This window comes from Streptococcus sp. A69 (genome assembly GCF_058556195.1).
Map to the genome: position 1 here is coordinate 115,344 of NZ_JBZUJU010000002.1, position 230,686 is coordinate 346,029.

Annotated in this window: 222 protein-coding genes, 1 other RNA gene, 7 pseudogenes and 3 riboswitches (2 of these 233 only partly in view); of the genes and pseudogenes, 186 read left to right on the top strand and 44 right to left on the bottom strand. The window is 41.6% G+C overall.

The annotated features are described in order from the left end of the window. From AC4ME5_RS04565 to nrdI, 5 genes are all read left to right on the top strand, one after another. A protein-coding gene (locus tag AC4ME5_RS04565; protein ID WP_000514462.1) for a YesL family protein crosses the window boundary here: on the top strand, nt 1-43 show its end. 572 nt of this gene lie to the left of the window's left edge; 43 of the gene's 615 nt are visible here — the last part of the coding sequence; its start codon lies beyond the left edge, outside the window; the stop codon is at nt 41-43. Beyond that, a complete protein-coding gene (locus AC4ME5_RS04570) occupies nt 21-1,691 on the top strand; it encodes a sensor histidine kinase (RefSeq protein ID WP_491800177.1) in 1,671 nt (556 codons plus the stop codon). Before AC4ME5_RS04565 ends, AC4ME5_RS04570 begins: the two co-directional genes overlap by 23 nt. Nucleotides 1,692-1,702: 11 nt before the next feature. Then, nucleotides 1,703-2,989 carry a response regulator transcription factor gene (locus AC4ME5_RS04575; protein ID WP_491800178.1) on the top strand — a complete coding sequence of 429 codons (1,287 nt, stop codon included), beginning with the start codon at nt 1,703-1,705 and terminating at the stop codon, nt 2,987-2,989. A 58-nt stretch (nt 2,990-3,047) separates the two neighbouring features. Further along, nucleotides 3,048-3,581 carry an ABC transporter permease gene (locus AC4ME5_RS04580; RefSeq protein WP_000740034.1) on the top strand — a complete coding sequence of 178 codons (534 nt, stop codon included), beginning with the start codon at nt 3,048-3,050 and terminating at the stop codon, nt 3,579-3,581. Between the two features lie 77 nt (nt 3,582-3,658). Next, nucleotides 3,659-4,129, top strand: a complete 471-nt coding sequence (gene nrdI / locus AC4ME5_RS04585) for a class Ib ribonucleoside-diphosphate reductase assembly flavoprotein NrdI (RefSeq protein ID WP_007520838.1) — start codon at nt 3,659-3,661, stop codon at nt 4,127-4,129. Nucleotides 4,130-4,210: 81 nt separating this feature from the next. Here the strand turns inward: nrdI and AC4ME5_RS04590 are convergent, their stop codons facing one another. The 3 genes from AC4ME5_RS04590 to argS all read right to left on the bottom strand — a co-directional run bounded on the left by AC4ME5_RS04590 (nt 4,211) and on the right by argS (nt 7,828). Next, nucleotides 4,211-5,473 (bottom strand): NRAMP family divalent metal transporter, encoded by a 1,263-nt coding sequence (locus tag AC4ME5_RS04590; protein ID WP_000084702.1) that lies wholly within the window; start codon nt 5,471-5,473, stop codon nt 4,211-4,213. A 214-nt stretch (nt 5,474-5,687) separates the two neighbouring features. Continuing rightward, nucleotides 5,688-5,933 (bottom strand): hypothetical protein, encoded by a 246-nt coding sequence (locus AC4ME5_RS04595; RefSeq protein ID WP_000084849.1) that lies wholly within the window; start codon nt 5,931-5,933, stop codon nt 5,688-5,690. Nucleotides 5,934-6,136: 203 nt separating this feature from the next. Further along, on the bottom strand, nt 6,137-7,828 hold the full coding sequence (gene argS, locus AC4ME5_RS04600) for an arginine--tRNA ligase (RefSeq protein WP_491800181.1): 1,692 nt from the start codon (nt 7,826-7,828) through the stop codon (nt 6,137-6,139). 154 nt (nt 7,829-7,982) lie between these two features. On the opposite strand from argS, the gene argR reads away from it, so the two are divergent. Together argR and mutS are read left to right on the top strand one after the other, a co-directional pair. After that, nucleotides 7,983-8,429, top strand: a complete 447-nt coding sequence (gene argR / locus AC4ME5_RS04605) for an arginine repressor (protein ID WP_084911200.1) — start codon at nt 7,983-7,985, stop codon at nt 8,427-8,429. Between the two features lie 50 nt (nt 8,430-8,479). Further along, nucleotides 8,480-11,014 (top strand): DNA mismatch repair protein MutS, encoded by a 2,535-nt coding sequence (gene mutS / locus AC4ME5_RS04610; RefSeq protein ID WP_491800183.1) that lies wholly within the window; start codon nt 8,480-8,482, stop codon nt 11,012-11,014. Between the two features lie 40 nt (nt 11,015-11,054). Here the strand turns inward: mutS and AC4ME5_RS04615 are convergent, their stop codons facing one another. Both AC4ME5_RS04615 and AC4ME5_RS04620 read right to left on the bottom strand, forming a co-directional pair. Beyond that, on the bottom strand, nt 11,055-11,513 hold the full coding sequence (locus tag AC4ME5_RS04615; RefSeq protein WP_000743973.1) for a DUF3021 domain-containing protein: 459 nt from the start codon (nt 11,511-11,513) through the stop codon (nt 11,055-11,057). Further along, a complete protein-coding gene (locus AC4ME5_RS04620; protein WP_000861940.1) occupies nt 11,510-11,950 on the bottom strand; it encodes a LytTR family DNA-binding domain-containing protein in 441 nt (146 codons plus the stop codon). Before AC4ME5_RS04620 ends, AC4ME5_RS04615 begins: the two co-directional genes overlap by 4 nt. A 208-nt stretch (nt 11,951-12,158) precedes the next feature. On the opposite strand from AC4ME5_RS04620, the gene mutL reads away from it, so the two are divergent. Then, nucleotides 12,159-14,108: a DNA mismatch repair endonuclease MutL gene (mutL, locus tag AC4ME5_RS04625; RefSeq protein ID WP_491800185.1), complete on the top strand. Its 1,950-nt coding sequence runs from the start codon at nt 12,159-12,161 to the stop codon at nt 14,106-14,108. Between the two features lie 523 nt (nt 14,109-14,631). Here mutL and ribH read toward each other — a convergent pair. Genes ribH through ribD form a run of 4 tightly spaced genes read right to left on the bottom strand, consistent with a single transcriptional unit; the run spans nt 14,632 to nt 18,045 of the window. Next, the gene (gene ribH, locus AC4ME5_RS04630) at nt 14,632-15,099 is read right to left on the bottom strand and encodes a 6,7-dimethyl-8-ribityllumazine synthase (RefSeq protein ID WP_000860624.1); all 468 of its coding nucleotides are present in this window, start codon (nt 15,097-15,099) and stop codon (nt 14,632-14,634) included. After that, nucleotides 15,100-16,305 carry a bifunctional 3,4-dihydroxy-2-butanone-4-phosphate synthase/GTP cyclohydrolase II gene (locus tag AC4ME5_RS04635; protein WP_491800187.1) on the bottom strand — a complete coding sequence of 402 codons (1,206 nt, stop codon included), beginning with the start codon at nt 16,303-16,305 and terminating at the stop codon, nt 15,100-15,102. A gap of 19 nt (nt 16,306-16,324) precedes the next feature. Beyond that, a complete protein-coding gene (ribE, locus tag AC4ME5_RS04640) occupies nt 16,325-16,960 on the bottom strand; it encodes a riboflavin synthase (protein ID WP_084939411.1) in 636 nt (211 codons plus the stop codon). After that, nucleotides 16,945-18,045 (bottom strand): bifunctional diaminohydroxyphosphoribosylaminopyrimidine deaminase/5-amino-6-(5-phosphoribosylamino)uracil reductase RibD, encoded by a 1,101-nt coding sequence (gene ribD / locus AC4ME5_RS04645; protein WP_033605860.1) that lies wholly within the window; start codon nt 18,043-18,045, stop codon nt 16,945-16,947. Before ribD ends, ribE begins: the two co-directional genes overlap by 16 nt. A 132-nt stretch (nt 18,046-18,177) precedes the next feature. Next, a riboswitch (FMN riboswitch) is annotated at nt 18,178-18,292 on the bottom strand. A gap of 156 nt (nt 18,293-18,448) precedes the next feature. Here ribD and ruvA point away from each other — a divergent pair. Continuing rightward, nucleotides 18,449-19,042 carry a Holliday junction branch migration protein RuvA gene (gene ruvA, locus AC4ME5_RS04650; RefSeq protein ID WP_033584805.1) on the top strand — a complete coding sequence of 198 codons (594 nt, stop codon included), beginning with the start codon at nt 18,449-18,451 and terminating at the stop codon, nt 19,040-19,042. Nucleotides 19,043-19,051: 9 nt separating this feature from the next. Continuing rightward, a complete protein-coding gene (locus AC4ME5_RS04655; protein WP_033584807.1) occupies nt 19,052-19,615 on the top strand; it encodes a DNA-3-methyladenine glycosylase I in 564 nt (187 codons plus the stop codon). A gap of 83 nt (nt 19,616-19,698) precedes the next feature. Here the strand turns inward: AC4ME5_RS04655 and AC4ME5_RS04660 are convergent, their stop codons facing one another. The 5 genes from AC4ME5_RS04660 to AC4ME5_RS04680 form a co-directional block, all read right to left on the bottom strand. Next, the gene (locus AC4ME5_RS04660; protein WP_033585832.1) at nt 19,699-19,962 is read right to left on the bottom strand and encodes a SemiSWEET family transporter; all 264 of its coding nucleotides are present in this window, start codon (nt 19,960-19,962) and stop codon (nt 19,699-19,701) included. Between the two features lie 105 nt (nt 19,963-20,067). Next, nucleotides 20,068-21,102 (bottom strand): S66 family peptidase, encoded by a 1,035-nt coding sequence (locus AC4ME5_RS04665; RefSeq protein WP_491800191.1) that lies wholly within the window; start codon nt 21,100-21,102, stop codon nt 20,068-20,070. A 161-nt stretch (nt 21,103-21,263) separates the two neighbouring features. Then, nucleotides 21,264-21,611 carry a hypothetical protein gene (locus AC4ME5_RS04670; protein ID WP_096421577.1) on the bottom strand — a complete coding sequence of 116 codons (348 nt, stop codon included), beginning with the start codon at nt 21,609-21,611 and terminating at the stop codon, nt 21,264-21,266. Nucleotides 21,612-21,626: 15 nt separating this feature from the next. Next, the gene (locus AC4ME5_RS04675; protein ID WP_491800193.1) at nt 21,627-22,304 is read right to left on the bottom strand and encodes a DUF1129 domain-containing protein; all 678 of its coding nucleotides are present in this window, start codon (nt 22,302-22,304) and stop codon (nt 21,627-21,629) included. Between the two features lie 11 nt (nt 22,305-22,315). Continuing rightward, the gene (locus AC4ME5_RS04680; protein WP_033605858.1) at nt 22,316-23,260 is read right to left on the bottom strand and encodes a magnesium transporter CorA family protein; all 945 of its coding nucleotides are present in this window, start codon (nt 23,258-23,260) and stop codon (nt 22,316-22,318) included. Nucleotides 23,261-23,396: 136 nt separating this feature from the next. On the opposite strand from AC4ME5_RS04680, the gene uvrA reads away from it, so the two are divergent. Next, entirely contained in the window at nt 23,397-26,222 is a 2,826-nt protein-coding gene (gene uvrA, locus AC4ME5_RS04685) for an excinuclease ABC subunit UvrA (protein ID WP_096421581.1), read from the top strand. Nucleotides 26,223-26,259: 37 nt separating this feature from the next. Here uvrA and AC4ME5_RS04690 read toward each other — a convergent pair whose 3' ends face one another. Beyond that, complete coding sequence (locus AC4ME5_RS04690) at nt 26,260-27,015, bottom strand: hypothetical protein (RefSeq protein WP_491800196.1); 756 nt, start codon at nt 27,013-27,015, stop codon at nt 26,260-26,262. 147 nt (nt 27,016-27,162) lie between these two features. Between AC4ME5_RS04690 and AC4ME5_RS04695 the strand changes: the two genes are divergently transcribed. The 55 genes from AC4ME5_RS04695 (at nt 27,163) to AC4ME5_RS04965 (ending at nt 67,807) form a co-directional block, all read left to right on the top strand. Continuing rightward, nucleotides 27,163-28,224, top strand: a complete 1,062-nt coding sequence (locus AC4ME5_RS04695; RefSeq protein ID WP_491800198.1) for a M24 family metallopeptidase — start codon at nt 27,163-27,165, stop codon at nt 28,222-28,224. Between the two features lie 55 nt (nt 28,225-28,279). Then, nucleotides 28,280-28,431: riboswitch (M-box (ykoK) riboswitch) on the top strand. A 195-nt stretch (nt 28,432-28,626) separates the two neighbouring features. Then, nucleotides 28,627-31,287, top strand: coding sequence for a magnesium-translocating P-type ATPase (mgtA, locus tag AC4ME5_RS04700; protein WP_491800200.1), 2,661 nt, complete (start codon nt 28,627-28,629; stop codon nt 31,285-31,287). Between the two features lie 135 nt (nt 31,288-31,422). Then, nucleotides 31,423-31,821 carry a transcriptional regulator Spx gene (gene spx, locus AC4ME5_RS04705; protein ID WP_000591165.1) on the top strand — a complete coding sequence of 133 codons (399 nt, stop codon included), beginning with the start codon at nt 31,423-31,425 and terminating at the stop codon, nt 31,819-31,821. Between the two features lie 65 nt (nt 31,822-31,886). Continuing rightward, complete coding sequence (locus tag AC4ME5_RS04710) at nt 31,887-32,456, top strand: SP0191 family lipoprotein (RefSeq protein ID WP_491800213.1); 570 nt, start codon at nt 31,887-31,889, stop codon at nt 32,454-32,456. Between the two features lie 86 nt (nt 32,457-32,542). Next, the gene (locus AC4ME5_RS04715) at nt 32,543-32,809 is read left to right on the top strand and encodes an IreB family regulatory phosphoprotein (RefSeq protein WP_000507059.1); all 267 of its coding nucleotides are present in this window, start codon (nt 32,543-32,545) and stop codon (nt 32,807-32,809) included. A gap of 3 nt (nt 32,810-32,812) precedes the next feature. Then, on the top strand, nt 32,813-33,232 hold the full coding sequence (ruvX, locus tag AC4ME5_RS04720) for a Holliday junction resolvase RuvX (protein WP_002876031.1): 420 nt from the start codon (nt 32,813-32,815) through the stop codon (nt 33,230-33,232). Between the two features lie 15 nt (nt 33,233-33,247). Then, nucleotides 33,248-33,553, top strand: coding sequence for a DUF1292 domain-containing protein (locus AC4ME5_RS04725; RefSeq protein WP_000017624.1), 306 nt, complete (start codon nt 33,248-33,250; stop codon nt 33,551-33,553). A 208-nt stretch (nt 33,554-33,761) separates the two neighbouring features. Next, nucleotides 33,762-35,012 carry a bifunctional folylpolyglutamate synthase/dihydrofolate synthase gene (locus AC4ME5_RS04730; protein WP_491800224.1) on the top strand — a complete coding sequence of 417 codons (1,251 nt, stop codon included), beginning with the start codon at nt 33,762-33,764 and terminating at the stop codon, nt 35,010-35,012. An 87-nt stretch (nt 35,013-35,099) separates the two neighbouring features. Next, a complete protein-coding gene (locus tag AC4ME5_RS04735; RefSeq protein ID WP_491800225.1) occupies nt 35,100-35,540 on the top strand; it encodes an SP_0198 family lipoprotein in 441 nt (146 codons plus the stop codon). 185 nt (nt 35,541-35,725) lie between these two features. Then, nucleotides 35,726-36,877, top strand: a complete 1,152-nt coding sequence (locus tag AC4ME5_RS04740; RefSeq protein WP_491800227.1) for an iron-containing alcohol dehydrogenase — start codon at nt 35,726-35,728, stop codon at nt 36,875-36,877. 104 nt (nt 36,878-36,981) lie between these two features. Next, the gene (locus tag AC4ME5_RS04745) at nt 36,982-38,250 is read left to right on the top strand and encodes a glycosyltransferase (protein WP_491800229.1); all 1,269 of its coding nucleotides are present in this window, start codon (nt 36,982-36,984) and stop codon (nt 38,248-38,250) included. Between the two features lie 3 nt (nt 38,251-38,253). Further along, a complete protein-coding gene (locus AC4ME5_RS04750) occupies nt 38,254-39,234 on the top strand; it encodes an NAD-dependent epimerase/dehydratase family protein (RefSeq protein ID WP_491800230.1) in 981 nt (326 codons plus the stop codon). Next, nucleotides 39,209-40,024: an MBL fold metallo-hydrolase gene (locus AC4ME5_RS04755; RefSeq protein WP_084939399.1), complete on the top strand. Its 816-nt coding sequence runs from the start codon at nt 39,209-39,211 to the stop codon at nt 40,022-40,024. The genes AC4ME5_RS04750 and AC4ME5_RS04755 overlap by 26 nt, the downstream gene beginning before the upstream one ends. Then, nucleotides 40,002-41,264, top strand: a complete 1,263-nt coding sequence (locus AC4ME5_RS04760) for a F390 synthetase-related protein (RefSeq protein WP_491800232.1) — start codon at nt 40,002-40,004, stop codon at nt 41,262-41,264. Before AC4ME5_RS04755 ends, AC4ME5_RS04760 begins: the two co-directional genes overlap by 23 nt. A 14-nt stretch (nt 41,265-41,278) precedes the next feature. Then, nucleotides 41,279-42,223: a 3-oxoacyl-[acyl-carrier-protein] synthase III C-terminal domain-containing protein gene (locus tag AC4ME5_RS04765; RefSeq protein ID WP_491800234.1), complete on the top strand. Its 945-nt coding sequence runs from the start codon at nt 41,279-41,281 to the stop codon at nt 42,221-42,223. Nucleotides 42,224-42,346: 123 nt separating this feature from the next. After that, nucleotides 42,347-43,879, top strand: coding sequence for a cardiolipin synthase (cls, locus tag AC4ME5_RS04770; protein ID WP_491800236.1), 1,533 nt, complete (start codon nt 42,347-42,349; stop codon nt 43,877-43,879). Nucleotides 43,880-44,131: 252 nt separating this feature from the next. Then, nucleotides 44,132-45,649 carry a damage-inducible protein CinA gene (locus tag AC4ME5_RS04775; protein ID WP_491800237.1) on the top strand — a complete coding sequence of 506 codons (1,518 nt, stop codon included), beginning with the start codon at nt 44,132-44,134 and terminating at the stop codon, nt 45,647-45,649. 128 nt (nt 45,650-45,777) lie between these two features. Continuing rightward, nucleotides 45,778-47,985 carry an anaerobic ribonucleoside-triphosphate reductase gene (gene nrdD / locus AC4ME5_RS04780; protein WP_491800239.1) on the top strand — a complete coding sequence of 736 codons (2,208 nt, stop codon included), beginning with the start codon at nt 45,778-45,780 and terminating at the stop codon, nt 47,983-47,985. A gap of 11 nt (nt 47,986-47,996) precedes the next feature. Then, nucleotides 47,997-48,143 (top strand): hypothetical protein, encoded by a 147-nt coding sequence (locus tag AC4ME5_RS04785; protein WP_061598879.1) that lies wholly within the window; start codon nt 47,997-47,999, stop codon nt 48,141-48,143. 37 nt (nt 48,144-48,180) lie between these two features. Further along, nucleotides 48,181-48,681: a GNAT family N-acetyltransferase gene (locus tag AC4ME5_RS04790; RefSeq protein ID WP_096421595.1), complete on the top strand. Its 501-nt coding sequence runs from the start codon at nt 48,181-48,183 to the stop codon at nt 48,679-48,681. A 4-nt stretch (nt 48,682-48,685) separates the two neighbouring features. Then, complete coding sequence (gene nrdG, locus AC4ME5_RS04795) at nt 48,686-49,282, top strand: anaerobic ribonucleoside-triphosphate reductase activating protein (protein ID WP_096421597.1); 597 nt, start codon at nt 48,686-48,688, stop codon at nt 49,280-49,282. Further along, nucleotides 49,279-49,905, top strand: coding sequence for a uridine kinase family protein (locus AC4ME5_RS04800; protein WP_491800242.1), 627 nt, complete (start codon nt 49,279-49,281; stop codon nt 49,903-49,905). The genes nrdG and AC4ME5_RS04800 overlap by 4 nt, the downstream gene beginning before the upstream one ends. Before the next feature lie 265 nt (nt 49,906-50,170). After that, nucleotides 50,171-50,479, top strand: coding sequence for a 30S ribosomal protein S10 (rpsJ, locus tag AC4ME5_RS04805; protein ID WP_001284513.1), 309 nt, complete (start codon nt 50,171-50,173; stop codon nt 50,477-50,479). An 82-nt stretch (nt 50,480-50,561) separates the two neighbouring features. Then, nucleotides 50,562-51,188 carry a 50S ribosomal protein L3 gene (gene rplC, locus AC4ME5_RS04810; protein ID WP_000160197.1) on the top strand — a complete coding sequence of 209 codons (627 nt, stop codon included), beginning with the start codon at nt 50,562-50,564 and terminating at the stop codon, nt 51,186-51,188. A gap of 24 nt (nt 51,189-51,212) precedes the next feature. Next, on the top strand, nt 51,213-51,836 hold the full coding sequence (rplD, locus tag AC4ME5_RS04815) for a 50S ribosomal protein L4 (protein WP_000024550.1): 624 nt from the start codon (nt 51,213-51,215) through the stop codon (nt 51,834-51,836). Next, nucleotides 51,836-52,132 carry a 50S ribosomal protein L23 gene (locus AC4ME5_RS04820; RefSeq protein WP_001055347.1) on the top strand — a complete coding sequence of 99 codons (297 nt, stop codon included), beginning with the start codon at nt 51,836-51,838 and terminating at the stop codon, nt 52,130-52,132. Before rplD ends, AC4ME5_RS04820 begins: the two co-directional genes overlap by 1 nt. Nucleotides 52,133-52,149: 17 nt before the next feature. Next, nucleotides 52,150-52,983, top strand: coding sequence for a 50S ribosomal protein L2 (gene rplB, locus AC4ME5_RS04825; RefSeq protein ID WP_000512901.1), 834 nt, complete (start codon nt 52,150-52,152; stop codon nt 52,981-52,983). 103 nt (nt 52,984-53,086) lie between these two features. Beyond that, on the top strand, nt 53,087-53,368 hold the full coding sequence (gene rpsS, locus AC4ME5_RS04830; RefSeq protein WP_000533766.1) for a 30S ribosomal protein S19: 282 nt from the start codon (nt 53,087-53,089) through the stop codon (nt 53,366-53,368). An 11-nt stretch (nt 53,369-53,379) separates the two neighbouring features. Beyond that, on the top strand, nt 53,380-53,724 hold the full coding sequence (gene rplV / locus AC4ME5_RS04835) for a 50S ribosomal protein L22 (protein ID WP_000818137.1): 345 nt from the start codon (nt 53,380-53,382) through the stop codon (nt 53,722-53,724). A 12-nt stretch (nt 53,725-53,736) separates the two neighbouring features. Next, entirely contained in the window at nt 53,737-54,390 is a 654-nt protein-coding gene (rpsC, locus tag AC4ME5_RS04840) for a 30S ribosomal protein S3 (protein WP_000529936.1), read from the top strand. Nucleotides 54,391-54,393: 3 nt separating this feature from the next. Then, the gene (rplP, locus tag AC4ME5_RS04845) at nt 54,394-54,807 is read left to right on the top strand and encodes a 50S ribosomal protein L16 (RefSeq protein WP_000960947.1); all 414 of its coding nucleotides are present in this window, start codon (nt 54,394-54,396) and stop codon (nt 54,805-54,807) included. 9 nt (nt 54,808-54,816) lie between these two features. Beyond that, complete coding sequence (gene rpmC / locus AC4ME5_RS04850; RefSeq protein ID WP_000772918.1) at nt 54,817-55,023, top strand: 50S ribosomal protein L29; 207 nt, start codon at nt 54,817-54,819, stop codon at nt 55,021-55,023. Between the two features lie 24 nt (nt 55,024-55,047). Then, nucleotides 55,048-55,308 carry a 30S ribosomal protein S17 gene (gene rpsQ / locus AC4ME5_RS04855; RefSeq protein ID WP_000440801.1) on the top strand — a complete coding sequence of 87 codons (261 nt, stop codon included), beginning with the start codon at nt 55,048-55,050 and terminating at the stop codon, nt 55,306-55,308. A 25-nt stretch (nt 55,309-55,333) separates the two neighbouring features. After that, nucleotides 55,334-55,702 (top strand): 50S ribosomal protein L14, encoded by a 369-nt coding sequence (gene rplN, locus AC4ME5_RS04860; RefSeq protein WP_000616547.1) that lies wholly within the window; start codon nt 55,334-55,336, stop codon nt 55,700-55,702. A 183-nt stretch (nt 55,703-55,885) separates the two neighbouring features. Continuing rightward, a complete protein-coding gene (gene rplX, locus AC4ME5_RS04865) occupies nt 55,886-56,191 on the top strand; it encodes a 50S ribosomal protein L24 (RefSeq protein ID WP_000497691.1) in 306 nt (101 codons plus the stop codon). Nucleotides 56,192-56,214: 23 nt separating this feature from the next. Continuing rightward, complete coding sequence (gene rplE, locus AC4ME5_RS04870; RefSeq protein WP_000013542.1) at nt 56,215-56,757, top strand: 50S ribosomal protein L5; 543 nt, start codon at nt 56,215-56,217, stop codon at nt 56,755-56,757. Nucleotides 56,758-56,774: 17 nt separating this feature from the next. Next, nucleotides 56,775-56,960 carry a type Z 30S ribosomal protein S14 gene (locus tag AC4ME5_RS04875; protein ID WP_001085697.1) on the top strand — a complete coding sequence of 62 codons (186 nt, stop codon included), beginning with the start codon at nt 56,775-56,777 and terminating at the stop codon, nt 56,958-56,960. Between the two features lie 213 nt (nt 56,961-57,173). After that, complete coding sequence (gene rpsH, locus AC4ME5_RS04880; protein ID WP_000245504.1) at nt 57,174-57,572, top strand: 30S ribosomal protein S8; 399 nt, start codon at nt 57,174-57,176, stop codon at nt 57,570-57,572. A 166-nt stretch (nt 57,573-57,738) separates the two neighbouring features. Continuing rightward, the gene (locus tag AC4ME5_RS04885; protein ID WP_000648250.1) at nt 57,739-57,918 is read left to right on the top strand and encodes a hypothetical protein; all 180 of its coding nucleotides are present in this window, start codon (nt 57,739-57,741) and stop codon (nt 57,916-57,918) included. A 62-nt stretch (nt 57,919-57,980) separates the two neighbouring features. Continuing rightward, complete coding sequence (rplF, locus tag AC4ME5_RS04890) at nt 57,981-58,517, top strand: 50S ribosomal protein L6 (protein WP_096421605.1); 537 nt, start codon at nt 57,981-57,983, stop codon at nt 58,515-58,517. Nucleotides 58,518-58,600: 83 nt separating this feature from the next. After that, nucleotides 58,601-58,957, top strand: a complete 357-nt coding sequence (gene rplR, locus AC4ME5_RS04895) for a 50S ribosomal protein L18 (protein WP_000624044.1) — start codon at nt 58,601-58,603, stop codon at nt 58,955-58,957. A gap of 17 nt (nt 58,958-58,974) precedes the next feature. Continuing rightward, complete coding sequence (rpsE, locus tag AC4ME5_RS04900; protein WP_000874204.1) at nt 58,975-59,469, top strand: 30S ribosomal protein S5; 495 nt, start codon at nt 58,975-58,977, stop codon at nt 59,467-59,469. Between the two features lie 13 nt (nt 59,470-59,482). Then, nucleotides 59,483-59,665, top strand: coding sequence for a 50S ribosomal protein L30 (gene rpmD, locus AC4ME5_RS04905; RefSeq protein WP_000057241.1), 183 nt, complete (start codon nt 59,483-59,485; stop codon nt 59,663-59,665). A 144-nt stretch (nt 59,666-59,809) separates the two neighbouring features. Further along, the gene (rplO, locus tag AC4ME5_RS04910; protein ID WP_000766094.1) at nt 59,810-60,250 is read left to right on the top strand and encodes a 50S ribosomal protein L15; all 441 of its coding nucleotides are present in this window, start codon (nt 59,810-59,812) and stop codon (nt 60,248-60,250) included. Between the two features lie 12 nt (nt 60,251-60,262). Continuing rightward, nucleotides 60,263-61,573, top strand: coding sequence for a preprotein translocase subunit SecY (secY, locus tag AC4ME5_RS04915; protein WP_491800253.1), 1,311 nt, complete (start codon nt 60,263-60,265; stop codon nt 61,571-61,573). A gap of 145 nt (nt 61,574-61,718) precedes the next feature. Then, nucleotides 61,719-62,357: an adenylate kinase gene (locus AC4ME5_RS04920; RefSeq protein ID WP_491800254.1), complete on the top strand. Its 639-nt coding sequence runs from the start codon at nt 61,719-61,721 to the stop codon at nt 62,355-62,357. A 116-nt stretch (nt 62,358-62,473) separates the two neighbouring features. Then, the gene (gene infA / locus AC4ME5_RS04925) at nt 62,474-62,692 is read left to right on the top strand and encodes a translation initiation factor IF-1 (protein WP_001029883.1); all 219 of its coding nucleotides are present in this window, start codon (nt 62,474-62,476) and stop codon (nt 62,690-62,692) included. A 24-nt stretch (nt 62,693-62,716) separates the two neighbouring features. Continuing rightward, entirely contained in the window at nt 62,717-62,833 is a 117-nt protein-coding gene (rpmJ, locus tag AC4ME5_RS04930) for a 50S ribosomal protein L36 (RefSeq protein ID WP_001808836.1), read from the top strand. 17 nt (nt 62,834-62,850) lie between these two features. After that, nucleotides 62,851-63,216, top strand: coding sequence for a 30S ribosomal protein S13 (gene rpsM, locus AC4ME5_RS04935; protein ID WP_000090786.1), 366 nt, complete (start codon nt 62,851-62,853; stop codon nt 63,214-63,216). Between the two features lie 17 nt (nt 63,217-63,233). Then, on the top strand, nt 63,234-63,617 hold the full coding sequence (gene rpsK, locus AC4ME5_RS04940; RefSeq protein ID WP_001118385.1) for a 30S ribosomal protein S11: 384 nt from the start codon (nt 63,234-63,236) through the stop codon (nt 63,615-63,617). Nucleotides 63,618-63,659: 42 nt separating this feature from the next. Then, nucleotides 63,660-64,595, top strand: coding sequence for a DNA-directed RNA polymerase subunit alpha (locus tag AC4ME5_RS04945; RefSeq protein ID WP_000568993.1), 936 nt, complete (start codon nt 63,660-63,662; stop codon nt 64,593-64,595). Between the two features lie 11 nt (nt 64,596-64,606). Beyond that, on the top strand, nt 64,607-64,993 hold the full coding sequence (gene rplQ / locus AC4ME5_RS04950) for a 50S ribosomal protein L17 (protein WP_000331493.1): 387 nt from the start codon (nt 64,607-64,609) through the stop codon (nt 64,991-64,993). 262 nt (nt 64,994-65,255) lie between these two features. Then, nucleotides 65,256-65,522, top strand: a complete 267-nt coding sequence (locus AC4ME5_RS04955; protein ID WP_045617779.1) for an ACT domain-containing protein — start codon at nt 65,256-65,258, stop codon at nt 65,520-65,522. A gap of 9 nt (nt 65,523-65,531) precedes the next feature. Then, complete coding sequence (locus AC4ME5_RS04960) at nt 65,532-66,869, top strand: PFL family protein (RefSeq protein ID WP_491800255.1); 1,338 nt, start codon at nt 65,532-65,534, stop codon at nt 66,867-66,869. Between the two features lie 236 nt (nt 66,870-67,105). Further along, entirely contained in the window at nt 67,106-67,807 is a 702-nt protein-coding gene (locus AC4ME5_RS04965) for a histidine phosphatase family protein (RefSeq protein ID WP_096421609.1), read from the top strand. A gap of 94 nt (nt 67,808-67,901) precedes the next feature. Here the strand turns inward: AC4ME5_RS04965 and AC4ME5_RS04970 are convergent, their stop codons facing one another. From AC4ME5_RS04970 to AC4ME5_RS04995, 6 genes are all read right to left on the bottom strand, one after another. Next, the gene (locus tag AC4ME5_RS04970; RefSeq protein WP_458623999.1) at nt 67,902-69,560 is read right to left on the bottom strand and encodes an ABC transporter permease; all 1,659 of its coding nucleotides are present in this window, start codon (nt 69,558-69,560) and stop codon (nt 67,902-67,904) included. Next, entirely contained in the window at nt 69,550-70,641 is a 1,092-nt protein-coding gene (locus AC4ME5_RS04975) for an ABC transporter ATP-binding protein (RefSeq protein WP_007520794.1), read from the bottom strand. Before AC4ME5_RS04975 ends, AC4ME5_RS04970 begins: the two co-directional genes overlap by 11 nt. A gap of 12 nt (nt 70,642-70,653) precedes the next feature. Continuing rightward, nucleotides 70,654-71,700, bottom strand: a complete 1,047-nt coding sequence (locus tag AC4ME5_RS04980; RefSeq protein WP_007520793.1) for an ABC transporter substrate-binding protein — start codon at nt 71,698-71,700, stop codon at nt 70,654-70,656. Nucleotides 71,701-71,862: 162 nt separating this feature from the next. Next, entirely contained in the window at nt 71,863-72,903 is a 1,041-nt protein-coding gene (locus tag AC4ME5_RS04985) for an ABC transporter substrate-binding protein (protein ID WP_096421613.1), read from the bottom strand. A 216-nt stretch (nt 72,904-73,119) separates the two neighbouring features. Continuing rightward, nucleotides 73,120-73,890 (bottom strand): response regulator transcription factor, encoded by a 771-nt coding sequence (locus AC4ME5_RS04990; protein WP_021164622.1) that lies wholly within the window; start codon nt 73,888-73,890, stop codon nt 73,120-73,122. After that, a complete protein-coding gene (locus tag AC4ME5_RS04995) occupies nt 73,883-75,532 on the bottom strand; it encodes a sensor histidine kinase (RefSeq protein WP_491800256.1) in 1,650 nt (549 codons plus the stop codon). The genes AC4ME5_RS04990 and AC4ME5_RS04995 overlap by 8 nt, the downstream gene beginning before the upstream one ends. Nucleotides 75,533-75,679: 147 nt before the next feature. Between AC4ME5_RS04995 and leuS the strand changes: the two genes are divergently transcribed. From leuS to AC4ME5_RS05070, 15 genes are all read left to right on the top strand, one after another. Beyond that, complete coding sequence (leuS, locus tag AC4ME5_RS05000) at nt 75,680-78,181, top strand: leucine--tRNA ligase (protein ID WP_491800257.1); 2,502 nt, start codon at nt 75,680-75,682, stop codon at nt 78,179-78,181. A 173-nt stretch (nt 78,182-78,354) separates the two neighbouring features. Next, nucleotides 78,355-78,768, top strand: coding sequence for a YjdF family protein (locus tag AC4ME5_RS05005; RefSeq protein ID WP_070569314.1), 414 nt, complete (start codon nt 78,355-78,357; stop codon nt 78,766-78,768). Nucleotides 78,769-79,262: 494 nt separating this feature from the next. Beyond that, entirely contained in the window at nt 79,263-80,129 is an 867-nt protein-coding gene (locus AC4ME5_RS05010) for an ABC transporter ATP-binding protein (RefSeq protein WP_033585855.1), read from the top strand. Further along, nucleotides 80,129-80,971 carry an ABC transporter permease gene (locus tag AC4ME5_RS05015; protein ID WP_033585856.1) on the top strand — a complete coding sequence of 281 codons (843 nt, stop codon included), beginning with the start codon at nt 80,129-80,131 and terminating at the stop codon, nt 80,969-80,971. The genes AC4ME5_RS05010 and AC4ME5_RS05015 overlap by 1 nt, the downstream gene beginning before the upstream one ends. A gap of 18 nt (nt 80,972-80,989) precedes the next feature. Beyond that, entirely contained in the window at nt 80,990-81,445 is a 456-nt protein-coding gene (locus AC4ME5_RS05020; protein WP_009729708.1) for a LytTR family DNA-binding domain-containing protein, read from the top strand. Nucleotides 81,446-81,454: 9 nt separating this feature from the next. Then, complete coding sequence (locus tag AC4ME5_RS05025) at nt 81,455-81,874, top strand: DUF3021 domain-containing protein (protein WP_084939383.1); 420 nt, start codon at nt 81,455-81,457, stop codon at nt 81,872-81,874. A gap of 94 nt (nt 81,875-81,968) precedes the next feature. Continuing rightward, the gene (locus tag AC4ME5_RS05030) at nt 81,969-82,664 is read left to right on the top strand and encodes a GNAT family N-acetyltransferase (RefSeq protein ID WP_491800258.1); all 696 of its coding nucleotides are present in this window, start codon (nt 81,969-81,971) and stop codon (nt 82,662-82,664) included. 11 nt (nt 82,665-82,675) lie between these two features. Continuing rightward, complete coding sequence (locus AC4ME5_RS05035) at nt 82,676-83,092, top strand: GNAT family N-acetyltransferase (protein WP_491800259.1); 417 nt, start codon at nt 82,676-82,678, stop codon at nt 83,090-83,092. Nucleotides 83,093-83,580: 488 nt separating this feature from the next. Continuing rightward, nucleotides 83,581-84,579, top strand: a complete 999-nt coding sequence (gene ruvB / locus AC4ME5_RS05040; RefSeq protein ID WP_491800260.1) for a Holliday junction branch migration DNA helicase RuvB — start codon at nt 83,581-83,583, stop codon at nt 84,577-84,579. Further along, entirely contained in the window at nt 84,560-85,144 is a 585-nt protein-coding gene (locus tag AC4ME5_RS05045; RefSeq protein WP_491800261.1) for a nucleotidyltransferase family protein, read from the top strand. The genes ruvB and AC4ME5_RS05045 overlap by 20 nt, the downstream gene beginning before the upstream one ends. Nucleotides 85,145-85,353: 209 nt before the next feature. Further along, on the top strand, nt 85,354-86,112 hold the full coding sequence (uppS, locus tag AC4ME5_RS05050; RefSeq protein WP_247944883.1) for an undecaprenyl pyrophosphate synthase: 759 nt from the start codon (nt 85,354-85,356) through the stop codon (nt 86,110-86,112). Nucleotides 86,113-86,120: 8 nt separating this feature from the next. Beyond that, nucleotides 86,121-86,924, top strand: coding sequence for a phosphatidate cytidylyltransferase (locus AC4ME5_RS05055; protein WP_491800262.1), 804 nt, complete (start codon nt 86,121-86,123; stop codon nt 86,922-86,924). Between the two features lie 15 nt (nt 86,925-86,939). Then, nucleotides 86,940-88,196 carry an RIP metalloprotease RseP gene (gene rseP / locus AC4ME5_RS05060; protein WP_491800263.1) on the top strand — a complete coding sequence of 419 codons (1,257 nt, stop codon included), beginning with the start codon at nt 86,940-86,942 and terminating at the stop codon, nt 88,194-88,196. A 16-nt stretch (nt 88,197-88,212) separates the two neighbouring features. Beyond that, nucleotides 88,213-90,066: a proline--tRNA ligase gene (locus tag AC4ME5_RS05065; RefSeq protein ID WP_084939377.1), complete on the top strand. Its 1,854-nt coding sequence runs from the start codon at nt 88,213-88,215 to the stop codon at nt 90,064-90,066. Between the two features lie 98 nt (nt 90,067-90,164). Then, the gene (locus AC4ME5_RS05070) at nt 90,165-91,544 is read left to right on the top strand and encodes a glycoside hydrolase family 1 protein (RefSeq protein WP_491800264.1); all 1,380 of its coding nucleotides are present in this window, start codon (nt 90,165-90,167) and stop codon (nt 91,542-91,544) included. Nucleotides 91,545-91,582: 38 nt separating this feature from the next. On the opposite strand, the gene AC4ME5_RS05075 is transcribed toward AC4ME5_RS05070, so the two are convergent. Continuing rightward, nucleotides 91,583-91,996, bottom strand: coding sequence for an EamA family transporter (locus AC4ME5_RS05075; RefSeq protein ID WP_000264207.1), 414 nt, complete (start codon nt 91,994-91,996; stop codon nt 91,583-91,585). 215 nt (nt 91,997-92,211) lie between these two features. Here AC4ME5_RS05075 and glmS point away from each other — a divergent pair, with 215 nt between their 5' ends. Then, the gene (gene glmS, locus AC4ME5_RS05080) at nt 92,212-94,020 is read left to right on the top strand and encodes a glutamine--fructose-6-phosphate transaminase (isomerizing) (RefSeq protein WP_411866958.1); all 1,809 of its coding nucleotides are present in this window, start codon (nt 92,212-92,214) and stop codon (nt 94,018-94,020) included. Between the two features lie 111 nt (nt 94,021-94,131). Beyond that, on the top strand, nt 94,132-95,184 hold the full coding sequence (locus AC4ME5_RS05085; RefSeq protein ID WP_491800265.1) for an LLM class flavin-dependent oxidoreductase: 1,053 nt from the start codon (nt 94,132-94,134) through the stop codon (nt 95,182-95,184). 230 nt (nt 95,185-95,414) lie between these two features. Here the strand turns inward: AC4ME5_RS05085 and AC4ME5_RS05090 are convergent, their stop codons facing one another. The 7 genes and pseudogenes from AC4ME5_RS05090 to AC4ME5_RS05120 form a co-directional block, all read right to left on the bottom strand. Further along, a complete protein-coding gene (locus AC4ME5_RS05090; RefSeq protein ID WP_007520758.1) occupies nt 95,415-96,272 on the bottom strand; it encodes a 5'-nucleotidase, lipoprotein e(P4) family in 858 nt (285 codons plus the stop codon). A gap of 388 nt (nt 96,273-96,660) precedes the next feature. Next, nucleotides 96,661-96,888, bottom strand: a pseudogene (locus AC4ME5_RS05095) (ATP-binding protein); the annotation flags it as partial. Between the two features lie 160 nt (nt 96,889-97,048). Beyond that, nucleotides 97,049-97,618, bottom strand: a complete 570-nt coding sequence (locus AC4ME5_RS05100) for a methyltransferase family protein (protein ID WP_491800266.1) — start codon at nt 97,616-97,618, stop codon at nt 97,049-97,051. A gap of 103 nt (nt 97,619-97,721) precedes the next feature. Then, the gene (locus tag AC4ME5_RS05105; RefSeq protein WP_080619106.1) at nt 97,722-97,865 is read right to left on the bottom strand and encodes a phosphotransferase; all 144 of its coding nucleotides are present in this window, start codon (nt 97,863-97,865) and stop codon (nt 97,722-97,724) included. 3 nt (nt 97,866-97,868) lie between these two features. After that, nucleotides 97,869-98,033, bottom strand: coding sequence for a hypothetical protein (locus AC4ME5_RS05110; RefSeq protein WP_021164627.1), 165 nt, complete (start codon nt 98,031-98,033; stop codon nt 97,869-97,871). 98 nt (nt 98,034-98,131) lie between these two features. Beyond that, complete coding sequence (locus tag AC4ME5_RS05115) at nt 98,132-98,479, bottom strand: GNAT family N-acetyltransferase (protein ID WP_318836556.1); 348 nt, start codon at nt 98,477-98,479, stop codon at nt 98,132-98,134. Then, nucleotides 98,461-98,619 carry a hypothetical protein gene (locus tag AC4ME5_RS05120; protein ID WP_021164628.1) on the bottom strand — a complete coding sequence of 53 codons (159 nt, stop codon included), beginning with the start codon at nt 98,617-98,619 and terminating at the stop codon, nt 98,461-98,463. The genes AC4ME5_RS05115 and AC4ME5_RS05120 overlap by 19 nt, the downstream gene beginning before the upstream one ends. Before the next feature lie 208 nt (nt 98,620-98,827). On the opposite strand from AC4ME5_RS05120, the pseudogene AC4ME5_RS05125 reads away from it, so the two are divergent. Next, nucleotides 98,828-99,256, top strand: a pseudogene (locus AC4ME5_RS05125) (IS30 family transposase); the annotation flags it as partial. Nucleotides 99,257-99,331: 75 nt separating this feature from the next. On the opposite strand, the gene AC4ME5_RS05130 reads toward AC4ME5_RS05125, so the two are convergent. Then, a complete protein-coding gene (locus tag AC4ME5_RS05130) occupies nt 99,332-103,231 on the bottom strand; it encodes a pullulanase (RefSeq protein WP_491800267.1) in 3,900 nt (1,299 codons plus the stop codon). A gap of 442 nt (nt 103,232-103,673) precedes the next feature. Between AC4ME5_RS05130 and rpoB the strand changes: the two genes are divergently transcribed. The 9 genes from rpoB to recA all read left to right on the top strand — a co-directional run bounded on the left by rpoB (nt 103,674) and on the right by recA (nt 116,889). After that, nucleotides 103,674-107,285 carry a DNA-directed RNA polymerase subunit beta gene (rpoB, locus tag AC4ME5_RS05135; RefSeq protein ID WP_491800268.1) on the top strand — a complete coding sequence of 1,204 codons (3,612 nt, stop codon included), beginning with the start codon at nt 103,674-103,676 and terminating at the stop codon, nt 107,283-107,285. A 32-nt stretch (nt 107,286-107,317) separates the two neighbouring features. Next, complete coding sequence (rpoC, locus tag AC4ME5_RS05140) at nt 107,318-110,983, top strand: DNA-directed RNA polymerase subunit beta' (protein WP_007520751.1); 3,666 nt, start codon at nt 107,318-107,320, stop codon at nt 110,981-110,983. A gap of 108 nt (nt 110,984-111,091) precedes the next feature. After that, on the top strand, nt 111,092-111,511 hold the full coding sequence (gene ndk / locus AC4ME5_RS05145) for a nucleoside-diphosphate kinase (RefSeq protein WP_007520750.1): 420 nt from the start codon (nt 111,092-111,094) through the stop codon (nt 111,509-111,511). A gap of 136 nt (nt 111,512-111,647) precedes the next feature. Continuing rightward, nucleotides 111,648-112,271: a hypothetical protein gene (locus tag AC4ME5_RS05150; RefSeq protein WP_007520749.1), complete on the top strand. Its 624-nt coding sequence runs from the start codon at nt 111,648-111,650 to the stop codon at nt 112,269-112,271. A gap of 85 nt (nt 112,272-112,356) precedes the next feature. Continuing rightward, nucleotides 112,357-112,800: a tRNA (adenosine(37)-N6)-threonylcarbamoyltransferase complex ATPase subunit type 1 TsaE gene (gene tsaE / locus AC4ME5_RS05155; protein ID WP_007520747.1), complete on the top strand. Its 444-nt coding sequence runs from the start codon at nt 112,357-112,359 to the stop codon at nt 112,798-112,800. After that, nucleotides 112,790-113,311, top strand: a complete 522-nt coding sequence (locus AC4ME5_RS05160; protein WP_021164629.1) for a GNAT family N-acetyltransferase — start codon at nt 112,790-112,792, stop codon at nt 113,309-113,311. The genes tsaE and AC4ME5_RS05160 overlap by 11 nt, the downstream gene beginning before the upstream one ends. A 4-nt stretch (nt 113,312-113,315) precedes the next feature. Beyond that, a complete protein-coding gene (gene lytR / locus AC4ME5_RS05165) occupies nt 113,316-114,356 on the top strand; it encodes a glycopolymer--peptidoglycan transferase LytR (RefSeq protein ID WP_061588622.1) in 1,041 nt (346 codons plus the stop codon). Nucleotides 114,357-114,429: 73 nt separating this feature from the next. After that, entirely contained in the window at nt 114,430-115,686 is a 1,257-nt protein-coding gene (locus AC4ME5_RS05170; protein ID WP_061588623.1) for a competence/damage-inducible protein A, read from the top strand. Between the two features lie 54 nt (nt 115,687-115,740). Then, nucleotides 115,741-116,889: a recombinase RecA gene (gene recA, locus AC4ME5_RS05175; protein WP_033585774.1), complete on the top strand. Its 1,149-nt coding sequence runs from the start codon at nt 115,741-115,743 to the stop codon at nt 116,887-116,889. Between the two features lie 119 nt (nt 116,890-117,008). Here recA and AC4ME5_RS05180 read toward each other — a convergent pair whose 3' ends face one another. After that, nucleotides 117,009-117,563, bottom strand: coding sequence for a GNAT family N-acetyltransferase (locus tag AC4ME5_RS05180; protein WP_000060287.1), 555 nt, complete (start codon nt 117,561-117,563; stop codon nt 117,009-117,011). Between the two features lie 109 nt (nt 117,564-117,672). Between AC4ME5_RS05180 and AC4ME5_RS05185 the strand changes: the two genes are divergently transcribed. Together AC4ME5_RS05185 and AC4ME5_RS05190 are read left to right on the top strand one after the other, a co-directional pair. Next, the gene (locus tag AC4ME5_RS05185) at nt 117,673-119,043 is read left to right on the top strand and encodes an MATE family efflux transporter (protein WP_061588624.1); all 1,371 of its coding nucleotides are present in this window, start codon (nt 117,673-117,675) and stop codon (nt 119,041-119,043) included. 95 nt (nt 119,044-119,138) lie between these two features. Further along, nucleotides 119,139-119,855: a YebC/PmpR family DNA-binding transcriptional regulator gene (locus AC4ME5_RS05190; protein ID WP_000532898.1), complete on the top strand. Its 717-nt coding sequence runs from the start codon at nt 119,139-119,141 to the stop codon at nt 119,853-119,855. Between the two features lie 47 nt (nt 119,856-119,902). On the opposite strand, the gene AC4ME5_RS05195 is transcribed toward AC4ME5_RS05190, so the two are convergent. Continuing rightward, entirely contained in the window at nt 119,903-120,589 is a 687-nt protein-coding gene (locus tag AC4ME5_RS05195) for a DUF308 domain-containing protein (RefSeq protein WP_045617726.1), read from the bottom strand. A 193-nt stretch (nt 120,590-120,782) separates the two neighbouring features. Here AC4ME5_RS05195 and AC4ME5_RS05200 point away from each other — a divergent pair, with 193 nt between their 5' ends. From AC4ME5_RS05200 to AC4ME5_RS05375, 36 genes and pseudogenes are all read left to right on the top strand, one after another. Beyond that, on the top strand, nt 120,783-121,244 hold the full coding sequence (locus AC4ME5_RS05200) for a MarR family winged helix-turn-helix transcriptional regulator (RefSeq protein ID WP_007520703.1): 462 nt from the start codon (nt 120,783-120,785) through the stop codon (nt 121,242-121,244). Then, nucleotides 121,228-121,587 (top strand): annotated as a pseudogene (locus AC4ME5_RS05205) (6TM ABC transporter family protein); the annotation flags it as partial. The gene AC4ME5_RS05200 and the pseudogene AC4ME5_RS05205, both read left to right, overlap by 17 nt. 14 nt (nt 121,588-121,601) lie before the next feature. Continuing rightward, a pseudogene (locus AC4ME5_RS05210) lies at nt 121,602-121,865 on the top strand (single-stranded DNA-binding protein); the annotation flags it as partial. Between the two features lie 276 nt (nt 121,866-122,141). Next, the gene (locus AC4ME5_RS05215) at nt 122,142-123,128 is read left to right on the top strand and encodes a substrate-binding domain-containing protein (protein ID WP_007520714.1); all 987 of its coding nucleotides are present in this window, start codon (nt 122,142-122,144) and stop codon (nt 123,126-123,128) included. Further along, the gene (locus AC4ME5_RS05220; RefSeq protein WP_491800269.1) at nt 123,128-124,444 is read left to right on the top strand and encodes a sensor histidine kinase; all 1,317 of its coding nucleotides are present in this window, start codon (nt 123,128-123,130) and stop codon (nt 124,442-124,444) included. The genes AC4ME5_RS05215 and AC4ME5_RS05220 overlap by 1 nt, the downstream gene beginning before the upstream one ends. Continuing rightward, a complete protein-coding gene (locus AC4ME5_RS05225) occupies nt 124,437-125,120 on the top strand; it encodes a response regulator transcription factor (protein WP_007520712.1) in 684 nt (227 codons plus the stop codon). The genes AC4ME5_RS05220 and AC4ME5_RS05225 overlap by 8 nt, the downstream gene beginning before the upstream one ends. Further along, a complete protein-coding gene (locus tag AC4ME5_RS05230) occupies nt 125,117-126,400 on the top strand; it encodes an ABC transporter substrate-binding protein (RefSeq protein WP_049550223.1) in 1,284 nt (427 codons plus the stop codon). Before AC4ME5_RS05225 ends, AC4ME5_RS05230 begins: the two co-directional genes overlap by 4 nt. 220 nt (nt 126,401-126,620) lie before the next feature. After that, entirely contained in the window at nt 126,621-127,058 is a 438-nt protein-coding gene (locus AC4ME5_RS05235; RefSeq protein ID WP_033605825.1) for a PTS sugar transporter subunit IIA, read from the top strand. Nucleotides 127,059-127,101: 43 nt separating this feature from the next. Then, complete coding sequence (locus AC4ME5_RS05240) at nt 127,102-127,596, top strand: PTS sugar transporter subunit IIB (RefSeq protein ID WP_033605824.1); 495 nt, start codon at nt 127,102-127,104, stop codon at nt 127,594-127,596. A 27-nt stretch (nt 127,597-127,623) separates the two neighbouring features. Next, nucleotides 127,624-128,469: a PTS mannose/fructose/sorbose/N-acetylgalactosamine transporter subunit IIC gene (locus tag AC4ME5_RS05245; protein ID WP_033605823.1), complete on the top strand. Its 846-nt coding sequence runs from the start codon at nt 127,624-127,626 to the stop codon at nt 128,467-128,469. Beyond that, a complete protein-coding gene (locus AC4ME5_RS05250) occupies nt 128,453-129,307 on the top strand; it encodes a PTS system mannose/fructose/sorbose family transporter subunit IID (RefSeq protein WP_491800431.1) in 855 nt (284 codons plus the stop codon). Before AC4ME5_RS05245 ends, AC4ME5_RS05250 begins: the two co-directional genes overlap by 17 nt. Before the next feature lie 90 nt (nt 129,308-129,397). Then, nucleotides 129,398-129,688, top strand: coding sequence for a hypothetical protein (locus AC4ME5_RS05255; RefSeq protein WP_007520704.1), 291 nt, complete (start codon nt 129,398-129,400; stop codon nt 129,686-129,688). Between the two features lie 177 nt (nt 129,689-129,865). After that, nucleotides 129,866-130,327: a MarR family winged helix-turn-helix transcriptional regulator gene (locus tag AC4ME5_RS05260; RefSeq protein ID WP_491800270.1), complete on the top strand. Its 462-nt coding sequence runs from the start codon at nt 129,866-129,868 to the stop codon at nt 130,325-130,327. Continuing rightward, nucleotides 130,311-132,080, top strand: coding sequence for an ABC transporter ATP-binding protein (locus tag AC4ME5_RS05265; protein WP_491800271.1), 1,770 nt, complete (start codon nt 130,311-130,313; stop codon nt 132,078-132,080). The genes AC4ME5_RS05260 and AC4ME5_RS05265 overlap by 17 nt, the downstream gene beginning before the upstream one ends. After that, the gene (locus AC4ME5_RS05270; protein ID WP_045617720.1) at nt 132,070-133,830 is read left to right on the top strand and encodes an ABC transporter ATP-binding protein; all 1,761 of its coding nucleotides are present in this window, start codon (nt 132,070-132,072) and stop codon (nt 133,828-133,830) included. Before AC4ME5_RS05265 ends, AC4ME5_RS05270 begins: the two co-directional genes overlap by 11 nt. 93 nt (nt 133,831-133,923) lie before the next feature. Beyond that, nucleotides 133,924-134,427: a phosphatase PAP2 family protein gene (locus AC4ME5_RS05275; protein WP_045617718.1), complete on the top strand. Its 504-nt coding sequence runs from the start codon at nt 133,924-133,926 to the stop codon at nt 134,425-134,427. A 113-nt stretch (nt 134,428-134,540) separates the two neighbouring features. Continuing rightward, entirely contained in the window at nt 134,541-134,987 is a 447-nt protein-coding gene (locus tag AC4ME5_RS05280; protein WP_045617717.1) for a LytTR family DNA-binding domain-containing protein, read from the top strand. A gap of 5 nt (nt 134,988-134,992) precedes the next feature. After that, on the top strand, nt 134,993-135,667 hold the full coding sequence (locus AC4ME5_RS05285) for a LiaF transmembrane domain-containing protein (RefSeq protein WP_045617716.1): 675 nt from the start codon (nt 134,993-134,995) through the stop codon (nt 135,665-135,667). A gap of 106 nt (nt 135,668-135,773) precedes the next feature. Further along, nucleotides 135,774-135,962 (top strand): 50S ribosomal protein L28, encoded by a 189-nt coding sequence (gene rpmB / locus AC4ME5_RS05290; RefSeq protein ID WP_001140948.1) that lies wholly within the window; start codon nt 135,774-135,776, stop codon nt 135,960-135,962. Between the two features lie 152 nt (nt 135,963-136,114). Further along, nucleotides 136,115-136,480 (top strand): Asp23/Gls24 family envelope stress response protein, encoded by a 366-nt coding sequence (locus tag AC4ME5_RS05295; RefSeq protein ID WP_000216435.1) that lies wholly within the window; start codon nt 136,115-136,117, stop codon nt 136,478-136,480. Between the two features lie 2 nt (nt 136,481-136,482). Then, on the top strand, nt 136,483-138,150 hold the full coding sequence (locus AC4ME5_RS05300) for a DAK2 domain-containing protein (protein WP_084939353.1): 1,668 nt from the start codon (nt 136,483-136,485) through the stop codon (nt 138,148-138,150). A 124-nt stretch (nt 138,151-138,274) separates the two neighbouring features. Then, the gene (locus tag AC4ME5_RS05305; RefSeq protein WP_000390701.1) at nt 138,275-138,481 is read left to right on the top strand and encodes a hypothetical protein; all 207 of its coding nucleotides are present in this window, start codon (nt 138,275-138,277) and stop codon (nt 138,479-138,481) included. Beyond that, on the top strand, nt 138,478-138,672 hold the full coding sequence (locus AC4ME5_RS05310) for a hypothetical protein (protein WP_007520695.1): 195 nt from the start codon (nt 138,478-138,480) through the stop codon (nt 138,670-138,672). Before AC4ME5_RS05305 ends, AC4ME5_RS05310 begins: the two co-directional genes overlap by 4 nt. After that, complete coding sequence (locus tag AC4ME5_RS05315; protein WP_045617712.1) at nt 138,659-139,534, top strand: ABC transporter ATP-binding protein; 876 nt, start codon at nt 138,659-138,661, stop codon at nt 139,532-139,534. Before AC4ME5_RS05310 ends, AC4ME5_RS05315 begins: the two co-directional genes overlap by 14 nt. 12 nt (nt 139,535-139,546) lie before the next feature. Next, nucleotides 139,547-140,281, top strand: a complete 735-nt coding sequence (locus AC4ME5_RS05320) for an ABC transporter permease (protein WP_084849954.1) — start codon at nt 139,547-139,549, stop codon at nt 140,279-140,281. Between the two features lie 4 nt (nt 140,282-140,285). After that, nucleotides 140,286-141,383, top strand: a complete 1,098-nt coding sequence (locus AC4ME5_RS05325; protein ID WP_084939352.1) for a sensor histidine kinase — start codon at nt 140,286-140,288, stop codon at nt 141,381-141,383. Between the two features lies 1 nt (nt 141,384). Continuing rightward, nucleotides 141,385-141,984 (top strand): response regulator transcription factor, encoded by a 600-nt coding sequence (locus AC4ME5_RS05330; RefSeq protein WP_491800272.1) that lies wholly within the window; start codon nt 141,385-141,387, stop codon nt 141,982-141,984. Nucleotides 141,985-142,302: 318 nt separating this feature from the next. Continuing rightward, nucleotides 142,303-142,716 (top strand): 30S ribosomal protein S12, encoded by a 414-nt coding sequence (gene rpsL / locus AC4ME5_RS05335; protein ID WP_001142332.1) that lies wholly within the window; start codon nt 142,303-142,305, stop codon nt 142,714-142,716. Between the two features lie 19 nt (nt 142,717-142,735). Next, nucleotides 142,736-143,206 carry a 30S ribosomal protein S7 gene (rpsG, locus tag AC4ME5_RS05340; RefSeq protein WP_000087873.1) on the top strand — a complete coding sequence of 157 codons (471 nt, stop codon included), beginning with the start codon at nt 142,736-142,738 and terminating at the stop codon, nt 143,204-143,206. Between the two features lie 386 nt (nt 143,207-143,592). Continuing rightward, nucleotides 143,593-145,674 carry an elongation factor G gene (fusA, locus tag AC4ME5_RS05345; protein WP_096421647.1) on the top strand — a complete coding sequence of 694 codons (2,082 nt, stop codon included), beginning with the start codon at nt 143,593-143,595 and terminating at the stop codon, nt 145,672-145,674. 330 nt (nt 145,675-146,004) lie between these two features. Further along, nucleotides 146,005-147,705, top strand: coding sequence for an acetolactate synthase large subunit (locus tag AC4ME5_RS05350; RefSeq protein ID WP_491800273.1), 1,701 nt, complete (start codon nt 146,005-146,007; stop codon nt 147,703-147,705). Continuing rightward, nucleotides 147,698-148,174 (top strand): acetolactate synthase small subunit, encoded by a 477-nt coding sequence (gene ilvN / locus AC4ME5_RS05355; RefSeq protein WP_001253806.1) that lies wholly within the window; start codon nt 147,698-147,700, stop codon nt 148,172-148,174. Before AC4ME5_RS05350 ends, ilvN begins: the two co-directional genes overlap by 8 nt. A gap of 90 nt (nt 148,175-148,264) precedes the next feature. Beyond that, on the top strand, nt 148,265-149,287 hold the full coding sequence (gene ilvC / locus AC4ME5_RS05360) for a ketol-acid reductoisomerase (protein WP_000290683.1): 1,023 nt from the start codon (nt 148,265-148,267) through the stop codon (nt 149,285-149,287). Nucleotides 149,288-149,366: 79 nt separating this feature from the next. After that, nucleotides 149,367-150,617 (top strand): threonine ammonia-lyase IlvA, encoded by a 1,251-nt coding sequence (ilvA, locus tag AC4ME5_RS05365; RefSeq protein ID WP_084853482.1) that lies wholly within the window; start codon nt 149,367-149,369, stop codon nt 150,615-150,617. An 82-nt stretch (nt 150,618-150,699) separates the two neighbouring features. Next, nucleotides 150,700-151,596, top strand: coding sequence for an SPFH domain-containing protein (locus tag AC4ME5_RS05370; RefSeq protein WP_000244063.1), 897 nt, complete (start codon nt 150,700-150,702; stop codon nt 151,594-151,596). 106 nt (nt 151,597-151,702) lie between these two features. Then, nucleotides 151,703-151,918, top strand: a complete 216-nt coding sequence (locus AC4ME5_RS05375) for a capsule biosynthesis transcriptional regulator (RefSeq protein ID WP_000241003.1) — start codon at nt 151,703-151,705, stop codon at nt 151,916-151,918. Nucleotides 151,919-152,010: 92 nt separating this feature from the next. On the opposite strand, the gene AC4ME5_RS05380 is transcribed toward AC4ME5_RS05375, so the two are convergent. Continuing rightward, nucleotides 152,011-152,751, bottom strand: a complete 741-nt coding sequence (locus AC4ME5_RS05380; RefSeq protein ID WP_000193353.1) for an amino acid ABC transporter ATP-binding protein — start codon at nt 152,749-152,751, stop codon at nt 152,011-152,013. Continuing rightward, a complete protein-coding gene (locus AC4ME5_RS05385; protein ID WP_033605877.1) occupies nt 152,748-154,316 on the bottom strand; it encodes an ABC transporter substrate-binding protein/permease in 1,569 nt (522 codons plus the stop codon). Before AC4ME5_RS05385 ends, AC4ME5_RS05380 begins: the two co-directional genes overlap by 4 nt. A gap of 130 nt (nt 154,317-154,446) precedes the next feature. Here AC4ME5_RS05385 and AC4ME5_RS05390 point away from each other — a divergent pair, with 130 nt between their 5' ends. Together AC4ME5_RS05390 and AC4ME5_RS05395 are read left to right on the top strand one after the other, a co-directional pair. Next, nucleotides 154,447-156,339 carry a DUF2207 family protein gene (locus AC4ME5_RS05390; RefSeq protein WP_491800274.1) on the top strand — a complete coding sequence of 631 codons (1,893 nt, stop codon included), beginning with the start codon at nt 154,447-154,449 and terminating at the stop codon, nt 156,337-156,339. A 59-nt stretch (nt 156,340-156,398) separates the two neighbouring features. Further along, nucleotides 156,399-157,244 (top strand): undecaprenyl-diphosphate phosphatase, encoded by an 846-nt coding sequence (locus tag AC4ME5_RS05395; RefSeq protein ID WP_491800275.1) that lies wholly within the window; start codon nt 156,399-156,401, stop codon nt 157,242-157,244. Nucleotides 157,245-157,398: 154 nt separating this feature from the next. Here AC4ME5_RS05395 and dinB read toward each other — a convergent pair whose 3' ends face one another. Then, a complete protein-coding gene (dinB, locus tag AC4ME5_RS05400; RefSeq protein ID WP_491800276.1) occupies nt 157,399-158,460 on the bottom strand; it encodes a DNA polymerase IV in 1,062 nt (353 codons plus the stop codon). A gap of 236 nt (nt 158,461-158,696) precedes the next feature. Between dinB and pflB the strand changes: the two genes are divergently transcribed. The 3 genes from pflB (at nt 158,697) to AC4ME5_RS05415 (ending at nt 166,995) form a co-directional block, all read left to right on the top strand. Beyond that, nucleotides 158,697-161,012 (top strand): formate C-acetyltransferase, encoded by a 2,316-nt coding sequence (gene pflB / locus AC4ME5_RS05405; protein ID WP_491800277.1) that lies wholly within the window; start codon nt 158,697-158,699, stop codon nt 161,010-161,012. A 330-nt stretch (nt 161,013-161,342) separates the two neighbouring features. Further along, a complete protein-coding gene (locus AC4ME5_RS05410; RefSeq protein WP_491800278.1) occupies nt 161,343-164,441 on the top strand; it encodes a Spy0128 family protein in 3,099 nt (1,032 codons plus the stop codon). Between the two features lie 448 nt (nt 164,442-164,889). Beyond that, the gene (locus tag AC4ME5_RS05415) at nt 164,890-166,995 is read left to right on the top strand and encodes an ATP-dependent Clp protease ATP-binding subunit (protein ID WP_491800279.1); all 2,106 of its coding nucleotides are present in this window, start codon (nt 164,890-164,892) and stop codon (nt 166,993-166,995) included. Nucleotides 166,996-167,054: 59 nt separating this feature from the next. On the opposite strand, the gene AC4ME5_RS05420 is transcribed toward AC4ME5_RS05415, so the two are convergent. After that, nucleotides 167,055-167,537: an S-ribosylhomocysteine lyase gene (locus tag AC4ME5_RS05420; protein ID WP_000032544.1), complete on the bottom strand. Its 483-nt coding sequence runs from the start codon at nt 167,535-167,537 to the stop codon at nt 167,055-167,057. A gap of 295 nt (nt 167,538-167,832) precedes the next feature. Between AC4ME5_RS05420 and AC4ME5_RS05425 the strand changes: the two genes are divergently transcribed. Genes AC4ME5_RS05425 through AC4ME5_RS05445 form a run of 5 tightly spaced genes read left to right on the top strand, consistent with a single transcriptional unit; the run spans nt 167,833 to nt 171,761 of the window. After that, entirely contained in the window at nt 167,833-168,540 is a 708-nt protein-coding gene (locus AC4ME5_RS05425; protein WP_084872489.1) for an ABC transporter ATP-binding protein, read from the top strand. Between the two features lies 1 nt (nt 168,541). Beyond that, the gene (locus tag AC4ME5_RS05430) at nt 168,542-169,330 is read left to right on the top strand and encodes an ABC transporter permease (protein WP_061588731.1); all 789 of its coding nucleotides are present in this window, start codon (nt 168,542-168,544) and stop codon (nt 169,328-169,330) included. Then, nucleotides 169,330-170,052, top strand: a complete 723-nt coding sequence (locus AC4ME5_RS05435; RefSeq protein WP_491800280.1) for a lantibiotic ABC transporter permease — start codon at nt 169,330-169,332, stop codon at nt 170,050-170,052. The genes AC4ME5_RS05430 and AC4ME5_RS05435 overlap by 1 nt, the downstream gene beginning before the upstream one ends. 12 nt (nt 170,053-170,064) lie before the next feature. After that, complete coding sequence (locus tag AC4ME5_RS05440) at nt 170,065-170,763, top strand: response regulator transcription factor (RefSeq protein WP_061588733.1); 699 nt, start codon at nt 170,065-170,067, stop codon at nt 170,761-170,763. Then, nucleotides 170,730-171,761, top strand: coding sequence for a sensor histidine kinase (locus AC4ME5_RS05445; RefSeq protein ID WP_491800281.1), 1,032 nt, complete (start codon nt 170,730-170,732; stop codon nt 171,759-171,761). The genes AC4ME5_RS05440 and AC4ME5_RS05445 overlap by 34 nt, the downstream gene beginning before the upstream one ends. Nucleotides 171,762-171,895: 134 nt before the next feature. Here the strand turns inward: AC4ME5_RS05445 and AC4ME5_RS05450 are convergent, their stop codons facing one another. Further along, nucleotides 171,896-173,380 carry a DUF1846 domain-containing protein gene (locus AC4ME5_RS05450; protein WP_491800282.1) on the bottom strand — a complete coding sequence of 495 codons (1,485 nt, stop codon included), beginning with the start codon at nt 173,378-173,380 and terminating at the stop codon, nt 171,896-171,898. 152 nt (nt 173,381-173,532) lie between these two features. Between AC4ME5_RS05450 and AC4ME5_RS05455 the strand changes: the two genes are divergently transcribed. The 20 genes from AC4ME5_RS05455 (at nt 173,533) to rfbB (ending at nt 197,295) form a co-directional block, all read left to right on the top strand. Then, on the top strand, nt 173,533-175,143 hold the full coding sequence (locus AC4ME5_RS05455) for a glycoside hydrolase family 13 protein (protein WP_213952369.1): 1,611 nt from the start codon (nt 173,533-173,535) through the stop codon (nt 175,141-175,143). A 157-nt stretch (nt 175,144-175,300) separates the two neighbouring features. After that, nucleotides 175,301-177,268: a peptide ABC transporter substrate-binding protein gene (locus tag AC4ME5_RS05460; protein ID WP_491800283.1), complete on the top strand. Its 1,968-nt coding sequence runs from the start codon at nt 175,301-175,303 to the stop codon at nt 177,266-177,268. Between the two features lie 146 nt (nt 177,269-177,414). Beyond that, nucleotides 177,415-179,376: a peptide ABC transporter substrate-binding protein gene (locus AC4ME5_RS05465; protein WP_491800284.1), complete on the top strand. Its 1,962-nt coding sequence runs from the start codon at nt 177,415-177,417 to the stop codon at nt 179,374-179,376. A 184-nt stretch (nt 179,377-179,560) separates the two neighbouring features. Beyond that, nucleotides 179,561-181,006, top strand: coding sequence for an LCP family glycopolymer transferase CpsA (gene cpsA / locus AC4ME5_RS05470; RefSeq protein WP_096421672.1), 1,446 nt, complete (start codon nt 179,561-179,563; stop codon nt 181,004-181,006). Nucleotide 181,007: 1 nt separating this feature from the next. Then, the gene (cps4B, locus tag AC4ME5_RS05475) at nt 181,008-181,739 is read left to right on the top strand and encodes a capsular polysaccharide biosynthesis protein Cps4B (protein WP_084939337.1); all 732 of its coding nucleotides are present in this window, start codon (nt 181,008-181,010) and stop codon (nt 181,737-181,739) included. An 8-nt stretch (nt 181,740-181,747) separates the two neighbouring features. Beyond that, complete coding sequence (gene cpsC, locus AC4ME5_RS05480) at nt 181,748-182,440, top strand: capsular polysaccharide biosynthesis protein CpsC (RefSeq protein WP_084856811.1); 693 nt, start codon at nt 181,748-181,750, stop codon at nt 182,438-182,440. Nucleotides 182,441-182,449: 9 nt separating this feature from the next. Beyond that, nucleotides 182,450-183,142, top strand: coding sequence for a tyrosine-protein kinase (locus AC4ME5_RS05485; protein WP_491800285.1), 693 nt, complete (start codon nt 182,450-182,452; stop codon nt 183,140-183,142). A gap of 22 nt (nt 183,143-183,164) precedes the next feature. Next, a complete protein-coding gene (locus AC4ME5_RS05490; protein ID WP_491800286.1) occupies nt 183,165-184,532 on the top strand; it encodes a sugar transferase in 1,368 nt (455 codons plus the stop codon). A 30-nt stretch (nt 184,533-184,562) separates the two neighbouring features. Beyond that, on the top strand, nt 184,563-185,735 hold the full coding sequence (gene cps2T / locus AC4ME5_RS05495) for a beta 1-4 rhamnosyltransferase Cps2T (protein WP_491800287.1): 1,173 nt from the start codon (nt 184,563-184,565) through the stop codon (nt 185,733-185,735). 3 nt (nt 185,736-185,738) lie between these two features. Next, entirely contained in the window at nt 185,739-186,890 is a 1,152-nt protein-coding gene (locus tag AC4ME5_RS05500; RefSeq protein ID WP_491800288.1) for a glycosyltransferase family 4 protein, read from the top strand. 8 nt (nt 186,891-186,898) lie between these two features. Further along, on the top strand, nt 186,899-187,900 hold the full coding sequence (locus AC4ME5_RS05505; protein ID WP_049489805.1) for a glycosyltransferase: 1,002 nt from the start codon (nt 186,899-186,901) through the stop codon (nt 187,898-187,900). Nucleotides 187,901-187,914: 14 nt separating this feature from the next. Then, on the top strand, nt 187,915-188,916 hold the full coding sequence (gene wefF / locus AC4ME5_RS05510) for a receptor polysaccharide phosphotransferase WefF (protein WP_033605614.1): 1,002 nt from the start codon (nt 187,915-187,917) through the stop codon (nt 188,914-188,916). Nucleotides 188,917-188,949: 33 nt separating this feature from the next. Beyond that, nucleotides 188,950-189,918 (top strand): glycosyltransferase family 2 protein, encoded by a 969-nt coding sequence (locus AC4ME5_RS05515; RefSeq protein ID WP_049489804.1) that lies wholly within the window; start codon nt 188,950-188,952, stop codon nt 189,916-189,918. Between the two features lie 37 nt (nt 189,919-189,955). Then, complete coding sequence (locus AC4ME5_RS05520; RefSeq protein WP_049489803.1) at nt 189,956-191,116, top strand: hypothetical protein; 1,161 nt, start codon at nt 189,956-189,958, stop codon at nt 191,114-191,116. Further along, nucleotides 191,113-192,525, top strand: coding sequence for a flippase (locus tag AC4ME5_RS05525; RefSeq protein ID WP_096421680.1), 1,413 nt, complete (start codon nt 191,113-191,115; stop codon nt 192,523-192,525). Before AC4ME5_RS05520 ends, AC4ME5_RS05525 begins: the two co-directional genes overlap by 4 nt. Nucleotides 192,526-192,534: 9 nt before the next feature. Beyond that, on the top strand, nt 192,535-193,638 hold the full coding sequence (gene glf / locus AC4ME5_RS05530) for a UDP-galactopyranose mutase (protein WP_096421682.1): 1,104 nt from the start codon (nt 192,535-192,537) through the stop codon (nt 193,636-193,638). Between the two features lie 27 nt (nt 193,639-193,665). Further along, entirely contained in the window at nt 193,666-194,718 is a 1,053-nt protein-coding gene (locus tag AC4ME5_RS05535) for a glycosyltransferase (RefSeq protein WP_049489800.1), read from the top strand. 48 nt (nt 194,719-194,766) lie between these two features. Then, the gene (gene rfbA / locus AC4ME5_RS05540) at nt 194,767-195,636 is read left to right on the top strand and encodes a glucose-1-phosphate thymidylyltransferase RfbA (protein WP_096421684.1); all 870 of its coding nucleotides are present in this window, start codon (nt 194,767-194,769) and stop codon (nt 195,634-195,636) included. After that, nucleotides 195,637-196,230 carry a dTDP-4-dehydrorhamnose 3,5-epimerase family protein gene (locus tag AC4ME5_RS05545; protein ID WP_096421686.1) on the top strand — a complete coding sequence of 198 codons (594 nt, stop codon included), beginning with the start codon at nt 195,637-195,639 and terminating at the stop codon, nt 196,228-196,230. It abuts the gene before it with no gap. An 18-nt stretch (nt 196,231-196,248) separates the two neighbouring features. Beyond that, nucleotides 196,249-197,295 (top strand): dTDP-glucose 4,6-dehydratase, encoded by a 1,047-nt coding sequence (gene rfbB / locus AC4ME5_RS05550; protein WP_084939324.1) that lies wholly within the window; start codon nt 196,249-196,251, stop codon nt 197,293-197,295. Nucleotides 197,296-197,355: 60 nt separating this feature from the next. On the opposite strand, the gene rfbD is transcribed toward rfbB, so the two are convergent. Further along, complete coding sequence (gene rfbD, locus AC4ME5_RS05555) at nt 197,356-198,210, bottom strand: dTDP-4-dehydrorhamnose reductase (RefSeq protein WP_084939323.1); 855 nt, start codon at nt 198,208-198,210, stop codon at nt 197,356-197,358. Between the two features lie 245 nt (nt 198,211-198,455). Here rfbD and AC4ME5_RS05560 point away from each other — a divergent pair, with 245 nt between their 5' ends. Next, nucleotides 198,456-200,438 (top strand): peptide ABC transporter substrate-binding protein, encoded by a 1,983-nt coding sequence (locus AC4ME5_RS05560; protein ID WP_084939322.1) that lies wholly within the window; start codon nt 198,456-198,458, stop codon nt 200,436-200,438. A gap of 230 nt (nt 200,439-200,668) precedes the next feature. After that, nucleotides 200,669-201,352: pseudogene (locus AC4ME5_RS05565) on the top strand (IS30 family transposase); the annotation flags it as partial. A gap of 42 nt (nt 201,353-201,394) precedes the next feature. Here AC4ME5_RS05565 and AC4ME5_RS05570 read toward each other — a convergent pair. From AC4ME5_RS05570 to recU, 3 genes and pseudogenes are all read right to left on the bottom strand, one after another. Further along, nucleotides 201,395-201,763: pseudogene (locus tag AC4ME5_RS05570) on the bottom strand (transposase); the annotation flags it as partial. A 357-nt stretch (nt 201,764-202,120) separates the two neighbouring features. Next, nucleotides 202,121-204,298, bottom strand: a complete 2,178-nt coding sequence (gene pbp1a / locus AC4ME5_RS05575; protein WP_491800289.1) for a penicillin-binding protein PBP1A — start codon at nt 204,296-204,298, stop codon at nt 202,121-202,123. Further along, nucleotides 204,295-204,891 carry a Holliday junction resolvase RecU gene (recU, locus tag AC4ME5_RS05580; RefSeq protein WP_007520634.1) on the bottom strand — a complete coding sequence of 199 codons (597 nt, stop codon included), beginning with the start codon at nt 204,889-204,891 and terminating at the stop codon, nt 204,295-204,297. Before recU ends, pbp1a begins: the two co-directional genes overlap by 4 nt. 66 nt (nt 204,892-204,957) lie before the next feature. Between recU and AC4ME5_RS05585 the strand changes: the two genes are divergently transcribed. From AC4ME5_RS05585 to tig, 17 genes and pseudogenes are all read left to right on the top strand, one after another. Beyond that, nucleotides 204,958-205,485, top strand: a complete 528-nt coding sequence (locus tag AC4ME5_RS05585) for an SLOG family protein (RefSeq protein WP_007520633.1) — start codon at nt 204,958-204,960, stop codon at nt 205,483-205,485. Between the two features lie 69 nt (nt 205,486-205,554). Continuing rightward, nucleotides 205,555-205,881, top strand: a complete 327-nt coding sequence (gpsB, locus tag AC4ME5_RS05590) for a cell division regulator GpsB (protein ID WP_007520632.1) — start codon at nt 205,555-205,557, stop codon at nt 205,879-205,881. Between the two features lie 22 nt (nt 205,882-205,903). Further along, an RNA gene (gene rnpB, locus AC4ME5_RS05595) (RNase P RNA component class B) lies at nt 205,904-206,285 on the top strand. An 83-nt stretch (nt 206,286-206,368) separates the two neighbouring features. Then, nucleotides 206,369-207,541 (top strand): THUMP domain-containing class I SAM-dependent RNA methyltransferase, encoded by a 1,173-nt coding sequence (locus AC4ME5_RS05600; protein WP_084917717.1) that lies wholly within the window; start codon nt 206,369-206,371, stop codon nt 207,539-207,541. Continuing rightward, nucleotides 207,538-208,980: a cell division site-positioning protein MapZ gene (mapZ, locus tag AC4ME5_RS05605; protein ID WP_061588438.1), complete on the top strand. Its 1,443-nt coding sequence runs from the start codon at nt 207,538-207,540 to the stop codon at nt 208,978-208,980. Before AC4ME5_RS05600 ends, mapZ begins: the two co-directional genes overlap by 4 nt. Before the next feature lie 75 nt (nt 208,981-209,055). Next, nucleotides 209,056-210,480 carry an NADP-dependent phosphogluconate dehydrogenase gene (gnd, locus tag AC4ME5_RS05610; protein ID WP_000158758.1) on the top strand — a complete coding sequence of 475 codons (1,425 nt, stop codon included), beginning with the start codon at nt 209,056-209,058 and terminating at the stop codon, nt 210,478-210,480. An 11-nt stretch (nt 210,481-210,491) separates the two neighbouring features. After that, on the top strand, nt 210,492-211,181 hold the full coding sequence (locus AC4ME5_RS05615; RefSeq protein WP_000517997.1) for a response regulator transcription factor: 690 nt from the start codon (nt 210,492-210,494) through the stop codon (nt 211,179-211,181). A 99-nt stretch (nt 211,182-211,280) separates the two neighbouring features. Beyond that, on the top strand, nt 211,281-212,276 hold the full coding sequence (gene cbpF, locus AC4ME5_RS05620) for a choline-binding protein CbpF (RefSeq protein WP_061588437.1): 996 nt from the start codon (nt 211,281-211,283) through the stop codon (nt 212,274-212,276). A gap of 116 nt (nt 212,277-212,392) precedes the next feature. After that, nucleotides 212,393-213,271 carry a mevalonate kinase gene (gene mvk / locus AC4ME5_RS05625; RefSeq protein WP_491800290.1) on the top strand — a complete coding sequence of 293 codons (879 nt, stop codon included), beginning with the start codon at nt 212,393-212,395 and terminating at the stop codon, nt 213,269-213,271. After that, nucleotides 213,253-214,206: a diphosphomevalonate decarboxylase gene (gene mvaD, locus AC4ME5_RS05630; protein ID WP_272153995.1), complete on the top strand. Its 954-nt coding sequence runs from the start codon at nt 213,253-213,255 to the stop codon at nt 214,204-214,206. The genes mvk and mvaD overlap by 19 nt, the downstream gene beginning before the upstream one ends. Beyond that, entirely contained in the window at nt 214,193-215,200 is a 1,008-nt protein-coding gene (locus AC4ME5_RS05635) for a phosphomevalonate kinase (protein WP_491800291.1), read from the top strand. Before mvaD ends, AC4ME5_RS05635 begins: the two co-directional genes overlap by 14 nt. Further along, on the top strand, nt 215,184-216,185 hold the full coding sequence (fni, locus tag AC4ME5_RS05640; protein WP_491800292.1) for a type 2 isopentenyl-diphosphate Delta-isomerase: 1,002 nt from the start codon (nt 215,184-215,186) through the stop codon (nt 216,183-216,185). Before AC4ME5_RS05635 ends, fni begins: the two co-directional genes overlap by 17 nt. Nucleotides 216,186-216,351: 166 nt before the next feature. Then, nucleotides 216,352-217,050 (top strand): cell wall-active antibiotics response protein LiaF, encoded by a 699-nt coding sequence (gene liaF, locus AC4ME5_RS05645; protein WP_485646096.1) that lies wholly within the window; start codon nt 216,352-216,354, stop codon nt 217,048-217,050. Beyond that, nucleotides 217,047-218,042, top strand: coding sequence for an envelope stress sensor histidine kinase LiaS (locus tag AC4ME5_RS05650; RefSeq protein WP_491800293.1), 996 nt, complete (start codon nt 217,047-217,049; stop codon nt 218,040-218,042). The genes liaF and AC4ME5_RS05650 overlap by 4 nt, the downstream gene beginning before the upstream one ends. A gap of 13 nt (nt 218,043-218,055) precedes the next feature. Next, nucleotides 218,056-218,688, top strand: coding sequence for a response regulator transcription factor (locus AC4ME5_RS05655; protein ID WP_491800294.1), 633 nt, complete (start codon nt 218,056-218,058; stop codon nt 218,686-218,688). Continuing rightward, nucleotides 218,689-219,344: pseudogene (locus AC4ME5_RS05660) on the top strand (DNA alkylation repair protein). Nucleotides 219,345-219,434: 90 nt separating this feature from the next. Further along, a complete protein-coding gene (gene tig / locus AC4ME5_RS05665) occupies nt 219,435-220,718 on the top strand; it encodes a trigger factor (protein WP_491800295.1) in 1,284 nt (427 codons plus the stop codon). A gap of 47 nt (nt 220,719-220,765) precedes the next feature. On the opposite strand, the gene recD2 is transcribed toward tig, so the two are convergent. The 3 genes from recD2 to rnhC form a co-directional block, all read right to left on the bottom strand. Beyond that, complete coding sequence (recD2, locus tag AC4ME5_RS05670) at nt 220,766-223,135, bottom strand: SF1B family DNA helicase RecD2 (RefSeq protein WP_061588429.1); 2,370 nt, start codon at nt 223,133-223,135, stop codon at nt 220,766-220,768. Nucleotides 223,136-223,264: 129 nt separating this feature from the next. Beyond that, nucleotides 223,265-223,879 carry a signal peptidase I gene (gene lepB / locus AC4ME5_RS05675; protein WP_491800296.1) on the bottom strand — a complete coding sequence of 205 codons (615 nt, stop codon included), beginning with the start codon at nt 223,877-223,879 and terminating at the stop codon, nt 223,265-223,267. 9 nt (nt 223,880-223,888) lie between these two features. Next, complete coding sequence (rnhC, locus tag AC4ME5_RS05680) at nt 223,889-224,764, bottom strand: ribonuclease HIII (RefSeq protein ID WP_061588428.1); 876 nt, start codon at nt 224,762-224,764, stop codon at nt 223,889-223,891. 86 nt (nt 224,765-224,850) lie between these two features. Here rnhC and zapA point away from each other — a divergent pair, with 86 nt between their 5' ends. The 6 genes from zapA to AC4ME5_RS05710 form a co-directional block, all read left to right on the top strand. Then, nucleotides 224,851-225,153 (top strand): cell division protein ZapA, encoded by a 303-nt coding sequence (gene zapA / locus AC4ME5_RS05685; protein WP_000002028.1) that lies wholly within the window; start codon nt 224,851-224,853, stop codon nt 225,151-225,153. Beyond that, nucleotides 225,150-225,698 carry a CvpA family protein gene (locus tag AC4ME5_RS05690; protein WP_007520605.1) on the top strand — a complete coding sequence of 183 codons (549 nt, stop codon included), beginning with the start codon at nt 225,150-225,152 and terminating at the stop codon, nt 225,696-225,698. The genes zapA and AC4ME5_RS05690 overlap by 4 nt, the downstream gene beginning before the upstream one ends. 113 nt (nt 225,699-225,811) lie before the next feature. Beyond that, a complete protein-coding gene (locus AC4ME5_RS05695; RefSeq protein WP_491800297.1) occupies nt 225,812-228,148 on the top strand; it encodes an endonuclease MutS2 in 2,337 nt (778 codons plus the stop codon). Nucleotides 228,149-228,316: 168 nt separating this feature from the next. After that, nucleotides 228,317-228,405: riboswitch (glycine riboswitch) on the top strand. A gap of 89 nt (nt 228,406-228,494) precedes the next feature. After that, nucleotides 228,495-229,817 (top strand): alanine/glycine:cation symporter family protein, encoded by a 1,323-nt coding sequence (locus tag AC4ME5_RS05700; RefSeq protein ID WP_084853543.1) that lies wholly within the window; start codon nt 228,495-228,497, stop codon nt 229,815-229,817. 131 nt (nt 229,818-229,948) lie between these two features. Further along, a complete protein-coding gene (locus tag AC4ME5_RS05705; protein ID WP_491800298.1) occupies nt 229,949-230,497 on the top strand; it encodes a carboxymuconolactone decarboxylase family protein in 549 nt (182 codons plus the stop codon). Between the two features lie 110 nt (nt 230,498-230,607). Further along, nucleotides 230,608-230,686: the 5' portion of a TDT family transporter gene (locus tag AC4ME5_RS05710; protein ID WP_491800299.1), read on the top strand. It continues 821 nt past the right edge of the window; 79 of the gene's 900 nt are visible here — the first part of the coding sequence; the start codon lies at nt 230,608-230,610; the stop codon falls past the right edge of the window.

Sequence of the window (230,686 nt, forward strand, 5' to 3'; positions counted from 1 at the left end):
ACCTATTTATGAAAGTATCCATGAAAAATTGGCGACAAAATAGAATGAAGCAGTTCTGGCTTCACTCTCTTTTACGGATTTATAGTTTGGTTATGATTGTGATCATTGCCAGTTTTGCGATTATGCTCTCGTATGCTGACTGGGATTCACGTGAGAAAGAAGCCCAACGGGTTGCAGAACGTGTGACTACTCGGACAGTGAGTGAAGTGGAATATTATCACAGAGAGTCAACCCAACTCGCTCAGTCTTTGGTTGAAAATCAAGCCCGAATTGAAGGGATTTACAAGTATTTCAGTCTTAGCACCCCAGACTATTTCTATTGGCAATTAGAGCGTAAAACTTCGCCTTATGTCTCTGTTTCCCTGTATGAAAATATTGATAATATCTATGTTCGGAATGATTTTGTGACTGGAGTGGCTATTGTCCTTCAGGACTATAAGGAAGTGTATGTTTCTACTAGAGAAAAACGCAGCGGAGAGAAAGTCCCTGCGGAGGATTTTAAGCCGACAGCCAACAGTTTTGCCATTCCCGTTTCTGATCCTGTGTCTGACAAGGATTTAGGAGTGATCTATATCTCCCTATCGCCAGATGTTTTACATGGTGCTATTGACAATACTCGGGGTCATATCCCAATGGCTGTAACAGTAACTTCTCCTTTTGAGACCGAGATGTTCCATATTGGGGAGAAGGTATCAGCCGAGCGAGAAAACTGGTTTGTAGGTGTTACCTCTCACGGTTATCAGGTTCGAGCTGCTGTTCCTAAAAATTTTGTTCTTACTGGAACTTTGACGAGTTCAGCTATTATTATTGGACTAAGTATCCTCTTTATCATCATTTTGTACGTGACTCTTAGACAGACTTTCTCAAATTACCAAAAACAGGTCGTAGATCTAGTAGATTCTATCGAGGTGATTGCTCAAGGAGAAGAAGGACTTCGAATTGATACCTCTGAAAAAGACCAAGAGTTGCTTCTCATTGCAGAAACAACCAATGATATGTTGGATCGCCTGGAAAAAAATATCCACGATATCTATCAGCTAGAGCTCAGTCAAAAGGATGCCAATATGAGAGCTCTACAAGCTCAAATCAATCCTCACTTTATGTACAATACTCTAGAGTTTTTACGGATGTATGCCGTTATGGCAAGTCAGGATGAACTGGCAGATATTATTTATGAATTTAGTAGTTTGTTACGCAACAATATCTCCGACGAGCGGGAAACGACCTTGAAGCAGGAGTTGGAATTTTGCCGAAAATATAGCTATCTCTGTATGGTACGTTATCCTAAATCCATTGCTTATGGTTTCAAGATTGCACCAGAATTGGAAGAAATGAGAATTCCAAAATTTACACTCCAACCATTAGTAGAAAACTACTTTGCCCATGGTGTTGACCATCGCAGAACGGATAATGTCATCAGTATCAAAGCCTTGAAGGGTCAAGGCTTCGTTGAAATCCTAGTAGAAGACAATGGTCGAGGAATGTCCTCTGAGAAACTAGCTAGCTTGCAAGAAAAATTAGCTCAGCGAAGTTTTGAACACGAGGCAAGCTACAGTGGAGAGCGGCAATCAATTGGAATAGTAAATGTACACGAACGCTTTGTTCTCTACTTTGGGGATCGCTACCAAATCAGTGTAGAGTCAGCTGAGCAAGAAGGTGTTCGTTACCATATCACTATCCAGGATGAATAGAAAGGGTAGAAATGTATAAAGTTTTATTAGTAGACGATGAGTACATGGTGACAGAGGGGCTCAAGCGATTAATCCCCTTTGAAAAATGGGATATGCAAGTCGTCGCAACAGCTAATCACGCAGATGATGCTTTGGACTACGTCAAGGAAAATCCAGTGGATGTGGTCATTTCCGATGTCAACATGCCAGATAAGACTGGACTTGAGATGATTAAGGAAATGAAAGAGCTACTTCCAGATACCTATTATATCTTGCTGTCTGGTTATCAGGAGTTTGATTACGTCAAAAAAGCCATGAATCTTAGTGTCGTGGATTATCTGGTCAAGCCAGTAGACAAGGTGGAGTTGGGCAATTTATTAGAAAAAATTGCGAGCCAGCTTCAGGAAAAGGTGGAGCAAAGTCAGACCCTCAGTCAAGAATTAGATGAAGAAGGCTTTATCAGTTTCTTAGCAGGGAAAGAAAACTGGTGGATAGGACTTTCAAAGGAAAAGCAGGGTTCTTTTACCATTCCTTACTATGTTTTGGGACAAGATTGGCAGATTTTTATCTCTGATCAACCGCTCGATGGTATCGTTGTGACACCATTTGAAGCACCCTACCAGCAGTCCTTTGAGAATTGGAAGATCAACGCTGAAAAAGCCCTCTTCTACGGTTCAGTTAATCTAGAAAAATCCGAGAGTTTGTTTGCTTATTACGAGCCGATTTACCGGGTGATTATCCAAGGGAATATCAATCAAATCATCGAAGAATTAACCCTGCTAGAGAAGGTCGTCTTGGAAAATACCCCGCGCGTGGCCATCACGAAGCAGCTCTTCACTCAGTTTGTCATGGATGTCTTTCATTTGTTTGAACATCTAAAAGCAGATGATATGACCGAGATAGTCAAAGCTATCCATGCCATTAACTCCTTTGAAGAATTGGTTGCCTATATCAAAGAAACCTTGACCAAGTTTTTTGGCCAGTACCACATGAATGAAAATGTGGTCAGCGTTCTGGAAGTGATTGGGCGTGATTATCAGAAAGAGCTCTCACTTAAGGATATTAGCAAGGATCTCTTTATCAATCCTGTCTATCTCGGTCAGCTAATCAAGAGAGAAACCAATTCAACCTTTGCGGAATTGCTCAATAAACAGCGAATTAAGGCGGCGCAGCAACTCTTACTTTCGACCAGTGATAGCATCGAAGATATTTGCTATGCAGTTGGCTACAGTAATGTTGGATATTTCTACAAGGTTTTCCGTAAATTGTGCGGAAAATCACCGAAAGCCTATCGGAAACAAGTTGAAACCAGCTTGTAAAAGTTGTATTCCTGTACAAAAAATGCTATAATGTTCAAAATATCTTATGGAGGAAAACATGAAAAAGAATCCTATTTATCTTTGGGTCTTGTTAGTTCTATCAGCCCTTATTTCATCTATGTCACTATTTGGAATCTTGAGTCCATTGCCAAGTAAAGATGCTCTTCGTGCTAGCCTGGCAAATAGCGGGACGCTCACTGCCCAGCAATTAGAAGACACGGTCAACTATACTTACAAAGTATCAGAATCCTCTCACTCTATTTTTAATATGTTGTTGATTATTTTATCTGCAATTTTAGTTGTAGTAGCCTTTGTATTTCTCGTACGTAAAAACGTACAATTCGCAAACTATACTTATGTTGGCTATGTTCTACTAGCTATTGTTGGTTTGGTTTATAGCTATATGAACGTTCAAGATGCGGTTCAATTAATCAAAGATAGTGCCCTTGGCTTAGGAATGGGAGCATTAGCAAAAGGAACGAATATTTTGTTCATCATCATCAATGTTCTCTTTTTAGCCTTAGTCTTTTACAAGATGTGGCGCCAACAAAAGGACTTGGCTGAGGAAGTTGAAGCAGAAGAAGCTGCCTAAGTATTGACAAAAAAGAACTATCAAGTTACAATTTTGGTAGTTCTTTTTATATCGTAAACATAAAAATCGAGGTCAACATGAAAAAAATATCCTTAGTGTATATCAGTCTGAGTGGGAATACAGAAAGTTTTGTAACCCGACTCAAGGACTATCTCTTGTCCCAGTACGAAGGGATTGAGGTCCAAAAAATCCATATCAAGGACCTAGTCAAGGAAGGTCAAGAATTCTTTGAAATGGAACATCCCTATATCGCTTTCTTGCCGACCTATCTGGAAGGTGGAAATGGTGTCGATAACGGCGATGTCGAGATTTTAACAACTCCACTGGGCGACTTTATCGCCTATGGGGACAATGCTAGTAAGTGTTTTGGGGTAGTCGGTTCTGGTAATCGTAATTTTAACAATCAATACTGCCTGACAGCCAAGCAGTATAGTCAGCGCTTTGGTTTCCCAGTTTTGGCTGACTTTGAAATGCGTGGTATGCTGGGAGATATTAAAAAGGTCGCAGCGATCATTGCAGACTTGTATGAGTTAGAAACAGAAAAATAAAGTAGTACTGAGGGGCAGTTGAGATTGTCAACTGCTTTTTGAGTATACAAAAAGCACCCCGTAAGGGTGCCATTTTATAAACTATCCTGCTTTTCCGATGGCAAGTGCATAGATAAAGAAAATAGCAAAGCCAAAGAGGAAAATCAATCCTGCGATAGCGAGGAGTTTTAGCCAAGAAGGAAGATTTTTATTTTCACGTGTCACCAATACATAGTTCAAAAGAGCGAAGAATGGTGTTGTCAGGAAAGAACCAATCATGGCGAAGCGAAGCATAGTTGATACTTGACCAGCAAAGAACTTGATGATGATGATACCGATAACAGCTGTGAGGGTCATCCAGATGTTCAAAGATTTGCTATCATCCTCTTTTTGACTTAACAAGAGTCGTAGGGAAACCTGATTAACGCGGGAATAGCCATCGATAACAGTAATGACTGTTCCAAAGATACAGAGAAAGGCGATGAAGGTGATCAAGTAACGGGACCATTCTCCAAGAACAGAGGCATACATACCCACGAATTGAGAGATGTATTTGGCTGAAGCGGCCTCAACTGCTTGTCCTGTAGGATACTGAATGAGTGCTCCGAGTGCTACAAAGAATACAGCCAGGATAGCAGTTCCAATGTAACCAACGTTAAAGTCGAAAAGGGCGTCCTCTGTATTAAAGTTGACAGTCTTTTTCTTTTCAGCAGACCAGAGTGAGTTGATGGCTGAAATTTCAATAGGGGCAGGCATCCATCCTAGGAGGGAAACGATAAAAGGGAGGGCTGCCATTTGCCAAGGTGTCTTCTCGACAAAATCAGAGCTGTATTCTGGATGCTTAATTGCTGCAATGATAACTGCAAGAACAGTTGCAATAGTCAAAGCAGACATGATCCATTTTGCCATACCATCCAATAGTTTGTAGCCACCAAATAGTAGCATGGCCCAAATGACTGCAACAAGGATCAGGGACCACTGAGTGATGCTAAGGCCAATCATTGGGAAGGCGCTAGCGATGATGGCTGAGCAAAGGATAGCGACTCCAGCTGTGTTGACCATGGCAGAGAAAACATTGAGGACAAAGAAAATCCAGAGATAGATTTTTCCTTTTTCGGCATAGCCTTCGACCAAGGTTTTACCAGTGTCAGCAGTATATTCGGCGCCAAAACGGAAAAATGGGTATTTAAAAACATTGGCCAAGATAACCAAGAGGAGTAGTGACCAACCATAAGAACCACCAGCTTGAGTAGAGGATACAATGTGAGAACCTCCAACGGCGGCAGAAGCCATGAGGATTCCTGGTCCCATTGCCTTTAGTTTGCTTGCCCAGGTTGACTGGTTTGATAACGTAACTTGTGACATAATAAACGCTCCTATTTTTGAATTTTCAGAATAATCTGAATAGATAGCTACTATTCTACAAAAAACTTAAAAGAAATGCAAGAATATTTTGAAAAAAGTTAGAAAATCCTGAAAAAATTCACAAAAATCATATGAAAATAACTGTGGCTGTTTCAAGGGGATGACGTTGACTAGGGCGAATAAAAATCCGAGAAGAAAGCTTCTCGGATTTTGATTATTTCAATTGATCTGTGACGTCTTTTGAGAGCAACATTCCCAGATGGTAAGTTTTATTGATATGTGCAATGACATCATTGATGTTGTCAGTCGTGTGAATTTTCTCTTTGATGTCAGCCTTAAATATTTCATCCTTCAAGAGTTGCTCTTGGTAGAGCTTTTGCAGTCTTTCTTTCTCGTACTTATTGAGCAGAAAAAGGAAAACCAAGCTAATTATAACGAGGATATAAGCATATTGGCTCATAGGAAATCTCCATGTATGATAAAGAAATAGTAGTGAATAGATCGAATTAGTGAAGCGCCTAACCAAATCACCGTAGTTACGACGTCATGGACTCTAAATCGATTATATTTAGGGGCCATGACTAGTGAAGCAGTTAGCTAGTCCGCATAAAGGCGGCTAGCGTCTAACAATTAGGAACTTTAGTTCCAATTGTTAGTACTGAATCACATCTTCTCTGGCGCTTCTACCCCGAGCAAACGAAGAGCTTCTTTGAGGACGACTGCGGTTGCGTAGCTGAGGGCCAGACGACTGTCGCGCTCAGGACTTTCATCTAGGATACGTGTATGTGCATAATATTTGTTAAATGCTTGAGCCAAACTAATCGCAAATTTCGCAATGATAGAAGGTTCAAAATTATCTGCTGCACGATTGATAATACGTGGGAAGTCTTGGAGTAGTTTAATGATTTCCCAGCTTTCAGCATCATTCAGGCTGTAGTTGCCAGCCGTATTTGGTTTGAAATCGGCTTTGCGCAAGATAGATTGGATACGAGCGTAGGCGTATTGAACGTAAGGTCCAGTTTCTCCTTCAAAGGATACCATAGCTTCAAGGTCAAAGTCATATCCATTTGTACGGTCGGTCTTAAGATCATAGAACTTGATAGCCCCAACTCCAACAGCATGGGCAACCTGGTCTTTATTTTCTAACTCAGGATTTTTCGCTTCGATTTGGGCCTTGGCACGACTAACAGCCTCAGCGATAGTCGGTTCTAGCAAGATGACATTTCCTTTACGAGTAGAGAGTTTTTTCCCTTCTTTTGTTACCAATCCAAATGGAACATGGACAATGTCTTGACTCCAATCGTAGCCCATCTCTTGTAATACTGCCTTGAGTTGTTTGAAGTGGGCAGATTGTTCTTGGCCAACGACGTAGATAGATTTAGCAAATTGGTATTTGTTTTTACGGTAAAGGGCTGCAGCCAAATCACGAGTGATATAGAGAGTTGCCCCATCAGATTTCTTGATAAGGGCTGGATGTTCAATTCCATATTTCTCAAGATTAACGACTTGGGCTCCTTCTGACTCAACAAGAAGTCCTTTTTCAGCAAGAATGTCTACAACAGCATCCATCTTATCATTGTAGAAGGCTTCCCCGTTGTAACTGTCAAATTCGACTTGCAATTCATTGTAAAGGCGGTTAAATTCCACCAAACTTTCATCACGGAACCATTGCCAGAGAGCGAGAGCTTCCTCATCTCCATTTTCCAGTTTGCGGAACCATTCGCGTGCTTCTTCATCCAAGCTAGGATCCTTTTCAGCTTCAGCGTTGATGCGAACGTAGAGTTTAAGAAGTTCATCGATTGGATGAGCTTTAATAGCTTCCTCGCTTCCCCATTTCTTGTAGGCAACGATCAACATTCCAAACTGTTTACCCCAGTCTCCTAGGTGGTTGACCTTGACTGTTTGATAGCCGATCTTTTGGAAAATATGTGATAAGCTATCTCCGATAACCGTTGAACGCAAGTGCCCAATAGAGAATGGTTTAGCGATATTGGGACTAGACATATCGATAACGATATTTTCTTGCTTGCCAATGGTTTGGTCAGCATAGTGCTCTTTTTCAGTGATAACATCCTGTAATACTTGAGCCGAAATAGCACTTTTATCAAGGAAAAAGTTGACGTAAGGTCCTGTAGCAACAACCTTTTCAAAGGCCTGACTATTAATTTTTTCAGCAATATCTGCTGCAATTATTTGCGGAGCTTTACGCTCGACCTTTGCTAGAGAAAAGGCAGGGAAGGCGATGTCTCCCATTTCTGAGTTTTTAGGTGTTTCTAGTAAATTTAAAATAGCCTCTTGATCCAGGCTATCAATGACGCTAGCCAACTCGCTAGCAATCAATTCTTTTGTATTCATAAGGGCTCCTTTTGGGCTTTTTTACTATTTTAACACAATTTACTACATTTTTTGAGAAAGAAAAGAATTTTTTTGAATTCTCTATTTTTTTTGGTATAATATAGTTATAAAATAAATGTAAAATTTGTTATAAATATTCACTTAAGAGGATAACATGAGAAAAAGAGAACGGCATCAATTGATTAAAAAGATGATCACCGAAGAAAAACTTGGGACACAAAAAGAGATTCAAGATCGTTTAGAAGCTCGTAATGTTTATGTGACACAAACGACTTTGTCACGTGATTTGCGTGAAATCGGCTTGACCAAGATCAAGAAAAATGATATGGTGTATTATGTACTAGCAAATGAGACAGATAAGATTGATTTAGTTGAATTTTTGTCTCATCATTTAGAAGGAGTTGCAAGAGCAGAGTTCACCTTGGTACTTCATACCAAACTTGGGGAAGCTGCAGTCTTAGCAAACATTGTAGATGCAAACAAGGATGAATGGATTTTAGGAACGGTTGCTGGTGCTAATACCTTATTGGTTATTTGTCGAGACCAGCACGTTGCCAAGCTGATGGAAGATCGTTTGCTAGATTTGATGAAAGATAAATAAGGTCTTGGGAGTTGCTCTCAAGACTTATTTTTAACAAGGAGAGACGGAAAATGGCAACAGAAAAGCTATCACCCGGCATGCAACAGTATGTGGATATTAAAAAACAATACCCAGATGCTTTTTTGCTTTTTCGGATGGGTGATTTTTACGAGTTGTTCTATGAAGATGCAATCAATGCAGCGCAGATTTTAGAAATTTCCTTAACGAGTCGGAATAAAAATGCAGAAAATCCGATACCCATGGCGGGCGTCCCCTATCATTCTGCCCAGCAGTATATCGACGTATTGATCGAGCAGGGCTATAAGGTGGCCATAGCCGAACAGATGGAAGATCCCAAACAAGCAGTCGGTGTTGTCAAGCGAGAGGTGGTCCAGGTCATCACACCTGGAACGGTCGTCGATAGCAGTAAGCCGGATAGTCAGAATAATTTCTTGGTTGCCTTAGATCGTGATGGCAATCAATTTGGCTTGGCTTATATGGATCTAGTGACAGGTGATTTTTATGTGACAGGTTTATTGGATTTTACTCTCGTTTGTGGGGAAATCCGTAACCTCAAGGCTCGAGAAGTGGTGCTGGGTTATGACTTGTCTGAGGAAGAAGAACAAATCCTCAGCCGTCAGATGAATCTTGTGCTTTCCTATGAGAAGGAAGGCTTTGAGGATGTCCATTTACTCGATCCACGACTGGCAGCTGTGGAGCAAGCGGCAGCTAGTAAGCTGCTCCAGTATGTTCACCGTACCCAGATGCGGGAATTGAACCATCTCAAACCAGTTATCCGCTATGAAATCAAAGATTTCTTGCAGATGGATTATGCGACCAAGGCTAGTCTGGATTTGGTTGAGAATGCCCGTTCAGGCAAGAAGCAAGGCAGTCTTTTCTGGCTTTTGGATGAAACCAAAACGGCTATGGGTATGCGGCTCTTACGTTCTTGGATTCATCGTCCCTTGATTGATAAGGAGCGAATCGTCCAGCGTCAAGAGGTGGTGCAGGTCTTTCTTGACCACTTCTTTGAGCGTAGTGATTTAACGGACAGTCTCAAAGGTGTTTATGATATCGAACGCTTGGCTAGTCGGGTTTCTTTTGGCAAGACCAATCCTAAGGATCTCTTGCAATTGGCGACTACCTTATCTAGTGTGCCACGGATTCGAGCGATTTTAGAGGGAATGGAGAAACCTGCTCTGGCCTATCTCATCGCACAGTTGGATGCCATTCCAGAGTTGGAGAGCTTGATTAGCGCGGCGATTGCCCCTGAAGCCCCTCATGTGATTACAGAAGGTGGTATTATTCGGACGGGATTTGATGAGACCTTGGATAAATACCGCCGAGTACTCAGAGAAGGGACTAGCTGGATTGCAGAGATTGAGGCTAAGGAGAGAGAAAACTCTGGTATCAGCACGCTTAAGATTGACTACAATAAAAAAGATGGCTACTATTTCCATGTGACCAATTCGCAACTGGGGAATGTGCCAGCCCACTTTTTCCGCAAGGCGACGCTGAAAAACTCGGAACGCTTCGGTACCGAGGAATTAGCCCGTATCGAGGGGGATATGTTGGAGGCGCGTGAGAAGTCAGCCAACCTAGAGTATGAAATCTTTATGCGCATCCGTGAGGAAGTCAGCAAGTACATCCAGCGTTTACAGGCTTTAGCCCAAGGAATTGCGACGGTCGATGTCTTGCAGAGTTTAGCAGTTGTGGCTGAAACCCAGCATTTGATCCGACCTGAGTTTGGAGAGGACTCACAAATCAATATCCAGAAAGGACGTCATGCTGTCGTTGAAAAAGTTATGGGTGCTCAGACTTATATTCCAAATACCATTCAGATGTCAGAAGATACCAGCATTCAACTGATTACAGGGCCAAACATGAGTGGGAAATCTACCTATATGCGTCAGCTAGCCATAACAGCGGTTATGGCCCAGCTAGGCTCGTATGTGCCGGCAGAAAGCGCCCATTTGCCTATCTTCGATGCTATCTTTACCCGTATCGGAGCAGCAGATGACTTGGTTTCAGGTCAATCAACCTTCATGGTAGAGATGATGGAGGCCAACAATGCCATTTCGCATGCGACCAAGGACTCACTCATTCTCTTTGATGAGTTAGGACGGGGAACTGCGACTTATGACGGGATGGCTCTTGCCCAATCCATCATCGAATACATTCATGAACATATCGGAGCCAAAACCCTCTTTGCGACCCACTACCATGAGTTGACCAGTCTGGAGTCTAGCTTGGAACACTTGGTCAATGTTCATGTGGCAACCTTGGAGCAGGATGGGCAGGTCACCTTCCTTCACAAGATCGAACCAGGGCCAGCTGACAAATCCTACGGTATCCATGTTGCTAAGATTGCTGGTTTACCAGCAGAACTTTTAGCAAGGGCGGATAAGATATTGACTCAACTGGAGAGTCAAGGGACGGAAAGTCCTGCTCCGATGAGAGAAACAAGTGCTGTCACAGAACAGATGTCACTCTTTGATGCGCCTGAAGAACATCCTATCCTAGCAGAATTAGCTAAACTGGATGTTTACAATATGACACCTATGCAGGCTATGAATGTCTTAGTTGAGTTTAAACAAAAATTATAAAAAGAATCCCACTCGCGCCTTTGTGAGTGGGATTTCTCTATTACTTTTTATGGGCCAAGAGTTGATTGATGTGGTCTACTTTTTTAGCTTCTCTTTTATAGAGAATAACCCAGATGATAAGGTAGACGATCGCAAACTCTGGAATGAGCTGGAGATAGAAGGTCCAGTGGAAGGGGAACCAACCAGCCAGAGTCGCTAGTGGGACAAAGCCAGCCAGCATGAGGAAGAAATGGGAAAGTGTTGCACGGAGCAAGCTCCAGTCACGGCTGAATAAACGACCACCAAAGCTAAAGAGAACGCCGATAGCTGACCAGATGATCATGCAGTAGAGCAAGACTAGAGCACCGTGAACCTGATGTTGCACCATCACTTGGCCGATCAGAGACTCGGGGCTCAGTGGGGCATAGGTATTTGGTGCATAAATGAGTGAAAAGAGGATAGAGAGGATGAGGCCGATGAGTACACCAGCGGCTGCATCGTGAAAGATTTGTTTTTTCATAGTTCTAATTTCTCCTTGATGGTTTTTAGGTAACGGCGTGAAGAGTAGGTGAAGCTTTCGTTTTTGAGAAAGATTTCGATCAGGCCGTTGGGGGTTAGTTTGAGATGAGAGATCGAGTCGATATTGACGATTTCAGATTGGGAAATTTGGATAAAAGTTGTCGGTAAGATTTCAAGAACTTGATAGAGTCGTAAATCAATGCTGTAGGTCTGAGATGCAGTTTCTGCTAGAACCTTTCGATTCTCGATATAGAAGCGTTGTATCTTACAAATCTTAACTAGATAGACCTGATCTTCAAACTTTCCTTTGATTGTTTCTTTTTGGTCAAGATTTTCAGCAAATTCGATGATTTTTTGGACGTTTTTAGTTTCTTGAGGAGCTTGGACAATCAGCTTTTCCTCCTCGTAAGTCTCCTTAATCTGTAGTTCTACTTTCATAAATTTCCCTCCTTTTCAGTTATACAAGGTTGTGATCACTTCCTGTACACCTTTATTAAACACTATTTTACGACCCATGGCAAGAGCTTTTGTCTATGTGGAGAGATTTGGAGTCTATGTGGTATTTGCTTTTTCTGGTAACATCTGAAATATGGTATAATAGCACTAATCAATTTCTAGGAAAATAGATACAGAAAGGGGCTGAAAGATGTCTCATATTATTGAATTGCCAGAAGTGTTGGCAAACCAGATTGCGGCAGGGGAGGTTATCGAACGTCCTGCTAGTGTGGTCAAAGAGTTGGTAGAAAATGCCATTGATGCGGGTTCTAGCCAGATTATCATTGAGATTGAAGAAGCTGGTCTCAAGAAAATTCAAATCACCGATAATGGTCATGGAATTGCCCACGATGAGGTGGAGTTGGCCTTGCGTCGCCATGCGACCAGTAAGATAAAAAATCAGGCAGACCTCTTTCGGATTCGGACGCTTGGTTTTCGTGGTGAAGCCCTGCCTTCTATCGCTTCTGTCAGTGTCTTGACTTTGTTGACGGCGGTGGATGGTGCGAGTCATGGGACCAAGCTCGTTGCGCGTGGGGGAGAAGTTGAGGAAATCATCCCAGCGACTAGTCCTGTAGGAACCAAGGTTTGTGTGGAGGACCTCTTTTTCAACACACCTGCCCGCCTCAAGTATATGAAGAGCCAGCAAGCGGAGCTGTCTCATATCATTGATATTGTCAACCGTCTAGGGTTAGCCCATCCTGAGATTTCTTTTAGCTTGATTAGTGATGGCAAGGAAATGACGCGGACAGCAGGGACTGGCCAACTGCGTCAAGCCATCGCAGGGATTTATGGTTTGGCGAGTGCCAAGAAGATGATTGAAATTGAGAACTCTGACTTAGATTTCGAAATTACAGGTTTTGTGTCTCTGCCTGAATTGACACGAGCAAATCGTAACTATATCAGCCTCTTTATCAATGGCCGTTATATCAAGAACTTTCTACTCAACCGTGCTATTCTTGACGGTTATGGAAGCAAGCTCATGGTGGGACGTTTTCCACTGGCTGTCATTCACATCCATATCGATCCTTATCTGGCTGATGTCAATGTGCATCCGACCAAGCAAGAGGTGCGGATTTCTAAGGAAAGAGAACTAATGGCGCTGCTTTCAGAGGCCATTTCTAATAGTCTCAAAGAGCAAGCCTTGATACCTGATGCTTTAGAAAATCTTGCCAAGTCGACCGTGCGTAATCGTCAAAAGGTAGAGCAGACCATTCTCCCACTCAAAGAAAATACGCTTTACTATGAAAAAGCAGAACTCTCAAAACCTAGTCAAGCTGAGGTGGCTGATTATCAAGTAGAATTGACTGATGAAGGACAGGACTTAACCTTGTTTGCCAAGGAAACCTTGGACCAGCTAATCAAGCCCGCAAAACTGCATTTTGCAGAGAGAAAGCCTGCTAACTACGACCAACTAGACCATCCAGAGTTAGATCTTGCTAGCCTCGATAAGGCTTATGACAAGCTAGAGCGAGAAGAATCATCCAGCTTCCCAGAGTTGGAATTTTTTGGACAAATGCACGGCACTTATCTTTTTGCCCAAGGGCGAGATGGACTCTACATCATAGACCAGCACGCGGCTCAGGAACGAGTTAAGTACGAGGAATACCGAGAAAGTATTGGCAATGTTGACCAGAGTCAGCAACAACTCCTAGTGCCCTACATCTTTGAATTTCCTGCGGATGATGTCCTCCGTCTCAAGGAAAGAATGGCACTTTTAGAGGAAGTGGGCGTCTTTCTAACAGAGTACGGAGAAAATCAATTTATCCTGCGTGAACATCCTATTTGGATGGCAGAGGAGGAAATCGAGTCTGGCATTTATGAAATGTGCGACATGCTGCTCTTAACTAAGGAAGTTTCGATCAAGAAATACCGAGCAGAGCTGGCTATTATGATGTCCTGCAAGCGGTCTATCAAGGCCAACCATCGCATCGATGACCACTCGGCTAGACAGCTTCTTTATCAGCTTTCTCAGTGTGACAATCCCTATAACTGTCCACACGGACGTCCCGTTTTGGTGCATTTTACCAAGTCAGATATGGAAAAAATGTTCCGACGCATTCAGGAAAATCATACCAGTCTTCGTGAGTTGGGGAAATATTAATACTCTTCGAAAATCTCTTCAAACCACGTCAACGTCGCCTTGCCGTATATATATAGATAACTGACTTCGTCAGTTTTATCTACAACCTCAAAGCAGTGCTTTGAGCTGACTTCGTCAGTTCTATCTGCAACCTCAAAACAGTGTTTTGAGCAACCTGCGGCTAGTTTCCTAGTTTGCTCTTTGATTTTCATTGAGTATAAAAATACAAAAAAATCTGGGGGAAATTTTCAAAATCAGAAAAACGCATAAAATCAGGTATTCAAAAACCTTGATTCTATGCGTTTTATCATAGAAATATTTACTTTTTTCTTCCGAATACTCGTCAAAAATCTCTTTAAACCACGTCAGTTTTATCAGTAATCTCAAAATAGTGTTTTGAGCTAATTTTGTCAGTTTTGTCTGTAACATCGAAGCTGTGTTTTACCAATCTGCGACTGGCTTCCTAGTTTGCTCTATGATTTTTATAGGGTATTAAATTGCGATTTTGCCAAGTTTCTTTATTCACTTAAAAGTAGAGTCTGTTCTAAGCGTCTAACGTACGAATTAGGTTGACCATTTCAATAGCTCCTTGTGCACACTCAGAACCCTTATTTCCTGCTTTAGTACCAGCTCGCTCTATGGCTTGTTCAATTGTATCTGTCGTTAGCACACCAAACATAACTGGGATTTCGCTATTTAAACTGATTTGGGCGATTCCCTTAGATACCTCGCTACATACATAATCATAATGACTTGTACTACCTCTAATGACAGCTCCCAAGCAGATAATTGCATCATATTTGTTACTTTTTGCCATTTTTGATGCAATCAGTGGTATTTCAAAAGCTCCTGGAACCCAGGCTACCTCGATATCTTTCTCGTTTACATTCTCTCTTTTGAGATTATCTAGTGCTCCAGATAATAATTTTGAAGTTATAAATTCATTAAATCTCGCTACAACAATGCCTATTTTAATATTGTTCGCTACTAAATTACCTTCATAAGTCTTCATTTATTTTTCCTCCATATTTAAAATGTGCCCCATTCGATTTTTCTTTGTCTTTAAATAAAAACTGTCGTAAGGATTAGCTTCTATTTCGATTGGTATTCTACTGGAAATGGTAATTCCATATTTTTCTAACTGTTCAACCTTGTCAGGATTATTTGTCAGTAAATGCAGTGACTGTAGTCCCAGGTCTTTAATCATTTGTGCTCCAATGTGATATTCTCTTAAATCACCTTCAAATCCTAACGCAAGATTGGCATCAAGCGTATCCATTCCTTGATCTTGTAAATGATAGGCTTTTAATTTATTGATAAGTCCAATTCCTCGTCCCTCCTGTCGCAAGTAAAGTAAGACACCCGAACCATTCTCAGCAATCATTTTCATAGCTTTATCAAATTGCTGTCCACAATCGCACCGTAAAGAGCCTAAAACATCTCCTGTTAAACATTCAGAGTGGACCCGACATAATACATTGGTTCCATCCTCTATATTTCCCATAATAAGAGCAAGGTGATGTTCCCCATTTAGTTTATCTATATAGCTAATTGCTTTAAAATTACCGTATCTAGTAGGCATATTGACAGTTGAAACTCGTTCTACCAGCTGATCATATACTTTTCTATATTCTTGTAATTCTTTGATGGTAATTAATGGAATGTTGTGTTTCTTAGAGAACTGAATTAAATCATCTGTTCTCATCATTTTGCCATCATGATTCATTATTTCACAACATAGGCCACACTCTTTTAGTCCTGCTAATTTTAATAGATCAACAGTTGCTTCTGTGTGTCCATTTCTTTCTAGAACACCACCGTTTTTCGCAATTAAAGGAAACATGTGTCCTGGCCTGCGAAAATCAGAGGGTCTTATATCTTCGGAGACACACATACGTGCGGTCAATCCTCTTTCCTCGGCAGAAATACCTGTGGTCGTTTCCTTATAATCAATTGAAACTGTAAAAGCAGTCTTATGATTATCTGTATTGTTTTCAACCATAGGTGAAAGCATTAATTGATTAGCTAAACTTTCGCTCATAGGCATACAAATTAATCCTTTGGCATAAGTAGCCATGAAATTAACATTTTCTGTTGTGGCTGCTTGTGCGGAACAAATTAAGTCTCCTTCGTTTTCTCTATCCTTGTCGTCTATAACAAGAACAAGTCGTCCCTTCTGCAATGCTTCTAATGCTTCTTGTATTTTTCGATATTCCATTGACTAATCATCCTTTCTGCTAAAATCCATTTTGATATAATAGTTCCTTAGATATCTCTGATTTCAGAGAGTTATCCATCAGTTTTTGCACATATTTGCCTAAGATATCATTTTCAAGATTTACTGTACTCCCGACTTGTTTACTCTTAAGAATGGTTTGTGCCAAAGTATGAGGGATAACAGATACTGAAAAGTTTAGTTTGGAGACTTTAGCGACAGTCAGACTAATGCCGTCAATTGTAATAGATCCTTTTTCAACTATTAAATCTAAAATTTCTTTTTGTGTGTTGATTTGATACCATACAGCATTATCATCTTTTTTTATTGACGAGATTTTTCCTGTACCATCAATGTGTCCTGTAACGACGTGACCTCCAAGTCGACCGTTGACAGATAAGGCTCTTTCTAGATTTACCTCACTTCCATATTTTAATAGTGTAAGAGTTGTTCGGCTCCATGTTTCATTCATTACATCAACTGTAAAGGATTGATGATTGAAATGAGTAACTGTAAGACAGATACCATTTACTGCTATACTATCGCCTAAATGGATATCCGTTAATACTTTTGAGGCTTTAATTGATAGTTTGCAATTACGAGAGTCTTTCTGTATTCTTTCAACTTTTCCGATTTCTTCAATTATTCCTGTGAACATGGATAAATCACCTCACTTTCTATGAGATAGTCATCTCCTATTTGAGAAAAAGCATAAGGCTTCAAGCTAATAGCGTCATTTGGCAAAGAAATACCTTCACCTCCGACAGGAAACTTGGCACTGCCTCCAAAAATTTTTGGTGCAATATATATTTTCAGCTCATCAACAATTTGTTGTTCCAAAGCACTCCAATTCATTAGACTGCCCCCTTCTAGAAGTAGGCTATCAATCTGCATATTTCCTAGATGTTGCATTAAACTTGATAAGTCTATATGATTGCCTTTTTTCTTTATGGGAAGTATTTCACAGCCATGATTTTGATATAGCTTCATTTTATTTTTGTCTTCAGAGGAAGTGGCAATGTAAGTTTTAATATCATTTGCTGTTTTTACGATTTTAGAGGTAAGAGGAGTTCGTAAATGTGTATCGCATATGATACGGATAGGATTTTTCCCTTCCTCCAATCTACATGTCAGCAAAGGATCGTCTTGAATAACAGTATTGACTCCCACCATAATCGCACTAACATGGTGTCGTAACTGATGTACATGCTTTCTTGCCTCTTCTCCAGTAATCCATTTGGATTGATTTGTTTTAGTGGCTATTTTTCCATCCATTGTCATTGCATATTTCATAAAAACATAGGGTACATGCTGGGTAATATACTTTCTAAAACTTTTTATTAAGTTAAGACACTCATTTTCTAAAACTCCAACAGTAACTTGAAGATTATTTTCCTCAAGTATCTTTACTCCTTTTCCAGATACAATAGGGTTACAGTCTAGGCTTCCAATGACTACTCTTGTAATACCACTATCGATTATAGCGTCTATACAAGGAGGTGTTTTCCCGAAGTGACAACAGGGTTCAAGTGTTACATAAAGCGTTGCTCCGACAGGGGATTCTCTACAGTTTTTTAGAGCATTTCTCTCAGCATGTGGGCCACCAAAAAACTCATGATAACCTTGTCCGATAATGTGATTATCTTTTACAATAACTGCGCCAACCATAGGATTGGGATTGACGTAACCAGCTCCTTTTTGTGCCAATTTTATTGCTAATTTCATATATTTTGAGTCGCTCATCTCACTACCTCCAAAAAAAATACCTTGAATAGGGGACTATTCAAGGCATACAAAAGAAAACTTATGCGATTAACAAAAATGCTCTGAAATGACAAGTAATCATTTCAGAGCACGCAAAAAGCACAAATATACTTTTATCTTCTTTCATCCAGACTATACTGTCGGCTTTGGAATTTCACCAAATCATGCCTTTCGGCTCGTGGGCTATACCACCGGTAGGGAATTTCACCCTGCCCTGAAGATAGTTATTCAATTACAGGTGATTATAGTACTTAATTTTCAATATGTCAATAGATAAGCATAAATTATTTTTGATATACTGTATTTGTGATAGTCGATTCTCACTCCTCGGATAAAGAAAATATGATATACTAGATAAACGAAATAAGAGAAAAGGAAAACTATGTACGAATATTTAAAAGGAATCATTACCAAAATTACTGCCAAATACATTGTTCTTGAAACCAACGGTATCGGTTATATCCTGCATGTAGCCAATCCCTATGCTTACTCGGGACAGGTCAATCAAGAATCTCAAATTTATGTGCATCAGGTTGTGCGTGAGGACGCCCATCTACTTTATGGATTTCGCTCAGAAGATGAGAAAAAGCTCTTTCTCAGTCTGATTTCGGTATCTGGGATTGGGCCTGTGTCAGCTCTTGCTATTATCGCTGCTGATGACAATGTTGGCTTGGTTCAAGCCATCGAAAGCAAGAACATCACCTACTTGACCAAGTTTCCTAAAATTGGCAAGAAAACAGCCCAGCAGATGGTGCTGGACTTGGAAGGCAAGGTAGTTGTGGCTAGTGATGACCTTCCTGCTAAGGTGGCAGTGCAAGCAAGCATTGAAAACCAAGAACTGGAAGAAGCCATGGAAGCCATGTTGGCACTGGGCTACAAGGCGACCGAGCTTAAGAAAATCAAGAAATTCTTTGAAGGGACGACGGATACAGCAGAGAACTATATCAAGTCGGCCCTTAAAATGTTGGTGAAATAGGAGAATAATATGACAAAACGCTGTTCGTGGGTTAAGATGACCAATCCGCTCTACATCGCCTACCACGACCAGGAGTGGGGGCAGCCCCTCCATGATGACCAAGCATTGTTTGAGTTGTTGTGTATGGAAACCTATCAGGCAGGCCTGTCTTGGGAAACGGTGCTCAACAAACGCCAAGCTTTCCGAGAAGCCTTTCATGGCTATCAAATTCAAGCGGTCGCAGAGATGACCGACACCGAATTGGAAAACTTGCTGGATAATCCAGCCATCATCCGAAATAGAGCCAAGATTTTTGCTACACGCGCTAACGCCCAAGCCTTTCTACGATTACAGACAGAATATGGCTCTTTTGATGCCTATCTTTGGTCTTTTGTTGAGGGGAAAACGATCGTGAATGATGTTCCTGACTATCACCTAGCACCTGCTAAAACAGCCTTGTCTGAAAAATTAGCTAAAGATCTAAAAAAACAAGGTTTCAAGTTCACAGGCCCAATTGCCGTTTTATCTTTTCTTCAGGCTGCAGGTCTGGTTGATGACCATGAGAATGATTGTGAGTGGAAAAACGGAAATTAGTGAGTGCAGGCGTTTAATTATCTGAGAATATATAAAAAAGCTGAGAAATTCCTCTCAGCTTTTTATACATACTATTAGATTTGTTAAAGTGAAGTCAAAAAAGTGATTCCACCTAAAATAACACCAGCTGAATTTGGAATGATTAGTATCCAATCCTTCTTAGGTTCTTTTGTCCATCCATAAATAACCCAAATTAAACAAGATACTGCTGCGGATAAAGGCTGGAATGGTTGAGCTTTGTTGCCTTGTAAATTGGCAAAAATTTGTGGGATGTAGGCGATAAATACAATAATTCCAATAAAGGCCCCGATTGAACCGACAATTCGATTAATTTTTTGTTTTGTCATATATACCTCCTTTAAAAAGATATCATAGAAATTAGCGAAATGCAATAAATTCAGACACAAATTGTAACGAAAATCAATACAAAAGCACAAAAATGGAGAAATTGTTTATTTTTCGTTATAGTCAAAGCGAATGACTTGCTCTTTTGCATCCACATAAGCATAGACGCCAAAGGGCACAATAGCTCTTGGTGTGGCGTGCCCAACGTTTAGATTATAGACAATCGGGATATTGCTATCAATGATGTCCATTAGTGCCTCCTTATAGTCGTCATAGAAGGTTTCATCCATAGGTTTCCCGACCAAGAGTCCACTGATGACCTCAAATACCCCAGTTTCTTTCAAAGCCTGTAACATTCTTTTGAAGTCTTCCGGTTCAGGCTTTTCTTCACTTGTTTCTAGCAAGAGGATCTTTCCTTCCCAGTCGGATAAGTCAGGGAAGAGTTTGTATTTTTGGCAGAGCTCCGTGCTGTCTGCGTATCGAGAATTGTCAAAGATATCATAGAGGGACTCAAGACAACCACCGAGGATTTCTCCCTCAAACTGAGCATTTCCTTGTAACAAGTCAAAGCCTGTATTTACATGACTGATACGAGCTGTTCCCAGAGCCTTGGGACTAAAGTCAGTTCGTTCTTCATACCAAAGGTTGCTAGGGCGGATTTCTGAGATTCTCCCAGTCTCGATCAGTTCTTTAAAGTAGTGAAGGCTATAGGATAACATCTCCTTGTCCAATTCACAAATGTCTGCTAGAAAGGATTGTCCATAAAAAGTCTTGATTCCTAGTTTATGCAACATAAGGTGGTTCATAGTGGTATCCGAGAAGCCAAGAAAAATCTTTTGTTTGATAACTTTTTGTAGTTGGTCATTTTCAAAAAGGTAGGGTAGCAAGCGATAGGTATCATCCCCACCGATGGCGCATAGGATCATGTCGATGCTATCGTCCGAAAAGGCCTGCATCAAATCCTCTGCACGCGTCTTGGGATGATCCTTGATAAAGTCCAAGCCCTTTAGCGAATGGGGCAAAAAGACAGGATTGAGTCCAAGATCCTTGAGACGCTGGATACCTAGCTCCACTTCATGTTTGACAAAATACTCTCCGATAACACCACTAGACAAACTAACAATACCAATAGTAGAAACCATACCTCATCCTCCTAGAAATTGATTGAGCCTATTTTATCACAAAAGGTGAGAGAAAACTACAATAATGAGACTCAGAAGTGCTATTGAATCTCAAGAAAGCAAGAAAAAAAGCAACCGCCTTTGCAGTTGCTTTTCGTTTTTCTAATCTCGCTAGATATGAGTTACTTGGTCAACTCTTGATTATAAGAGAGGGCCAAATCAATCCAGTAAGGAAGTTCTTTTTGACCTTCTATATCTAAGTCTATATAGCCGTGATAAAGGCGTCCCCTCATCAATGTAGTATGAGCTCCTGTTCGGGGTAGAACTTGCTTTTCTATTTCTTTGCCAATTCTGACCATAACCAGTTCGTCCTTTCTGGAACTGACTGTAAGGACCATTTTCCCACGAATCATAAAGGCAAGGCCACCAAACAGTTTCTTTTCTTCTAGCTCTTCTTCGAAAATTTGGGGAGGAAGTTTGAGTGCTAGAATTTTTCGAATCTGCTGAGCTAAAGATTGACTATATGCCATAGCTTTTCACTTTTCTTAATAACGTGATGGGCCTGCGCTTGCGCTTCGGATATTGAAGCGTTTCTTGAGATAGAAGCGAAGGGCGAGAAGGGCCGCTCCTAGGACAGCCAAAGGCAGTGGAGCAAGAATTGGATTGAGAGCTGCTGGTAGGAAGCTTCTTGCGAAGAAGACAGCCAACCAGAGAACCATAGCAGCGAGGATGACGAGGATTGATTTCCAGAAAGGAGGGCGCTGGCTACGATCTGTGTCTGGTCCATAGTACTGGTAGACAAAGTAGTACATCAAGTAGAAGGCAAGTCCTCCTACAAGTCCAACCAACAAGAGGGTAATCAACCCATAGCCAATAGCCTGATCTGTAGAGAAGAAGGTAGTCAGAGCGCTAACCAATGCAAAGAGACTGGTGATAAAAAGGGCTGAGTCCATAATCATGAGTTTTGGATCATCATTTTCTTTTGGATGCTCTTTTTCATATTGCTCTTTGACAGTGAAGCTATGAGCCCAGTGGGTTGGAGCCCCGTAGAGGGAACGTGCAGTCGTTCCTTTGGCTTGCTCTTCAAGGATTTTAGGAATGACTTCCTCAAAGATAGCCTTGATTTCAGCGTCTGTTTTACCATCTTTGATAAATTGTTGGGTAGCGATGTGGATAAACTCTTGGTTTTTCTTAGTTAATTTTTGTAAATCAATCTGAGACATAGGGATTCCTCTTAGAACCATTTTTTATGGATGAGATAGAGAGTGAGCGAAACACTCAGAGCAAAGGCGATAAAGACGATTAACCAGAAGGCGTGAGGCTCACCGTTTAGAGGGATTTCATTATCCTTAAAGTTCATCCCGTAGGCTGAGAAGATCATGGTTGGGATAGACATAACGATGGTCACGAGAGCCAGGGTCTTCATGATGTTGTTCTGGTTATTGGAAATGATAGAGGCAAAGGTCTCTGTCATAGAGTGAAGGACGTTTCCATAAATATCTGCCATCTCAATGGCCTGTTGGGTTTCAATCAGAGTGTCTTCGAGTAGGTCTTCGTCTTCTAGGTATTTCTTGATATTGCTAGTTGCGCTGGTCAATTTCTTAATCACGCGCTCGTTCGTCTTAAGTGAGGCCTTGAAATAGACGATGGTCTTTTCCAATTCCATGAGCTCGATCAGCTCTTCGTTTCGAGTAGACTTGTGAAGTTGACTTTCGATTTGTTCACTCTTACGGTCGATCGAACGAAGGGCCGTAAGGTAAAGTTCGGCGTTGCGGTAGAGAATCTGGAAGATAAAGCGTGAACGCATGAAGGTGTAAAAGTTGCGCAGTCTACGGTTGATAAAGACATCGAGAACGGGGAGGGATTCCAAGCAGGTGGTGATAATGGTTTCCTCGGTGATGATAATCCCCAGCGGAATCGTAACGTAGTAGGTACGATTGTTTCTTTCCTCTGTGATGGGAACGTCCACGATGATCAAAGTATACTCGTCTTCGATGGTAATACGGGACATTTCTTCCGCATCGAGCGGTGCTCGAAGGTCGGCAATGTCAATGTCGAAGGCGTTAGCGATTTCCAACGATTCATTTTGTGTAGGATTGACGAGGTTGATCCAAGTACCCGGTTCAAGCGTGTCGATCTCTTTAAATTCAGTTGTTGTTGAGAGAAAAACTTGTTTCATATCCCCTATCCTTTCCTACTATTCAGTGATTCATTTTTTGCACCGTACTATTATACTATAAAAACAGCTTTTTGGGTAATAGAATTTCACATTTTTTGGTATAATGGAAAGCAATAATGGACTAGAAAGAACAAAGATGCAAGATAAAATTGTGATTCATGGGGCGCGTGCCCATAACTTAAAAAATATTGATGTGGAGATTCCAAGAGACAAGCTGGTTGTTGTGACTGGTTTGTCAGGTTCTGGGAAATCCAGTCTGGCCTTTGATACCCTCTATGCTGAAGGTCAACGTCGCTATGTGGAGAGTCTATCTGCTTATGCCCGTCAATTTTTGGGCAACATGGAAAAACCAGATGTAGATGCCATTGATGGCCTCAGCCCAGCTATTTCCATCGACCAAAAAACGACTAGCAAAAACCCGCGCTCGACCGTTGGAACGACGACTGAAATCAATGATTATTTGCGTCTCCTCTACGCACGTGTGGGGACGCCATACTGTATCAACGGGCATGGGGCTATCAAGGCTTCTTCTGTGGAGCAAATTGTGGATAAGGTTTTGGAATTGCCAGAACGCCAACGTCTGCAAATCTTAGCTCCTGTCATTCGTAAGAAAAAAGGGCAACACAAGAGCGTCATTGAAAAGATTCAGAAAGACGGTTATGTCCGCGTCCGTGTGGATGGGGAAGTTTATGATGTGACCGAAGTGCCAGAGTTGTCGAAGAGCAAGCAACACAATATCGATGTCGTGGTCGACCGTATTGTCATTAAGGAGGGCATTCGTAGCCGTCTCTTTGATTCCATTGAGGCTGCCCTTCGTATCGCAGAAGGTTATGTCATTATCGACACTATGGACGATTCTGAGTTGCTCTTCTCTGAGCATTATGCCTGTCCAGTTTGTGGATTTACTGTTCCAGAGTTAGAGCCTCGTCTCTTCTCTTTCAATGCTCCTTTCGGCTCTTGTAGTGAGTGTGACGGTTTGGGTATCAAGCTAGAAGTGGATACTGATTTGGTAGTGCCAGACGCCAGCAAAACTTTGCGTGAGGGAGCCTTGGCACCTTGGAATCCTATCTCATCTAACTACTATCCAAACATGCTAGAGCAGGCCATGACAGCCTTTGGAGTAGATATGGATAAGCCTTTTGAAGACTTGTCAGAAGAAGATAAGAACTTGATTCTTTATGGCTCAGATGGCAAGGAATTCCATTTCCATTATGAAAATGAATTTGGTGGTGTGCGTGATATCGACATTCCGTTTGAGGGAGTCGTCAATAATATCAAGCGTCGTTATCACGAAACCAATAGTGATTACACGCGCACCCAAATGCGTCTCTACATGAATGAGCTGACCTGCGGGACTTGTCACGGCTACCGTCTCAATGACCAGGCCTTGTCTGTCCGTGTGGGTGGGGAGAAAGGACCCCATATCGGAGAGATTTCAGACCTGTCTATCGCAGACCACTTGGCTTTGGTGAGCCAGTTGACTCTGTCTGAAAATGAAGCCATTATCGCCCGTCCCATTCTCAAGGAAATCAAGGATCGCTTGACCTTTCTCAATAACGTAGGTCTTAACTATTTGACTCTGTCGCGTTCGGCAGGAACCCTTTCAGGTGGGGAGAGTCAGCGTATTCGCTTGGCGACCCAGATTGGATCCAACCTATCAGGTGTCCTATATATCCTGGATGAGCCGTCCATCGGTCTTCACCAGAGGGATAATGACCGCCTGATTGCTAGTCTGAAAAAGATGCGTGACTTGGGCAATACTCTCATCGTGGTGGAACACGACGAAGATACCATGCGCGAGGCGGATTATCTGATTGACGTTGGTCCGGGTGCCGGTGTTTTTGGTGGAGAGATTGTTGCTGCAGGAACGCCCAAACAGGTGGCTCGCAACAGCAAGTCTATCACTGGTCAGTACTTGTCAGGAAAAAGAGCGATTCCAGTGCCAGCAGAGCGCCGTTCCGGAAATGGTCGCTTTATCGAGGTGACAGGAGCGCGTGAGAACAACTTGCAAAATATTACCGCTCGCTTCCCATTAGGAAAATTCATCGCAGTGACAGGGGTGTCAGGTTCAGGGAAATCGACCCTAATCAACAGTATTCTCAAAAAAGCAATCGCTCAGAAACTAAATCGCAATTCAGATAAACCTGGTAAATTTAAAACGATTACGGGGATTGAGCATGTAGACCGCTTGATTGACATTGACCAGAGCCCGATCGGACGGACGCCGAGGTCCAACCCAGCTACCTATACGGGAGTTTTTGACGATATACGTGACCTCTTTGCCCAGACAAATGAAGCTAAGATTCGAGGCTATAAGAAGGGCCGTTTCAGTTTCAACGTCAAGGGTGGTCGTTGCGAAGCCTGCTCAGGTGACGGGATTATCAAGATTGAGATGCACTTCTTGCCAGATGTTTACGTGGCTTGTGAAGTTTGCCATGGGACTCGCTACAACAGTGAAACCTTAGAAGTCCACTATAAGGAAAAGAATATCTCGCAAGTCTTGGACATGACGGTTAATGACGCAGTCGAATTTTTCCAACACATTCCCAAGATTCAACGTAAACTCCAGACTATCAAGGATGTAGGGCTGGGCTATGTAACCTTAGGACAACCAGCTACCACCCTTTCAGGTGGAGAAGCCCAGCGTATGAAGTTAGCTAGTGAACTCCACAAACGCTCAACAGGTAAGTCCTTCTACATTCTGGATGAGCCGACGACAGGACTTCATACGGAGGACATCGCTCGTCTGCTCAAGGTTTTAGCACGTTTTGTAGACGATGGCAATACAGTCCTCGTTATCGAGCACAATCTAGATGTTATTAAAACAGCAGACCATATCATCGACTTGGGACCTGAAGGCGGTGTTGGTGGAGGAACCATCATTGCAACAGGAACCCCAGAAGAAGTAGCGGCCAACGAAGCCAGCTACACAGGGCAGTATTTGAAAGGAAAGTTAAAATAAGATTTAAAAGGCTCTGCTTTTTTAGGCAGAGTCTTTTTTATAATAAATCACGAATTTTTTCTTTTATAAATGGGTTAAGAGAATAGTGTTTATCCAGATATTCTAGGAGTGCTTGAGCAGACTCAGAAATGCGTTCGTAACCTTGCAAAAAGTGAGGCAATTGCTTGGCTTCCTTTGGATAACCTTCTTCAAATCGTCTGTTGGTATTAAAGATATCTATAAAATTAGATTTAGAAGTTGTTTCCAAACTGATTAGTTCAGTCCAAAGCTTGACGGCTCTGTTTTGTATTAAATCATAAGCAGCTAATTTTTCGCCTCGCTGATAGCGACCTAGCCCTAAATATAGATTACATAAAATTTCTCCCAACAGCCATTCACGGTCTCTGTTATCTTTTGATGGCAGTCTTTGTGGCTGACAGATTGTTTCATCAAAACCGACCTCCTTCCAGATAATCTTGCCTTCAGAGAAGGGGATGTTTACTAGTTCGTGAGCTTCAAAGACAGCAAATTCACAAAAAACATCATCTTCAAATAGAACTTTATGTCCATCCACTGTATTTTGGTAGTGAAATGCAATTGGTTCTAGCTTACTTAACCAGGTTAGGTCTTGGATATAAGTCTGCTTGTAGCCATCTTTTACAATAACAAAGAAGTCTAAATCTGAGTACTGATCCAATCGTTCTCTTTCTGTTCCGCAAGAACCAAGTGCCAGCAAAGCTAGTGCTTGGTTCGAATTTTTTAGAGACTGACCAATATCATCTAGTCTTTGTAACAGCAATTCTGTTTTATTCATATCGATACCTCATTCTTTCTTGTTTAACAGAAATTATACATTAAGCGCTTTCAAATGTCAATTTTATCTAATCTTAGCTATATAGATTGTATTATTTTCGGTATTTTTTTGCTATAATAAATTAAATCATTTTACGGAGGTTTTCTCATGTTATCAAGAGTTGAAAAATTTGAAGCAGCCTTAAAACAGACAGAGTGTGATGCTGTCCTAGTAACCAATCTGAAGAATATCTACTATCTGACTGGTTTCAGCGGGACAGAGGCGACAGTTTTCATTAGCAAGTCGCGTCGGATTTTCCTGACGGATGCGCGCTATACCCTGATTGCCAAGGGCGTGGTTGAGGGCTTTGACATTGTGGAAACGCGCGATGCGGTTGGTGAAATTGCTAAAATTATAGCGGACGACAAGCTGGAAAAAATTGGCTTTGATGACGAGATTTCCTATGCTTACTTCAAGATGCTGGAAAGTGTGTTTGCTGGTCATGAGCTGGTTCCAATGACTGGTTTTATTGAAAATCTGCGGATGATCAAGGATGAGCAAGAAATCGCAACCATTCGTAGGGCCTGCCAGATTTCTGACCAAGCCTTCCTAGATGTACTGGATTTTATCAAGCCCGGTGAGACGACTGAGCTAGCCGTTATGAACTTTTTAGATGCCCGTATGCGCCAGCTAGGTGCTTCAGGTGCCTCTTTTGATTTTATCATCGCTTCGGGCTACCGCTCTGCTATGCCACATGGCGTGGCTAGTGACAAGGTCATTCAAAAGGGTGAAACCCTGACCATGGACTTTGGTTGCTACTACAACCACTATGTCAGCGATATGACGCGGACAGTTCATGTGGGGCAGGTGACAGATGAAGAGCGGGAGATTTATGATATTGTCCTGCGCAGCAATCAAGCCCTCATAGATGCAGCCAAGGCTGGTCTCAGTCGAATTGATTTTGACAGGATTCCGCGCCAGATTATTAACGATGCAGGCTACGGTCCTTACTTCAGCCACGGGATTGGACATGGGATTGGTTTGGATATCCATGAAATTCCTTACTTTGGCAAGTCAGAAGAGCCAATCAAGGCTGGCATGGTCTTGACCGATGAGCCGGGTATTTATCTGGATGGAAAATACGGGGTGCGTATCGAGGATGATATCCTGATTACAGATAACGGTTGTGAATTGTTGACTCTAGCGCCGAAGGAATTAATTGTTATTTAAGAAAATTAAGATAAATCATTGACTTTTATATTTTAAAGGTTTATACTGATAGACGAAAACGGTAGGTGAGGCTACCATAGGGATACGGATGACTACCGCAAAGCAGTGGAGACACTACTCGTTGGTCAACAGTCCTGGTCGCGAAGGCCAAGACTAAGCTCATTACATCGCCCTATGGAGTTAAAGCTTGAACGAAAAAACAGATAGTTAGTTTTTTAATCCTGCCATTTTATGGTGGGATTTTCTACTGTTTTAGAACAAGGAAAGGAGACAAACGATGCAAATTGACGATCATCCAGAACCGCACATACACAGCCAATCGCTGATTTGTGTCGTTCTGCCCTTATAAAGTGATTGGTCTCTGTGTATGAAACACATCATTCATACAGATAGGAGAAACCAATGAAAACTACAAAAGAAAGATTAGCAACAGCTATTCAAACATCATTAAAAGATAGTCTCGCTTTTTATCATACAAGTCTAGATGGACTGGGCCAAGAACAAGTTGAAGAAAACCGTGATCTTTATGGAGAAAATACTATCACCAAGGGTCAAGAGGATTCAATCATTAAAAAGATTTACGAGTCTATCATCAATCCATTCACAATAATTTTGCTTGTGATTGCCTTCATTTCTCTCGTTACAAACGTCTGGCTTGCCAAACCTGGTCAAGAAGATCCAACGACATCTATCATTATCGTTGTCTTAATTTTGATTTCAGGAGGTATCCGTTTTGTCCAAGAGTTGCGAAGTGATAAGGCAACAACCAACCTTTCAAAATTGATTGTCAACACTGCAACGGTTATTCGGGAAGGTCAAGTGCAAGAATTACCGATTGATGATTTGGTGGTAGGAGATATTGTGAAATTAAGTGCAGGGGACATGATTCCTGCAGATGTCGTCTTATTTGAATCACGCGACTTTTTTATTCAACAGTCAGGTTTGACTGGAGAAAGTGATGCGGTCGAAAAAATTGCTTTAGAAAAAGTGCAACAACCCTCATTGGATAGTTTGCTAGAATCTGAATCCCTCGCTTTTATGGGAACAAATGTCATATCTGGTAGTGCAAAAGCGATGGTTTTGGCAGTTGGTGATCATACTATGATGGGAGCTATCGAACAGACTCTGAATACCTATGATGAACCAACTTCTTTTGAACGTGAAATGAACACCGTTTCATGGTTGCTCATTCGATTAATGCTGGTCATGGTTCCCATTGTATTTTTCACCAATGGTTTGACAGACGGTGACTGGTTGGAAGCAGGTGTCTTTGCACTTAGTGTTGGTGTGGGTCTTACACCAGAAATGTTGCCGATGATCATTACAGCTAGTCTAGCAAAAGGTTCTATCATCATGGCTAAAGAAAAGGTTGTGATTAAAAAACTCAATGCCATACAGGACTTAGGTGCCATCGATATCTTATGTACAGATAAAACAGGGACTTTAACTCAGGACGAGATTGTGTTGGAATATCCTTTGGATATCCATGGAGATTTGGACCTTACTGTCTTACGTAGAGCTTATCTAAATTCTTATTTCCAAACAGGTTTAAAGAATTTGATGGACCGAGCTATTATCAAACGGACAGAAAAAGAAGCGAAAGAACACAGCCTTCTACAAAATCTAGATCAAACATTTCAAAAAATTGATGAACTTCCCTTTGACTTTGAACGTAGACGGATGAGCGTCATTGTAAAAGATGATGAGGGGACTGTTAGTATGGTGACCAAGGGAGCCTTAGAAGAAATGCTCACGATTTCATCTCGTGTAGAGTATCATGGCGAAATAACTCCTTTGACGGATGCCATTCGTGCAGAAATCTTAGCAGAAGTCGGACAATTAAATAAACAAGGGCTACGTGTCTTAGGGATTGGCTATAAGACGGATATACAAGAAGGCTATAGTTATACAGTCAAAGATGAAAAGGATATGATCCTGACCGGTTATCTTGCCTTCTTGGATCCACCAAAACCTTCAGCGGCACCTGCAATCAAGGCTTTACTTGAACATGGTGTTAAAACTAAGATTTTAACTGGGGATAATGAAAAAGTAACGCAAGCCATCTGTGAGAAAGTTGGTTTGGACATTGAACACATCCTTTTAGGGGTAGATATCGACCAAATGTCAGATGAGCAGTTGGCAGAAGTGGTTGAAAGTGTAACAGTATTTGCTAAATTGTCTCCTGACCAAAAAGCTCGCATCATTCTACAGTTAAAAAGAAATGGTCATGGTGTTGGTTATATGGGAGATGGTATTAACGATGCTCCATCTATGAAGGTGGCAGATGTTGGCATTTCCGTTGATACTGCAGTAGATATTGCCAAAGAGACTGCTGATGTCATTTTGCTAGATAAGGATTTGATGGTGCTTGAAAAAGGGCTGGTTGAAGGACGAAAAGTCTATGCTAATATGACTAAGTACATTAAGATGACAGTTAGTTCAAACTTTGGGAATATATTCTCTCTTCTAGTTGCAAGTATCTTCTTGCCATTTCTACCAATGTCTCCTGTTCATCTAATTGTCCTAAACTTAGTTTACGATTTATCTTGTGTGGCCTTGCCGTTTGATAATGTGGATCAAGACTTCCTAAAACAACCCCATACATGGGAAGCAAAATCCATTACCCGATTTATGGTTTGGATGGGGCCTATCTCATCTATCTTTGATATTTTGACCTTTATCTTCCTTTACTTTATCATTGTTCCATTGATGACAGGACATGATTATGTTCATGGGTCTGAATCAGCCCTTCAGTTTATTATCTTTTTCCAAACAGGATGGTTCATCGAATCTATGTGGTCTCAAACAATGGTCATCCACATGCTTCGTACAGCAAAAGTTCCTTTTGTACAGAGCAGACCAGCCTGGCTTGTGATTTTGATGACTTTAGTTGCTGCCTTTTTTGTAACCAGTCTACCTTATGGACCGCTAGTACATATCCTTCGTTTAGCTCCATTGGGACTGCCTTACTTCTTGTTCTTAATCTGTATTATTTTCTTGTATATGTTTAGTGTCACAGTTATTAAGAAATTTTACATTAAGAAGTACAAGGGATGGCTATAGTTTGTGATTTGTCAAGAAAAAAGTACGAAAATCGCTAAAAAAGTTAAATTTTTTTAAAAATAGGTCCCAAGTCGGATGTTTTTTATGGTATAATAGACTAAACTGATAGTAACATGTAGCGAAAGGGGTAGGTACATGATCAAAATTTATACAGTCTCAAGTTGTACTAGCTGTAAAAAAGCGAAAACTTGGCTCAATGCCCACCAGTTAAGTTATAAAGAACAAAATCTTGGTAAAGAAGGAATTACGAGAGAAGAGTTATTAGACATTCTCACGAAAACCGATAATGGAATTGCCAGTATCGTTTCATCGAAAAACCGCTACGCTAAAGCTCTTGGAGTTGACATTGAAGATTTGAGTGTCAATGAAGTGCTCAACTTAATCATGGAAACACCACGGATCTTAAAGAGTCCGATTCTCGTTGACGAGAAGCGCCTACAAGTCGGCTATAAAGAAGATGATATCCGTGCCTTCTTGCCACGCTCTGTCCGTAATGTAGAAAATGCAGAAGCACGTCTACGTGCAGCTCTATAAAACATCAAGGCTGGGAGTGACTCCTGGCCTTGTTTGCTCTTTTTTCAAAAATCATGTGAGGAATTATGAAAAAGTTACTAATTGCTAGTTTTGCTCTCCTCTTTTTGCTTGCAGGATGTGGGCAAAAAAAGGAGGCGACCTCTCCTTCAATATCGGAGTCTGAACCTCTCCAATCCAACCTTCCTGTTTTGGATAATGCCGAAAAAAATACGGTGATTACCAAGACACTGCTGATGCCAAAGTCGGAAAATGGGACGCAACAGACTCAAACGATTACTTATAAAGGCAATCAGTTTTTAACCTTAACCATTCAGCAAAAACGACCTGTTGGGGATGAACTCAAGACCTTTATCTCTGAAAATGGCCTAGAGGAGACGCAAAAAGCGCTTCAAGAAGCAGAAGAAAAGGATGATACTATCCAAGAGGCGCGCAAACTGGCAGGATTTACACTGGAAACCAAGCTACTCAGCGAGACAGAAATCCAGACCACAACAACTTATGATTTTCAAGTTTTGGATATCAAAAAGGCATCTCAGCTAGAATATTTAAAAAATATCGGTCTTGAAAATCTCTTAAAAAACGAACCTAGCCAATATATTGCAGATAGAGTGGCAAATGGGGCGACAGAACAATAGAAAATCCAAATAAATAGACTGACTTATTTGTAGAACGTCAGGGAATGTGCTATAATAGTACTATTCTAAGGAAAGAGGGTGTTAGAATGGGATTTACTGAAGAAACTGTACGGTTTAAATTGGATGATTCCAATAAGAAAGAAATTAGCGAAACGTTGACAGACGTCTATGCTTCGTTGAATGACAAGGGCTACAATCCGATTAACCAGATCGTCGGTTATGTATTGAGTGGAGACCCTGCCTACGTTCCTCGTTACAACAATGCACGAAATCAAATCCGTAAGTATGAGCGTGATGAGATTGTTGAAGAACTGGTACGCTACTACCTTAAAGGACAAGGAGTCGATCTATAATCTATGAGAATTATGGGATTGGACGTTGGTTCAAAAACAGTAGGGGTGGCGATTAGTGATCCACTAGGCTTCACCGCTCAGGGACTTGAAATCATCCAGATCAATGAGGATCAGGGCCAGTTTGGTTTTGACCGTATCAAGGAATTGGTTGACAGCTATAAGGTGGAACGCTTTGTAGTAGGTTTGCCAAAGAACATGAACAATACCAGCGGTCCGCGAGTAGAAGCCAGTCAAGCCTATGGTGCCAAGCTAGAAGAACTCTTTGGTTTGCCAGTAGACTATCAGGATGAGCGTTTGACAACGGTCGCTGCGGAACGTATGTTGATTGAACAAGCAGATATCAGCCGTAACAAACGCAAGAAAGTTATTGATAAGTTGGCTGCTCAGCTGATTTTGCAAAATTATTTAGATAGAAAATTTTAAGACAGAGGAGAAACTATGTCACACGATCACAACCATGACCACGAAGAACGTGAATTGATTACACTAGTAGATGAGCAAGGAAATGAAACCTTGTTTGAAATTCTTTTGACCATTGATGGGAAAGAAGAATTTGGTAAAAACTATGTTCTGCTAGTGCCAGTTAACGCAGAAGAAGATGAAAATGGTGAAGTTGAAATCCAAGCTTACTCATTCATCGAAAATGAAGACGGAACAGAAGGCGAATTGCAACCAATCCCAGAAGACTCAGAAGATGAATGGAACATGATTGAAGAAGTCTTCAACAGCTTTATGGAGGAGTAAAAACATCCAGTGGATGTTTTTAGCCCAACTCCCAGAAATTGGAGAGAGTTGGAACATCTAGGGGACGTTTTTAGCCTACGTTGAAATTCATAGTAGCTAGTGATTAGCTAACCAGGTAAGAGGTCGGGATTTTAGTCCCGACCTCGCTTTTTATTTGTAATCATACTTTGATGCGGTAGTTGATTGGACTTTTGTTAAGGAGACATGTATGTTTGAAGTAGAAGAATGGCTGCATAGTCGGATTGGTTTAAACTTTAGATCTGGTCTTGGACGAATGCAGCGAGCAGTGGATTTGCTGGGGAATCCAGAGAGGACTTATCCTATTATCCACGTAACAGGGACTAACGGTAAAGGGTCAACTATTGCCTTCATGAGGGAGTTGTTTGTTACTCATGGTAAAAAAGTTGGTACTTTTACCTCTCCTCATATCATCAGTATCCATGATCGAATCTGTATCAATGGGCAACCAATCGCTGATGAAGACTTTGTCCGTATAGCTAACCAAGTCAAGGAGATGGAAAAAACTCTCTTAGAAACACATGATCAATTGTCTTTCTTTGAGTTGTTGACCCTGATTGCTTTGCTTTACTTTAAAGAGCAGGGAGTGGATCTAGTCCTGCTAGAGGTGGGAATTGGTGGTTTGCTTGACACGACTAATGTCGTAACAGGCGAGATTGCAGTTATTACTTCGATTGGTCTAGATCATCAGGAGACCTTGGGCGATAGTCTGGAGGAAATAGCCGAGCAGAAAGCCGGTATTTTCAAGGCTGGAAAGAAGGCGGTCATTGCTAAGCTCGCTCCAGAAGCTGAGCTCGTCTGTCAAAAAAGAGCAAGAGAGTTAGATGTTGAACTTTATCAAGCTGGGCGAGACTTCACTTTGAAAGCTGGGAATTTTTCAAGTAAACTAGCAAGCTTTTCCCAGCTTGAAATCGGGTTGGAAGGTGCTTATCAGCAAGAAAATGCTTCCTTGGCTTTACAAACTTTTCTTCTGTTTATGACGTCAAGAGAGGAAAAAGTCGAAGAAGAGCTTGTCAGACAGGCTTTGAAGGAGACACACTGGGCGGGTCGATTAGAACGGATTCGCCCGCAGATTTACTTAGATGGGGCTCACAATCTTCCAGCTTTAACTCGTTTGGTCGAGTTTATCCAGGGGGAAATCCAGCAAGGATACCAGGTTCATGTCCTTTTTGGCGCTCTTAAACGCAAGGATTACCAAGGGATGTTAGCCTATCTAACAGAGCAGTTGCCTCAGGTGGAACTTAAGGTAACAGGCTTTGACTACCAAGGATCTCTAGAAGAAAGCGATGTTTCTGGTTATAAACTGGTTGACTCTTATCGCGATTTTATCAGCGAATTTGAAGAAAATGCCAACAATCAGGACTTGCTTTTTGTGACGGGCTCTCTCTATTTTATCTCGGAAGTACGAGCGGGTTTGGTGGGAGATCATGAGATTAGTTGACCTTCTAGACTTAAGTTGCTATACTGGGGATAGGAAAACTCGCAAACGATTTCAGAAATACATTAGCACAAAAGAAAGGAAGTCGCTATGAAAACGAAAGCATTCACACTTTCTATTGCTTCTTTAGCAATTCTTAGTCTTTTAGCAGCTTGTGGACCTAAGGAACAAGCGTCTACCCAGCCATCTGCTCAACAATCATCTACTAGTGCTGCTACCAGTGCTAGTCAACCACAGGCGTCCTCAAGCCAGGACACTACTGCGGCAGCTCAACCGACTAATATTGATGCTACCTATACTGGAAAAGACGAGAACGACCAGATCACTCTTGTTGTAACAGGCAAAACTGGTACATGGACTGAGGTCGAACCAGATGGAGATAAGGAAATCAAGCAAGTCACCTTTGAGCCAGAAAATCAACGTGTCATTATCGGAGATGATATTAAAATTTATGCGGTTAATGGTAATCAAATGATTATCGATGATATGGACCGAGAGGCATCTGACCGAGTAGTCTTAACGAAGCAATAATGATTAAGTAAAAGTTCCAATGAGACGAAAGCTATCTTTTTGGAGCTTTTTTTCTTGAAAAAATGGCTGGCGGTTCTTTACTAACTTTTTATTTAAAACGCTTACAAACATTTGTAAAACTTCTTATAAGGTCGTATACTTATAGTGAATAATCAAATAGCGCAGAGGCGCAGGAGGAAATGCATATGGCTACATTTTACGTTCCATCAGTTAACCTTATTGGTAAAGGTGTTGTAAATGAAGTAGGTCCGTATATCAAGGAACTGGGGTATAAGAAGGCTCTTTTGGTGACAGACAAGTTCATCGAGGGAAGTGATATTTTACCTAAGGTTCTAAAACCACTAGATGCTGAAGGGATCGAATATGTCATCTTTAGCGATGTGGAGCCAAATCCGACTTGCAAGAATGTCACAGACGGAGTGGCTGCCCTGAAAGAGCATGGATGCGACTTCATCATCAGTCTTGGAGGAGGATCTCCTCAGGATGCGGCTAGTTGTATCTCTATCATCGCTACAAATGGTGGAAAACCACAGGACTACGAAGGTCTCCACAAGTCTGCTAAAAAAGGCTTGCCAGTGGTTGCGATCAATACAACAGCTGGAACTTCTGCAGAAATTACCATTAACTATGTTATTACTGACGAAGAACGCAAGGTCAAGATGGTAATGGTTGATAAGAACAGCCTCGCCCTCATCTCTGTCAATGATCCAGAACTCATGCTTTCAAAACCGAAAGGATTGACAGCGGCGACAGGTATGGATGCTCTTACTCACGCTGTCGAGGCTTTAGTAACACCAGGTGCTTATAATGTGACCAAGAAACTCTCTATCGGAGCGATTGAACTCATCAAGGAGTACCTCCCTCGTGCTGTGGCTAATGGACAAGATATTGAAGCGCGTGAGGGGATGGTCAATGCCATCTTCCTCGGTGGTATGAGCTTTAACAATGCTGGTCTAGGCTATGTTCACTCCATGGCTCATCAACTCGGTGCGGTGTATAACTTGCCACATGGTGTCTGCTGTGCCATGCTTCTCCCAGTTGTAGAGCGTGAAAATGCCAAACGTGTACCAGAAGCTTTCCGCAATGTAGCCAAGGCCTTGGGACTCCATGTGGAAGGGAAAACAGACCAAGAATGTGCTGACTATGCTATTGCTGAAATTGAAAAACTGTCTGAAACGGTTGGTATTCCGAAGAAACTTACTGAACTTGGTATCCAAGAAAAAGACGTTGACTTTGACTACCTTTCTAAGAATGCTTTGATCGATGCATGTGCACCTGGAAATCCATTTATGCCAACTTTAGAAGAAACCATTGCTCTCTACAAAGAACTCTTCTAAATATCAAGTAGAGTGGAAGGGACTTATTCTTCAAAATATAAATAATATTGGAAAGAACTATCATTTTGGTAGTTCTTTTTTTAAAAATTTGCTATCCTAGACATATGAGAAAAATCAAAATTGATGTGGTTGTAGTTCCCTTGAGTGGACATCTCTTCCCAACTCTTAATTTACTTGCACCTTTGTTGAAGGATCCCTTGTATGAGATTCGATTATTTACAGGACCGCAACGAAAAAATGTAGCAGAGGAGATGGGATTCCGGGTGATTCCCATTTTAGAAAATTGTGTAGATGAGTTTGAGCGTGTAGCCAACAATGAAGGGCAGTTAAATCTTATTTCTGCTTATCGACAGTTGTCAGCTAGTCTTGATTTGATCAATGTGGTTTCAGATCAATTAATGCAAGAGTGGCAGGAAAATCGACCTGATATTGTGATTGCGGATTTTATAACCCTCTCTGGAGGACTTGTAGCGGAACAGTTGAATATTCCCTGGATTACTACGATGGCGACACAGTTTGCCATTGAAACGACAGATGGACCGCCTTGTTTCTTTGGAGGAATGGGTAGTCCAAAAACATCTTTCCAATCTGCTCAGCAATGGCTAGGAAGAAAAGGGACTCGTTTAGGGAAGCGAATCGTAAGCTTTTTATTGAGAGAACGATTGAAACGTTACGATTTTAAGCTCTACAATCAGAAAGGTCAGGAAACCATCTATTCACCCTATTCCATCTTGGGGATTGGGATGAAAGAGTTGGAGCTGAAAAGTGGTTTTCCAGAGCACTACCTTTGGGTGGGACCTTTTGGCTCTTCGATTGAGAGGGCAGAAAATTATCCCCTCGATTTGTCTCCTTATGCAGGTTATAAGAAGGTCCTTGTCTCCTGTGGCACTCAGCTAGCATGGGCTAAAGACAATCTCCTCTATCAGACACAACAATTGGCAGAAGCACATCCGGACTGTCACTTCTTTGTGACTCTGGGGTTTGGCGGACAAGACTTCCAATGTGAAGAGCTCATGGACAATGTTTCTGTGGTATCCTATCTTCCCTATAAGGAGTACATTCCTCAGATGGATTATGTGATTCATCATGGTGGTGCAGGTATTTTTTACCAGTGTATCATCTATGGTAAGCCTGCCTTGATTCTCCCCCATGACTATGATCAGTATGACTATGCAGTTCGTGGATTAGAGGCAGGGATTGCCTTGACTGCTAAACGAGAGGATACGGAAGAGATTGGACGCGCCTTTGATGAGTTGTTGGCTAGAGATGACTGGGCAGACTTGAACAAACTTAGTCGTGCAGCTCAAATCTATCAGCCAACAGAGATTCTGAAGAGCGAAATACATCGGCTCTTAGGGGACAAGGAGAGGTAAAAAATGGAGAAAGTATTGGTAACAGGTGCTACGGGCTTTCTAGGCAAGTATGTTGTTGAAGAGCTCAGTCAGCAGGGCTATCAGGTACGCGCTTTTGGACGCAATAGCAAGGTGGGTCAGTCTTTAGAAAACTCCTCTGTGGCATTTTTTCAGGGAGATTTGACCAAGCAAGAGGACTTGGCTCGGGCTTGTCAGGGGATGGACATGGTTGTGCATGCGGCTGCTCTTTCTACCGTTTGGGAACCTTGGGAGGATTTCTACCAGACAAATGTCTTGGGGACCAAGTATGTTCTGGATGCTTGCCGAGAGGCTGGTATTCAGCGTTTGGTTTATGTGTCCTCGCCTAGCATCTATGCTGCTCCTCGAGATCAGCTAGCTATCAAAGAAAGTGCTGCGCCTCAGGAAAATAATCTGAACAACTACATTCGTAGTAAGCTGGCTTCGGAGAAGCTGTTTAAGGATTATCCCGATGTTTCGAGTATTATTTTACGACCTCGTGGGCTTTTTGGGATTGGGGATACCAGTATTTTGCCCCGAGTTCTCAAACTCAGTCAGAAGATTGGCATTCCCTTGATAGGGGAGGGTCGTCAGCTCATGGATATGACCTGTGTGGAAAATGTTGCTTTGGCCATTCGCTTGGCACTAGAGACCCCTCAAGCTAGTGGCGAAGTTTATAATATTACCAATGGGGAACCAAGAGCCTTTAAGGATTTGATAGAAGAAACCTTGAGAGGGTTGGGCTATCCAATAACATACAGAAAAGTGCCAGCTACTCTTCTTTCAGTTATTGCTACTAGTTTAGAGTTTCTGTATAAGGTCTTGAAACTCAAAGGTGAACCGCCTCTGACACGCTATACCTATTATCTGCTCCGTTATAGTCAGACGCTGGACATCAGCAAGGCGGAGCGAGACTTGGGTTATTGCCCTCGAATCAGTATTTCGGAAGGGATTGACCAGTATGTCAAAGATTATCGAAAGCATTGATTATTTCCCAGCAGGCTACTGTACCAGCTACACAGGTTTGCTATTTAAGGGAGTCAAGAATCAAAAGATGACCTTTCCAGCAGGTGTTTTTCTTATCAAACACAGGGACAAGGGCTATCTCCTCTATGACACAGGCTATCATTACGATATTAAGACCCATCTTCGCTATGGTTTCTATCGGCTAGGAACGCCCGTTCAAATGACGGAGAAGGACCAGATTTCACGTTTGCTGGAAGCGAAGGGAATCAAACCAGAAGAAATTAACTATGTTCTTCTATCACACCTACATCCAGATCATCTGGGAGGAGCTAGTTTCTTTCCTCATGCAACCTTTATCTTGACAAAAGAAGTATATGAAGTCTACCAAAAACCCAAGTTGAAAGACTTGATTTTCAAGGAGTTTTTACCAGCTTCTTTTGAGAAAAATCTAACCATTATCAGAGCTGACCAGCAAGTTTCAACTTTTCCCTATCGTCCGATTTGTGATCTTTTCGGAGATGGCAGTATCCTAGTAGCCTCTGTTGATGGGCATGCTAGGGGGCAAGCTTGTCTGTACCTTCCAGATTTTAATCTCCTCATTGCAGCAGACCTCTGTTGGGGAATTGATCTCTTGCCTTACACCAAGCAGATGCACCTGCTTCCTTCCCTGGTGCAGGATAATAAGACCGACTATATCAGGGGGACAGAGTTTCTGGAGGAAGTCTTAAAAGCCGGTATTGAGGTAGTTGTTAGCCATGATCCTGTAGAAAGGATAGAGTCAATCTTACATGAAAAAAATAACCTTTCTTAAAACCTTTATCCAAACTCGTTGGCTTCATCATTTCAAATCTCGAGAAGCTGTAGAAAACTATCAGAAAAAGCAATTAGCCAACTATATGGACTTTTTAAAGCGAGAGTCTCCCTACTTTAAAAATGGGGTTCCTAGCAACTTTGACCATATGGACAAGGCTTTTATGATGGAACATTTTAATGAGCTCAACACCCAAGGAGTGGATAGAGATGAAGCCTTATCCTTGGCTATTGAAAGCGAGAAGACCCGTGATTTCACTGAACTTAAAGGGGAAGTGGCCGTCGGTCTATCTTCAGGGACATCTGGACATCGGGGGCTCTTTATCACAACAGAGAAAGAGCGCAGTATGTGGGCTGCGGCTATCTTAGCCAAGATGTTGCCCAAGGGCCAGCTGTTTTGCCACCGCATCGCCTTTTTCCTGAGAGCCGATAATGAACTCTATCAGACCATCAATACAGCGCTCATTCGTCTAGAGTACTTTGATATTTTTAAAAATACGGATGACCATATCGGCCGTCTCAATAGCTACCAACCGACCATAGTGGTGGCGCCTGCCTCTATGCTGCTCGAGTTGAGCAAACGACTAAAGGCTGGAGAGTTAGCCATTCATCCACAAAAAATCGTTTCGGTGGCAGAAATTTTGGAAGATAAGGATAGGGAACGCATCGCAGAAGCCTTTTCTCTATCCATTATTGACCAGGTTTATCAGGCAACTGAAGGTTTTCTAGCATGTACTTGCTCAGCTGGCAATCTGCATCTCAACGAAGACATTATCTATGTGGAAAAGCAGTATCTGGATGATCGCCGTTTTTATCCAATCATTACGGACTTTAAACGAAGCAGTCAGCCTGTTTATCGCTACCAGCTCAATGATATCTTGGTTGAAAATCCGGAGCCCTGTCCATGTGGCTCCTGCTATACACGGATTGACAAGGTCGAAGGACGCTCTGACGACATCTTCTATTTCGATGGACTGGATGGGGGTCAAGTGACCATCTATCCTGACTTTATCAGACGGTGCATACTCTTTGTGGAGAATGTAGGGGATTACCAAGTCAAGCAACATTCTGAGAAGTTAGTGGAAGTTTGCCTAAGCCAACGAGATGAGGCAGTGGAAGCATCTATTCTAGCCCAGTTTCAACTCCTGGCCCAGCAAAAGCAGTTTGCGGTTCCTCAAATCCAATTTTCAGATTATCACTGGGATACTAGCCGTAAACTCAAACGAATCCAACGTTTATGAAAGGATAATAAACAATGACAGAAGTAAAAAGACATGTAGAAATCGCTGGTTATGGTGTTTGCCTTCCCAAGCATACCGTCCAATTCAAAGACCAGACTCGTTATCGTGTAGTTGAAAATGAAGAAACGCAACTTGACTTGGCAGAAGGAGCTATCCAGCGTGCACTTGAAAAGGCAAATTTGAAGATTGAAGATATCGATTGCCTTGTATCAGCTAGTGCAGTTGGAGTTCAGCCTATTCCTTGTACGGCTGCCTTGATTCATGAGCGCGTGGCAAAAGGACTCTCTATTCCAGCTATGGATATCAATACGACCTGTACCAGCTTTATTTCTGCCCTATCGACCATGTCCCACTTGATTGAGGCGGGTGAATACAATCGTGTCTTGATTGTATCCAGTGAGGTTGGAAGTTTAGGGCTCAATCCCAAGCAAAAAGAAAGTTTTGAACTCTTTAGTGATGGGGCGGCAGCCTTTATTTTCCAAAAAAGCCATCAGGAAAAAGGGGTCATTGCTAGTCTCCAACGTACTTGGTCAGAAGGAGCTCACGATACGGAAATTTGTGGAGGTCTGACTTCTTTTCAACCAAAAGAGTACTCTGAAGCGACTAAGACCAACTATATGTTTGATATGAAGGGAAAGAAAATCCTCCTCTTGTCAGCTCGTAAAATCCCAGTCATGTTTGAAGAGTTTCAAGAAAAGACCCAGCTAGCCTTGGCAGACGTGGACTATATCATTCCTCACCAAGCAAGTCGTGCTCTTCCTTTGGTTATGGAAAAGCTAGGTGTGGCTGAGAATCAATACCTCAATCTCGTCACGGACTATGGAAATATGGTGTCAGTCTCTGTGCCATTTGGCTTGGCCTATTCATTGGACCATGGATTGGTTAAAGAAGGAGATACCGTCTACCTTATGGGAACTGCAGCAGGTATGACAGTCAATATGTTGGCTCTCAAACTGTAATACACATCTGAAAATGGAAGGGCAAGAGTAAAAGGTTGCTATCTACCCCTGAACTGAGGTATACTAGTAGAAAGATTAGTTTATTAAGCAGTTAAGGAGAATGTTAGAAAAGGAAGGGGATGTATGACAGCTAGAAAAATGCAGCTACTCATGTCCAAGTATGGTTTTAGTATTACTATCATGTTGGCAGAGTTGTTTATCATCTTTGGTTTATTTCTCTATCTAGGGCAGATGGCTCCGATTCTCTGGATTATCCTTGTCATTTTAGTAAGCTTAGCGACCATTGTATCGATTGTTAATCGATCTATGAATCCTGAGAGTAAGGTAACATGGTTGTTAGTAGCCTTTGTGCCAGTTTTTGGCCCTTTGCTCTATATCATGTTTGGAGAGCGCCGTTTATCTAAAAAAGAATTGAAGCAGCTAAAGCAGCTCCAATCAATGGTTTACCGAGAGGACAATAGCAGGGCTCTCCGTTTGGAGTTAAAAGAACAAGACAAGTCGGCTTACGGGGTTATCAAATCTCTCCTCAGTATGGACACGAATGCTGATGTCTATGATCGAACGGATACACAATTTTTTGCATCTGGGGAAAGTATGTGGCATCAGATGCTAGAGGATCTCAAGAAAGCTGAGAAGTTTATCTTTCTCGAATACTATATCATCGAAGAAGGTTTGATGTGGAATAGTATTTTGGAGATTTTGGAAGAAAAGGCAGCTCAAGGAGTAGAAGTTAAGCTTCTTTATGACGATATTGGATGCATGGCAACCTTACCTGGGGATTATACCATCCAGCTTCGTAGCCGAGGGATTGAAGCCCATAAATTTAACAAGGTGATTCCACGCTTGACCGTTGCCTATAACAACCGTGACCACCGTAAAATCATGGTTATTGATGGTCAAATTGCCTATACAGGTGGTGTCAATCTGGCAGATGAGTATATCAACCATATCGAACGCTTTGGTTATTGGAAAGATAGCGGTATTCGCCTAGATGGATCAGCGGTCAAGGCCTTTACTAGACTCTTTTTATCAACCTGGTATATCAACCGTGGAGAAATTAGCGACTTTGACCAATACCATCTCGAAAATCAACCAAAAGATGGGATGGGGCTCTGTATTCCCTACAGTAGCGGTCCCAAACCCATATACCGAGCCCAGGTTGGAAAAACGGTCTATCAAAATCTTATCAATCAAGCTACAGATTACGTCTACATCACGACTCCCTATCTGATCGCCGACTACGATCTAACTGAAAGTATCAAAAATGCAGCTCTGAGAGGGGTAGATGTGCGAATTGTGACGCCGTGTATCCCAGATAAGAAGGTTATTCAGTTAGTTACTCGAGGAGCCTACCCAGACTTGCTATCTGCGGGGGTTCGTATTTATGAGTATAGCCCGGGATTCCTTCATAGCAAGCAAATGCTTGTTGATGGAGAGGCGGCTACTGTGGGAACCATCAATTTTGACTATCGGAGTTTGCTTCACCACTATGAAAATGCCGTCTTGCTTTATAGAACGCAGTCCATCATCGATATTGAAAGGGACTTTGAAGAGATTTTTAAAGTTTCTCAAGAAATTTATCCCCACACCATCAAAACAAGCTGGTATCAAAGCCTGATCAAGGAAATTGTCCAGTTGTTTGCACCTATGCTCTAACTATCCATCAAGATCTAGCCCAAGGCTGGATCTTTTTTGTCTTCTTACGAATAGATAGGTAAAGGAGAAAAACATGCTTAATCTAGAAGATGACGATTTCATTAGAGAGTATAGAGACTGTCGATTCCACCGTTTTCGTGAAATCGAACGCTTTGCGATATTGGATAAGAAATTCAGCAAATATCAATCCCAAGCTGACATTCCTGTAAGATTTTGATATACTAAAACAGATAAACTTAGAGGAGAAATTGAATGAATGTATATGGGAAAATAGATGAGAAACAAGAAGAATCTCATTACCAAGACTGGTCCGTTCCAGAAAAGCGAGAAGGAGCTCCGATTCCCTTTTTTAGTATCATGCTTTGGAGTTTAGTGGCCACAGCCATTTCGGTTGTCCTGCCTTTTGTTTTTGGTTTAGTCAGTCCGCAACAAACTCAGGATCTCTATACCAGGTGGGCTTTACATCAAAATGGTCAAATGTATACAGATTACTTTGGAACGAATGGATTGCTCTATTACTTGCTAACCTATCTTTCTCTAGGAAGTGTTCTGCTTGCTTTGGTTGAGTGGTTGGCCTTGTTTGGAGCAGGTGTTTTTCTTTTTAAATCTGCAGATGCTCTTACTAGTCAAGCAGAAGAAGCCAAGAAGCTGGTATTTGTATTCTATTTGTTAGTGGCAGGACTCGCTTTTGGTGGTGGCTATGCTCTCTTGCTAGCCTTGCCTTTCCTATTTTATTCATTGAGCATTGTTACGAACTATTTGGCTTATCCAAATGACGACAAAGGATTTGTAAGAGTAGGGATGAGCCTTGCTCTCGCTTTCTTCCTTGCACCGCTTCCTACAACCTTGTTTGCGGCTGTACTGGCTCTGGGTATCATTGGCTTTAATCTAGGCAAAGGCCGCTTTGTTCACGGATTATATCAGTTCTTTGCGTCAGCCTTAGGATTCTCACTCTTATTCTATCCTTTAGGCTACTATACAGTGTGGACAGGTAGTTTTGGGGATGCCATTAGCCAGACCTTATATCCAGTAAATACTCTTAGCCTTTTCTCAAATTCGCATTTACTTGAAAATGCAGCCTTCTACGGCTTACTTGCCATTGGGCTAGGTTCCCTTAGTTTGCTCTTTACTGGCTTATTCCAGTCAAAACCAGCCAAGCAATATGCCTTATCGATTGCTGCTAGCTTGGGATTGTTGGTTTCTTTGGGAATCTTGATTCTCTCCAAAGAACCTATCCACGGTACTCGTCTTGTGGTGCTAATTCCTTTCTTGGTCTTGCTCCTTCTGACAGGAATCAAGGAAGATGTTTCTGAGGGAGGGAGTCGTCGTAGAAGAAGACGTGAGAAACAAACTTCTTTCCTTAAAGGAAATTTCTATCTACCACTGATTGCCCTTGCCTACCTCATTGTTCTTCCTATTGTGAGTCGCTACCTTTCGCACCCAGCGACTTATCAGGAGAGAGAACGTCTTGCCAGCGTGGTCAAACAACAAACGAGTTCTGAGGATCGTGTCTATGCTTGGGATGATCGTCCAGATTTCTACCGTACAAGTGAACGCTTGGCGCCGACTTCTCTATCAACTCCAACACTTTATACTGCAAGCGATGAAAATAAAACCAAACTGATGAATGACCTGAAAGAGAATCAACCGAAGATGATTGTGGTCAATCAAAAAGTTGCCTTGTGGTCAGATGTAGAGAGCTGGCTCAGTGAAAACTATGAGCTTGTTCAGACAGATACTAGCGAGTTTAAGCTTTATAAATTCAAATAACAAAAATCAATATCTTGTGGAATTTTAAAAATTTTAGTATTTTTAACACAAGATATTGATTTTTATTTTTAGAGTGGTATAATACTGAATATAAACTATTTAACAATATTTTAGAAAAGAGCATGGATATGATTGTATTAGAAGAAAAGCTTGCAACCGTTCCCACCTTGTTCGTTGAAAAACGAGATGGTAGACGTGTAGTATTTGATGTAGACAAGATTGACAAGGCTCTCCACAAGGCGGCAGAAAAAGTTATGGACGTTACGCCTCTAGTAGAAAAACGCCTAAATGGTCTAGTTGAAAGAATCGTTACCGAAATTCACAGTCGTTTCCCTAAAGGTGTGAAGATTTATGAGATTCAGAATATCGTAGAACATGAACTTCTTGAAGCCAAAGAATATGCCTTGGCTGAAGAGTATATCACCTATCGGACACAGAGGGATTTTGAGCGCTCAAAAGCGACAGATATCAACTTTAGCATTCATAAACTTCTCAATAAAGATCAAGCGGTTGTCAATGAAAATGCCAATAAAGACAGCGATGTCTTTAATACTCAACGTGATTTGACAGCAGGGATTGTGGGGAAATCAATCGGATTGCAAATGCTTCCTAAGCACGTAGCCAATGCTCACCAGAAAGGGGATATCCACTATCATGACTTGGACTACAGCCCCTACACTCCGATGACTAACTGCTGTTTGATTGATTTTAAAGGGATGTTGGAAAATGGTTTTAAGATTGGGAATGCAGAGGTAGAGAGTCCCAAGTCTATCCAGACTGCGACAGCTCAGATTTCACAAATCATCGCCAACGTTGCTTCTAGCCAATACGGGGGCTGTTCAGCTGACCGTATTGATGAAGTCTTGGCACCTTATGCAGAGAAGAATTACCAAAAGCACCTCAAAGATGCGGAAGAATGGGTCTTGCCTGAAAAACGGGATGATTATGCTTGGAAGAAAACCCAAAAAGATATCTATGATGCCATGCAATCTCTTGAGTATGAAATCAACACCCTCTTCACTTCAAATGGACAAACACCTTTTACTTCACTAGGTTTTGGTCTAGGAACTAGTCGTTTTGAACGGGAAATTCAAAAAGCTATCTTGACCATTCGTATCAAGGGTCTTGGCTCAGAACACCGCACAGCCATCTTCCCTAAACTCATCTTTACGCTTAAAAGAGGCCTTAACTTGGAAGAAGGGACTCCAAACTATGACATCAAACAGTTGGCCCTCGAGTGTGCAACCAAACGGATGTACCCGGATGTCTTATCCTATGATAAGATTATCGAGTTGACTGGTTCTTTCAAGGTACCTATGGGCTGCCGTTCTTTCCTCCAAGGCTGGAAAGATGAAAATGGTGTTGAGGTCAATTCTGGTCGGATGAATCTAGGTGTTGTGACGGTCAACCTTCCTCGCATTGCTCTTGAGTCTGAGGGCGACATGAATAAGTTCTGGGAAATCTTCAACGAGCGGATGAATATCGCAGAAGATGCTCTAGTTTACCGTGTTGAACGGACCAAGGAAGCAATGCCAGCAAACGCCCCTATTCTCTATCAGTACGGGGCCTTCGGACGCCGTCTTGGAAAAGACGAGAGCGTTGATCAGCTCTTTAAGAATCGTCGTGCGACAGTTTCGCTGGGCTACATTGGTTTGTACGAGGTAGCGACAGTCTTCTTTGGCAATAGCTGGGAAAGCAATCCAGAAGCCAAGGAATTCACGCTGGATATCATTCGCGATATGAAACGTCGGGTAGAAGAGTGGTCTGACCAATATGGCTATCATTTCTCTATCTACTCAACACCGTCTGAAAGCTTGACAGATCGCTTCTGTCGCTTGGATACAGAAAAGTTCGGTTCTATTCCTGATATTACAGACAAGGAATACTACACCAACTCGTTCCACTACGATGTTCGTAAAAATCCAACACCGTTTGAAAAATTGGACTTTGAGAAGGCTTATCCAGAAGCAGGTGCAACAGGTGGTTTCATCCACTACTGTGAGTATCCAGTTCTCCAACAAAATCCAAAAGCCTTGGAAGCTGTCTGGGACTACGCCTATGATCGTGTAGGGTATCTAGGGACCAATACTCCGATTGACCATTGTTACAAGTGTGACTTTGAAGGGGATTTTGAACCAACTGAAAGAGGATTTGCTTGTCCGAACTGTGGCAATAGTGACCCTAAAACAGTAGACGTTGTCAAACGGACGTGTGGTTATCTGGGCAATCCTCAGGCTCGTCCGATGGTCAACGGGCGCCATAAGGAAATCGCTGCGCGTGTGAAACATATGAATGGTTCAACCATTAAGACACCTGGACATAAAGTAACAAACTAGAAAGAGACGGAATGGGGAAATACCAATTGGATGATAAGGGACGCGCTCAAGTGACTCGTTATCATGAAAAACATTCTAAAGGTGGGACGGGCAAAAAAGAACGCTTGCTCAATCTTAGAGAACAGTTTTTAAACAAGAACAAGAAAAAAGAAAAGTGAGAGTCCGCTCTCGCTTTTCTCTTAATTGGAGGTGAAAATGATACTACGCAGGCCAACATTGGCAGATAAAGAAACAGTTTTAGAGATGATGGCAGAGTTTGAACAGACTCAATCAGCCCACGATGGTGGGTTTTGGAACGCCAACAATTTTGTTTATGAAGAGTGGCTAGAAGATAATCTTCAAGCGGAAGCGGGACTCAATATTCCTGAAAACTGGGTTCCTGCTATCCAGCTGGTTAGTTTTGACGTAGCAGGCCAGGCTCTTGGCTTTCTCAACCTTCGTCTCCGATTAAATGACTACTTACTAGAAAATGGGGGCCATATTGGCTACTCCATTCGTCCATCTGAAAGAGGCAAAGGTTATGCGAAAGAATCACTCAGACAAGGCCTGCAAGTTGCCAAGGAAAAGAACATCAAAAAAGCGCTTGTGACCTGTAGTGCGGAAAACCCAGCTAGTAGAGCGGTGATTGTGGCAAATGATGGGGCGTTTGAGGGTGTTCGCAATGGCGTAGAACGTTACTGGATAGATTTGGAGTAGAAGGATGACATGGAATACACCAAAACCAGGTGAATGGAAAAGTGAGGAACTTAGTAAAGGGCGAATCATTGACTACAAGGCCTTTAACTTTGTGGATGGAGAAGGCGTGCGCAACTCCCTCTATGTCGCAGGCTGTATGTTCCACTGCGAGGGGTGCTATAATGTTGCGACTTGGTCTTTCAACGCAGGCATTCCCTATACGCCAGAGTTAGAAGAACAGATCATGGAAGACCTTGCCCAGCCCTATGTTCAAGGCTTGACCTTGCTAGGAGGAGAGCCCTTTCTTAATACGGGCATTCTCTTACCACTCGTTAAACGCATTCGAAAGGAATTGCCAGACAAAGACATCTGGTCATGGACCGGCTACACTTGGGAGGAAATGATGCTGGAGACTCCAGATAAACTGGAACTCTTATCATTGATTGACATCCTTGTCGATGGACGGTATGACAAAAGCAAGCGCAATCTTATGCTCCAGTTTCGAGGGTCTTCTAATCAACGAATTATCGATGTGCAAAAATCCCTCAAAAGTGGTCAAGTAGTGATTTGGGACAAGCTCAATGACGGAAAAGAAAGCTATGAACAGGTGAAGAGAGAATGAAGAAAAAAGACTTAATAGACCAACTGGTCTCAGAGATCGAAACTGGAAAAGTCAAAACACTGGGGATCTACGGTCACGGAGCGTCAGGTAAGTCTACCTTTGCTCAAGAATTGTTTCAAGCCCTAGATGCTGAAAAAGTAAACCTACTAGAAACAGACCCCTATATCACCTCAGAACGTCACCTGGTAGTACCAAAGCAAGCACTTGATCAAAAGGTGACAGCTTGTTTGCCAGTGGCGCATGAATTGGCAAGTTTGCAGAGAGATATTCTCGCTTTGCAGGCAGATATGGATGTCTTAACAATCGATGAACCTTGGAAGGCTAGCGAGATCTTATCTGGAGCCAAACCGATTCTGATTGTTGAAGGGATGTCTGTGGGGTTCCTACCCAAGGAACTCTTTGACAAAACCATCTGCTTCTACGCGGACAAAGAAACAGAAATAAAAAGGCGTCTAGCTCGAGATACGATTATGAGAAATCGCAATGCTTCCTTTGTACTAGCTAGCCATCAAATGAGACGGGAGCAGTATCTGCGATACTATAGAGAAAACGAGTCTAAAGCGGATATCTTAGTGGATCAATCGCAAGATAAATTCAAGGTCAAAATGACACACATTATATAGAAGAAAAGATTGATTTTTATAGACGTAAATCAGTAATCTTAGAAAGATGAAATAGGAAAACAGTTTCATCCTAAAAAAACGAAAAAAACCTAACAAATCCCTTGCAATCGCAGGGGCTTTGTGTTATTCTATTATGGTGCTGTAAATTACAGCCTTAGCTTTGATGCAAGAGGTTGCGACACGCTCGGTTGCATTGCCACGCAACACGCGTCGGTTTTCTTGTGGAGCTAGCCTATTATCTTAAATAGACGAAAAGGAGAAAAAGATGGCAAACAAAAAAATCCGTATCCGTTTGAAAGCTTACGAACACCGTACGCTTGATACAGCGGCTGCAAAAATCGTAGAATCAGCTACTCGTACAGGTGCACAAGTTGCGGGTCCAATCCCACTTCCAACTGAACGTAGCCTCTACACAATCATTCGTGCGACTCACAAATACAAAGACTCTCGCGAACAATTTGAAATGCGTACACACAAACGTTTGATCGATATCGTTAACCCAACTCAAAAAACAGTTGATGCCTTGATGAAATTGGATCTTCCAAGTGGTGTAAACGTAGAAATCAAACTTTAATTTAAAGCTTGATACCTTGAGCATAAAAAACGCTCGTTAAAAACTTTTTGAATAAAAAATATAGAAAAGGAACTATTTTCTCATGACAAAAGGAATCTTAGGGAAAAAAGTGGGAATGACTCAAATCTTCACTGAAGCTGGCGAATTGATCCCTGTAACAGTTATTGAAGCAACTCCAAACGTTGTTCTTCAAGTTAAAACTGTTGAAACAGACGGATACAACGCTATCCAAGTTGGTTTTGACGACAAACGCGAAGTATTGAGCAACAAACCTGCTAAAGGACATGTAGCGAAAGCTAACACGGCTCCTAAGCGCTTCATTCGTGAATTCAAAAACGTTGAAGGCTTGGAAGTTGGTGCTGAAATCACAGTTGAAACATTCGCAGCTGGAGACGTTGTTGACGTAACTGGTACTTCTAAAGGTAAAGGTTTCCAAGGTGTTATCAAGCGCCATGGGCAATCACGTGGACCAATGGCTCACGGTTCTCGTTACCACCGTCGTCCAGGTTCTATGGGACCTGTTGCACCTAACCGCGTGTTCAAAGGTAAAAACCTTGCAGGACGTATGGGTGGCGACCGCGTGACAATTCAAAACCTTGAAGTTGTACAAGTTGTTCCAGAAAAGAACGTTATCCTTATCAAAGGTAACGTACCAGGTGCTAAGAAATCTCTTATCACCATCAAGTCAGCAGTTAAAGCTGGTAAATAATAAGGAAAGGGGAATACAGTCAAAATGGCAAATGTAACATTATTCGACCAAACTGGTAAACAAGCTGGCGAAGTTGTTCTTAACGATGCAATCTTTGGTATTGAACCAAACCAATCTGTTGTGTTTGATGTGATCATCAGCCAACGTGCTAGCCTTCGTCAAGGAACTCACGCAGTTAAAAATCGCTCAGCTGTTTCAGGTGGTGGACGCAAACCATGGCGTCAAAAAGGAACTGGACGTGCTCGTCAAGGTTCTATCCGCTCTCCACAATGGCGTGGTGGTGGAACTGTCTTCGGACCAACTCCACGTAGCTATGCGTACAAACTTCCTCAAAAAGTTCGTCGCCTTGCGCTTAAATCTGTTTACTCAGAAAAAGTTGCTGAAAACAAATTTGTAGCCGTTGATTCTCTTGAATTTACAGCTCCAAAAACTGCTGAATTTGCAAAAGTTCTTGCAGCTTTGAGCATCGATTCTAAAGTCCTTGTTATTCTTGAAGAAGGAAACGAATTCGCAGCTCTTTCAGCTCGTAACCTTCCAAACGTGAAAGTTGCGACTGCTACAACTGCAAGTGTTCTTGACATCGCAAATAGTGACAAACTTCTTGTTACTCAAGCAGCTATCTCTAAAATCGAGGAGGTTCTTGCATAATGAATTTGTATGATGTTATCAAAAAACCTGTTATCACTGAAAGCTCAATGGCTCAACTTGAAGCAGGAAAGTATGTATTTGAAGTTGACACTCGTGCGCACAAACTTTTGATTAAGCAAGCTGTTGAAGCTGCTTTTGAAGGTGTTAAGGTTGCAAATGTCAATACAATTAACGTAAAACCTAAAGCTAAACGTGTTGGACGTTACACTGGTTTTACTAACAAAACTAAAAAAGCTATCATCACACTTACAGCTGATTCAAAAGCAATCGAGTTGTTTGCTGCTGAAGCTGAATAATCTAAGGAGGAAATATCGTGGGAATTCGTGTTTATAAACCAACAACAAACGGTCGCCGTAATATGACTTCTTTGGATTTCGCTGAAATCACAACAAGCGCTCCTGAAAAATCATTGCTTGTTGCTTTGAAGAACAAGGCTGGTCGTAACAACAACGGTCGTATCACTGTTCGTCACCAAGGTGGTGGGCACAAACGTTTCTACCGTTTGGTTGACTTCAAACGTAACAAAGACAACGTTGAAGCAGTTGTTAAAACTATCGAGTACGATCCAAACCGTTCTGCAAACATCGCTCTTGTACACTACACAGACGGTGTGAAAGCATACATCATCGCTCCAAAAGGTCTTGAGGTTGGTCAACGTATCGTTTCAGGCCCAGAAGCAGATATCAAAGTCGGAAATGCTCTTCCACTTGCTAACATTCCAGTTGGTACTTTGATCCACAACATCGAGTTGAAACCAGGTCGTGGTGGAGAATTGGTGCGTGCAGCTGGAGCTTCTGCTCAAGTATTGGGTCAAGAAGGTAAATATGTTCTTGTTCGTCTTCAATCTGGCGAAGTACGTATGATTCTTGGAACTTGTCGTGCAACAGTTGGTGTTGTCGGAAACGAACAACATGGACTTGTAAACCTTGGTAAAGCAGGACGTAGCCGTTGGAAAGGTATCCGCCCAACAGTTCGTGGTTCTGTAATGAACCCTAACGATCACCCACACGGTGGTGGTGAAGGTAAAGCACCAGTTGGTCGTAAAGCGCCATCTACTCCATGGGGCAAACCTGCTCTTGGTCTTAAAACTCGTAACAAGAAAGCGAAATCTGACAAACTTATCGTTCGTCGTCGCAACGAGAAATAATAGTAAACTAGTCGCTTAAGCAACTAGGGAATCCGCCAGCTCGGTAGCGCTCCATGTGAGCGCAAGCCGCTGTGGTACAATATTTAAAGGAGAAAACATAAAAATGGGACGCAGTCTTAAAAAAGGACCTTTCGTCGATGAGCATTTGATGAAAAAAGTTGAAGCTCAAGCTAACGACGAAAAGAAAAAAGTTATCAAAACTTGGTCACGTCGTTCAACGATCTTCCCAAGTTTCATTGGTTACACTATTGCAGTTTATGACGGACGTAAACACGTACCTGTTTACATCCAAGAAGACATGGTAGGTCACAAACTTGGTGAATTCGCACCAACTCGTACTTACAAAGGTCACGCTGCAGACGACAAGAAAACACGTAGAAAATAAGGAGAACATAAATGGCAGAAATTACTTCAGCTAAAGCAATGGCTCGTACAGTACGTGTTTCACCTCGTAAATCACGTCTTGTTCTTGACAATATTCGTGGTAAAAGCGTAGCCGACGCTATTGCAATCTTGACATTCACTCCAAACAAAGCTGCTGAAATCATCTTGAAAGTTTTGAATTCAGCTGTAGCTAACGCTGAAAACAACTTTGGTTTGGATAAAGCTAACTTGGTAGTATCTGAAGCATTCGCAAACGAAGGACCAACTATGAAACGTTTCCGTCCACGTGCGAAAGGTTCAGCTTCACCAATCAACAAACGTACAGCTCACATCACTGTAGCTGTTGCAGAAAAATAAGGAGGTAACATCGTGGGTCAAAAAGTACATCCAATTGGTATGCGTGTCGGCATCATCCGTGATTGGGATGCCAAATGGTATGCTGAAAAAGAATACGCGGATTACCTTCATGAAGATCTTGCAATCCGTAAATTCGTTCAAAAAGAACTTGCTGATGCAGCAGTTTCAACTATCGAAATCGAACGCGCAGTGAACAAAGTTAACGTTTCACTTCACACTGCTAAACCAGGTATGGTTATCGGTAAAGGTGGCGCTAACGTTGATGCACTCCGTGCAAAACTTAACAAATTGACTGGAAAACAAGTACACATCAACATCATCGAAATCAAACAACCTGATTTGGATGCTCACCTTGTAGGTGAAGGCATTGCTCGTCAATTGGAGCAACGTGTTGCTTTCCGTCGTGCACAAAAACAAGCAATCCAACGCGCAATGCGTGCCGGAGCTAAAGGAATCAAAACTCAAGTATCAGGTCGTTTGAACGGTGCAGATATTGCCCGTGCTGAAGGATACTCAGAAGGAACTGTTCCACTCCACACACTTCGTGCAGATATCGATTACGCTTGGGAAGAAGCAGATACTACATACGGTAAACTTGGTGTTAAAGTATGGATCTACCGTGGTGAAGTTCTTCCAGCTCGTAAAAACACTAAAGGAGGTAAATAACCAATGTTAGTACCTAAACGTGTTAAACACCGTCGTGAATTCCGTGGAAAAATGCGCGGTGAAGCAAAAGGTGGAAAAGAAGTAGCATTCGGTGAATACGGTCTTCAAGCTACAACTAGCCACTGGATTACTAACCGCCAAATCGAAGCTGCTCGTATCGCCATGACTCGTTACATGAAACGTGGTGGTAAAGTTTGGATTAAAATCTTCCCACACAAATCATACACTGCTAAAGCTATCGGTGTGCGTATGGGATCTGGTAAAGGGGCACCTGAAGGTTGGGTTGCACCAGTTAAACGCGGTAAAGTGATGTTCGAAATCGCTGGTGTATCTGAAGAGATTGCACGTGAAGCGCTTCGTCTTGCTAGCCACAAATTGCCAGTTAAAACTAAATTCGTAAAACGTGAAGCAGAATAAGGAGAAGGCATGAAACTTAATGAAGTAAAAGAATTTGTTAAAGAACTTCGTGGTCTTTCTCAAGAAGAACTCGCGAAGCGCGAAAACGAATTGAAAAAAGAATTGTTTGAACTTCGTTTCCAAGCTGCTACTGGTCAATTGGAACAAACAGCTCGCTTGAAAGAAGTTAAAAAACAAATCGCTCGTATCAAAACAGTTCAATCTGAAGCAAAATAATAGACTAGGGAAGGAGAAATTTCAATGGAACGCAATAATCGTAAAGTTCTTGTTGGACGTGTTGTATCTGACAAAATGGACAAGACAATCACAGTTGTAGTTGAAACAAAACGTAACCACCCAGTCTATGGTAAACGTATTAACTACTCTAAAAAATACAAAGCACATGATGAAAACAATGTTGCCAAAGAAGGTGATATCGTACGTATCATGGAAACTCGCCCGCTTTCAGCTACAAAACGTTTCCGTCTTGTAGAAGTTGTTGAAGAAGCGGTTATCATCTAATCAAGCCTGAAAGGAGAAAACTGAAATGATTCAAACAGAAACTCGTTTGAAAGTCGCAGACAACAGCGGTGCACGCGAAATCTTGACTATCAAAGTTCTTGGTGGTTCTAAACGTAAATTTGCGAACATCGGTGATGTTATTGTTGCATCTGTAAAACAAGCTACTCCTGGTGGTGCGGTTAAAAAAGGTGACGTTGTAAAAGCTGTTATCGTTCGTACTAAATCAGGTGCTCGTCGCGCTGATGGTTCATACATCAAGTTTGACGAAAATGCAGCAGTTATCATCCGTGATGACAAAACTCCTCGCGGAACACGTATCTTTGGTCCAGTTGCACGTGAATTACGTGAAGGTGGCTTCATGAAGATCGTGTCACTTGCTCCAGAAGTACTTTAATAAATTGCTCAAAGAAAATTAAAACAAGTCTAGGAAGTGAAACGAAAGCATAACTTGAGTTAGGTGAGTTGAAACTGACGAAGATTTGCTTTGATTTTCGTAGAGTAAAAACAAACAAACTAGTCCCCTGGAATTGACTCCAGGGTGCCCTTGTGGGCGTAAGAAAAATCAAGGAGAAACCTAATGTTTGTAAAAAAAGGCGACAAAGTTCGCGTAATCGCTGGTAAAGATAAGGGAACAGAAGCTGTTGTCCTTACTGCCCTTCCAAAAGTAAACAAAGTTATCGTTGAAGGTGTTAACATCGTTAAGAAACACCAACGTCCAACTAACGAGCTTCCTCAAGGTGGTATCATCGAGAAAGAAGCAGCTATCCACGTATCAAACGTCCAAGTTTTGGACAAGAACGGTGTAGCTGGTCGTGTTGGTTACAAATTTGTAGACGGTAAAAAAGTTCGCTACAACAAAAAATCAGGCGAAGTGCTTGATTAATCACGAAGGAAAGGAGAAGTATAATGGCAAATCGTTTAAAAGAAAAATATCTTAATGAAGTAGTTCCTGCTTTGACAGAACAATTCAACTACTCATCAGTGATGGCTGTGCCTAAAGTAGATAAGATCGTTTTGAACATGGGTGTTGGTGAAGCTGTATCAAACGCTAAAAGCCTTGAAAAAGCTGCTGAAGAATTGGCACTTATCTCAGGTCAAAAACCACTTATCACTAAAGCTAAAAAATCAATCGCCGGCTTCCGTCTTCGTGAAGGTGTAGCGATCGGTGCAAAAGTTACCCTTCGTGGTGAACGTATGTATGAATTCTTGGATAAATTGGTTTCAGTTTCACTTCCACGTGTGCGTGACTTCCACGGTGTTCCAACAAAATCATTTGATGGACGCGGAAACTACACTCTTGGTGTGAAAGAACAATTGATCTTCCCAGAAATCAATTTTGATGACGTTGACAAAACTCGTGGTCTTGACATCGTTATCGTAACAACTGCTAACACTGACGAAGAGTCACGTGCATTGCTTACAGGCCTTGGAATGCCTTTTGCAAAATAATATAGGAGGTAAATCTAATGGCTAAAAAATCAATGATTGCTAAGAACAAACGTCCAGCGAAGTTCTCTACTCAAGCTTATACTCGTTGTGAAAAATGTGGTCGTCCACATTCAGTTTACCGCAAATTTAAACTTTGCCGTGTTTGCTTCCGTGAATTAGCTTACAAAGGACAAATTCCTGGTGTAACAAAAGCATCTTGGTAATATCATGATACAAAGAGCGTAACAACCACAGCAAAAATAGGAAATTTGGAGAAGGAGCGATGCCCCAAAACAAATTTATCTTTTTTGCACAGGTTGTAGCTCGTTTTCAAATAAGAGTTCTCTCATTTGAATGTGTCAATACTATCTGAGCCCAGCTCAATCATTAACTAGCAAGTGCAACTTGCAAACTACTAGTAAGAGGAGAAAAACAAAATGGTTATGACTGACCCAATCGCAGACTTCCTAACTCGTATTCGTAACGCTAACCAAGCGAAACACGAAGTACTTGAAGTACCTGCATCAAACATCAAAAAAGGGATTGCTGAAATCCTTAAACGCGAAGGTTTTGTAAAAAACGTTGAAATCATCGAAGATGACAAACAAGGCATCATCCGTGTATTCCTTAAATACGGACCAAACGGTGAAAAAGTTATCACTAACTTGAAACGTGTTTCTAAACCAGGACTTCGTGTCTACAAAAAACGTGAAGATCTTCCAAAAGTTCTTAACGGACTTGGAATTGCTATCCTTTCAACTTCTGAAGGTTTGCTTACTGATAAAGAAGCTCGCCAAAAAAACGTTGGTGGAGAAGTTATCGCTTACGTTTGGTAAAATCAAGATACAAAGAGCGTCATGGGCAATGTGAAAATAGGAAATCTGACAAAGAGTGTTAACACTCTAGGAAGATTTGTCTTTTTCACACAGACCATAGCTCGTGTTCAATTTAGCTGATTTACTGATCAGCTAAATAGAGAGTAAATTAGTTTAGGAGAAAAAGATGAAAGCTACTGAATTGAATGAAAAACTTATTGTTGCAGAAGACGCTTTGGCTGAATTGTCAAAAGATGACCTTGTATCTCTTTTATGTGAAATTGGTTATAGTCCTGCGGCTATTGATGTATTGACAGAATATCAGGAGTTTGTCAAAGCTTTTCGAAAGAAACTAGGTTTGCTCTAATCCGAATGCCCCCCGTGAAAACTGGCCGTCGAGGCCTGACAATTTAACAGGAGAAAATAAACATGTCACGTATTGGTAATAAAGTTATCGTGTTGCCTGCTGGTGTTGAAGTCACTAACAATGACAACGTAGTAACTGTAAAAGGACCTAAAGGAGAACTTACTCGTAAGTTCTCAAAAGATATTGAAATTCGCTTGGAAGGTACTGAAGTAACTCTTCACCGTCCAAACGATTCAAAAGAAATGAAAACTATCCACGGAACTACTCGTGCCCTTTTGAATAACATGGTAATTGGTGTATCAGAAGGATTCAAGAAAGAACTTGAAATGCGTGGGGTTGGTTACCGTGCACAACTTCAAGGATCAAAACTTGTTTTGGCTGTTGGTAAATCTCATCCAGATGAAGTTGAAGCTCCAGAAGGGATTACCTTTGAACTTCCAAACCCAACAACAATCGTTGTTAACGGAATTTCAAAAGAAGTAGTTGGTCAAACAGCTGCTTACGTACGTAGCCTTCGTTCACCAGAACCATATAAAGGTAAAGGTATCCGTTACGTTGGCGAATACGTTCGTCTTAAAGAAGGTAAAACAGGTAAATAATGTTGAGTGGTTGATCTTCAACCACCAACCTATTTTCCAACTTTGTGCATAGCACGCGATTTAAAACTAAAGAGGTGAAAACTGTGATTTCTAAACCAGATAAAAACAAACTCCGCCAAAAACGCCACCGTCGCGTTCGCGGAAAACTCTCTGGAACTGCTGATCGCCCACGTTTGAACGTATTCCGTTCTAATACAGGCATCTACGCTCAAGTGATTGATGACGTAGCGGGTGTAACGCTCGCAAGTGCTTCAACTCTTGACAAAGAAGTTTCAAAAGGAACTAAAACTGAACAAGCCGTTGCTGTCGGTAAACTCGTTGCAGAACGTGCAAACGCTAAAGGTATTTCAGAAGTGGTGTTCGACCGCGGTGGATATCTATATCACGGACGTGTGAAAGCTTTGGCTGATGCAGCTCGTGAAAACGGATTGAAATTCTAATAGGAGGACACTAGAAAATGGCATTTAAAGACAATGCAGTTGAATTAGAAGAACGCGTAGTTGCTGTCAACCGTGTTACAAAAGTTGTTAAAGGTGGACGTCGTCTTCGTTTCGCAGCTCTTGTTGTTGTTGGTGACCACAATGGTCGCGTAGGATTTGGTACTGGTAAAGCTCAAGAAGTTCCAGAAGCAATCCGTAAAGCAGTAGAAGATGCTAAGAAAAACTTGATTGAAGTTCCTATGGTTGGAACTACAATCCCACACGAAGTTCTTTCAGAATTTGGTGGAGCTAAAGTATTGTTGAAACCTGCTGTAGAAGGTTCTGGAGTTGCCGCTGGTGGTGCAGTTCGTGCCGTTGTGGAATTGGCAGGTGTGGCAGATATTACATCTAAATCACTTGGTTCTAACACTCCAATCAACATTGTTCGTGCAACTGTTGAAGGTTTGAAACAATTGAAACGCGCTGAAGAAGTTGCTGCCCTTCGTGGTATTTCAGTTTCTGATTTGGCATAAGAAAGGGGATAAAATGGCTCAAATTAAAATTACTTTGACTAAGTCTCCAATCGGACGCATTCCATCACAACGTAAAACTGTTGTAGCACTTGGACTTGGCAAATTGAACAGCTCTGTTATCAAAGAAGACAACGCTGCTATCCGTGGTATGATCACTGCAGTATCTCACTTGGTAACAGTTGAAGAAGTAAACTAATGATTTTTAGGGGATGTGCAGTATACCATCCCCTAAAACTAGATATGGTCATCAAAGATGACAACCGTATAGGCGAGTTGATATGGGGGACAACCTTTTCTCCCCTATCGGCGCTAGCATTTTACAAAAGAGGAGAAAACAATAATGAAACTTCATGAATTGAAACCTGCAGAAGGTTCTCGTAAAGTACGTAACCGTGTTGGTCGTGGTACTTCATCTGGTAATGGTAAAACATCTGGACGCGGTCAAAAAGGTCAAAAAGCTCGTAGCGGTGGCGGAGTTCGCCTTGGTTTTGAAGGTGGACAAACTCCATTGTTCCGTCGTATGCCAAAACGTGGATTCACTAACATCAACGCTAAAGAATACGCAATTGTAAACCTTGACCAATTGAACGTCTTTGAAGACGGTGCAGAAGTAACTCCAGTTGTGCTTATCGAAGCAGGAATTGTGAAAGCTGAAAAATCAGGAGTTAAAATTCTTGGTAACGGTGAGTTGACTAAGAAATTGACTGTGAAAGCAGCTAAATTCTCTAAATCAGCTGAGGAAGCTATCACTGCTAAAGGTGGTTCTGTAGAAGTCATCTAAGAGAGGTGACCCATGTTTTTTAAATTACTAAAAGAAGCGCTCAAGGTTAAACAAGTTCGATCAAAAATTCTCTTTACGATTTTTATCATTCTTGTTTTCCGTATTGGGACAAGTATAACAGTTCCAGGTGTGAATGCAAAAAGTTTGGAAGCTCTTAGTGGTTTATCTTTTTTGAACATGCTTAGTCTTGTTTCAGGGAATGCCATGAAGAACTTCTCCGTTTTTGCACTCGGGGTAAGTCCGTATATCACTGCTTCAATCGTTGTTCAATTGCTACAAATGGATATTTTACCGAAGTTTGTAGAATGGGGCAAACAAGGAGAAGTAGGACGGAGAAAACTAAACCAAGCTACTCGATATATTGCACTTGTGCTTGCATTCGTTCAATCTATCGGGATCACAGCAGGGTTTAATACTCTATCTGGAGCCAAATTATTAACGACAGCTTTAACTCCACAGGTTTTTGTTACCATTGGTATTATCCTCACATCAGGTAGTATGATTGTAACTTGGCTTGGAGAACAAATTACGGATAAAGGATACGGAAATGGTGTGTCTATGATCATTTTTGCAGGTATTGTCGCTTCAATTCCTGAGATGATTAAAGGCATCTACGTTGACTACTTCGTCAATATTCCAAGTAGCCGTTTGACTTCATCCATTATCTTTGTCGTTATTTTGATTATCGCTGTCTTGTTGATTGTATACTTTACAACCTATGTTCAACAGGCAGAGTATAAAATTCCAATCCAATATACAAAAGTTGCTCAAGGTGCCCCGTCTAGTTCATACCTTCCATTGAAGGTGAACCCAGCAGGGGTTATCCCAGTTATCTTTGCAAGCTCCATTACAGCAGCACCTGCAGCCATTCTTCAATTTTTGAGTGCTACAGGTCACGATTGGGCTTGGGTACGTACAGCACAGGAAATGTTATCTACAACAGCTCCGACAGGTGTTGCCATGTATGCCTTGCTAATCATTCTCTTTACATTCTTCTATACATTTGTACAGATTAATCCAGAGAAAGCGGCAGAAAACTTGCAAAAGAGTGGAGCCTACATTCATGGGGTCCGTCCTGGTAAGGGTACTGAAGAATTCATGTCGAAACTTCTTCGTCGTCTTGCGACAGTCGGATCACTCTTCCTTGGTGTGATTTCAATTTTGCCGATTGTGGCAAAAGATGTCTTTGGACTTTCAGAAGCAGTTGCTTTTGGGGGAACTAGTCTTTTGATTATCATCTCGACAGGTATCGAAGGAATCAAACAATTAGAAGGTTACCTATTGAAACGTAAGTATGTTGGTTTCATGGACAAAACAGAATAAAAGCAAGATTACTTTTGCTTAGAGAGTGGAGTATGAAGGTCTATCGATTAGAGAGATTTTCGTCTCCCCTCTTCTATTTTGTTTTTAAATAGGGGTTGAAACAAATTTCTGCTTCTATTTAAATACAAAATAAGGAGATCCTATCATGAATCTTTTGATTATGGGCTTACCTGGAGCAGGTAAGGGAACACAAGCAGCTAAAATTGTGGAGCAATTCCACGTGGTACACATTTCAACTGGAGATATGTTCCGTGCTGCTATGGCTAATCAAACTGAAATGGGTGTACTTGCCAAGTCGTACATTGATAAAGGTGAGTTGGTTCCAGATGAAGTTACAAATGGAATTGTTAAAGAACGCCTTTCACAGGACGACATCAAGGAAACAGGTTTCTTGTTGGATGGTTACCCACGTACGATTGAACAAGCGCATGCCTTGGACAAAACATTGGCTGAACTTGGTATCGAACTGGAAGGTGTAATCAACATCGAAGTGAACCCAGACTGTCTCTTGGAACGTTTGAGTGGCCGCATCATCCACCGCGAAACAGGTGAAACCTTCCATAAAGTTTTCAACCCACCAGTTGACTACAAAGAAGAAGATTACTACCAACGCGAAGATGACAAACCTGAGACAGTTAAGCGTCGTTTGGATGTCAATATCGCACAAGGTGAACCAATCATTGCTCACTACCGTGCCAAAGGTTTGGTCCACGATATCGAAGGAAATCAAGATATCAATGATGTGTTCAAAGACATCGAAAAAGTATTGACAAATTTGAAATAAAGCGTTTTTCACACTTGCAAAAAATCGCTACAAATGTTATACTGAGATAGTCTGACTTATAATTGTTGTCTCTGTTTTCAGAGGCATCGAATCGAAATTTATGGAGGTGCTTTTGCGTGGCAAAAGACGATGTGATTGAAGTTGAAGGCAAAGTAGTCGATACAATGCCGAACGCAATGTTTACGGTTGAACTTGAAAATGGACATCAGATTTTAGCAACAGTTTCTGGTAAAATTCGTAAAAACTATATTCGTATTTTAGCGGGAGATCGTGTTACTGTCGAGATGAGTCCATATGACTTGACACGTGGACGTATCACTTACCGCTTTAAATAATCGAAAAACTTGGAGGGATAAGAAATGAAAGTAAGACCATCGGTCAAACCAATTTGCGAATACTGTAAAGTAATTCGTCGTAATGGTCGTGTTATGGTAATTTGCCCAGCAAATCCAAAACACAAACAACGTCAAGGATAAGATAGAAAGGAGAAAACATGGCTCGTATTGCTGGAGTTGACATTCCAAATGACAAACGCGTAGTAATCTCATTGACTTACGTTTATGGTATCGGACTTTCAACATCTAAGAAAATTTTGGCTGCTGCTGGAATCTCAGAAGATGTTCGTGTACGTGACCTTACATCAGATCAAGAAGATGCTATCCGTCGTGAAGTGGATGCAATCAAAGTTGAAGGTGACCTTCGTCGTGAGGTAAACTTGAACATTAAACGTTTGATGGAAATCGGTTCATACCGTGGTATTCGTCACCGTCGTGGACTTCCTGTCCGTGGACAAAACACTAAAAATAACGCTCGCACTCGTAAAGGTAAAGCTGTTGCGATTGCTGGTAAGAAAAAATAATATAGGAGGTAAAAGTCTTGGCTAAACCAACACGTAAACGTCGTGTGAAAAAGAATATCGAATCTGGTATTGCTCATATTCACGCTACATTTAATAACACTATTGTTATGATTACTGATGTGCATGGTAATGCAATTGCTTGGTCATCAGCTGGTGCTCTTGGTTTCAAAGGTTCTCGTAAATCTACACCATTCGCTGCTCAAATGGCTTCTGAAGCTGCTGCTAAATCTGCACAAGAACACGGTCTTAAATCAGTTGAAGTTACTGTAAAAGGTCCAGGTTCTGGTCGTGAGTCAGCTATTCGTGCGCTTGCTGCCGCTGGTCTTGAAGTAACAGCAATTCGTGATGTGACTCCAGTGCCACACAATGGTGCTCGTCCTCCAAAACGTCGCCGTGTATAATCATCGCATTACACTGCTTTTCGTTTAAGAGGGAGTAACTAAATGATTGAGTTTGAAAAACCAAATATAACAAAAATTGATGAAAATAAAGATTATGGCAAGTTTGTAATCGAACCACTTGAACGTGGCTACGGTACAACTCTTGGTAACTCTCTTCGTCGTGTACTACTAGCTTCTCTACCAGGAGCAGCAGTGACATCTATCAACATTGAAGGTGTCTTGCATGAGTTTGACACAGTTCCAGGTGTTCGTGAAGACGTGATGCAAATCATTCTGAACATTAAAGGGATTGCAGTGAAATCATACGTTGAAGACGAAAAAATCATTGAACTTGACGTTGAAGGTCCTGCTGAAATTACAGCTGGAGACATTTTGACTGACAGTGATATTGAGATTGTAAATCCAGATCATTATCTCTTTACAATCGGAGAAGGTTCTTCCCTAAAAGCGACAATGACTGTTAACAGTGGTCGTGGATATGTACCTGCTGATGAAAATAAAAAAGATAATGCACCAGTTGGAACACTTGCTGTAGATTCTATTTATACACCAGTTACAAAAGTCAACTATCAAGTTGAACCTGCTCGTGTAGGTAGCAATGATGGATTTGACAAATTAACCCTTGAAATCTTGACTAATGGAACAATTATTCCAGAAGATGCTTTAGGGCTTTCAGCACGTATCTTGACAGAACATCTTGATTTGTTTACAAATCTTACTGAGATTGCTAAGTCAACTGAAGTGATGAAAGAAGCTGATACTGAATCTGACGATCGTATTTTGGATCGGACGATTGAGGAACTGGACTTGTCTGTGCGTTCATACAACTGTTTGAAACGTGCCGGTATCAATACTGTGCATGATTTGACAGAAAAATCTGAAGCAGAGATGATGAAAGTACGAAATCTTGGACGCAAGAGTTTGGAAGAAGTGAAACTCAAACTCATTGACTTGGGTCTTGGATTAAAAGATAAATAAAGGAGGAATACATGGCTTACCGTAAACTAGGACGCACTAGCTCACAACGTAAAGCAATGCTTCGCGATTTGACAACTGACCTTTTGATCAACGAATCAATCGTGACAACTGAAGCTCGTGCTAAAGAAATCCGTAAAACTGTTGAAAAAATGATTACTCTAGGTAAACGTGGTGATTTGCATGCACGTCGTCAAGCAGCTGCTTTTGTACGTAATGAAATCGCATCTGAAAACTATGATGAAGCAACTGATAAGTACACTTCTACTACAGCACTTCAAAAATTGTTCTCAGAAATCGCACCTCGTTATGCTGAACGTAACGGTGGATACACTCGTATCCTTAAAACTGAACCACGTCGTGGTGATGCTGCGCCAATGGCAATCATCGAATTAGTATAAAATCATCAATTTTGTTGAGTGTTATGATGATGGAGTCGTGTGCTCTTAGTCTAGCTCTGGTCTACCGCTGGGACTTTGGTCCTAGCGGGAACACTCATCATCATTTGATAGGGTAGACGCTTGTTTACGAAATTGTTTTTTCTTAAGAACAACTTCGTAAGCAGGCGTTATTTAGTATTTTCAATGGAAATATGCTATACTAGGAAAAAAGAAAATCAAAAACGTTCAGGTTTTCTAATAATCGTAGAATGGGAGTCTAAAAATGAAGGCTATTATTACAGTGGTTGGCAAGGACAAGGCTGGTATTGTTGCAGGCGTGTCTACTAAAATTGCAGAATTGGGTTTGAATATTGATGATATTTCTCAAACAGTACTGGATGAGTATTTTACCATGATGGCAGTCGTATCTAGTGATGAAAAACAGGATTTTACAACTCTCCGAAATGAGTTTGAAACGTTCGGTCAGACCTTGAATGTCAAAATCAATATTCAAAGTGCGGCGATTTTTGACGCTATGTATAATATCTAGGAGGTGGCTATGGATATTAGACAAGTTACAGAAACCATTGCCATGATCGAGGAGCAGAACTTCGATATCAGAACCATCACCATGGGGATTTCCCTTTTGGACTGTATTGATCCAGATATCAATGGTGCTGCTGAAAAGATTTACCAAAAAATCACCACTAAAGCTGCAAATTTAGTGACTGTAGGAGACGAAATTGCTGCAGAACTTGGGATTCCTATTGTTAATAAACGGGTATCGGTGACTCCAATTTCCTTGATTGGAGCTGCGACTGATGCGACAGACTATCTTGTTTTGGCAAAGGCACTTGACAAGGCTGCCAAGGAGATTGGTGTTGACTTTATTGGTGGATTCTCAGCTTTGGTACAAAAAGGCTACCAAAAAGGAGATGAAATTCTCATCAATTCTATCCCACGCGCTCTAGCTGAGACAGACAAGGTTTGTTCGTCTGTTAACATTGGCTCAACTAAGTCAGGTATCAACATGACTGCGATTGCTGATATGGGACGTATCGTCAAGGAAACAGCTGCGCTATCAGATATGGGTGCAGCCAAGCTGGTCGTATTTGCTAATGCTGTTGAGGACAATCCTTTTATGGCGGGGGCCTTCCATGGTGTCGGTGAAGCAGATGTCATCATCAATGTTGGAGTTTCAGGCCCTGGTGTCGTCAAGCGCGCCTTGGAGAAAGTTCGTGGACAGAGCTTTGATGTAGTAGCTGAGACGGTCAAGAAAACAGCCTTTAAGATTACTCGTATTGGTCAGTTAGTTGGTCAAATGGCAAGTGAACGGCTTGGAGTCGACTTTGGGATCGTAGACCTAAGTTTGGCACCAACTCCGGCAGTTGGTGATTCTGTGGCTCGAGTACTGGAGGAAATGGGTCTAGAAACAGTAGGAACGCATGGGACGACGGCTGCCCTTGCTCTTTTGAATGACCAAGTTAAGAAGGGCGGAGTGATGGCTTGTAACCAAGTCGGTGGCTTGTCAGGTGCTTTTATCCCCGTTTCTGAAGATGAGGGGATGATTGCTGCAGTGCAAAATGGCTCTCTGAATTTAGAAAAACTAGAGGCCATGACGGCTATCTGTTCTGTTGGGCTGGATATGATTGCCATTCCGGAAGATACGCCTGCTGAAACCATTGCGGCTATGATTGCGGATGAGGCGGCAATCGGTGTTATTAACATGAAAACAACGGCTGTCCGTATTATTCCAAAGGGCAAAGAAGGCGATATGATTGAGTTCGGTGGTTTGCTAGGAACAGCTCCAGTTATGAAGGTCAACGGAGCATCGTCTGTTGATTTCATCTCTCGTGGTGGCCAAATTCCAGCTCCAATCCATAGTTTTAAAAATTAATAAAAAAGAGAGAGGATTTAAGTTGGGTTTAAGGATGACTGTGTATACTATAATCATTAAATAAAGACCTCCTAACTTTATTTAATAGAAATCCTAAACTTTTTCATAATAATCTCCTAGGGAAGCTACCGTGAGGGTAGCTTTTCTTGTGGTAAAATTAGGAGAAGGAGCTTTGCTTTTGAAAGCCAAATATTTCTTTGATCCATGATATAATAGAAGAAAATGGAGGATAGAAAATGTCTAAAGTAAGATTGTACTTAGTCCGTCATGGGAAAACCATGTTTAACACGATTGGACGTGCTCAAGGATGGAGTGATACGCCTCTAACTGCAGAAGGTGAGTTGGGAATTCATGAGTTGGGAATTGGCTTGAGAGAGTCTGGTTTGCAGTTTGACCGAGCTTATTCCAGTGATTCAGGGCGTACCATTCAGACCATGGGAATTATCCTAGAAGAACTGGGCTTACAAGGGAAAATCCCTTACCGCATGGATAAGCGAATCCGTGAGTGGTGCTTTGGTAGTTTTGATGGGGCCTATGATGGAGACCTCTTTATGGGGGTCATTCCTCGTGTTTTCAAGGTGGATCATGTTCATCAGTTATCCTATGCGGAGCTAGCAGAAGGTTTGGTAGAGGTTGATACTGCTGGTTGGGCTGAAGGTTGGGAAAAACTCAGTGGTCGTATCAGAGAAGGTTTCGAAACGATTGCCAAAGAAATGGAAGAACAAGGTGGTGGCAATGCCCTGGTTGTGAGTCACGGGATGACCATTGGTACGATGGTTTATCTCATCAATGGCATGCATCCGCATGGTCTAGATAATGGTAGTGTGACCGTTCTAGAATACGAGAACGGTCAGTTTACAGTCGATGTCGTTGGTGACCGTAGTTACCGAGAACTAGGGCGTGAGAAGATGGGAGAAATCTCTATTCAGTCAAAATAGAACGGCTTGCTATAAACTAGAGATTTGATAACCATATCAAAATAAGAAAAAACAGCCAAGGGATATCCTTTCGGCTGTTTTTGATAGAGGAAAACTAGAGGGTAATGCTATTGTTTTTAGAAATTTTCATAAATAGTAATAATGAAGTAACTGTCAAGACAGTGAGGATAGTTGACAAAGCAGCTGCCACACCATAATTTCCACGAAGTACTTCAGTGTAGATAGCTACAGTCATTGTTCTAGTCTTAACATTGTATAAGAGAATTGAAGTAGAAAGTTCTGAAATCATTGTTACCCATGATAAGATTGCACCTGAGATGATACCTGAAAGCATCATTGGGGTGGTGATTTTAGTAAAGGTATTAAGACGACTACTTCCTAAACTTTCTGCAGCTTCTTCAATGAACGGAGAAATCTGTTGCAAGCTAGCTACTGAAGATCGAATAGTATATGGGAGTCTTCTAACAGATAAGGACATGATTAGGATAAAGGCTGTTCCTGTAATCATAAGGAAGCCACTTCCGAAGATTCCTGTATTGAAAGAAGAGATAAATGCAATACCGAGAACAGTTCCTGGTACGATATAAGGTACCATACTGAGGCTGTCAATTAAGTTTGTAAACAAATTTCGTTTTCTAACGGCTAGGTAGGAGATAAATGTTGCAAATAGGACAACTAGAACTAAGGCAATCAAAGGGATACGAATGGTATTGAAAATAGCAGACCCCATGCGATTGAAAGCTACCTTGTAACTGTTTAGAGAATAGCCTTTGACAAATACCATACCTGATGTTTTTAGGAAAGAAGTATAAATCAAGTAGACTTGAGGTAGAACAGAGAACAAGATAATTCCGTAGACTGTTGCATAAATAGCAGCCATTTTTCCTTTTGTAGTTTTTTTAGGTTGGATTGGATGGAGCGAATTCATGCTGAAACTGTAGCGATTTGAAATGTATTTTTGGATAAGGAAAATTGCTAAGGCAATGATAATCGCCATAATTGCTAAAGCAGATGCAAAAGCAGAATTTCCTCCAACCTCGCTAATAAATTGGGTATAAATCAGGACAGGGAAAGTCCTATATCCTTCACCAATCAACATAGGCGTTCCAAAGTCTGAGAATGCTCTCATAAATACAAGCAAGGCAGCAGCTAGTAAGGTTGGAACTAGGAGAGGTAAAACAACCGTTACGATACGTTTAAATCCGAAGGACCCCATGCTTTCAGCGGCTTCAAGTAGAGAATTGTCAATACTTTTCATTGTCCCAGCAACGTATAGAAATACCAGTGGGAATAGTTGCAGTGTAAAGACAAGTACAATTCCTTTGAATCCATAAATATCGATAGCTGGAAGATGAAGGGAATTTGTCAGAAATTTAGTGATAACCCCATTTCGTCCCAGCAAGAGAATCCAGGAGTAGGCTCCCACGAAAGGAGCTGACATGGAAGCAATGATAATCAATATTTGTAGAAATTTCTTCCCCTTGAAGTCATACATAGAGAAGAGATAAGCTAATAAGGTTCCTACAACTAAGGAAGTGACAGTAGCGGTAATGGAAACCTTGAAACTGTTGACAAGTGTCTCAGAGTAATATGCTTTACTAAAGAAAGTAACAAAATTAGCTAGTGAGAATTGTCCTTCATGTATGAGTGCCTGCTTGAGAACAGTAACGATAGGATAAACGAGAAATACAAGGTAGGAAAGAAAGATGAAGAAAGAGGAGGCTGTCCAAATATTTAGTTTTTTACGTTCCATGGCTGACTCCTTTTATGAGATTGCGCGAACCGTCTTCAGAGAAGACATTGAGTTTTTGAGTATTGATTCTCAAACGAACACAATCTCCTTTTTCTAAATCTTCTTCGAATGTTGATTCTTCACTTACTTGAAGTTTTGGAGCAAATCCAGTTTCAATGAAGTATTCAGTGTTAAGACCAAGGTAAACACTGTCGGTGATTGTTCCATTGATTGGACCATTTTCATCACGGATAAATTCTTCAGGACGAATGCTAACACGGATGTTTTGCTCGTCAACTTGATCAAGAGTTGGCATACGAAGAGAATAGCCGTCTTCAAAGACTATGTAAGCTCCGTCAGCTTGTTTTTCTAGACGAGCAGGGATTATATTTGTTCTACCAATAAATGTTGCAACAAATTCATTAGCTGGTTTATGATAGAGTTCTTTTGGTCGGCCGATTTGTTGGATAACCCCATCTTTCATAACAGCAATTTGGTCTGAAATAGCCATAGCTTCTTCTTGGTCGTGGGTCACATAAACAGTTGTAATTCCCACTTCGTGTTGAATTTCTCGAATGGCTTGACGCATATCCAAGCGCAGTTTGGCATCCAGATTACTAAGTGGCTCGTCCATGAGGAGAACACTTGGATTAACAGCTAAGGCGCGTGCCAAGGCGACACGTTGTTGTTGTCCACCACTGAGTTTATCTGGCTTTCGATCCGCATATTGAGCAATTTGCATGAGTTCAAGATACTTATTGGTCTGTTGGATCAATTCTTCTTTGGGAACTTTCTTTTGCTTGAGACCAAAAGCAACATTATCTCGAACAGTCAAATGTGGAAAAATAGCGTAGTTTTGGAAAACCATTCCAATATTGCGTTTGCTGGGTTCCATATTATTGATTTTTGTATCATCGAAGTAAAATTCTCCACCTTCGATACTGTTAAAACCCGCAATCATACGAAGAAGAGTCGTTTTCCCACAACCTGAAGGTCCCAAGAGAGTAAAGAGACTTCCTTTGGGAATAGTAACATTCAAGTTTTCAATAACAGGGACGTCGTGGTAGATTTTTTTTGCGTTAATAATTTTGATCTCACTCATAGTGAACCTCTTTTACTGTTTAGATTGGATATCTGTAAAGACTTCGTTGTATTTCTTAACGATATCTGATTTATTCTTGATAACATAATCATAATCTTCAGTGAGTGTTTTGATTTTGTCAATTGGTTTCATATTTTCGCTTGTTTTAGCATTTTTACGAACAGGACGGTTAGTAGTGGTTGTACCAAGGGTATCTTGTACTTCTTGAGAGATAATAAAATCGATAAATTTCTTAGCATTTTCCATGTTTTTAGCTTTTTTAACGATAGCAGCACTCGCTGGTAAGAAAACAGTTCCTTCTTTTGGATAGACTACCTTGATGTTAGCTCCATCATTTAAGAGTTTAACCGCTGGATCTTCATAAGAGAGACCAACAGCCATTTCTCCATCAGCTACTGCTTTATAGACACCAGATGAGCTTGAACCGATTTTACCGTCAATAAGTGTGAAGAGATCTTTTACATAAGACCAAGCTTTATCATCTTTGTAGCCACCTTGAGCTTGGAGCATATTTGTTAATTGAGCAAAGGCGCTAGAAGAGTTTGCTGGGTCAGCAGTTGCGATTTTTCCTTTTAGTTCAGGTTTGAGGAGGTCACTATATCCTTCAATGTTCATGCCTTTAGTTAAATCAGGGTTGATGATTAAAACACTACCATCTAGCGTATAAGGAGTAGAGTAGCCAGTTGTGTTTTGATATTCTTTGATAACATTATCATTTTCTTTTGAAGTATAGTTTTCAAAGAGTTCTCCGTGGGTAGCATATTGTGTATAAGAACCACCAAAGATGACATCGGCGACAGGAGCTTCTTTTTCTGACTCTAGTTTTTTGAAAAGTTCTCCAGTACCAGCTTGAATCAGTTCTACTTTGATACCATATTTTTCTTCAAAGGCAGGAATAGTTGCTCCAATTAAGCCCTCTGAGTTTGGTGAATAAACGACTAGCGAACCGCCGTCTCCTTTATCAGATGAACTGTCATCGGCAGATTCATTAGAAGAACAAGCAGCAAGACCAAAAAGAGCTAGTCCGCAAGCAGCATAATACATCCATTTCTTTTTCATGATGGATACCTCCGTTATGTTATTTAAGTTTATTTTAAAACAATGTAAGCGTTTTTAAAACTAATAATTCTATTCTATTAGAGTAAAATTCTCTACAAAAACGGAAGTAATCTTTTTGATTTTATAGTAGGGTTCGACAGTTAATAATTGAAAAGTCAAATTTTATTTTTTAGATTGGATATCTGTAAAAATATCATTGTACTTTTTAAGAATAGCTGATTTATTTTGGATGACATAATCTGAATCTTCAGTAGCGATATTGATTTCTGTCATTGATTTCATATTTTTATTGGTTTTAGCATTTTTTCGAATGGGTCTGATGGTTGTTTCAGTTCCTAGTTTATCCTGAATGTCTTGAGAAAGAAGGAAATCGATAAATTTTTTAGCATTTTCCATGTGTTTGGCATTTTTGATAATAGCTGCGTTACCAGGTAAAAAGACGGTTCCTTCTTTTGGATAAATGACTTTTACATCAACGCCATCGTTTAAGAGTTTCAATGCAGGATCTTCATAGGTAAGTCCTACAGCCATTTCTCCGTCAGCGACAGATTTGTAGACATTTGAAGAACTAGAAGCAATTTTCCCGTCTACTAAGCTAAATAGATTTTTCACATATGTCCAAGCTTGCTCATTTTCATAGCCACCTTGATCCACAAGCATGTTTGTTAATTGAGCAAAGGCACTAGAAGAATTACTTGGATCAGCAGTAGCAATTTTTCCTTTTAATTTAGGATTAAGTAAATCATTATAGCCTTCAATTTTAATATCTTTAGTTAAAGCTGAATTGACAATTAGAACACTGACATCAAGAGTGTATGGAGTGTAGAATCCTGTTTTATTCTGATATTCAGGGATAATTTGGTCGTTTTCTTGGGAGATATAGGGCTCAAAGAGTTTTTCGTTAGAAGAGAAGAGTGCGTAGGAACCTCCGAAAATGACATCGGCTACGGGAGCTTCTTTCTCAGCTTCTGCTTTCTTGAATAATTCACCAGTACTAGCTTGGACTAAGTCAACCTTGATGCCATATTTTTCTTCGAAGGCTGGGATTGTTTCTTCGATAAGATCTTCAGGGTTAGGCGAGTATACAACCAAAGTGTTATTCGAATCTGTTTCAGTGCTAGTTTCCGCTCCTATAGCTGAAGAACATCCTGATAAAGTAAGAAATATCCAACCACAAGAGAGAAAGAATAGTAGTTTTTTCATAAGAGTCTCCTTTTTTACGAACGTTTTTGCTCTACAACTTTTATAACGTTTATAATTTGTAGAGTCCTACAGAATATAATAAAAACCTTAAAGAAATCTAAAACGAAAAATAGGAATTAAGCTCCTAGAGTAAGGATGCGTGAACTGTGGATAGGATTTTGATGGTAAGTATAAAATAAAAAGATTGCTACAATAAAGTTAAGCAATCCTTTTACATCAATGATTTTTATCCATAAGTTTTAATTCTTTTGGAGAAATATGGAGATACTTTTTAAAGACTTTGGCAAAATATTTATAGTCTGAAAATCCAACTTGTTCAGAGATATCGCTTAAGGGGGCATTGGGGGACTCGGCCATTTTATCTATAGCTTGCTTGAGGCGGTAGCGTAAGATATATTCATTTAGTGTCATGGGGAAGTCTTCTTTGATAACCTTATATAGATAACTTTCACTATATCCCAGCGATTCTGCTAGCTTACTAATAGTAAAATGTTCTGCATAGTGGTTGTGGACAAAGGAAATAATTTGCTGAATGATTTGATTTTGTGTATCAACTTGTTGGATAGAGGAGAGTAAAGTTTGATATTCTTCTAAAAAAGGAGTTTCTTGATAGGTGCTAACTTGTAATCGCAAAACAATGTTTTGAAGACATTCTGTCAATTCCTTTGTGTCAATTGGTTTGGATAAGAAATCAACTGCCCCATATTGCATGGCTTTTTTTGCATTTTGAAAATCGTTATAACCAGATAAGATAACTTTTTCATAAGAAAGGGTACGAGTGGCTTCGAACATCATAAAAGCATCCATAATTGGCATTGTGATGTCTGTTAAGACAATATGAGGTTCTTTTTCTTGGATGAGTTTCATTCCCTCTTGACCGTGACTGGCAGTTCCTACAACTTGGATGCCTAAGGCAGAGTAGTCTACGGCAATCTCTAGCCATTTTCGAATGAGGTGTTCATCTTCTACGATAATGAGCTTAAACATGAGTTAGTCCTTTCGTTACAAATTTGACCCAAGTTTCTCCTTGACGATTGACTCCTAAATCTAGCTGGACGTCAGAAAAAAAATTGCTCAATCGTTTGTAGCTGTTAACAATGCCATGCTGGGTATGAGGGCTATCTAAAGAGTCTAAAATAGCGACTCGCTCTTGTTTTGTGAGTCCTCCGGCATTGTCCTTGACCCAAAAAGTCAGAGAATCTGCTTCCAAGGTAATTTGGATATCAATATGAAGATCAATACGGTATTGCATCCCATATTTTATAGCATTTTCTACTAAGGGAAGCAAGAAAAGTTTAGGGATAGGCTGATTATCGACAGTTTCTGGGCAGACAATATCATAGGAAAAGTGCTCGAAACGAATTTTATGAATAATAAGGTAATCCTTTATAATCTTTAAATCTTGACAAATGGTTGTTTCTTTTTCTAAATCGGTGATACTGTAGCGAAGAATGCGCGTGAGATTTTGGATTAGGTCTTGTGTGAGACTTGCATCCATTAAAGAAGTGATTTTAATCGTCTCAAGCGTATTGTAGAGAAAATGAGGATTGAACTGAGCTTCCAGCATTTTTCTTTCAAAAATCCACTTTTCTTTTTCGATGGTCAACATTTTCTGATGAAGTTGATCTAATTCATACAACATATTATTAATTTTTTCGGCCATAAATTCAAACTCATCACCTGTTTGTAGATAAAGCCTTTTTTCTGCTTGTTTGGGAATTTCTTGAAGTTGGTAAACTAAACTTTCAATAGGAACAGCGTTGTGTGTAGCAATCTTATGAGCAATTCGTCTTGCTTGCGAGAAGTAGAGGAAGAATATACATAAGGTGAGAATGGAGGCTAGGCCGAGTAAGCTAGGAATAGGAAAGAAGGATTGAAAAGTATAGATTGAAAAAATAGCACCGACTTTTTCTTTTTGAACAATAAGCGGTTCGTTCGCATACCAGTGGGTGCGAGAGTGTAGGAGTTTCTCATCAAATTTTTCAAGAGTGGAACGAGTAAATTGATTTGTATTGTTGGAAAACATATTTCCAAAGCTATCGGTAATGATGTATTTAGAATTTATCATTGGGAAACTTGAGATGAAATCATTCTCAGTTACGAAAGCAATAGTATAGGCTTTAACTCGTTGGTTTTGAAGTAGTGGTTTGATAAAGAGTGTGTAGTGTTGCTTGTCTGAAGAGAGTGCAATTTTTTCTGTAACTTTATCTTGAGAAGGATTTTGAATAAGCAGTTTTAGATAGTAGGGTGATAAAATACTTTCTTGATGATCTCGATTGGTACTAAATAGTAATTCACCTGTATCACTTAGGATAATGAGGTCAGAACTAAGTTTTAATTTAGCTTTTGTCTCGTAAAATAAGCTAAAGACTTCTCGCTCTGTGTGTTTGCCGTCCAAAAATCCAGGAATCATTTTATAGTTCATAGTGGCCAGGAGCTCATTATTTGCTTCTTTCATCTCTTGAACTTGTTTGACAATCTGTCTCGTGTCTTTGGAGAGTTGTTGCTTTTGTAAAAAATAGGAAAAACCAAAAAGTAAAATGAGTAGTAAAAGAGAGGTCACAAAGGCTGCGATAGAGCTTCTATGGAGGATTTCTTTTTGGAGAGATTTTTTAAAGGAATGAGACATCTGCTACCTCCTTGGAAGGGTTTTCTGTTATAAGTATAGCAGTTTAAAAATTCTAGAGCAAGGTAAAATAGAAAAGTATAGAATAGAACGAGACCAAATTCCCCCAAAAATGGTATAATAGTAACATCATAAAATTGGAGAAATAGCATGAGTTTTTACAATCATAAGGAAATTGAGCCTAAGTGGCAAGGCTACTGGGCGAAACATCATACGTTTAAGACAGGAACAGATGCCTCAAAACCGAAGTTCTATGCTCTGGACATGTTCCCATATCCTTCAGGAGCTGGATTGCACGTAGGACACCCAGAAGGTTACACAGCAACGGATATTCTCAGCCGTTACAAACGTGCGCAAGGCTACAACGTCCTTCACCCAATGGGATGGGATGCCTTTGGTTTGCCTGCAGAGCAATACGCTATGGATACGGGGAATGACCCAGCAGAATTTACAGCGGAAAACATTGCTAACTTCAAACGTCAAATCAATGCACTTGGATTCTCTTATGACTGGGATCGTGAAGTCAACACAACAGATCCAAACTACTACAAATGGACGCAGTGGATTTTCACCAAACTTTACGAAAAAGGATTGGCCTATGAAGCCGAAGTACCAGTAAACTGGGTGGAAGAATTGGGAACGGCCATTGCCAACGAAGAGGTCCTTCCTGATGGAACTTCTGAGCGTGGAGGCTATCCAGTTGTCCGCAAACCAATGCGCCAATGGATGCTCAAAATCACGGCCTATGCAGAGCGCTTGCTCAATGACTTGGATGAACTTGATTGGCCAGAGTCTATCAAGGATATGCAACGCAACTGGATTGGGAAATCAACTGGTGCCAATGTAACTTTCACAGTAAAAGGAACCGACAAGGAATTTACAGTCTTTACAACTCGTCCTGATACCCTTTTCGGTGCGACTTTCACTGTCTTGGCTCCTGAACATGACCTAGTTGACGCTATCACAAGTCCAGAGCAAGCTGAAGCCATAGCAGACTACAAACATCAAGCTAGTCTTAAGTCTGACTTGGCTCGTACCGACCTTGCCAAGGAAAAAACAGGGGTTTGGACCGGTGCTTATGCCATCAACCCTGTCAATGGCAAAGAAATTCCAATCTGGATTGCGGACTATGTTCTTGCTAGCTATGGAACAGGTGCGGTAATGGCTGTGCCAGCCCACGACCAACGTGACTGGGAATTTGCCAAACAGTTTGGTCTTCCAATCGTAGAAGTGCTTGAAGGTGGTAATGTGGCGGAAGCTGCCTACACAGAAGATGGACTTCACGTTAACTCAGATTTCCTAGATGGTCTTAACAAAGAAGACGCCATTGCTAAAATCGTAGCTTGGTTGGAAGAGAAAGGTTGTGGACAAGAGAAGGTTACCTACCGTCTCCGCGACTGGCTCTTTAGCCGTCAACGTTACTGGGGTGAACCAATCCCAATTATTCATTGGGAAGATGGGACTTCAACGGCTGTTCCTGAAAATGAACTCCCACTTGTCTTGCCAGTCACCAAGGACATCCGCCCTTCAGGTACGGGTGAAAGCCCATTGGCTAACTTGACAGACTGGCTTGAAGTAACTCGTGAAGATGGGGTCAAAGGTCGTCGTGAAACCAATACGATGCCACAATGGGCTGGTTCAAGTTGGTACTACCTCCGCTATATCGATCCACACAACACAGAGAAATTGGCTGATGAGGACCTTCTCAAACAATGGTTGCCAGTCGATATCTACGTGGGTGGTGCAGAACACGCCGTTCTTCACTTGCTCTACGCTCGTTTCTGGCACAAATTCCTCTATGATCTCGGTGTCGTTCCAACTAAAGAGCCATTCCAAAAACTCTTTAACCAAGGAATGATCTTGGGTACTAGCTACCGTGACCACCGTGGCGCTCTTGTGGCGACTGACAAGGTTGAAAAACGTGACGGTTCCTTCTTCCATGTGGAAACAGGGGAAGAGTTGGAGCAAGCACCAGCCAAGATGTCTAAATCTCTCAAGAACGTGGTCAACCCAGACGATGTGGTGGAACAATACGGTGCCGATACTCTTCGTGTCTATGAAATGTTCATGGGACCACTTGATGCTTCGATCGCTTGGTCAGAAGAAGGTCTGGAAGGAAGCCGTAAGTTCCTTGACCGTGTTTACCGTTTGATGACAACCAAAGAAATTGTTGCGGAAAATAGCGGTGCTCTTGACAAAGTCTACAACGAAACTGTTAAGGCTGTTACTGAGCAAATCGAGTCGATGAAGTTCAACACAGACATTGCCCAACTCATGGTCTTTGTCAACGCGGCTAACAAGGAAGACAAGCTCTATGTAGACTACGCCAAAGGATTTATCCAATTGCTTGCCCCAGTTGCGCCACACTTGGCAGAAGAGCTCTGGCAAACAGTCGCAGCAACAGGTGAGTCAATCTCTTACGTAGCTTGGCCAACTTGGGACGAAAGCAAATTGGTTGAAGACGAAATTGAAATCGTCGTCCAAATCAAAGGAAAAGTCCGTGCCAAACTCATGGTCGCTAAAGACCTGTCACGCGAAGAATTGCAAGAAATTGCTCTGGCTGACGAAAAAGTCAAAGCAGAGATTGATGGTAAGGAAATTGTGAAAGTGATTGCGGTACCTAACAAACTCGTTAATATCGTTTTGAAATAAGATAGGAATCCTTCAGAGTAGAATCTGGGGGATTTGTAAATTGGATTATGCTATAATAGTCCCAACTAAGATAAAAACACAGTTCTGGTTGGTAGTCCAGACGTAGGCAAGCCTATCAGTAACCTTCCTCCTTGGTTGTCCATTCTTAGGGATAGATTTAAGGAGGTGCTGTCATGGAAATCGTTTCAATTGGCTTGACAGTTTATTTTGAAGATGGATTTTGGCATGGATTGTTTGAACAAGAGTATGAGGGAACTTATCAAGTTTGTCGAGTGACATTTGGTCAGGAACCAAAAGAGGATGAAATTTTGAAACTTTTACAGACTCAGTTTGTTCGGTTATCTTTTAGTCCAGAGGCAACAGTCAAACAGCATGTGAAGATTAAGAATCCGAAGCGTTTGCAGCGAGCTGTAAAGAAACAGGTGAAGCAGAAAGTTTCTTCTAAGTCACAAGAGCTCTTACAGTTGCAGTATGAGGAACGGAAAAAGCATTCAAAACAACAGTCCAGTCTCCAAAAGCAATTGCTCAAGCAAGAGAAATTTGAACGCAAACAGCAAAAACGTAGAGAGAAGCACAAGGGGCACTAGTGACTCTCTCTTTCATAAAATAGAACAGCTCTTCTTGGATAACAAGAGCTGTTTTTGCTTGTATTGAAGATTTCTTTCCTAATAGATAGACTTATCGTTAATGGCAGTTTCAAATTCAGGACCATACTTGCTTACTTCAAATTCAATCCTGCCCCATTCAGCATTTTCATTTTACTAGAAGGGAGTGTGTGTCATGATTTCTGATTCATTTTTTATTGTTTGCTTTGGTGAGAACAATACTACCGACTCTTGGCTTTTTCTGCTAGATGTGGTAAAACACCTCTTTTATAGCGCATGTTTTAAAAAATAATGTTTGGTTGTAAGTGATTTTAAACTTCCTCTAGTGATTCGATAGGAGAAAAACGAGCCTGCTCTACTTTAACTTAATCCCCATTATTTTACCACTTGGCCTTTCATTTTAACTGCTTATCTCAAAAGTCGATTTTTCTTTCATTCTTTTTGTTAAACTAGTGAGGTAAAGAGGAGGGGAAAATATGATTTTACAAGCTAAACATTTGACTAAACGGTACGGTAATCATATGGCTGTCGATGATATTCAGTTAGAGTTTGAAAAAGGAAGTTTCAATGCTATTTTGGGACCCAATGGTGCAGGGAAATCAACCACTATTTCCATGTTAATCGGTTTGAAAAAGCCGACACAAGGTCAGATTCGATATGCGCCAAATACGAAAATCGGAGTTGTTTTTCAAGCTAGTGTACTGGATGAGATGTTGACGGTTAGGGAAAATCTCACGATTCGTGCTCAACAGTATAAGGAGATTGCGGCAAGTCGTGTGGATGATTTGATTCATCAACTGGGTTTGACTGCTTTCCAGAAACAACTCTATGGAACTTTGTCAGGTGGGCAAAAACGTCGGGTTGATATTGCGCGTGCTCTTCTTTCGCGACCAGATATTCTTTTCTTGGATGAACCAACGACAGGTCTTGATATTCAGACTCGCAAATCCATCTGGGATCTGCTGTATCGACTACAAAAGGATGAAGGTATGACGATTATCTTAACGACTCATTATCTGGATGAAGCAGATGAAGCGGATCAGATCTATATCGTTGATCATGGAAAAGTGATCGCGCAAGGTTCTGCGACTGCTATCAAAAGTCAGTATGCATCTAATATCCTAAAAATTCGTTTTAAGGAAATGAAGGATCTAGAAAAATTGCGACAGACCGGAATGACAGTCGAGGAAGAAAACGAGTTGGAATATCTTTTTTATCCAAGGACGTCACAGGAAGCCATTGAATATTTGGCAAAAGTTCGAGAAGAAATTGATTCTTTTGAGTTTCGCCCAGGTACTATGGATGATGCCTTTATTGCACTTACAGGAAGAGAGGTTCGCTAATGCTAGCTTTATTGAAACGGAATTTTATCTTATATTTTCGTAATCGTTCGGGAGTATTTTTCTCATTATTGGGGGCATTGATTTCCTTCCTCCTTTATATCATTTTTTTGCAGAAGAACCTGACGGATTCTTGGTCCCAACTCCCTGATAATACGAACCTTTTAAATGACTGGCTGATGGGTGGGACCTTGGCTGTGACTGGGATGACAACCAGTTTTACGGCTCTTACACAAATGGTACAGGATCGTGAAAATCAAGTGGATCAAGATCTCTTCTTGACAGATTTAGGTAACTGGGGCTTACAGGCGTCCTATCTAATCAGTAGTATTGTCATTTCTTTTATCATGCAGGTGTTTATGTATGCTGTTATGAGTTTTTATTTTAAAGAGAGCCCAGTTATCAGTCATTTACCGGAAATCGCTTTGATTATGTTGTTAAGCAGTCTGCTTTCAAGTTTGGTAAATGTTCTCTTGATTTATCGTTTTCAATCTGTAGATAGCCTTGGTAAACTGGCAACGATAGTGGGAACTGCTTCTGGATTTTTAGTAGGAACTTATATTCCCATTGGAGTATTACCTGATTCTGCACAGCTTTTCATGAAATGTACCCCTGCAACTTATATTGCTTCTCTCTATCGACAAGTCTTGATGAAAGAGCAGTTAGAGACCGCATTTTCAGGAAATAACAGTCTGTTACAGGAATTTCAAGACAAAATGGGAATCCAAATCAACTGGCAAGAACTATTGACAAAGGAAGAAACATACTTTATAGTGGTTATTATCAGTCTCGTCGCTATTCTTCTTTGGATGTTATTTGTTAAAGTGTTTAGCAAGAGAAAATAAAGGTGTATTGGAGAGAAAATGAAGATTCGTTTTGAAATGAAGACAGAGTTTTCAGAAAAAGACCCACACATTTTAATTCAGGCAGCTCAGTTAACTGACCAAGCAAGAGAAGTCATGGAGTATTTAGAACAATTTTCAACGACTAATCAGGTGGTCATTCCTATTCGAACGGATGATCATCTGGTTATGGTAAAAATTGAGGATCTTATTCTAGCAGATATCGATAAGAATTTGTTGACCATTTATACGGTAGACGGGATTTATAAAACTAAGGAAACATTGACAAACTTTCAGAATAGGATTAACCGGCGTAACTTTATACAGATATCACGTCATTCAATTATAAACATTGACCATCTAGAGTCATTATCGGATAGCTTTTCAGGGAACATGATGGCTAAAATGACTCGGGGTATCAAATCTAGTGTGAGTCGGAAATACGTTAAGTCCTTAATGGATTATCTAGGTTTATAGGAGAGAATCATGAAGCGATTGATTGCTTATTTTGTATCGGGAATGCGGACGGCCTCCTTTATTTATTTGAGTTTGGTGTTATTGGCTCAGTTTTATTCAGGTATTACCTATCCTGCACCAACGACAAAAAATATTCTAGCTTTGTTTTTGATGAGTGGAATTATGGGAGTATTGACCTTAATCCTTGAAAGGCTAGAGTTTCTTGCTTATAGTATGCGTGTAGGAGTTCATTTATTAGCGACAGCTACTATTTTAGTATTGACCTACCTATTTTTTGGCTGGGGTTCAGCATTGTTGAGTCCCTTGCTTTGGTTCTTTTTCTTATTAATTTATGGACTGATATGGTTGTACCAGATCTGGCAAACTCACAAGCTCACTCAACGAATTAATCAAGCCTTAGAAGATAAAAGAAAGAAAACGAATCACTAATGTAGTGTTGAGGATGAGGTTTGGGGAGAGTGCTAGTTTCCATATAGAGCAAATTATGATATAGTATTTTCAGCGTAAAACAAGGAGAAAAACGATGCCAGTAAATGAATATGGTCAGATAATTGGTGAGTCAATGGAAGGTTATACACCAGGTGAATTGCCTTCCATTGATTTCTTAGAAGGGCGCTACGCTCGGATAGAGGCTCTTTCGGTGGAAAAGCATGCGGAGGATTTGCTAACTGTTTATGGTCCTGATACGCCTCGTGAGATGTGGACCTACCTCTTTCAGGAGCCAGTGGCAGATATGGAGGAACTGGTTACCGTCTTAAATCAGATGTTGGCTCGTAAGGACCGTTTTTACTATGCGATTATAGATAAGGAAACTGGTAAGGCTTTGGGAACTTTTTCACTCATGCGCATTGACCAGAATAACCGAGTAATAGAAGTTGGTGCCGTCACTTTTTCGCCTGCTCTTAAGGGTACGAGGATAGGGACAGAAGCCCAATATCTCTTGGCACGCTATGTTTTTGAGGAGCTTAGCTATCGTCGCTATGAGTGGAAATGTGATTCTCTAAATCTCCCATCAAGACGAGCGGCAGAACGTTTGGGCTTTGTCTATGAAGGAACCTTCCGTCAGGCAGTCGTTTATAAGGGGCGCACTCGAGATACGGATTGGTTATCTATGATTGATAAGGACTGGCCCCAAACCAAAGCTCGTTTGGAAGCATGGCTGACTCCTAAAAATTTTGACAAGAATGGACGGCAGTACAAGAGTTTGAGAGAAATCTAAAAGGTGATGACATGATTACCGTTAGAAAGCAAGAATTAGTAAATATAAATGATGTTTTGCATCTCTATCAAGCAGTCGGTTGGACCAATTATACGAATCAACCCCAAATGCTGGAGCAGGCTTTGTCTCACTCATTAGCGATTTACCTGGCACTTGATGGTGATGCTGTTGTGGGATTGGTTCGCTTGGTTGGAGATGGTTTCTCATCAATTTTTGTCCAGGATTTGATCGTTTTGCCTAGCTATCAGCGCCAAGGGATTGGTAGTGCCCTAATGAGAAAGGCTTTAGAGGATTTCAAAGATGCCTATCAAGTCCAACTGGTGACCGAACAGACAGAAAAAACCTTGGGATTCTATCGTTCTCTGGGATTTGAAACCTTATCTACTTATGATTGTACAGGAATGGTTTGGGTGGATCGAAAAAGATAAAAAAATTATTTTTTCTTAAGTAAAGTTTAAGTCTCCTCGTGTATCATATAGTCATTAAATAAAGACCTCCTAATACTCTTCGAAAATCTCATCAACCTTCGTTAGAGTCGACTTAGCTAACTATCGTTATGCTTGCGTCTATCTACCTAGTCTGATTTCGATTTTCATTGAGTACCCTTTATTTAATGAAATCCTAAACTTTTCTTTTTCATCATAATCTCCTAAAGAAGTCACCCAATCAGGTGGCTTTTTTGTGACTTGAGAAAGAAAATTTCATTTGGAAAAAATTTTTCTAAAAAAATGATAAATCAGAAAAAAGTTAAGGTAATTTTAAGTCTCCTCGTGTATCATATAGTCATTAGATAAAGACCTCCTAACTTTATTTAATGAAATCCTAATCCTTTCTTTTTCATAATAATCTCCCTAAAGAGGCCACCCAATCAGGTGGCTTTTTTGTTTGTGGCTTGGATTTTTGCTATAATAGGAACATGAGTAGAATTTTAGATAATGAGATAATAGGGGACGAGGAGTTAGTAGAACGTACCCTCCGTCCTCAATACTTACGCGAATATATCGGACAGGATAAGGTGAAGGACCAGCTACAAATCTTTATCGAAGCTGCCAAAATGCGGGATGAAGCGCTGGACCATGTACTCTTATTTGGGCCTCCAGGTTTGGGGAAAACGACCATGGCCTTTGTTATTGCCAATGAACTGGGAGTCAATCTCAAGCAAACGTCTGGTCCTGTCATTGAAAAAGCGGGTGACTTGGTAGCTATTTTGAATGATTTGGAACCTGGAGACGTCCTTTTTATTGACGAGATTCATCGCTTGCCCATGTCGGTGGAAGAGGTACTCTATAGTGCCATGGAGGACTTCTACATTGACATCATGATTGGGGCTGGTGAAGGCAGTCGAAGTGTTCATCTGGACTTGCCACCTTTTACCTTGATTGGTGCAACGACACGTGCGGGGATGCTTTCAAATCCTCTGCGGGCACGTTTTGGGATTACAGGTCATATGGAATACTATGCTCATGATGACTTGACGGAAATTGTTGAGCGAACAGCAGATATTTTTGAGATGGAAATCACTCATGAGGCGGCTGCTGAGCTGGCCTTACGCAGTCGAGGAACTCCTCGTATTGCCAATCGTCTCCTTAAGCGCGTGCGCGACTTTGCCCAGATTATGGGGAATGGGGTTATCGATGATGTGATTACCGATAAGGCATTAACCATGCTAGATGTTGACCATGAAGGCTTGGACTATGTGGATCAAAAGATTCTTCGTACCATGATTGAGATGTACGGTGGTGGTCCTGTCGGTTTAGGAACTCTTTCTGTTAATATTGCCGAGGAGCGTGAGACGGTCGAAGATATGTACGAACCCTACCTCATCCAGAAAGGATTTATCATGCGAACTCGTTCTGGACGGGTGGCGACAGCTAAGGCATATGAGCATTTAGGGTATGAATACAATGAAAAATGAGCAAGAAATTCTAGATGCTTTCAGAGAAAATCCGGATATGATGACCATTCTGACCATCATTCGTGACTTGGAGTTGAATGATTCCTGGTTGGCAGCTGGTTCGGTCCGAAATTTTATCTGGAATCTCTTGTCAGACAAATCCCCTTTTGATCATGAAACGGATGTGGATGTGATTTTCTTTGATCTAGATATTTCTTATGAGGAAACAGTATCCCTAGAGAAAAAGCTGAGAGAAGATTTCCCTCAGTATCAGTGGGAGTTGAAAAATCAGGTCTATATGCATCTGCACAGTCCCCACACAGCTCCCTATACCAGTTCTTGTGATGCTATGAGTAAATATCCTGAGCGTTGTACGGCAGTAGGCCTTCGCTTGCATGCAGATGCAACTTTAGAGCTCTTTGCGCCCTATGGTTTAGAGGATATTTTAAAGTTTCAAGTTTTCCCAACTCCTCATTTTTTAGAGAATGAGGACCGGATGAAGCTCTATCAAGAACGCTTGTCCAAGAAAAATTGGCAAGAAAAATGGGAAAATCTCACTTTTTCAAAAAACTTAAGGAAAGTTTAAGTTAGGAACGGTATACTAAGTCCATAAGTTAAGAGAAACTTAACTTAAACTCCTAAAACTTTTTCATAATAATCTCCCTATAAAATAAAGTCGCCCAATCAGGCGGCTTATTTTTTGTTACTTACAAGAAATGATAGTAACTTAGCAATAGAAGAAAATAGGGAAGTATGGTATAATAAAACGATAGATTTTTGAATAGGAATAAGATCATGTTTGGATTTTTTAAGAAAGATAAAGCTGCAGAAGTAGAGGTTCCAATACAGGTTCCTAATCATATTGGCATCATCATGGATGGGAATGGTCGCTGGGCTAAAAGACGCATGCAACCACGGGTTTTTGGTCATAAGGCGGGGATGGAAGCACTTCAAAAGGTGACCAAGGCGGCCAACAAGCTGGGCGTTAAGGTTATTACGGTCTATGCTTTTTCTACGGAAAATTGGACTCGTCCGGATCAGGAAGTCAAGTTTATCATGAACTTACCAGTCGAGTTTTATGATAACTATGTTCCTGAATTGCATGCAAATAATGTTAAAATTCAGATGATTGGGGAGACGGACCGTCTGCCTAAGCCGACTTTTGAAGCTTTGACAAAAGCAGAGGAATTGACTAAGAACAATACGGGTTTGATTCTCAATTTTGCTCTTAACTATGGTGGACGTGCTGAGATTACACAGGCTGTTAAGCTAATTTCTCAGGATGTTTTAGATGCGAAAATCAATCCGGGTGATATCACAGAGGAATTGATTGGCAACTATCTCTTCACCCAACATTTGCCTAAGGATGTGCGAGATCCGGACTTGATTATTCGTACAAGTGGAGAATTACGCTTGAGCAATTTCCTTCCATGGCAGGGGGCGTATAGTGAGCTCTATTTTACGGATACCCTGTGGCCTGATTTTGACGAGGCAGCCTTGCAGGAAGCAATTCTTGCCTACAATCGTCGACAACGCCGATTTGGAGGAGTTTAGGAGAAAATATGACCAAGGATTTACAAGAGAGAACACTGTTTGCTGGACTGGCTCTGCTTATCTTCCTTCCCGTCTTGTTTGTTGGTGGGCTCTTGTTGCAGATAGGAATTGGCTTGATAGCTATGCTGGCTGTTCATGAGCTTCTGCATATGAAGGGACTAAAGACTATGACCATTGAGGGCACCTTGACCCTCCTTGCAACCTTTGCACTCACAATCCCCTTAGAAAATTACCTAACTTTTTTGCCGGTTGATGGCAATGTAGTTGCCTACAGTGTTTTGATTACAATTATGTTAGGAACGACTGTTTTCAGTAAAAACTATACGATTGAAGATGCTGCCTTTCCGATTGCTATGAGTTTCTATGTTGGTTTTGGTTTCAATGCCTTACTAGATGCTCGTATAGCTGGATTTGATAAGGTTCTTCTGGCCCTCTTTATCGTCTGGGCGACAGATAGCGCAGCTTACCTGATAGGGATGAATTTTGGCAAGCATAAGTTGGCACCAAGAGTTTCTCCTAATAAGAGCATTGAGGGCTTTATCGGTGGTATTCTAGGTGCGGTACTGGTAACAGCAATCTTCATGCTTGTAGACAGCACAGTTGCTCTCCCTTATGGAATTTATAGAATGAGCCTCTTTGCCGTCTTCTTCAGTGTGGCAGGTCAGTTTGGTGACTTGATTGAGAGTGCTATGAAACGCCATTTCGGTGTCAAGGATTCTGGGAAGTTTATCCCGGGGCATGGTGGAGTGTTGGATCGTTTTGACAGTATGTTAGTTGTCTTTCCTATCATGCACTTGTTTGGCCTCTTCTAAAGAAAGGAATATTGAATGATTGGATTGCTAACCTTTATCCTCGTTTTTGGGATTATCGTGGTGGTGCATGAGTTTGGACATTTTTATTTTGCCAAGAAATCAGGCATTTTAGTTCGTGAGTTTGCTATTGGTATGGGCCCTAAGATTTTTGCCCATATCGGTAAGGACGGCACTGCTTATACTATTCGGATCCTTCCTTTAGGAGGGTATGTTCGTATGGCTGGTTGGGGTGACGATGCGACGGAGATTAAGACAGGAACTCCGGTCAGTTTAACACTTGCAGAGGATGGTAAGGTCAAACGGATCAATCTATCTGGGAAGAAACTGGATCAAACAGCCCTCCCTATGCAGGTAACCCAGTTTGACTTTGAAGACAAGCTCTTCATTAAAGGCTTGGTCTTGGAAGAAGAAAAGACCTTTGCAGTAGATCACGATGCAACAGTTGTTGAGGCAGACGGAACCGAAGTGCGCATTGCCCCTCTAGATGTACAGTACCAAAATGCTTCTATCTGGGGCAAACTCATTACCAACTTTGCAGGTCCCATGAATAACTTTATCTTAGGTGTTGTTGTTTTTTGGATCCTGATCTTTTTGCAAGGTGGTGTTAGAGACACTCAGACCAATCTCTTTCATGTCATGCCAGAGGGAGCTTTGGCTAAGGTAGGCGTAGCTGAGACAGCTCAAATCACCAAGGTAGGCTTGCATGAAGTTAAGAATTGGCAAGACTTGACCCAGGCTGTGGAAGCAGATACCAAGGATAAGACCGCTCCGACCTTAGATGTGACCATTTCTGAAAATGGGAGTAAAAAACAAGTCACTGTTACTCCAGAAGAGAATCAAGGACGTTATATTCTCGGGGTTCAACCAGGGGTTAAGTCAGACTTTCTATCCATGTTTGTTGGTGGATTTACAACCGCTGCTGACTCGGGACTCCGTATCCTTTTGGCTCTGAAAAACTTGATTTTCCATCCAGATTTGAATAAACTCGGTGGTCCCGTTGCCATTTTTAAGGCAAGTAGCGATGCTGCTAAAAATGGAATTGAGAATGTCCTCTACTTCCTAGCTATGATTTCCATCAATATCGGAATTTTTAACTTGATTCCTATCCCAGCTTTGGATGGTGGAAAGATTGTGCTCAATATCCTAGAGGCTATCCGTCGTAAACCCCTTAAACAAGAAATTGAAACCTATGTCACCATGGCTGGTGTAGTTATCATGGTTGTCTTGATGCTAGCTGTGACCTGGAATGACATTATGCGACTCTTCTTTTAGATAATCGAGGAATATTATGAAACAAAGTAAAATGCTAATCCCAACGCTTCGCGAAATGCCAAGCGATGCTCAAGTTATCAGCCACGCCCTTATGTTGCGTGCTGGTTATGTTCGTCAAGTTTCTGCTGGTGTTTATTCTTACCTACCACTCGCTAACCGTGTGATTGAAAAGGCTAAGAATATCATGCGCCAAGAGTTTGATAAGATTGGTGCTGTTGAGATGTTGGCTCCTGCCCTTCTCAGTGCCGATCTCTGGCGCGAATCAGGTCGTTATGAAACCTATGGTGAAGACCTTTATAAACTGAAAAATCGTGAAAAGTCAGACTTTATCCTAGGTCCGACACACGAAGAAACTTTTACAGCTATTGTTCGTGACTCTGTGAAATCTTACAAGCAATTGCCACTTAACCTTTACCAAATCCAACCGAAATACCGTGATGAAAAACGTCCACGTAACGGACTTCTCCGTACACGTGAGTTTATCATGAAAGATGGTTATAGTTTCCATGCTAATTACGATAGTTTGGATGTGACTTATGATGAGTACAAGGCAGCCTACGAACGTATTTTCACTCGTAGTGGCTTGGACTTCAAGGCCATCATCGGTGATGGTGGCGCCATGGGTGGTAAGGATAGCCAAGAATTTATGGCCATCACACCAGCCCGTACAGACCTCGACCGCTGGGTTGTTTTAGACAAATCAGTTGCCTCATTTGATGAAATTCCTGCAGAAGTGCAAGAAGAAATCAAGTCAGAATTGCTCAAATGGATGGTTTCTGGTGAGGATACCATTGCTTACTCAAGTGAGTCTGGATATGCAGCTAACTTAGAAATGGCAACAAACGAGTACAAACCAAGCAACCGTGTTGTTACCGAAGAAGAAGTGACTCGTGTTGCAACACCAGATGTTAAATCAATCGATGAAGTGGCAGCCTTCCTTAACGTGCCAGAAGAGCAAACCATCAAAACCCTCTTCTACATGGCAGATGGGGAGCTTGTTGCAGCCCTTCTAGTTGGAAATGACCAGCTTAACGAAGTCAAGTTGAAAAATCACTTGGGAGCAGATTTCTTTGACGCTGCTAGCGAGGAAGAAGTCGCAAGTGTCGTCCCAGCAGACTTTGGTTCACTAGGACCAGTTGGTTTGCCAGAAAATGTGAAAATCATTGCAGACCGCAAGGTGCAAGATGTTCGCAATGCTGTTGTGGGGGCTAACGAAGATGGTTACCACTTGACGGGTGTGAACCCAGGTCGTGACTTTACTGCAGAATATGTAGACATTCGCGAAGTTCGTGAGGGTGAAATTTCACCAGACGGACAAGGTGTTCTTAACTTTGCGCGTGGTATCGAAATTGGGCACATCTTCAAACTCGGAACTCGTTACTCAGCAAGCATGGGAGCAGATGTCTTGGATGAAAATGGTCGTGCTGTGCCAATCATCATGGGATGTTACGGTATTGGTGTTAGCCGTCTCCTCTCAGCCGTTATAGAGCAACACGCTCGCCTCTTTGTTAACAAAACGCCAAAAGGTGAATACCGTTACGCTTGGGGGGTTAACTTCCCTAAAGAATTGGCACCATTTGATGTGCACTTGATCACTGTCAATGTCAAAGATGAAGAAGCGCAAGCCTTGACAGAAAAACTTGAATCCAACTTGATGGAAGCTGGTTACGAAGTCTTGACAGATGACCGTAACGAACGTGTCGGAGTGAAGTTTAGCGACAGCGACTTGATTGGGTTGCCGATTCGCATTACTGTTGGGAAGAAAGCAGCCGATGGCATTGTAGAAGTTAAGATTAAGGCGACTGGTGACACCATCGAAGTTCACGCAGACAACTTGCTCGAAACGCTTGAAATCCTTAGTAAGAAATAAAAACTATAATCAGAAGAAAAACAAGGCAAAAATGTAACTAGTTTTTACCTTGTTTTTTCTGTATAATGGGAAAAATGAGTAAACGAAGAGGTATAACAATGCTAAAATTTCCAAAGGATTTTGTTTGGGGTTCCTCCACTTCTGGACCACAGACAGAAGGACGAGTGCCAGATGATGGCAAGGGAGATAATCTCTGGGATTATTGGTATCAGGTGGAGCCAAACCGCTACTACAATGGGATTGGACCCGACAAAACATCGACTTTCTATGAAAACTGGGAAAAGGATATTGAGCTTCTGGTAGAGACTGGTCACACAGCCTTCCGAACTTCTATCCAGTGGTCTCGCATTTTCCCACAAGGCCGTGGAGAGGTCAATCCACAAGGGGTGGCTTTTTATCGTCAGGTCTTTGAAGCCATTAAGGCCAAGGGAATTCGTCTCTTAGTCAATCTCTATCACTTTGACCTGCCTTTTGCCCTCCAAGAAGATGGGGATGGTTGGGAAAATAAGACAACCGTCAAGGCTTATGAAGACTATGCTCGTTTTTGTTTTGAGACTTATGGTGACTTGGTGGACCAATGGATTACCTTCAATGAACCCATCGTTCCTATAGAATTTGGTTATTTTTATGATGCCCATTATCCTCACAAGGTAGATGCTAAGGCGGCGGTTAAGGTTGCTTATCATACGCAATTGGCTAGCAGTCTTGCGGTTAAGGCCTGTCATGAGATTTTGCCTGATCCTAAGATTGGGATTGTCCTTAACTTGACACCAGCTTACCCACGTAGCCAGCACCCCGCGGATGTCAAGGCTGCTCGCATTGCGGATCTCTTCCAAGCACAATCTTTCCTAGACCCGTCTGTCTTGGGAGCTTATCCAGAAGAGTTAGTAGAGATTTTAGCAGAGCAAGATTTGCTGCCGGATTCTACAGCTGAAGAGTTGGAGCTCATTCGCGATCATACTGTGGACTTTCTTGGAGTCAATTACTACCAACCTTTGCGCGTTATGGCGCCGCGTTTTGCTAAACATCCAGACAGTCCCCTCTTGCCAGAACATTTTTACGAGCCTTATATCATGCCGGGCCGTAAAATCAATCCTCACCGCGGTTGGGAAATCTACGAGCAGGGGATTTATGATATCGCCCAAATTATCAAGGAAAACTATGGTAATATTGAGTGGATGTTGACAGAGAATGGCATGGGTGTTGAAGGTGAAGAAAAATTCCGTGAGAATGGCATGATTCAGGACGACTATCGTATCGACTTTGTCAAAGGGCATCTTCGTGAACTCCACCGTGCCATTGAAGACGGAGCCAACTGTAAGGGTTACTTAATCTGGACCTTTATTGATTGCTGGTCGTGGCTCAACAGCTATAAAAATCGCTATGGTCTAGTTGAGCTTGACTTGGAAACACAGGAACGTCGCCTGAAGAAATCAGGTCACTGGTTCAAAGAACTCAGCGACCATAATGGATTTTAAGAATAAAAAAAGTGAGATGGTGTTCATCTCACTTTTTATTACAATATCATCACCAAGGTTCCGATCGTAATCAGGATACAGCCAACAATTGTTTTAAACGTCAGGATATCTTGTAGGAAGAAAAAGGCTAGAACGAGGGTAATGACGAGACTGAATTTATCGACAGCAGATACCTCAGTCGCATTGCCCATCTGTAGGGCCTTGTAGTAGCAGAGCCAGGAGGCGCCAGTGGCCAAGCCTGATAAGATGAGAAAGAGCCAACTTTTTCTACTGATGTTGACAATTTCGGTCTGACTATTGGTCAAGAAAACCATGGCCCAGGCCATAAGAATGACGACGACCGTACGAATAGCAGTTGCTAGATTGGATGGAACACCCTCGATCCCAATCTTGGCTAAAATTGATGTTAAGGCTGCAAAGATAGCAGATAAAAGTGCGAAGAAAAACCACATGGCAAATACCTCCTCTTTTTATTATAAGTAATTGATGCTGACTTGTCAGGTATCAAGTGAAATTCTGATAAAATACCAGATAGAAAAACTATACCAATTTTTCTTCTTGACAAGTGAGAAAAACAAGTATATACTGTCTTTGCTGATTCTGTAAAGGGGAAATCAGACTATACCAATTTAAGGAGAAAGCACAGCTGGTCTGTGTCGTATATATTATGTGTGGAATTGTTGGTGTTGTTGGAAACACAAATGCAACTGATATTTTGATTCAAGGGCTTGAAAAGCTCGAATACCGTGGTTATGATTCTGCGGGGATTTTTGTCCTAGGTGGTGCTGAAAATCACCTAGTCAAGGCTGTCGGTCGTATCGCAGAATTGTCTGCCAAGACAGCTGGCGTTGAGGGAACAACTGGTATCGGACATACGCGTTGGGCGACTCATGGTAAACCAACGGAAGATAACGCTCACCCACACCGCTCTGAGACAGGACGTTTTGTCTTGGTGCACAATGGCGTGATTGAGAACTACCTTGAAATCAAGGAAGCATACCTTGCAGGTCACCACTTCAAGGGGCAAACAGATACGGAAATCGCCGTTCACTTGATTGGAAAATTTGCGGAAGAGGATGGTCTCTCAGTTCTTGAAGCCTTCAAAAAAGCCCTTCACATCATCCGCGGTTCCTATGCCTTTGCCTTGGTTGACTCTGAAAATCCAGATGTCATCTATGTCGCTAAGAACAAATCACCACTTTTGATTGGTCTTGGAGATGGCTACAACATGGTATGCTCAGATGCTATGGCTATGATTCGTGAAACTAACCAATACATGGAAATCCATGACCAAGAATTGGTAATTGTCAAGGCTGATAGCGTCGAAGTGCAAGACTATGATGGCAATCGCCGTGAACGTGCTAGCTACACTGCGGAGCTTGACTTGTCAGATATCGGTAAGGGAACTTACCCTTACTACATGCTCAAGGAAATTGATGAGCAACCAACGGTTATGCGTAAACTCATCCAAGCCTACACAGATGAGACCGGTCAAGTTGTCGTTGACCCAGCTATCATCAAGGCTGTTCAAGAGGCAGACCGCATCTATATCCTCGCAGCTGGAACATCTTACCACGCAGGATTTGCTTCTAAGAAGATGCTGGAAGAATTGACGGATACACCTGTTGAACTTGGAATTTCATCTGAGTGGGGCTATGGGATGCCACTTCTCAGCAAAAAACCACTCTTCATCTTTATCAGCCAGTCTGGTGAAACAGCTGACAGCCGTCAAGTTTTGGTCAAAGCTAATGAAATGGGCATTCCAAGCTTGACAGTGACAAACGTACCAGGTTCAACTCTTTCTCGTGAAGCCAACCATACTATGCTTCTTCACGCGGGTCCTGAAATTGCTGTGGCATCAACCAAGGCCTACACAGCACAAATTGCAGCTCTTGCCTTTCTTGCAAAAGCAGTCGGAGAAGCAAACGGCAATGCCAAAGCCCAAGCCTTTGACCTGGTTCATGAATTGTCAATCGTAGCTCAGTCTATCGAATCAACCCTTTCAGAAAAAGAAACGATCGATGCTAAAGTTCGTGATCTTCTTGAAACCACTCGCAATGCCTTTTACATTGGACGTGGTCAAGACTACTATGTAGCCATGGAAGCCAGCCTCAAACTCAAAGAGATTTCGTACATCCAGTGTGAAGGCTTTGCGGCAGGAGAACTCAAGCACGGAACCATTGCCTTGATTGAAGAAGGAACACCTGTCTTGGCCCTCTTGTCAGATCCAGTCCTTGCAAACCACACTCGTGGAAATATCCAAGAGGTCGCAGCCCGTGGTGCCAAGGTCCTTACAATCGCAGAAGAAAATGTTGCTAAAGAGACCGATGATATCGTCCTTACGACCGTCCACCCTTACCTCTCACCAATCTCGATGGTCGTGCCAACACAATTGGTCGCTTACTTTGCAACACTTCACCGTGGCCTTGATGTGGACAAACCACGTAACCTTGCTAAGTCAGTAACAGTAGAATAAACCAAGAAAGTCTAGTTCATCTAGACTTTTTCTAATGAGCAAATTCATTGAAAATAAAACTAATTAGTGATAAAATGCCCTAAAAACTAAAAGAGATAGCGAGGAAACAGGATGGTAGAATTAGGAATTTCAACATTTGGTGAAACAACAGCTCTGGAGGCGACTGGACAGATTTACAGTCATGATGAACGCATTCGTCAGTTGGTGGCAGAAATTGAGCTGGCTGATAAGGTTGGTTTGGATGTGTACGGGATGGGGGAGCATCATCGGGAGGACTTTGCGGTATCGGCGCCAGAGATTGTTCTTGCAGCTGGGGCAGTCAATACCAAAAAGATTCGTTTGACTAGTGCGGTCAGCATTCTCTCGAGTGTGGATCCGATTCGCTTGTTCCAACAATATGCTACCATTGATGCCTTGTCAAATGGACGGGCAGAGATTATGGCTGGGCGTGGTTCATTCACCGAGTCCTTTCCACTGTTTGGCTATGACTTGAAAGACTACGAAGCACTTTTTGATGAGAAATTGGACTTGCTCCAGTTAGTCAATGAAAAGACCAAGATAGACTGGCAAGGTCAATTGACCCAAACGATTTCTGACAAAGGAGTCTATCCTCGTCCAGTTCAGGGGAAATTGCCATTGTGGGTGGCGACAGGTGGTCATGTAGAGTCAACAGTGAAGATTGCTCGGGCGGGGCTGCCGATTGTATATGCCATTATCGGTGGCAATCCGCGTTATTTTAAAAAGCTGATTCAAGCTTATCGCGAGATTGGTAGGGAAACCGGTCATGCGGATAAAGACCTGAAAGTGGGCGCTCATTCTTGGGGGTGGATTGCTGAAGATGGCGAGCAGGCTGTCAAAGATTATTTCCATCCGACCAAGCAAGTGGTGGATGCAATTTCCAAAGACCGTCCACACTGGCAGGAATTGAGTTATGAGCAATATCTTGAACAGGTTGGACCAAATGGTGCCATGTTTGTGGGCAATCCAGATCAGGTGGCAGAAAAATTGATTCGCATGATTGAGGGTTTAGGTTTGGACCGCTTTATGCTCCATCTACCGCTTGGTTCCATGCCTCATGATCAAGTTCTGAGAGCTATTGAGCTCTTTGGCACGCAAGTGGCGCCCAAAGTACGTTCTTACTTTGCCATGAAAGAGGGGTTATAAAAAATTCAATCAGTTGAGTCGATTGGTGAGGAACACCCATGGATTCAGCAACAGGTGGAAGTGGTACAAGGGGTAGAGCATACTATCTAGTGGAATATATACCAGTTTATACCAAGTACAAGATAAAATAGCAAAAAAGGCGATTATCCAAGTGGAAATCGTCTTTTTTTGATATTCTCACAAATACGATATCTTGTGGTTGGTGTAAACTGGTATATAGCTCCCTTATTTTATTTATCAAACCCTTGTAAGTTTTTTTGGCGCTCTTCAGTTTGACCCTTGGCATCCAATTTATTACCATTGTAAACAGTGCTTTCCCATGATCCATACATTGGGTTAGGGAAAATGATGAATTTCTCACCAAACTCTTTTTGTAATTCCTCTAATTTTTGGTCGCGCTCAGTTTCAGAGGTCTTTGAAAACTCTGCAAAGTCCACAAGATTGTCTCCTAGTAGCATGACTAAGTTGGTTTTTTCTTGGACTGCTTGTCTACGACCTTCTTTAGATTTGACGCCTTTTTCTAAGAACATGAGATGATCGCGGCTTTGTACAGGAATTCCTTCGTTTTCTAGGTTTTTGACCGTATCATCCACCTGATCTATCGTGCGGTCAGATACATAGTAAATTTGGACACCGTTTTTGTCTGCAAATTGGAGGAAGTCTTTAGCACCTGGTACAGCCTTGGCTGCGGCTTTTTTTACCCAGACATCCCAGTTTTCTGGGGTAAATGCTGTTCCATCTTTGACATTTTGCGCTTGATAAGGGCTATTGTCTAATACAGTTTCGTCCAAGTCCAAAACGATAGAGTAGGGTTTATCTGTCTGTGTTTTTAGTAGTTCTTTCAAACGATCAGTAGCGACATTGTAACCTTGTAGATAGAGTGCCTTGGTTTCAGCTGCTTTTTGATACCAAAGAGTTGACATAGTGTTCTCTCTTGAACGCAACTGATCATAGGTCATTGTAACCTGATTGTCAGATGTACTACTTTGTGTTGTCTGTGAATTTGCCGAATTTGTGCCACAGCCAGTCAGTAAAATGACGGAAGCAAGTGTAGAAGCAATTGTAATAGTAACTTTGGATATTTTCATAATCCGATCCCCCTAATAATAGTCTATTAACATTGTAGCGTTTTCATGGGATTTGTGCAAGGAAATATCGAGAAAAAATAAATTTTTCAGTAGTAATTTGGTATTAGGATAAAATTATGTACTTAATTTGGGAATGAAGATGGATATAAAAAAACTCAATCGGCTTGATAGAAAATCTATATCAGCTTCTTTTTGGAAAATAGATGAAAATAAAGTGAATCTTTGAAAGGCTAGTAACATCAAGCTTTTCAGGGATTTTTTCTTTATAGATCCCAATTTGTAAAATTAAGCTAGACAGAAAAAGCCATCTATGTTAGGTTCAGATAAACACCATACCAAGTTTTTCTGAGTTACATGAAAAATCTAACTTAATTTGACAATTTGGGTTTTCAAAAATCAAATGCTGCCGATTTTCAAGCGCTGTCTTGATGATTTCTTTGACAATAGACCACAAGTAATCGGTCAGTAAGTCGCTATCTGCCGCTGTCAGCTCCGTTTGCCCGCTTCTAATCAAACCCATTTTCAGCAAACCCACTGATAAATAAGGATAACCAAACTCTTCTAGTATTTTCTGCGCCAAAAGCGTCTTCCCCGTGTGAGAAGCCCCAATTATCAGGAAATCATTTGTTGAAAACCCTTTCTTCCCTATATTATAGAACTTTCTGATAACTATTCACATCTTATTATGAGAAAAAATCCGCTAGAATATCTAGCGAATCCCTCATTCAATCATTCTTTTCTATTCGTCTCATAAGATGTTGTATTCTGATATTGTCCTACCAAATAAAAGGGAAAATTCGATATTTAACCTTGCTACAATAATCTTGATAGGCTTGCCCGAAATGCTCTCCTAGGACCTTCTCCTCAACTCGTAAGCGAATAGCGTAGCCAACAACCAAAACTAAGAGAGACAAGAGAAAACTGTAGAGATTCAGTGTGATGAGAGACAAACCTAGCAGGGACAAGATGCTGCCTGTATAGGCAGGATTTCTCACAACCGCATAAGGTCCGCTATCTACCAGCTTTTGCTGGTCTGTCGTCTGCACCGCTAAGGTAAAAGCCTTGCCCAGGTAGTTGACCGCATACAGACGCAAGGCTATGGCAAAGATAGCCAAAGGAAAACCTAGAAAAAGAAAAATGCTTGGTAGTTCCACACGAAAAACTGCTAGATTGTCAAGATTAACCGATAGCAAGGACAAGACGACGCTAGCGATAATCACATAGCGTGTTCCGTCATCAGCTGAATGTTCAGCCTTATTCTTTTTAGTGTGATGTTTAATATATATTTCTGATAGCACAATAAGAACAAATATAAGATAGATAAAAATTGTTTGTATTGTAGACATTTTTTGACCTCCTCCCTCATTCTACTCTTTTCAACTGGGAAAATCTAGTGAAAGTCTAAAGAATTTTCAAAAAAAGCTCCTTTCCTAAGAAAAGAGTGTGAACTTAAAATTCAATGATACCAGGCTCCACTGCCGTATCGTGGTTGGCAATGACTTGCAGGCAGTTGGGGTCTTGGCTTTCTTCCTTGGCCCACTTGAGCGAGGTCATCTGCTTGTCCTTATCCAAGGAAATTCCCGGTAAAATCAAGCCCTACCATGATTTTTTAGCATAGCTAGCATCTGAGGCAAGAAGGACGAATTTCCCGTCAGCAATGTCGCTCAGGAAAGATGCCGCACGATCACTATACAAAAATTCATCAACAGTCGAAAAAGCCTGATAATCATTAAAATAAGGTGCATCAAAATCTTTCCACATAGGCTTCTCCTGACAAAAACCAAGTTGTCAGAGTGGTAGTAAATCATTTTTGTCTAAGCTTTTTAGCTGTATACTCATTTTATTACCTACTTTGCTAATTAGAATATTTCATTGATTTTCGCCATGACATACTCATCTCTATATTGCCCTTTAACCAACATTGTTTTAGTTTTTCTTCCCTCAACTTCAAAGTCATTCTTTTGATATAGATGAATAGCCACATCATTATTTGTTTCTATGCTCAACTCTAAACGGACTATTTTATTTTCTTGCACCCAAAAATCTAAACGTTTGAAAAATTCTGTTCCGATACCTTGTCCGCGATAATCTTTTAACACGCCTAGCACAATATAAGCCAAGTGGGCGGTACGATTAACCTTCTCTTTCTCAGCTGAAATATGGCCAATGATTCTGTGATTGTCAATAGCTACCAGTTTATTAGCCAGCTTGCTATTTTCTCTTTACCAACTTTCAACTCTCGCTCTTTGGGCTCAAACATCATAAAATCAGTTTCAGTGTCCAACTGATTTAAGTAATCATAGTAATCGTCTACGTATTTTGAATATAATCTTCTATAAACAATCATGTACTTTCTACCCTTTACTAGCCAAATGCTTCGCAAGTGGCCACTACTCTTAGCATTTTGTACTGCACTCCAAAAGTTAGACAGAAAAAGCCATCTATGTTAGGCTCAGATAAACCACCACATTTGTCTGAAAGGAACTAACATAAATGACCTATACTCATCTTACTACAAACGAGCTTGTAATGATAGAGGCTTACTATCAAGAAAACACAGAAGAGCAATCATTACCTTAGTAGAATGCCTCTCAAAAGCCATCATCACACTGAAAACTGAGGGACAAAAAGCAAGTGATATTGAGGCCTCCATCAATCAATGGTTGTCTCAAGTTCCCAGTCATCTCTTTAAGTCGATAACTTTTGATTGTGGGAAATAATTTTCTAATTGGAAATCTATTTCGAATGCACATGATATTGATATTTTCTTTGCGGATTCAGGATGTCCTGGTCAACGAGGCCTCAATGAACATTCTAATGGCTTATTAAGACGAAATGGACTTCCGAAATAAATGGATTTTACGAATATTTCTCAAAATTATTTATCAGCTATAGCTGATAAAAGAAATAGAATTCCTAGGAAATCATTGAATTATCAATCACCATACCAAGTTTTTCTGAGTTACTTGAAAAGTCTAACTTAATTTGACAACCTAGGATATAAAAAATCAATCCCCCGTGCGTTAAGGCTCGGGGGATTTTTCTATAGGAGGGCTAGTTTAGTTTTCTTTTTTGTTTTTTAGTAAGAAACCGAGGCCAAGGAGCGCAAGGAGGCTGATTCCTGAAAACAGGAGTCTGTTATCGTTTTTGATTCCTGTATTTGGAAGTCCAGCTTGTTTAGCTGGGGTTGCAGGTATATTCTCTTTGCTGGAGTTTTCTACTGCTCCGTTTTGAAGAGCTTCTTTTACAGATGCTTCTTGTGCTAGTTGTGTAGCTTGTGAATCAGTTGTAGCTTGGCTAGGTTTATCTTTTGCATCAGCTACTTTTTTATCTAGTTTAGTAGAATCAGGTCTAGCTTGTGGAGCTGGATCTTGATGTTCAGGTTTGACTACTCGGTTTGAAATATTGTCTTGGTCATTATTGTGACCTTGTTCTTGTTTTAAGCTAGAAAGATCAAATTCTGGTTTTTCTTCCACAGCTGGGGCAACGATGGCACCACCTTGAGATAAGCGGAGAACAACGGCAGTGAGAGCGTTCAATTTTAAGCCTTTTTCAGTCCATTCGAGACCTTGAGGTTTAGCGATTCCTACTGGTCCTGCTTGGTTTTCATCTGCCAGAACTTCAGCCTTTCTCAAGTGAGCAAAGGCAGTTCCTAAGTTGAATTCACGAGCCTTATCATCTGCATTGACAAAGACTGCGTAGATATCACCGTTTGGAGCAGTGATTTGGTAGCCGATCACCACGTCTTCTTTTTCAACACCATTTTGTCCTGGGACAGTGATGAGGCGGACGCGTTCTTTGATGTCTTGAAGACTCTTGAGTCGGAAGGCATCTGTAGATTGACGAAGGGCAATCAAGCCTTTCATGTAGTCACGGCTCTTGACATTTTCAGGATAGGCTTTGCCATCTGTTGCCTTGGTCCAATCAAACTTGTTGACAGCATCACTAGAGTCGTAAGAGTCATGGATAAAGTAAGGATAGATAAATGGTTCGCCGTCCTTGTCACGTAACAAGTGAGACTTGTGTGGAGCCTTATCCTCTGAGACAGGAGTCTTATAGGCTGGGTCAAGGAATTGTTTGGTACGTCCGTATTCCTGACCAGAGTGGATAAACGGTGTTCCTTGGGCGGTCAAGACCATGAGGTTTCCAAGTCGCAAACGACGATGGATTTCAGCGTAGTTTTCCGCCTTGCTTGGGTCTTTTTTGATAGACTGAGCAATAATGTCAAAGAGGGTCAAGTTATCATGGGCTGCGATATACTGGATAACATCTCCAGGATTGTCAGCCTCAAAGTTAGTTGGTTGGGCAATGAGATTTTTAAAGATGGTATTGATATCGCGTTTGCCACCTGTGATAAAGGCAGGTTGACCTTCGTTTGGATAGCCAGACTTGAGGTTGTTACGGATGTCGTCTGAAAAGACAGCGACAGTATCTGTTTTCTTCATCCAATCTTGGTCAGCAGGTTGTACAGGCGTATTTTCATCACCAGTATAGGTTCTCCAACCTTCGCCTAGCATGATTAGGTTTGGATTAAGTGCGCGTGCAGCCTTGTAAGCTTCTTCGATTGAAGCTGCATCATGGTCTCCCATCATATCGAAACGGAAACCATCCACTTTGTAGGTATCGACTAGATATTTGATAGAGTCAACTAGGAGCCGTTTGGTCATATGGTGGGTTGTCCCCAAGCGTCCACCACCAAAGTTAGTACGTGGAGTTCCGTCTGCGTCCATAAAGTGATAGTAGTTTGGCTCAATATCCTCAAAAATGTCAACATTGGCAGTATGGTTGTAGACCACATCCAAGATAGCCCCCATGCCACGTTTGTGGATTTCGTTGATGAGGTTTTTAAATTCTGCGATTCGTTTTTCTGGATCCTTAGGATCGCTAGAGTACATACCAGTCAAGGAGAAGTAGTTTTGAGGGTCATATCCCCAGTTGTAGTTGCTGTTGCTTGAAGCGTAGGCAGACAAACGTTCTTGGTTCTTCAATTCATTGACAAAGTAGTAAGACAAGACTGGAAGGAGCTGGATGTGGGTCACACCCAAGTCTTTGAGATAGTCTAGTTTTTCGATAAAGGCTTCGAAGGTACCGAATGGTTTGGTCAAGTCTTTTGCGATGGCAGGATCCGAAGTGAAGTCACGAACATGAGCTTCATAGATGACGGCATCTTCACGAGATTTGAAGTTGCGAATCTTCCCATAGGTCAAGTCTTGCGGACCTAACTTCGCTGGATCGACAAAGGCAGCTTTAGCGATCTTATGAGCGGCATCTGTTTTTGCTAGGTCACTGTTCCAGGCCGCTAATGATTTGGCATAAGGGTCAAGAACGAGGACAGTTTTGCCTTGGCGCTCGATTTGGTAGTGGTAGTAGTAGCCAGTATAGTTGCTGATACCGAGACCAGAGTTTGCATCCAGAGTTTGTTTCCAGGTTCCTTTTTCTCCTTTTTCAAGGGCGACAGTTCCGACTACCTTTTCAGGGTCTTTCTTGTCGTAGACGACAACGGAAACCTTATCGGCACTCGGAGACCAGAGGGTGAGGTCGACCCGCTTGCCATCTTCTTTTAGGGTTGCGCCGAGTGGACCATCGTAACTGTAGGATTCATCCTTGAGGCGCCAGCTTGAACGTGTGGTAAAGCGGTCTGAATTGTAGCTGACTGTGTAAGGGTGTTGTGTGTCAGAGAAGTCGCCGATGTAGGTCACTTTTTTACCTGCCTCATCAACTTCGATATCGGTGATGGTTACTTTGTTCCCTTGGTGATCGGTGATATTGGAGCGTTTAAGAATATCGTCTTTCTTAGCTCCAACAAGGGTAGAAAAGCTACTTTCGATACGAGACTTGGCCACATGTTGGGCACCAGTCATGCGGATATCGTGCACATAGTAGGGGTTGGTGTAGATGGTCTCGTCATCATCTTTGAGGAAGATTTGACTGTGATTTTTTAGATCAGTAAATTTATAATCTTCTTTTCTGATTTTCACATCATCGCCCTTCTTGCTTTCGTCTAGTAATAAAAATCCGAATTCTCTTGCAGCTTCATTGAGTGGAATATCAATGTAACGACCATATTTTCCAGTTGCGGTAAAGTCAGTACCGTCAGGCCATTCTCCACTGCTTGGGTTTTTAACATCGCCCCAATACCAAAGAGATTTTTTGTCATAGTTGCCATCGGTGCGGTAGTAGTTGACACGGACGGTTCCTGCTGGTTGAGGTCGATAATTGTATACCTTGTAGTTTTCATCTAGCCAAGCCTCATTCATTTTTGGAGAGAGGTGCTCTACAGAACGGTCCCCTGTCAGGTTATCCCCCTTGGTATTGTTGATAAGGAAGCTGACTTTCTTGGCTTGCTCATTTTTGAGTTTGACGTCTAGGTAATAGCCGTAGTCGTCTTTCTTGGCATCCTTGAAGGACTTGGCTCCATTGGGCCAGTTTTCAGAAGGTTTTTCAACATCGTCCCAAGTCCAAAGGCCTTGAGAATCCTTGTTTTCTTCAGGAAGTTTTTTCACATGGATGCGGAAGTAGTTGTCTTCGATTGGTGATTCAGAACTAGTGTCTGCTTGAGGTTTTTGATCAGAACTTGGCGTCGAAGTGCGAGTATCTACTTTCTCTTCCTTGCTGTTAGGCTGGCTTGTAGTAGCTTCTTCTTTTTTAGCTGTTTCAGCTGCTAGAGGAGCGTCAGTTGATGGGGCTTCCTTTTTAGTGTCAAGGGAAGCGTTTGCATTATTTTGCTCAGAATTGGGGCTTTGCTCTTGTGTTTGACTTGCTTCAGTCTCGGTAGGAGCCTTAGCCACAACACTAGTATTTTCCTGAGCTTGAGGGAGGTTTTCGTTAGCCGAAATGGTTGGCATTGCAGCAGAAAGCAGGACAATGCTAGCACCGATAAGGACAGAGCTTGTTCCATTTTTCAAGGAACGAATACCGTAAATCATTTTTTTCTCAGTTTGAGATGGGATCTTTTTCATCACAATTCTCCTTATGTAGTTGTTCCCTAACAGTATAGCATGAGGTAAACATTAGTGCAAGCGTTTTCCTAATTTTTAAAAGAAAATTTTATGCTTCATTCTTTTGAAATTTTAAACCGTTTTATAGGAAAAGATTGTTTAAAAAATAGTAAAAAAACCTTGAAAAATCTAGCTAAATAAGGTATAATTTGAATAATCATTTGTCGTAGGTTTTGTCTGAAATATTGTCCAGACAAGGCTCACAGCAGTTAAATCTTCTGAAAAAGTCAGATTTAGCTGCTCTTTTTGTGCTTTTTTTCAGGTTTTTGAGTGTTTGTAACAAAGATTTAAAGATTCTGAAAATTCATCAAAGGGACACGGTGATAGGGGTTTTTAAAACCATATGACGATTAGAAAAGCCTGATCGACAAGGCTTGGAACTTATTTACAAAGGAGAATCATCTTGGCAGGACATGACGTTCAATACGGGAAACATCGTACCCGTCGTAGTTTTTCAAGAATCAAAGAAGTTCTTGACTTACCAAATTTGATTGAAATTCAAACGGATTCATTCAAAGATTTCCTAGACCACGGACTTAAGGAAGTATTTGAAGATGTATTGCCAATTTCAAACTTCACAGACACAATGGAGTTGGAATTTGTTGGCTATGAAATCAAGGAACCAAAATATACGCTCGAAGAAGCTCGTATCCACGATGCTAGCTACTCAGCACCAATTTTTGTAACCTTCCGCTTGATTAATAAAGAAACAGGCGAAATCAAGACTCAAGAAGTCTTTTTTGGTGATTTCCCAATCATGACTGAGATGGGTACTTTCATCATCAATGGTGGTGAACGTATTATCGTTTCTCAGTTGGTTCGCTCACCAGGTGTTTACTTTAATGACAAAGTAGACAAGAACGGTAAAGTAGGTTACGGTTCTACTGTTATCCCTAACCGTGGAGCTTGGTTGGAACTTGAAAGCGACTCAAAAGACATCGCTTATACTCGTATCGACCGTACTCGTAAGATTCCATTTACGACCTTGGTTCGTGCGCTTGGTTTCTCAGGTGATGATGAAATCTTTGATATCTTTGGTGACAGTGAATTGGTTCGCAATACCGTTGAAAAAGATATCCACAAGAATCCAATGGACTCTCGTACAGACGAAGCCTTGAAAGAAATTTACGAACGCCTTCGTCCAGGTGAGCCTAAAACTGCTGAAAGCTCACGTAGTTTGCTTGTGGCACGTTTCTTTGATCCACGTCGCTATGACTTAGCAGCCGTTGGTCGTTACAAGATTAATAAAAAATTGAACATCAAGACACGCTTGCTCAACCAAACCATTGCGGAGCCATTGGTAGACCCTGAAACGGGAGAAATCTTGGTAGAAGCTGGAACCGTTATGACTCGTAGTGTGATTGAAAGCATTGAAAGCCATTTGGACGGCGACTTGAATAAGATTGTCTACATTCCAAATGATGCAGCTGTCCTGACAGAACCGGTTGTCCTTCAAAAATTCAAGGTTGTTGCACCAACGGATCCAGATCGTGTTGTAACCATCATCGGGAATGCAAATCCAGATGACAAGGTTCGTGTTGTAACTCCTGCAGATATCCTTGCTGAGATGAGCTACTTCCTCAACTTGGCTGAAGGTATCGGACGTGTGGATGATATCGACCACCTTGGAAACCGTCGTATCCGTGCAGTTGGTGAATTGCTTGCCAACCAAGTACGTTTGGGACTTTCTCGTATGGAACGTAATGTCCGTGAGCGTATGTCTGTTCAGGACAATGAAGTTTTGACACCGCAACAAATCATTAACATCCGTCCTGTAACAGCTGCGGTTAAAGAATTCTTTGGTTCATCACAGTTGTCACAGTTCATGGATCAACACAACCCGCTATCAGAACTATCACACAAACGTCGTTTGTCAGCCTTAGGACCTGGTGGGTTGACACGTGATCGCGCTGGATATGAAGTCCGTGACGTACACTACACTCACTATGGTCGTATGTGTCCAATCGAGACACCTGAAGGACCTAACATCGGTTTGATTAATAACTTGTCATCTTACGGACACTTGAACAAATATGGTTTTGTTCAAACACCATACCGTAAGGTTGACCGTGAAACAGGTGTAGTCACAAACGAAATCGTTTGGTTGACAGCCGATGAAGAAGATGAATTTACTGTAGCGCAGGCCAACTCTCGCCTCAATGAAGACGGTACTTTTGCTGAGAAAGTTGTCATGGGACGTCACCAAGGGGTCAACCAAGAGTATCCAGCAGAAGTCGTTGATTACATGGACGTGTCACCAAAACAGGTAGTTGCCGTTGCGACTGCATGTATTCCTTTCTTGGAAAACGATGACTCCAACCGTGCCCTCATGGGTGCCAACATGCAACGTCAGGCTGTGCCATTGATTGATCCAAAATCACCTTACGTTGGTACTGGTATGGAATACCAAGCAGCTCACGACTCTGGAGCTGCGGTTATTGCTCAGCATGACGGTAAAGTTACCTACGCAGATGCGGACAAGGTAGAAGTTCGCCGTGAAGATGGTTCCCTAGATGTCTACCACGTTCAAAAATTCCGTCGTTCAAACTCAGGCACTGCCTACAACCAACGTACCCTCGTTAAAGTTGGGGATGTCGTTGAAAAAGGCGACTTTATCGCTGACGGACCTTCTATGGAAAAAGGAGAAATGGCGCTTGGACAAAACCCAATCGTTGCCTACATGACTTGGGAAGGTTACAACTTCGAGGATGCCGTTATCATGAGCGAACGCTTGGTGAAAGACGATGTCTACACATCTGTCCACCTCGAAGAATACGAATCAGAAACGCGTGATACAAAGCTTGGGCCTGAAGAAATTACTCGTGAAATTCCAAACGTTGGAGAAGATGCCCTTAAAAACCTTGACGAAATGGGAATTATCCGTATTGGTGCCGAGGTTAAAGAAGGGGACATCCTTGTAGGTAAAGTCACACCTAAGGGTGAAAAGGACCTTTCAGCTGAAGAACGTCTCTTGCACGCTATCTTTGGAGACAAGTCTCGTGAAGTGCGTGATACTTCTCTTCGTGTACCACACGGTGCCGATGGTGTCGTTCGTGATGTCAAGATCTTTACACGTGCAAATGGAGATGAGTTGCAATCAGGCGTTAACATGCTAGTTCGCGTCTACATTGCTCAAAAACGTAAGATCAAGGTCGGAGATAAGATGGCCGGACGTCACGGAAACAAGGGGGTTGTCTCTCGTATCGTTCCTGTAGAAGACATGCCTTACCTTCCAGATGGAACTCCAGTCGATATCATGTTGAACCCACTTGGGGTGCCATCACGTATGAATATCGGTCAGGTTATGGAGCTCCACCTTGGTATGGCAGCACGTACTCTTGGTATCCACATCGCAACACCAGTCTTTGACGGAGCAAGTTCGGAAGACCTTTGGGACACTGTCAAAGAAGCAGGTATGGATAGCGATGCCAAGACTATCCTTTATGATGGACGTACTGGTGAACCATTTGACAACCGTGTATCAGTTGGTGTCATGTACATGATCAAACTCCACCACATGGTTGATGATAAATTGCATGCGCGTTCAGTCGGGCCTTACTCAACCGTTACTCAACAGCCACTTGGAGGTAAAGCTCAGTTTGGTGGACAACGTTTCGGTGAGATGGAGGTTTGGGCTCTTGAAGCCTACGGTGCGTCAAATGTTCTTCAAGAAATCTTGACTTACAAGTCTGACGATATTAACGGACGTTTGAGAGCTTATGAAGCTATCACAAAAGGAAAACCAATTCCAAAACCAGGTGTTCCAGAATCATTCCGAGTTCTTGTGAAAGAATTGCAATCTCTTGGTCTTGACATGCGTGTCCTTGACGAAGATGACCAAGAAGTGGAACTTCGCGACTTGGATGAAGGAATGGACGAAGATGTCATCCACGTAGATGACCTTGAAAAAGCCCGCGAAAAAGCAGCCCAAGAGGCTAAAGCAGCCTTTGAAGCTGAAGAAGCAGAGAAAGCAACAAAAGCGGAAGCAACAGAAGAAACTGCTGAACAAGAATAAGCAGTTCACTTAGAATAGAAAGGGAAGAAATAGTGGTTGATGTAAATCGTTTTAAAAGTATGCAAATCACCCTAGCTTCTCCAAGCAAAGTCCGTTCATGGTCTTATGGAGAAGTCAAAAAACCTGAAACAATCAATTACCGTACGTTGAAACCAGAACGTGAAGGACTCTTTGACGAAGTCATCTTTGGTCCTACAAAAGACTGGGAATGTGCTTGTGGTAAGTATAAACGCATTCGTTACAGAGGGATTGTTTGTGACCGTTGTGGGGTTGAAGTAACGCGTACAAAAGTTCGTCGTGAGCGTATGGGACACATCGAGTTGAAAGCTCCTGTATCTCACATCTGGTATTTCAAGGGGATTCCAAGCCGTATGGGGTTGACCCTTGATATGAGCCCTCGTGCCCTCGAGGAAGTGATCTACTTTGCGGCTTATGTGGTGATTGATCCTAAGGATACACCACTTGAGCACAAGTCTATCATGACAGAGCGCGAATACCGTGAGCGCTTGCGTGAATATGGTTATGGATCATTCGTTGCCAAGATGGGTGCCGAAGCCATCCAAGACCTTTTGAAACAAGTAGATCTTGAAAAAGAAATTGCTGAACTCAAAGAAGAGTTGAAAACAGCTACTGGACAAAAACGTGTCAAAGCCATCCGTCGTTTGGATGTTTTGGATGCCTTTTACAAGTCTGGAAACAAACCTGAATGGATGGTTCTCAACATCCTTCCAGTTATTCCACCAGATCTTCGTCCAATGTTGCAGTTGGATGGTGGCCGTTTTGCCTCATCTGACTTGAACGACCTTTACCGCCGTGTTATCAACCGTAACAACCGTTTGGCTCGTTTGCTTGAGTTGAATGCACCAGGTATCATCGTTCAGAATGAGAAGCGTATGCTTCAAGAAGCGGTTGATGCTTTGATTGACAATGGTCGTCGTGGTCGTCCGATCACAGGACCAGGTAGCCGTCCATTGAAATCATTGAGCCACATGCTTAAAGGGAAACAAGGACGCTTCCGTCAAAACTTGCTCGGTAAACGTGTTGACTTCTCAGGACGTTCCGTTATCGCCGTTGGTCCAACTCTTAAGATGTACCAATGTGGTGTGCCACGTGAAATGGCTATTGAGCTCTTTAAACCATTCGTCATGCGTGAAATCGTCGCTCGTGATATCGTGCAAAACGTCAAAGCAGCTAAACGCTTGGTGGAACGCGGAGACGAACGTATCTGGGATATCCTTGAAGAAGTAATCAAAGAACACCCAGTGCTTTTGAACCGCGCACCGACCCTTCACCGTTTGGGTATCCAAGCTTTCGAGCCAGTCTTGATTGATGGTAAGGCCCTCCGCTTGCACCCACTTGTCTGTGAAGCCTACAATGCCGACTTTGACGGGGACCAAATGGCCATCCACGTACCGCTTTCAGAAGAAGCTCAAGCAGAAGCTCGTATCTTGATGCTTGCTGCTGAGCACATCTTGAATCCGAAAGATGGTAAACCAGTTGTTACTCCATCTCAGGATATGGTTTTGGGGAACTACTACTTGACCATGGAAGAAGCTGGTCGTGAAGGTGAAGGAATGGTTTTCAAAGACCGTGATGAAGCTGTTATGGCTTACCGTAATGGTTATGTTCACCTCCACTCACGTGTTGGTATCGCGACAGACAGCCTCAACAAACCATGGACAGAAGAGCAAAAACACAAGGTCTTGCTGACAACAGTTGGTAAAATCCTCTTCAACGACATCATGCCAGAGGGTCTGCCTTACTTGCAAGAACCGAATAATGCGAACTTGACAGAAGGACTCCCAGCTAAGTACTTCTTGCCACTAGGTGGCGATATCAAGGAAGCAATTCGCAACCTTGAACTCAATCCTCCATTCAAGAAGAAAAACCTTGGAAATATCATCGCTGAGATTTTCAAACGTTTCCGTACAACAGAAACCTCTGCATTCTTGGACCGATTGAAAAACTTAGGTTACCATCATTCAACACTTGCTGGATTGACAGTGGGGATTGCTGATATCCCAGTGGTTGAAGACAAGGCTGAAATCATCGAAGAATCTCATAAGCGTGTAGAGCAAATCACAAAACAGTTCCGTCGTGGTTTGATCACTGATGATGAACGTTACAATGCCGTTACAGCTGAATGGCGTGCAGCTCGTGAGAAATTGGAAAAACGCTTGGTCGACAACCAAGATCCGAAGAATCCAATCGTTATGATGATGGACTCAGGAGCCCGTGGTAACATCTCGAACTTCTCACAACTTGCCGGTATGCGTGGTCTGATGGCCGCTCCGAACGGACGTATCATGGAATTGCCAATCCTTTCAAACTTCCGCGAAGGTTTGTCAGTACTCGAAATGTTCTTCTCAACTCACGGTGCCCGTAAAGGTATGACCGATACGGCCCTTAAGACAGCCGACTCAGGTTATCTTACTCGTCGTTTGGTCGACGTTGCCCAAGATGTTATCATCCGTGAGGACGACTGTGGAACAGACCGTGGTCTCTTAATCCGCTCTATCGCAGAAGGAAAAGAGATGATCGAGTCACTCGAAGAACGTCTCAACGGTCGTTACACGAAGAAAACTGTTAAACACCCAGAAACTGGCGAAGTTATCATTGGTCCAAATGAGTTAATCACAGAAGACAAGGCGCGCGAGATTGTCAATGCTGGTGTGGAAGAGGTGACTATCCGTTCCGTATTTACATGTAACACTCGTCATGGAGTCTGCCGTCACTGTTACGGTATCAACTTGGCGACTGGTGATGCGGTTGAAGTTGGGGAAGCAGTTGGTACAATCGCTGCCCAATCTATCGGGGAACCTGGTACACAGCTTACCATGCGTACTTTCCACACGGGTGGGGTTGCCTCAAATACCGATATCACTCAAGGTCTTCCTCGTGTCCAAGAAATCTTTGAAGCCCGCAATCCAAAAGGGGAAGCGGTTATTACAGAGGTCAAAGGACAAGTTACAGCCATCGAAGAAGACGCGTCAACTCGTACGAAGAAAGTCTTTGTTAAGGGTGAAACTGGCGAAGGAGAATATGTCGTTCCATTTACAGCACGTATGCGTGTTGAAGTTGGAGACCAAGTTTCTCGTGGTGCAGCATTGACAGAGGGTTCTATCCAACCAAAACATCTCCTTGCTGTTCGTGATGTCTTGTCAGTTGAAACTTACCTTCTCGGTGAAGTCCAAAAAGTTTACCGTAGCCAAGGGGTAGAAATCGGTGACAAACACATCGAGGTTATGGTTCGTCAAATGATCCGTAAAGTCCGTGTCATGGATCCAGGTGATACAGATCTTCTCATGGGTACCCTTTTAGACATCAACGATTTTACAGATGCGAACAAAGATGTCCTTATCGCCGGTGGAGTCCCAGCGACAGGTCGCCCAGTCCTTATGGGAATCACCAAAGCCTCGCTTGAGACAAACAGTTTCTTGTCAGCGGCTTCCTTCCAGGAAACAACTCGTGTCCTTACAGATGCAGCCATCCGTGGTAAGAAAGACCATCTCCTTGGACTTAAGGAAAATGTTATCATCGGTAAGATCATCCCAGCAGGTACTGGTATGGCTCGCTACCGTAACCTTGAACCACAGGCAATCAATGACGCAGAATATCTGGCTCCTGAACAAGAAGAGGCAGAACTTACTCCAGTAGATGAAACTGTGGAAATCCAATCTGAAGAAACTGTAGAATAAAAGCAAATAAGAGAACCTCCGGGTTCTCTTTTCTTTGTTTCAGAAAATTTTCCAATTTTTCCATAAAGTGTGGTAGAATAGAAGAACTAAAATGACAAGGGGATTTATATGGAACAAACATTCTTTATCATTAAGCCAGATGGTGTGAAGAGAGGTCTAGTTGGCGAGGTTTTGAAAAGAATTGAGCGACGTGGTTTCAAACTCAAAAAATTAGAGTTACGTTCAACAGTTTCAGAAGATTTGATTGACCAACACTATCGCGACTTAGTTGAAAAAAGTTTTTATCCTCCTATCCGTCAATTTATGACCTCAGGCCCAATAATTGTTGGAATCATTTCAGGTCCCAAGGTAATTGAAAGCTGGCGTGACATGATGGGGGCCACTCGTCCAGAAGAGGCACTACCAGGAACCATCCGGGGAGATTTTGCTAAGGCGGCAGGAGAAAATCAAGCCATTCAAAACGTGGTACATGGATCAGATTCAGAAGAGTCAGCTAAACGAGAAATCGCTCTCTGGTTTAGGGATTAGATTAGAAGAGAACAGTTCTGTGAATGACGGAACTGTTTTTTGTACCGTTCAGCGTCCTAATGTGACATTTTGGAAGTCATTTATCATTTTCTAATCCTGTCAGAGTATAATTTCTTATACGGAGGAAGAAAAGGAAATGATGAAATCAATTCGTGTTTTATTATTATTAGCTGTCGCTCAAATTTTATTTGGAAGTTGTTTATTGTGGAAGGAATCATTTTTATCTTTAAGAGAAGGAAATGTCTATTTTTTAATTCTCATAGTGGGAGTTTCAGGCTTTTGTGCCGGGATTAATTACTTCCATACCTTGGGTCAGAAAAGTCATAGTATTTTGCGTGTTCAAAAGAAAGTAAGCCTTGTTTATAGCCTTCTTTTAGTAGTCAATCTTCTGGCAACCTGTCTGGTTCTCACAGAAAGCATCCAAACTACTAGCAAATTGCAGCAGGATCTGGTTGACCTCTTTTTGCCTTCATTCTTTTTCTTGCTGGGAGTAGATCTATGGATTTTCTTACCTTTTGATAAATATATTCGGGATATGGACAACCATCTGAACAAGAAGAGAACGGTTGTGATTTCCGTTTTAGGCACGATTATTTTCTTGAGAAATCCCGTAACAATCTCCTCCATTCTCCTTTATATCGGTCTCGGTTTTTTATGTGCGCGTTTCCTCTTTCCAAAATCCGTGCAAAGGGAAATTTCATTTTATGGACATGTGATTCGCGATGTTTTATTTGTTATTTGTATTTTTACCTTTTTCTAAGAAAGGCAAGGAAAACTGTAAATTTAGCATAGTAAGTCTATAAAGAAAATTCACACAAAAGGAAACTTTTTGGTATAATAGTAGCATGTACACAAAAAATGAAAAAGAGCTTCTAGCTCTCGGAGAAAGATTAGGTCATTTGCTTCAAAAAGACGATGTTCTGATCTTGACGGGAGAGTTGGGTGCGGGTAAAACAACCTTTACAAAAGGCCTTGCTAAGGGTTTGGATATCCGTCAGATGATTAAAAGTCCAACTTATACTATCGTGAGAGAGTATGAAGGGCGTCTGCCACTTTACCATTTGGATGTCTACCGTATCGAAGGGGACGCTGATTCTATTGATTTGGATGAGTTTCTCTTTGGTGGCGGTGTGACTGTTATTGAGTGGGGGCATCTTTTGGGTGAGGATTTACCAGATTCCTATTTGGAATTGGAAATTTTGAAAGAAGCAGAGGGTCGTTGTCTTCATTTTACGGCTCATGGCCCTCGGGCTGAACAACTCATCAAGGAGCTTCATGATGGAGTATGAGTTGTGCATTCGTGAGGCAGAGACTTCAGATGCTACAGCTTTGATTGCATTTTTAGATTGTGTCGGTCAAGAAACAGACCTCACTAGCCTAGATGAAAATGGTATCATGATGACAGCGTCTGAAATGGCTCTTTTTATCGAAAAACAAGTTGCATCGGAGAATCAAATTACTCTTCTCGCCTTACTGAATGATGAGATTGCAGGTATCTTAAATATCACATCGGATCAACATTTAAGAGTTCGGCATATTGGAGATGTTTTTCTAGCAGTTCGCAAGAAATTTTGGAACCAAGGCTTGGCTACAATACTTCTAGAAGAAGGCATCGAGTGGGCTAAGGCCAGTGGTGTCTTGCGCCGCTTGCAACTCAGTGTACAAAAACGAAACGAGGCTGCTATCCACCTCTATTCAAAAATGGGATTTATCACAGAAGGCTTGCAAGAAAGAGGAGCCTATTTAGCAGAAGGGATATTTTTAGATGTTTGTCTGATGGGCAAATTGATAGATAAATAACGAGATGATCAAAAAATTAATTGGAATGGTGCTAGGTTTCCTGGCCGTAACAGTTGTAGGTGTAGGAATTTATGCCTACACAATCTATCAGCAGGGAACTGCAACCCTGAGTCAAAAAACTTACAAAAAAATCGGTGAAGAAACCAACGTTATCGAAGCAACTGAGCCTCTAACGATTCTCCTAATGGGGGTAGATACGGGAAATTCGGAACGTACAGATCCGTGGGCAGGGAATAGTGATTCCATGATTCTCTTGACGGTTAATCCAAAAACAAAGAAAACCACTATGATGAGTTTGGAACGGGATATTCTGACCAAGATCGAGAGTGGAAATGGCCAAGTTCAGGAAGCCAAACTCAATGCGGCCTATGCCAATGGCGGTGCGGAGCTTGCAATTTCTACTATTCAAAAGATGATGAATATCCACATTGACCGCTATGTAATGGTCAACATGCAAGGCCTTCAACAATTGGTGGATGCAGTTGGTGGAATCACCGTCAACAATACACTTGGTTTCCCAATTTCCATAACTGACCAAGAAGAGTTTAATAAGATCTCCATCGGTGTTGGAGAACAAACCTTGAATGGTGAGGAAGCGTTGGTTTATTCACGGATGCGTTACCAAGACCCTGAAGGAGACTATGGTCGTCAAAAACGTCAACGGGAAGTCATTCAAAAAATCGTTGAGAAAGTTTTGAGCCTAAACAGTGTGAGCCACTATCAAGGCATCCTCAAAGCATTGAGCAACAATATGCAGACCAACGTAGATCTTTCAGCCAAGAGTATTCCACAATTGCTCGGCTATCAAGATTCTTTCAAGAATATCGAAACGCATCAATTGCGTGGGGAAGATGCTGAGCTACAGGGAATTTCTTATCAGATTGTCACTTCAGAACATATGCTCGAGATGCAAAATCTCTTGCGTCGTTCACTAGGTAAAGAGCCAGTGACAGAATTGGAAACCAATGCGGTACTGTACGAAACAGCCTTTGGTCGGACAGCGCCTTCAACCAGTACTAACGCTTCAAACGAAGAAGCAGAATAAGAAAAGAATCAAATCGTGGGAAATTTCCTGCGATTTTTTCAAAAAGAATTCGAATAGATAAGTAGGAGGAAATATGAAAGCAGAAATTATTGCTGTTGGAACAGAAATTTTAACAGGGCAAATCGTCAATACCAATGCTCAGTTTTTATCAGAGAAGCTAGCCGAAATTGGGGTAGATGTCTACTTCCAAACAGCTGTCGGAGACAATGAAGCTCGTCTTTTGTCCTTGCTTGAGATTGCGAGCCAACGTAGTAATCTTGTGATTTTGACAGGGGGCTTGGGACCAACTGAGGATGATTTGACCAAACAAACTCTAGCTAAATTTTTAGGGAAAGAATTAGCCTTCGATCCTCAGTCGCAGGCAAAGTTGGATGTCTTTTTTGCTCAGAGACCAGACTATGCGAGAACACCAAATAATGAAAGACAAGCTCAACTTGTAGCAGGGTCGACTCCACTACCAAACGAAACAGGATTGGCTGTTGGAGGAATCTTAGAAGTGGATGGCGTAGCCTACGTGGTCCTTCCGGGACCGCCAAGTGAGTTGAAACCCATGGTCTTAAATCAACTTTTACCCAAGCTGATGACAGGCACCAAACTATATTCCCGAGTGCTTCGTTTCTTTGGAATTGGTGAGAGTCAGTTGGTGACCATTTTGGCGGACTTGATTGACCAGCAAACGGATCCGACCTTGGCTCCTTATGCCAAGACGGGAGAAGTGACTTTGCGCCTGTCTACAAAAGCAGTTAGTCAAGAAAAGGCTGATCAAGTACTAGATATCTTAGAAAATCAAATCTTGGATCGCCAGACTTTTGAGGGAATTTCTCTGCGCGACATCTGTTATGGATATGGGGAAGAAACCAGCCTCGCAAGTGTCGTTGTAGAAGAGCTAAAGAAGAGACAGAAAAGCATTACTGCGGCAGAAAGCTTGACGGCAGGTCTCTTTCAGGCTACTTTAGCAGACTTTTCAGGTGTTTCAGCTATCTTTAATGGAGGGTTTGTCACCTACAGCCTAGAAGAAAAGTCCAAGATGTTGGATATTTCCGAGCAAGAGCTAAAAGAACACGGGGTCGTTTCTGAGTTTACGGCTCGAAAAATGGCAGAGCAGGCACGGCTCAAGACTCAGTCTGATTATGGAGTCAGTCTGACAGGTGTAGCTGGGCCAGATAGCCTAGAGGGGCATCCCGCCGGCACAGTTTTTATTGGACTGGCACATGCAAAAGGGACAGAGGTGATCAAGGCTAATATCGCAGGACGGAGTCGAGCAGATGTACGTCACATCGCGGTTATGCATGCCTTTAACCTAGCTCGTAAGGCTTTATTAAGTGACTAAATTTTGATATAATAGTAGATAGGTCTAAGGACCAGTAGAATATAGGAGAACAGAATGGCGAAAAAACCAAAAAAATTAGATGAAATTTCAAAAAAGTTTGGAGCGGATCGTGAAAAAGCCTTGAACGATGCTCTTAAATTGATTGAGAAAGACTTTGGTAAGGGATCAATCATGCGTTTGGGTGAGCGCGCGGAGCAAAAAGTGCAAGTCATGAGTTCAGGGTCCTTGGCTCTTGACATTGCTCTTGGTTCAGGTGGTTATCCTAAGGGACGCATCATCGAAATCTATGGACCAGAGTCTTCTGGTAAGACAACGGTTGCCCTTCATGCTGTCGCGCAAGCACAGAAAGAAGGTGGTATTGCAGCCTTTATCGATGCGGAACATGCTCTTGACCCAGCCTATGCTGCAGCCCTTGGTGTGAACATTGACGAATTGCTCTTGTCACAACCAGACTCAGGAGAGCAAGGTCTTGAAATTGCTGGAAAATTGATTGACTCAGGTGCAGTTGACCTTGTCGTTATCGACTCAGTTGCGGCCCTTGTACCTCGTGCAGAAATTGATGGTGATATTGGAGATAGCCACGTTGGTTTGCAGGCTCGTATGATGAGCCAGGCCATGCGTAAACTTGGTGCTTCTATCAATAAAACCAAAACAATTGCCATCTTTATCAACCAGTTGCGTGAAAAAGTTGGGGTTATGTTTGGAAATCCAGAAACAACACCTGGTGGACGTGCTCTGAAATTCTACGCTTCAGTCCGTTTGGATGTTCGTGGAAGCACACAAATCAAAGGAACTGGTGACCAAAAAGATACCAATGTCGGTAAAGAAACCAAGATCAAGGTCGTGAAAAACAAGGTGGCTCCACCATTTAAGGAAGCCTTCGTTGAAATCATGTACGGAGAAGGGATTTCTAAGACTGGTGAACTCTTGAAGATCGCAAGTGATCTCGATATCATCCAAAAAGCAGGAGCATGGTACTCTTACAAGGGTGAAAAAATCGGGCAAGGATCGGAGAATGCTAAGAAATACTTGGCAGATCACCCAGAGATTTTTGATGAGATTGACCATCAGGTTCGTGTTCAATATGGTTTGATTGAAGATGAAGAGGGATCCACTCCTACTTCTGTCGCTGAAGATTTGGCACCTAACCAAGAAGTGACGCTTGACCTAGGTGATGGACTTGAAATCGAAATTGAAGATTAAAGATAAAACTAGGGAAAGTTTTCAAAATCATAAAAACGCATAATATCAGGTATTCAGAACCTTGGTATTATGCGTTTTTATCGTGAGAAAACTCTCTAGATTTCTCTTCCTTGAAACAACTAATGATCACTAAAGCGCCTGTATTTGATGTGAAAGTCAAAATAATGTTCATCTTGTAATTTTTGGAAGATGTCGCGATAGGCTTCCTCGTCGAAATGGTCACCGCGGTAGAGAATTTCAAAACTCAAGCCATCATACTCTAGAAAAGCGTTAGCTGTTTTGAAGCCATTTTGTTGATAGAAGCTCATACGAGCTTTTCTTTGTTCCAAGTTATCGCATTCTTCATCCAGTCGCTCTACTTCAAGCAACATGGTTCGCTGGTAAAAATCAGTTAGTTTGTCGATAATTTCCTTCCCATACCCATGACTTCTTAAGTGAGGCATGATGGCAAAAAAGCTAATATAGAAGGCCTTTTGGTTGGAGATGGCAAAAGCAAAGCCAACAAATTCTTCTTCGTTATAAAAAGCAAAAAAGTGGGCGTCATCTCGGTCCTGATAGCGCAAAAACTCAGAAAGGGGGACCCGTTCTTCCTCGGGGAAAGCTTCGTTATTTAGCTTTTCAACTTTATCAAGATCTGGAAACACATCGGTTATTAATTGACTGGTCAAACTCATAAATGACCTCCTTTTCTTGATTATAGCAAATTGTCTCTCTGTAAGCAATTGATTTCGGTATTCGTTAAAGAATCTTGTCGGTCCTCTGGAAAGCTGATATAATATCTTTATGAATAAAAAACAAACAGTGGACCTGATTCATGGCCCCATTCTTCCCTCACTTTTGAGCTTTGCCCTTCCAATTCTGTTGTCCAATATCTTTCAACAACTATATAATACAGCTGACGTCTTGATTGTAGGGCGGTTCCTTGGACAAGAATCCTTAGCAGCAGTAGGAGCGACAACGGCCGTTTTTGACTTGATTATAGGCTTTACGCTTGGTGTTGGCAATGGCATGGGGATTGTCATTGCTCGCTATTATGGGGCTCGTAATTTTGCTAAGATTAAAGAGGCTGTTGCGGCAACTTGGCTTCTGGGTGCCATCCTGAGTGCTCTTGTCATGCTGATGGGCTTCTTCGGCCTGTATCCACTCTTGCAATATTTAGAGACACCTGTAGAAATCCTTCCTCAATCCTACGAGTATATCTCCATGATTGTTACCTGTGTAGGCGTCAGCTTCGCCTACAATCTTTTTGCAGGCTTACTGCGCTCGATTGGCGATAGCCTTGCGGCTCTTGCTTTTCTTATCTTTTCAGCTATCGTTAATGTGATCTTGGATTTGTATTTTATTACGCAACTGCATCTGGGAGTTCAGTCTGCGGGTCTTGCAACCATTATCTCGCAGGGTTTGTCAGCAATCCTCTGTTATTTTTATATTCGTAAGAGTGTTCCAGAGCTTCTTCCGGGTCTCAAACATTTTAAATGGAATAAGGCTCTCTATGTGGATCTCTTGGAGCAGGGACTAGCCATGGGTCTGATGGGGTCGATCGTCTCTATCGGGAGTGTCATTTTACAATCCTCTGTCAATAGTTTTGGTGCAGTCATTATCAGTGCTCAAACGGCAGCACGGCGAATCATGGCCTTTGCCTTGCTGCCAATGACAGCTATTTCAGCATCAATGACGACTTTTATCTCTCAAAACTTTGGTGCAAAACGTCCCGAACGTATTGTCCAAGGTCTTCGTTTAGGGAGCTATTTGAGTATGTCTTGGGCAGCCTTTGCCTGTATTTTCCTATTTTTTGCCAGTCCTAGCCTAGTCTCTTTCTTGGCGAGTTCGACAGACAGCTATTTGGTAGAAAACGGGACCTTGTACTTACGTATCAGTTCTGTATTTTATCCATTTTTAAGTCTTTTATTGATTTATAGAAATAGCTTGCAGGGACTAGGCCAAAAACTTTTGCCACTTATATCTAGCTTTATAGAATTGTTTGGGAAAATTATTTTCGTAGCTTGGATTATTCCTTGGACAGGCTATACAGGTGTTATTCTCTGTGAACCGCTACTCTGGGTTGTGATGACTGTCCAACTTTACTTCTCCCTTTCCCGACATCCTTGGATAAAAGAAGGCAAGAAAATCGTGGCAGTCGGAGGGAAAGCCTAGCTTGCTTTGCAAAAGAAAATCCATTTCCTCTAGTGAAAATCGAAAAGACTTGTGTTATAATAAGAAAGATTAAAATGTGAAAAAGGAGATTCCTAATGGGACGTAAATGGGCCAATATCGTAGCCAAGAAAACGGCTAAAGATGGAGCTAACTCTAAAGTATATGCAAAATTTGGTGTAGAAATCTATGTAGCAGCTAAAAAAGGGGAACCAGATCCAGAATCAAACACTGCTTTGAAATTCGTTATCGATCGTGCCAAACAAGCGCAAGTGCCGAAACACGTTATTGATAAGGCTATCGATAAGGCAAAAGGAAACACAGACGAAACCTTTACAGAAGGACGTTACGAAGGATTTGGACCAAATGGTTCTATGCTGATTGTGGATACCTTGACTTCAAACGTCAACCGTACAGCTGCGAACGTTCGTGCTGCTTTTGGTAAAAATGGCGGAAACATGGGTGCTTCAGGTTCTGTTTCTTACCTCTTTGACAACAAGGGTGTTATCGTATTTGCTGGTGATGATGCGGATGCTATCTTTGAATTGTTGCTTGAAGCAGATATTGATGTGGATGATGTAGAAGCGGAAGAAGGAACAATCACTGTTTACACAGCTCCAACAGACCTTCATAAGGCTATCGTTGCCCTTCGTGAGTCTGGTATCGAAGAATTCCAAGTTACTGAACTGGAAATGATTCCTCAGTCAGAAGTTGAGTTGTCAGGTGAAGACCTTGAAACCTTTGAAAAACTTTACAGCGTTCTTGAAGATGATGAGGACGTCCAAAAGATCTACACAAATGTCGATGGATTCTAATAAAAAAGCGAACAGACTTGCTAGCTGTTCGCTTTTTATATTTGAGATTAGACTCTGATTCCAGAATCTCTTTGCTGCTGTCTTTCTCCTAGGCCTACAGCTATTTTATGAACTAGTAAGAGTTGACCATCATCCTGTTTTACAAAGGTCAGAGTAACGGTCTTGATTTTATCATCAATGCCAATATAGGTAATTTTCTTGGTGTCGTAGCCCTCAATGATTGAATCAAACTCGGAATCTGGTAGTCCATGCTTTTTGATAATATCCTTGTAGTTGGTACCACCTTTTCCTTTGTTGTCAAGGTCACCTTCGATTAAGGCGTCGAACTCTTTTTGGGTCCAAGTGAAGGAATCCTCTTCCTCCTCTTCAGGGAGTGAATCAATGGTATCATCTGTCAAGTCGCGTTCCATTGAGGAACTGGCTTCTCTATAGGAACGGTTAAACTCTCTGACAAACTCTTTGTAGACATTAGCATACAACATTTGGGTCGTAAGGAAGAGTATAATAGAAGCAATTGACAAGGATGTTCCGATAATGGCCATTGTTTTCCGTTTTTTGAGATTGGCAATAAGTCCGATAATACCTAATATCAAAGCGACAATAGCGATGAAAAACGATAGATAATTAATAAACGGGATCCAAGATCCTAAAAGTGCGATGGATCCAAAAATGGTTGCTAAAATCCCTAAAACTTTTTGTTCTTCTGGTTTCATTTGAAAGTCTTCTCCCTTCATCGAGTGAATGGATTCCTATCCATGGTAGCTAGTGCTTATTATAGAGAAAATATTCTCCAATGTCAATTTAGACTAGAATAGTTCTCTAGGAAACTTTTTTCTTGACATCTCCTCCGAAAGTGATAAAATAGTTCTCATGAAAACTAAATTAGTTCTCCAGAGAACTATATAAAATCATGAGAAGGGAGCAATCATGGACAAATCGTTGTTGATTTTTAAACGTTTTGGGTACCAGATCCACCTGATGTTGCAGAAAGAAGCCAAACGTTGCGGTATTGAATTTATGGGGGGACCGCAAGGACAGGTCCTGCAGTTTTTAGATCGTCGTGAGCATGATCAGGAATTAACGCTTATCAAGGATATTGAGACAGAACTCAATATCACCAAGTCAGTTGCAAGCAACTTGGTCAAGCGTATGGTACAAAATGATTTAGTCGAGTTAGAGGCCAGTCCAAGTGATAAACGAGCAAAACTTGTTCGTTTGACCGATAAATCACGATCTCAGATGCAAGAAGTTAAGGCGCTTTTTGATCGGATTGCCAGTGGTCTACTGGAAGGAATTTCAAAGGAAAAGCTAGCCGTTTTTGAAGAAGTTCTCGGACAACTACAGGCTAATGTAGAAAGAATAGGAGGAGAGAATGAAGAAACTTGCTAAACGTATTACAGGAAAAGAGTGGGGGATGATCCTACTAGCCATTCTCTTCACCTGCTTTTCGGTTTATCTGGAGTTGGAAGTACCGACCTATATCTCGAAAATCACGAATTTGTTGGGAATTAAAGAAACTAATTTAGATGAGTTATGGCAACCAGTAGGTATGATGGTGGGAATGTCTTTTCTGGCCTTCTTGTCCGCAGTTGCAGTTGGATTTTTTACGTCCAGAGTGGCTGCTTCTTATACTAGTAGGCTAAGAAGTGATATTTTTAACCGAGTTTTAGACTACTCGCAGACAGAGATTAAGAAATTCTCTATTCCCAGTCTTTTAACTCGTACCACCAATCTCAGAGCGGTTAGCGTGAAGCGGATTTTGTAAATGTGGTTGTCTGGGACGCCTAGCTGAGACTTTAGCCAGCTATGCAAGTAAGGGCAGCTTGATTTCCCTGAATGGTGAGTTGCGGACTCGTCGCTACGAGAAGGAGGGGCGACTCATTATGTGACAGAGGTGCTCTGTCATAGCTTCCATCTCCTGGAAGTCGCGCCCAGCGTGCTCTGCGTGAAAATGACAGCGGAGGTGATTTGGCAGATTTAGTGTTGGAAGAAGAGGAACTTCCCTTTTAAGCAAGAAGCAAAGAGTGGGAAATGACCTAGCTCTAAAAAATCAGCATTCAGTTTTGTAAGATGCAAGATCTGTTTGACTGAATTCTATTTCTCTCAAGCTTTTAAAAGTTTAATTATGATTGCCGAGGTGGGACCAAGAATCAAAAATCAATGAATTTTTAGATTCTGTCTCGCTTTTTTTATGATAGTCATTTTGGAAAGATTTTGCTTTTTGGCGGTTTTGTAATATAATAATCCTATATGTTTCATAAAGGCGCTTACGGCATAGGGGGGGAAATGGTAGCAGCTAATGTCAAAAAACGGGTTCAGCATTATCAGAAGAAGGCTCTCTGGCCGCTTTTCATTCTGCTTATTTTTGCTTTGTTTTTTGTTTATTTCAAGGGCGTTATGCCAGGTGAGAAGCAGGTCAAGATTGGGGCAACCTACATGACCATGAATAATGATTTTTATAAGACATTAAATGCGGAGCTGGAGAAGAAAACCAACCAGCAGGGCAGCCGGCTTTACGTGCGGGATCCTGAGTTGGATGAGGGCAAGCAGAGCCAGCAGATTGACTTTTTTGTCCGAGAAAAGGTTGATGTCATTGTTATCAATCCGGTAAAAAGCAATAGTCCAAGCATTATTTCCTCTCTTCAAAAGGCCAAGAAATCTGGGATTAAAATCATCGTAGTGGATGCGCCTATCAGTCAGGATGTAAAAGTGGATACGACTATTGTGTCGGATAACTACCAAGCAGGCGTCCTGATTGCCCAGGACATGATGAAGCGCTTGCCTTCTGCTAATATTCTCCTTCTAGAGCACCGCAATGCCGTCTCTGCCATGGACCGGATTCAGGGATTTATTGATACGATTGAAAAACAGCCTAGCTACAAGATTATTTCCCAGAAAGAAACATTGGGTCAGACAGAGGAAAGCATGCCGCAAGTAAAAAGTGCCTTAGACGAAGGTTTGGACTTTAATGTAGTCATGGCGCTCAATGATCGGGCAGCTATCGGCGCCTTAGCAGCTATTAAAAATCAAGGTCTTGATAAGAAAATCTCCATCTACGGCGTGGATGGATCGCCTGATATCAAAAACTTTTTGGCTACGACTAGTGATATAGAGGGAACCGTGGCTCAATCGCCCATTCAGATGGGACGCAAGGTGGCGCAAGTAATTGAGCTGATGCAGGAGGGGAAATCCTACGACAGCCAATACCTGATTCCTGTTCATCTGGTTAATAGAGATAATATCAGTCAATACACAGTTACAGGGTGGCAATAATGAGACCTCAAAAAAGTATCTTTTACAGCAAAATAGCCCTAATGGTCATCAATCTGCTTGCCATTGTCTATAATGCATCCATCTATCTCTTTGCGACCAACTATGTAGCGGCTAAGGGCTTCAGTCACTCGCTTTTGGAGCGTTTGGATGCCATTCCGGGCTCTCCTAGCCTAATCTTCTGGGTATCTATTAGTCTGTATGCCTGTCTGCTTTTAGTCATGTACTATCGGGAGCGTCACCCCAATCAGCTGTCCGTCTATGACAAGGTGACCATTATTGAAATCCTGCTCATGCTGGTCATCTTTTCCGTCTTGCACTCGTCCTACAATGGCTTGATTCTCTTGGTGTTTGCGGATATTTTCTATGGCTCTAAGGAGTTCAATGCTTCCAAGGACAAAAAGTACTGGTTTTCTTTCATTATTTTGAGCTTTGGCATGCTGCTCTTGTCCAACTATAACCTCATGTCGCTCTTTATCAATCTGCCGTCTTTGGATACCTATATTCGTTTTTATCCTGAGTCTGTACGCTTTCTGCTCTTATTTGGCAAGAACTTTCTCTACTCGCTTAATATTGTCGTTTTTATGATTTCCTTGCTATTCTATATCTTGTCGGCTATTACGGAGCGCCATCGTATTGAGGAAGAGCTTCGCATGGCTTTTCAAGCCAATCGCGAGCTGAACTCTTACCTGGCTTTGTCTAAGAAAATAGCAGAAGATCGAGAGCGGAAGCGGATTGCCAGAGAGATTCACGATACATTGGGCCATGCCCTGACAGGAATTTCAGCGGGTATTGATGCGGTCAAGGTATTGGTTGATATTGATACCAATCGGGCTAAGGAGCAGCTTAATAATGTCTCAGTCGTCGTTCGAGATGGTATCCGTGACGTCCGAGGCTCGCTCAATAAGATGCGCCCGGGAGCTCTGGAAAATAACACTTTGAAGGAAGCTCTGATTAAGATTACCCGTGAGTATGAAGCCATCTCCAACTTGGAGATTCATCTCCTCTACAAATGGGATAATATTGACTTGGATATTGCCAAGGAAGACATTGTCTTCCGAGTGATCCAGGAGTCGATTACCAACTCTGTCCGCCATGGGCATGCCAAGACTATCTGGATTGAGCTACTAGAGGAAGAAGAAGCTTATGTAATGACCATTCAGGATGATGGTGTTGGCTTTGATGAACTCCACTATGGCTATGGCCTCAAGCAGATGCAGGAGCGCCTAATGATTATTGGCGGAAGCGTCCGCTTTGAAAATCAGGACGGTTTCTACACGCATATCGAAATTCCAAAAATAGGAGGAAGACATGATTAAGGTTTTAATAGCAGACGATCAGGCCTTGATTCGCGAGTCTCTGCAAATCATTCTGTCTGCCCACGCAGATATTGAGGTAGTCGGGACGGTCGGAGACGGCAAGGAAGTGATGGAAAAGCTTCATCGGGTGCGCCCAGATGTGATTTTGATGGATATTCGCATGCCAGTCATGGACGGTGTTCTCTGTACCAAGGCTGTCAAGGAGCAGTATCCAGATGTCAAGATTATCATCCTAACGACCTTTGACGATGATGAATTTATCTTCTCAGCTCTCAAATACGGTGCTTCTGGTTATATTCTTAAAGGGGTTTCGACAGAAGAGCTTCATGAAGCTATTCAAACAGTCTATCGAGGCGGAGCTATGATCAATCCCAATATTGCCACCAAGGTCTTCAAAATCTTTTCACAGATGGCCCAGTCCAACTTTGCCATCACAGTGACAGAGGAAAATGTGGAGGACATGAACCGGACGGAGTGGAAGATTATCCAGCAGATTGGCTTTGGGATTTCGAATAAGGAAATTGCAGCCAAACTCTTTCTATCAGAAGGGACAGTCCGTAATTATCTGTCGGGTATCCTAGCCAAGCTCAACCTGCGTGACCGGACCCAACTGGCTATCTGGGCCGTACAGACTGGAGTCACCCAGAGAGATTTTAGTAAGGAAAGCGACAAATGAAGTGGAGATTGAGAAATTTGTCCCTGCTGGTTGTCTTGATTATATCTGTTGCTCTGGCTTTTGTATTTTGGGATTCAGCTCAGGAAAAAGTCCTGCGTATCGGGATCTATGCTGGCTCTAGCTGGGATGTGCCTAACAGCCGCGAAAACAAGGTCTTGGACAGCCTGATTAAAAAATTTGAAAAGACGCATCCTCATGTCAAGGTCGTCTACGAAAGCGGTATTCCCAAGGATGATTATGCTGACTGGCTGGCAGAGGAAGTCTTGAAAGGCAAGCAGCCAGATCTCTTTATGGTACCAGAAAACGACTTTAGTATGTTGGCTTCGACTGGCGCGCTTAAATCCTTGGATACCCTCCTAACGGATGATGAGCGAAAGGCTTTTTATCCAGTGGCTTATGAGGCTGGGCAATATCAGGGAGTCAGCTATGCCCTTCCAGTTGAGAGCAATCCTATTATGATGTGTGTCAATAAAGACCTGCTTGAAAAAGAAGGAATTAGCATTCCTGAGTCGGGCTGGACCCTGGTGGATTTCTATGAGATTTGCAAGAAAGTAACCAAGGATACCAATGGCGATGGTGTGGTGGATCAGTACGGTATAACAGATTACACTTGGCAGCAGGCTCTGGTAGCTTACGGCGGCCATCTTATCGATAAATCCGGTATCAATGTAGACAGCGCAGAGATGCACCAAGCCTTGACCTTTATGAGCAAGCTAGATATGCTCAGCCAACACTATAAGGTGACTTCTAATGACTTTGATGAGGGACGGGTGGCCTTCTATCCTATGAGTCTGGCCCAGTATCGGACCTACAAGCCTTACCCTTACCATGTTGCCAAATATTCCAGCTTTTCTTGGACCTGTATCCCGATGCCGACAGCCAATAGTCAGGTGATGGGAACACAGGTCAAGACCTCGCTTTTTGCCATGTCTTCCAATACCAAGCAAGAGAAGCTGGCTTGGGAATTTATGCTCTTGCTGTCACAGGATAAAGAAAGCCAGCAGGCTTTGTTTGAAAAATCGCAGGGGACCTCAGTCTTACCATCTGTGGTGAAAAGTCAACAGGCCAGAGAAATCTTACAGGCAGATGATTTTGGCCTGGATTCCTTGACTTCTGAGAGGTTAGACCACATGATGAATCGCTCCATCATTGACATCAGTCTTGAAGTAGACCGTCATACCATGGACAGGATGGACTATCTGATTCAAAATGCTATGCAGAATCAAGAGATTGACAGTGCCTTGCCGAGCATTCAAAGAGAAATAGAAAGCGGAAAATAATCTGCTTTCTTTTTTATTTCTAATTAAGTCAGAAAAAAGCACAGCTGCCTAGACCAATATGACAAATGTCATATTTTTCCTAACAAATGTCATCTGGGCAAAATGACATTTGACAATATGAAATCGGTTTCAAAATTTGTAAAATAAAATCATCAATAAATCCTTCATCATTTAAAGCCTTACTTGGCTAAGAGCTAGAAGGAAAAAGGAGGCAGGAAAGATGAAATACCTTGTACTGGTCAGCCATGGGGGACTGGCTGCAGGCGTGCAGAGTTCCTTAAAGATGTTTGCCGGAGACAAGACGGATCAGGTCATTGCGGTTGGTCTTCAGGAAGGCGAGTCAGTTGATGATTTTGCAGTTAATTTTACTCAGGCCTTGGCTGGCTTAAGCGCTGATGACAGTGTCTTAGTTCTGGCTGATATTGTAGGAGGCAGTCCTCTGACGACAGCAGCTAGTGTCTTAGCTGACATGTGTAAGCTCGACTCAGCAGTTATCTTGGGTGGTTTGAACCTGACCATGGGATTGACTGGTTTGGTTATGAAAGACATATTAGACGGAAAAGAGCTAGCTCAGGCTATCCTTTCCGAGGCTACAGCTGCTTTGCAGGAATTTGAAGTCGTAAGTGATGCAGCTGACGAAGATGAAGACGACATTTAGTACTTCCGCCATACATTCTAAAAGATAAAAGGAGATTTTAAAGATGACAGTATCATTTGTACGGATTGACGACCGCATGATCCACGGTCAAACAGTCACTCGCTGGGCCAAGGAATACCCTTGTGATGGCTTGATTGCAGTAAATAATGCTGCAGCAGGAAACAAGGTTTTGATTCAGGCCTACAAGGGAGCTTCTGACAAGAAGACTTTTGTTTGGACCAAGGAAGCTTTCAAGGAAAAATCAGGCAAGGTCATAGAGTCAGACAGCCGCTATTTCCTCATTACGAAAAATCCTGTGGACATGAAAGAAATCCTAGTGGACCAAGGCTTTGTACCTGGTGATGTTAAGGAAATCATCATTGGCCCTGCTAATGACCGTCCTGGAGCTATTAAGCTGGGGAATAACCAGTCCATTACCCAGGAAGAGGCAGAAGCGATTGAGGCGATCGAAAAAGCAGGCTACAAAGTCAAATTCCAGCTTCTACCAGATGTTTCCATCGGTTATTGGAGCGATTTCAAGTCTAAATTTGGTTTTTAATTATAATAATAAAAAGGAGAGTCTATTATGACAATTTCTTGGCTGCAAGCCGCTTTACTGGGTCTTTTCGCTAGTTTAGCTTCTATGCCTGGTATGGGTGGTTCTAGTATTGGTAACTACACTTTGGGACGTCCTCTGGTCGGGGGCTTGATTAGCGGGCTGATTCTCGGAGACTTACAAACAGGGATTATGGTTGGGGTAGCCCTTCAGGTTCTCTACATCGCTCTAGTAACACCAGGTGGTACAGTTTCTGCTGATGTGCGGGCGATTTCTTACATTGGGATTCCTCTCGCAATCTTATTTGTTCATTCTAAAGGAATCACGTCTGAATCTGCTATCGCTGCAGCAGCTGCACCAATCGGAGCAGCAGTTGGTACTATCGGTACAGTTCTCTTCTATGGAACAGCCACTACAAACCTGATATGGCAGCACATTGGTTGGGAAGCCGTTGAAAAAGGCGAATTTAAAAAGCTTTACGCTGTTGACTGGGTTTATCCTTGGATTTCCCACTTTGTCTTCTCTTTCCTTCCAACAATGCTTATCACTAAGTTTGGCCCCGATATGGTTGAGCTGATGAAGACTCACCTGCCAATGGATGGCTTCATCATGAAATCCCTCTTTACAGTCGGAGCTCTTCTCCCATGTGTAGGTATTGCCATTCTCTTGAAACAAATCGTTACCAAGGCTGCTGACTTTATCCCATTCTTTGTGGGCTTCACCTTGGCTAAGTCACTTGGTCTTAATTTGGTTGCCAGTGCAGTTGTTTCATTGATTTTTGCAGTAATTTACTATGAATTGGAAGTAATCAAATCAGCTCGTGTGACCGCGCCGGCTGGTGGGGCTGACTTTGATGACGATGAGGAGGATATCTAAGATGGCTGAAAGAAAGAAAATAACTAAAAAGACTTTAGCGAAATCATTCCACCATTGGTACTATGGTCATTTGACTTGCTTCTCCCAAGAGCACATGCAGACTTTTGGTTACTTGACCTCTATGCTACCAATTGTGGAAGAACTCTACAAAGACAAAGCAGAGCAGAAAGAAGCTATGCAGACCTATACAGCTTTCTTCAACACAGAACCTCAGCTCGGAGCTTTGGTAGTGGGGATTACAGCTGGTTTGGAAGAAGCGCGTGCCAATGGTGATGCAGTTGATGGAGAAACTATTAATGGTATGCGTGCTGGTCTCATGGGGCCTATCGCAGGTATCGGTGACTCTTTGGTTGTCGGAACTTTAATTCCAGTTCTGCTGGGGATTGCCCTTGGCCTCTCGAAAGGTGGAAATCCTATCGGGGCTCTCTTCTATATCCTTGTTTGGAATGCTCTCATCTATGGCGGGATGCGCTTTGCCTACTTCAAAGGCTATGAATTAGGGGACAAGGCGGTAGAATTCCTTGTAGGACCTAAAGGACAGGCCCTTCGTAAGGCAATCAGTGTCATTGGTGGTATGGTTATCGGGGCAGTTGCTGCAACTTGGGTATCTGTAACGACTTCATTTGAGCTGAAAAATGCGGATGGCGAAGCCTTCTTGAAGCTACAAGAAAAGATTGACGGTGTTTATCCAGGTCTCTTAACAGCTGGCTTTATCACCCTTTGCTGGTGGCTGATGGCCAAGAAAAAAGTATCACCAAACCTTGTTATGCTCCTCTTGGTTGTCATTGCTTTGATTGGTGTAGCACTGGGCATCTTTGATCCTCAACTGAAATACTAATTCCTACTCAAGTTTCAGACTGGCAGTAAGTCCGATATGCTGCTAGTCTAGTATCAATTTGTTTGACTAAAATAAAGAATGGAGAAAATCATGACAGAACAAGAATTGATTCAAGGTTATGAAACAGAAATTCACTACCAGAAGCATATGATTGAAAATCTAGGACGCTGGTTTAGTCTCTTCTTTGTCATTGCCAGTATCGGTCTTGTTCTGATTTACTTCTTTCATGAGACTAATCTATTAGCACTGATTGCAGGAATTGTCCTAGCCCTTCTGGGTGTCTTAGCCATGCTCTTGTTTGGTTATGGCATCTACAGAGGCAGGCTCAATCTGCAAAAGGTGATCAATGATTTTGAAGCAAAACTAAAACTTGCAAGATAGACATTTAATCTAGAAAACATAATCCTAAGTGAGAAGCTCACTTGGGATTTTTTATCAAAAAATAGTTCTCTAGGAAACTTTTTTCTTGACATATTCTCTGTAAGTGGTAAAATAGTTCTCATGAAAACTAAATTAGTTCTCCAGAGAACTATATAAAATCATGAGAAGGGAGCAATCATGGACAAATCGTTGTTGATTTTTAAACGTTTTGGGTATCAGATCCACCTGATGTTGCAGAAAGAAGCCAAACGTTGCGGTATTGAATTTATGGGGGGACCGCAAGGACAGGTCCTGCAGTTTTTAGATCGTCGTGAGCATGATCAAGAATTAACGCTTATCAAGGATATTGAGACAGAACTCAATATCACCAAGTCAGTTGCTAGCAACTTGGTCAAGCGTATGGTCCAAAATGGTCTGGTCGAGTTAGAGGCCAGTCCAAGTGATAAACGAGCAAAACTTGTTCGTTTGACCGATAAATCACGATCTCAGATGCAAGAAGTTAAGGCGCTTTTTGATCGGATTGCCAGTGGCCTACTGGAAGGAATTTCAAAGGAAAAGCTAGCCGTTTTTGAAGAAGTTCTCGGACAACTACAGGCTAATGTAGAAAGAATAGGAGGAGAGAATGAAGAAACTTGCTAAACGTATTACAGGAAAAGAGTGGGGGATGATCCTACTCACTGTTCTTTTCACTTGTTTCTCGGTCTATCTCGAGTTAGAGGTACCGACCTACATTTCAGAAATAACAGAATTGATTGGAACACCGGGTACGGAGTTAGGACAACTATGGTCTCCTGCTGCCAAGATGATGGGCTTATCTCTCCTAGCCTTTCTTTCTTCTGTAACAGTTGGATTTTTTGCTTCTCGTGTTGCAGCGTCTTACACGACTCACTTGCGAAGAGATATTTTTAATCGTGTTCTAGATTTTTCGCAAACGGAAATCAAACGTTTTTCAATCCCCAGTCTTTTGACTCGAACGACCAATGATATTACGCAGGTTCAGATGCTCTTTACTATGGGCTTACAGGTAGTGACTCGTGGGCCTATCATGGCCATCTGGGCCATTGGAAAAATCCTTGGGAAGTCGGAATACTGGCTCTGGGCAGTAGTGGTGGCCGTCATTGTCAATGTCTTGATGACCACTGTTCTCATTACTCTAGCCTTTCCAAAACAATCTGTCATTCAAAAATTGACAGATAAACTCAATAGCATCACTCGCGAAAGTTTGACTGGGATTCGGGTTGTTCGTGCTTATAATGCCGAGGATTACCAAGATAAGAAATTTGAAGAAGCCAATGATGAGGTGACTCGTCTCAATCTCTTTGTCAATCGATTGATGGCGATTATGAACCCTATTATGATGGCGATTTCCAGCGGTTTGACCTTAGCCATTTACTGGATTGGTGCCTATATCATCAACGATGCAAGTTTGGCAGAACGTCTGCCACTCTTTAGTGATATGGTGGTCTTCATGTCCTATGCTATGCAGGTCGTGATGGGCTTCCTTCTCATGGGAGCACTCTTTATCGTTCTTCCTCGTACCTTGGTTTCTGCAGGACGTATCAATCAAGTATTGGATTTGCATTCTTCTATTGAAAATCCTAGTCATGCACAGACAGCGGACCCTTCAGTTCAAGGACAAGTGGAATTTCGTGATGTGACTTTCCGCTACTCTAAAAACTCTGAAGCAGTCGTGGAACATGTCACTTTCAAAGCAGAAGCGGGTCAAACTGTGGCCTTTATCGGTTCAACTGGTTCTGGTAAATCTACTCTGGTCAACCTACTACCTCGTTTTTACGATGTATCCGCGGGAGAAATTCTAGTAGATGGTGTTAATGTGCAAGATTACGACTTGGTAGACTTGCACAATAAGGTTGGCTATATTCCGCAGAAAGCAGTCCTCTTCTCAGGAGATGTTAAGGACAATCTAGATTTTGGTAAGAGCAAAGAAACTCCTCTAGGCGAAGCTGCTATGTGGCAAGCTCTGGAATTAGCCCAGTCTAAAAACTTTATCGAGGATAAGGAAGCAGGTCTGGCCTCTGAAGTAGCCCAAGGCGGAACCAACTTCTCAGGAGGTCAAAGACAGCGTTTGGCCATTGCGCGTGCCTTGGCTCGTAAGCCAGAGATTCTTATCTTTGATGACTCTTTCTCAGCCTTGGACTACAAGACAGACCGGATCTTGCGCCAAGAGCTAGCAGAGAAAACAAAATCTATGACCAAGCTCATCGTAGCACAGCGGATTTCTACCATCATGGATGCCGACCTGATCTTAGTATTGGATCAAGGTAAAGTCGTGGGGCAAGGCACCCACAAGGAACTTCTAGCTACCAATGAAGTCTACCAAGAAATTGCCTACTCACAACTATCGAAGGAGGAATTGGAACATGGAAAATAAGAAAATGTCTTTTTGGAAACACTCTAAACCTTTTCTAGCAGGTCTCCAACTTCCCCTACTAGTAGCGGTTGTAGCAGCTGTATGTTCAAGCATCATCACGGTTTATGGACCGACTAAGATAAAAGAAATCACCAACTTAATCTCAGATGGTTTGATGACGGGAATTGACCTAGAGGCTGTTTCAAGTATTGCTAGCTTTTTAGTGATTCTCTATGTACTTGGTGCTATCCTTAACTATACACAGGCCTATATCTTTTCAACAAGTATCCAACATTTTTCAAAACGCTTGCGGACGGCAATTGCTGAAAAAATCAATCGTTTGCCCCTTGGCTATTTTGATCGTCATTCTCAAGGAGATACCCTTTCGCGCGTGACCAATGACGTTGATACGGCCGCTCAATCTCTCAATCAAAGTTTGGGAACAGTACTCTCAGCTAGCTTCTTGTTGATTGCTGTTTTGGTGACCATGTTTAGCATGAACTGGATTTTAGCTCTGGTAACGGTTGTTTCTACGCTTGTTGGTTTTGCGGCAGTTTCCGTAATTATGGCTAAGTCACAAGGGTACTTTAGAGCTCAGCAAAACAACTTGGCGGCTGTCAATGGTTATGTAGAAGAAATGTATTCGGGACACAATGTTGTAACGAGCTACAACGCAGTAGACACCTCTAAAGCGAAATTTGCAGGTTTGAATCAGAACTTGCACGACAGCATCTGGAAATCTCAGTTTATCTCTGGTATCATGATGCCAGCCATGTTCTTTGTTGGGAATTTTAGCTATGTTTTGGTCATCATCGTTGGGGCCGCGCTTGCTCTAAAAGGGCATATCACTATCGGGGTTATTGTAGCCTTTATGGTCTATGTTCGTACCTTCTCACAACCCTTATCACAAATTGCTCAAGGGATTACCAGCTTGCAACAAGCCAGTGCAGCCATGGGACGTGTCTTTGAATTTCTAGGTGAAGCTGAGATGCAGGATGAATCCCATAAGGAAAGACAATTGACTGGCATGAGGGGAGAAGTGGTCTTTGATCGCGTATCCTTTGGCTATACACCAGAACGCACCATCATCCATGACTTTTCTGCGACAGCTCATGCAGGCCAAAAGGTCGCTATCGTTGGGCCAACTGGAGCTGGTAAGACAACCATTGTCAATCTTTTGATGAAGTTCTATGAGATTGATAAGGGAGGTATCCGTATCGATGGAGTCGATACCAAGAATATGAAGCGCTCAGAAGTACATGATGCCTTTTCAATGGTCTTACAAGATACTTGGCTCTTTGAAGGAACCATTCGGGAAAATCTCATCTACAATCAGACAGGTATCAGCGATGAGCGGATGATGGAAGCCAGCAAGGCTGTGGGAATTCACCACTTTATCATGACTTTGCCAGATGGCTACGATACTGTTTTGGATGACACTGTGACCTTGTCTGTTGGACAGAAACAGCTTTTGACTATCGCTCGTGCTTTGTTGAAAGATGCACCGCTCTTGATTTTGGATGAAGCGACATCCTCAGTTGACACACGTACAGAGGAATTGATTCAGAAAGCCATGGACCGTTTGATGGAAGGCAGAACTTCCTTTGTCATCGCCCATCGCTTGTCAACTATTCGTAATGCTGATTTGATTCTTGTTATGAAAGATGGTAATATTATTGAGCAAGGCAATCACGAGGAGCTGATGGCGCAAGGTGGCTTCTATGCCGACTTGTACAATAGCCAATTTACAGAAGACGAAGCAGAAGAATAAATCAAAAGAAGGCTTGACGGCCTTCTTTTTCTGCACTATACTAGAAGACAAACGTCTCACCGATAGACAAAAACAAGATAATGAGAATTATAAATGAAAAATTATCAAGAATGGTATCGAAATATCAGCTCCAGACTCACTAGTTATCCAACCCTTTTATTTCTATTACGCAGTTTCAATCGCTTGATGACAGTCTCCATGCCCCTGGCATACCTAACCTTGCTAGTCACGACTTACCTGCAGCTAGGACTGGGTCAGCAAGTTGGGGTTTATGTGCTCATCCCTGCAACAGGCTTTGTGATCTTGTCCCTTTTTCGTAAGAAAATCAATCACCCGCGACCTTATGAAACTTGGGACATCGCACCCTTACTTGACAAGGATAGTTCGGGACAGTCGATGCCCAGTCGCCATGTCTTTTCGGCAACTATCATCTCCATGGCCTGTCTGCATGCTAGTCTACTTGTTGGTTTAGTATGTTTGCTCTTTTCAGCTTTGCTGAGCTTGGTGAGGGTTTTAGGTGGTGTGCATTATCCAAAGGATGTCTTGGTTGGCTATGCTTGTGGTCTGGTGTGGGGATTCCTTTTTTTCCTATTCTGATATGTAAGTTAAGCTAGTCCTACAACCACTTACTGCTTTAAATTGACCACTTGCTTTTTTGCCCTTGTATTCCTAACTTAGCTTTGATATAGTAGAGTCAGAAAGGAGATGTAATGAAGTTACGAATTGAGATTGACGGCAATTTAGAAGAAACTGAAATTGTCATCAAGGCCCCTGATTTGACAGATGAAATTGCGGACTTGCAACGGCTCTTGCAAGAGTCAACAACTCCGAGGTTAACTTTTTACAAGGGAACAGGTGAATATTATCTAGACCTGTCAGAAATTCTCTTCTTTGAAACCGACGGTAGCAAAATCTACGCCCACACTCAGAAAGAAGCCTATGAAGTCCGTCTCAAACTCTATGAGTTGGAGACCATCTTGCCTCGCTATTTTAGCCGAGTGTCCAAGTCAACTATCGCAAACATCCGTCAGATTTACTCAGTGGACAAGTCCTTTTCAGGAACGGGCACCATTTCCTTTTATCAGACGCACAAGGAGGTTCATGTGTCACGACATTACCAGTCCCTCCTAAAAGAAAATCTAAGAAACATGAGGTAAAAGACATGAAAAAGAAAGCATTTGGTATTATTTTATTGGTTTTAGCAGCCTGGATCTTGCTGCAAGGAAATTTTGGCATTCCTTCTTTGGATGGTAAGATATGGCCTTTGCTAGGAATTGTTTTTTTTGCTTATAAGTCCATTGAGTCCATCCTCAGACGCCATCTAACTTCGGCAGTTTTTACAGGTTTACTGGCGCTCATCATTGCAAATTACGCTTATGAGTTGTTGCCAGTTACAAATCATTCTCTCATCTGGGCTAGCATCTTAGTAGTACTCGGTGTTGGTTATCTGACACATTCAAGTAAGTTCTGGCATGAGAAAAAATGGTGGTACAACGGTGAACGAACAGTCATCACAGATAAGGAAGTCACTTTTGGCAGTGGAACCTTCTATAAACAAGATCAAGATATTGTAGACGACCAAGTGGAAGTCGCTTTTGGGGACGCTAAAATCTACTATGACAATGCAGAGATGTTAGGTGATTTTGCGACTTTAAATATTGAAGTGGCCTTCGGAAATGCAACAGTCTATGTCCCACAACACTGGCGAGTCGATCTGAAAGTAGAAACATCCTTTGGTGCAGCTAAGGCAGATGCTCCTGTAGCACCAACAAACAAAACCTTGATTATTCGTGGGGAAGTTGCTTTTGGTAAACTTGGAGTTGTTTACGTTAAATAAAAAAAGTCTTCGAATTTCCTTGCCAAAATAGAGAAAGTGTGATAACATAGTACGGTATGTGGTGCTAGCACATCCGCTATATTAGATCTAATAGGAGGAAAACACAATGGCTAAAGTATGTTACTTTACAGGTCGTAAGACTGTATCTGGAAACAACCGTTCACACGCGATGAACCAAACAAAACGTGCCGTAAAACCAAACCTTCAAAAAGTTACTGTTCTTATCGATGGTAAACCTAAAAAAGTTTGGGCTTCAGCTCGTGCTTTGAAATCAGGTAAAGTTGAACGCGTTTAATAAAAATGAAAAGACCGCTTAGGTCTTTTTCTTTTGCTCTAGAGATAAAACCATTTGAAAAATAGAGTAAATATCCGCCGATACAGCATTCTGCTTTTACACTTGGGCTGAAATATGATAAAATAGAGTATCAACTAGTTGAGGTAAAAAAAATGACTGTAAAAATTAATACAAAAGATGGTCAAATCGAACTGACAGATGAAGTGATTGCAACCGTAGTAGGTGGTGCCGCAACTGAGATTTTTGGTGTGGTCGGTATGGCTAGTAAAAATGCCCTCAAAGACAATTTCCAAGCCCTCCTTGGTAAGGAAAATTATTCTAAGGGTGTTGTCGTGAAGGCAGCCGAAGATGGTAGCATCGCAGTTGATGTTTATACCGTGTTGAGCTACGGAATAAAGATAAGCGAAGTGTCAAAAAACATTCAAGAGCGTGTTCGTTTTAGTCTAGAAAATCAACTAGGAATTACTGCTCAGACTGTGAATGTCTACATTCAAAATATCAAAGTTGTAGGAGAATAATCGTGTCAAAAATTACTACCAGTTTATTCCAAGAGATGGTGCAAGCTGCATCAACTCGTTTGAATAAGCAAGCAGAATATGTCAATTCATTGAATGTCTTTCCGGTTCCAGATGGAGATACTGGGACAAATATGGGAATGACCATTGAAAATGGTGCGAAAGAAGTAGCAGACAAGCCTGCTTCTACAGTTGGAGAAGTAGCGAGCATTCTTGCCAAAGGGCTCTTGATGGGTGCGCGTGGGAACTCAGGGGTTATCACTTCTCAGCTCTTCCGTGGCTTCTCCCAAGCTATCAAGGAAAAGGATGAGTTAACAGGTCAAGACTTGGCTCTTGCCTTCCAATCTGGTGTCGAAGTAGCTTATAAAGCGGTTATGAAACCAGTTGAAGGAACCATTTTGACTGTTTCTCGTGGAGCGGCTATTGGGGCTAAGAAAAAAGCCGAGGAGACAGATGATGCTGTTGAGGTCATGCGTGCAGCCTTGGAAGGTGCAAAAGCAGCTTTGGCTAAGACACCAGAAATGCTTCCAGTCCTTAAGGAAGTTGGTGTGGTAGACTCAGGTGGTCAAGGTTTGGTCTTCATCTACGAAGGATTCCTTTCAGCTCTTACTGGTGAATACAGTGCTTCTGAAGACTTTGTAGCGACTCCTGCAAACATGAGTGAAATGATCAATGCAGAGCACCACAAGTCTGTGGCAGGTCATGTGGCAACTGAGGATATTACCTTCGGTTACTGTACGGAAATCATGGTAGCCCTCAAACAAGGTCCAACTTATTCTAAGGACTTTGACTACGATGAATTCCGTAACTACTTGAATGAACTCGGAGACTCTCTACTTGTTGTCAACGATGATGAGATCGTCAAAGTTCACGTCCATACAGAAGATCCAGGTCTTGTCATGCAAGAAGGTCTTAAATATGGTAGCTTGATCAAGGTCAAAGTGGACAACATGCGTAATCAACACGAGGCGCAAGTTGAAAAAGAAGCGACTCAAGGAAATAAGCCCGCTGAAACAAAAGAGTACGCCCTTATCGCAGTAGTAGCAGGTCAAGGCTTGGCAGATATCTTCCGTGCCCAAGGTGTGGATTATGTCATCGAAGGTGGTCAGACGATGAATCCTTCAACAGAAGACTTTATCAAGGCTGTTGAACAGGTCAATGCTCGCAACATCATCTTCTTGCCGAACAACAAAAATATCTTTATGGCAGCTCAGTCTGCGGCTGAAGTGCTTGAACAACCTGCTGTTGTGGTAGAAGCACGTACAATTCCTCAAGGATTGACGAGTCTTCTTGCATTTGACCCAAGTAAATCAATCGAAGAAAATAAAGAACGCATGACTGCAGCCCTTGGCGATGTCGTAAGCGGAAGTGTAACAACAGCCGTTCGTGATACAACTATCGATGGATTAGCAATTCATGAAAATGACAATCTTGGTATGGTCGATGGGAAAATCCTCGTGTCAAATCCTGACATGCACCAAACCTTGACAGAAACATTGAAACATATGTTGAACGAAGATAGTGAAATCGTGACTTTCTATGTCGGTGAAGACGGAAGCGAAGAACTTGCCAATGAATTGGCCCAAGAAATCGCAGAAGAATTCGAAGACGTTGAAGTCGAAATCCACCAAGGTCAACAACCTGTATACCCATATCTTTTCAGTGTGGAATAAAAATTTAATCGATTAAAAAGAAAGTTGATTTTGCAACTTTCTTTTTTTATGACATTTGTCATATTTCCTAGTGACAGAAGCATCTAGCTCCGCCAACTTCAAAAGTCTATAATTGAAGTATGAAATGGAGGAAGAAGAAATGAAAAATAAAATGATTGTCGCAGTGAGTTTAGTAGCAGCAGGAGTTATGACCTATCTCATGTTTTCAGGATTGGACGAGGGTTTCTACCATTTTCCTTGGGAGCTCTTTGCTGGCTTTGGAATGATGTCTTGGCTTGTCAGAGAAGGTTTGAAATTGGTCAGAGATGTGAAAAAGGAGTTTGAGGAATGAAAAAAGCAATCATCTATTTCTTTATCGGCCTGTCACTCTTGGTATGGTTAGTGGAAATGTTTACTGGTTGGTTTGACCAAACCTTGTTTCGCCAATTCATTCGTGGTGCCTGGGGTTTTGGATTTATGATTTTCGTCGTTTTCCCTATGGGAATGAAGTGGTTGAAAGGAGAATCTCATGACTGTGATTAAAGTTGAGAAATTAAGTAAGAAGATAAAAGACAAGGAGATCTTGCGGAACATCTCCTTTGAAATCAACGATGGTGAATGTGTCGCCTTGATCGGGCCTAACGGAGCAGGAAAAACAACCTTGATTGATTGTCTCTTGGGCGACAAGTTCATGAGCTCAGGTCAGGTCGCCATTCAAGGATTTGCGCCAACAGATCCTCGATTAAAGCAGCTTATTTCTGTCTTGCCTCAAGAAAATACGGTGGTTCAAGACTTGAAAGTGAAAGAACTCTTATCCTTCTTTCAATCAATCTATCCAAACAGTCTTTCAGACAAAGAAATTGATGACTTGCTAAGATTCTCAGACAAGCAGAAAAATCAGTTAGCGGGCAAGCTGTCTGGTGGGCAAAAACGTTTGTTCTCTTTTGTGTTGTCTTTAATAGGTCGTCCAAAAATTCTATTTTTAGATGAGCCGACTGCTGCAATGGATACCTCTACACGTCAGCATTTTTGGGAAATTGTCAATCAGTTAAAGCAAAATGGTGTCACCATTGTCTATTCTTCTCACTATATCGAAGAGGTAGAGCATACGGCTGACCGCATTTTAGTCCTTCACAAGGGTGAATTGATTCGCGATACGACGCCTTATGCTATGCGTGGTGAAGAACAAGAAAAACACTTTACGGTACCACTAACTTATCAGGAAGTTATCAGCACTTTGGACCAGATTCAAGAGCTTGAAATCAAGCAAAATGCTCTTTCCTTCACAACCAAAGAAGCCAGCCAGGTATGGAAAGTCTTGCAAGAACAGGGCTGCATGATCGAAGAAATTGAAGTTCGCAATCGAACTCTCTTAGACAGTATCTTCGAAACGACTCAAGACTAAAGGAGATTGACGATGAAAAATATGACAAGTCTCATGAAAGTGGAAATCATTCTGATGAAACGGCAAGCAGTCTACTACTTGCTATCCATCGGACTTCCAAGTGTGTTTTACCTTATCTTTTCTGGTATGATGTTAGGGTCAGATATTCCAGAAATTGCTCTTCAAGCCTATCTTTTTGCCATGACGCTCTTTAGTATCATGTCAAGTGCTTTTTTCAGTATCCCAAGCACACTCGAGTCTGATAAGACGAACAACTGGCAAAAATTGATTCAACATTCTCCTGTTTCTATGGTAGAATATTATGTATCAAAACTGTTCAGCACTCTGCTAACTTTCTTGTTATCAATTATAGTTGTCTTTTCAGTAGGTCATTTTGTCCGCGGGGTTACTCTACCTTGGATTGACTGGTTGGTGATTGGAGTTATGTTGCTGGTCGGAAGCGTGGTCTTTATCAGCATGGGGGTCTTGGTGAGCTTGCTTCCTAGTGCTCAATTGATGACGGTTATTGGAAATATTGCCTATATTGCTTTGGCTGTCCTAGGTGGACTCTGGTTCCCTTTGAGTTCCTTCCCAGAATGGCTCCAATCCATTGGAAAACTGACCCCAACCTATCAACTGATGCAGGTTGTCTCTACTTATTTGGAGCACCACGAATTTAATATTCTTGCTGCCTTGGTTGTACTAGGTTATACAGTTTTCTTTGGTGTACTGGTAATCCAGCTGAAAAAACGGATTGAGGTAAAATAAATCTATGTTGGAAAAATTTAAAAACATTCATTATATGTTTCATATTTCAATTGTGTTTATCATCTTTCCTATAGCGGGTGTTATCGTTGGAGATTACCCGCTTTTAACCTTGCTATGGACCCTACTATTTGTACTTGCCTTCTATTCGGTTTTAGCCAGTCAGAGTCGCACTGTGCTGTGGATGGCTTGGTGGATCATGCTTGCCTACATTTTTTATACATCGGTTTGGCTGAGTTCGGGTTTCACCTGGTTTATCTTCTATTTATCCAATCTCCTTATTTATGAGCTGGATGAGATTTCTTTTCACTCTTGGCGTTTTGTCAGTTTTGTTGTCTTGCAACCGTTCATTCTGACCGGAATCTATATGGTCAATCATGTTAGTCCCTGGGACCTCCTCTTTTTCTTGGTGACCTTTGTCTTTTCCGATGCACTGACCTTTGGTCTTTATCGAATTCGAGTGTCGGAGGAAATAAAAGAAGAAAAGATGAAACAAAATGCTAAGCTTAATCTTTTCTTGGCTGAAAATGAACGCAATCGTATCGGTCAGGATCTCCATGATAGTCTAGGTCATACCTTTGCTATGTTGAGTGTGAAGACGGACCTTGCCCTCCAACTTCTTCAGATGCAGGCTTATCCACAGGTGGAAAAGGAATTAAGAGAAATACAGCAAATTAGCAAAGAATCAATGCGTGAAGTTCGAACCATTGTGGAAAATCTTAAGTCTAGAACTCTGACATCAGAACTAGAGACTGTGAAAAAGATGTTAGAAATTGCTGGAATTGAGGTGGAAATAGCTAATCAACTAGATACAGCTAGCTTAACTCAAGAATTGGAGTCAACAGCTTCCATGATTTTGCTTGAGTTAGTGACCAATATCATCAAACACGCCAAAGCGTCTAAAGCCTACTTAAAATTAGAACGGACAGAGAAAGAACTCATTTTAACAGTCAGAGATGATGGCTGTGGCTTTGCTTCTCTAAAAGGGGATGAACTCCATACCGTTCGAGACCGTGTCCTTCCTTTTTCAGGAGAAGTAAAGGTGATCAGTCAGAAACATCCGACTGAAGTGCAGGTTCGGCTACCTTATAAGGAGAGAAACTAAGATGAAATTACTTGTTGCAGAAGATCAAAGTATGTTGCGAGATGCTATGTGCCAGTTGCTTACCTTTCAACCAGATGTAGATTCTGTCCTACAAGCCAAGGATGGCCAAGAAGCAATCCAACTTTTAGAAAAAGAGTCTGTCGATATCGCCATTCTTGACGTAGAAATGCCTGTTAAGACAGGCCTCGAAGTCTTGGAGTGGATACGAGCAGAAAAGCTAGAAACAAAGGTGGTTGTGGTGACGACCTTCAAACGCCCTGGCTATTTTGAACGTGCGGTCAAGGCTGGAGTGGATGCTTATGTCTTAAAAGAAAGAAGCATTGCAGACCTCATGCAAACCTTGCACACTGTTCTTGAAGGACGTAAGGAATATTCGCCTGAATTGATGGAAGTGGTGATGGCGCACCCCAATCCGTTAACAGAGCAAGAAATCGCTGTTTTAAAGGGAATCGCTCGGGGCTTGTCTAATCAAGAAATCGCAGACCAACTCTATCTATCAAATGGAACCGTCCGAAACTATGTCACCAATATTCTTTCGAAACTAGATGCTGGTAATCGAACAGAGGCAGCCAATATTGCAAAAGAGTCTGGTTGGCTTTGATAAGAAGGGTTAAAAAATTCCGAAATGACAACTTGAATCAAAGGAAAACTATACTAGAAAGGAGGAGGCAAATTGCCTCCTTTTCTGGTTTAGAAAAGGGGTGAAAGCTAGTATCAAAGAGTGAAAAGATTAGAATAAAAATGAAAAATATCTTGACAATGAAGGAAAAATTGTGTTACAATAATAGACGGTACTTTTTACTTTTGGTCTCTCAAAAGTGTACAGGGACGTGCTGACAAATGTTGCAAAAGTACACACAGATGGTAGCTGTCACCAAGTGTATCATCACCAAAAATAAAAAAACACAGGAGAATGTAGATGCCTACAATTAACCAATTGGTTCGCAAACCGCGTAAATCAAAAGTAGAAAAATCTAAATCACCAGCTTTGAACGTTGGTTACAACAGTCATAAAAAAGTTCAAACAAACGTTTCTTCACCACAAAAACGTGGTGTTGCAACTCGTGTTGGAACAATGACCCCTAAGAAACCTAACTCTGCCCTTCGTAAATTTGCTCGTGTACGTTTGAGCAACCTTATCGAAGTTACTGCCTACATCCCAGGTATCGGACACAACTTGCAAGAACACAGCGTGGTGCTTCTTCGCGGTGGACGTGTAAAAGACCTTCCAGGGGTACGTTACCATATCGTACGTGGTGCACTTGATACTGCAGGTGTTAACGATCGTAAACAAGGCCGTTCTAAATACGGTACTAAACGTCCAAAAGCATAAGGAAAGGGGATAAAGAGAAATGAGTCGTAAAAATAGAGCTCCAAAACGTGACGTATTGCCAGATCCGCTTTACAATTCACAACTAGTTACTCGTCTTATCAACCGCGTTATGCTTGATGGTAAACGTGGTACAGCTGCTTCAATCGTTTACGGTGCTTTTGAGCAAATCAAAGAAGCTACTGGCAACGATGCACTTGAAGTATTTGAAACAGCTATGGAAAACATCATGCCTGTACTTGAAGTACGTGCACGTCGTGTTGGTGGATCTAACTACCAAGTCCCAGTTGAAGTTCGTCCAGAACGTCGTACAACACTTGGACTTCGTTGGTTGGTAACCATCGCTCGCCTTCGTGGTGAACACACAATGCAAGACCGTCTTGCAAAAGAAATCTTGGATGCTGCGAACAACACAGGTGCAGCAGTTAAGAAACGTGAAGACACTCACCGTATGGCTGAAGCTAACCGTGCCTTCGCACACTTCCGTTGGTAATATAGGATGCGAAAGCGTTAAGAAAGTCCCAGAGAAAATAGGGAATCAAAGCAGGTTGCGATTGCAACCAATGAGATTCATCTTTTTCTCCAGACTTTTAGCTTGAGCTCAACTAAGATACTAAGGGCGTTAGAAAAGCGATTGAAAATTAGGAAGCTTGACGAAGAATCGAAGATTCTAGGAAAGTTTATCTATTTTCCGAGCTTTTAGCCCGGGTTCAATTGAGCTCGGTCCGCTCTTAGGTTCAACTCAACTTCCCATCTCACAAGTTGAAACCAACAAAAACAAGATAAACATTGAGAACGGGTAGGTCCTGCCTATCCGTTTTTATTAAAATCGTGTTATAATAGAATAGAAATCAAAAATAAATAGGAGAAACAAACCTCATGGCACGCGAATTTTCACTTGAAAAAACTCGTAATATCGGTATCATGGCTCACGTCGATGCCGGTAAAACAACAACTACTGAGCGTATTCTTTACTACACTGGTAAAATCCACAAAATCGGTGAAACTCACGAAGGTGCGTCACAAATGGACTGGATGGAGCAAGAGCAAGAACGTGGTATCACTATCACATCTGCTGCGACAACAGCTCAATGGAACAACCACCGCGTAAACATCATCGACACACCAGGGCACGTGGACTTCACAATTGAAGTACAACGTTCTCTTCGTGTATTGGACGGTGCGGTTACTGTTCTTGACTCACAATCAGGTGTTGAGCCTCAAACTGAAACAGTTTGGCGTCAAGCAACTGAGTACGGAGTTCCACGTATCGTATTTGCCAACAAAATGGACAAAATCGGTGCTGACTTCCTTTACTCTGTAAGCACACTTCACGATCGTCTTCAAGCAAATGCACACCCAATTCAATTGCCAATCGGTGCTGAAGATGACTTCCGTGGTATCATCGACTTGATCAAGATGAAAGCTGAAATCTATACAAACGACCTTGGTACAGATATCCTTGAAGAGGATATTCCAGCTGAATATCTTGAACAAGCACAAGAATACCGTGAAAAATTGATCGAAGCAGTTGCTGAAACTGACGAAGAATTGATGATGAAATATCTCGAAGGTGAAGAAATCACTAACGAAGAATTGAAAGCGGGTATCCGTAAAGCGACTATCAACGTTGAATTCTTCCCAGTATTGTGTGGTTCTGCCTTCAAGAACAAAGGTGTTCAATTGATGCTTGATGCGGTTATCGACTACCTTCCAAGCCCACTTGATATCCCAGCGATCAAAGGTATTAATCCAGATACAGACGAAGAAGAAACTCGTCCAGCATCTGACGAAGAGCCATTCGCAGCTCTTGCCTTCAAGATTATGACAGACCCATTCGTAGGTCGTTTGACCTTCTTCCGTGTATACTCAGGTGTTCTTCAATCAGGTTCATACGTGTTAAACACATCTAAAGGTAAACGTGAACGTATCGGACGTATCCTTCAAATGCACGCTAACAGCCGTAAAGAAATCGACACAGTTTACTCAGGTGATATCGCTGCTGCCGTTGGTTTGAAAGATACGACAACTGGTGACTCATTGACTGATGAAAAAGCTAAAATCATCCTTGAATCAATCGACGTTCCAGAACCAGTTATCCAATTGATGGTTGAGCCAAAATCTAAAGCAGACCAAGACAAGATGGGTATTGCCCTTCAAAAATTGGCTGAAGAAGATCCAACATTCCGTGTTGAAACAAACGTTGAAACTGGTGAAACAGTTATCTCTGGTATGGGTGAGCTTCACCTTGACGTCCTTGTTGACCGTATGCGTCGTGAGTTTAAAGTTGAAGCGAACGTAGGTGCTCCTCAAGTATCTTACCGTGAAACATTCCGCGCTTCCACTCAAGCACGTGGATTCTTCAAACGTCAGTCTGGTGGTAAAGGTCAATTCGGTGATGTATGGATTGAATTTACTCCAAACGAAGAAGGTAAAGGATTCGAATTCGAAAACGCAATCGTCGGTGGTGTGGTTCCTCGTGAATTTATCCCAGCGGTTGAAAAAGGACTTGTAGAAGCAATGGCTAACGGTGTCCTTGCAGGTTACCCAATTGTTGACGTTAAAGCTAAACTTTACGATGGTTCATACCACGATGTCGACTCATCTGAAACTGCCTTCAAGATTGCTGCATCTCTTGCACTTAAAGAAGCTGCTAAGACTGCACAACCAGCTATCCTTGAACCAATGATGCTTGTAACTATCACTGTTCCAGAAGAAAACCTTGGTGATGTTATGGGTCACGTAACTGCTCGTCGTGGACGTGTAGATGGTATGGAAGCACACGGTAACAGCCAAATCGTTCGTGCTTACGTTCCACTTGCTGAAATGTTCGGCTACGCAACAGTTCTTCGTTCTGCATCTCAAGGACGTGGTACATTCATGATGGTATTTGACCACTATGAAGATGTACCTAAGTCAGTACAAGAAGAAATCATTAAGAAAAACAAAGGTGAAGAATAATCTCTCTTCGCAATAGAAGGAAGTCACTTAGTGGCTTCCTTTTTTATTATCTTTATTACACGCATATTTGCTGAATATATTATGGAAATTTAGGAATTAAATGAAAATCTTGCCAACTTCCATCCCATGTACGAAGAAATTAGACTGATTTAATAAATGAAAGCAGGGGAAAGTTCCTTATTTTGATGATATGTTAATAAAAATGATAAAAAAGTTCATAAATACACTTTTAGATAGAAAATTCAGAAAATTGCTTCTTTTGTCTTGAAAATTTTTGAAAAAATGGTATGATAGTAACAAGCTATTTTTAAGAGAAGAGAAAGGGGAACAATGGAGAAAATCAGTTTAGAATCTCCTAATACGGGATCGGACCTAGTTTTGGAAACACTTCGCGACTTAGGAATTGATACCATATTTGGCTATCCTGGTGGTGCAGTCTTGCCTTTGTATGATGCGATATATAATTTTAAAGGCATTCGCCACATTTTAGGACGCCATGAGCAAGGTTGTTTGCACGAAGCTGAAGGATATGCCAAATCAACTGGAAAGTTGGGTGTTGCCGTCGTCACGAGCGGACCGGGAGCGACAAATGCCATTACAGGGATTGCAGATGCCATGAGCGATAGCGTTCCCCTTTTGGTCTTTACGGGTCAGGTGGCGCGAGCAGGGATTGGAAAGGATGCCTTTCAGGAGGCGGATATCGTGGGAATTACCATGCCAATCACTAAGTACAATTACCAAGTTCGTGAGACGGCAGATATTCCTCGCATCATTACGGAAGCTGTTCATATCGCAACGACAGGTCGTCCAGGGCCTGTCGTGATTGACCTACCAAAAGACGTATCTGCCTTAGAGACAGATTTCATCTATTCACCCGAAGTGAATTTACCAAGCTATCAGCCGACTCTGGAGCCAAATGACATGCAAATCAAGAAGATCTTGAAGCAATTGTCAAAAGCCAAGAAACCTGTTTTATTAGCAGGTGGTGGAGTTAGTTATGCAGAAGCAGCTACAGAACTCAATGAGTTTGCTGAACGCTACCAAATCCCAGTAGTAACCAGTCTTTTAGGGCAAGGTACGATTGCAACGAATCATCCGCTCTTTCTTGGAATGGGAGGCATGCACGGGTCTTTCGCGGCTAATATTGCCATGACGGAAGCCGACTTTATGATTAGTATTGGTTGTCGTTTCGATGATCGCTTGACCGGAAATCCTAAGACCTTTGCTAAAAATGCCAAGGTTGCTCATATCGACATTGATCCAGCCGAGATTGGTAAGATTATCAGAGCAGATATTCCTGTGGTGGGCGATGCTAAGAAAGCCTTGCAGATGCTGTTGGCAGAACCAACTGTTCATAACAATACTGAGAAATGGATTGAAAAAGTCACCAAGGACAAGAATCGAGTTCGTTCTTATGATAAGAAAGAACGTGTGGTTCAACCTCAGGCTGTTATTGAATGCATCGGTGAGTTGACGAATGGAGATGCCATTGTTGTAACTGACGTTGGTCAACACCAAATGTGGACGGCTCAGTATTATCCTTACCAAAATGAGCGCCAGTTAGTCACTTCAGGTGGTTTAGGTACCATGGGATTTGGAGTTCCTGCAGCTATCGGAGCTAAGATTGCCAATCCGGAAAAAGAAGTCATCCTTTTTGTTGGTGATGGTGGCTTCCAGATGACCAATCAGGAACTAGCTATTTTGAACATTTACAAGGTACCGATTAAGGTTGTCATGTTGAATAACCACTCCCTAGGAATGGTTCGTCAGTGGCAGGAATCCTTCTATGAGGGTAGAACTTCCGAGTCAGTCTTTGATACACTTCCTGATTTCCAGTTGATGGCACAGGCTTACGGCATCAAAAACTATAAATTTGATAATCCGGAGACGCTAGAGAAGGATCTAGAAGTCATTCTGGAGGATGTGCCCATGTTTATCGAGGTGGATATTTCTCGTAAGGAACAGGTTTTACCGATGGTACCAGCTGGTAAGAGCAATCATGAGATGTTGGGGGTGAAGTTCCATGCGTAGAATGTTAACAGCAAAACTACAAAATCGTTCAGGAGTCCTCAATCGTTTTACAGGTGTCCTTTCACGTCGCCAAGTCAATATTGAGAGTATCTCAGTTGGTGCGACAGAGAATCCTGATGTATCACGAATTACCATCATTATCGATGTAGCTTCACACGATGAAGTAGAGCAAATCATTAAACAGCTGAATCGTCAGATTGATGTGATTCGCATTCGAGATATCACAGATAAACCACACTTGGAAAGAGAAGTTATCTTGGTAAAAGTATCTGCTCCTGCTGAAAAGCGTGCAGAAATCTTGGCCATTATCCAACCTTTCCGTGCAACGGTAGTAGATGTGGCTCCAAGCTCCATCACTATTCAGATGACTGGAAATGCTGAAAAGAGTGAAGCTTTATTGCGAGTGATTCGACCATATGGTATCAAAAATATCGCTCGTACGGGTGCAACTGGATTTACCCGCGACTAATACTCTTTGATTTTTATTGAGTATAAAATCCAGCATAAATTTGTTAAACCAGCCTAAAAGGCAATAAATAATAGAAAAGAGAGAAAAACTATGGCAGTTCAAATGGAATACGAAAAAGATGTTAAAGTAGCAGCGCTTGACGGTAAAAAAATCGCCGTAATCGGTTATGGTTCACAAGGACATGCGCATGCGCAAAACTTGCGTGATTCAGGTCGTGATGTCATCATCGGTGTGCGCCCAGGTAAATCTTTTGACAAAGCAAAAGAAGATGGTTTTGACACTTACACAGTAGCAGAAGCAACTAAATTGGCTGACGTTATCATGATCTTGGCACCAGATGAAATCCAACAAGAATTGTACGAAGCAGAAATCGCTCCAAACTTGGAAGCAGGAAATGCAGTTGGATTTGCCCATGGTTTCAACATCCACTTTGAATTTATCAAAGTTCCTGCAGATGTAGATGTCTTCATGTGTGCTCCTAAAGGACCAGGACACTTGGTACGTCGTACTTACGAAGAAGGTTTTGGTGTTCCAGCTCTTTATGCAGTATACCAAGACGCTACAGGAAATGCGAAAAATATTGCTATGGACTGGTGTAAAGGTGTTGGAGCAGCTCGTGTTGGTTTGCTTGAAACAACTTACAAAGAAGAAACTGAAGAAGATTTGTTTGGTGAACAAGCTGTACTTTGTGGTGGTTTGACTGCCCTTATCGAAGCAGGTTTTGAAGTCTTGACAGAAGCAGGATACGCCCCAGAATTGGCTTACTTTGAAGTTCTTCATGAAATGAAATTGATCGTTGACTTGATCTATGAAGGTGGATTCAAGAAAATGCGTCAATCAATTTCTAACACTGCTGAATACGGTGACTATGTATCAGGTCCACGTGTGATTACTGAGCAAGTCAAAGAAAATATGAAAGCTGTTTTGGCAGATATCCAAAATGGTAAATTTGCAAATGACTTTGTAAATGACTACAAGGCTGGACGTCCAAAATTGACTGCTTACCGTGAACAAGCAGCTAACCTTGAAATTGAAAAAGTTGGTGCTGAATTGCGTAAAGCAATGCCTTTCGTTGGTAAAAACGACGACGACGCATTCAAAATCTACAACTAATTCTTGTGAAGAAAAACAGAAGGCGAGTTGGGGGTACCTAACTCGCTTTTTATCTTAAAAAGTATTTGAGGAGGAGACAATGCTAAGTGCAAAAGACGTGGTGAAAGCCCACAAAGTATTGAGTGGTGTAGTAGTCAATACTCCGCTTGATTATGATCATTATTTATCGGAGAAGTATGGTGCTAAGATTTATTTGAAGAAGGAGAATGCCCAGCGTGTTCGTTCCTTTAAGATTCGCGGAGCCTATTATGCCATCTCTCAACTATCAAAAGAAGAACGTGAGCGTGGTGTAGTCTGTGCCTCTGCAGGAAATCACGCCCAAGGTGTCGCCTATACTTGTAATGAGATGAAAATTCCTGCAACCATCTTTATGCCCATCACAACACCGCAACAAAAGATTGGACAGGTCCGCTTTTTTGGTGGTGATTTTGTGACAATTAAGTTAGTTGGGGATACCTTTGATGCTTCTGCTAAGGCAGCACAAGAATTTACAGTTTCTGAAAACCGCACCTTCATTGATCCTTTTGATGATGCGCATGTTCAGGCTGGTCAAGGGACTGTCGCTTATGAGATTCTTGAAGAAGCCCGTAAAGAGTCTATTGATTTTGATACAGTACTTGTACCAGTAGGCGGTGGTGGATTGATTGCCGGTGTTTCAACTTACATCAAGGAAACCAACCCGACTATTGAAGTGATTGGGGTAGAAGCCAATGGAGCCCGCTCTATGAAAGCTGCCTTTGAGGCTGGGGGACCAGTTAAACTCAAAGAAATTGATAAGTTTGCTGATGGGATAGCTGTACAGAAAGTTGGACAGTTGACCTATGAAGCGACCCGAAAGAATGTTGAAACGCTGATTGGGGTGGACGAGGGATTGATTTCTGAAACCTTGATTGATCTTTATTCCAAACAAGGTATTGTAGCAGAACCAGCCGGAGCTGCCAGCGTTGCAGCCTTGGAAGTTTTATCAGACTATATCAAAGGCAAGACGATTTGTTGTATTATTTCTGGAGGAAATAACGATATCAACCGCATGCCAGAGATGGAAGAACGTGCCTTGATTTACGATGGAATCAAGCATTACTTTGTAGTGAATTTCCCACAGCGTCCAGGAGCTCTCCGAGAGTTTGTAAATGACATTTTGGGGCCAAATGATGACATCACTCGTTTTGAATATATCAAACGAGCAAGCAAGGGGACAGGCCCTGTATTGATTGGGATTGCTCTTGCCAATAAGCATGATTATGCTGGATTGATTCATCGTATGGAAAAGTTTGACCCGTCTTATATTAATTTGAATGGAAACGAAACATTGTATAACATGTTAGTTTAAACTAAAATAAAATTATTATCATATTATTTGCGTAATGATAACGATGGTGTTATAATGAGGGTGATGAAAGGGGGAGATTCCCATGGTTTTACAAATTTTACTTGTTTTATTGTTTTTAGTGGTGATTGCATCAGTGATTACGATTAGTTCTGTATATGTGGTTCGACAACAATCTGTCGCTATCATAGAACGCTTTGGTAAATACCAAAAGTTGAGCAATAGTGGTATTCATTTGCGGGCTCCCTTTGGGATTGATAGGATTGCGGCAAGAGTTCAACTACGCTTGTTGCAAAGTGAGATTGTTGTAGAGACAAAGACGCAAGATAATGTATTTGTAACGATGAATGTAGCAACTCAGTATCGAGTAAATGAAAACAACGTCACAGATGCCTATTATAAATTGATGCGTCCAGAAGCCCAAATTAAATCCTATATTGAAGATGCTTTGCGTTCATCTGTACCAAAGCTAACCCTAGATGAGTTGTTTGAGAAGAAGGATGAAATCGCCTTAGAAGTTCAAAAACAAGTGGCTGAAGAAATGTCTACGTATGGGTATATCATTGTCAAAACGCTGATTACTAAGGTTGAACCTGATGCTGAAGTAAAACAATCCATGAATGAAATTAACGCAGCTCAACGTAAGAGAGTTGCAGCGCAAGAACTTGCTGAAGCAGATAAGATTAAAATCGTGACCGCAGCAGAAGCAGAAGCAGAAAAAGATCGCCTACATGGTGTAGGGATTGCAGAGCAGCGTAAAGCAATTGTTGACGGACTAGCTGATTCTATCAAAGAGTTAAAGGGAGCTAATGTTGAGCTGACTGAAGAACAAATCATGTCTATCCTATTAACGAACCAGTATTTAGACACATTGAATAATTTTGCAGAAAAAGAAGGAAATAATACAATCTTCCTACCAGCAAATCCTAATGGAGTTGAAGATATAAGAACTCATATATTATCGGCTTTAAAAGCCAAATAAAAATATGCAGAATAATATAGTTGTGACGAATATATGTTTTTTTATTGACAGATAAAATAAAAACGTATACAATTAGGAATTGTAAAGAATAATTCAGGAGAAGAACATGGTTAAGTCAAACTTTGAAAAGGTAGAAGCAGTTGTTGGCTGGGTCCGTGATAAGAAGATCACAGGTTACCGTATCTCTAAAGAAACGAATGCGCGTGAAATGTCTATAATTGCCCTAGCGCAAGGACGCGCAAAAGTTAAAAATATTTCATTTGAAACAGCTCTTAGTTTAATCGATTTCTATGAAAAAAATCATGAAAAATTTGAAGATTGAACTGTGGTTACAGGCAGATTCCTGAATCGAGTCTGCCTTTTATTTACAATTACAAACTAAAAAGACTGCATTCTGTATGCAGTCTTTATTTATTAATTGAGATAACGCTGAAGGAATTCTTTGGTCCGTTCTTCTTTAGGGTTTGTGAAGAGTTCTTCAGGTTTACCTTCTTCTGCAATGATTCCCTTGTCCATGAAGATGACACGATGGGAAACATCGCGAGCAAATTCCATTTCGTGGGTTACAACAATCATGGTCAAGCCTTCTTGAGCTAGGTCCTGCATAATTTTGAGGACTTCTCCGACCATTTCGGGGTCAAGGGCAGATGTAGGTTCGTCAAAGAGAATGGCGTCAGGATTCATGGAGAGTGCACGAGCGATAGCTACACGTTGCTTTTGTCCACCTGAAAGTTGTTTAGGCTTGGCTTGCCAGTAACGTTCTCCCATACCAACTTTTTCGAGATTCTCTTTGGCAATTTTTTCAGCTTCAGAGTGGTCGCGTTTGAGTACAGTCGTTTGGGCAACGATAGTATTTTCAAGGACATTCAGATTTTCAAAGAGATTGAAAGATTGGAAAACCATACCGAGCTTTTCACGATAATGGGTGAGGTTATAGCCTTTTTCTAGGACATTTTCTCCGCGATAGAGAATCTCTCCTCCTGTAGGTGTTTCGAGTAAATTGATTGAACGAAGGAAGGTTGATTTTCCGCTTCCCGAGCTTCCGATGATGGAAATAACCTCTCCTTTATGGACGGTGAGAGAAATGTCTTTTAGCACTTCGTTTTGCCCATAGGATTTTTTTAGGTGTTTGATTTCAAGGATTGGTTGTGTCATTTTTTCAAATCCCCCGTTTGCATTTGGTTAGCACCTGTAGTGTAAGTATCCATGTCCATATAGCGTTCGATAAAACGTAGGATACGGGTCACAGTGAAGGTGAGGACAAAGTAAATCACTGCAATGATGGTAAAGGTCTGGAAGTATTGATAGGTTTGCGTCGCTACAGTATTTCCTGAGAAATAAAGCTCGACAACTGAAATAACGTTCAATACAGAGGTATCTTTGATATTGATGACAAACTCATTACCAGTAGCAGGTAGAATATTACGGACAACCTGAGGAAGGACAATTTTACGCATGGTTTGATTGTGGGTCATACCAAGAGCGGTTGCAGCTTCGAACTGTCCCTTGTCAACTGCTAGAATACCACCACGAACGATTTCTGTCATGTAGGCGCCTGTGTTGATTGAGACGATAAAGATAGCAGCCAGTGTCCGATCGAGATTGATACCGAAAGCTTGAGCAGTTCCATAGTAGATAACCATGGATTGAACAATCATCGGTGTACCACGGAAGATTTCAATATAGACATTGAGAATCCAACCGACTAGTTTTTGTAGGCTGTAAATGGCTTTGTTTTCCGAGAGAGGAGCCGTACGGAAGACACCAATGGCAAGACCGATAATGAGACCTACGATAGTTCCGATGATTGAGATTAAAAGAGTGACACCTGCGCCGCGCACGAGCTGTTGCCAGTTTTCAGAAAGAATTTTAGCAACTTGGCTGAAGAAATTACTGCTACTTTCTTCAGTTGTTGTGGCTTCGGCAGGTTGCTCCTGAATCATACGATCCATCAGAGCAACTTGTTCATCTTTGGAGATGGTTTCAATACTCGCATTGATTTGGCTGATGCGGCTGTCATCTTTACGAAGTCCAATGGCAATAGCTGTATCTTCTTCGCCAGTTTTGAAACCGGGTTCTACTTGGACCATCTTGAACTTAGAGTTAGCGGCTTCAGCAGTCAGTGCTTCAGGGCGTTCCGAAACATAGGCATCAATAACACCGGCTTCCAGAGCTTGACGCATTTGAGCGAAGTCGCCCATAGCTGTTTCTTTTTTGGCACCTGGAATTTGAGAAATCAAATCATAAAGGTAAACACCTTGTTGAGAAGTGATTTTTGCTCCGCTAAAATCTTCCAAAGATTTGGCATTTGCATAGGCAGAGTCCTTTTTAACCAATAGAACTGGCTCGCTAGTATAGTAACTGCTTGAAAAGGCAATTTCTTGTTTACGTTCAGCGGTTGGGCTCATACCGGCAATGATCATATCGATTTTGCCAGAAGTAAGGGCTGGAACAAGTCCTTCCCACTTGGTTTTCACGACCAAAGGTTCCTTACCTAGATCTTTGGCAATCTTTTTAGCGATTTGAACATCATAGCCGTTGGCATATTGGTTGGTACCGTCGATTTTGACAGCACCATTACTATCGTCGTCTTGGGTCCAGTTGAAGGGAGCGTAAGCTGCCTCCATTCCGATGCGTAAATATTCGTCGGCTTGGACTTGGCTAACCAGTCCTAATGTAAGGGCTAGGCTAGCAAGGATAGATAAGCATAATTTTTTCATGTTTTCTCCTATTTCTAGTCTAAAAATGACTTCTCTCTATTGTATCTAAAAATGGTGAGATTTTCAATACAAGTAAGCCTTTACTTATAAAAAATGATATAATGGTGAAAAGATTGAAAGGGAATCAATTATGAAAAAAAGATGGCTGGTGACTTTGGTATTTGCTTGTTTATTATTTATACCGAGCTTAGTTTTTGCAGTAGACTTTGATATCTTATCCTATCAGGGTGATTTGAATATTCATGCAGATAATACTGCAATTTTTAAGGAAACAATCACCTACCGTTTTGGAGATGATTATAATGGCCAGCTAGTTGGACTAGGAAAAGCTGGGAAAATGCCAGAAGGATTTGATATTGATCCCGACCCGACCGTTCAAGTGTCTAAAAATGGGCAAATAATTCAAAATGTTTCCTTTTATACTATGGAGGAAGAGGACGGCTATAAGGTAAAAATTTACAATGCTGGATATGCCGGAGATACTGTTCGGGTGACAGTTACCTGGCAACTATCAAATCTTCTCTTCTTATACAAGGATATAGCGGAGCTAAATTGGCAACCCTTGACAGATAGTTCTGGAGATATTAAAGAGTTTGAGTTCAAGGTCAGCTCTGAAAATCCAGCAGAGAAACTCTATTTCCATACAGGAAAACTCTTTAAGGAAGCTAGTGTCAAAAAGGTAAATGATTTCTACCAGGCCAAGATGAAAGATCTTCCGAGAAATCGTCAGGTGGAACTACATGCCTATTGGCCGAGAAGTGCTTTTGCAGAAGCTCCGGATCAAGGCTTGGTATCTGATAACCTCATTTGGTTTAAAAGAGTTGAGCTTGAAATAGCAAGTGAAAAAGCTTCGAACAAGATTGTGATGATGTGGCTTATTCCAATTGTTTTGACGGTTCTTCTGTTTGTCGGTTTAATCTTTTATAAACGTTTCAAAAAAGAAATTAGTCCTAAGAAGAAATTTGCTAAGAACCATCGTCTCTATGAGCCACCTATGGACTGGCCTCCGATGGTTTTAGCAGAGAGTGTATATTCTTTATCACTGGGCGAAATGAAACCGGGAGCAAAAGGATTTGGTCGTTTTACATTTGAACGAGTCATTCAGGCTACTTTGCTGGATCTAGTAGATAGAGGGCATTTGGCTATTAAGAAAGGGGAAAAAGAGCCAATTCTTAAAATTATAAATGAAAGTGGATTGGCAAATTTTGAGAAGGAATGTCTGAAACTTTGCTTTTCAGATAAGAAAGAGTTGGCAATTTCGGATCTGTTTTCAGATTATCAGGTTTCACCTAGTATTTATCGTGGAGTTTCTAAAAAGGATGCAAAGCAGGTTCAGGAGATAGGGAAGCAGCTGAAACGTTCGTTTGATAGACGCATCTCTAACATTGAAAAGCGCGTCAAAGACAAGGTGCATGCGTTGCGTATTCCAAATTATTACCGTCCTTTGAGTACGGGTGAGAAGAAACTATCTCTGGCTATGTGGATTGGATTAATTGGTTCAGCCGTAGGGAGCTGGCTATTCTTCTACTGTAGTTGGAACACGTATGGTTTTGTTTCGTTCTACCTCCTCTTTTTGGGATTACTTGCTTCCATTACTTTAGTGCTAATTTATGTTGTAACATACGGGTATTATGATAATGGTGTCTTGACAGATGAAGGGGCAGAGGTTTACTATCACTGGAAGAGTTTTGAAAACATGCTTCGCAATATCGCCCGTCTAGACAAGGCTGAGTTGGAGAGTATCGTCCTTTGGAATCGCCTTCTGGTCTATGCGACTCTTTTTGGTTATGCCAAAAAGGTCAGCCAGTTAATGAAAGTTCGGCAAATTCATCTTGAAAATCCAGACTTAGATAGTTACATTGCCTATGGCTGGTATGCGCAACTTCATACCTATACTGGACAGATGAAATACTATGCAGCGGTCGCAAATACAGCAAGCAATTACTCCGTCTCTTCTGGAAGTGGTTCTTCAGGTGGAGGATTCTCAGGAGGCGGAGGCGGTGGTAGCATCGGTGCTTTCTAAAAAATCTATCGCAGAATCCGAAATTATGCTATAATAGAGGACAGAAAAAGGAGTAATACATGTATCTTATTGAAATTTTGAAGTCGATCTTTTTTGGGATTGTTGAAGGAATTACAGAATGGTTGCCCATTTCAAGTACTGGTCACTTGATCTTGGTTGAAGAATTTGTACAATACAAGGACCAAAATGAAGCCTTCATGTCCATGTTTAATGTTGTTATTCAGCTCGGCGCTATCTTAGCGGTTATGGTCATTTACTTTAACAAGCTTAATCCTTTCAAACCTGGTAAAAATAAGGTAGAAGTCCGTCGAACTTGGCAATTGTGGTCAAAAGTCCTCGTAGCGACCTTGCCTTTATTGTTAGTCTTTAAGCTGGATGATTGGTTTGACACTCATTTTCATAATATGGTTTCAGTTGCGATTATGTTGATTATCTATGGGGTTGCCTTTATCTATCTTGAAAAAAGAAATAAGGCGCAAGCTATTGAACCAACAGTCACAGAACTTGAAAAGCTTCCCTACAAGACAGCCCTCTATATCGGACTTTTCCAAGTCCTCGCCCTCTTCCCAGGGACGAGCCGTTCAGGTGCGACGATTGTCGGTGGTTTATTAAATGGAACGAGTCGCTCTGTCGTAACAGAGTTTACCTTCTACCTCGGAATTCCTGTTATGTTTGGGGCTAGTGCTTTAAAGATTTTCAAATTTATAAAAGCAGGTCAACTCTTGAGTTTTGAACAACTGTTCTTACTTTTGGTTGCTATGGGAGTAGCCTTCGCGGTCAGCATGGTTGCTATTCGCTTCTTGACTGGCTATGTGAAGAAGCACGACTTTACCCTCTTTGGTAAATACCGTATCGTACTCGGTAGTGTCTTGTTGCTCTATAGTTTTGTGCGTTTATTTGTATAAGAAAAAGAGTCTGGGACAAAAAGATTTTGATTTTAGGAATTCTTTATTATAAATTTTTAAAATCGATAGATTAGACAAAAAAGCGAACAAGACAGAATTCTGAGTGTCAGATGACTGATTTTGTTCGCTTTTTACATTTAAGGTTAGACTCTTTTTAAAATCCTGTTACTGTTATTCCTAGTAGACGGATACCTTTTTCTTTTTCAGCTAGTTCTTCGTAGAGTTGAAGGGCAGTTTGAGAAATCTGACTAGCATCCTGTGTAGCTTGTGGGAGGCTTTTTCGTCTAGTGAGAGTGGAGAAGTCAGCATATCGTATTTTTAGGATAATGATTTTTCCAGCTTTGTCTTGTTTACTGAGATTGAGAGCTACTTTTTCAGAGAGAAGAGTCAGCTCTTTTTTGATGTCCTCTTCATCTTGGAGAATCTTACCATAGGTTTTCTCCTTGCCGATGGACTTACGAATGCGATTGGACTTGACTGGAGAATTGTGAATACCACGAGCCTTTCGATAAAGATCATAACCGAGTCTGCCAAACCGATCGATCAAAGTGATTTCAGGAATTTCTAGCAGATCTGCACCAGTAAAAATTCCCATTTGATTCAGCTTTTCAACTGTTTTCTTACCTACACCATGAAATTTGGTGATATTCATTTTCTTGAGAAAATCTTCAGCCTCTTCAGGGAGAATCACTGTCAAACCATGTGGTTTTTGATAGTCACTAGCCATTTTAGCTAGAAATTTATTGTAGGAAACGCCAGCAGAAGCAGTCAGGCGTAGCTCTCTCCATATATCTTGTTGAATCAATCGGGCAATTTTAACAGCTGACTTGATACCGAGTTTATTTTCTGTTACATCCAAGTAGGCTTCGTCAATACTCATAGGTTCAATCAAATCAGTGTAACGTTTAAAAATAGCTCGAATCTGAAGACCCACTGCCTTATACTTTTCATAATTCCCGGAGATAAAGACGGCTTGGGGACAACGCTCATAAGCTTCTTTGGAACTCATGGCAGAGTGAATACCAAAGGCTCGCGCCTCGTAACTACAAGTAGAAACAACTCCCCGTCCGCCTGTTTGTCTTGGGTCGTTTCCAATGATGACAGGTTTTCCTTTTAACTTAGGATTGTCTCGTATTTCCACCGCAGCAAAAAAGGCATCCATGTCAATATGGATAATTTTTCTTGACAAATCATTAATCAATGGAAATATGAGCATTTTTTCTCCTTTCTAGCGTCATTTTCTATTCATTATACCTTTTTTTCTGAAAAAATGGAAAAGAGTAATTCTTCTTTCAAATATATAATACAGATTGTGCTGAAAAATAGACTGTATCAGAACAGAAAGTGACAAAAAAGCCGGTTTTTGCTTGTTGAAACCGGTTACTGTGTGGTATACTTGATTTATGAATGTAACAGATAGTTGTTACTAGAAAGAAAAATGAGGACATTAACATGGTTGTTAAGACAGTTGTTGAAGCGCAAGATATTTTTGATAAAGCTTGGGAAGGCTTCAAAGGCGTAGATTGGAAAGAAAAAGCAAGTATTTCTCGCTTCGTTCAAGCTAACTACACACCTTACGATGGAGATGAAAGTTTCCTTGCTGGACCAACAGAACGTTCACTTCACATCAAAAAAATCGTAGAAGAAACAAAAGCACATTACGAAGAAACTCGTTTCCCAATGGACACTCGTCCAACATCTATTGCTGATATTCCTGCTGGATTTATCGACAAAGAAAACGAATTGATTTTTGGTATCCAAAACGATGAACTCTTCAAATTGAACTTCATGCCAAAAGGTGGTATCCGTATGGCTGAAACTACTTTGAAAGAAAATGGATACGAACCAGATCCAGCTGTTCACGAAATCTTCACTAAATATGTGACAACAGTTAACGACGGTATTTTCCGTGCTTACACTTCAAACATCCGTCGTGCTCGTCACGCTCACACTGTAACTGGTCTTCCAGATGCCTACTCTCGTGGACGTATCATTGGTGTTTACGCACGTCTTGCTCTTTACGGTGCAGACTACTTGATGCAAGAAAAAGTAAACGACTGGAATGCAATTAAAGAGATTGATGAAGAAACAATCCGTCTTCGCGAAGAAGTAAACCTTCAATACCAAGCATTGCAACAAGTTGTTCGCTTGGGTGACCTCTACGGAGTTGATGTTCGCAAACCAGCGATGAACGTTAAAGAAGCGATCCAATGGGTTAACATCGCCTTCATGGCTGTCTGCCGTGTGATCAACGGTGCTGCTACATCTCTAGGACGTGTGCCAATCGTACTTGATATCTTTGCAGAACGTGACCTTGCTCGTGGTACATTTACTGAATCAGAAATCCAAGAGTTCGTTGATGATTTCGTTATGAAACTTCGTACAGTTAAATTTGCTCGTACAAAAGCTTATGACCAATTGTACTCAGGTGACCCAACCTTCATCACAACTTCTATGGCTGGTATGGGTAACGACGGTCGTCACCGTGTTACTAAGATGGACTACCGTTTCTTGAACACTCTTGACAATATCGGTAACTCTCCAGAACCAAACTTGACAGTTCTTTGGACTGACAAATTACCTTATAGCTTCCGTCGTTACTGTATGCACATGAGCCACAAACACTCTTCAATCCAATATGAAGGTGTTACAACAATGGCTAAAGACGGATACGGTGAAATGAGCTGTATCTCATGTTGTGTATCTCCACTTGACCCAGAAAATGAAGAACAACGTCACAACATCCAGTACTTCGGTGCTCGTGTTAACGTATTGAAAGCCCTTCTTACTGGTTTGAACGGTGGTTACGACGATGTTCACAAAGACTACAAGGTATTTGACATCGAACCAATCCGTGACGAAGTTCTTGAATTCGAATCAGTTAAAGCTAACTTTGAAAAATCTCTTGACTGGTTGACTGACACTTACGTAGATGCTTTGAACATCATCCACTACATGACTGATAAGTACAACTACGAAGCGGTTCAAATGGCCTTCTTGCCAACTAAACAGCGTGCAAACATGGGATTTGGTATCTGTGGATTTGCCAACACTGTTGATACATTGTCAGCAATCAAATACGCTACAGTTAAACCAATCCGTGACGAAAATGGCTACATCTACGATTACGAAACAATCGGTGAATACCCACGTTGGGGTGAAGATGACCCACGTTCAAACGAATTGGCAGAATGGTTGATCGAAGCTTACACAACTCGTCTACGTAGCCACAAACTTTACAAAGACGCTGAAGCTACAGTATCACTATTGACAATCACATCTAACGTTGCTTACTCTAAACAAACTGGTAACTCACCAGTCCACAAAGGTGTATACCTCAACGAAGATGGTTCTGTGAACTTGTCTAAACTTGAATTCTTCTCACCAGGCGCTAACCCATCTAACAAAGCTAAAGGTGGATGGTTGCAAAACTTGAACTCACTTGCTAGCCTAGACTTTGGTTACGCAGCTGACGGTATCTCATTGACAACTCAAGTTTCTCCGCGTGCTCTTGGTAAGACTCGTGACGAACAAGTGGATAACTTGGTAACAATCCTTGATGGTTACTTCGAAAATGGTGGACAACACTGTAACTTGAACGTTATGGACTTGAAAGATGTTTATGACAAGATTATGAATGGCGAAGATGTCATCGTTCGTATCTCAGGATACTGTGTAAACACTAAATACCTCACTCCAGAACAAAAAACTGAATTAACACAACGTGTCTTCCACGAAGTTCTTTCAATGGATGACGCACTGAGCTAAGATTCAATTAGAATAGTAAGAAAGCCAGTCAAAATTGACTGGCTTTTTACTATAAAAATCAGAGATCTATCTAATTGTAGATGCACCATATACTTAGTTGTAAACATTAGTTAGTTGATATAAATAGCTCAAAATTTACTGGCCAACTTATAGAATGATCCAAATATGTGTATTTTGAAGTTATTATACTTGAATAGATTGTATTGAGATGTTATAATATATTGGATAAACTCTAATTAGTGATTCAGTGATAGAGATTGTCAGAATGGTATGTTTTAATCTCACGGGGAGATTAAAATTAAAAATTTCATATAGAAAAGAGGAAAAGAGATGTCGAAAAGTAAAACGTCAAGAATGCTTTCTAAATTTTCTGCGTTAGCTTTTGTTATTTTAGGTCTAGCTTCTGTTTTAGTAGGTGTTGTTAAAGCAGATAATCCTGTATCAAAAGAACTTACACAAGTGATTACAGGTATTGATCTGTTGGATGCTTCAGATACTAAGCAAACTGTTACATCTGAAGGAGATTTTTCGGTCCGTACAGGCAATGCTTACAAGCTTCGTGTAACGTTCGATCTCAAACAGTACAATGAGAACTTGAATAACGGGGATTATTTTACTTTTGATATTCCCGCTCCTATGACGGTTTATAATGGTAATCAAGAGTTGATTGATCCAGTTACCCAAGTAGCGATTGGAGAAGCAGTTGTCACTTCAAGCGGTAATGACCAAGGTGGTAAGGCAAAGATAACCTTGAAGAACTTGGATAAATATTTGGCTAGAACTGGAGGAGACAAAGTAAAGGATGTATCTGGTAACTTTTCTGCATCATTTAGATTTTTAAAGGATCAGAAGATGACTTTAATTAATTTTAATTCCTCTTCAATGAAGCAAGAAATTAAACATGTTTATAGTTCAAAAACGATTTCAGGTCCCAAAGTTGGTACTGAAAATTATGCTAAAATTGGGGGACGTGCTACCCTTGAAAGTTGGAACTCTCCAAAACTGGCTGAGATTGGTTCGGTTAGCAAGGGAGATGCATGGTCTACCTGGCGTGTACGTGTAAATACAGAGAAACAAGACTTAGGACAAAATATTGTATTACATGATACTATACCAAATGATGATACTAGTTATACTCCCGCACAGTATATTCCTGAGACTCTAAAAGTGTATAAGGCAAATATCACTGTTGGGACTTCTGCTGTTCCAGATGATGCAGTTTTGCTAACTGAGGGACAAGACTATACCGTTTCGTGGAACGAAAACTATACTTCATTTGATATCATTTTTAAAGATGGAACGACCTCTTATATAGTATCTTATAACACAACAACTCCTAATGATGGAAGTAAAGTAGGAAATAGGGTTGCTCTGTCATTGGCTGACGGGACTAAATTAGCACAGAATACAAGTCGTCCGGGAGCCCTTGATATGACAGCTGAGGCGACATCTTTGATTTCTGGTACGATTGTAGCATCTACTGCTTACCAAATTAAGATTCATAAGACTGATGCCTTCACTCTTGCTCCAGTTTCGGGTGCAGTATATACTGTGACAGCAGCAGATGATGCAAGTGAAACAACAGAAGTGACTACGAATGAAAAAGGAGTAGCGCTTACGAAAACTTATGATCAGAAATGGGAAGGTAAAACTTTCAAGATTAAAGAGAAGACAGCTCCAGCTGGCTATAAGCTAGATGAGAGAGAGTATACAGTTAAACTCGGAGCAGCAGGTTCTACTATTCATCTTAAAGACGAACCTGTTCCAGCTGTATTCAATGTGACTGCTAAGAAAGTGGTAGAAGGTCGTACAGATAAACTTCCTAAAGCAGATGAGTTCACATTCAACCTATACACAGCTGAAAACTTGAAGGATCCAGTAGCAACAGCAAAATCAAAAGCTGACGGAACGATTACCTTTGAGAATATTGAGTTGAAAGGTGCGGGAGCTTATCACTACATCATCAAAGAAGATACTTCTAAAGCAATTGATGGTATCACATTTGATGAGGAAGGCAAGGAAGTTACTGTAACAGCAGCATTCCAAGGTGGAGTATTGACAGCTTCTGTTACTTCAGCAGAACCAACTTTCACTAACACATATAAAGCAGCTTCAACAAGCGCGACTATCAAAGCTAAGAAAGTCTTGAATGGTAAAGACCTTGTGGCTGATGCTTATACTTTCGAATTGAAAGAAAAAGATGCAGTTGTAGCTACAGCTAAGAACGCTGCTTCAGGCGAAGTTGTCTTCAACGTCAACTACACAGAAGCAGGAGAGCACACTTACACTATTACTGAAAAAGCAGGAACAGAGTCAGGTGTGACATACTCAACAGAATCTTACACAGTTAAAGTGAATGTGGTAGATAACGGTCAAGGTCAATTGGTTGCGACTGTAGAAGATGCGGATGCAGAACGTCCTTTCACTAACACATATAAAGAACCAGCTCCAACAGCTACATCAGCAACACTTGAGTTTACGAAAGAATTGACTGGTCGTGCTTTGGTTGATGGTGAATTCCAATTTGAATTGTATGAAGGTACAGAAAAACTTGATACAAAAACAAACCAAGCTGGAAAAGTAAGATTTAATGCAATCAACTATGATGCAGAAGGTGTTCATACTTATACTGTAAAAGAAGTGGATGCCGGAGCAACTGGTGTTACTTACGATAAGAAAGAAAAGACTGCAGTGGTAACAGTAACCAAAGATGCAGCAACCAACGCCTTGAAGGCAGCTGTTGAATATCCAGCAGGTAATGTCTTCAAGAATAGCTTCAAAGCACCAGCGGTAGAAGCTACGATTGAAGCAACTAAGAAACTTGAAGGTAAAGAACTTGTGGCTGACGCTTATACTTTCGAATTGAAAGAAAATGGCGCAGTTGTAGCAGAAGCTAAGAATACTGCCGAAGGTAAAGTGGCCTTTGTTCGTTCATTCGAAGAAGCAGGTACTCACACTTATACCTTGGTTGAAAAAGTTGGTACTGAAGAGGGTATTGAATACGATAAGACTGAGCACACTGTGACAGTCACTGTAGTTGCGGATGGTCAAGGTCTCTTGACTGCGATTGTTTCGTATGCGGATGGTAAAGCAGTTGTATTTACAAATAAATACACTGTTCCAACACCAACGCCAGAACCAAATCCAAATCCAGCTCCAAATAATCCAGGAACAACGCCAGATCCAGCACCAACACCAGATCCAACACCAACACCGGATCCAACACCAACACCAGATCCAAATAAACCAGGAACAAAACCAATTGATCCAGGACAAAAAGAGGATCCAACACCAACACCTCCAGCAACTGAGGAAAAAGGTAAAGCTGAACTTCCAAACACAGGTGAAGCAACATCTATCTTCTCAGCAATTGGATTTGTAGTCTTGGCATTGAGCGGATTGGTATTCTTCGTAAAACGTAAAGCTTAAGCTTGCGTAGGAGAAACATGAAACTTGGTAAGTGAGAATATTCCTTCTCTCTTAAACTTGATAGAGAAAGTCTCTAGAAAATTCGTTTTCTAGGGGCTTTTTTCTGCTTCAAAAAAATTTTTTAAAAATAGTCAAATTTGGTCAAAAGTTATTGACTTTCCCTGACCAATGTGATATAGTAGAAACATAAGGAAAATGAATTCCTTAAATAGCTCACTTTCAAGAAATTAGTCTTTGAGAATGAGCTATAGAATCCCAAGAAAGGGGTGAGGCCTATGTTAAATCTAACAGACTTTGAAAAGAAAATGATAAAAGGCTTATTTAAAAAAGAAAAACCAGAAGTTATTCTTAGGGTAGCTAGTTAGCTAGTCTAAAATTTTTAAAACAAAGGTTAAAGATAGTCAATATCAGAGATCGCGTATAATTAAGAATAAACGAGGTAAGGAATATGAACAACAACTTTAATAACTTTAACAACATGGATGATTTATTTAACCAATTGATGGGTGGTATGCGAGGATATAGTTCTGAAAACCGTCGCTACTTGATTAATGGACGAGAAGTGACACCTGAGGAATTTGCTCATTATCGTGCAACTGGTCAATTATCAGGTAATGCAGAATCTGATGCGCAAATGCAACAACATGCTTCAGGTATGAAACAAGACGGTGTCCTTGCTAAGCTAGGTCGTAACTTGACGGCGGAAGCTCGTGAGGGCAAGTTGGATCCTGTTATCGGACGAAACAAGGAAATTCAAGAAACATCTGAAATCCTCTCACGTCGCACCAAGAACAATCCTGTACTTGTCGGAGATGCAGGTGTTGGTAAGACAGCCGTTGTCGAAGGTCTAGCACAAGCCATTGTGAACGGAGATGTTCCAGCTGCTATTAAGAACAAGGAAATTATTTCTATTGATATCTCAGGTCTTGAGGCTGGTACTCAATACCGTGGTAGCTTTGAAGAAAACGTTCAAAACTTAGTCAATGAAGTAAAAGAAGCAGGAAATATTATCCTCTTCTTTGATGAAATTCACCAAATTCTCGGTGCTGGTAGCACTGGCGGAGACAGCGGATCTAAAGGGCTTGCAGATATTCTCAAACCAGCTCTCTCTCGTGGTGAATTGACCGTTATTGGAGCGACAACTCAAGACGAATACCGTAACACTATCTTGAAAAATGCAGCTCTTGCTCGTCGTTTCAACGAAGTGAAGGTCAATGCTCCTTCAGCAGAGGATACCTTTAAAATTCTTCAAGGAATTCGTGATCTCTACCAACAACACCACAATGTCATTTTGCCAGACGAAGTTTTGAAAGCAGCAGTGGATTATTCTGTCCAATACATTCCTCAACGTAGCTTGCCAGATAAGGCTATTGACCTTGTTGATGTAACGGCAGCTCACTTGGCAGCTCAACATCCTGTAACAGATGTGCACGCTGTTGAACGGGAAATTGAGGCAGAAAAAGACAAGCAAGAAAAAGCAGTTGAGGCAGAAGACTTTGAAGCAGCTCTTAATGCCAAAACACGTATTGCAGAATTGGAAAAGAAAATCGAAAACCACACAGAAGATATGAAGGTGACTGCAAGTGTCAACGATGTGGCTGAATCTGTGGAACGTATGACTGGTATTCCAGTTTCACAAATGGGAGCATCAGACATCGAACGTTTGAAAGATATGGCTCATCGTTTGGAACACAAGGTTATCGGCCAAGATAAGGCGGTAGAAGCTGTCGCTCGTGCTATCCGTCGTAACCGTGCTGGTTTTGATGAGGGTAATCGCCCAATCGGTAGCTTCCTCTTTGTAGGGCCTACTGGGGTTGGTAAGACAGAACTTGCTAAGCAATTGGCGCTCGATATGTTTGGAACTAAGGATGCGATTATCCGCTTGGATATGTCTGAATACAGTGACCGCACAGCTGTTTCTAAGTTAATCGGTACAACAGCTGGTTATGTTGGGTATGATGACAATAGCAATACCTTGACAGAACGTGTTCGTCGCAATCCATACTCTATCATTCTCTTGGACGAGATTGAAAAGGCTGATCCTCAAGTAATTACGCTTCTCCTCCAAGTCTTGGATGATGGTCGTTTGACTGATGGTCAAGGAAATACCGTTAACTTTAAAAACACTGTCATTATCGCAACATCAAATGCTGGATTTGGCTATGAAGCCAACTTGACAGAAGATGCAGATAAACCAGAATTAATGGACCGTTTGAAACCATACTTCCGTCCAGAATTCCTCAATCGCTTTAATGCAGTTATCGAGTTCTCACACTTGAATAAGGAAGACCTTTCTAAGATTGTGGACTTGATGTTGGCTGAAGTCAACCAAACCTTGGCTAAGAAAGACATTGATTTGGAAGTTAGTCAAGCAGCTAAGGACTTTATCACAGAAGAAGGCTATGATGAAGTTATGGGTGTTCGTCCACTCCGCCGTGTGGTGGAACAACAAATTCGTGATAAGGTGACAGACTTCCACTTGGATCATCTAGATGCTAAACATTTGGAAGCAGATATGGAAGATGGTGTTTTGGTCATTCGTGAAAAAGCCTAACACAAGATTTTGAGAATAAAAAAAGAAGGAACTAGCTAAAAAGCTGGTTCCTTTTGTGTTTAGATGACATGACGCTCAAAGGCATCATCTGAGATTCCTTGTTCTAGGATAAGTTTCGCCCATTCCTTAGCAGAAAAGAGGCTGTGGTCCTTGTAGTTTCCGCAAGATTCGATGGTTGTTCCAGGGACATCTTCCCAAGTGGTAGTCTCAGCGATTTCCTTGAGCGAATCCTTGATAACAGCTGCAATCTCGGCGCTAGTATGGCGTCCCCACATAATCATGTGAAAACCTGTACGGCAACCAAATGGCGAACAGTCAATCATGCCGTCGATTCGAGTACGGATGAGTTTGGCCAAGAGGTGTTCGATAGTGTGAAGCCCAGCAGTAGGGATAGAGTCCTCATTTGGCTGTACCAAGCGAATATCAAAGTTGGAGATGATGTCTCCCTTTGGTCCGGTTTCTTCCCCAATCAAGCGAACGTAGGGTGCTTTAACGATAGTGTGGTCAAGCTCAAAACTTTCAACAATAACTTCTTTTGACATGGTAGTTCCTTTCAGTTTTCTTCTTTCATTATATCATAAAGGGTGCTGTTGATGGAGTTTGATAAATAACTTTTTGAGACTAGAATGATAATAAAGTCTCTATACATAAACCTCAGAATTATAAAGAAAGAATGAAGAGAAGAATACCTTGTGAAAGAAAAGTTTAGTTTTTCTAGTGGAACTAAGGTGATTTTTGAAAAGTGGATCAACTTTTCCTGAAATTTCTGTTTAATCTCTGAACTAATTCTGAACTAGATTGGGTATACTGGAGAAAATAAAGATAAAGGAGTTCAGTATGGAACATATGGTGAAAATAGAAGGCGTCTGCAAAAAGCATGGCAGCAAGCAGATTTTAGAAGATATTTCTTTTACAGCTAGAAGCGGTCGGATTACAGCTTTTCTAGGCCCAAATGGTGCAGGAAAAAGTTCGACCTTGAGGATTCTCTTGGGATTAGATTGGGCGACAGCAGGGACTGCAACTTTTGATGGGCAAACCTATCAATCAATGACCTATCCGCTCAGAACGGTAGGTGCAGCCTTTGATGGCATTGGCGGTCTGCCAAATCGAAAGGTCTATGACCACTTGAGGATTATTGCAGCAAGTAATGCTATTCCCAAGTCTCGGATCGATGAGGTTTTGGAGATGACTGGAATCGCTCATAAGAGGAAGGACCTCTTGTCAAGCCTGTCTCTGGGGGAAGGTCAACGCTTGGGTTTGGCAGCAGCTTTGCTGGGTGATCCTCAGTTTCTTATATTAGATGAGCCGACTAATGGGCTGGATCCAAGTGGGATTAAGTGGTTTAGAAAGTTCATCCGTCAGCAGGCTGATTTAGGGAAAACGGTACTTCTATCTTCCCATATCCTATCAGAGGTGCAAATGGTGACAGATGATGTAGTCTTGATTCATCATGGGCGAATTATTGAGCAGGGACGATTGGAAGAGGTGCTGCAAGATTCAGACAGTCTAGAAGATCTCTTCTTTGATTTGACAGAGGAGGTTTAAGATGAAAGAAACGATGTCCTTATTGCATTCAGAATGGTTGAAAATTCGCTCAACCAAGGCTTTCAAAGTGAGTATGGCCCTCATGCTGCTATTGGTGCCTGTCGTATCCTGGCTGGAGGGTCGACAGTATTTGTCTATTGGCTTGGATGCTACGCCTGAGACGGTTCCCAGTCTGATAAACGCCATTGATCCGCTGGAATATCTAGGTCTCAACGGGGCTTCTATGGCGGTCATGGTTTTGGTCATTTTAGCTGGAATTTTGGGAGCTATGGAATTTCAGTCTCATAGCTTGAGAACCAGTCTCTTGACCTGTAATAACCGCCTGAAGTTGCTTGTGGGGAAACTCATGACCTTTACTTGCTTTTCTCTTGCCACTAGCTTTTTATCAATCTACTTTAGTTATATGGTCATGCATCTCGCTTTAGGAAAGGAAGGACTTGATCCGATTCTGCTCAATCAGGCAGCTTGGAGTTTGATTTTGTGGAAAACCTTATCTCTGACCTTATTGGGAATCCTTTCGTTTTTGTTAGGTTTATTGGCTCGGACCATGCTAGTTCCTCTGCTTTTTCTCGTACCCCAAATCTATAATTTAGGAAACTACCTAGCTGCTCACACGAGTTGGGGAGCTTATTTGCCACAGCCGGCAGGAGAGTTGTTTGCTGCAACGCCAACTTCCCAATATGCTAACAATCCCTTGCAAGGGCTGTTGATACTTGGTGCATGGTTGCTAGTCATCGGCGGCATGGCTTCTCTGCGCTTTTTGAAGACGGATTTAGGAGGGCGATACTGATGATAAAAGCTCTGCTTAGAAGTGAATGGATTAAGTTCCGTTCTTACTATCTCGCTCTTGGTGCAGCCTTGGTGGTTCTGGTAGTCGTTCCTTTTTTCCTGATGAATCTTAACTATAGTCAGACAGCAGTTGGTCAGACGAAGGCTCTGAGCGAGGTTTTGCATGCCCTCTATCTGGCGCAGCCTGTCATCGTCATCTTCACTTCTCTCTATTTTGCCCAAGAGTTTGTCAAGTCTGGGATGCGAACGAATTTTCTAACCGTATCAAATAGAAAGGCTTGGTTGGCTGGGAAATTCCTTTTTCTGGACTTGCTGCTCTTGGTTCTCTACAGTGTCATGATAGGCAGTTGTTTCCTTGTTATGCTGGCTCGTTTTGACCTAAGCTTTAGCTGGTCCTTACTAGGGAAATTTCTTTATTACAGCTCTTTTGGTCTTCTCAGCAATATTTTTCTGGCTTTTTTAACTGCCGGCCTCGCTTTTCTCTTTCAATCTTGGGTTGTGCCGGTGTCGGTGCTCTTTCCTCTCTTGATTGGTCTTAGCCGTTTATTGGCAACTTTCATCAAGGAAGCAAAATACCTGCCCGATCTGGCTACGCTAAATCTTTTTGAGTATGAAGGTCTTCAGCATTCAATAGATCTCTCAGGGCTGGGGATACAGCTTTTATGGTTAGCTTTGGTTTGGAGCTCTGCTATATTTTTAACCTTGAAACGAGATGTTCGCTAGAGGTATGCTATAATGGAACTCATGAGACAGTATCGTATTTTGGTAGTTGATGACGACCGGAGCATTTTGAAGCTAGTAAAAAACGTCCTAGAGCTAGATGCTTATGATGTGACGACGCTTGATCGGATAGAAGACCTAGAGCTGACGCATTTTGTCGGATATGACTTGATTCTGCTGGATGTGATGATGGAGCCTGTTAATGGTTTTGAGCTGTGTTCCTACATTCGTCCTCATCTTTCGTGTCCAATCATCTTTCTGACTGCCAAGGAATTGGAGGTGGACAAAGTGGAAGGACTCTTTCGCGGAGCAGATGACTATATTGTCAAGCCTTTTGGAACCAAAGAATTGCTGGCGCGTGTCAGAGCTCATCTTCGGCGGGAGGAAAGACGTGAGGAGCGATATTCTGAAATTGCTTCTTGCCAATTTTATCCAGAGCGCTACGAAGTTGCCTGTTTTAGTAAAGTCTTGAAATTTTCAGAGCGGGAGTTTAAGCTGCTGCATTTACTAGCTAGCAATCCCAAGCAGACCTTTTCAGCTGAACGTCTTCATACCTTGCTTTATCCAGAAAGCTCAGAAACACAGCTTCGTTCCATCTCGGAATACGTATATCAGATTCGCCAAAAATGCAAACAAGAAGGGCTGCAAGCAATCGCAACAGTGAGAGGAGTAGGCTATAGATGGCAATTAGAACCCGAAATTTCAAAAGCCTAGTCTGGACAACCAGTTTAAAAATCGTCTTTTTTCATGTTTTGATTTTTGTGCTTATAGGCTATGAATTTACGCAAGGAAGTAATCACGTTCTTTTCACCTTGTTCTTTTGGGCAGGAAGCTTGCTGCTGATTACTTTTTATCATATTTTGAAATTGCTCCGAAAAATCGACAGGGAAATAAAAATGCTAAAGAGTGAGAAGCTTTTAGAAGAAAATCAAAGCCAGCTTTTTCGAATTGAGGAAATGCTAGAAGTCTATAGCGATTTACGGAACAGCCACCAAGAAAATGCTCGTCTTCTAGAAAAAGAGCAGCGGCATAATCAGGAGTTGATTTTACAGCTATCAGCGACATCGCACGATTTGAAGACGCCTCTAACTGTGATTAAGGGGAATGCTGAGCTCTTGGAATTGGCGCAGTTGAGCCAGCCGCAGGCAGACTATGCTGCTGAGATTTTGCAGGCTAGTTACAAGATGGAAGAATATTGTGGCTCTCTTATTGATTACGCTAAGGCTTTTCAGATTGATTCTAATCAGTTCAGTCAGCTTTCCTTAGAGGACTTTTTGGCTTATCTCCAGGACGACTGGGCACTGTTTAGCAAACAGGAAAGCTATCGTTTTTATCTACAAGAAGATTGTGACCTTAGTCTGATTTTGTCGATTCATTTGGACTATCTCAAGCGAGCTTTGCTCAATATTTTACTGAATGCGCTTGAACATGCTAATCAGGACCAAAAGGAAGTGAAGCTGATGGTATCAGTGCAGCAGGACCAGTTGGTTTTTGCTATCTGGAACAACGGCCCTTCGTTTTCAGAGGAGATGCTGCTGGGAGCGGAACGGCTCTTTTACCAGAGTGACCAAAGCCGCAATTCAGCTAATCCCCATCATGGTATCGGCTTAGCCTTTTCTAAGCAGGTCGCTCTCTTGCATGGTGGTTGTCTAACCCTGCTCAATCCAGAGCAAGGAGGAGCCTGTGTTGAGTTGACAATTTCATTGAAATAAATGAGAATGGAAAACCATAAAAACGCATAATACCAAATGTCCAAAAGACTTGATATTATGCGTTTGATTTTTTTATTATGTAAAGATTTACTGGATTTTTCTCTCAAATTGAGTTTTTGTCCAGCCTTGTTTATTTATTTCCGATACAAGCGATCGTATTGGTAGTATGGGTCAAAGGTCACGTTGATGCCTAGTTTGCGAAGGACATTCTTGTCTTCATCGGTCAAGATGATGGTAGAGTGTGCTTCGCTACCTTTGAGGTTACCAAGTTCTTCCATGGCACGCGCAGCATCAGGATTTTCCATAGCTGTGATTGCAAGGGCAATCAGGATTTCATTTGAATGCAGGCGTGGATTGCGACTACCGAGATGGTTGATTTTAAGGCCTTGGATTGGTTTGACAACTTCAGGCTCGATTAGTTTTACTTCTTTAGCGATATCAGCTGATTTCTTAATGGCGTTGATCAAGGCAGCGGCTGTAGGACCAAAGAGCTCTGAGTTTTTACCAGTGACAATGTCACCAGATGGCAATTCGAGAGCAAGGGCAGGCCCGCCGGTTTCTTCAGCTTTTTGACGTGCAGCGACAGCAACCTGACGGTCTGCAGGTGTGATACCGAGGTCGTTCATGAGCAACTCGATTTTCTTGACAGCAGATTCCCCGACTTTTTCAGCCTTGAAGTCAAGAACTGTTTGATAGTAACGGCGGATGATTTCTTGTTTAGAAGCTTCGACAGCAGCTTCATCATCTGTAATAGCGAAGCCAACCATGTTGACACCCATGTCTGTTGGTGAAGCGTATGGAGATTCACCGAGAATACGTTCCAACATACGTTTGAGTACTGGGAAGATTTCGATATCACGGTTGTAATTGACAGTGGTTTCTCCATAGGTTTGAAGATGGAAGGGGTCAATCATGTTGACATCATCAAGGTCTGCGGTTGCAGCCTCGTAGGCCAAGTTGACTGGGTGATGAAGGGGAAGATTCCAAACTGGGAAGGTTTCAAATTTAGCGTAACCAGACTTGATACCATTGATTTGGTCGTGGTACATGTTTGACATACAAGTGGCCAATTTTCCAGAACCAGGTCCAGGAGCGGTTACGACAATCAAGTTGCGACTGGTTTTGATGTAGTCGTTTTTCCCCATACCTTCTGGAGAAATGATGTGGTCCATATCCGTCGGATATCCTTTGATCGGATAATGAAGATAGGAATCAATCCCGTTTTTATCTAACTGGTTGCGGAAGGCATCTGCAGCGGGTTGGCCAGCGTATTGTGTGATGACAACCGAACCAACAAAAATTCCCAGTTCATTGAATTTGTCAATCAAACGAAGAACTTCTTGGTCATAAGAAATGCCTAGGTCGCCACGTGCTTTGGAATGTTCGATGTTGCTAGCATTAATGGCAATCACAACCTCAACCTGCTCTTTCAATTCTTGCAAGAGCTTGATTTTATTGTCAGGCTCATAACCAGGAAGTACACGAGCAGCGTGGAAATCTTCTAACATTTTGCCACCAAACTCCAAATAGAGCTTGCCATCAAATTGGTTAATGCGCTCCAAAATGTGGTCGCGCTGTAGATTCAGATATTGTTCAGAACTAAAAGCTTGTTTTTTCATTTTTTTACCTCTGACCTCTATTATAATAAAAAATTGGAAGTTAGGAAACTACGGAGCTAAAAAAGAAATTAAAAAGATTAAGCAAACGCTTGCACAAAATTTTAAAAAGCGCTATCATAGACTATAGATTATTAAAATAATGAGGTAAACAGATGCAAGAAAAATGGTGGCACAATGCCGTGGTCTATCAAGTCTATCCAAAGAGTTTCATGGACAGTAACGGAGATGGAATTGGCGATTTGCCAGGAATTACTAGTAAGTTAGACTACCTAGCTAAGTTAGGAATTACAGCGATTTGGCTTTCTCCCGTTTATGACAGTCCTATGGATGATAATGGCTATGATATTGCTGATTATCAAGCGATTGCAGCTATTTTTGGGACTATGGAGGATATGGACCAACTGATCTCAGAAGCTAAGAAACGTGATATTCGTATCATTATGGACTTGGTGGTCAATCATACCTCGGATGAGCATGCTTGGTTTGTCGAGGCCTGTGAAAATCCTGACAGTCCCGAGCGAGACTACTATATCTGGCGGGATGAGCCCAATGATTTGGAGTCTATCTTTAGTGGGTCTGCTTGGGAATACGATGAAAAATCAGATCAATACTATCTTCACTTTTTCAGCAAGAAACAGCCTGATCTCAACTGGGAGAATGAAAAACTGCGCCAGAAAATTTACGAGATGATGAACTTCTGGATTGATAAAGGAATTGGCGGTTTCCGTATGGATGTCATTGACATGATTGGGAAAATTCCTGATGAGAAGGTAGTCAATAATGGTCCTATGCTCCATCCTTATCTCAAGGAAATGAACCGAGCGACCTTTGGGGATAAAGATCTCTTGACAGTAGGAGAAACTTGGGGGGCAACGCCAGAGATTGCTAAGCTCTACTCTGATCCAAAAGGACAAGAATTGTCTATGGTCTTCCAGTTTGAACACATCTGTCTTCAGTATCAGGAAGGGCAACCTAAGTGGCACTACCAAAAAGAGTTAAATGTAGGGAAGTTGAAAGAAATCTTCAACAAATGGCAGACAGAGTTAGGTGTTGAGGATGGCTGGAATTCCCTCTTCTGGAACAACCATGATCTTCCTCGTATCGTCTCTATCTGGGGGAATGACCAAGAATACCGTGAAAAATCTGCCAAAGCCTTTGCGATTTTGCTTCATTTGATGAGAGGGACACCTTATATTTACCAAGGTGAGGAGATTGGGATGACCAACTATCCGTTTGAAACACTGGATCAAGTAGAAGATATTGAATCCCTCAACTATGCGCATGAAGCTCTTGAGAAAGGTGTTCCGATAGAAGAAATCATGGACAGTATCCGTGTCATTGGTCGCGACAATGCCCGTACTCCGATGCAATGGGATGAAAGCAAAAATGCTGGTTTCTCAACAGGTCAACCTTGGTTGGCGGTTAATCCAAACTATCAAGCCATCAACGTTCAAGAAGCACTGGCAAATCCAGATTCTATTTTCTATACCTATGAAAAACTCGTTCAAATCCGTAAGGAGAACAGCTGGTTGATTCGAGCTGATTTTGAATTACTTGATACGGATGATAAGGTCTTTGCCTATATCCGTAAGGACGGTGATCGTCGCTTCCTAGTCGTGGCTAATTTGTCCAATGAAAAACAAAACTTTTCAGTAGAAGAAAAAGTTAAATCGGTCTTGATTGAAAACACTGTGACTCAAGAAGTACTTGAAAAACAGGTCTTGGCTCCATGGGATGCCTTCTGTGTGGAACTGACTAACTAAAATGAGCAAACCTCAAGCTCTTGAAGCTTGAGGTTTTTTACTAAAAATTGTATTAAAAAATATTTGTTAGAATTTTCTAAAAAATCTGTCGAAAGCCCTTGCTTTTATGAAAAAATAGGGTATAATGGTGAAAAACCTATCTTAAAGGAGATTACTTATGAGATCGAAAAAGTGGCTCTTAGGAGCAGGTGCCGTCCTAAGCACAGCCCTTCTTTTAACTGCTTGTGGGCAAAGTGAAAAGAAGGCTGATGCGCCCAAGACATTCTCTTATGTCTATGCTATGGATCCATCATCTTTGGACTATAGTGTGACGAGCAAGAGTTCAACTTCTGACGTTATAGCGAACGTTGTCGATGGTCTTTTGGAAAATGATAAGTATGGAAACTTAATTCCATCACTTGCAGAAGACTGGTCTGTTTCTAAAGATGGCTTGACCTATACCTACAAACTTCGTAAGGGTGTAAAATGGTATACTTCTGAGAGAGAAGAGTATGCTGAAGTCAAGGCTCAGGATTTTGTTACTGGTCTAAAACATGCAGCTGATGGAAAATCAGATGGTCTTACTTTGATTCAAGATTCTATCAAAGGATTGGCTGCCTACATCAGTGGAGAAAGCAATGACTTTTCTACTGTAGGAGTCAAGGCTGTTGACGATTACACGGTAGAATATACGCTCAACAAGCCAGAAAGTTTCTGGAACTCTAAAGTCACAACTGCGACCATGCTTCCAGTAAATGAAGAGTTTTTGAATTCTAAAGGGGGCGACTACGGTGCGCCAACTCCATCAAGCATCCTTTATAACGGTCCTTATTTCTTGAAATCATTGACTTCAAAATCAGCCATTGAATATGAAAAGAATCCAAATTACTGGGATAAGGACAATGTTAAGATTGACAATGTCAAATTAACTTTCTACGATGGATCTGACCAAGAATCTTTGATTCGTAGCTTTACACAAGGTGCCTATACAACAGCTCGTCTCTTCCCAACAAGCTCAAACTTTGAGTCAACTAAAAAAGAGTATGGCGATAAGATTGTTTACAGTCCACAAGAAGCGACAAGCTACTATCTTACTGTTAACGTAAACCGTCAATCTTACAATAAAACAGCCAAAACAGACGAAACTCAAAAAACATCAACGAAAGAAGCTCTTCTCAACAAGAACTTCCGCCAGGCGCTGAACTTTGCTCTTGACCGTCATTCTTATACTGCTCAGTTGAATGGTGAAGAAGGTGCAGACAAGATTATCCGTAACAGCCTAGTGCCTCATGACTACGTTCAAGTGGGCGAAAAAACCTTTGGAGAGTTGGCGCAGGCAGAGCTCGTTTCATATGGAGACCAGTGGAAAGATGTAGCCCTTACAGATGGCAAGGATACGATTTACAGCCCTGAAAAAGCCAAGGCAGCCTTTGCTAAAGCTAAGGAAGAATTGCAGGGCAAGGGGGTTACTTTCCCAATCCATTTAGATATCCCGGTTGAACAAACAGATGTAATCGCGGTTCAACAAACTAACTCACTCAAGCAGTCTATCGAATCATCACTTGGTACTGAAAATGTCATTGTCGATGTTCTTCAAATGACCGATAATGAAAAAATGAGCATTACGTCTCAAGCCAAAGTTCCATCCCAAAAAGACTATGACTTGAACGGAACTGGTTGGGGACCAGACTATCAAGACCCAGCTACCTACCTCAATATTCTTGATGCCAAGAAGGGTTCTGCCCTTAAACACTTGGGTATCACTCGTGGAAAAGATCCAGAAGTGATGGCTCAAGTCGGTCTAGACGAATACAAGAAACTCTTGGATGATGCCGCAGCTGAAACAAGCGACCTCAATAAGCGTTACGAAAAATATGCTAAAGCTCAAGCTTGGGTATCGGATAGTTCACTTTTAATCCCAGTTGCTTCTTCAGGTGGTTCTCCAACTGTTAGCCGTACTGTACCATTCACAAAAGCATACTCTCAAGTCGGAATCAAGGGAGACCCATTTGTGTTCAAAGGTTTGGAGTTGCAAAATGACGTTGTGACTGCAAAAGAATACGAAGAAGCCTTCAAGAAATGGCAACAAGAAAAAATCGAGACAAATGCCAAATACCAAAAAGAACTTGAAAAACACGTCAAGTAATCTATAAATAGAAAAGGAAGTTGCAGGAAACTGTGCTTCCTTTTTTGTTTTAGACACCAGTTGTCATAAAGGCAGTAACTTTACATTTTTGAATAAATTTGATAAAATATGGTTATGTTATAAAAACTGACATAAAGGAGTGAATGATGATCAAACTGAAAAAAAGACTAATCGGGACAGGTCTTGTCTTAGCGACAGGGATTTTGCTCTCTGCATGTGGACAGTCCAACACAGATACTAGCACTTATTCATCAACATTTAGTGCGAATCCGACAACTTTTAACTATCTTCTAGATTATTATGCAGATAACACTGCCGTTATTACCAATCTCGTAGATGGTTTGTTAGAAAATGACAGCTATGGGAACCTCGTACCTGCTCTTGCGGAGGATTGGTCTGTTTCATCAGATGGTTTGACCTATACCTACAAGCTTAGAAAAGATGCCAAGTGGTATACAGCTGATGGTGAGGAATATTCTTCAGTTAAAGCTCAGGATTTTGTCACTGGGATCAAATATGCCGCGGACAACAAGGGGCAAGCCATGGATCTGATCCAAAATTCAATCAAGGGATTGAATGACTATGTGACGGGTGTGACCAATGACTTTTCAACTGTCGGTGTCAAAGCCTTGGATGATTACACAGTCGAGTACACTTTGACTCGACCAGAACCGTACTGGAATTCAAAGACAACCAATAGTATCCTTTTCCCAGTCAACGAAGAGTTCTTGAAATCAAAGGATAAAGATTTTGGTACCTTGACACCAGACAGCATCCTTTATAACGGTCCATATCTGTTAAAAGATTTCACATCAAAATCTTCGATCGAATATGTGAAGAATCCACACTATTATGACCATGATAAAGTGACCATTGAAAAAGTTAAGTTAGCTTACTTTGATGGGTCAGATCAGGAGATGACCATTCGAAACTTTGAAAGTGGTGCTTACTCGATTGCAGGAGTCTATCCAAATAGTTCGAACTATGCTAAGACAAAAGAAAAATACCAAGACAATATCGTCTATAGTTTACAAGACAAGACATCTTGGTACTTTAACTTTAACGTCAACCGCAAAACCTATAATCATACCGCTAAAACAACGGATGAACAAAAGAAATCAGCTCAAACAGCTATCTTAAATAAAAATTTCCGTCAAGCTATCAACTTTGGTATTGATCGAACAGCCTACTCTGCTCAATCTAACGGTGAAGAAGCAGCGAGCAAAACCCTTCGTAATACTCTAGTTCCACCAACATTTGTCCAGGTGGGAGATAAGACCTTTGGAGAAGTGACAGCTTCTAAACTTGTAAACTATGGAACTGAGTGGTCAGGTATCAATTTGGCAGACGCTCAAGATGCTTACTTTAACAAGGAAAAGGCCCAAGCAAAATTTGCAGAAGCTAAAAAGGAATTGGAAGCCCAAGGCGTGACTTTCCCAATCCATTTGGATGTTCCTGTTGATCAGACGAATAAAAATGCGGTTTCTGGTATGAACTCAGTTAAACAAACCCTTGAAACAGTACTAGGTTCTGACAATATCGTCATTGATGTTCAACAGCTTTCTACAGATGACTTTGGAAATGTTGCCTTCCTAGCACCAAATCCAGCAGCTCGTGACTACGACCTAAACTTTGATGGTTGGGTTGGTGATTACCAGGATCCATCAACTTATCTAGACCCCTTCAATGCTGAGACCGGCTTCTATCTCAAGATTTTTGGTCTTGATGCCAAGGAAGATTCAGAGCTCATTAAGAGTTTGGGGCTCGATACCTATACACAACTCCTGAAAGAAGCAGATGCTGAGAACAAAGATGTTGCTAAGCGTTATGAAAAATACGCTGAAGCTCAAGCTTGGATGATTGACAATTCTCTAGTCATGTCTGCTATGTCAAATGGTGGAACAGCCTCTGTGACCAAAGTAACTCCCTTTACACGTGCTTACTCTCTAGTGGGAATCAAAGGTGATGGAAATAACTATAAGTACATGAGATTGCAAAAAGACCCTGTTACAAAGAAACAATTTGATGAAGCGAAAGCGAAGTGGGAGGAAGAAAGTAAAAAGGCTATCGAGAAGAGTCAAAAAGAATTTTCAAACCACGTTAAATAAAAATGAAAGACAAGCCGGCACGATAAAATGCCCTTGTCTTTTTAGGTTGCTATTAAGACTACAAAGGTGTATAATTTCAAAGCAAACAGAAGCGAATAAAAACGCTGATAATGATGAGGATAGATGGAATTTACGTCATGATTGTGATATAATTATTCTAATTATTAACGTATAGGGGATTAACATGAATAGAGGTTCAAAGAGAACTCGTTCTAGCAATATGAAACGAAATATTAACATAGTCTTGCTAACCATTTACCTATTGTTGGGTGGTTTTTTACTGTTCTTGATTTTTAGACATAACATTTTAGCTTTTAGATATCTGAATATTATTTCTGCGGTTCTCGTTCTATTAGCTGCTCTAGTAGGCCTATTGCTGATTGTTTATAAAAAGGCTGAGAAGTTTACGGTCTTCTTTTTGACGCTTGCCATCTTAGTGAGTTCAGTTTCTCTCTATGCTTTGCAACAGTTTGTCGGTTTTACCAATCATATCAATTCGACGTCAAATTACTCAGAGTATTCGATCAGTGTGGTCGTTTTGAAAGAGAGTGAGATTAATAATGTGACTCAATTGGATACGGTTACAGGGCCTACAGAGACAGACAATGACAATATTCAAAAATTGTTGGCAGATATTAAAACCAGCCAAAGCAAGGACTTGCCAGTTGAGAATGCTACTTCCTACCTAGCAGCTTATAAGAGCCTGCTTTCTGGTGAAGCCAAAGCAATCGTCTTAAATAGTGTCTTTGAAAATATTATTGAAGCAGAGTATCCTGATTATGCTTCTAAAATCAAGAAAATATACACTAAAAAATTGGTTAAAGAAGTTGCTGCGCCTAAGGTATCGAAGAATAAAGCTTTCAATATTTATGTGAGTGGTATTGATACCTATGGTCCGATTAGCTCAGTCTCACGTTCAGATGTAAATATTTTGATGACGGTGAACCGTGATACCAAAAAAATCCTTCTTACTACAACGCCTCGTGATTCCTATGTTCCGATTGCGGATGGAGGAAACAATCAAAAGGACAAATTGACTCATGCTGGGATTTATGGAGTAGACTCATCAATTCATACTTTGGAAAATCTCTATGGGGTGGATATTAACTACTATGTTCGCTTGAACTTCACTTCTTTCTTGAAGTTGATTGACCTTTTAGGTGGTGTTGATGTCTATAATGATCAGGATTTCACTTCTTTGCATGGCAAGTACCATTTCCCTGTTGGGAATGTCCATCTAGACTCTGAGCAGGCTCTTGGTTTTGTTCGTGAGCGCTACTCTCTAGCAGATGGAGATCGAGATCGTGGTCGGAACCAACAAAAGGTTATTATAGCTATTATTCAGAAGTTGACGTCAACTGAGGCTTTAAAAAACTACGATAACATCATCAAGGGATTGCAAGATTCTCTTCAGACCAATATGCCTTTGGAAACCATGATGGATCTGGTTAATACTCAATTGGAGAGTGGCGGGAATTACAAAGTCAACTCTCAAGACTTGAAGGGAACTGGACGCACGGATCTTCCTTCATACGCTATGCCAGATAGTAACCTCTACATGATGGAAATCGATGAAAGTAGCTTGGCCACTGCGAAAGCTGCTATCAATGATGTGATGGAGGGCAAGTAGCATGATAGATATCCATTCGCACATCGTTTTTGATGTGGACGATGGTCCAAAGTCGATAGAGGAAAGTAAAAAACTTCTTAGAGAGGCCTACAGTCAAGGAGTGAGGACAATTGTTTCCACTTCGCATAGACGAAAAGGGATGTTCGAAACTCCTGAAGAAAAAATCGCAACTAACTTTCTAAAGGTGCGAGAAATGGCTAAGGAAGTTGCGGATGATTTAATCATTGCTTATGGGGCAGAAATCTACTATACGCCAGATGTTGTTGAGAAGTTAGAAAAGAAATTAATCCCAACCCTTAACGATAGTCGCTATGCTTTGATTGAGTTTAGCATGAATACTCCTTATCGAGATATGCATAAGGGATTGAGTGATATTCTAATGCTAGGCATTACACCCGTCATTGCCCACATTGAACGTTACGATGCTTTGGAAAACAATGAAAAGCGCGTGCGAGAACTAATTGACATGGGATGTTATACTCAGGTTAATAGTTCTCATGTTTTGAAACCAAAACTCTTCGGAGAAACCTATAAATTTATGAAAAAGAGAGCCCAGTATTTCTTGGAACGAGATTTGGTTCACGTGATAGCAAGTGATATGCACAACTTGGATCACAGACCTCCTCATATGGAGGAAGCCTATGATATCATTGCCAAAAAATACAGTGAAGATAAGGCTAAGGAACTTTTTAAGGATAATCCCCGAAAAATAATAATGGATCAATTGATTTAGGAGAAAAAATGAAAGAACAAAATATGATGGAAATCGATGTATTTCACTTGCTTAAAATCCTTTGGAAACGAAAATTGTTAATTGCTTTGGTAGCATTCGTGACAGGGACAGTAGCATTTGCCTACAGTAGTTTTATTGTGAAGCCGGAGTTTACGAGTACGACCCGAATTTATGTGGTCAATCGTAATCAGGGAGATAAGCCTGGCTTGACTAACCAAGACTTGCAAGCAGGATCTTACTTGGTAAAAGACTATCGTGAAATCATTCTCTCGCAAGACGTTTTAGAGAAGGTTGCGACTGATTTGAAACTAGAACTCCCTCCAAAAGGTCTAGCTAGTAAAATCAAGGTAACAGTTCCAGTGGATACGCGTATTGTATCGATTTCTGTTACAGACCGTGCACCCGAGGAAGCAAGCCGTATCGCCAACTCTTTGAGAGAGGTTGCGGCTCAAAAGATCATCAGCGTCACTCGCGTTTCGGATGTGACAACACTTGAAGAAGCACGCCCTGCAACATCGCCATCTTCACCAAATATTCGTCGCAATACCATGGTTGGATTCCTTGCGGGGGCAGTTGTGATGGTTGTCACAGTTCTCCTTGTTGAGCTCTTGGATACACGAGTGAAACGTCCAGAAGATATTGAGGACGTGATGCAAATTGCACTCTTGGGAGTAGTTCCAAATTTGGATAAATTGAAATAGGAGAGAAAAATGCCAACGTTAGAAATTGCACAAAAAAAATTAGATTTGGCAAGAAAAGCAGAAGAATACTACAATGCCCTTCGCACCAATATTCAATTGAGTGGGAATAACTTGAAAGTGATTTCCATTACCTCTGTCAAACCAGGAGAAGGAAAATCAACAACTTCTACCAATATTGCTTGGGCTTTCGCGCGTGCGGGCTATAAGACGCTGTTGATTGATGCGGATATCCGTAATTCAGTAATGTCAGGTGTCTTTAAATCACGGGAAAAGATTACAGGCCTAACAGAGTTCTTGTCAGGCACAACAGACCTATCACAAGGTTTATGTGAAACCAATGTTGAAAATTTGTTTGTCATTCAAGCGGGCTCTGTATCACCAAACCCAACAGCTTTGTTACAAAGTGAAAATTTTGCGACCATGATTGACACCTTACGCAAGTACTTTGACTACATCGTCGTAGATACTGCCCCGATTGGAGTTGTTATCGATGCAGCGATTATCACGCAGCAGTGTGACGCTTCTGTTTTAGTAACTGCGGCTGGTGAAACAAATCGTCGTGATGTCCAAAAAGCTAAAGAACAACTCGAACAAACAAGCAAACCATTCTTAGGAGTTGTACTCAATAAATTAAATACCTCTGTTGAAAAATATGGTTCCTACGGTGCTTATGGCTCCTACGGTGCTTATGGCAAAAAATAACAAATAGCCTAGGGAAGATATTATGGAAGAAAAGGGATTAAAGATTTCTTTGGCAGTTTTCCAGAGTTTTCTTGTCATTATTTTAGCTTATTTGCTCAGTTTTGTTAAAGAAACAGATATTGTATATACCTCAATGGTAATTCTATACATTCTCCATTATGTTGTCTTTCATATTAGTGATTACGGACAAGATTTTTTCAAAAGAGGGTACTTGGCAGAGTTTATCAGAACAGCAAAATATATTATTTTCTTTGCTTTAGCAATTAGCATCTCGAATTTTTTCTTAGAAGATCGTTTTAGCATTTCAAGACGAGGGATGGTGTATTTTTTGATAATACATTCCATTCTGCTTTATCTGATGAATTTATGTATTAAGCGTTATTGGAAACGACTATTCCCAAACTTAAAAGGAAGAAAGAAAGTCTTTTTGATAACGGCGACTTCTAGAGTTGAGAAAGTAATGGATAGACTGATAGAAGCAAGTGAAATTTTATGGGAGTTAGAAGCGGTTAGTATTTTAGATCAGCCTAACTTCCGTCATGAACATTTAAAAGTCATTCCTGCTGAAAATATTTTAGACTATACAACTCATGAAGTTGTTGATGAAGTCTTTATCAATCTACCTAGTGAAGAGTATAACATTGAAGATTATATTTCCCTCTTTGAAACCATGGGAATAGATGTGACAGTCAATCTCAATGCTTTTAACGATAATCTAGGTAGTGATAAAAAAATTCGTGAAATGGCAGGTTTGAATGTTGTAACTTTTTCAACAAAATTTTATAAACCTAGTCATGTGGTCGCTAAACGGATCATTGATATTTGTGGTTCAATTGTCGGACTGATTATCTGCGGTTTGGTGAGTATTGTTTTGGTTCCAATGATTAGACAAGATGGTGGACCAGCGATTTTTTCTCAAACGCGTATTGGAAAAAATGGCCGTCGCTTTACTTTTTATAAGTTTCGTTCTATGCGTGTAGATGCGGAAGAGATTAAACAACAGCTGATGAATCAGAATACGATGCAGGGGGGGATGTTCAAAATGGACAATGACCCACGTGTCACAACAATTGGACGGTTCATTCGTAAGACAAGTTTGGATGAGTTGCCACAGTTTTGGAATGTACTAATTGGGGATATGAGTTTAGTAGGGACTCGCCCTCCAACTATTGATGAGTATGAAAAGTATACGCCAGAACAGAAACGACGTCTCAGTTTTAAGCCTGGGATTACTGGTTTATGGCAGGTTAGTGGACGAAGTGAAATCAAAAATTTCGATGAAGTTGTCAAATTAGATGTAGCTTACATTGATGACTGGACAATCTGGAAAGATATTGAAATATTGTTAAAGACCGTTAAAGTGGTCTTTATGAGGGAAGGGGCGAAGTAATTTCTGCCCTTCAGTCCTGTTAGGAGAGAAATGAAACAGTCAGTTTATATTATTGGTTCAAAGGGGATTCCTGCTAAGTATGGAGGATTTGAAACCTTTGTTGAAAAATTAACCGAATATCAAAAAGACAGCAACATACAATACTATGTTGCTTGTATGCGTGAAAATTCTGCCAAGTCTGGTATTGCGGAAGACCAGTTTGAGCACAATGGAGCCATTTGCTTTAACATCGATGTACCCAATATCGGCCCGGCCCGCGCTATCGCTTACGATATCGCAGCAGTCAACAAGGCTATTGAATTGGCTAAGAAAAACAAGGACGAGGCTCCCATTTTTTATATTCTAGCTTGTCGCATTGGTCCGTTTATTTCTGGACTTAAGAAAAAGATTCGTGCTATCGGTGGCCGTTTACTGGTAAATCCAGATGGTCATGAATGGCTGCGAGCAAAATGGAGCCTGCCAGTTCGTAAGTACTGGAAATTCTCAGAGCAACTCATGGTCAAGCATGCTGATTTATTGGTCTGTGACAGTAAAAATATCGAAAAGTATATCCAGGAGGATTACAAGCAGTACCAACCTAAGACCACTTATATTGCCTATGGAACGGATACTGTTCCTTCAAGCCTGAAGGCAGAAGATGCCAAAGTTCGGAACTGGTATCAGGAAAAAGGAGTTAGCGAAAACGGCTATTATCTAGTAGTGGGACGATTCGTTCCTGAAAACAACTATGAAACCATGATTCGTGAATTTATCAAGTCCAAGTCCAAGAAGGACTTTGTCCTCATCACAAATGTCGAGCAGAATAAATTTTACGATCAGTTGTTACAGGATACTGGTTTTGACAAAGATCCTAGGGTCAAATTTGTCGGTACGGTCTATGACCAAGAATTGCTCAAGTACATTCGTGAAAATGCATTTGCCTATTTCCATGGACATGAGGTTGGAGGGACCAACCCTTCTCTACTGGAAGCCCTAGCATCTACAAAACTGAATTTGTTGCTAGATGTTGGGTTTAACCGTGAGGTTGGTGAAGACGGGGCTATTTATTGGAAAAAAGACGAGTTGGCAGGCGTCATTGAGGAAGTAGAAGGATTTGATCAGGCAGCAATAACTGACTTGGATTTCAAGTCAAGTCAAAGAATCCTCTCAGCTTTCACATGGGAAAAGATTGTGTCAGATTATGAAGAAGTGTTTAAAGGATAGGGAATGAAACGGATTTTATACTTGCATGCTGGTGCAGAAATGTATGGAGCAGATAAGGTTTTACTGGAATTGATCAAAGGATTAGATTGCCAAGAATTTGAAGCTCATGTCATCTTGCCAAATGATGGTGTTTTAGTCGAGGCCTTACGTCAAGTTGGGGCTCAGGTTAGCGTGCTGGATTATCCGATTTTACGAAGGAAGTATTTTAATCTCAAAGGCATTGCCGACTATATTCGCTCTTATAATTTCTATGCTAAGCAAATCGCCCTCTATGCTCGAGCACACAGTATAGATATGGTTCACAATAATACAGCGGCTGTTTTGGAGGGCATCTATTTGAAACGCAAGCTCAAGCTGCCTTTGATTTGGCATGTTCATGAGATTATCGTCAAACCCAAAGCTATTTCTGACTTTATCAATATGCTCATGGGACGATATGCAGACAAGATTGTGACGGTGTCCCAAGCGGTCGCTAATCATATCAAGCGGTCTCCCTTTATCAAAGATAGCCAAGTGGAAGTGATTTATAACGGTGTCGATAATGCTGTCTATTATCCAATGGATGCGTCTTCTATTCGTGAAAAATTTGACATTGCGCAAGATGCACTCGTGATTGGCATGATTGGTCGGGTCAATGCTATCAAAGGGCAAAATGATTTCATAGAAGCAGTCGAGCCACTTTTGGAAAAGAATGAGAAAGTGGTGGCTTTCCTAGCTGGAGGTGTTTTTCCTGGTGAAGAATGGCGCTTAGAAGAACTAGATAAGAGAATAGCTTCTTCATCTGTTGTGTCACAAATTCATCGTATTGATTACTACGATAAGACTTCTGAACTTTATAATATGTTTGATATCTTTGTTTTACCAAGTATAAAACCTGATTCCCTACCTACAGTAGTCCTAGAAGCCATGGCTTGTTCAAAACCAGTTGTTGGTTATAACAATGGGGGAATAGCTGAAATGGTAGTAGATGGCAAAAGTGGTTGCTTAGTCAAACCAAATCGTCCTCAAGAACTATCTAATGCCATTTCTCTATTACTAGATAGTTCTGAAAAAAGAGAAAAATTTGGGCGAGTAGGATATCAGAGACAAAAAGAGCTGTTTTCTTTGGAGAGTTACATCAAGAACTTCTCGGAATTTTATGATAATTTACAATAAGGGGTATAATGGAAAATTTAATCATTTTAGACAGTGAGCTGCAAAAAAAGAATGAAGAGCATTATCAATCTCTTCATGGCGGGAGCCGAGTAGTTTATACCAACTATGAAAGTCCACTTATAAGAAGAGTACGTAATTTCAAATACATCGGTAGTGCTTTGTATCATTTTTTAATGTGGAAAATGTCCTATGATTATGCTCGGAAATTCATAAAATATGATGTCAAGAAAATTATTTGTGTAAATCCTCTTGTAGGTATCTTTTTAGGAATTTTAAATAAAAGTGGCAAGGAAATCACATTAGCAGGATTTTTGTTTGAGAATAAGAAAAATAAAATCTATTATTATTTACGAAAGCAACTTGTGAAAAAGTCTTTCCAGAATATCGGAAATATCATAGTCTATGGTTCAAAAGAAATTCATTATTATTCGGAACTCTTTCCAGAATTTCAGGAGAAATTTAAATTTATTCATTACGGCTTAGATTATGATAATCAACTAACTTATCAAGGTTCTTTACCAACTAAGTATATCTTTTCAGGTGGAGGTAGTAACCGAGATTATGAGACTTTAGTCAAGGCAGTGGAGACTTCAAACCTTTCAATGCCGTGTGTGATTGCAACTCAGCCATGGAGAGTTCCTACGCATGGTTCAAACATTCAAGTTTTATCTGATGTAGTAGTAGAAACCTTTGGAGATGTATTAGCTAAGTCTGATTTCCTTGTCCTATCGTTAAAAGATATTGATTTATCCGCTGGTCATATGGTTATGCTTCAAGCAATGTCTTTAGGAGTTCCTATCATTGTAAATGATATTCCTTCTGTTCGAGACTATGTTAATGAATCGCTAGTGACTTTCTATCCGTCAGGTGACTTTGAAAAACTAGCACAAATTATAGAAGATTTTGATCCTTCAGTTGATGAGGTGCTTCAAAAGGTTGCGAAGGCGAAGAACCTATATTTTGAGCAATATACGTCTATTAAATTGATGGAAAGACTGTTAGATTTTTAAATAGGAGAGACTGAATGGTAGAAAAAATTGATTTTGTTGTCGCATGGGTTGATGGGAATGATCCGGTTTGGAGAAAAAAGAAAGCACAGTACGATGGAACAATTAATACCTCTAAGGAAGGCATGAATTCGGATAAGGCTTATCGTGAATGGGGAACCTTTAAATACTGGTTTAGAGGGGTAGAAAAGTTTGCCCCTTGGGTCAATAAGGTCTATCTTGTGACTGACAATCAAAAGCCAAGTTGGTTAGAGTTAAATAGCGATAAATTGGTCTTGGTAGATCATACAGAGATTATCTGCAATGACTACCTACCAGTTTTTTCTGCCAATCCTATCGAAAGCAATATTCATCGGATTCCAGGTCTTTCTGAGTGCTTTGTGTTCTTTAACGATGATGTTTATCTCACAGCTCCAGTTGAACCGACAGATTTCTTTTCAGATGATGGTTTACCAAAGTATGTTACGGCTTTAGCTCCTATTACAACGGAGAGATATGGCACTGGCCATTTCCAAATGAATGATATGGGAATTATAACAACACATTTTACTCGTGAGGAAATTTTAAAGAATGGCAAATTCTTCTCAATTAAACAAGGTGTTAAAGGTATTGCTAAATCTTTGTTGTATAGACACAGCAAATTTATTTGTGGTTTTTGGGAGAATCATTTAACGCATCCACTCTTAAAGTCAACAATGGAATTGGTATGGGAAAAGGAAAAAGATGTCTTAGAAAAAACATCTGCTAGTCGCTTTAGAAGTCCATCTGATACCAATGTTTGGCTCTTTAAGTATTGGCAGATTGCTAGTGGTCAATATGCAATTGGAAATCCTAAGTTAGGCGGTCTCTTTTCATTAGATAATGCTGGACCAGATTTTTGGAAACTTCTAAATTCTAGGAAATATAAGGTTATGTGTATTAATGATGGTTTTAATGTCCAAAATGAAAATCAGGTGATGGATGACTTTATTAAAGCTATGAATCAACTTTTCCCAGATAAAAGTTCATTTGAGATTTAAATATCTAACTGAGTAAGAGAAAGAAAAGAAAATATGATTTCAGTAATTGTACCTATTTATAATGTAGAGGACTACCTTCATTATGCCATGGAAAGCTTGGTCAATCAAACCTATAAAGATTTTGAAGTTATCTTAGTTGATGATGGTTCCACGGATGATTCTGGGAAACTATGCGATCAATATGCAAGTGAGTATGATTGGGTATCGGCCTATCATAAAGAAAATGGTGGCTTGTCTGATACTAGAAACTATGGTGTCGCAAAAGCTAAAGGGGAATGGATTGTTTTCCTAGATCCAGATGATTATTTTGAGCCTTGTGCACTTGAACTTTTGGTGGAACTTCAAAAACGTACAGGTGCTCGTATTGTCGCAGGAAAAGGTAAGGATACTTACGAACATGATTCCTACCAAAACTACCAAATAAATGAAGAAATGCTAGCGAAAGCTACCCTTCTTTCTTCTGAAGAAACTTTAATAGAGATGCTTTATGGTACAATTGCCACTGTCTCTGCTTGGGCTAAACTCTTTCCCAGAGATATCGTAGAAAAATACCCCTATCCAAAAGGGAAAATCTATGAAGACTTATATGTTATCAGTGACTACTTGAAAGAAGTGGAATCAGTTTGTGTGATTGATTTAGGTATCTATCATTATTATCGTAGACCAAACAGTATTACCTTATCAAACTTCAATAGTAAGCACTATGATTTTTATGATTCTATGGATCATTTGGCAGAAGTTGTCCAGAAGGACTATTCTGCCAATACAGAACTTGATGATGCTATCATCGCCCGTTTGTTCATCGGTAGTCTCCACATTTTCATCTTAATCTCAGATTCTTCCAAAGAGGAAATCGTTCGCATTCAAAGAAGGATTCGTCCTTATCTAAGAAGAATCTTGAAAAATAAGCGGATTAACTTGAAAAACAAGGCGATTTATCTTATGTTATCATTGGTTCCAGGTCTGTATTATCAATTTAAAAAATTAAAAAAGCCTCAATGAAATAAAAGAGGTTAGAGATTAAAAAAGGAAAAAGAAAATGTTAAAGATAGAACGTGATAAATTGCTCGTGACAGCAGTTTTATTTGTGATAATTTCTATAGATATGATAAACACTTCAATGTTAGCACCTGTATTACCTAGTATACCTAATTTTGTTCCTTTCTTTGCAATCATGTTACTAGCTGTGCGTTTTTTATATATTCGTAACTATTCTTTGAGTTTTTTAATATTTGCACCTACCCTCATTTTAGTTGGAAGTATGGTTTATTATAAGGCAGGAAACTTAAATGGTTTAATGTTTTTGCTGTTGATTGTTTTTCTTTATAAAGCAGATTTAGAGTCTATACTTAAAATTTATACTTGGACGAGTTTATCTTTTATAGTATTGATTATTTTACTATCGTTAGTCAATGTTATTCCTAATTTACAGTTTGTTCAAACTCGCCCCGTGGGTGTAGTTGTACGTAACTCTTTTGGTTTTATCTATCCAACCGACTTTGCCTCTCATTGTTTCTATCTCTTTACTGCCCTTTCCTATCTCCTTAGAAAGAAGTTTATCTTCCTAAGAACCCTATCAGGTGTAGCCTTGGCGGCCTTTATTATTGTTTATTGCGATGCCCGTTTAAATGCAGGCTCCATCTTAGCAGCAACAGGAATTTTTCTATACTTTTATTATCGTAACAAGACTGAATGGCGTTTATTTTCCCTACTGCCTTTTTCGGCTGGTATCGCTTCTTCGGTCATGATTTATCTATCCAACAAATTTAGTTGGTCTCATCCAATATATGTTTCTCTGAATAATTTTTTCGGCATGCGATTGTATTTGGGACATGAAGCGCTTAAGAAATATGGCGTACAGTTATTTGGAATTCGTGGAATTTCCTTTGTTGGATATGGAGGAAAGACAGAAACGGTTTTGAACTATGACTATGTAGATTCGTCTTATGTACAAATGTTATTTACTTACGGTTTAATTCCAGTTGTTATGTTGGTATGCCTATACATGGTTCAGTCTTGGACTCTCTATCGTAGGAAGAACTATTTATTGTTAACCTGCCTGGCCTTAGTAACAGTCAATTGTATGTTTGAGGCCTTCTGGGTTCGTCCATCATACAATATTTTTATGTTCCTTCTTTTTGCTGCTATCCCAGCAATGGATTTTGAAGGAGAAAAATCTGAGATGAGGGAAGCAGTGTGAGAGTTTTAAAAAATTACTTGTACAATCTGTCCTATCAGCTACTCGTTATCGTCCTACCAGTGATTACAACTCCCTATATTACTCGGGTTTTCTCCTCGGATGATTTGGGGTCTTACGGATACTATAATTCTATCGTGACATATTTTATCCTACTGGCGACGCTGGGAGTAGCCAATTATGGGACAAAGGAAATTTCCGGCCATCGTAAGGAAGTCGAAAAGACCTTCTGGGGTATTTACAGTTTACAAGTCCTTTCAACCTGTTTAGCGGTTACGCTTTATATCATTGTCTGCTTACTTGTGCCGTCGATGAACAATCCAATCGCCTATATACTTGGATTTAGTTTGCTGTCCCGTGGTTTTGATATTTCATGGCTTTTTCAAGGGTTAGAAGATTTCAAAAAAATTACAGCCCGTAACACAATGGTCAAACTCCTAGGTGTTGTTTCGATTTTCCTATTTGTCAAGAAACCGTCCGATTTGTACTTGTATATCATTCTCTTGGTTGCCTATGATCTACTAGGTCAATTGAGTATGTGGCTTCCTGCTCGGGAACACATTCGCAAGCCGCATCTGGATATAGCCTATGCCAAAGAGCATATCAAACCAGTTATTCTTTTGTTTCTACCACAGATTGCTATTTCGCTCTACATCACGCTAGATCGTACTATGTTAGGTGCCTTGTCTTCGACCAAGGATGTGGGAATCTATGATCAAGCTTTGAAATTATTGAATATTTTATTGACCTTGGTAACGTCGCTTGGTAGTGTTATGTTGCCTCGGGTCTCCAACCTCCTATCATCAGGCAATCAAAAGGCGGTTAACAAGCTACATGAAATGTCATTTCTGGTTTATAACTTGGTTATCTTCCCGATGATTGCGGGGATTTTGATTGTTAATAAAGATTTTGTCAATTTTTTCCTAGGGCAAGACTTCCAAGACGCTCACTATGCGATTGCCATCATGGTCTTTAGAATGTTCTTTATTGGCTGGACCAACATAATGGGAATCCAAATTCTGATACCTCATAATCGCAATCGTGAATTTATGCTATCAACAACTATTCCAGCTGTTTTTAGTGTTGGCTTGAATCTCCTCTTGATCCCACCTTTGGGCTATATTGGGGCGTCAATCGTATCTGTTGCGACAGAAGGTTTAGTCTGGCTGATCCAACTCTACTTTACACGTTCGTATCTCAAAGAGATCAAGATTCTACCGTCCATGTTAAAAATATTTTTAGCAGCACTCCTGATGTACAGCGCCTTGTATTCTGTACAAGCTTTCATCCACTTCTCATCTGTTGTGAATGTCTTGATCTATGCTGTGCTTGGCTTCCTAGTCTACGGTGGCTTGGTTTTGGTCTTACGAATTTTGGATTTTCAAGAACTAAAAAGTGTTTTAAAGAAATAAGGAGATTTTATGTACGATTATTTGATTGTCGGTGCTGGCTTGTCAGGTGCGATCTTTGCCTACGAAGCTAACAAACGCGGCAAGAAGGTAAAGGTGATTGATAAACGAGAACACATTGGTGGGAATATCTATTGCCAATCTGTTGAAGGAATCAATGTCCACAAGTATGGGGCTCACATCTTCCATACATCCAATAAAAAGGTCTGGGATTATGTCAATCAGTTTGCGGAGTTTAACAATTACATCAATTCTCCTATTGCCAACTATCAAGGACACCTTTACAATCTGCCTTTCAATATGAACACTTTCTATGCTTTGTGGGGGACAAAGACACCCCAAGAAGTCAAGGACAAGATTGCTGAGCAGACGATACACATGCAAGATGTTGAGCCTAAAAACTTAGAGGAACAAGCCATTAAGTTGATTGGTACGGATGTCTACGAAAAGCTAATCAAGGGCTACACCGAAAAGCAATGGGGGCGTTCTGCTACTGAACTACCACCCTTTATCATTAAGCGTTTACCAGTTCGATTGACCTATGACAACAATTATTTCAACGACCGCTACCAAGGGATTCCAATTGGTGGTTACAATGTCATCATCGAAAAGTTGTTGGAAGGAATCGAAGTGGAGCTTAATACAGATTTCTTTGCTGATCGTGAGAACTTGGAGGCTTCAGCAACTAAGCTTGTCTTCACAGGGATGATTGACCAGTTCTTTGACTATCAGTTTGGTGAACTAGAGTATCGCAGTCTCCGTTTTGAGCATGAGATTTTGGATCAGGAAAATTTTCAAGGAAATGCTGTGGTCAACTATACTGAGCGTGACATTCCCTATACGCGAATCATCGAACACAAACATTTTGAGTTTGGGACTCAAGCCAAGACCGTTATTACTCGTGAATATCCAGCAGATTGGAAAAGAGGAGATGAACCTTACTATCCAATCAATGATGCCAAAAACAATGCCATCTATGAACAGTATCTAGCAGAAGCCAAGAAAAATGGCCGCGTTATCTTCTGTGGTCGCTTGGCAGATTATAAATACTATGATATGCATGTGACTGTTGAACGTGCATTGGATGTGGTAGAAGAAGAACTAGGGAGCATCTAAGAATATCACAGATAAAGGGGAGAAAAGGTGAAATATTATCTGAAAGATTCATTTCTGCATAATGCACACGAAAAGAATGCAGGGAGTAAGGCACGAAATGACGTGGAAGCTATTCTAATCTCAGAGGGTTATGAGGGCTTGGAGCTCAAGGTTGAGAATTGGTATAAGATGAATTTCTTTAAAGCTCAACAACACAAATATCGTGCGACCAAGTCTGTGTTTGATCAGTTGGGAGCCGGAGATGAATTGGTGATTCAGTTCCCTATTATCCACCATACATTTTTCATCTCACAACTCATCAAGCAGGCGCAAAAAAGAGGAGTTAAATTCTATCTTTTGATCCATGATATTGAAACCTTGCGTCATGCAGCAGGTTCAGAAGTGAAATTTCGCCATAAAGTGAGAAATTACTTCCAGGAAAAGAAAGCTTTGATGTCAGTGGATGGGATTATCGTTCATAACGATATCATGAAAAATGTTTTAGCCGATCAAGGATTTCCGTCTGATAAAATGGTAAGTCTAGAGATTTTTGATTATTTGATTCCAGACTTCCAAGAAAAATCTCTTCCTCAAAAAGATCAACCTATCATAGTTGCTGGAAATTTGAACCCTGCAAAGTCAGGTTATCTTTATAACTTGCCAGAACAGCCAGCCTATAACTTGTACGGAGTGGGCTATGATGAAAGTCGTGCATTGAAAAACACTAGCTACTTTGGTTCCTTTATGCCAGATGACCTCCCAGCTGCTCTTGAAGGTAGTTTTGGTTTGGTCTGGGACGGAGACAGCTCAGAAACCTGTCAAGGTTCTTACGGAAACTACCTACGCTTTAACAACTCGCACAAGGCTTCTCTTTATTTGGCATCAGGTTTCCCACTAGTAGTGTGGAAGGAATCGGCTCTGGCCCACTTTGTACTGGACAAACAGTGTGGAATAGCAGTTGATTCTTTACATGACCTCCAAAAGTCACTAGACGATTTGACAGATCGAGATTACATGAAACTGTCAGCTAATGCTAGACAAGTAGGAGTAGCGCTTCGAAATGGTGATTATCTGAAATCGGCTATTTCTAAATTGAAGTAAGAATTTGAAGCTACTCATTAATCAGTTCGTTAGAAAGGTTACTTCATTATGAAAGGTATTATTCTTGCGGGTGGTTCAGGTACCCGATTGTACCCACTTACTCGGGCAGCGTCAAAACAGCTGATGCCGGTTTATGATAAACCCATGATTTACTATCCTTTGTCAACCCTGATGTTGGCTGGAATCAAGGACATTTTGATTATCTCAACACCACAGGATTTGCTCCGTTTTAAGGACCTGCTCTTGGATGGTTCCGAATTTGGGATCAAGCTTTCCTATGCGGAACAACCTAGTCCCGATGGACTTGCTCAGGCTTTTCTTATCGGTGAAGAATTTATCGGTGACGATAGTGTTGCCTTGATTCTAGGCGACAATATCTATCATGGACCTGGATTGAGCAAAATGCTTCAAAAGGCAGCCAAGAAAGAGAAGGGTGCGACTGTTTTTGGCTACCAAGTGAAGGATCCAGAGCGTTTTGGTGTGGTCGAGTTTGATACAGACATGAATGCTATTTCCATAGAAGAAAAACCGGACAATCCTCGATCCAACTATGCAGTGACAGGTCTTTATTTCTATGATAATGATGTTGTGGAGATTGCCAAACAGATCAAACCAAGCGCACGTGGTGAGTTGGAAATCACAGATGTTAACAATGCTTATTTGAAGCGTGGGGATTTGTCTGTTGAGGTTATGGGGCGTGGTTTTGCCTGGTTGGATACAGGGACGCATGAGAGTCTGTTAGAGGCTTCTCAATATATCGAAACGGTTCAACGAATGCAAAATCTCCAGGTTGCCAACCTGGAAGAAATTGCCTATCGAATGGGTTATATCAGCCGTGAAGATGTACTGGAATTGGCGCAACCTCTTAAGAAGAATGAATACGGGCAATACTTGCTCCGTTTGATTGGAGAAATCTAGATGACAGATAATTTTTTCGGCAAAACACTTGCAGTGCACAAGATTGATGCAATTCCAGGTTTGTTAGAGTTCGATATTCCAGTTCATGGTGACAATCGTGGCTGGTTTAAGGAAAATTTCCAGAAAGAAAAGATGCTACCACTTGGCTTTCCTGAAAGCTTCTTTGCTGAAGGGAAACTGCAAAACAACGTCAGCTTTTCTCGTAAAAATGTTCTTCGAGGCCTCCATGCTGAGCCTTGGGACAAGTACATCTCGGTTGCAGACGATGGCAAGGTGCTAGGATCTTGGGTAGACCTGCGTGAAGGTGAGACTTTTGGAAATGTTTATCAGACCGAGATTGATGCAAGTAAGGGAATCTTTGTCCCTCGTGGCGTAGCCAATGGTTTCCAAGTCCTCTCGGATACAGTTTCTTATAGCTATCTAGTTAATGACTACTGGGCACTTGAGCTCAAGCCTAAATACGCCTTTGTTAACTATGCGGATCCAGCTTTGGGCATCCAGTGGGAAAATTTAGAAGCTGCAGAAGTCTCAGAAGCGGATAAACATCATCCACTGCTAAAGGATGTCAAACCACTAAGAAAAGAAGATTTGTAAAAAAGTTAAGGAATAAAAATGACTGAATACAAAAATATCATCGTGACAGGTGGGGCTGGTTTTATCGGTTCTAACTTTGTTCACTATGTTTACAATAACTTTCCAGATGTTCATGTGACAGTGCTGGACAAGCTGACTTATGCGGGTAATCGTGCCAATATTGAAGAAATTATAGGTGATCGTGTTGAGTTGGTTGTTGGAGATATTGCAGATGCAGCCTTGGTAGATAAGTTAGCTGCTCAAGCAGATGCCATCGTTCACTATGCGGCAGAAAGCCACAATGACAACTCGCTTAATGATCCGAGTCCCTTTATCCATACCAACTTCATTGGGACCTACACTCTTTTGGAAGCAGCACGTAAATACGATCTTCGTTTCCACCATGTGTCAACTGACGAAGTCTATGGTGACCTACCTCTGCGAGAAGATTTGCCAGGTCATGGAGAAGGTCCAGGTGAGAAATTTACGGCTGAAACCAAGTACAATCCAAGCTCGCCTTACTCATCAACCAAGGCAGCTTCAGACTTGATTGTCAAAGCTTGGGTGCGCTCATTTGGTGTCAAAGCGACTATTTCCAACTGTTCAAACAACTATGGTCCATACCAGCATATCGAGAAGTTCATTCCGCGCCAAATTACCAATATCCTGAGTGGTATCAAGCCAAAACTCTATGGTGAAGGTAAGAATGTCCGTGACTGGATTCACACCAATGACCATTCATCAGGTGTTTGGACGATTCTGACCAAAGGTCAAATTGGTGAAACTTACTTGATTGGTGCGGATGGTGAAAAGAACAATAAGGAAGTCCTGGAACTCATCCTCAAGGAAATGGGACAGCCAGCTGATGCTTATGATCATGTGACAGACCGTGCGGGTCACGACCTTCGCTATGCTATCGATGCTAGCAAGCTCCGTGATGAACTAGGGTGGAAGCCAGAGTTTACCAATTTTGAAGCAGGTCTCAAAGAGACCATCAAGTGGTACACAGACAACCAAGACTGGTGGAAATCTGAAAAAGAAGCCGTCGAGGCTAACTATGCCAAGACGCAACAAGTGATTAAATAATTAGATACTAAAAAGCAAGAGACCTCAAGGTCTCTTGCTTTTTATGTATGTCGTAATCTTTTATTTTCTTATTTCTTGTTTGTAAAACTCTTTAAGGGCATCCTGCCAGGTTGGAATGATGAAACCAGTCGCCTTTGCTTTTGCCAAACTCATGGTTGAGTTGAGGGGACGTTTAGCCTTAGCAGGGAACTTGCTGGAGTCTACAGGAATTACTTCGACATCACTGTCTTTAAGAATCTCGACAGCGAAGTCATACCAAGTGGTATCTTCAGTGGAGTCATTTGATAAGTGGTAGTAGCCAAATTCTTTTTGATTATCAGTCAAGTAGGTCATGAATTCAGCCAAGGTACGTGTCCAGGTTGGGCGACCGTGTTGGTCGTTGACCACTGTGAGCGTTTTATGGGTTTTGGCTAGATTTTGCATGGTAAAAACAAAGTTCTTTCCATAATTTCCAAAGACCCAAGCAGTACGGATAATGTAATGCTGTGATGTAAGGTTTTCAACGAGTTCTTCACCCATTCGCTTGGTACGTCCATACTCTGTTTGCGGATCAGGTAGGTCATCGATTTCCCACTCTTGTCCGATAGGTTTCTTTCCATCAAAGACATAGTCTGTCGAGATATAGACTAGAGTAGCTCCGTATTTCTCAGAGGCCTTGGCTACATTTTCAGTGCCAGTTACGTTGATGGCAAAATCCAGTTCTTTCCCCTCATCTTCTGCTGCATCGACAGCAGTGTAGGCTGCACAATGATAGACTAGAGTTGGCTTAACCTCAGCAAAGACTTTTTCAACCATTTCAGACTTAGTGATATCCATTTCGGCCACATCCACTGCAACATAGTCCACATTTCGCTCATCTAGTAAATAACGTAGTTCGGTACCGAGTTGACCATTGGCACCTGTAATTAAGATCATATCTTTCTCCTTGATTATTCTTATACTTAATTATATCAAAAATATAGAAAAATCGGTTTTTAGTGAAACTTTTTTCGGTATAAACTTTGTTAGTGAAGCGCAAGAGAGACGAACAGTTATTACTTTAGAATATCCTTAAAAGTATTTTTCAGAATTTACCAAATTAAGTAGAAAGTTCAGAAAATTCTGTTGACATTTCTCTAAAAAGGGTCTATAATGGGATGTAAATTTTAAAGGAGAAAATGATGAAAAGTTCAAAATTACTTGCCCTTGCGGGTGTGACATTATTGGCAGCTGGTACTCTGGCTGCGTGCTCTGGATCAGGATCGAGTGCAAAATCTGAGAAAACCTTCTCATATATCTATGAAACAGACCCTGACAACCTCAACTATTTGACAACTGGTAAGGCAGCTACTGCAAATATTACCAGTAATGTTATTGATGGCTTGCTCGAAAATGACCGCTATGGTAACTTTGTGCCATCTATGGCTGAGGATTGGTCTGTATCTAAGGACGGCTTGACTTACACATATACGCTTCGTAAGGATGCAAAATGGTATACCTCTGAAGGTGAGGAATACGCAGAAGTCAAAGCTCAAGACTTTGTAACAGGACTTAAATATGCTGCTGATAAAAAATCTGATGGTCTTTATTTAGTTCAAGAATCAATCAAAGGATTGGACGCCTATGTTAAAGGAGAAATTACAGACTTCTCTCAAGTAGGAATCAAGGCTCTTGATGATTATACAGTTCAGTACACATTGAACAAGCCAGAAAGCTTCTGGAATTCTAAGACAACGATGGGAGTTTTGGCTCCAGTAAATGAAGAGTTCTTGAACTCCAAAGGGGATGACTTCGCTAAGGGAACTGATTCAAGTAGCATTCTCTACAATGGTCCATTCTTACTCAAATCAATTGTTGCTAAATCTTCTGTCGAATTTGCGAAAAATCCTAACTACTGGGATAAGGACAATGTCCATATCGATAAGGTTAAATTATCATTCTGGGATGGTCAAGATACCAACAAACCAACTGAAGCTTTTAAAGACGGTAGCTTTACAATGGCTCGTCTCTTCCCAACTAGTGCTAGCTATCCAGAGACTGAGAAATCATTTAAGGATAACATTGTTTATACCCAACAGGATTCATCTACTTACTTAGTAGGTACTAACATTGACCGTCAGTCATATAAATTTACATCTAAGACTACAGATGAACAGAAGACATCAACTAAGAAAGCACTTCTCAACAAAGACTTCCGTCAAGCCCTTGCTTTTGGTTTCGATAGAACAGCCTATGCTTCTCAAGTGAATGGTGCAAGCGGGGCAACTAAACTGCTTCGTAACTTGTTTGTTCCACCTACATTTGTACAGGCAGATGGAAAGAACTTTGGCGAAATGGTCAAAGACAAATTGGTGACTTATGGTGACGAGTGGAGCAACGTGAACTTGGATGATGCTCAGGATGGACTCTACAACCCAGATAAGGCCAAAGCAGAGTTTGCTAAAGCTAAGACAGCTCTCCAAGCAGAAGGTGTGAAATTCCCAATCCACTTGGATATGCCTGTAGACCAAACCAATACAACAAAAGTTCAACGTGTCCAATCTTTTAAACAGTCAGTTGAAGAAAACTTAGGATCTGATAATGTGGTTGTCGATATCCAACAACTTCAAAAAGACGATGTCTTGAACATCACTTACTTTGCGGAAACAGCTGCTGGCGAAGATTGGGATATCTCAGATAATGTGGGTTGGTCTCCAGACTTTGCAGACCCTTCTACCTACCTTGATATTATCAAACCATCTGTAGGGGAAAATACAAAGACTTACCTAGGATTTGACTCTGGAACTAACAATGCTGCGGCTAAGCAAGTTGGTTTGGAAGACTATGAAAAAATGGTTGTGGAAGCTGGGGAAGAAACTACTGACGTTTCAAAACGTTATGAAAAATATGCTGCTGCCCAAGCTTGGTTGACAGACAGTGCCTTGCTCATCCCAACAACTTCTCAAACTGGTCGTCCAATGTTGTCTAAGATGGTACCATTTACACTCCCGTTTGCATACTCTGGTAACAAGGGTATGAGCGAAGCCCTCTTGTATAAATACCTAGATGTACAAGACAAGGCGGTAACAACAGAAGAGTATCAAAAAGCTCAAGAAAACTGGTTGAAAGAAAAAGAAGAGTCAAATAAAAAGGCTCAAGAAGACCTCGCAAACCATGTGAAATAACTTTTACGAAATAATAGAATGGATTTAGTTTTCTTTTAGATACTAAATCCATTTTACATACATTATTTTTCTAATTTTATTTCTATAATGTCTGTAATAGGTTTATTTATTATATATGTTATATATAGAGTTTTTTAAATGCCCAATTTGTAAAATTAATCTAGACAGAAAAAGCCATCTATGTTAGGCTCAGATAAACTACCACATTTGTCTGAAAGGAACTAACATAAATAACCTATACTCATCTTACCACAGACGAGCTTGTAATGATAGAGGCTTACTATCAAGAAAACATAAAAGTTTCAGATATTGTGACTTCACTTGGCAGATCAAAACAGACAGTCTACAATGTCATCAACTATCTGAAAGAGAGGCGCTCTGCTTATGATTACTATAAGCGATATAAAGTCAATAAAAAACTCTGTGGCAGGAATAAAACCAGTCTTACGAAATCAGAAAAAGACTTTATCCAAACTCATTTAGAACAAAATTGGAGCCTTGATGTCATTAAGGGAGCTTATCCAGATAGGATTTCTTGTTCTATGAGAACTCTCTATCGACTAGCAGACCGCGGTATTCTAAAGAAAGAGGATCTCCCTTGGATAGGTAAAAGAAAACCAAATGGTCATAGCGAAAAACGAGGAAAACAAGCGTTGCGCAGAGATTTATGTGAGAGAGCAAACAGTTATCCTAATTTTAAGACAGAATTTGGTCACCTAGAAGGAGATACCATTGTTGGCGAGAAACACAAAATTGCAGTCATTACCTCAGTAGAACGCTGCTCAAAAGCCATCATCACACTGAAAATCAATGGACGGAAAGCAAGTGATATTGAGGCCTCCATCAATCAATGGTTGTCTCAAGTTCCCAGTCATCTCTTTAAGTCGATAACTTTTGATTGTGGGAAAAATTTTCTAATTGGGAATGTACTGAGCCCCAAAAGTTAGACAATTAATTTAACCAAAGGATTTAGTTCTGTATTGAACAGGACTAAATCCTTTTAGTTTGACTTTAATTCGTTTGTTGTTGTAATAATCAATGTAGTCTACAATGGCTTGTTCCAATCACTTAAATGATTTAAACGTTTTCTTGTAGCCATAAAACATCTCAGATTTAAGTATTCCAAAGAAAGATTCCATCATTCCGTTATTAGGACTGTTCCCTTTACGTGACATAGATGGACGAATGCCCTTGTTCTCTAAAAACTGATTATAAGATTGGTACTGATATTACCAGCCTTGGTCACGGTGAAGGATTGTTCCACTATATGATTTAGTTGGAAATATCTTCTCAAGCATGGTCTGAACTTGTTTCAAATCTGGAGAATAATAATTATTCTTCCTGTTTGGACAATGGCTATCCCATACCTGTCAATCAGGCGAATCATGTACATTAGTCCAGAAACATCCACCCTAAATCTTTTTGAAAGCTGGTCAAAGCTTAGACCTTGTTTTATGAGCTCATAGATTTGAACCTTGTCTTCATAACTTAATTTCATAAAAATAGCACCCCAATCGTTAGATTTTATGTCTAACGATTGGGGTGCAGTTCAAGATGGCTGTGCATATTATTCAGAAAAAACTATCTAGTTTTTTCTGAATAAAGGAGAATAATTTAATAATATTTAATGATATGGATTTTAACCTTTTAACACTATTTGATCATTTTTAAATTGGGTTTAATTATCGTCTTCGAGGTTGTATCTGGGGTGTTTGATTTTGCTCGCTGGTTCTTGGGTTTGGTTGTTGTGTATTGTTTTCGCTCGTACCCGAATTTGGAGTTGTTGTACTTTCTTGCGTACTAGAACTCTCTGAAGTTGAGCTAGAGCTTTCAGGTGTCGAGCTTTCAGGTGTCGAGCTTTCAGGTGTTGAACTTTGCTGAGGAGCAGTCCACACAGAACGTGCACCCTTTTTAAAGACGAATTCTCCACCTCTGTAGAGTCCTTCTGGCATAGTCCAGTCATCAGGATGATCATCTTCAGATAAATAAGTCATCATCGAACGGTAAACCTTAGCAGCAACATAGAAGCCATCACCAACGATAGGAGTCAGGCGATTCGAGTAACCAGTCCAAACGGCCATTGAATATTTACGAGTATACCCAACGAACATTTCGTCTGGAGCTACATAACCAGTGTTCTTGATGTAGTTTTCAATCTCATCATCCGTGTAGTTTGATGTACCAGTTTTACCAGCCTGTGGCAACCAAGGGAGGTAGGCTCCTCGACCAGTTCCATATGCCAAGACAGTTTTCATCATATCTGTCATCATATAGGCTGTCGTTTCTTTCATGGCACGAGTACCAGGATCAGAGAATTCTTTCGAACTGCCATCACTAAAGACAATTTTGTTAATATACATCGGTTTGCGGTAGATACCACCGTTAGCAAAAGCCGCGTAAGCAGCAGCCATCTTTTCGCTACTTGCTCCATACTTTTTATCAGATTCAGTTGTATTACTTGAAATGGCATTTGCATAGTGCATATCTGGATAGTCAATACCAAGTCCATTTAGGAAGGTTTTGGCTCTGTCTAAACCAACCTTATTCAAGGTTTCTACAGCTGGAACATTCCGTGATTGCTGGAGAGCATACTGGAGTGTTATGTTTCCAAAGTAACTTCTATCCCAGTTGTAGACGGGAGTGTCTGTTCCAGGATAATTGTAAGGAACATCGTGAACAATTGAAGCAGTTGAATCATAGATATCGTACTCCAAAGCTGGGGCATAATCTGTGATTGGCTTCATCGTTGATCCCCAGTCTCGGTTGGTTTCAACAGCTTGGTTGATTCCAAAGGAAACGTTGCTTGATTGGTGACGAGAACCTAGTTGGGCTATAACTTTTCCGTTTGTGACATCAACAATCGTAGAAGCCACTTGCAACTCATCATCTGGATAGTTGACATACTCTTCCGTATTGTAAATATCCCAGAGACGTTGTTGAACCTTAGAATCAACGTTTGTGTAGACTTCCATACCCGTCGTTAAAAGGTTATAACCTGTTTCCTGTTCAACTTGGTCAATCACCTCTTTGAGGTAATTATCCATGTATGGAGGATAACTGTTAGCCGATTTTAGGCTTTGAAGTCCATCTGTAATCGGAGTATTAATCGATTTTTCATATTGCTCAGCTGAAATGTAACCTTGCCCCTTCATCTCAGAGAGGACGAGATTGCGTCGTTCTTGAGCTGCTTCTGGATGTGAGTATGGATCATACTGATTTGGCGCCTGAGGCATTCCAGCAAGGAGAGCCAACTGCGGGATACTCAAATCTTTAAGGTCCTTACCATAGTAATTTTGGGCAGCAGTCTGCATACCATAGTTACCGTTTGACATATAGACCTTGTTGATGTAGTAGGTCAAGATCTCTTGTTTAGTCGCTTTTTGTTCTAGCTGAACGGCTAACCAAGCTTCCTGAGCCTTACGAGAAAGGGTTTGATCAGAAGTTGACGTAGAAAAATAAGTTAACTTAATCAACTGCTGCGTCAAGGTTGAAGCTCCTTGCAGACCTCCACCACCACGAAGGTTTCGGAGGGTAGCACCTAGGATACGGATCGTGTCAATTCCTCGGTGATTAAAGAAGCGATGGTCCTCAATCGAAACAATAGCGTTGACCAAATCGGTCGGTATTTCGTTTGCTTGTGCATTGACCCTACGTTCTGATCCGAGATCGGCAATGAGTTCATCGTTTTTGTCATAGATCTTGCTAGACGTTGTAGCGACTAGTTTACTTTCAGATAGGGCTGGAGCCTTGCTAACATAGTAGAGGAAGAGTCCTCCACCTAGCACAACTGCTGCGATAAATACAGTTAAGAGACAGATGCTGACATACTTAGCTATTCGCAGGATAGTTTGTTTGTTCATCTTGTTTTACCACCTAGTAAATGTTCTTTGATAATATCGAGATAGGGAATCTGGGGAAAGGCACCAGGCTCAATCCTATATCCATTTTCTCGAATATATCCAAGTGGCATTGACTTTTGTCCCCTATCTTGATGATAGAAACGAATCAAGTCAATGGCCGGCAATAAATAAGTTTCTTGCTGAGAAGCAAAGTGAAGAAGGACAAAGCAGATTCCTCGCTGAGCAAGGACCTGTTCCATATGCTGAATCTGATGGTGATGGAAATTCTTCATCGGAATTGCATTTCTTTGCCTAGTTTCCTTTGCTTCAAAGTCGATGTAATATCCATCATAAACCCCTGAATAGTCTGTGGTTGAAGCTTGTCTGAAGTAGGCTTCAACGATCTTAGCTCGACTTCGTTGGGGATAGTCGACACGTACGATTTGGATGGGAGTTGGTTTCTTGTGAATCACTGCTAGCCCATGTGACAAATAGTAGTCGTTCGTAGCGTTGATCATCTTTTCAAAAGACATTCCCCGATTTGCGAAATTTTTAGTTTGTGACGGGGGAGCTTGTCTCTTCTGTGATGAAATTTTATGTGGATAGTTGACCATAATTCTCCTTATTGGTACAATAACATCACTCTATTATATCATAAATTTACAAAGAAAGGGTTAAAAATGACAACAGCCTTGATTTTAGGCTATTCTGCCTTCGACCTTGGTCTCTTTAATGATAAGGATATTCGCGTTGATATTATCAAAACAGCTATTCGGAGAGACCTGGAGCGTTTAGCGGAGGAAGGGGTGAACTGGCTTGTATTTACTGGGGCTCTGGGCTTTGAGTACTGGGTGCTTCAGGTGGCAAAAGACATGAAAATAGACTATGGATTTCAGCTGGCGACCATTTTTGATTTTGAAACCCATGGCAGTAACTGGAATGAAGCCAATCAAGTGAAGTTGAGCGAATTCAAGCAAGTTGATTTTGTCAAATATGCCTATTCACAGTATGAACACAAGGGACAACTACGTGATTATCAGAAATTCTTACTGGAGAACACAGATATTTGCTATCTTTTTTATGATGAAGAAAAGGAAACTAAGTTACAATATTTTTATCAAATGATGAAAAATCAAGCGGACTATGTTACAAGACGATTAACATTTGAGGATTTGAATGAACTAGCAGAAAATTTTTCTGAAAAGTAACCCTTTGACCTTGATTTTTACTTGTCTTTTTTTATATAATAATACTAGTAACCCAGAATGGAGAGAGACATGGCAAGTATTATATTTTCAGCAAAAGATATTTTTGAACAAGAGTTTGGACGCGAAGTACGTGGATATAGCAGAGCAGAGGTGGATGAATTCCTAGATGATGTGATTAAGGATTATGAAACCTACGCGGCTTTGGTTAAATCCCTTCGCCAAGAAATTGCCGATTTGAAGGAGGAGTTGTCTCGTAAACCACAGGCGGCTCCAACTCAGCCTGATTCTATCGAAGTTGCCGCTTCTACCTCGATGACAAATTTTGATATTTTGAAACGCTTAAATCGTCTCGAAAAAGAAGTATTTGGTAAGCAAGTCTTAGACAATCAAGATTGATATTGAGTAAGGGATGAGTGCAATTTTTGGATAATCGCGTGAAGAGAATCTCTTTTCATGAGGAAAGTCCATGCTAGCACAGGCTGTGATGCCTGTAGTGTTTGTGCTAGGCGAAACCATAAGCCTAGGGACGAGAGATCGTTACGGCAGTCGAAATGGCTAAGTCTTCGGATAGGTCAGAATAGGCTTGAAAGTGCCACAGTGACGGAGTCTTTCTGGAAACGGAGAGAGTGGAACGCGGTAAACCCCTCAAGCTAGCAACCCAAATTTTGGTCGGGGCATGGAGTGCACGGAAACGAACGTAGTACTCTGACTACTAGCAGATTTATGCTGTTAGTGGTAGACAGATGATTATCGAAGGAAGTGGTCCTAGTCACTTCTGGAACAAAACATGGCTTATAGAAAATTGCATATAGGTTGGGGCTGAGAAATCTTTCTCAACCTCATTTTTTAAAGTGAACAAAAGAAAGGTCTTGCAAGACTAGAAATGAAAGAACAATTTAATTTAATCGCAACTGCTGCGGCGGGTCTTGAGGCTGTCGTTGGACGTGAGGTGCGAGACCTTGGTTATGATTGCCAGGTTGAAAATGGGCGTGTCCGCTTCCAAGGAGATGTGAAGGCAATCATTGAGACCAATCTTTGGCTTCGTGCAGCGGATCGCATCAAGATTGTAGTTGGAAGCTTTCCAGCTAAGACCTTTGAAGAGCTTTTTCAAGGTGTTTTTGCTCTAGATTGGGAAAATTATCTCCCGCTAGGAGCACGTTTCCCGATTTCAAAGGCCAAATGTGTTAAGTCAAAACTTCATAACGAGCCCAGTGTTCAGGCCATTTCTAAGAAAGCTGTTGTGAAGAAATTACAAAAACACTATGCCCGCCCGGAAGGAGTTCCTTTGATGGAAACTGGTCCTGAGTTTAAGATTGAGGTGTCCATCCTTAAGGATGTGGCAACTGTTATGATTGACACGACAGGTTCTAGCCTCTTTAAACGAGGTTATCGTACGGAAAAAGGTGGAGCGCCAATCAAGGAAAATATGGCAGCGGCCATTTTACAACTATCTAACTGGTATCCAGACAAGCCCTTGATTGATCCGACTTGTGGTTCAGGAACTTTCTGTATTGAGGCGGCTATGATTGCCAGAAAGATGGCGCCGGGTCTTCGCCGTTCCTTTGCTTTTGAGGAATGGAACTGGGTTAGCGATCGGTTAATCCAAGAGGTCCGTACTGATGCTGCTAAGAAAATTAATCGTGAGATAGAACTGGATATCATGGGCTGTGATATTGATGCTCGTATGGTAGAAATTGCCAAGGCAAATGCCCAAGCAGCAGGTATTGCAGGAGATATCGCCTTTAAGCAAATGCGGGTACAAGATTTGCGCTCAGACAAGGTAAATGGAGTCATCATTTCCAATCCACCATATGGGGAGCGCTTGTCCGATGATGCAGGAGTTACGAAACTTTATGCTGAGATGGGACAGGTCTTTGCGCCACTGAAAACCTGGAGTAAGTTTATCCTGACCAGTGACGAAGCTTTTGAAAGTAAGTATGGAAGTCCAGCAGATAAAAAACGAAAACTTTATAACGGGACCTTAAAAGTGGATTTGTATCAATACTTTGGTCAGCGTGTGAAACGCCAAGAGGTAAATAGAAAGGTAAACTCATGAGCAAGAAAAGACATGATCGTCATAAAAAAGGACATCAAGAACCCAAATTCGGCTTTGATGAAGCAAAAGATTTGACTGTTGGTCAAGTAATTCGTAAGAACGAAGAGGTGGAAGCTGGAGTATTGCCTGAGGACAATATCTTGGACAAATACATCAAACAGCACCGTGAAGAAATCGAAGCCGACAAGTTTGAAACTCGTCAGTTTAAAAAAGAAGAACTGGCTTCTACTCAAAGTCTAGAAGATATGATTCAAGAAGTGCGAGAATCTAGTGAGACTTCTGGAGAGGTAGAAGAGTCAGATGTAGTTATTGAGAAATCTATTGAAGAGATAGACAATGAAGAAACTACTCAGTTTGTTTCCCCGCTTCAAGATGAGGAAAGTACTGAAATAGAGCCTCTCGTTTTAACAGAAACAGCATCCAAGGAAATGAATGAGGAAAATGAGAAACAAGAAGAAACCTATACTTCCCTATCACGATCAGTACAGACGGAACCTGAAACAGGCTCTAAAAAGAGACGTGTGATTACCATCGTTTCTGTGGTAGCTGCAATTCTTGTTCTTGCTGGGACGTATTATGTTTACCGTCAGGTATCTCGTTCGAGCCAAGAAATCCAGTCTTCTCAATCATCTTCAGGAAATCAGGAATCGCAAACTGACTTGCAAGAGTTTAATACGCTCTATGATTCCTTCTATACAGATGAAAATAAGACAGCGTTAAAAAATAGCCAGTTCGATAAGTTGAGTCAACTGAAAACCTTGCTAGATAAGTTAGAAGGCAGTCGTGATCATACATTAGCTAAGTCAAAATACGATAGTTTAGCAACTCAAATCAAGGCCATCCAAGATGTCAATGCCCTCTTTGAAAGTCCAGCTATTACTGATGGTATCTTGGATACTAATGCAAAGGCCAAGGCAGACGCTAAGTTTACAGAAATCAAAACAGGTAACACAGAATTAGACAAGCTCTTGGATAAGGCCATTAGCCTTGGTAAGAGCCAACAAACCAGTGCTTCTAGTTCAAACTCAAGCTCTAGTCAAGCAAGTTCAAGTTCAGCTACAGAAAGCAATGCGAGCAGCACTACACCTTCAACAAGTACCACAGCACCAGCTAGAGATACGAATGGTGGTTTGTCTAGCGATGGTGTCAACCTTCAAAGAAGTGCTAGTCGTGTGCCATACAACCAAACAGCTGTAGACGATAGCAACAACCCTGCTTGGACTTTTGCAGATGGTGTTTTGGAACAAATCCTAGCAACATCACGTGCTCGCGGTTATATCACTGGCAATCAATATATCCTAGAACGGGTCAATATCGTAAACGGAAATGGTTATTACAACCTTTACAAACCAGATGGAACCTATCTCTTTACTCTCAACTGTAAGACGGGGTACTTTGTCGGTAATGGAGCTGGTCACGCGGATGACTTGGACTACTAGGAGTCCGTTACAAAATCCTTTCCTTTCCTAGGTAAAAATGATAAAATAAAACATATTAAACAAGAGGAGTGTCTTATGACAAAAGCTAACTTTGGTGTTGTTGGTATGGCCGTAATGGGTCGTAACCTTGCCCTAAATATCGAATCTCGTGGCTACACAGTTGCCATTTACAACCGTAGTAAAGAAAAAACAGAAGACGTGATTGCTTGCCATCCAGAAAAGAAATTTGTACCAAGCTATGACGTGGAAAGTTTTGTAAACTCAATCGAGAAGCCTCGTCGCATCATGCTGATGGTTCAAGCTGGACCTGGTACAGATGCTACGATCCAAGCCCTTCTTCCACACCTTGACAAGGGTGATATCTTGATTGATGGAGGAAATACTTTCTACAAAGATACCATCCGTCGTAATGAAGAATTGGCAAACTCAGGTATCAACTTTATCGGTACTGGGGTTTCTGGTGGTGAAAAAGGTGCCCTTGAAGGTCCTTCTATCATGCCTGGTGGACAAAAAGAAGCCTACGAATTGGTTGCTGATGTTCTCGAAGAAATCTCAGCTAAAGCACCAGAAGATGGCAAACCATGTGTGACTTACATCGGTCCTGATGGAGCTGGTCACTATGTGAAAATGGTTCACAACGGTATCGAGTATGGTGACATGCAATTGATCGCAGAAAGCTATGACCTTATGCAACACTTGCTAGGCCTTTCTGCAGAAGATATGGCTGAAATCTTTACTGAGTGGAACAAGGGTGAATTGGACAGCTACTTGATTGAAATCACAGCTGATATCCTAAGCCGTAAAGACGATGAAGGTCAAGAAGGACCAATCGTAGACTACATCCTTGACGCTGCAGGTAACAAAGGAACTGGTAAATGGACTAGCCAATCATCACTTGACCTTGGTGTACCATTGTCACTCATCACGGAGTCAGTATTTGCCCGCTACATCTCTACTTACAAAGAAGAGCGTGTACATGCTAGCAAGGTACTTCCAAAACCAGCCGCCTTCAAGTTTGAAGGAGACAAGGCTGAGTTGATTGAAAAGATTCGTCAAGCCCTTTACTTCTCAAAAATCATTTCATACGCACAAGGTTTTGCCCAATTGCGTGTAGCTTCTAAAGAAAACAACTGGAACTTGCCATTTGCGGACATCGCATCTATCTGGCGTGCTGGCTGTATCATCCGTTCTCGTTTCTTGCAAAAGATCACTGATGCTTACAACCGTGATGCAGACCTTGCCAACCTTCTTTTGGATGAGTACTTCTTGGATGTAACAGCGAAATACCAACAATCTGTACGTGATATCGTAGCACTTGCTGTTCAAGCTGGTGTACCAGTACCAACTTTCTCAGCAGCCATTACTTACTTTGATAGCTATCGTTCAGCTGACCTTCCAGCTAACTTGATCCAAGCACAACGTGACTACTTCGGTGCTCACACTTACCAACGTAAAGACAAAGAAGGAACATTCCACTACTCTTGGTATGACGAAAAATAAGTAGGTCTGCCATGGGGAAACGGATTTTATTACTTGAGAAAGAACGAAATTTAGCTCATTTTCTCAGTCTGGAACTCCAAAAAGAGCAATACCGTGTTGATCTGGTAGATGAAGGGCAAAAAGCCCTCTCCATGGCTCTCCAGACGGACTATGACTTGATTTTACTGAATGCTCATCTGGGGGATATGACGGCCCAGGATTTTGCAGACAAGCTGAGTCGGACAAAACCTGCCTCAGTGATCATGGTCTTGGACCATCGTGAAGAATTGCAAGACCAGATTGAGACAATCCAGCGCTTTGCCGTTTCTTACATCTATAAGCCAGTGATTATTGATAATCTGGTAGCCCGTATTTCAGCGATTTTCCGAGGTCGGGACTTCATTGACCAACACTGTAGTCAGATGAAAGTTCCAACGTCTTACCGCAACCTACGTATGGATGTAGAACATCATACCGTTTATCGTGGCGAGGAGATGATTGCTCTGACGCGCCGTGAGTATGACCTCTTGGCTACTCTCATGGGAAGCAAGAAAGTCTTGACTCGTGAGCAGTTATTGGAAAGTGTTTGGAAGTACGAAAGTGCGACAGAAACCAATATCGTGGATGTTTATATCCGTTATCTACGTAGCAAGCTTGATGTAAAAGGTCAAAAAAGCTACATTAAAACTGTGCGTGGTGTTGGTTACACCATGCAAGAATAGAAAAGCAGTTGCAGTTGTGTAACTGCTTTTTTTGAGGAATTTCTATATATTGACATACAGTCGGGTCTTTGCTACAATCAGTTATGGAGGAAAGATCGAATGAAAAAATTTAAAATAATGATGCAAGTTGGACTGACAGTTTCTTTATTTGCTTTGTTAGCGACAAGCACCGTCTTTGCGGATGATACTGATTCAGAAGGCTGGCAATTTGTCCAAGAAAATGGTAGAACCTACTACAAGAAGGGAGAACTCAAAGAAACCTACTGGCGAGTGATTGATGGGAAGTACTATTATTTTGATCCTTTATCTGGAGAAATGGTTGTCGGCTGGCAATATATACCTGCTCCACACAAAGGGGTTACGATTGGTTCTTCTCTAAGGCAAGATATTGCTTTTAGACCAGATTGGTTTTACTTTGGTCAAGATGGGGTATTACAAGAATTTGTTGGTAAGCAAGTTTTAGAAGCAAAAACTGCTACAAATACCAACAAACATCATGGGGAACAATATGATAGTCCAGCAGAGAAACGAGTCTATTATTTTGAAGATCAGCGTAGCTATCACACTTTAAAAACTGGTTGGATTTCTGACGGAGGGCATTGGTATTATTTACAGGAGGATGGTAGCTTCGATGCTCGTATCGACAGTTTAATGGTTGGGGAGCCAGTACGTGGTTGGATCAATGATAACTCAACTTGGTACTATCTCGATCCAACAACTGCTGCAATGCAAACTGGGTGGCAACAACTTGGCAATAAGTGGTACTATCTCCGTTCATCAGGATCTATGGCAACTGGTTGGTACCAGGAAGGCTCCACTTGGTATTATTTAGACGAGCCAAATGGCGATATGAAAACGGGCTGGCAATACCTTGGGAACAAGTGGTACTATCTCCGTTCATCAGGATCTATGGCAACTGGCTGGTATCAGGAAGGCTCGATTTGGTACTACTTACATGCAAGTAATGGAGATATGAAGACAGGCTGGTTCCAGGTCAATGGCAAATGGTACTACGCTTACAGCTCAGGTGCTTTAGCAGTGAATACGACCGTAGAAGGCTATTCGGTCAACTATAATGGCGAGTGGGTTCAATAATGAAAGAGGCGATTGTGAAGGAAACAATCGCTTTTTTTGTGAAAATATAATAAAATAGATAGGAGAAATACTACTGTATGAAATGAGACGGTCTTTTCGTCTGGTTAAAGGAAAACATGACAAAAAAGGTTGGTGTCGGTCAGGCACATAGTAAGATTATTTTAATAGGGGAGCATGCGGTCGTATACGGCTATCCTGCCATTTCCCTGCCTCTCTTAGAGGTGGAGGTGACATGTAAGGTGGTCCCTGCTGAAAGTCCGTGGCGTCTCTATGAGGAGGATACCTTGTCCATGGCGGTTTATGCTTCGCTGGAGTATTTGGATATCAAAGAAGCCTGCATTCGATGTGTGATTGACTCGGCTATCCCTGAAAAACGGGGAATGGGTTCGTCAGCTGCTATCAGCATAGCAGCCATTCGAGCTGTTTTTGACTACTATCAAGCCGACCTGCCTCATGATGTACTAGAAATCTTGGTCAATCGGGCTGAGATGATTGCCCATATGAATCCAAGCGGTTTGGATGCTAAGACCTGTCTCAGTGACCAGCCCATTCGCTTTATCAAGAATGTTGGTTTTACAGAACTTGAGATGAACCTATCTGCCTATTTGGTGATTGCAGATACAGGTGTGTATGGTCACACTCGTGAAGCCATCCAAGTGGTTCAAAGCAAGGGGAAGGATGCTCTGCCGTTTTTGCATGCCCTGGGAGAATTGACCCAGCAGGCAGAAGAGGCAATTAGACGAAAAGATGCTGAGGGACTGGGACAAATCTTCAGTCAAGCGCATTTACATTTAAAAGAAATTGGTGTTAGTAGCCCTGAGGCAGACTCCCTCGTTGAAACGGCTCTGAGCCAGGGTGCTCTAGGTGCCAAGATGAGTGGTGGTGGACTTGGGGGCTGTATTATCGCCTTGGTAGCCAATCTGGACCAAGCACAAGAACTAGCAAAACGATTAGAAGAGAAAGGAGCTGTTCAGACATGGATCGAAAGCCTGTAACAGTACGTTCCTACGCAAATATTGCCATTATCAAATATTGGGGAAAGAAAAAAGAAAAAGAGATGGTTCCTGCTACTAGCAGCATCTCTCTGACTTTGGAAAATATGTACACGGAGACGACTTTGTCATCTCTACCGACGGATGCGACTGCTGATGCCTTTTATATCAATGGTCAACTTCAGAGTGAGGCTGAGCATGCCAAAATGAGCAAAATCATTGACCGTTACCGCCCAGAAGGTGAGGGCTTTGTCCGTATTGATACCCAAAACAACATGCCTACCGCAGCGGGCTTGTCCTCAAGTTCCAGTGGTTTGTCCGCCTTGGTCAAGGCATGCAATGCTTATTTCCAGCTTGGTTTGGATCGGAGTCAGTTGGCGCAGGAGGCTAAGTTCGCTTCAGGTTCTTCCTCTCGTAGTTTTTATGGACCACTAGGTGCCTGGGATAAGGATAGTGGGGAAATCTACTCTGTTGATACAGACCTGAAACTAGCTATGATTATGTTGGTGCTAGAGGACAAGAAAAAACCAATCTCTAGCCGTGATGGGATGAAACTCTGTGTGGAAACCTCGACGACCTTTGATGACTGGGTACGCCAGTCTGAGAAGGATTATCAGGATATGCTGGTTTATCTCAAAGAGAATAACTTTGCCAAGGTTGGGGAATTAACGGAGAAAAATGCCCTAGCTATGCACGCTACGACCAAAACTGCTAGTCCAGCCTTTTCTTATCTGACGGATGCGACTTATAAAGCGATGGACTTTGTCCGCCAACTTCGTGAGCAAGGAGAAGCCTGCTACTTTACCATGGATGCCGGTCCCAATGTCAAGGTCCTCTGTCAGGAGAAAGACTTGGAGCATTTATCAGAAATTTTCGGTCAACGTTACCGCTTGATTGTGTCAAAAACAAAGGATTTGAGCCAAGATGATTGCTGTTAAAACTTGCGGGAAACTCTATTGGGCAGGTGAATATGCTATTTTAGAGCCAGGACAGTTAGCCTTGATAAAGGCTATACCCATCTATATGAAGGCTGAGATCGCTTTTTCTGATAGTTACCGTATCTACTCAGACATGTTTGACTTTGCAGTGGACTTGACGCCAAATCCTGACTACAGCTTGATTCAAGAAACGATTGCTTTAGTGGGAGATTTCCTGACTTATCGAGGTCAGGAGCTAAGACCTTTTTCCGTGGAAATCCGTGGCAAAATGGAACGGGAAGGCAAAAAGTTTGGTCTGGGTTCGAGTGGCAGCGTCGTTGTCTTGGTGATCAAGGCCCTGCTGGCTCTATATGATATTACGGTTGATCAGGAACTCTTGTTCAAGCTGGCTAGCGCGGTCTTACTCAAGCGAGGAGACAATGGTTCTATGGGAGACCTTGCCTGTATCGTGGCAGAGGATTTGGTTCTCTACCAGTCATTTGATCGCCAGAAGGTGGCTGCTTGGTTGGAAGAAGAAAACTTGACTACAGTTTTGGAGCGTGATTGGGGATTTTCCATCTTACAAGTGAAATTTACCCTAGAATGTGATTTCCTAGTGGGATGGACCAAGGAAGTGGCTGTATCGAGTCAAATGGTCAAGCAAATCAAGCAAAATATCAATCAGAATTTTTTAACTTCCTCAAAAGCAACGGTGGTTGCTTTGGTAGAAGCCTTGGAGCAGGGAAATGCAGAAAAAATTATCGAGCAGGTGGGAACAGCCAGTCAGCTTTTAGAAGGCTTGAGCGCAGATATTTACACGCCTTCGCTGAGACAGTTGAAAGAAGCCAGTCAATATTTGCTGGCTGTTGCCAAAAGTAGTGGCGCTGGTGGTGGTGACTGTGGAATTGCCTTGAGTTTTGATGAACAATCAACTGAAATCATAAAAAATCGCTGGGCCGATCTGGGGATTGAGCTCTTATACCAAGAAAGGATAGGACATGACGACAAATCGTAAGGACGAGCACATCCGCTATGCCCTTGAGCAGAAAAGTTCCTATAATAGCTTTGATGAGGTGGAGTTGATTCATTCTTCCCTGCCTCTTTACGATCTGGATGAAATTGATCTTTCGACTGAGTTTGCAGGTCGAAAGTGGGACTTTCCTTTTTATATCAATGCCATGACAGGTGGGAGCGATAAGGGGAGAGAAATCAATCAAAAGCTGGCTCAGGTGGCAGAAGCCTGTGGGATTTTGTTTGTGACGGGATCTTATAGCGCAGCCCTAAAAAATCCTACAGATGACTCTTTTTCTGTCAAGACTAGCCATCCAAATCTCCTCCTTGGAACCAATATTGGCTTGGACAAGCCTGTTGAACTTGGTTTGCAGACTGTGACGGAGATGAATCCGCTACTTTTACAAGTGCATGTCAATGTCATGCAGGAATTACTCATGCCTGAGGGAGAAAGGAAGTTCAGAAGCTGGTATTCGCATCTGGCAGACTATAGCAAACAAATCCCCGTTCCTATTATTCTCAAGGAAGTAGGCTTTGGAATGGATGTGAAGACCATCGAAAGAGCCTATGAACTGGGCGTTCGAACGGTTGACCTGTCGGGTCGTGGTGGCACCAGCTTTGCTTACATTGAAAACCGTCGCAGTGGCCAGCATGATTACCTTAATCAATGGGGCCAGTCCACCATGCAAGCCCTCCTCAATGCCCAAGACTGGAAAGACAAGGTCGAACTCTTGGTCAGTGGAGGCGTTCGGAATCCGCTGGATATGATTAAGTGCTTGGTCTTTGGAGCCAAGGCTGTGGGATTGTCACGAACCATGTTAGAGCTAGTAGAAAATCACTCAGTTGAAGAAGTGATTACGATTGTCCAAGGATGGAAAGCAGATTTACGCTTGATTATGTGTGCCCTCAACTGTGTCACCATAGCTGATCTGCAAAAAGTAGACTACATTCTATATGGAAAACTAAAAGAAGCTAAAGATCAGATGTAGAGAGGTCGGGACAAGAATCCCGCTCTTTTTTGTATCTCTTTGTCAACTGTAGTGAGTTGATGAAACCAAGCTTGTGCGAGCGATTTCTGTCCCATCTCCTTTTTCCATCCTCAGACCGAGGTGACTTTTTTGAATTGTGATAAAATAGAAGGGAGAGGATGCAGCTATGAAAAAATTTCAAATCTTTTTATTTATTGAAGCCTGTCTGTTGACGGGAGCTCTGATTTTGATGGTATCAGAGCATTTTTCGCGTTTTTTACTGATTCTATTCCTCTTTTTGCTCTTGCTCCGCTATTATACAGGTAAGGAGGGCAATAATGTCTTCCTCCTTGTAGCGACTATTCTTTTCTTTTTTATCGTCATGCTCAATCCCTTTGTGATATTAGCTATCTTTGTGGCAGTTATCTATAGTCTCTTTCTTCTCTATCCAATGATGAATCAAGAAAGAGGGGATACGGACTTGGTCTTTGAAGAGGTGGTGACGGTTAAAAATGAACGCAATCCTTGGTTTGGCAATCTCCATCATTTCTCTAGCCATCAGACCTGCCAGTTTGACGATATCAATCTCTTCCGCCTCATGGGTAAGGACACCATTCATCTAGAAAGAGTTATCCTAACCAATCATGACAATGTCATTATCCTTAGAAAGATGGTCGGGACGACTAGGATTATCGTACCTGTAGATGTGGAAATCAGCCTCAGTGTTAACTGTCTTTATGGAGATCTAACTTTCCTCCATCAACCCAAGCGAGCCCTCCGCAATGAACACTATCATCAGGAGACCAGAGACTATCTCAAGAGTAACAAGAGCGTCAAGATTTTCCTAACTACTATGGTTGGCGATGTGGAGGTGGTCAGAGGATGAAAAAGCAATCGTATCTGTTAATCGGTCTGACTTCTTTCCTCTTTATCCTCTTTTTGACTAATAGTCTACTTGATATTTTTGAACTGGATTGGTCCTATTTGCTACAAGATATCGAAAAAACAGAGAAACTCATCTTCTTGATCTTGGTCTTTAGCCTTTCCATGACCTTCTTTTTTGTCCTTTTTTGGCGCGTGATAGAAGAAGTCTCTCGCAGAAAAATGCAGGTCAATCTCAAGCGACTGCTAGCAGGAAAAGAGGTGATCCCCTTTGCAGATCCAGACTTGGACACCAGTTTTAAGTCCTTGTATGGCAAGCTTAACCTCTTGACAGAAGCTGTTCAAAAGGCTGGAAATCAAAGCCTAGTTAAGGAAGAAGCAATCATCGAGAAAGAACGAAAGCGGATTGCACGTGACCTGCACGATACGGTTAGTCAGGAGTTGTTTGCGGCTCATATGATTTTATCAGGTGTCAGTCAACAGGCTTTGAAGCTGGATAGAGAAAAGATGCAGACCCAGTTGCAAAGTGTCGCAGCCATTCTCGAAACGGCCCAGAAAGATTTGCGGGTCTTGCTCCTACATTTGCGACCTGTAGAGTTGGAAGAGAAGAGTTTGATTGAGGGGATTCAAATCCTCTTAAAAGAGCTTGAGGACAAGAGTGATCTCAAGGTAAGCCTCAAGCAAAATGTGTCTAAATTGCCTAAAAAGATTGAAGAACATATCTTCCGTATTCTTCAGGAGTTGATCAGCAATACCCTCCGCCATGCCCAGGCATCTTGCTTAGATGTCTACCTCTATCAGACAGAGGTAGAAGTGCAGCTGAAGGTGGTGGATAATGGGATTGGTTTCCAGTTAGGGAGTTTAGACGACTTGAGTTATGGACTGCGAAATATCAAGGAGCGGGTCGAAGATATGGCAGGAACGGTTCAACTCTTGACAGCGCCTAAGCAAGGACTGGCAGTTGATATCCGTATTCCCCTGTTAGACAAGGAATGATAAAGGAGTAGAGATGAAAATTTTACTGGTAGATGACCATGAAATGGTTCGATTGGGCTTGAAAAGCTATTTTGATCTCCAAGACGATGTGGAAGTTGTGGGCGAGGCGGCCAACGGGTTTCAAGGTATTGACTTGGCCTTGGAATTGCGTCCAGATGTCATTGTCATGGATATCGTCATGCCTGAGATGAATGGGATTGACGCGACCTTAGCCATCCTCAAAGAATGGCCTGAAGCCAAGATATTAATTGTCACCTCTTACTTGGACAATGAAAAAATTATGCCGGTCTTGAATGCGGGTGCCAAAGGCTATATGCTTAAGACTTCAAGTGCAGATGAATTGCTCCATGCTGTCCGTAAGGTGGCTGCTGGTGAGCTGGCTATTGAACAAGAGGTCAGCAAGAAGGTCGAATACCACCGCAATCATATGGAACTACATGAGGAGCTGACTGCGCGTGAGCGAGACGTGCTTCAACTCATCGCCAAGGGCTACGAAAATCAACGGATCGCAGATGAACTCTTCATCTCTCTCAAGACGGTCAAGACCCACGTGTCCAACATCCTTGCCAAGCTTGAGGTTAGCGATCGCACCCAGGCAGCGGTCTATGCCTTTCAGCACCACTTGGTCGGGCAGGAGGACCTTTAGATGAGTCTTGCAGATTTACTTGAGGAGCTAGAAGCAGCAAAAGACCCTGAGAAAGCAGGCCCAATGGAAGCCTATATGCACCATCAATTTCCCTTTCTAGGCATTGCAGGTCCTGCAAGAAATGCGCTCTATAAAAAGTATTTTCCAGAAGAGAAAAAAACAAAGATTATCGATTGGGATTTTGTAGACACTTGCTGGGAAAAGGAGCCTAGAGAATACCAATATGTGGGTGCCAACTATTTGAAAGCCATGCAGTCTTATCTAACGAAGGATGATTTGCCTAAGCTTGAGCGTCTGGTCGTGACCAAGTCCTGGTGGGATACGGTAGATATCCTAGATCGAGTAGTAGGAAGTTTGGTGGCTAACCATTCGGAACTTGAAGAAGTGCTTTTAAAATGGAGCCTATCAGACAATATCTGGCTGAGACGAGTCGCTATTGATCACCAGTTGTTAAGGAAAGAGAAAACAAATGTCCAACTGATGGAAAAGATCCTGCTCAACAATCTGGACCAGACAGAATTTTTTATCAACAAAGCCATCGGCTGGGCTCTAAGAGACTACTCTAAAACCAATCCCGAATGGGTAGCACGTTTTATTGAAAAAATAAGAAGAGAATGGCTGAACTTAGTATCAAGGAAGCGAGCAAGTACCTCTAGCACTATTGAAAAGCGCATTCATTACTTGAAAAAAGTCGCTATTATATGGTATAATGGACTGTATTAAAAATTTTAAGGAGAAATGACAGAATGTCTGTATCATTTGAAAACAAAGAAACAAACCGTGGTGTCTTGACTTTCACTATCTCTCAAGACCAAATCAAACCAGAATTGGACCGTGTATTTAACTCAGTAAAGAAAACTCTTAACGTTCCTGGTTTCCGTAAAGGTCACCTTCCACGCCCTATCTTCGACCAAAAATTTGGTGAAGAAGCTCTTTATCAAGATGCAATGAACGCTCTTTTGCCAAACGCTTATGAAGCTGCAGTAAAAGAAGCTGGTCTTGAAGTCGTTGCACAACCAAAAATCGATGTGACTTCAATGGAAAAAGGTCAAGACTGGGTTATTACAGCTGAAGTCGTGACAAAACCTGAAGTAAAATTGGGCGACTACAAAAACCTTGAAGTATCAGTTGATGTAGAAAAAGAAGTTACAGACGCTGACGTTGAAGAACGTATCAAACGCGAACGCAACAACTTGGCTGAATTGGTTATCAAAGATGGTGCTGCTGAAGACGGCGACACTGTTGTCATTGACTTCGTTGGTTCTATCGACGGTGTTGAATTTGACGGTGGAAAAGGTGAAAACTTCTCACTTGGACTTGGCTCAGGTCAATTTATCCCTGGTTTCGAAGACCAATTGGTTGGACACTCAGCTGGCGAAACTGTTGATGTTGTTGTAACATTCCCAGAAGACTACCAAGCTGAAGACCTTGCAGGTAAAGAAGCTAAATTCGTAACAACTATCCACGAAGTAAAAGCTAAAGAAGTTCCAGCTCTTGACGATGAACTTGCAAAAGATATCGACGAAGAAGTGGAAACTCTTGACGAATTGAAAGAAAAATACCGCAAAGAATTGACTGCTACGAAAGAAGAAGCATACAAAGATGCTGTTGAAGGTGCAGCAATCGATAAAGCTGTAGAAAACGCTGAAATCGTAGAACTTCCAGAAGAAATGATCCATGAAGAAGTTCACCGTTCAGTAAATGAATTCCTTGGAAACTTGCAACGCCAAGGGATCAACCCTGACATGTACTTCCAAATCACTGGAACTACTCAAGAAGACCTTCACAAACAATACGAAGCAGAAGCTGAGTCACGTACGAAGACTAACCTTGTTATCGAAGCAGTTGCCAAAGCTGAAGGATTTGACGCTTCAGAAGAAGAAATCCAAAAAGAAATCGAGCAATTGGCTGCAGATTACAACATGGAAGTGGCCCAAGTTCAAAACTTGCTTTCAGCTGACATGTTGAAACACGATATCACTATCAAAAAAGCTGTTGAATTGATTACAAGCACAGCAACAGTAAAATAATCTCAAAAGAGAAAAAACCCACCTGCCTAGGTGGGTTTTCTGTTGCACTATTTTCCAAAAATCTCTTTGAGATCTGTATCTGTAATCCCAATCATAGCGGGGATGCTAGACCAGTTTTCTTCGGTGAGGATGTAGGATTGTTCAGAGTTACTTGCTGTGGCAGTTTCAGAGAAGGCTTGTCTGCTTTCTTCAATATTAGTTTCAATTAAATCACTGAAACGCTCAATCAGATAGGTCTTGCGGGCAGTCCCGATATGCTTGACTGCATAGTCAAAGGCCTGTAATTCACCAAGAAGGATGAGCTTGCTCTTGGCCCGTGTGATAGCTGTGTAGATGAGATTCCGCTCTAGCATACGCTTGCTAGCACTGGTAATGGGCAGGATGACAACAGGAAACTCACTTCCCTGAGACTTATGAATACTCATGGCATAGGCTAGTCGAATCTTGTACCATTCGTTACGTGGGTAGATAACCTCATTACCATCAAAATCAATGACAATCTCGTCTTGTTTGGACTCGGTGTATTTTCCAGGAATCAGGTCCGTGATGTAGCCTAGGTCTCCATTAAAGACATTGACTTCAGCGTCGTTGACTAGGTGAATGACCTTGTCCCCTGTTCGATAGTGACACTGAGTTGCTTCAAAGCTAACTTGCCCCTTTTGCTGAGGATTGAGCAGGTCTTGCATGAGCTGATTGATGGCGTCAATGCCAGCAGTTCCTCGATACATAGGTGCTAACACCTGAATATCACGAGCCGGAATGCCACTTCTGAGGGCAGCACCGAGGATTTTCTCAATCGTAGCTGGGATATGGCCGCTAGCGATTTCAAAGTAGGAACGGTCAGCTTTTTTCTGGGTAAAGTCGGCTGGCAAGATTCCCTTTCGAATTTGACTCGCCAAGGTAACGATAGTTGATTCTTCGCTCTGACGGTAAATCCGTTCCAAGCGCGTCTGCGGAATCAGGGGTATCTGGAGCAGGTCTGCCAGGACTTGTCCGGGACTAACAGAAGGCAATTGGTCGCTATCCCCCACGATGAGAATTTTACTGTTAGAGGAGATATTGGAGAAGAGTTGGTTAGCTAGCCAAGTATCCACCATGGAAAACTCATCTACAATGATAAAATCGGCATCCAGATAATCTTCCAGATGACTGGTATCATCGTCTCCTGTCATCCCCAAATGACGGTGTATGGTCGCGCTAGGCAAACCTGTTAATTCATTCATGCGCCGAGCCGCTCGACCAGTTGGAGCAGCAAGAAGGATAGGCAGATTGCTTTTTTTCCTGAGATCAAGCCCTTCTAAAAGGGCATAAACAGCGATAATTCCATTGATAACAGTCGTCTTACCAGTACCAGGTCCGCCTGTCAGGGTAAAGACCTTGTTCTGGATGGCGTCGCAGATAGCCTGTTTTTGAATGCTATCGTACTGAATCCCCAGTTCTTGCTCGACAGTAGAGATATGCTTGTGAATGGTTTCCAAATCATGACTCTTTTGTTTTCCTTTTTCAAGGATACGAACCAAGTGACTGCGGATGCCTTCTTCGGCGAAAAAGAGGCTGTTATCAAAGATTTTGGTATCAATCTGCTGAACCTTATCTTCTTCAATCAGATGGGAGAGTTCCTGAGCGACTTGGCTGGGATCCAGTTCCACGGGACGGGAAGATTCGAGGAGAGTCAGGGTTTGTTCCAGCAAATCTCGGGCTTCCATATAGGTATCGCCTGTATCCATACAACCTTGAAAGAGACTATGGACAAGGCCAGCACGGAAGCGCTCGGGAGCTTGGCTTTCAATGCCAAGTTCGGCGGCTAATTGGTCAGCAATGGTAAAGCCCAAGCCCTTGATATCCTCAACCAGCTGGTAGGGATAATTTTCGACAATATCCAGCGTTTCTTCCTTGTAAAAGTCTTGAATTTGAAAGGCTAGTTTATTGGGAATACCGTAGTTGGCCAGTTTTGCCAAGACCATTTCTGTCCCATAGTTGAGACGGAGGGTGGAGACAAAAGCCTCACGGTTTTTGGCAGAGAGTCCAGCAATGCTTTCCAGCTTTTCAGGATGCTCCAGAATTTCGTCTATGGTATTGTCACCATAGGTATCAACGATTTTCTGGGCAGTTTTGAGACCGATTCCCTTAAAATGACTGCTGGAGAAATACTTGACCAAGCCCTTGCTAGTGGGTTTTGCTCGCTCATAACGACTGATTTGTAGCTGTTCACCATACTTGGAGTGCTGAACGATTTGCCCCCAAAAAGTATAGTCTTCGCCCTCAATCACATCAGCCATGGTTCCTGTAACAATGATTTCAAAATCGTCAAAGTTCTCCGCATTGGTATCTTCGATATCTAGGAGGAGGATGCGATAAAAATTGCTGGGATTTTCAAAAATAATCCGTTCAATGGTGCCTGAAAAATAAACTTCCATAGGTTTCCTTTACATGAGTTCGTGAGAGTTGTACCCTTAGCTTCTTTCAACAAGCTAGGAGACTAAAAGGTCTTCTTCTCGCAATAGAAAAAGAGGCTGAAACTTAGCATTCTCGGCCTCTTCCTTATCTTAAAAAGTTCCGATACGGTTAAGTGGCCAGAAACGGAATTTTGCTTCGCCTTTGATATCGCTGGCCTTGAAGGTACCAACATGGCGGCTGTCGCTAGAGACTAGACGATCGTCACCAAGGAGAAGGTATTCGCCTTGAGGGACAGTAAAGCTGAAGCTGGTGTTGGAATTGACATCAACCGTAAAGGCTTGTGCTTTTTGAGCAAGTTCTCTAAAGTAAACTCCCTTATTGCCTTCAAATCCTTTGCCAGTATAGGTGTTTTGCAACTTTCCTGTTTTGAACAAGTTGAGGTATTCAGCTAGGTAGGGTTCATTCGTTTCTTCACCGTTGATAAAGAGTTTGTCATTTTCGTAGCGGATGGTATCACCAGGCATACCGATGACCCTTTTGACAATGTCTTTATTTCCGTCTTCCTCATGCGCAACCACGATATCGAAGCGGTCAATTGGGAGGTGTTTAACAACGAAGAGAACTTCTCCGTCAGCTAGGGTAGGGTCCATCGAGTGTCCTTCCACACGGACATTGCTCCAAAGGAAAATGCGGCTAAGGCCTACCAGTGCGATAATCAGGAAGATAACTCCCCATTCTTTTATAAATGATTTTAAATAGTTCATGGTTTACCTCTATAGAAGTTTTTTTGCTTTTTCAGTATTTTTAAAATGCAGTTTGGCGCAGAAATGAAGTCCCTTCATACCATAGGCTTGAAGGATTTTGCTGGCAACCTTATCAGATGCAGTTCCAGCACCGCTAGGTAGTTGATAGCCCAGTTCTCGTCCCAGATTTTCTAAGTTTTCGAGGAAGAGATCCCGCGCGATGATGGAGCTAACCGCAACAGCCAGGTATTTGCCCTCAGCTTTTTCTTCCAAAGTGATCTTATTTGGAAAACGGTTGGCTTCTTGAGCCAAGTACTTGTCATAGTTTTTAGGACTTGTAAAAGCATCAATCACGATTTTCTCTGGCTGGACTCCTTTTTGAAGCAGGAGAAAGATAGCTTGGTTGTGAAGGGCAACCTTTACAGAAACAGCATTGTAACGCTCTCCGATAACTTCATTATATTTGCTCGGTGAAAGAAGGAGCGCTTGATGCGAAATCTTTTCCTTGAGGATAGGGGCAATCTGACGAATCTTTTGGTCTGTCAGAGTCTTAGAATCCCCCACGCCGAGTTTTCGCAAGAAATCATGCTGGTCCGGTGTTACGAAGGAAGCCACTACAGAAAGCCCACCAAAGTAGGAACCGTTTCCCACCTCATCAGTCCCAATCATAGGAAAATCTTGACCACTGTTTTCTTGTTGAACCTCATAGTCAAAGAAACTGGCGTACTGCTCAGCAGCTTCGCCCTGGAGGAGAACTTTTCCAGAAGTATAGATGGAAACTGTTGCCTGAGGGAAGCGTAAAAAATAGCGGATATAGGGATTTTTACTAGGACTGAGAGCCTTCTGATACTGACTTAAAAAGCTCTGAATTTCCTGTTCACTGGGTGTGAGTGTGATACTTGCCATAGTCTCTATTGTACCACAAAAGCAGGAGAATTGGTAAAAACTGACAAAGTTAGCGAAATTTGGTATAATATCGTGAGGTGAATTTTATGGCAAATCTAAATCGATATAAGTTTACATTCGGGAAAAAGACATTAACCTTGACAACCGAGCATGACAACCTCTTTATGGAGGAAATTGCCAAGGTTGCGACTGAAAAATACCAAGCAATTAAAGAACAAATGCCTGGGGCGGATGATGAAACCATTGCGCTTCTTTTGGCAGTCAACTGTCTGTCTACACAGCTCAACCGTGAGATTGAATTTGATGACAAGGAGCAAGAGTTGTTAGAACTCCGCCACAAGTTAATTGCTGTCAAACAAGAACAGAGCAAGATTGAGGATTCCCTATGATTTCAATCCTACTCTTATTGGTTCTTGCTTGGGGCTTTTACATCGGCTACCGAAGAGGTTTGGTGCTGCAAGTTTATTATTTCCTCGTTGCAGTAATTTCAGCCTTTGTTGCGGGACAGTTTTATAAATCACTGGGAGAACACTTCCACTTGCTTGTCCCTTATGCCAATCCTCAGGAAGGACAGGGTACCTTTTTCTTCCCTTCAGACCAGCTGTTTTACCTAGACAAGGTCTTTTATGCGGGTCTCGCCTACCTTCTAGTTTTCGGAATTTGTTACAGTATCGGACGTTTTATCGGTTTGTTCCTACACTTGATTCCAACTAAAAAGCTCGATGTCAAATGGTTCCGTATCGGAGCAGGCGTTTTGTCTCTATTGGTAACCTTATTTGTCCTGCAAATGGCTCTGACCATTCTTGCAACGGTGCCTCTGGCAGTCATTCAAAATTCACTTGAAAAAAGTATAGTAGCCAAAAACATCATCCAAAGTGTCCCTTTTACGACAAACTTCATCAAACAACTCTGGGTGACAAATTTAATCGGATAAAAAGGGCGGGATTTTTCCTAGCCCTTTGTTTACAGATTGGACGACTAGGGTCAGGTAAAGTCCAAAAATCTCTAGGTACAACAATCTTGTAAACCAGCATACAAGGAAAGAATATGAATACAAAAATACTAGAAACTTTAGAATTTAATAAAATCAAAGCCTTGTTTGAACCGCATCTCCTGACAGAACAAGGACTGGAGGAGATAAAAGTCTTGGCTCCAACTGCCAAGGCGGATAAGATCAAACAAGCCCTTACAGAGATGGAGGAAATGCAAGCCCTATTTGTGGAGCAACCCCACTTTACAATCCTAGCGACACGTGAGATCTCAGCTGTTTGCAAGCGTTTGGAGATGGGGGCGGACCTCAATATTGAGGAGTTCCTGCTCCTCAAACGGGTCTTGCTTGCTAGCCACGAATTGAAAACCTTTTACGCTAATCTTGAAAATGTTCGTTTGGATTATTTGGCGAGATGGTTTGAGAAATTCCACGATTTTCCTCATTTACAAGGGAGTCTCCAAGCCCTCAATGATGCTGGATTTATCGAAAATTTCGCCAGCGAAGAACTAGCGCGCATCCGTCGGAAGATTCATGATAGCGAGAGTCAAGTTCGTGACGTTTTGCAAGACTTACTCAAGCAAAAAGCGCAGATGTTGACGGAAGGGATTGTAGCTAGCAGAAATGGCCGTCAAGTCTTACCAATCAAGAACACCTATCGCAATAAGATTGCAGGTGTTGTTCATGACATCTCTGCCAGTGGAAACACGGTCTACATCGAGCCACGTGAGGTCGTGAAACTGAGCGAAGAAATCGCTAGTCTGCGAGCTGATGAGCGTTATGAGATGATTCGCATCCTACAGGAGCTCTCGGAACGCGTCCGTCCTCATGCTTCAGAGATTGCTAATGACGCTTGGATTATCGGCCATTTAGATCTGATTCGTGCCAAGGTGCGTTTCATCCAAGAAAGACAAGCAGTCGTTCCTCAACTTTCAGAGAATCAAGAGATTCAACTCCTTCATGTTCACCATCCTTTGGTCAAAAATGCAGTGGCAAACGATGTACATTTTGGTAAGGAATTAACGGCCATTGTCATCACGGGTCCCAATACAGGTGGGAAGACCATCATGCTCAAAACCTTGGGTTTGACTCAACTGATGGCACAGTCAGGCTTGCCCATTTTAGCTGATAAGGGGAGCCGGGTCGGTATTTTCGAAGAAATCTTCGCAGATATCGGGGATGAGCAGTCTATTGAACAAAGCTTGTCTACCTTCTCCAGTCACATGACCAATATCGTAGATATTCTTGGCAAGGTTAATCAAGACTCGCTTTTATTACTAGATGAGCTTGGCGCAGGTACCGATCCGCAGGAAGGAGCAGCCCTTGCCATGGCTATTTTGGAGGATCTTCGTCTACGTCAGGTCAAGACTATGGCGACGACTCACTATCCAGAACTCAAGGCCTACGGTATCGAGACAGCCTATGTGCAAAATGCCAGCATGGAGTTTGATACTGCCAGTCTGCGTCCGACCTATCGCTTTATGCAGGGAGTTCCTGGCCGAAGCAACGCCTTTGAAATTGCCAAACGCCTTGGCTTGTCAGATGTCATTGTCGGGGATGCCAGCCAGCAGGTCAACCAAGATAATGATGTCAACCGTATCATTGAGCAATTGGAAGAGCAAACGCTTGAAAGCCGTAAACGCTTGGACAATATCCGTGAGGTGGAGCAAGAAAACCTCAAGATGAACCGAGCGCTCAAAAAACTCTATAACGAGCTTAATCGTGAAAAGGAGACAGAGCTCAACAAGGCGCGTGAACAAGCTGCTGAAATTGTGGAACTCGCTCTAAGTGAGAGTGACCAGATTCTAAAGAACCTTCACAGTAAGTCTCAACTCAAACCCCACGAAATCATTGAAGCCAAGGCTGAACTGAAAAAATTGGCTCCTGAAAAAGTCGACTTGTCTAAAAACAAGGTCCTTCAAAAAGCCAAGAAAAAACGAGCTCCAAAGGTTGGGGATTATATCGTGGTTCTCAGTTATGGCCAACGTGGAACATTGACCAATCAGCTTAAGGACGGCCGCTGGGAAGCCCAAGTCGGCTTGATCAAGATGACCTTGGAAGAGAGAGAATTTGACCTTGTTCAGGCTCAGCAAGAAGCCTCAGTCAAGAAAAAACAAGTCAATGTCGTCAAACGTGCTTCTGGTCGTGGTCCGCAAGCGAGACTGGATCTCCGAGGCAAACGGTACGAAGAGGCCATGAATGAGCTGGACGCCTTTATCGACCAAGCCCTGCTTAATAACATGGCGCAGGTAGACATTATCCACGGTATCGGTACGGGAGTCATCCGTGAGGGCGTCACTAAATACCTGCAAAGAAATAAGCATGTCAAGAGTTTCGGCTATGCCCCACAAAATGCTGGAGGCAGTGGCGCTACCATTGTGACCTTTAAAGGATAGAGAGAAGAAGGATTCGCTCTTTCTGAAAAAAGAAATGAAAGGTCAAAAATTTTCATAGAATATATTGACAAAGGCTAACTTTTCTTGTAGAATAATAAAAAATAAAATACCAACACCGAATGAAGTTTAATAGAAGTGGAGAAAGGTTTGTTTTCCATGACTGTAAATGGACGGAACTCTGGAGAGACCGTAAAGGCACCGAAGGGGCAAGGCAGGCAACTGCTCAAACTCTCAGGTAAAAGGACAGAGCTAGGATAGACCGCTTTTTGGCATTTATCTAAGCATTCCAGAGTACATGTATCTTGCATGTGCTCTTTCTTTTGAGGTTGAAAGATAGGAGAAGGACATGTTAGAATTGCTTAAAGCGCTTGATGCTTTCGTTTGGGGGCCTCCCCTCTTGATCTTATTGGTCGGAACGGGTATCTATTTGACCATCCGACTAGGCCTTTTGCAGGTGGCTCGTCTCCCTAAGGCCTTTCAGCTGATCTTTACCAAGGATAAGGGGCATGGCGATGTGTCGAGCTTTGCTGCTCTCTGTACGGCTCTAGCAGCCACCGTTGGTACGGGAAATATCATCGGGGTCGCAACAGCCATTAAGGTTGGGGGACCAGGAGCCCTCTTTTGGATGTGGATGGCAGCCTTCTTTGGGATGGCGACCAAGTATGCCGAAGGCTTGCTGGCCATCAAATACCGTACTAAGGATGCAAATGGAGCTGTAGCTGGAGGCCCCATGCATTACATCCTTTTGGGGATGGGAGAAAAGTGGCGTCCACTTGCTATTTTCTTTGCCCTAGCGGGTGTATTGGTAGCCCTTCTAGGGATTGGTACCTTTACCCAAGTCAATTCGATTACAGAATCCATTCAAAATACAGCTCAAATTGATCCAGCCATCACAGCTCTGATTTTATCGATTTTTGTAGGGATTGCTGTCTTTGGTGGCCTCAAATCCATATCAAAAGTTTCGACAGCAGTTGTTCCTTTTATGGCTATTGTCTATATTCTGGGAACTCTTACAGTTATTCTCTTTAATATCGAGAAAATCCCAGCCACACTTGCACTGATCTTTACTTCAGCCTTTAGTCCGGCGGCCGCGGTAGGTGGCTTTGCAGGTGCCAGTATTCGGATGGCTATCCAAAATGGTGTGGCGCGAGGAGTCTTTTCTAACGAATCTGGCCTAGGATCAGCTCCCATTGCAGCGGCTGCAGCTAAGACAAATGAGCCTGTCGAGCAAGGTTTGATTTCCATGACAGGAACCTTTATTGATACTTTGATTATCTGTACTCTGACAGGTCTAACAATCTTGGTAACTGGTGTTTGGAGTGGTGATTTGAATGGAGTTGCCTTGACTCAGTCAGCCTTCTCAACAGTTTTTTCACACTTTGGACCTGCCCTCTTGACCCTCTTCCTTGTACTCTTTGCCTTTACGACGATTCTCGGATGGAACTACTACGGAGAACGCTGTTTTGAGTTCCTCTTTGGTGTTCGTTTTATCTGGCTCTATCGTGTAGTCTTTGTAGTCATGGTCTTGTTGGGAGGATTTATCGAGTTGGATATGGTCTGGATTATTGCAGATATTGTCAATGCCTTGATGGCATTGCCTAACTTGATTGCCCTCTTAGTTTTGTCGCCAGTCGTCATTGCTGAGACTAAAAAGTATTTTAAACACTAACCCAATCACACTTTTCGTGTGATTTTTTTCATTTCATAGACATTTTCTATCAAGGCGATTGAAAATATATATTATCCAAGGGTGAAATTCTATGATAGACTAAATGACAATAAAATGAAAAGAGGTTTCTTATGACAACATTTATCATCCACACAGTAGAATCAGCACCAGCAGAAGTGAAAGAAGTTCTTGAAACAGTACAAAAAGATAACAATGGCTATATTCCCAACCTAATCGGTCTCTTGGCCAACGCTCCTACCGCGCTTGAAGCCTACCGAACTGTCGGAGCCATCAACCGTCGCAACAGCCTGACACCAGTAGAGCGTGAAGTAGTGCAAATCACAGCTGCCGTAACCAATGGTTGTGCTTTCTGCGTCGCAGGTCACACAGCCTTTTCAATCAAACAAATCCAGATGAATGATGATCTTCTCCAAGCTCTCCGCAACCGTACTCCAATCGAGACAGATCCAAAACTAGATACTCTAGCTAAGTTTACCTTGGCGGTCATCAATACCAAAGGGCGTGTAGGAGATGAAGCCTTGGCTGAATTTTTGGAAGCTGGCTACACGCAACAAAATGCCTTGGATGTGGTTCTCGGTGTTAGTCTTGCCAGCCTTTGCAACTATGCCAACAACCTAGCCAATACGCCTATTAACCCAGAATTACAACCTTATGCTTAATTCATATCTGAGAAAAAAATGAAGTCTGAAATAATCGGGCTTCATTTTTTAGGCTTTCATTTAAGCGTTTTTATGCTATACTAATAATAACATGATTATTGGAGGCTCGGATGAAAAAGTTCCCCTTGGTATTTTCTGGCTGTTTACTAGGCTTAGCAGGTGCAGGAAATCTGCTTGCAGATACTTTAC

Coding starts and splice junctions, on each gene's coding strand:
- AC4ME5_RS04595 (WP_000084849.1), bottom strand. CDS start 5,933: ATGAGCCAATATGCTTATATCCTCGTTATAATTAGCTTGGTTTTCCTT.
- wefF (WP_033605614.1), top strand. CDS start 187,915: ATGGTAGAAAAAATTGATTTTGTTGTCGCATGGGTTGATGGGAATGAT.
- ruvA (WP_033584805.1), top strand. CDS start 18,449: ATGTACGAATATTTAAAAGGAATCATTACCAAAATTACTGCCAAATAC.
- rplO (WP_000766094.1), top strand. CDS start 59,810: ATGAAACTTCATGAATTGAAACCTGCAGAAGGTTCTCGTAAAGTACGT.
- AC4ME5_RS05275 (WP_045617718.1), top strand. CDS start 133,924: ATGAAAAATTATCAAGAATGGTATCGAAATATCAGCTCCAGACTCACT.
- AC4ME5_RS05500 (WP_491800288.1), top strand. CDS start 185,739: ATGAAACGGATTTTATACTTGCATGCTGGTGCAGAAATGTATGGAGCA.
- mvaD (WP_272153995.1), top strand. CDS start 213,253: ATGGATCGAAAGCCTGTAACAGTACGTTCCTACGCAAATATTGCCATT.
- AC4ME5_RS05315 (WP_045617712.1), top strand. CDS start 138,659: ATGACTGTGATTAAAGTTGAGAAATTAAGTAAGAAGATAAAAGACAAG.
- rplX (WP_000497691.1), top strand. CDS start 55,886: ATGTTTGTAAAAAAAGGCGACAAAGTTCGCGTAATCGCTGGTAAAGAT.
- AC4ME5_RS05350 (WP_491800273.1), top strand. CDS start 146,005: ATGGAGAAAATCAGTTTAGAATCTCCTAATACGGGATCGGACCTAGTT.
- AC4ME5_RS05560 (WP_084939322.1), top strand. CDS start 198,456: ATGAAAAGTTCAAAATTACTTGCCCTTGCGGGTGTGACATTATTGGCA.
- dinB (WP_491800276.1), bottom strand. CDS start 158,460: ATGCTCATATTTCCATTGATTAATGATTTGTCAAGAAAAATTATCCAT.
- uvrA (WP_096421581.1), top strand. CDS start 23,397: ATGCAAGATAAAATTGTGATTCATGGGGCGCGTGCCCATAACTTAAAA.
- AC4ME5_RS05280 (WP_045617717.1), top strand. CDS start 134,541: ATGAAGTTACGAATTGAGATTGACGGCAATTTAGAAGAAACTGAAATT.
- AC4ME5_RS04945 (WP_000568993.1), top strand. CDS start 63,660: ATGATTGAGTTTGAAAAACCAAATATAACAAAAATTGATGAAAATAAA.
- AC4ME5_RS05705 (WP_491800298.1), top strand. CDS start 229,949: ATGACAACATTTATCATCCACACAGTAGAATCAGCACCAGCAGAAGTG.
- glf (WP_096421682.1), top strand. CDS start 192,535: ATGTACGATTATTTGATTGTCGGTGCTGGCTTGTCAGGTGCGATCTTT.
- pflB (WP_491800277.1), top strand. CDS start 158,697: ATGGTTGTTAAGACAGTTGTTGAAGCGCAAGATATTTTTGATAAAGCT.
- AC4ME5_RS05465 (WP_491800284.1), top strand. CDS start 177,415: ATGATCAAACTGAAAAAAAGACTAATCGGGACAGGTCTTGTCTTAGCG.
- AC4ME5_RS05455 (WP_213952369.1), top strand. CDS start 173,533: ATGCAAGAAAAATGGTGGCACAATGCCGTGGTCTATCAAGTCTATCCA.
- AC4ME5_RS05235 (WP_033605825.1), top strand. CDS start 126,621: ATGAAATACCTTGTACTGGTCAGCCATGGGGGACTGGCTGCAGGCGTG.
- lepB (WP_491800296.1), bottom strand. CDS start 223,879: ATGAACTATTTAAAATCATTTATAAAAGAATGGGGAGTTATCTTCCTG.
- AC4ME5_RS04800 (WP_491800242.1), top strand. CDS start 49,279: ATGAAGAAAAAAGACTTAATAGACCAACTGGTCTCAGAGATCGAAACT.
- AC4ME5_RS04735 (WP_491800225.1), top strand. CDS start 35,100: ATGAAAACGAAAGCATTCACACTTTCTATTGCTTCTTTAGCAATTCTT.
- AC4ME5_RS05490 (WP_491800286.1), top strand. CDS start 183,165: ATGGAAGAAAAGGGATTAAAGATTTCTTTGGCAGTTTTCCAGAGTTTT.
- cpsC (WP_084856811.1), top strand. CDS start 181,748: ATGAAAGAACAAAATATGATGGAAATCGATGTATTTCACTTGCTTAAA.
- zapA (WP_000002028.1), top strand. CDS start 224,851: ATGGCAAATCTAAATCGATATAAGTTTACATTCGGGAAAAAGACATTA.
- AC4ME5_RS05025 (WP_084939383.1), top strand. CDS start 81,455: ATGAAGCGATTGATTGCTTATTTTGTATCGGGAATGCGGACGGCCTCC.
- rfbB (WP_084939324.1), top strand. CDS start 196,249: ATGACTGAATACAAAAATATCATCGTGACAGGTGGGGCTGGTTTTATC.
- AC4ME5_RS05305 (WP_000390701.1), top strand. CDS start 138,275: ATGGAGGAAGAAGAAATGAAAAATAAAATGATTGTCGCAGTGAGTTTA.
- AC4ME5_RS04580 (WP_000740034.1), top strand. CDS start 3,048: ATGAAAAAGAATCCTATTTATCTTTGGGTCTTGTTAGTTCTATCAGCC.
- AC4ME5_RS04965 (WP_096421609.1), top strand. CDS start 67,106: ATGTCTAAAGTAAGATTGTACTTAGTCCGTCATGGGAAAACCATGTTT.
- AC4ME5_RS05265 (WP_491800271.1), top strand. CDS start 130,311: ATGAAGAAACTTGCTAAACGTATTACAGGAAAAGAGTGGGGGATGATC.
- AC4ME5_RS04765 (WP_491800234.1), top strand. CDS start 41,279: ATGACAGAAGTAAAAAGACATGTAGAAATCGCTGGTTATGGTGTTTGC.
- cls (WP_491800236.1), top strand. CDS start 42,347: ATGACAGCTAGAAAAATGCAGCTACTCATGTCCAAGTATGGTTTTAGT.
- AC4ME5_RS05185 (WP_061588624.1), top strand. CDS start 117,673: ATGAATAAAAAACAAACAGTGGACCTGATTCATGGCCCCATTCTTCCC.
- AC4ME5_RS04740 (WP_491800227.1), top strand. CDS start 35,726: ATGGCTACATTTTACGTTCCATCAGTTAACCTTATTGGTAAAGGTGTT.
- AC4ME5_RS05435 (WP_491800280.1), top strand. CDS start 169,330: ATGATAAAAGCTCTGCTTAGAAGTGAATGGATTAAGTTCCGTTCTTAC.
- AC4ME5_RS05385 (WP_033605877.1), bottom strand. CDS start 154,316: ATGAAAAAATTATGCTTATCTATCCTTGCTAGCCTAGCCCTTACATTA.
- AC4ME5_RS04775 (WP_491800237.1), top strand. CDS start 44,132: ATGAATGTATATGGGAAAATAGATGAGAAACAAGAAGAATCTCATTAC.
- rpsE (WP_000874204.1), top strand. CDS start 58,975: ATGGCATTTAAAGACAATGCAGTTGAATTAGAAGAACGCGTAGTTGCT.
- gpsB (WP_007520632.1), top strand. CDS start 205,555: ATGGCAAGTATTATATTTTCAGCAAAAGATATTTTTGAACAAGAGTTT.
- AC4ME5_RS04590 (WP_000084702.1), bottom strand. CDS start 5,473: ATGTCACAAGTTACGTTATCAAACCAGTCAACCTGGGCAAGCAAACTA.
- AC4ME5_RS05100 (WP_491800266.1), bottom strand. CDS start 97,618: ATGTCTACAATACAAACAATTTTTATCTATCTTATATTTGTTCTTATT.
- rplD (WP_000024550.1), top strand. CDS start 51,213: ATGGCAAATGTAACATTATTCGACCAAACTGGTAAACAAGCTGGCGAA.
- rpmC (WP_000772918.1), top strand. CDS start 54,817: ATGAAACTTAATGAAGTAAAAGAATTTGTTAAAGAACTTCGTGGTCTT.
- AC4ME5_RS05285 (WP_045617716.1), top strand. CDS start 134,993: ATGAAAAAGAAAGCATTTGGTATTATTTTATTGGTTTTAGCAGCCTGG.
- AC4ME5_RS04970 (WP_458623999.1), bottom strand. CDS start 69,560: ATGGAACGTAAAAAACTAAATATTTGGACAGCCTCCTCTTTCTTCATC.
- gnd (WP_000158758.1), top strand. CDS start 209,056: ATGACAAAAGCTAACTTTGGTGTTGTTGGTATGGCCGTAATGGGTCGT.
- AC4ME5_RS05445 (WP_491800281.1), top strand. CDS start 170,730: ATGGCAATTAGAACCCGAAATTTCAAAAGCCTAGTCTGGACAACCAGT.
- AC4ME5_RS05215 (WP_007520714.1), top strand. CDS start 122,142: ATGGTAGCAGCTAATGTCAAAAAACGGGTTCAGCATTATCAGAAGAAG.
- AC4ME5_RS05220 (WP_491800269.1), top strand. CDS start 123,128: ATGAGACCTCAAAAAAGTATCTTTTACAGCAAAATAGCCCTAATGGTC.
- AC4ME5_RS05370 (WP_000244063.1), top strand. CDS start 150,700: ATGGTTTTACAAATTTTACTTGTTTTATTGTTTTTAGTGGTGATTGCA.
- AC4ME5_RS04695 (WP_491800198.1), top strand. CDS start 27,163: ATGTTATCAAGAGTTGAAAAATTTGAAGCAGCCTTAAAACAGACAGAG.
- ndk (WP_007520750.1), top strand. CDS start 111,092: ATGGAACAAACATTCTTTATCATTAAGCCAGATGGTGTGAAGAGAGGT.
- AC4ME5_RS04615 (WP_000743973.1), bottom strand. CDS start 11,513: ATGAAAAAACAAATCTTTCACGATGCAGCCGCTGGTGTACTCATCGGC.
- AC4ME5_RS05320 (WP_084849954.1), top strand. CDS start 139,547: ATGAAAAATATGACAAGTCTCATGAAAGTGGAAATCATTCTGATGAAA.
- AC4ME5_RS05180 (WP_000060287.1), bottom strand. CDS start 117,563: ATGAGTTTGACCAGTCAATTAATAACCGATGTGTTTCCAGATCTTGAT.
- nrdG (WP_096421597.1), top strand. CDS start 48,686: ATGACATGGAATACACCAAAACCAGGTGAATGGAAAAGTGAGGAACTT.
- AC4ME5_RS05190 (WP_000532898.1), top strand. CDS start 119,139: ATGGGACGTAAATGGGCCAATATCGTAGCCAAGAAAACGGCTAAAGAT.
- cps2T (WP_491800287.1), top strand. CDS start 184,563: ATGAAACAGTCAGTTTATATTATTGGTTCAAAGGGGATTCCTGCTAAG.
- rnhC (WP_061588428.1), bottom strand. CDS start 224,764: ATGGCAAGTATCACACTCACACCCAGTGAACAGGAAATTCAGAGCTTT.
- AC4ME5_RS05410 (WP_491800278.1), top strand. CDS start 161,343: ATGTCGAAAAGTAAAACGTCAAGAATGCTTTCTAAATTTTCTGCGTTA.
- nrdD (WP_491800239.1), top strand. CDS start 45,778: ATGATTGTATTAGAAGAAAAGCTTGCAACCGTTCCCACCTTGTTCGTT.
- AC4ME5_RS04785 (WP_061598879.1), top strand. CDS start 47,997: ATGGGGAAATACCAATTGGATGATAAGGGACGCGCTCAAGTGACTCGT.
- rplQ (WP_000331493.1), top strand. CDS start 64,607: ATGGCTTACCGTAAACTAGGACGCACTAGCTCACAACGTAAAGCAATG.
- AC4ME5_RS05085 (WP_491800265.1), top strand. CDS start 94,132: ATGGTAGAATTAGGAATTTCAACATTTGGTGAAACAACAGCTCTGGAG.
- AC4ME5_RS05270 (WP_045617720.1), top strand. CDS start 132,070: ATGGAAAATAAGAAAATGTCTTTTTGGAAACACTCTAAACCTTTTCTA.
- AC4ME5_RS05650 (WP_491800293.1), top strand. CDS start 217,047: ATGAAAAAGCAATCGTATCTGTTAATCGGTCTGACTTCTTTCCTCTTT.
- AC4ME5_RS05090 (WP_007520758.1), bottom strand. CDS start 96,272: ATGAAAATATCCAAAGTTACTATTACAATTGCTTCTACACTTGCTTCC.
- ruvB (WP_491800260.1), top strand. CDS start 83,581: ATGAGTAGAATTTTAGATAATGAGATAATAGGGGACGAGGAGTTAGTA.
- AC4ME5_RS04660 (WP_033585832.1), bottom strand. CDS start 19,962: ATGACAAAACAAAAAATTAATCGAATTGTCGGTTCAATCGGGGCCTTT.
- AC4ME5_RS05380 (WP_000193353.1), bottom strand. CDS start 152,751: ATGACACAACCAATCCTTGAAATCAAACACCTAAAAAAATCCTATGGG.
- AC4ME5_RS05415 (WP_491800279.1), top strand. CDS start 164,890: ATGAACAACAACTTTAATAACTTTAACAACATGGATGATTTATTTAAC.
- AC4ME5_RS05420 (WP_000032544.1), bottom strand. CDS start 167,537: ATGTCAAAAGAAGTTATTGTTGAAAGTTTTGAGCTTGACCACACTATC.
- AC4ME5_RS05195 (WP_045617726.1), bottom strand. CDS start 120,589: ATGAAGGGAGAAGACTTTCAAATGAAACCAGAAGAACAAAAAGTTTTA.
- recA (WP_033585774.1), top strand. CDS start 115,741: ATGGCGAAAAAACCAAAAAAATTAGATGAAATTTCAAAAAAGTTTGGA.
- cpsA (WP_096421672.1), top strand. CDS start 179,561: ATGAATAGAGGTTCAAAGAGAACTCGTTCTAGCAATATGAAACGAAAT.
- ilvC (WP_000290683.1), top strand. CDS start 148,265: ATGGCAGTTCAAATGGAATACGAAAAAGATGTTAAAGTAGCAGCGCTT.
- AC4ME5_RS05695 (WP_491800297.1), top strand. CDS start 225,812: ATGAATACAAAAATACTAGAAACTTTAGAATTTAATAAAATCAAAGCC.
- AC4ME5_RS05245 (WP_033605823.1), top strand. CDS start 127,624: ATGACAATTTCTTGGCTGCAAGCCGCTTTACTGGGTCTTTTCGCTAGT.
- AC4ME5_RS05325 (WP_084939352.1), top strand. CDS start 140,286: ATGTTGGAAAAATTTAAAAACATTCATTATATGTTTCATATTTCAATT.
- AC4ME5_RS05160 (WP_021164629.1), top strand. CDS start 112,790: ATGGAGTATGAGTTGTGCATTCGTGAGGCAGAGACTTCAGATGCTACA.
- leuS (WP_491800257.1), top strand. CDS start 75,680: ATGAGTTTTTACAATCATAAGGAAATTGAGCCTAAGTGGCAAGGCTAC.
- rplF (WP_096421605.1), top strand. CDS start 57,981: ATGTCACGTATTGGTAATAAAGTTATCGTGTTGCCTGCTGGTGTTGAA.
- rpmJ (WP_001808836.1), top strand. CDS start 62,717: ATGAAAGTAAGACCATCGGTCAAACCAATTTGCGAATACTGTAAAGTA.
- AC4ME5_RS04885 (WP_000648250.1), top strand. CDS start 57,739: ATGAAAGCTACTGAATTGAATGAAAAACTTATTGTTGCAGAAGACGCT.
- AC4ME5_RS05170 (WP_061588623.1), top strand. CDS start 114,430: ATGAAAGCAGAAATTATTGCTGTTGGAACAGAAATTTTAACAGGGCAA.
- rpsL (WP_001142332.1), top strand. CDS start 142,303: ATGCCTACAATTAACCAATTGGTTCGCAAACCGCGTAAATCAAAAGTA.
- AC4ME5_RS04570 (WP_491800177.1), top strand. CDS start 21: ATGAAAAATTGGCGACAAAATAGAATGAAGCAGTTCTGGCTTCACTCT.
- AC4ME5_RS05030 (WP_491800258.1), top strand. CDS start 81,969: ATGCCAGTAAATGAATATGGTCAGATAATTGGTGAGTCAATGGAAGGT.
- AC4ME5_RS05035 (WP_491800259.1), top strand. CDS start 82,676: ATGATTACCGTTAGAAAGCAAGAATTAGTAAATATAAATGATGTTTTG.
- AC4ME5_RS05250 (WP_491800431.1), top strand. CDS start 128,453: ATGAGGAGGATATCTAAGATGGCTGAAAGAAAGAAAATAACTAAAAAG.
- AC4ME5_RS05515 (WP_049489804.1), top strand. CDS start 188,950: ATGATTTCAGTAATTGTACCTATTTATAATGTAGAGGACTACCTTCAT.
- AC4ME5_RS05010 (WP_033585855.1), top strand. CDS start 79,263: ATGATTTTACAAGCTAAACATTTGACTAAACGGTACGGTAATCATATG.
- AC4ME5_RS05485 (WP_491800285.1), top strand. CDS start 182,450: ATGCCAACGTTAGAAATTGCACAAAAAAAATTAGATTTGGCAAGAAAA.
- AC4ME5_RS05655 (WP_491800294.1), top strand. CDS start 218,056: ATGAAAATTTTACTGGTAGATGACCATGAAATGGTTCGATTGGGCTTG.
- rseP (WP_491800263.1), top strand. CDS start 86,940: ATGATTGGATTGCTAACCTTTATCCTCGTTTTTGGGATTATCGTGGTG.
- AC4ME5_RS05425 (WP_084872489.1), top strand. CDS start 167,833: ATGGAACATATGGTGAAAATAGAAGGCGTCTGCAAAAAGCATGGCAGC.
- AC4ME5_RS05440 (WP_061588733.1), top strand. CDS start 170,065: ATGGAACTCATGAGACAGTATCGTATTTTGGTAGTTGATGACGACCGG.
- AC4ME5_RS04675 (WP_491800193.1), bottom strand. CDS start 22,304: ATGTCTCAGATTGATTTACAAAAATTAACTAAGAAAAACCAAGAGTTT.
- nrdI (WP_007520838.1), top strand. CDS start 3,659: ATGAAAAAAATATCCTTAGTGTATATCAGTCTGAGTGGGAATACAGAA.
- recU (WP_007520634.1), bottom strand. CDS start 204,891: ATGGTCAACTATCCACATAAAATTTCATCACAGAAGAGACAAGCTCCC.
- AC4ME5_RS04725 (WP_000017624.1), top strand. CDS start 33,248: ATGTCACACGATCACAACCATGACCACGAAGAACGTGAATTGATTACA.
- AC4ME5_RS04665 (WP_491800191.1), bottom strand. CDS start 21,102: ATGGTTTCTACTATTGGTATTGTTAGTTTGTCTAGTGGTGTTATCGGA.
- AC4ME5_RS05005 (WP_070569314.1), top strand. CDS start 78,355: ATGGAAATCGTTTCAATTGGCTTGACAGTTTATTTTGAAGATGGATTT.
- AC4ME5_RS05375 (WP_000241003.1), top strand. CDS start 151,703: ATGGTTAAGTCAAACTTTGAAAAGGTAGAAGCAGTTGTTGGCTGGGTC.
- AC4ME5_RS04820 (WP_001055347.1), top strand. CDS start 51,836: ATGAATTTGTATGATGTTATCAAAAAACCTGTTATCACTGAAAGCTCA.
- AC4ME5_RS05545 (WP_096421686.1), top strand. CDS start 195,637: ATGACAGATAATTTTTTCGGCAAAACACTTGCAGTGCACAAGATTGAT.
- AC4ME5_RS04995 (WP_491800256.1), bottom strand. CDS start 75,532: ATGTCTCATTCCTTTAAAAAATCTCTCCAAAAAGAAATCCTCCATAGA.
- AC4ME5_RS04875 (WP_001085697.1), top strand. CDS start 56,775: ATGGCTAAAAAATCAATGATTGCTAAGAACAAACGTCCAGCGAAGTTC.
- liaF (WP_485646096.1), top strand. CDS start 216,352: ATGAAAAAATTTCAAATCTTTTTATTTATTGAAGCCTGTCTGTTGACG.
- AC4ME5_RS05395 (WP_491800275.1), top strand. CDS start 156,399: ATGTATCTTATTGAAATTTTGAAGTCGATCTTTTTTGGGATTGTTGAA.
- AC4ME5_RS05700 (WP_084853543.1), top strand. CDS start 228,495: ATGTTAGAATTGCTTAAAGCGCTTGATGCTTTCGTTTGGGGGCCTCCC.
- rplC (WP_000160197.1), top strand. CDS start 50,562: ATGACAAAAGGAATCTTAGGGAAAAAAGTGGGAATGACTCAAATCTTC.
- AC4ME5_RS05150 (WP_007520749.1), top strand. CDS start 111,648: ATGATGAAATCAATTCGTGTTTTATTATTATTAGCTGTCGCTCAAATT.
- rpsQ (WP_000440801.1), top strand. CDS start 55,048: ATGGAACGCAATAATCGTAAAGTTCTTGTTGGACGTGTTGTATCTGAC.
- rpsJ (WP_001284513.1), top strand. CDS start 50,171: ATGGCAAACAAAAAAATCCGTATCCGTTTGAAAGCTTACGAACACCGT.
- ribD (WP_033605860.1), bottom strand. CDS start 18,045: ATGAGCGACTCAAAATATATGAAATTAGCAATAAAATTGGCACAAAAA.
- lytR (WP_061588622.1), top strand. CDS start 113,316: ATGATCAAAAAATTAATTGGAATGGTGCTAGGTTTCCTGGCCGTAACA.
- AC4ME5_RS04680 (WP_033605858.1), bottom strand. CDS start 23,260: ATGAAACAAGTTTTTCTCTCAACAACAACTGAATTTAAAGAGATCGAC.
- AC4ME5_RS05065 (WP_084939377.1), top strand. CDS start 88,213: ATGAAACAAAGTAAAATGCTAATCCCAACGCTTCGCGAAATGCCAAGC.
- AC4ME5_RS04760 (WP_491800232.1), top strand. CDS start 40,002: ATGAAAAAAATAACCTTTCTTAAAACCTTTATCCAAACTCGTTGGCTT.
- rplP (WP_000960947.1), top strand. CDS start 54,394: ATGTTAGTACCTAAACGTGTTAAACACCGTCGTGAATTCCGTGGAAAA.
- AC4ME5_RS04975 (WP_007520794.1), bottom strand. CDS start 70,641: ATGAGTGAGATCAAAATTATTAACGCAAAAAAAATCTACCACGACGTC.
- AC4ME5_RS05230 (WP_049550223.1), top strand. CDS start 125,117: ATGAAGTGGAGATTGAGAAATTTGTCCCTGCTGGTTGTCTTGATTATA.
- AC4ME5_RS04655 (WP_033584807.1), top strand. CDS start 19,052: ATGACAAAACGCTGTTCGTGGGTTAAGATGACCAATCCGCTCTACATC.
- AC4ME5_RS05310 (WP_007520695.1), top strand. CDS start 138,478: ATGAAAAAAGCAATCATCTATTTCTTTATCGGCCTGTCACTCTTGGTA.
- rpsH (WP_000245504.1), top strand. CDS start 57,174: ATGGTTATGACTGACCCAATCGCAGACTTCCTAACTCGTATTCGTAAC.
- rfbD (WP_084939323.1), bottom strand. CDS start 198,210: ATGATCTTAATTACAGGTGCCAATGGTCAACTCGGTACCGAACTACGT.
- AC4ME5_RS04790 (WP_096421595.1), top strand. CDS start 48,181: ATGATACTACGCAGGCCAACATTGGCAGATAAAGAAACAGTTTTAGAG.
- AC4ME5_RS04690 (WP_491800196.1), bottom strand. CDS start 27,015: ATGAATAAAACAGAATTGCTGTTACAAAGACTAGATGATATTGGTCAG.
- AC4ME5_RS05460 (WP_491800283.1), top strand. CDS start 175,301: ATGAGATCGAAAAAGTGGCTCTTAGGAGCAGGTGCCGTCCTAAGCACA.
- ilvA (WP_084853482.1), top strand. CDS start 149,367: ATGCTAAGTGCAAAAGACGTGGTGAAAGCCCACAAAGTATTGAGTGGT.
- AC4ME5_RS05430 (WP_061588731.1), top strand. CDS start 168,542: ATGAAAGAAACGATGTCCTTATTGCATTCAGAATGGTTGAAAATTCGC.
- rpsG (WP_000087873.1), top strand. CDS start 142,736: ATGAGTCGTAAAAATAGAGCTCCAAAACGTGACGTATTGCCAGATCCG.
- AC4ME5_RS04745 (WP_491800229.1), top strand. CDS start 36,982: ATGAGAAAAATCAAAATTGATGTGGTTGTAGTTCCCTTGAGTGGACAT.
- AC4ME5_RS05635 (WP_491800291.1), top strand. CDS start 214,193: ATGATTGCTGTTAAAACTTGCGGGAAACTCTATTGGGCAGGTGAATAT.
- AC4ME5_RS04620 (WP_000861940.1), bottom strand. CDS start 11,950: ATGAAAGTAGAACTACAGATTAAGGAGACTTACGAGGAGGAAAAGCTG.
- AC4ME5_RS05505 (WP_049489805.1), top strand. CDS start 186,899: ATGGAAAATTTAATCATTTTAGACAGTGAGCTGCAAAAAAAGAATGAA.
- mapZ (WP_061588438.1), top strand. CDS start 207,538: ATGAGCAAGAAAAGACATGATCGTCATAAAAAAGGACATCAAGAACCC.
- AC4ME5_RS05520 (WP_049489803.1), top strand. CDS start 189,956: ATGTTAAAGATAGAACGTGATAAATTGCTCGTGACAGCAGTTTTATTT.
- tsaE (WP_007520747.1), top strand. CDS start 112,357: ATGTACACAAAAAATGAAAAAGAGCTTCTAGCTCTCGGAGAAAGATTA.
- AC4ME5_RS05070 (WP_491800264.1), top strand. CDS start 90,165: ATGCTAAAATTTCCAAAGGATTTTGTTTGGGGTTCCTCCACTTCTGGA.
- fusA (WP_096421647.1), top strand. CDS start 143,593: ATGGCACGCGAATTTTCACTTGAAAAAACTCGTAATATCGGTATCATG.
- rpmD (WP_000057241.1), top strand. CDS start 59,483: ATGGCTCAAATTAAAATTACTTTGACTAAGTCTCCAATCGGACGCATT.
- recD2 (WP_061588429.1), bottom strand. CDS start 223,135: ATGGAAGTTTATTTTTCAGGCACCATTGAACGGATTATTTTTGAAAAT.
- mgtA (WP_491800200.1), top strand. CDS start 28,627: ATGAAAACTACAAAAGAAAGATTAGCAACAGCTATTCAAACATCATTA.
- mvk (WP_491800290.1), top strand. CDS start 212,393: ATGACAAAAAAGGTTGGTGTCGGTCAGGCACATAGTAAGATTATTTTA.
- AC4ME5_RS04955 (WP_045617779.1), top strand. CDS start 65,256: ATGAAGGCTATTATTACAGTGGTTGGCAAGGACAAGGCTGGTATTGTT.
- AC4ME5_RS04920 (WP_491800254.1), top strand. CDS start 61,719: ATGAATCTTTTGATTATGGGCTTACCTGGAGCAGGTAAGGGAACACAA.
- AC4ME5_RS05390 (WP_491800274.1), top strand. CDS start 154,447: ATGAAAAAAAGATGGCTGGTGACTTTGGTATTTGCTTGTTTATTATTT.
- secY (WP_491800253.1), top strand. CDS start 60,263: ATGTTTTTTAAATTACTAAAAGAAGCGCTCAAGGTTAAACAAGTTCGA.
- AC4ME5_RS05585 (WP_007520633.1), top strand. CDS start 204,958: ATGACAACAGCCTTGATTTTAGGCTATTCTGCCTTCGACCTTGGTCTC.
- AC4ME5_RS04985 (WP_096421613.1), bottom strand. CDS start 72,903: ATGAAAAAACTACTATTCTTTCTCTCTTGTGGTTGGATATTTCTTACT.
- AC4ME5_RS05045 (WP_491800261.1), top strand. CDS start 84,560: ATGAATACAATGAAAAATGAGCAAGAAATTCTAGATGCTTTCAGAGAA.
- AC4ME5_RS05450 (WP_491800282.1), bottom strand. CDS start 173,380: ATGAAAAAACAAGCTTTTAGTTCTGAACAATATCTGAATCTACAGCGC.
- AC4ME5_RS04730 (WP_491800224.1), top strand. CDS start 33,762: ATGTTTGAAGTAGAAGAATGGCTGCATAGTCGGATTGGTTTAAACTTT.
- spx (WP_000591165.1), top strand. CDS start 31,423: ATGATCAAAATTTATACAGTCTCAAGTTGTACTAGCTGTAAAAAAGCG.
- rpsS (WP_000533766.1), top strand. CDS start 53,087: ATGGGACGCAGTCTTAAAAAAGGACCTTTCGTCGATGAGCATTTGATG.
- AC4ME5_RS04755 (WP_084939399.1), top strand. CDS start 39,209: ATGTCAAAGATTATCGAAAGCATTGATTATTTCCCAGCAGGCTACTGT.
- AC4ME5_RS05120 (WP_021164628.1), bottom strand. CDS start 98,619: ATGATTGTTTATAGAAGATTATATTCAAAATACGTAGACGATTACTAT.
- AC4ME5_RS05600 (WP_084917717.1), top strand. CDS start 206,369: ATGAAAGAACAATTTAATTTAATCGCAACTGCTGCGGCGGGTCTTGAG.
- AC4ME5_RS05330 (WP_491800272.1), top strand. CDS start 141,385: ATGAAATTACTTGTTGCAGAAGATCAAAGTATGTTGCGAGATGCTATG.
- cps4B (WP_084939337.1), top strand. CDS start 181,008: ATGATAGATATCCATTCGCACATCGTTTTTGATGTGGACGATGGTCCA.
- AC4ME5_RS05260 (WP_491800270.1), top strand. CDS start 129,866: ATGGACAAATCGTTGTTGATTTTTAAACGTTTTGGGTATCAGATCCAC.
- AC4ME5_RS05240 (WP_033605824.1), top strand. CDS start 127,102: ATGACAGTATCATTTGTACGGATTGACGACCGCATGATCCACGGTCAA.
- mutS (WP_491800183.1), top strand. CDS start 8,480: ATGGCAACAGAAAAGCTATCACCCGGCATGCAACAGTATGTGGATATT.
- AC4ME5_RS05255 (WP_007520704.1), top strand. CDS start 129,398: ATGACAGAACAAGAATTGATTCAAGGTTATGAAACAGAAATTCACTAC.
- AC4ME5_RS04635 (WP_491800187.1), bottom strand. CDS start 16,305: ATGGAATATCGAAAAATACAAGAAGCATTAGAAGCATTGCAGAAGGGA.
- AC4ME5_RS05075 (WP_000264207.1), bottom strand. CDS start 91,996: ATGTGGTTTTTCTTCGCACTTTTATCTGCTATCTTTGCAGCCTTAACA.
- argR (WP_084911200.1), top strand. CDS start 7,983: ATGAGAAAAAGAGAACGGCATCAATTGATTAAAAAGATGATCACCGAA.
- rpmB (WP_001140948.1), top strand. CDS start 135,774: ATGGCTAAAGTATGTTACTTTACAGGTCGTAAGACTGTATCTGGAAAC.
- glmS (WP_411866958.1), top strand. CDS start 92,212: ATGTGTGGAATTGTTGGTGTTGTTGGAAACACAAATGCAACTGATATT.
- AC4ME5_RS04715 (WP_000507059.1), top strand. CDS start 32,543: ATGGGATTTACTGAAGAAACTGTACGGTTTAAATTGGATGATTCCAAT.
- AC4ME5_RS05225 (WP_007520712.1), top strand. CDS start 124,437: ATGATTAAGGTTTTAATAGCAGACGATCAGGCCTTGATTCGCGAGTCT.
- cbpF (WP_061588437.1), top strand. CDS start 211,281: ATGAAAAAATTTAAAATAATGATGCAAGTTGGACTGACAGTTTCTTTA.
- ribH (WP_000860624.1), bottom strand. CDS start 15,099: ATGAAGACTTATGAAGGTAATTTAGTAGCGAACAATATTAAAATAGGC.
- AC4ME5_RS04670 (WP_096421577.1), bottom strand. CDS start 21,611: ATGGCATATAGTCAATCTTTAGCTCAGCAGATTCGAAAAATTCTAGCA.
- ribE (WP_084939411.1), bottom strand. CDS start 16,960: ATGTTCACAGGAATAATTGAAGAAATCGGAAAAGTTGAAAGAATACAG.
- pbp1a (WP_491800289.1), bottom strand. CDS start 204,298: ATGAACAAACAAACTATCCTGCGAATAGCTAAGTATGTCAGCATCTGT.
- AC4ME5_RS05055 (WP_491800262.1), top strand. CDS start 86,121: ATGACCAAGGATTTACAAGAGAGAACACTGTTTGCTGGACTGGCTCTG.
- mutL (WP_491800185.1), top strand. CDS start 12,159: ATGTCTCATATTATTGAATTGCCAGAAGTGTTGGCAAACCAGATTGCG.
- ruvX (WP_002876031.1), top strand. CDS start 32,813: ATGAGAATTATGGGATTGGACGTTGGTTCAAAAACAGTAGGGGTGGCG.
- AC4ME5_RS04710 (WP_491800213.1), top strand. CDS start 31,887: ATGAAAAAGTTACTAATTGCTAGTTTTGCTCTCCTCTTTTTGCTTGCA.
- rplV (WP_000818137.1), top strand. CDS start 53,380: ATGGCAGAAATTACTTCAGCTAAAGCAATGGCTCGTACAGTACGTGTT.
- uppS (WP_247944883.1), top strand. CDS start 85,354: ATGTTTGGATTTTTTAAGAAAGATAAAGCTGCAGAAGTAGAGGTTCCA.
- AC4ME5_RS04980 (WP_007520793.1), bottom strand. CDS start 71,700: ATGAAAAAGAAATGGATGTATTATGCTGCTTGCGGACTAGCTCTTTTT.
- AC4ME5_RS05615 (WP_000517997.1), top strand. CDS start 210,492: ATGGGGAAACGGATTTTATTACTTGAGAAAGAACGAAATTTAGCTCAT.
- AC4ME5_RS05200 (WP_007520703.1), top strand. CDS start 120,783: ATGGACAAATCGTTGTTGATTTTTAAACGTTTTGGGTACCAGATCCAC.
- rplN (WP_000616547.1), top strand. CDS start 55,334: ATGATTCAAACAGAAACTCGTTTGAAAGTCGCAGACAACAGCGGTGCA.
- argS (WP_491800181.1), bottom strand. CDS start 7,828: ATGAATACAAAAGAATTGATTGCTAGCGAGTTGGCTAGCGTCATTGAT.
- AC4ME5_RS04960 (WP_491800255.1), top strand. CDS start 65,532: ATGGATATTAGACAAGTTACAGAAACCATTGCCATGATCGAGGAGCAG.
- AC4ME5_RS05690 (WP_007520605.1), top strand. CDS start 225,150: ATGATTTCAATCCTACTCTTATTGGTTCTTGCTTGGGGCTTTTACATC.
- fni (WP_491800292.1), top strand. CDS start 215,184: ATGACGACAAATCGTAAGGACGAGCACATCCGCTATGCCCTTGAGCAG.
- rpsM (WP_000090786.1), top strand. CDS start 62,851: ATGGCTCGTATTGCTGGAGTTGACATTCCAAATGACAAACGCGTAGTA.
- rplE (WP_000013542.1), top strand. CDS start 56,215: ATGGCAAATCGTTTAAAAGAAAAATATCTTAATGAAGTAGTTCCTGCT.
- AC4ME5_RS04750 (WP_491800230.1), top strand. CDS start 38,254: ATGGAGAAAGTATTGGTAACAGGTGCTACGGGCTTTCTAGGCAAGTAT.
- AC4ME5_RS05020 (WP_009729708.1), top strand. CDS start 80,990: ATGAAGATTCGTTTTGAAATGAAGACAGAGTTTTCAGAAAAAGACCCA.
- AC4ME5_RS05110 (WP_021164627.1), bottom strand. CDS start 98,033: ATGTGGAAAGATTTTGATGCACCTTATTTTAATGATTATCAGGCTTTT.
- rfbA (WP_096421684.1), top strand. CDS start 194,767: ATGAAAGGTATTATTCTTGCGGGTGGTTCAGGTACCCGATTGTACCCA.
- ilvN (WP_001253806.1), top strand. CDS start 147,698: ATGCGTAGAATGTTAACAGCAAAACTACAAAATCGTTCAGGAGTCCTC.
- AC4ME5_RS05015 (WP_033585856.1), top strand. CDS start 80,129: ATGCTAGCTTTATTGAAACGGAATTTTATCTTATATTTTCGTAATCGT.
- AC4ME5_RS05130 (WP_491800267.1), bottom strand. CDS start 103,231: ATGAAAAAGATCCCATCTCAAACTGAGAAAAAAATGATTTACGGTATT.
- AC4ME5_RS05295 (WP_000216435.1), top strand. CDS start 136,115: ATGACTGTAAAAATTAATACAAAAGATGGTCAAATCGAACTGACAGAT.
- AC4ME5_RS04990 (WP_021164622.1), bottom strand. CDS start 73,890: ATGTTTAAGCTCATTATCGTAGAAGATGAACACCTCATTCGAAAATGG.
- tig (WP_491800295.1), top strand. CDS start 219,435: ATGTCTGTATCATTTGAAAACAAAGAAACAAACCGTGGTGTCTTGACT.
- AC4ME5_RS04575 (WP_491800178.1), top strand. CDS start 1,703: ATGTATAAAGTTTTATTAGTAGACGATGAGTACATGGTGACAGAGGGG.